We start from the raw sequence: 230,686 nt of genomic DNA, 5'->3' as shown, positions 1-230,686 counted from the left end.
CAGAAACCATTTCGTTACTATTTTGGGGACAATTCAAGGAGATGAACCAGGATTCATCAACAAAGTCCCGTACAACTTTGTTAAAGTTGATTTACAGGGCATTCAGGTTTGGCATTTAACGGAGTCAGTCAACACCACCTATAATATGTGGGATTACGGCTATGGCGCGTTCTGGCCTGAACCCATGTGGGGAGCCCCCTACTACGCTAATACAGTAACTCAGGTAACTCCGGAGCTAGTGAAATAATCTCTGTAGTAAGATGGCGCGAATATATACCGGAGTCGGGTACTGACAAACGCCCAGCACATCACCCCGCGTTGACCTTATTGCGCCATCCTGCTTTATGAGATCCTTCACTTAGCACGCACTCTTCCTGTTACATATAATTTTACCCGCTAACACTTGAGCGAAAAAATGGGCTTTAGCCATCTCATGCCTGAGCATCTTTTGTTATTTACCGATAACTCTTCCACCCTGCCTGTAATAAAAGAACATTGGTGTTTACGATTTATTCAGGGATTACTATGAACAGAAAATGCTTACTGTTGATACCATTATTTTTTAGTAGCGTCATCATCACCGCCTGCGATAATAAACCTGCAGTAAAAACCACCGCGATGGAGCCCGAGGTCGGCGTTGTTACCTTAGCGCCCTCTTCAGTGAATATTAAAAGTGAACTTCCAGGTCGCGCGGTTTCATTCGAGATCGCCGAAATCCGCCCTCAGGTTGGTGGGATCATCATAAAACGCAACTTTATTGAAGGTGATAAAGTCAGCAAAGGAGAGTCACTGTATCAAATAGATCCTGCCCCGCTGCAGGCACGACTGGATTCAGCCAAAGGCGCGCTGGCAAAGGCACTGGCGACGGCCAATAATGTGCGTCTGACATTAAATCGGCAGTCAGCGTTAATAAAATCCAATTACGTCAGCCGCCAGGACTACGACACGACACGCTCACAGCTTAATGAAGCAGAAGCCAATGTCGCCGTCGCCAAAGCGGATCTTGAGCAGGCCACCATCAACCTTCGTTACGCTAATGTCACCTCACCGATTGATGGCATCAGCGGTAAATCCTCCGTAACCGTGGGTGCCCTGGTCACCGCAAATCAGGAAAACGCGCTGGTCACCGTTCAGCGGCTGGATCCGATTTATGTTGATTTAACACAGTCAGTACAAGATTTCTTACGCCTGAAAGAAGAGAAAGCCAACGGCAAAATTGCCCAGCAACAAGGCAAAATTCCTGTTGAGCTGATGCTGGAAAACGGCAAACCCTATCGCCATACCGGTACGCTTGAGTTTTCCGATCCCGCCGTCGATGAGACCACCGGATCGGTGACTTTGCGCGCCGTGTTCCCCAATCCTGAAGGTGAAATTTTACCCGGCATGTATGTCACGGCGTTGCTGGACGAAGGCAGCCAGCAGAACGTTTTGATGGTCCCCCAACAAGGGATTACGCATAACGAACAAGGAAAAGCCACCGCGCTGATCCTTGACCAGCAAAACGTGGTGCAACTGCGCGAAATAAACGCCGTGAAGGCCGTTGGCAATCAATGGCTGGTGACCGCAGGATTACGCCCCGGCGATCGGGTCATTGTGTCCGGATTACAAAGAATTCGTCCGGGAATCAAAGCCCGGGTCCTCCCTTCAAAACTGACCACTCCTGACGCGGGAACTGAACAGTAATATTTCAGGTATTAAGGACACTTTCTTCATGGCCAACTTTTTTATTGAGCGCCCGGTTTTCGCCTGGGTGCTCGCCATTATCATGATGTTTACGGGCGGTATCGCGATAATGAACCTGCCGATCGCCCAATATCCACAAATCGCTCCCCCAACTATTACCATCAGCGCTGCCTACCCAGGGGCAGACGCAAAGACCGTTGAAGACTCCGTAACTCAGGTGATTGAACAGAACATGAATGGTCTTGATGGCCTGATGTATATGTCATCCACCAGCGATGCGGCAGGTAATGCGTCGATTATCCTGACTTTCAAAACGGGCACGTCACCCGATATTGCGCAGGTTCAGGTACAGAATAAACTGCAGCTGGCGATGCCCTCTTTACCGCAGGAAGTACAGCAGCAAGGGATCAGTGTTGATAAATCCAGCAGCAATATTTTGATGGTCGCCGGCTTTATCTCTGATAATAACAGCCTGAGCCAATATGATATTGCCGACTATGTGGCCTCGAACATCAAAGACCCAATAAGCCGCACTGCCGGGGTGGGGAGCGTACAGTTATTCGGTTCGCAATACGCCATGCGTATCTGGCTGGATCCGCAAAAGCTCGACAAGTATAACCTCACACCTCAGGACGTCATTACCCAGCTCAAAGTTCAGAACAACCAGATATCGGGCGGGCAGTTGGGAGGCATGCCTCAGTCAGCCGATCAGCAGCTAAATGCGTCGATAATCGTCCAGACGCGCCTGCAAACTACCGATGAATTTGGCAAGATCTTCCTTAAAGTTCAGCAAGATGGTTCCCAGGTTCTGCTGCGCGATGTCGCGCGAATTGAGCTGGGTGCGGAAAATTATGCAACGGTTGCACGCTACAACGGAAAACCCGCCGCCGGGATTGCAATTAAACTTGCCGCTGGCGCGAATGCCCTGGAAACATCCCAGGCAGTCAAACAGGAGCTGAACAGATTATCGGCCTGGCTTCCGGCCAGCATGAAAACCGTTTATCCCTATGACACCACTCCGTTTATCGAAATTTCGATTCAGGGGGTTTTTCATACTTTGATCGAGGCAATCATTCTGGTATTCCTCGTCATGTATCTGTTTTTGCAAAGTTTCCGCGCAACGCTTATTCCCACAATCGCCGTTCCGGTAGTGATCCTTGGCACCTTTGCGATACTCGACGTCGCGGGTTTTTCGATTAATACGCTCACGATGTTTGGCATGGTGCTGGCGATAGGGTTGCTAGTCGATGATGCCATTGTGGTGGTTGAGAACGTAGAACGCATTATTGCCGAAGAACACTTGTCACCAAAAGCGGCGACCCACAAAGCGATGGGCCAGTTGCAGAGAGCGCTGGTCGGTATTGCCGTTGTGTTATCCGCCGTATTTATGCCGATGGCATTTATGAGCGGAGCAACCGGTGAAATTTTCCGCCAGTTTTCTATCACTTTAATCTCCTCCATGCTGCTGTCGGTGTTTGTGGCGATGAGCCTGACGCCAGCACTCTGCGCCATGCTGTTGAAATCCCACGAGGGAGAAAAAGCAAACACACATTTTCTGTTTACCCGTTTCAATCACTTCATGGAGAAATGTACTCAGCACTACACGGACAGCACCCGTAAACTGCTACGTTGCACAGGCCGTTATATGGTCGTGTACTTAGTGATTGGCGCAGGCATGATTGTGCTGTTTCTACGTACCCCGACCTCCTTTTTGCCTGAAGAAGACCAGGGGGTATTCATGACCACCGCGCAATTGCCTTCGGGCTCAACGATGGTGAACACCAGCAAAGTGCTCGGGGAAATAACGGATTACTACCTGACGAAAGAACAGAAAAATGTCGCTTCGGTTTTCACCGTCGGCGGATTTGGTTTCAGCGGCCAGGGGCAAAACAACGGTCTGGCGTTTATCAGCCTGAAACCGTGGTCAGAACGCGTTGGTGAAGAAAACTCAGTTACCGCCATTATTCGACGGGCGATGATGGCCTTAAGCACCATCAATAATGCCGTCGTTTATCCGTTTAATTTACCCGCTGTTGCAGAACTGGGAACGGCTTCAGGGTTTGACATGGAGCTGCTGGATAACGGTAACCTTGGGCATGAAAAAATGATGCAGGCCCGAAACGAGCTTCTGGCGCTGGCCAACCAGTCGTCCGGAGAGGTCGACGGGGTGCGCCCGAATGGTCTGGAAGATACACCGATGTTCCGCATTCATGTCAACGCCACGAAGGCAGAAGCCATGGGCGTTGCATTATCGGATATCAATCAGACCATCTCCACGGCGTTCGGTAGTCGCTATGTCAATGATTTCCTGAATCAGGGACGCGTTAAAAAAGTGTATGTTCAGGCCGATACGCCGTTCCGTATGTTGCCGGATAATATTAATCACTGGTACGTACGTAATGCCTCCGGCGCTATGACGCCGCTTTCGGCCTACTCATCCACCGAATGGACCTACGGTTCTCCCCGCCTTGAACGCTACAACGGTCAGCCTGCAATGGAAATTCTGGGCCAGCCGGTCGAAGGGAAAAGCAGCGGCGATGCGATGAAATTTATGGCATCGCTGATAAATAAGCTGCCCGCAGGCGTCGGCTATGCCTGGACCGGTCTGTCTTATCAGGAGGCGCTGTCCACAAACCAGGCACCAATGCTGTACGGCATTTCGCTGATCGTCGTGTTTCTGGCACTGGCGGCACTGTATGAAAGCTGGTCGATACCGTTCTCGGTAATGCTGGTTGTGCCAATCGGGGTGGTCGGCGCTTTGCTGGCGACCGACTTGCGCGGCCTGAGCAATGATGTTTACTTCCAGGTAGGCCTGCTCACCACCATGGGGCTCTCGGCTAAAAACGCCATTCTGATCGTCGAGTTCGCCGTCGAGATCATGCAAAAGGAAGGAAAAACGCCGCTTGAAGCCGCAGTAGAGGCCGCGCAAATGCGCTTACGCCCTATTTTGATGACGTCACTGGCCTTTATCTTAGGGGTTATCCCTCTGGCAATAAGCAACGGCGCGGGCTCTGGTGCGCAAAATGCCGTCGGTACGGGTGTTATTGGTGGGATGCTGGCCGCAACAGTGCTGGCGATCTACTTTGTTCCGCTGTTCTTTGTTCTCGTAGAAAACATGCTGGCGCGATTCAAAACACGGCGCTGATTCCCTGCCCTCGTACGTGATTATCCCTGGGATAAGTTTATTAAATCCCAGGGATTCTCAATGCTCTCTCAGAGAAAGGGTTCCGTTCACCTTTAGTTCTTCATTTCATTACAGCGACGATACTGTGACTACGTTAAGAGTGGCATTCTCCACCACACTTGAGTCCCTCTGCTCTGCGGGTAATCAATGCCCTGTGGCGCTTCGCTTATCAGGTCTACGGTTGTTAGCGGGCCCTGTTATCCAGCGAATTTCTCGTGGATAGCAGGGTAAACATTACGGGGATTTTTTCTTGTAGGGTAACAACTAAGGTAGGTACAGAGGTTGTCAATTCTGACTCATGCCAGGCTATCAAAACGGGTAATCAATAGTGCAGACCGGAACCCTTCAGATTTACGGCCAGCTCGCCCAATTTAGTATCAGGGTGTCGATGACACATTTTAATCATCTTCGGTACAGCGACAGTTTCCACCTCATGCAGGGGAACATAATCATCGCCTTTAAAGTCCGAATTTTTATTAACAATCACAAAGGCAATTGCTGTCATGTATTGCCGACTCATATCAACGAATTCTTTACAGGTCATATCTTGTGGCGCCGCTTCCGTTGCCTGTGTAGCAAAAGCACGGCTCATCGGCGCCATAACAGAGGCCATAAGAATAGCTGTAGAGACAATCAATTTAATATTCACAATGCGCTCCAGAAGTAGCATTAATTTTTATCGGCGAGTTTTTCAGTTTGTACCAACGACGCATTTCTGCGCAGACTGATAAAAGCCAAAGAACTAAAGATCATCTCAACGCCTATAAAGATAGAGGTAAACACATAAGAGCGGTCGGGATCCATATTCAGCCACACGGCTGCAATAAGCAGGTCAAAAATACCGATAAAAACATTCCATCCATAGCCCGGACTGCGGAACATTTTGACGCCGGAAGCAACACGAAAAATCCCGCCAAGAATAAACAGGCAGCAAAAAACCATTGCCAATGAATTCATACCTATCACAGGATTTTCGAGGAAACAGTATCCCAGCAGCAACCATGCGATAGCAAAAAAGGCATAGGTAAATTTGGCTTTCAACTGCTTTTTACCCGAGGAAAACAGGCTGTAAATAGAATAGAAGCCACACACCAGGAACATAAAACCTGTTGCATAGCTTAAGTAAACACCTGCAGCGATTGGATAGATTAAGCAGCAAATGCCGCAAACCAACAACAGCACGGCCATGATTGTGGCGTGTCTTTTATAATGAAATAGTGTTTTTTCATTAAATGCTTTCAGGCTACGCTGATTAAAAACAAACATACATCCTCCGTTACATAGAAACGCAATGTAACCTACTAATAAAAGAGTAATATTCACTTAATACATATCACTTACAATGGGATGATAAGACTTTCACTCCGAATTCGTATATAAGAATAAAGGAATGTCATTATCCGTATAATCCTACACGTGTCAGACGTCTGACACCTGTAAGATTAAACGCTCATTATTCTATCCTGGCTCTGATTCCACTCTTCGAAGTTATTTAATATGCTTATTTCGTTTGGTGAGATATACCAAATTTATTCAGGAGAAAGTAATGAAAAAGATTATTCTTGCAGGTCTGCTTGCAACCATGATGGGCTCAGCCCCGGTACTGGCAGCTACCACTACCACGCCGGCACAAACTGCTACCGCCAATGTACAAAAAGAAGCTGCCGATATTATGCAGGTCGCAGTACAAGGTGCAAACGCGATGCGTGATATTCAGCTTGCCCGTCTGGCCCTGTTTCATGGACAGCCTGACAGTGCTAAAAAATTAACCGATGACGCCGCTTCCCTGCTTGCAGGTGACAGCCACGACTGGGCGAAATTTGTAAAAGCTGCGCCTAAAGCCAAGATGATTGACGATCAGTACGTGATTATTAACGCTACGATTGCGCTGTCAGAAGACTATATTGCCACCCCAGCTAAAGAATCCGCTATCAATACAGCGAATGGCAAAATGGCTAAAGGCGACTGGAAAGGTGCTGTGGATACCTTGCAACTGGCGGGTATCAGCGTGCTTCAGACCCAATACCTGATGCCCCTGAATCAGACGCGTAAAGCCGTTGCCAGCGCTCAAAAACTGCTGTCTTCAGGTAAATACTATGAAGCAAACCTTGTGTTAAAAGGTGCTGAAGAAGGCATTGTGATCGATAGCGAGATGCTGGGCGCAGGCCAGTAATACTCAGCACTACGGAGTGTTGAACCAGGACTTTCTCTCCTGATCGGGTTGCTACGGCAACCCGATCAGGGGGGTTAATGGCTAATCAGACTGTTAATCTCAATCTCAATTTCCCGCATGACGGCAACAATCTTCTGTAATGCTTCCTGGCGTACTGCCAGAGGAAGATCGTCATGTCGCATCGATTCAAAAGGTTCGCATAGCGTCTGAAGAGCAGTAATGCCCAGAATTTGCGCCGAACCATGCAACCGGTGAAGGGCTCGCAAAAACAGCTGGCGTTCGTCTTGCTCAACGGCTTTCTCGGCCGCCTGTAAATCGCTAAACGTTGCCTCGCGGAATGTTTCGAGTATCTCGTTCATTAATGCGCGATCGCCGCCAGTATTTTCCGTCAAGACATTGAATTTCAGATGCCGGATTGCACAAGGAGACGAATAACCGGTTTCGATTTTACTTAATTCATGCGTCAGTGTCTGAATCGACACGGGCTTAAACAGACACAAATTCATGCCGTTTTGCAGACACCTGTCACGTGACTGTGGGAGCGCGCTGGCCGTCAGTCCCCATATTTGTAAATGAGGCTGCTGACGACGTAACGAAGCCGCAAGATCAAACCCGTCCTTCTTCGGCATATTCACATCGGTTATCAACAGGTCGTATGATTTTTTAGCCAGTTTGGCTTCGGCTTCCTCACCATCACACGCTTCATCCACGCTGTAACCAATGGCGTTCAACTGTCGCTTAAGCAGCAGGCGATTGGTCGGGTTGTCATCTGCTATCAAAATAGACAGACACGGCAGCGGCAACAGCGCCCCCGGCGTGTTGCTATCCGGTACAACTGACTGGCGGGCAGTCTCAACCGGCAGCGTTATGGTAAACGTGGTTCCTTGCGCCGGGACGCTCATCAACTCCAGCGTACCGCCCATCAGCGTCACCAGCTCTTTGCAGATAAATAATCCCAGACCAGACCCCGTTTGTTGACGCCCACAGCGCCCCTGAGCGTAGCGACGAAACAGCCCGGTCTGCTCCTCTTCGCTAATCCCGCAACCGGTATCGCTAATGGCGATGGTCAGGGTACCGTGATTCTCCCCGTCTGGTGTTAAACGGGCCGTCACATGAATGCTACCCTGCTCGGTAAACTTGAGCGCATTGCCCACCAGGTTGGTGAGAATTTGCCGCAAAGCTTGTTGATCGACAAACACCCGCTCGTTTGCCGGCAACTGGCTTACGCAAGCAAGCGTAACGCCTTTCTGTCTGGCTAAGGCATCAAAAGAGTGACACTGCAATTCAATGAGCTGCGAGAGATCCGTCCATTGAGGAACAACCTGATATTTACCAGACTCAATCTTATCAACGTCCAGAATCTTACCGATCAGCCCAAGCAGTGACTGGGCTGTCGCTGCGGTAAGAGCAATCGCCTCTTTTCGTTGTGCCGGGCTGAGTTCTGAGCTCGACAGTAATTCCAGAAAGCCCACAATCGAGCTGACAGGGGTACGTAATTCATGGCTCATGCTCGCAAGAAAGCGACTTTTGGCCTTGGTTGCTTCAATCGCTTTATTTTTTTCGGTTTCCAGTTCTTGAGATAATGCCTCTTTGAGATGAAGCTGCTCTTCCAGCTGCCGCTGCGATTGTTTTCTTTTATTGACCTCACGGGAGAGTGAGATCCCCCAGATCAGGCTAATTGCTATCAGCAACAGCGCAAACACCACCAGTTGATAGAACTGTTTGCTATACCGACTCCAGAGATCGACCTGCGTATTAGAAATTTTCGACCACTTCTCCGTCATCTGCAAAATCTCACGCGGCGGTATCGCCTGCAGCGCTTTATCCATGACGGACTTCAACATGGGCTCGTGGGGAGAAACCGCAAAGCTCACCGACGCGCCAGGCATATCTGGTAGCCTAAAAAAGTGCATGTTTTTCTGGTAGTCATGATCGACCATGAACCTTGCCGACAATTCGGTAGCAATTGCCGCGTCAACCTTGCCATCCCTGAGCATAGTCATCGCGACGCTGCCAGTATCAGCATCCACCCAGGTGGCCTGCGGGTAGCGTTGTTTCAAGTCACTTTCCAAAACATGCCCGGCGGGCAACGCAATACGGATCGGTGTATTCAGTAACGAGTCGGCCGTTTCATCGCGGGAAGTGATAATCACAAACGCCACATTCATCAGCGGATCGCTAAAGGTCGAATTGTGCTGATTTTGATTTGTCAGGGTGATAGTGGGATACATATCCCATCGTTCGCCGCTTATTTGTTTTGTCTGTTCACTTTTGGTGTTGGCCAAAACCGGCTCAAAATCAATCCCCGTTTGCAGATGAATAATATTCAGCAAATCGCCAAGAATTCCACGTAACTCACCGCTGCGATCGACAAGCGTGTAAGGCGGATAATCTGGATTGATAAGAATGCGAATAGTATGTTTCTTCTTCAGCCACGCTTTTTCCTGATCGGTAAAAGGAATAGGCGCATTCAGAAAAGCAAGGTTACCGCGGTTCAGCCAGTTCTGCATGACCTGCATATGAATTTCATTACTGATTGACGTAATGAAACCATCAAGAATATTTCTTAATACTGGCTGGTCGTCCTTCACCACAAAATAATTATATTGCTCTTGTTTATCAAAGTAGTGCGTAATAACCAGTGATTGCGAAAAATATCGGGAGACACAATGACTGCTGGTGATATTGTTCCCAATATAATATTGGTTATCACCGTTCACTACTGATGCCATGGCCTGATACTCGTCGTCGAAAAATGAGACTTTAGCTTCAGGAAAAGCATCCTGGATAACATCAAGAAAAGGACAATCTCGCACACACGCGACGCTAACCGGATGCTCCGAGGTCAGCGGCAGCATAGTGTTTTTTAGCGAGGTCACAAGCGTCGGCCACGTCGTCAGCAATGCCGAAGTGCGCAATAAATGGCCGCCAACATCTTGTCGCCGGGACAGCTGAGTTATCAATGTATCTACATCGTTACTGGCAAGTGCGGTCAGCGCTTCTTGCTCATTATCATACTGCTTTATAACAATTTTTATATTGAGATTCTTTTGCATTAGCGCAAGATAATCCGCGTTGACGCCCCGATAATATTCACCGCTATTTTGATAAACAATGGGGGAGACTTCCGGTAACCAGGTGCCAACAACCAAGGTTTTTTTATGCGCTAACCAGTTTGTTTCTTCACTGTTCAGGCCGATATGTTGTACTGAGGTATTATAGTTACTTTTTAGCTCAACTTGCCGGGCTGAGCTTACACCCGTAGAAAACCCGATGGTAAATATGACCATCAAAAAAATAAACAAGCGTTCCAGCATTACTCTATCCTATTTTATTTCTTTGCGCATAATCATAAATTTCCATTAATGACGAGCAATCTAATTTCTCCATCAAACGGCTTTTATAGGTGCTTACCGTTTTATTACTGATGTTCATTTTGCTGGCAATAGTGCTGTAATCCATACCGTTAAGAATATAACGCAACACTCTCATTTCCTGGGTCGACAACGTATCAAGCTTATCCTGTTCGCTGACAGATGAGCCAGTAAAATGCTCAAGGGAAAAGGGAAAATAGCTATACCCATTTTTTGCAGCTTCGATTGCGGCAAGAATATTATTCATACCCTCTTTTTTACTCACAAATCCGTTGGCACCGTATTCGGCGCTACGTTTGCCGTAAAAAAATTCATTTTTGGCTGAAATGATAATGATTACACCAGCATAGTGCCGCTTTCGCAGTTGCTCCAGCACTTCGATGCCGCTGATGCCCGGAATATCCACATCAATAATCAGTAACTCCGGCTTAGTTTTCTCAACGGTTTGGACCACATGCTCTCCGCTGTCGAGCTCGGTGGTTACGGTAATACCATTAGTATCGAGTAAGTTGCGGATGGCTATGCGAGCTAATGGGTGATCATCAACGATTATCGCGTTCATTGCGTATAAGAATCCCGATAAATAAAGAGAGGCGATGGCTATCGAGCAGGTGAGCCTTAAGCATTATAATTTATAAAAATAAGGCGTTATCAGGTAAATCCTAACACATTCACACGTATATTTATTAGTTTTTTATAAAAACGAAGAATAAGGTATAAATGCAACACTGCATTTTACAAATTTTAAACCTTGAGCCTATCTAAATATCAAACCATTAACACAACCAAAAGGAATATTCCTACATGTGTAGGATTAATCCCTCATCTATTATGATTCATTCTTAATGGCCGGGGTCATATAACCAGGGGGGGTCATCACAACGGCAAAGGTGTATATGCAGAATAGCTATCTAAGAATCATTTTTATACCAGGTCAAATCTGGAGAAAAAGATAATAAACCTGCTGATTTGATAGTAAAACGCCCTGTGGCTCAGGAATCAGCAGAGCCACAGGAGTCAGTCATGAATCAGGCTTTACTGGGCAACGCCCCAATAGCATGGGAGCTTTTCACGGTCAGCGTAACGACGGCAGAACACAACAGCGCGGCAATCATAAAGATAAAGGCGCTGTTATAACTTCCACCACTGCTTTGAATCAGCCAGCCGATGATAGGTGCAGAAACGACTCCCGCCATCTGACCGCCAAAGTTAACGATCCCGGATGCCCGCCCCATGATGTTGCTGGGAATGGTGTCCATCAGAATGCCCCAAAATGTCGCCATGGCGAAGAACATGAACAGGGCTGAAATACACTGATAAACCACCGCCATATCTGCACTGCTCACGCTGAAGGTCAGGTACAGGAAACCCGCGGCAATAACGGAGGTCACGACATACAACGTTTTACGCTGGGGTTTAAATTTATCTGAGCAATAGCCGCCTAACAACGTTCCGCCTGCGCCAAACAGGAAGGGAATGGCCGCCATGACGCCGGTTTTTGCCAGAGAAAACTCACGAACGGTGATCAGGTAGCTTGGCAGCCAGGTTGAAAAGCCCCAGAAGGTGATATCAAACAAAAACCAGATACTTGCCATTTGCCAGAGCACCGGCATTTTGAGGACGTCTTTAAACGCGATGCCGCTGGTGTTTTGCAGGCTTCCCTGCTCGTCAGCAGCCAGTTCCGCCAGATCCTGCTGCGTAATTGCGGGGTGATCTTTCGGATTGTCACGGGTAAAAAAGTAGATCCCCGCCGCGATAAACAGACCCGGAATACCTAGCACGATAAAGACCATGTGCCAGCCAAAGGCCCCGATTATGCTTGCGGCTACCACTACCGCCAGCGCCGGGCCTAAGGTGTTTACCGTTGACTGAATCGCCGTGGCGCGGCCACGTTCTTTCGACGGGAAATAGGTTGATATCATCTTCCAGGAAGCCGACGGGAAACAACCTTCACCAACACCAAAGAAGAAGCGAACGGCCAGCATTAGCGGCAGCGTCAACACGGCACCGGTTAAGCTGGTGAAAACAGACCACCAGGCAATACCGATGGCCATGATTTTGCGCGAACCAAACTTATCCGCCAGTAAACCGCCGGGAATTTGAAACGCGGCATAACCAATAAAAAAAGCGCTAATAATTAACCCTTGTTGGGTCGTATCCAGATTTAAATCTTTGCCGATATAAGGGAGCGAAACGCTCATCACCATTCTGTCGAGAAAAGAGAGCAGCCACGCCAGCCAGATCAATGTCAGGACGGTATACCTTGCTTTCCAGGTCTTTGGTTTACCTGAAGGTAAAGACGTTTGTAGGTTCATTGTGATGTCCTTAGGGTGTAGTGATCTACCGCGGCCATAAATGGTCGCGATAAATCAATGCGTGTTTAGCGTTATTTATTAATATTGTTTTCTAATAACCGTACCGCTACAGGCATAACTTTCAGTGCCATTGATTAAGGCAATGCGCCCATTAACCATGACAATTTCAATCCCTTCCGGATATTGATTGGGTTCAACAAAAGTGCCCTTATCGGCAATGGTGTTCGGATCGAACATCACAATATCCGCCGCATAACCCACTTTCAGCAGCCCACGATCCTGCAGGCCTAATACCTCAGCGGGTTTGCCAGTCATCTTACGGATTGCCGCTTCCCAGCTCAGACATCCCTCTTCACGCACATATTTACCGAGCACACGAGGGAATGCGCCAAACACGCGCGGATGCGGTTTGCCAGCCCCCATTAAACCGTCGGTACAGACATTTTGCTCAGGACGGCAAAGGAACTTAATCACATGCTCTTCAGTACCGTAAAAGTCGACCATCCCTACGGCGTTTTCTTCTTCAAACAGCAGATCGAAGGTGGCGTTGTACGGATCTTTTCCGCGTAGCTCGCCCAACTGAACGAGGTTCAGACCGACGGCATCCTGGTTTTTTGTCGTTTTCACGCTGGTGACAAAAATCTGGTCCAGCCCGGCAAAATCGATAAAGTTATCCCAGCCAGGAATGCCCTGCTGAATATCGTCGATCATTTTGGCGCGCAGTTCAGGCGAGGCCAGCCGCTCAAGTAATTTGTCAGTGCCACCGGAGTGGACCCACGGCGGCAGGATCACGCCGAGCATCGTGCTGCCCGCCACATACGGATACTGGTCGAAAGAGATACGAATCCCCTCTTCCTGCGCCTGTTCCAACATGCCCAGCATCTGGTCAATCAGCCCCCAGTTTTTCTTACCGCAAACCTTCATATGTGAAATATGCAGCCAGACACCGGTGGCGGTGGCGATATCAATCAGTTCCTGCGTTGAGTTGATAATATCGTCCGCTTCACTGCGCTGATGCACCACAAAGATCCCGTCATATTTCGCCGTCACTTTGCACAGTTCAATCATTTCGGCGGTATCGCCAAAGGCGCAAGGCATGTAGATGAGCCCAGTGGAAAGACCAAACGCCCCCGCTTGTAACTCCCGCTCAAGGATTTCGCACATCTTCGCCACATCCTCACGAGTAGAGGGGCGCCCATCCAGGCCCATGGCTTCCATGCGTACGTTGCCATGCGGAACTAAATACGCGAGGTTTGTCGCCGGATGACGCGATGCCAGCAGATTGAGGTAGCCGTCTGTGTTTTTATATTTCCAGTCTATTTTGTCGGTATCGCCATCCAGTCCGGCGATATTTTTACGCCAGGCCGGAATATATTCTTCAGGTAACGGCGCCAGGGCGACACCATCCTGCCCTAACAGCTCGGTGGTAATACCCTGACGAATTTTTGCCGACAGCGCGGGGTTAATAATGGCCGACAGGTCAGAGTGCGTATGGGTATCAATAAAACCAGGACAAATAATTTTTCCCGTTGCGTCAATAACCTGCTCATTAACGCCAACGTCAATTTGTCCGATTGCGACAATGCGTCCTTCGTCAACCATCACATCGGCAATTCTGCCTTCACTGCCCGTCCCATCGATTACATTTCCGTTTTTGAAAATGGTTTTCATCGTTATTCTCCATAGCGGTGTCGCTTCACGACACCACTTGTAAGGTAAGAGGTTGTTATCTTTCTTTTTATTGGCGATAGAGTGTCTGAATGATGCTGTAATAGCCGCTGGCCGAGCCGGTTAACTGATCAATCTCGATATATTCATCGATGGTGTGGGCCAGGTTTTCACGTGAAGGTCCGAAGCCGATAGTTTTAATTCCCGCTTCGCCCGCATAGTGGCTGCCGTTGGTGCAAAATGAGTACTGTGTGATGGTTGGATTAAACCCGGCCTCGCGAACGCCAGCCAGAGCGGCCTGCACGAATTCGTCAGACTCGTCATACACCCAGCCCGGGAAGAAGCGCTCGCCCTCAATCGTGGCACCGGTATAGCAAGACTCCTGATCTACCGCGTAGGAGACACGGGCCTTAAACTGCGGATCCTGTGCGGTAAGTTCCGCAAGCGCATTTTCCAGTGGGGCAATAACACTTTCTTTGGTTTCACCCACCAGCAAACGACGATCGTAGGTTGCGCGACAATAATCCGGCACTACCGAAGCTCCCGGGTATGGCGAAGATTTAATGTCGGTAAGCTCCAGAATGCCAGGCCCCAGTACCGGGTGCGTGGGCGGAGTGATTGTGCGAATTTTGTCGATCAATTGCGCCATTTTGTACACCGCGTTAATGCCTGCCTGCGGGTTGGCGGAGTGCGCGGGTTTACCAAACGTTTCGACCACAATTTCAGCGCGGCCACGCTGACCAATTTTCAGGTTTAACTCGGAAGCTTCACCGATGATCACGTAGTCCGGCTTATAGCGCTCGCTGACCAGCCGGGCAGCAATACCTTCAAAGCACTCCTCATGCACGATGCAGGCAACGTAGATTTTGCCGGCAAAATTACGCTGATTGTCCTGGCCGAAAAAACCCACGGCGGAAATCATCGCCGCCACGGCACCTTTCATATCGGTTGTACCGCGACCATAAATTTTGCCATCGTCGATATCGCCGCCGTACGGGTTGCGGCTCCACTTCTCTTCGTTGACCGGCACGGTATCGATATGTCCATCGAGAACCAGCGTTTTCCCCGGCTGATTGCCGACAATGCCGCCCACAATGTTGCCGTACTTATCAACGTGGATGTCATCGAACTGGTAATGCTGCATCATTTTTTTTATGGCATTAACCACTTCCCCTTCCTGACCGGAATAACTTTTTTGTTGGATCAGCGCCTGACAGTTTTTAATGACTTCATCAATACGTTTTGCAGATAACATGGGTTTCTCCGTTATTTCTCTCAATCAGGAAATGTGTTATTTGATGCCCGGGTACTGACCGCCCCAGACAATATCCAGATATTGTTGCGGGTCGGTGTCGCCTTCGGTACTGACCAACAGCACGCGGGAATGCGCATCCAGCCCCAGTTGTTCACGCGTTTGCGCCAGTTCAGGTGAGGTCATCAGCAGCGCCAGCAGACCGGAAGTGACCGCGCCGGACTCACCAGATACGATCTGCGGATCGCCCGCCAACGGATTACCCAGCATGCGCATGCCCAGCGCTGCAACTTCATCAGGGCAGGAGGCAAATGCGTTGGCATAATCACGTAGCAGTTTCCAGCCGATGCTGTTCGCCTCACCGCAGGCGAGACCAGCCATCACGGTTTGCAAATCGCCGCCCACCGCAATTGCATCCCCCTCTTTAGAGCGGGCAGAGCGGTAAAGGCAATCGGCAATTAACGCTTCAGCGACGATCACTTTCGGGCGGTGTTCACCCCAGGCTGCCGTCACCATTCCCTGCACCATTCCGGCAAACGAGCCAACGCCTGCCTGAACAAAAATATGCGTCGGCGCAACCTGATGCAGCTGGTCTATCGCCTCCAGCATCAGCGTGCCGTAGCCCTGCATAATCCACTGCGGGATTTTTTCATACCCTTCCCAGGCGGTATCCTGCACCACAATCCAGCCATGCTTTTGTGCCTGTTCCGCGGTCATGCGAACCGCATCGTCATAGTTCATGTCGACGATTTCAGCGGTAGCGCCTTCATTACGGATGGAGGTCAAACGCTGCTGCGAAGAGCCCTTCGGCATATAAACCACGGCGTTTTGCTTCAGTTGGCGCGCCATCCACGCCACACCGCGACCGTGGTTGCCATCGGTGGTGGTGGCAAACGTGACGGTTTGGAGATCGCGGCGTACCTCTTCGCTGGTCATCACGTCAAACGGCAGTTCACTGATATCCTTGCCGATTAATTCCGCGATATGGCACGCCATCGCATAGGAGCCGCCCAACGCTTTGAAGGCTTTCAGGCCAAAACGCTGAGACTCATCCTTGAGATAGATATTTTTAACACCCAGCTTTTGTGCAAGAGCCGGCAGCGTATATAACGGCGTCGGCGCATAACCCGGAATAGACCGATGAAAATTCAACGCTTTTACCAGTTCCTGGCGACTAAACGGTGCCAGCGGCGCGTTTGGATGTTCGGTAAACGGTGTCTGGTTGATAAAAAATGATAAGTTTTCCTGCATCATAAAACCTCATTGTTCTGGTATTTCACTCCCTGTAATAGACGTATACAGAGATATTTACGCTATCGGTATTGCCAATAGAGCAAAATGCTTACCAGTTTTTTATTAATCGAGTAAAACTTTATAAATATTTTAATAAAGGCTTTATTTTCAACCAATTAAAAAGAGATCAAGATGGGTACTGAAAAATACCACAGCGTTAGTTTATCGCCTCGTTTGATAAATTCTCACAATTGATAAATAGTGTGATCGCGGAAGATAAAATAAAAAAAACATCCAAAAACAGAGTGGTAGATTGATTTTTCGCAAATCATTTTTGCATTGCTTCGCATATTTATCATCTCCCTTGAGAAACGCCACTCGCTGCCGGAGAAGTACCATGATTTCAGTACTCAGCAATATTCAGGATGATATCTGCAATTATGCCGACGCTATTTCTGGCATAACCGGAACGGATGTTGAAATCATCGATGAATCCTTAATGCGCATCGCTGGCACCGGTAAATACCGACATATGCTCAATGAAAACGTGGCAAAAAATGGCTACATCTACCACCACGTTTTGCAGGTCCGAGAAACGGTTCTTATCAAAAACCCCGGCGAACATCCGCTGTGTCAGTTATGTGAAAAACACCACTACTGTTCTGAAATGCTGGATTTGAACGCACCAATTTTTCTCAACAATCGTGTGATTGGCGTGATCGGAATTATTTGCTCAACCCAGGCGCAGCGTGACGCGTTATTGAGCCAGATTGATAAATTTGTCACTTTTATTGAGCAAATCGCGGTGATGATCTCCAGTAAGGTCTTTGAATGTCTGGAGCGTTTACGCGCGCAGGAAACCCTCGGCGCATTTCGGCGTCTGATCGATGCCATGGACCGCGGCGTTGTAGCAATTGATGGCAATGGTCTTATCTGGCATGCCAATCATTCAGCCGATCGCATTCTCAACCGCGAAGTTCAGGGATTACCGCTGACCATTGAAACAACCGGGGACAGTTTGTATGGCGATGAAGAAGCATGGCTGACGCTTGAAGGCCAGAAACACCATGTACTGTGCAAACAAATTTCGCTCTCCTCGCTGGATAACGATCGCTTAACGATGGTCATCTTTCGTGATGCGCACGACTACCTGAGTAACCTTACTCCATCCCCTTATGAGTCTGACACGCAGGTGCGGCTGATTGGCCACTCTTCCTCAATGGAGCAGCTCAGAAGCACCATTAGCAAAATTGCCAACAGCTACGCCAGCGTGCTCATCACCGGGGAAAGCGGCTCGGGTAAAGAGGTCGTGGCATTTGCCATTCACCAAAACAGCCCCCGTAAAGCCGCCCCTTTCGTGACAATCAACTGCGCGGCAATCCCTGAGCAACTACTGGAAAGCGAACTGTTTGGCTATGTACGCGGTGCATTTAGCGGTGCAGATCCCAAAGGACGAATGGGGAAATTTGAACTGGCCAACGGCGGCAGCCTGTTTCTGGATGAGATCGGTGATATGCCGCTGCACCTGCAGGCCAAGCTGCTCAGGGTGTTGCAGGAAAAAGCGATCACCCGCGTGGGTTCTAATAACATCATTAATATTGATGTGCGCATTATTGCCGCGACCAACAAAAATATTAGCGCGATGGTCGAGAATAATCAGTTTCGCGAAGACCTTTTCTATCGCCTGAATGTCGTCCCTCTGGTGCTTCCTTCCCTGCGTGAACGCAGGGCTGATATCGCCGTCCTTGCACAATACTTTGCCGATGAGTTTTCGGTCAGTTACCAGCGTGCACCGCAAAAACTGCCCGATGACGTTATTAATCGCCTTTATGCCTGGCACTGGCCGGGGAACATTCGCGAATTACGCAACGTCATCGAATACATTTTTGTGATGCGCGGAGAAGCCGCTGGGATCAACGCCAGCCATCTGCCCCCTTATTTACTCTCCCCGGCTGACAGCAGGAAAACCACGATGACCGCACAACCCCGACAGCTGGCGATCCAAGGAAAACGAGCGGAAAGGGACGCCATCGAAAATGCCATCCAGCGATTTGGTTCAAGCGTGGAGGGCAAAAAACAGGCTGCATCAGAACTGGGAGTCAGTATTGCCACGCTCTATCGAAAAATAAAACTGTATGGTTTGTGAGCCCCACTTTTTTAACAATTAAGCCCGCGTAGCGCGGGCTTGTGGTGGGTATAACAGAGCAAATTAAGTACAGGGATACTTAATCAAACACACCATTGATAACCGCGGTGACAATTGCCGTGCTCAGTGCAATCAACACCAGATTGTCGCCAACAACCTGCCATTCATAACCCGGGTAATACGGCAGTTGATTCAGCATCGAGGATGGGACACTTTTCTTAGCGATCCCCGGAGGAAGTGGTTTTCCTCGCGCCAGATTTTTGGCGATGCCCGGAGGCAGTGACTTATATCCCGTCAAACCATATCTGACGGCGTACTGCCTGGCCACGTTATAGCTAATATCACTATCAACATGGTCCGGCTTGCCATAATTTTTACGCTGTTCCGATTGCGAGTTGTTTTTTGGGCCTGGGTTTCCTTTCTGGCTATGACTGCTATTACCCTTATTCCCACTATTACCATGGTTGCCGCTATTACCATTTCCGTTGCCATTACCGGGGTTAGCCGAAACGGGGATAGCGCACATCGACATCGCGGCAACGGCAACTAAAGCCGTTGCTAAAGTACGGAGCCTGGACATGATGATTCCTTAAGATATGGATACATACAAAATGTATGGTATTGCGTGAATATTGGCTATCGCTATGAATCCGATTTATTGGCAGAAAAACGCTGTCGCTTTGCAAAGTGAGCAGCTTTGATTGACCGTTTTTAAAATTAAAACCCGCCATTCCCGTTAACTCAGATCGGCAAGCGACAGGCACAGGATCTGAGTTTTTGGGAATAACTTCGCGAAAATGGAGAGAAAACGGCGTTTTTTTTCGGTTAAGCTATGTTCATGCTTTGGCGCTACCCATGGTCAGATTCACTATTCAGGAACCCACCCATAATGGCAAAAAGTACCCCGCAGCTGCCGCTCGACCCACATATGTGTCGCAGCTATGAAAAAAAGTCGCGAAGTCCGCTGGCGCTCTACTCAGAGTATCAGCGTATGGACGTCGAGCTGCGGGCTCCGCTGGCCATGACCTACAGCCACTGGCACGGTCAGGTTGAAGTGAATGTGCCGTTTGATGGCGATGTGGAGTACCTTTTCAACGACGAAGTGGTGAAAAGCAAACAGGGCTTTATCACGCTGTTCTGGGCCTGCACACCCCATCAGCTGACGGATGCCGGGCACTGTAAACAGATGGCCATCTTCAACTTACCGATGCATCTGTTTTTGTCCTGGCCGCTGGACAGGGAACTAATCAACCACGTGACGCATGGGATGGTGATTACGTCGCTTGCCTCGCAGCAGTTGAGCGCTTTTGAAGTGCAGCGTTGGCAGAGTGAACTCAACAGCGACAATGAGCAAATTCATCAATTAGCCATTGATGAGATTGCCCTGATGCTCAAGCGATTTAGCCTCGCTGGCTGGCGGCCAGTGCTGGGTAACAAAACATCGCGCACCCAGAAAAACAGTATTTCACGGCATTCACAGTTTTACGTCAGCCAGATGCTGGAGTTTATTGCCGCAAACTGCGACAAACAGCTTACGGTCGATGCTATTGCCGAACACGTTAAGCTCAACCCAAATTATGCGATGGGCATTTTTCATCGCGTGATGCAACTAACCATGAAACAGTATATTACCGCAATGCGCATCAACCATGTGCGGGCTTTGCTCAGCGATACGGATAAAACAATTCTGGATATCGCTACAATTGCAGGTTTCCGATCCAGCAGCCGTTTTTATAGCTCATTTCATAAATACGTCGGCATGCCGCCGCAGCAATATCGCAAACTGAGCCAACAGCGCCGAAATCATTCACCTTATGCCGAGGGGTAATTTATTCGTCAAACTCACTCTTACCTTACTACCAAAATATAAGCGTCAGAATAGCAGGTCAAAATAGATAATCTGCAGCAGTTAATAAAATAGGGTTCAGCCATGAACTCTGGCAACTATGTTACCCATTTATGGGTGACCTGTAGCAGGTATTTATTTGACGTGTTCAACCATTATCGATTGGGATGGAATTATGGAATTAAATAGCTGCACCGCCAACAACAGAAAGCCATTGTCTTTCTTTTGGTCAGTTTTACCCATGATAGTCATGCTGGGTGGCATTAGCATCGGATATTTTATCTTCAATATTCGAGCTGAACCCATGATCCTCATGGGAACCGCAACCGCCTCGTTTATCGCCATCGCTCACGGCTACACGTGGGATGACATTCTACAATCTATTTGCAATAAAATATCTGAAGCGCTTCCTGTCATATTAATCGTCGCCAGTATCGGTTTCTTAATTGGCGCATGGATGGTGTCAGGCACTATTCCAATGATGATTTATTATGGTCTGAAGTGGATTAACCCGCAGTATTTCTATATTTCAGCATTTATGCTGGGAGCGCTGATCTCAGTCTGTACCGGCACCTCCTGGGGATCTATCGGAACCGTCGGGATCGCCATGATTGGCGTAGCGATTGGTCTGAATGTTTCGCTGCCCATTGCTGCTGGCGCTATTGTCTCCGGCTGCTGGTTTGGTGATAAGCTTTCTCCGGTTTCTGACTCAACCAACATGGCGGCGCTGGCTGCCGGTGTAAACCTGTACTCGCATATCGGCCATCTGCTGTGGACCACCGGCCCGGGATTTATTATTTGCTGCGTCGTATACAGCTATATGGGCATGGGCATTGATGCCTCATCCAGCGCGCCAGCCAATATCACCAACTTGATGAACGCTATCGGCCAGATTTATCACTTTAACATTCTGCTACTGTTGCCACCGATCATCGTTTTGTATGGCTCACTGTCAAAAAGACCGCCAATCCCGATGCTCTTTTTATCCACAATAGTCTCGATGATTCTGGCATTAGCCTTTCAGCAATTTACCGCATCATCGGTTGGCGAATCCGTGGTTAGCGGTTTTAAGCTCGCGATGCTCACCGGAGATAACCTGCCAACACTGTCATCAGATGTTTCGCGCTTACTGGAACGAGGCGGCGCCATTTCAATGTTTAGCAGCTTCGTCACCGTCTTCAGCGCCTTCAGCTTTGCCGGCGCAATGAGTGCGACAGGCTCTTTGCACACCGTGATAAACGCGCTCACGAAAGGCGTTAAATCCACATTCCGCCTGGTGGCCACCACGATTGTGACGACGTTCACCATCTGTGCCTGTACGGCAAATGGAACCTTGCCACTGCTGCTGTGCGGCGATGCCTTTAAAGAAGAATATAAAAAACGAGGGCTTGCGACAAAGAACCTCTCGCGTACTACCGAAGATGCCGGAACCGTTGTCGAACCGATTATCCCCTGGTCTGCCTCGGGCGTTTATTGCGCCACGATGCTGGGCGTGGCGACGCTTGATTATTTGCCATGGGCAATCCTCTGCTACAGCGGCATCATCTTTGCCCTGCTGTGGGCTGCCACCGGTATTGGCATTGCTAAATATGAACCAAATGAAGCTACAGAGCATATGGTTGAGCAAAAATCATAGGCTAATAAATAGCTAAATATTGGCTACCACCAGGGTAAATTTAATATATCAATTAGATATACAGAAATATTCTTCACTGTTGCGTTGCTTAAACTATTTTTCAGAGACTGTCCAGGAGTCAGCAATGTCTTTGTTTGATGATATTGTCATAAGGGATGTTAATTGCCGTAAATACGGTCAATTACAACAGATGTACGGCACCACCGATGTATTACCGCTGTGGATTGCAGATATGGATTTTGTGACGCCAGAGCCAATCATGAGCACACTGCGTTCAGTGGTATCGCAGCCAGTACAAGGCTACAACCTGGATTATCCGCAATGGAAAGAGTCCGTTATTCATTGGTATGCGCAACAGTATGATGTCGACATAAAGCCACACTGGTTGCATTTTATTCCCGGCGTCATAAAAACTATCGTGCTCTCTCTGATGGTGTTTACCCGACCAGGTGATAATGTTTTAACCTGTACGCCAATATATGACCCCTACCCTAATCTGGTAAACACCAGCGGCAGGAATTTGATTCAAACGCGCCTCATTGAGAAAGATGGTCATTACGAATTTGACTGGCATGATTTCAGCGAAAAACTCAAGCAGTGCAAAATGTTTCTTTTCCCTTCGCCGCATAATCCGGGCGGTATGGTGTGGTCGCGGGAAACGCTGGAAAAAGTAAGTCACTATTGTCAGCAAGCTGGCGTCATTATTCTCTCAGATGAAGTGCATAGTGATTTAACCCTGCCAGGCAAGCGCCATCTGCCGTTTTTTACTTTAGACGAAGCGACAGGGAGTCAGTCAATCGTGCTGACCTCAATCAGTAAAACCTTCAACACGGCGGCGATCCAGGGCGGAATTGCCATTATTAAAAATGATGAATTACGCCATCAGTTCTATGGTTTCCTGGATAACTGCTACCTTGCCGAGACACATTCATTACAGCAGGCGGCCATTTACAGCGCCTTTACCCATTGTGGCGACTGGCACCAAAAATTATTAGCCTACCTGGCCGACAATGTGGCGTTTGTTAAAAGTGAAATTGAAAAGCACTGTCCCTTAATCTCCATTGTGTATGGCGGCGCATCGTATCTTCTGTTTCTGAACGCGGAAAAAATGAATCTTAGCGATGAACAGCTAAGCGCATTTTTTGTGCAGGAAGCAAAACTGGGTCTGTCACCAGGCGCACAATATGGCCCCGGCGGAGAGGGTCACATGAGACTCAACGTTGGGTGCCCGCGCTCGGTACTGGTAGAAGCGATGAACCGACTGAAAGCGGCGTACCAAAAACGACAGAACGCGTAGCGCGCATCACACTATTTGCCCCGCCACGGTGGGGCAAAACTATACAAAGATGTTGCAGAACTGCTATAAAGTTTTTCCGTTCTGTCGGCTGGTGTTAAACTGGAAAGTGTGATCTTCATCATAACCTGCTTAAACAGAGAAAAGAGACACTGCTATGCAACATATCATTGAGGGCTTCCTCAACTTCCAAAAAGAGATTTTCCCTCAACGTAAGGAACTCTTTCGCAGCCTGGCATCCAGCCAGAATCCCAAAGCGCTTTTCATCTCCTGTTCCGATAGCCGCCTGGTGCCAGAACTCGTTACTCAGCAAGAGCCCGGACAGCTTTTCGTTATCCGCAACGCCGGTAATATCGTTCCGTCTTTTGGACCGGAACCCGGTGGCGTATCTGCTACGATTGAATACGCGGTTGTCGCACTTGGCGTGACGGATATCGTCATCTGCGGACACTCCAACTGCGGCGCGATGAAAGCCATTGCCGATAGCCAGCCTCTGGATCCGATGCCCGCTGTGGCTCACTGGTTGCACTATGCCGATGCCGCGAAAGCCGTGGTTGAGAAGAAAACCTGGAATAACCCAATCGATAAAGTTAACGCCATGGTGGAAGAAAACGTTATCGCACAGCTCAATAATATTAAAACGCATCCTTGCGTCGCGGTTGGGCTGCGAAATAATGCGCTTCGTCTGCACGGCTGGGTATATGACATCGAAAGCGGTGAAATCCGTACCCTTGATAAAAACAGCAAAACCTACGTTTCCCTTGCAGATAACCCGCAGGTGCATTTCGAGTAAATTTTCCCCTGGAGCAAGGATGCTCTGGAGAGCTTTTACCTACTTTTGTGCTATAGACAAAAAACATGCTTGCGGCTAGTTTTAAAATAGCCACTGGTGTTCTCACATCAGTTTTCGCACATTTATACAACGTTGCGACAGGTCTCATGAACTGAGCCGCAAATAGCTGTTCATACATGATGCAGGCGATAAAAAGGAGCGGGTACGAATGCAAGCAAAAATAAAAAGAATAATAAATATGTTATTCTATCATGAGTCGTGGGATATCATGATTATTAAGGATCATGGTACACACTTATTCCCAAATAATACACTGGATATATTAAGTAAATCTGCTGCACAGCAGTTAAAAAAGAAATATACATTTCAGGCCGATCCTTTTCTTATTGAAAAAGATGATAAACTGTTTGTCTTTTATGAAGCTTTTAGCTTTCGCAACTCGAAAGGCACGCTCCGATGCCGTATTCTTGATCGTGAACTGGTTGAAATTGATGACGTGAAACTTGAAGGTTTTGACGACCTGATGTGTCATTTATCATTTCCTTTCCTGATTAATATTAACGATCAGCTCTTCATGATTCCTGAATCATCAGAAAGAAAAGAAGTGATACTGTTTCAGTCAGTAGAGTTTCCTACGCGCTGGAAGAAAATTAAAGTTCTAATCTCTGACACCGAAGTGACAGATAACATTTTTCTTTCAATGAACGAGACCTGCTATCTTATGTCGACCACCATGGATAATAAAATAATTATTCATTCGGCCGAGCATCTCTACGGACAGTGGCAGAGAATTACTCCTGCATTGAAGGTGAGCAATCATCATCATCGGGGAGCGGGTGCGCCTTATCTTGTCGATAACAAAATGTATTTCTTAACCCAGGAATGCACACCTGAAACATATGGAAAATCTATCTACATCAAAGAATTAGTCACACTGAATGACGCTACTTTTGATGAGAATCTGATAGAACAAATCAATTCGTCGATCAACCACAGTGACGGCGTTCACACGCTAAATTTCTCAAGTAACTATATTGCCTATGATACAAAAATAAATAAGTTCAGTCTGTTGGCAATCTTTAAAAAAATATCCTATAAGTGTATGATAAAATATAGAAACGTATATCTTTCCCGGCAAAATAACTGATCCACTGGATCCTTGGGTGGTATTGGTGGAAAATCGCTCGGGTTTTTAGCATTTTTCTGGAGTCTGTATGGCTATTCTTGTCACTGGTGGTGCAGGTTATATTGGTTCACATACTGTTTTAACGCTACTGGAAAGAGGCGATGATGTCGTTGTCATCGATAATCTGGCAAACGCCAGCCGAATCTCGCTGGACAGGGTCGCGGAACTCACAGGAAGGGAACCCGTTGTCTATATCGCTGATGTTCTCGACAGGCAGGCATTAAAAAACATTTTCGCCAACCATAACATCACTGATGTCATTCATTTTGCGGGCCTCAAATCGGTTTCCGAGTCGATAAAAGAACCCCTTGCTTACTACGAAAACAACGTCACTGGAACGCTGGTTTTACTGGATGAGATGCTGGCCGCAGGCGTTAATCGATTCATTTTTAGCTCATCAGCTACGGTATACGGTAATCCGGAAAGCGTGCCGCTGAGCGAGCAATCGCGTACGGGGGGTACCACCAATCCGTACGGTACCTCTAAATTAATGGTCGAACAGATTCTGGCCGATTTCTCCCGTGCGCAGCCCGATTTCCGCATTACCTGCCTGCGCTATTTCAACCCGGTAGGCGCCCATCCATCGGGTCGAATTGGTGAGGATCCCAACGGTATCCCCAATAACCTGGTGCCGTACATCTCCCAGGTTGCGATTGGTAAGCTGAAAACCGTGTCGGTGTACGGTAATGACTATCCAACCCCCGACGGCACCGGCGTTCGTGATTATATCCACGTCATGGATTTGGCGACCGGCCATTTAGCCGCGCTGGATAGCCAGAACAAAGGCGCTGCCTACAAGGTGATTAATCTCGGTACCGGGGTCGGTTATTCTGTGATTAATCTGATTGAGGCGTTTGAAAAAGCGGCGCAGAAAAAAATAAGCTATCAGTTTGTCGACAGAAGGCCCGGCGACATTGCCGAATGTTGGTCTGACCCGTCACTGGCATACAAAGAGTTGGGCTGGAAGGCCATCTACAACCTTGATGAAATGATGCGTGACACCTGGAACTGGCAAAAAAACAACCCGAATGGTTATAACATCTGATGTACCCGGCAACGAGCCTGAGCCTCAGGCTCGTTGCCGTGACGGGCTAGTGTGCCGTTATCGTTGATACGCGATACCAGCCGCTGCTCTGCTTTCCTTCGTTGGCAAAGTTAATTCTTGCCACCCCGGATTTATCCAGCATCGAAACCTCAATGGCGTATTGCCCTTTCGCCAGTCGGCCCGGCATGGGCAATGCGTAGCTAACCTGATAAACGCCCGGGAGCCAACGTCGTATATCATCCGCCGTATTCCCCTGCGCCACCACCTTATTGGCGCTATCCACCACACGAAATGCCAGCGTGTAGGGCAGATAAATCGGTGCGATACCTTCGTTATACCAGGTACTGTTCAACCTTAGCGTTTGACCGCCGTCCCACACGGACTCATGGCTCAGAGACGCTAAGCGAAACCGATAGCCCAGTTTGGTCAGCGCATCATCAACAATCGGTCGATAATCGCTGGGTATCGCTCTCGATTTCAGGTTGATCGTGCTGGCGTGCTGCTTGACCGCCCAGTCAAAAATGCCCTGCACTTCGGCACGCGTATAGTGGAAGGTGTTCTTCCAGTCCTGCATATATGAACAGATTTCCAGACTGACCGGCGCACGTTTCCAGGCATCGTTAAACCCCGAATAGCTCTGCTGTGCTGCCAGTAATCGCTGCGGGTAATCATCGGCCATATGGCTCCAGGAGTCCGAAAATACGCGCAGGTCACCCCAGCAATCCGCCCGCCATCCAGCCCCTCGAGCCACCGCATTCGCCAGGCTTTGCCCACCGCTCATCAACATTATTTTCGGCGTCGAAGGGAAGGCAGAAAAGTGCATTGCGACGTAGCGGTCTAACTGCGCGGTGGTGTACTGCTCCAACAGTGGTTTCAGATCAGGGAAATTGCTGTTATGCCATTCACCCCAGGCCCCCACCATGCCGATATCCACAAAAGCGAGATTCGCATTACCGTCGTAGCGTTTTCCGAATGCGTTCAGCAGACGCTGGCTGTACTCAATAAACAGCGGGTCGCTTAAATCCGGAATAAATGTTTTATTATCGGGCGTCCAGCTGCCTTTCACGCCTTTTTTAATCAGCCAATCGGGAATTTTGGTGCCATCCCCCGGATCGGCAAGCACCATAAAGCGCAGCCCGACATTCGTCGCGGGACGATGCGCTGCCGCGTATTTGAAGGCATCATCCACCAGCGCAAAATTATACTGACCTTCAACAGGCTCCAGCTCTCGCCAGTAAAATCGCTCGTATTCAAATCCGGTATTGGGATAATCCGCCAGACCCAGCGTTTCACCGTACCCCTGATGGAAACTTGCCACGCCAATCCCCGGATTGGTTAGCGGGCCCGTTAATGCTTTGGGGGTTACGGTCGTTAATGCGGACATAACCGCCAACGGAAAGGACATCAACAACAGCGCAGAAACCCATTTACACTTCATCGCAGTGACGCCCTCCACAGGTTTGTTTACGCTAGCGGTTTTTCAGACTTAACCACCAGTCCCATATACCCACATGAAAATTTTGGAACACATCAATACCTAATGCTGATTTGATCATATACAGCGTCAGCAATACGCAGCAGGTAACGAACAACACGGCAATCAGCAGCAAGAAAGTGAGCAATATTCTCGACAGGGTCGATTCCTGACGATGCTGCCGACGCAAATCTCTGCCAAACAAAAAAACCAGATAATAGCGTTTACTGAAAAAGGGAAAGCTTCGGCGAATATCGATCTGATGCCGCGAAGTCAGAGTCGAGGCCAGGATCGCTTTTTCCACCCCTTCTTTTTGTTCAGGAGTCAACCCTTGCGCAATCGGCTCGTCAAGGTGAGCATAAAATCGTTCGATGACGGGAGGACGATTTTGAGGACTGGTCAAAATTAACCTATATCTTTATCAATTGAGTGATAGACGTTAATCGTCTTTTTGGCGATTTCATGCCAGTTATAGTTTTGCAAATATACACGATAGTCCACGCTATTGGTTGCCGCCCACTCGGTTAGTTTTTCGGCCAGGCTGGTCACATCCCCCACCTTAAAATAGGCCTCGGACGGCAGTTGAACTTCGAGGTTAGCCGGAATATCACTGACGACGGCAGGAAGAGAAAATGACATTGCTTCCAGCAGCGCAATGGGCAATCCTTCATGGTATGAAGGCATCACAAACAGCTGGGCCTGGGAAAACACCGCCTGAAGCTCATCACCACGCAAGAACCCCGTCATCACAACGCCAGGGGTGTCCGCGGCAAGCTTTTTGAGGCGAATGCTGTATTCGGTCGGATGATCCGCATCGCCAATTAACACTAACGGCATAGTTAAACCGCTGCGCTGATAGGCGGCGATGGCATCATGCATCCCTTTTTCTTCCACAAATCGCCCAACCACCACGAGGTAGTTTTTCGGCTGCAGCCCAAAGCGGGAGAGCGTATTGTCGATGGTCAGCGCAGATAACGACCGCGGCTCGTTGACGCCATTGTGAATTAAATGCGCATCATAGCGAGCGTGTTTTTTCTGGATCAGTTGATTAATAACCTCAGAAATCACAATCACTTCGTTGGCATATCTCACAGCCCAACGCTCACCCAGCAGCAATATTTTTTTAGCAACGAATCCCCATTTTTGACGATCGTAATCAGGTCCATGGTGGGTGAACACCACCTTTTTCCCTAACATACGTAATAATGGGATCACAAGCCCAGGCCCGATAGCATGGACATGCACAATATCTGAATGGTCGATACTTGTCCTAAATGCCGCTAAAACGGAATGGACAATCGCTTCCAGCGAGCGCTTTTTGGGTGCCCACAGCGCGTAGGTTTCAACTTTCTTATATAACGATCGTTTGTAATTTACATACGGCGAGCGTGCAATCACGCAAATATCAACGTCCAACTGCTGCTTAATGGCAGGATATAGATTCTGACAGTGTGTCTCCACCCCGCCCAATACATCAGGAATACCACGCGTACCAAAAACCGTTATTTTTTTACTCATACTATGGCCTGCTCAGCAGTTCTTTATAGAGCGCCAGTAGAGTATCCATATGTTTACTCAGCGCATATTTTTCACTCAATCGCGCACGACCCTGTAAGCCCATGACCCGCGCCTTCTCTGGCGAGTCGGCCAGTGCATCCAGCGCATTTGCTAACTCCTGCGCATTGCCAGGTTCGAATAAAATCCCTTCGATTCCGTCACGAATTTGTTCCGGGATGCCACCGATGCGCGACCCGATCACCGGCTTGCCTAAGGACATCGCCTCTAATATCGCCATAGAACAGTTTTCATAGCATTCTGAAGGAAGGATCACTGCCCGCGCATGCTTAATAAGGTTATCGAGAGCTTCCCCTTGTTGCACATAACCTAAAAACTCAACGTCCGGGTATTGGGCGACTAATTCGTCGTGCAGGGGACCATGACCCACAATTTTCAGCGGCGCTTTGTTCTGCATTTTCTCATGCGCCGCCAATAACGTTGCCACGCCCTTTTCACGGCTCAGGCGACCGAAGTACAGCATATAGCCCGCATCGCTTACCTCACCCAGAGGACGGCTGTCATCAACGCCATTGACGATGACATCAATGCGCGAATTCGGCAGCTTACGCAACAATACGCCGCGTAAAAAGACGCTCGGCGAAACGATCACATCCAGCGCCTGGTAATTTTGCGCAATATACTGCCAGGTCGCCTCTAAAGAGAGCAGGAGGCTTTTTGAAGCAGAGCCTTCCTGGCATCGATACCTGAAAGCATTGAAAACCGTCCCGGTAATACAGGAATCACACACTTTACCGTCGCGCAGCATGGAATAGGCAGGACAGACGATCTTATAGTCATGCGCGGTCAGCACCGTTTTGCAGCCAAAATTGCGGGCCACTTTAATCAACGCCGGCGTTAACTGATGGTAAATGTTATGGAAGTGGACGATATCCGGACGCTCTTTTTGTAGTAGCGCCAGCATCTTTTTGCAGGCCTGCGAATTATGAATAAAGTTAACCGCCGTTTTGAGCCCGCCCAGCAGATTGCTCTCCTGGTGGTAGTCCACATTGCTGACGAAATAATCCGCATAGTCCGAAGGGAAATTGTTCTCATGCTGCATCGAGAAATCAATAACCTGCACTCCGGCCTGTTTCAGCATCTCGCGCTCTTGAAAATAAACGGTTTCCGCGCCGCCTTTAATGAAAAAAAACTTATTCACTAATAAAACTTTCATTGCGCCAGCCTTAGTTATTCATGAATGATTTTACTGTCAGGCGGAGTCAACGGATCGCGTACTGGTTTAGTCAACCCTTTAACAAGTCCCGCAGAAAGCACGGCCAGGTTCATTACGCTCTGCAATCCGTTCAATAACGATCGATTCTGCACGGTTTTCAAGATAATAAAGGCAAGCAAGGGTAGAAATGCAATATCGAAAAGTTCGAGATTGAAGGTCACCGCCGCAATAAACAAGGCAATCAGATACACAGAAAAAATCGCCTCGTTCTTAACCATTTTTAACGCTTTGCCGAAATAAGGTTTTCCCCACGCACAACGTAAAAGCTCGCCCGGTGCCTGATAGTATCCACTTTTCCAGCGGTGCTTCAGCATCTGAAAGGTCGGCATGGTATGCGAAGTATGGATAAAATACGGAATATTCAGACGGCGTAGTTTATAACCCGCATCGAGCAAACGCAGGCCAAGTTCAGCTTCTTCATAAGCGTGCAAATTACGGTTGGTGAGATAACCAATTTTCTCAATCGCAGAGCGGCGATATAACCCACCACCGCCTAAATGGTCGCTATCTCCAAGCGGATAGATTTTACTAATACGCTGCTTACGCGATTTAAATTCATAGTTAACGGCATCGTCCATTTCAACGGTTCCCGCGACACCTGCATATTCTGGCTCAGCCTGCAAAAAAGCGACAGCCTGATCCACAAAGCCCGCTTCCAGCTCCATGTCGCCGTCCATCAGCAACAGATATTCCCCTTCACTATACAGATAACCTAACTGATGCCCGACGCCGCAGCAACGATCGCCAGGGTCAGTTAAAGAGACCACGGTCACCCCTTTATCGATCGCAAGCTGTTGGGTGTTATCCGTTGACAGGCTATCTGCCACTATAATTTTATGTGGATAATCAACAAGCTGCCTGCGGATACTGTCTATCGTTTTCTCAATACATTCAGATTCATTGAGTGTTTTAATACTCACTGAAATAAACGGTTTTTGGTCCATACAATTACCCTACACAGCGAAGGACGGTTCGACGAATCACTAAACTTGATCCTAGTGATAAATAGAACAGGAATTGTAACATCGGTGTAATCATCAGTATCTGGCTGTAAGGTAAGCTAATTAAGCAACTGATAGCAAAAGCGTTAAACGCCGGTGCAAAGCTCAGCAACTGAAGATCCTGCTGGTCCAGTTGTTCAAGCGTCAGTAATGGCTTTGGCTGACAAACTTTCAGGATATAAATGAATAAGCTAATAAAAAGTAACGTGCCGATCACCCCGACTTCCCACAGCAGCATACTCAGGGAAGTCGAGTCGAGAATTAAGTTATAAATGATATTCAAAAAGCCCGGCGACACCGTACTCCCGCTGTTTGTGGCGTTGAGCCCGTAACCAAATAACGTTCCTGAAAGCCCCCACAGATCGTTATTTTTCAACCAGAACAGGAACGTCGTAAAGCGCCCTAACTCCCCGGTAGACATGATGTAGTTCGGGTCAAAGATATAGCTTAAGGAGTCGATGAAAATGCTTAACGAGCTTTTCGACGGATCGCCGCCAAACGCGGAAGAATAATAGTACGCGAGGATCACTATCGACAGGCTAATAAGCAGCAGCATGCCCGCCACAATAACCAACAGCGTTTTCAGATTAACCTTACTGACGTCTTTGACGTAGCTCGGTGAGATCCACACCCACGCGAGGAACAGAGGTGACAGCAGAATAACGAACTTCACTTCACCAATAATACATAGCCCGATCCCAAGAACAATGTGCAACGCCATGGACTTGAACGTGGTCAACCCGTGCTTATACTCAGAGACTTTTAACAACATAATCAACAGGCAAAACAGGCCAATCGCAGCAGTGTTACCGCCCCCCATGGGGTCACCGCCAAACGTGCCAACCACAGAGTCCCATTTCTCATCTTCGCCACGCACCGCAACGCGTTGGGGAACGACCAGTAAAACCTGATAAATCATTACCGGGATTTGCGCGTAAAACACCCAGTACAGATAGCGCGTTGCACGGTAAATCTGCGACTCCCGGCAAAATCCCAGCAGCAAACAGATCATCACCAGTGACAATGCGATTTCATTTTTAAATGCCACAATCGCGACGGTGATCCCGCCCTGAATCAGCGTCGATGTTCCGGCCAGTATCAGGAACGAAAAATACAACGACAGGACAATCGTCTCCTGCGCATCCAGCTGCAGCGAGCCATCACGCGTCTGCATCACCAATAATCCCACCATCAACAGGGTCAGGAAAAAGGGGATCCACAGCACCGACTGCATGCCGGTAAAGTATTGCACCAGGCCACACAGGATCAGCGTGACAAAGCTAAAAACCTGTAAATAGTATCCGGTATTCAGCGTCATAGTATCACCGGCTTGTCTTTCAGAAGATTGGCTCGCTTATTCATTTTCAGATAAATGAAGGCGTAGCGAATAAATGTCAGTGAAGAAAACAGGATAACCGACGTAGCATAATCTTTATGAAAATAGGGAATGACGACAAATGCGAATAACACAATCGCCAGCTGTTCCAGTTGGATACGCAGAAAATAGCGGTGGGAACCAAAAATAAGCTCAATCACCGTCAGAGGGCTTATCGCCAGCGCCGGGAATAAATAGGGCAACATGTAGCGCGACGTCTCAATGGAGTTAATCCAGTCTTCGCTAAAGCCCAGACGCATCACTATTGGATAGAAAATAAACACCCCGAGAGTACAGATAACCCCCAGAACCAACAGTAGCATCCGTACCCTGGTATATTCATGAAAATTAAAGGTATTATTTCTGAAGTCGATAGACCACTTGGAAAAAATAGTATTGCGCACTGCGTTGCCGATGATCACCACCGGCGCCAGGCAAAAGCGGCTAACCACGGAAAAATAACCTGCCGTCAGCGCCGAGAACCAAAAGTTAATCAACATAATCGGCAAATTGCTGCTGGCCATCGCCAGCACTTCCGCACTACCGACTTTGGTAATGTGATGGATATTTTGTTTGAAAAAATGCCAGTTACTGGCAGGTCGCAAATGTCTGGCCGCCACGGAACGAATATCAAACGAATGCAAAATACAGCTTATGGTCAGCACCATCGTCGCGCAGGCCCATGACCAATAAAACAGTTGCACCTGATGCGTAACCAGAACCGAAAGTAATACCACCACAGAGACAGAGATGCGCTGGAAAATCAGAAAACGAAAATTGGCCGTGCGCAGCGACAGGTTTTCCGAGATTAAAACCCACGCCGTCGCCAGCGTCAGCAAATAGAGGAACAGGATGTTCTGGTGAAACAGCCACGCTGTCAGTACGGCGTACGGTAAGGCAATGATCGTGCTTTGGATCAGGCAAAATACGACGTTCTGTACCAGTTCGTCGTCGTGCTGTTTTGGAATTAAAAGCTGCGATGCAAAGGTACACACCTGCGCGCCCACCACGGCGATGCTGTAATTGAGCGCGTAAAGCCCCACCTCAGCCATATCGTACTTGTGTGAAATCAACCAGATAGACAGCGCACCAATCAACTGCGAGATGACTGATGAACCGGCTATCGTGGAAGCGCTCTTCAGTAGACTCATACCCGGCCTGGCGTCGTCATCAGTTGATCGGTACTGAAGTTAAGTGAACGCAGACCCTCCTGGGTTTCAAGATCTTTTTCTTCAACCGCATTGAGCACCGCGCCAATCACCACGCCGTTATTTTCCTCAATCTTATCCAGCGCGCTGGCGATGTGTCCCGCCGACTCCACCCCGGCTTTCACTATGAAAACAACCCCATCGACGGCACGTTTGATCAGTTGAACATCCTGGCTCTGATTCACAGCAGCCACATCAATAATGATGCGCTGATAATGCGATTTCAGTTCGCGCATTAAGGGTTCAACGTGCTCCGACGACAACATCAGTAAAGAAGAGATGGTGCTCTTGCCGTGCGGAATAAAGTCGAGATTATCACTGAGCGTGATCCGCGCATGTTCCAGCTGAGTCTCTCCGCGCAGCAGCTCAGCCAGGCCTGCGGATGTGGCTGATGCCAGTTCAGAAGAAAGCCCGCCCGTATTAAAGAAATCTGCATCAATAAGCAGCGTTTTCTGGTCAAAACTAAAGGAGTTCGCTAACAGATTCGCCAACAAAGAACGCCCATCACCGTGTTCCGTCGATGCCACGGCGAGCGTCTGTAATGGACGATTATCCAGCATAATCCGGGTACGGATACCGTGCACAATATCGGCATTCAGCGGGTTCTTCAGGATCATGTCCCGCACTTGCGCACGCCCTGAGGTTCCACTAAAACGACGGATTTCGCCCAACGGGGTAACGTTGAGGCGCTTTTTCATGCGACTCAGGCTGGCGATTGAGTTATCCATCGCCGCTTTGACAATGAAATACATGATGCTGAACACGACCACCAGCATGACCACCATCACCAACAGCAGTGATTTATTCGGCTTCGCCGGTTTTAGTGCGGGAACAGCGGGATCGTATAACACCGCATCGGCATTCACGCCGGACAGCGACAGCTCCTGAGTACGCTGATAGAGCGATTTATACAGGTCTTCCATTTTATCTAACGACAGTTTTTGGCCGTTCCAGGCATCCCGTTTTGACGCCATTTTCTGGAAGATCTCTTTCTGCTGTTCCACCTGTTGCTGATAGTTCTTTTCATCCGCCAGCGCCGCCAGATATTGCTGACGTAAGCCGACTTTCAGCTCACCCAACACCCGTCCGGTTTGGCTTTGGATCGACTGAACATCGGCCTCTGCTTTTAAAATGGCGGGGTTTTTTGGCCCATAAACTTTGCGCAGTTCAGACAACGTACGCTGCGCCTGAATCAGCGCAATGCGCAGATCCTGAATCTGAGCGTGGTTAGAGACCGAAGGCAGCGAGATAACGCTTTCGGCGGACTTCCCTGCGCCATTCACTTCGTTATAAACGGATTCAGCGGCAACACGACGTTGGGTCGCATCGGCCAGACGATTGGTCACGATACTTAACTGCTCGGTTTCAAAACCATCGATACCGCGAAAGGTCAACAGCCCGGCATTTTTCAGATAGCTTTCCATCTCTTCTTTTTGCTTCGCTATCGACTTCTGAATCTCTTCCATTTTTTCATAATTCAGTTCGCGGGCTTTCTCTACTTTCTGACGCTTTTGCTCCAGCGTATAGTTGATGAAAGCCTGCGCGACGCCGTTGGCGATATCAGCCGCAACCTGGGGCGAAGTCGATTCATAGGTAATAGAGGCGAGGTTCGTTGTCCGAATACCGATGACATTCAGGTTTTTCGACAACGTTTTCAGCGCCAGCTCCATTCTCAGTTGCCGACTTTCATTGCTATCAGCGCCCTGAGCATCGGCTTTTTCCCCGGTAAATGCCGGGTTTTCATCCAGCTTCATATCGCGAACGGCTTGCTCGAGCACAATTCGTGAATGCATCAACGCATATTGCGTTTCGTAGTAACCACTGCGCGTTGAATCGAAACCATCAACCTGTGGGAACGGAGAAACGTTATCGGCCTGCGCCTTAATCAGCACCGTCGCCGTTGATACATACTTTGAGGACATCATGCTGATTAACGGATAAGCCACGACCCCGGCAACGATACCGGCCAGCGCGATTTTCCAGGCGTTCTTTTTCAGCGCTTTGGCAAAGCGGGAGAATTCAACAGTGCTTTCTCGTTTTTTGCCGTTTTCCACTATTGATAGTTTCATCGTCAGAAGAACCCCATGCCAATAATCACGACATCCCCAGGATGAACAGAGTGCGTTAAATCAACATTCTCAAGCAGCTGATTGCTACCTGACAGGCGAATGTTGATATCTTGACGGTCAGCACGATCTGTAAATCCCCCCGCCTGCGCAATAGATTTCTCGACGGTAAGCCCTGGCTCATAAGCGAATCCATTCGGACTTTTCACCTCGCCAGAAACATAGTATTTACGGAACTCGGCAATACTCACCGTCACCATCGGAGTAGTAAAATAATCTCCAGTCAGGCGTTGAGTTAATTCGTTAGTCACTTGCTCAACAGTTTTATCTTTTAATATAAGAGCACCAACAAACGGGAAATTAATCTCCCCACTCTTATCCAAAATAAACCGCATCGTCATATCGGGTTGACCATGAACAGCGATATTGACAGTATCCCCTGCCCCAAGTCGGTAATCCTGCTGAACAGTAGCAGGATCGTCCATTAACCTCGGGCTGGACGTTGTGCATCCGACCATCAGGATACTGAATAGCAAAACCGCGCACAGTTCTATTATTTTCATTTTAGATCTGAACCTTAGCTTTAAGCATAATCATAGAATTATCATAACCCAACGTTCTGATGACTTCCTGATTGTCGTTGGGACCGATATAAAACGAATCAGTATCCTTATTCGAATTCAACGTATCTATTTGATATTTAATCTCAAAATTGACCGACGGTGTGTAGTCATAGCTCATGGTTACGCTAAATACCCCATCTTTATCATGCCGATCTTTATTCTGTTTTTTATAGTCTTCTGAAGTGTATGAGTAATCCAGCAAGGTAGAGAAACGGTTGCCTAACCAGAAGTGCTGGTAAGAAAGACCATACTGGGTGACTAAAATATATCCCCCAACTTCCGATGGGTCTTTAATGCTTTGCGCTGAATGCACCGTGAAAACAGACTGTTGTAACGGCTTCCACTCCCCTTTTATATCCCAGTTTAGACCATTAAAATCATGCGAGTTTGCGTTGTTTTCAAATGTCTTGTACAACCATGAAATATTCATGTCGACATTGGTTTTTCCCGTCAACTGCGACTTCAGGCCATACAGTAAATAATACTCATTAGTGTCTTTTTCTGAGTTGTTATCATAGTGACGCTGGTTAGTAATAAAGCTATAGCGAAAACGCGTTCTGGATGTGTATTGGTCAAAAATTTCTGCCACCAGGCTATTTTCGTGCCATTCCTGTTCCTGAATGTAATTGTAGAAATCTTCACTACTCTCCTGGGCGTCAGACGTATTGCCGAACGTCAGTTTTTTGTATAACAACGCCAGTTCCGCTTTCCCGCGCCCATCCGGCGCGCCATAGCTATAGCGCAATTCACTGTTAATAAAATTCGTCGTCAGCGGAGATTTAATCCCATACTGCTCGAATTGACCCGGTAGAAACCCCTCAGTGATCCCTCGACCGCGGGATTCGTGCCCAAGCGTATCCTCCAGATTGAGTGTTAAGCCGTGCTTGAGCCCATAGCGCCAGGCACCGTTAAAACGGAAAAAATGATCGTTATAGTTATCAGCGGAATCGCTTGAGTAGTTACGATAATCACCGGAGTACATCAGTAAATACTTATCCTGACCGCGCTCTCCGATCATACTCAAAACGGGCGCTGCGCTCTGAAACGAGGAACCGATAGCATCTCTGCTATGTGGCTGATAAGACACGTTATCATTATAACCATAGTCCACAGCGACCTTGCCCTGGAAGTCGATCCCCGCAAAGCCAATGTGTGATTTCGGTGTTAAATCAGCCCATACGGGCTGCGATATCACGATTCCGGTAATCACGAGTAATTTAGTATGCATTCTTACCGATAAATCCTTTAAAAATAGTTTTAATAATAATTTTTATATCCAACCATAAAGACCAGTTTTGAATGTACTCAATATCGTACTGAACCCTTTTTTCCATCTTATAAAGCGCATCGATTTCCCCGCGGAAACCGTTGATCTGCGCAAGCCCGGTGATCCCAGGCTTAACTTTATGGCGGATCATGTAATTTTCGACCTGTTTACGGTACTGCTCATTATGCGTAACCGCATGAGGTCTGGGACCGACAATCGACATACTTCCCTGCAATACATTGATAAATTGCGGTAGTTCATCCAGTGAGGTGCGGCGTAAGAAACTACCGAATTTGGTTACCCGCGGATCGTTTTTAGTGGCCTGAATAACCGTATCGGCGTTCTCCATAACGCGCATCGAGCGAAACTTCCAGACCTTAATTTTTTGCCCGCTAAGACCATACCGGTCTTGTTTGAAAAAGACTGGCCCGCGGGAAGTGAGTTTGATTCCAATGGCAATGGCCAACATCAGCGAAGAAATCATCACCATAATGATGCTGCCAAGCACCAAATCTTCCGCCCGCTTGATAAACGAACCCGCCCCTTCAAACGGCGAACTAAAAATGCCAATAGTTTGCAGGTTGTGAATGGAGCGCAGCTTGGACATGTTGTTACTGTAGGTGTGGAAGTCAGGAACAATATACGTATCTACGGTGGTGTCTGACATCATCGCCAAAAAATGACGAATGCGTTGTAAAGCTACCATCGGTAAAGCGATGTAGATTTCGTCTATATTTCCTTGCCGGGCTTCCTCAACCAGATTGATCACCGGCCCACGAAAGGGGCTTTTAACCTTATCGACGATATCGCCACAGCGGGATAAGGCGCGCTCATCATAAAAAGCCAGATCTAATGTGATATTAGCGTATTCATCCATTAACGCGTTTTCTGCCGCCAGGCCATTGTCGGTCAGACCAATAATCGCCACGCGCATACTCTTTTTCGTTGAATATTTAAAAATGAAATAGCGAATGTAATAAAGAAAAGGTAATGGGATGAAGTACCAGTAAATAATCGCTGAATAAAAGGGGGAAGGCAGTTTGTCTAAGTAGCCGAGAGACTCGGGTTCAGCCACCGTCATGCTGACCAGTTCGTTCAGAAAAATCGCCAGTAGCGTACAAAAAACCAACCGTTTTTGATTACGTAAACCGATCGTCTTAATCTTTTGTTGATACATTTTAATGTATTCAGCAAACAGTAAGAAAAAGACTGAGAAGAGAATACTCAGAATGGCAATGGTGTTAAATGGCGCCAGACCTAACAGATGGGCGCTAAAAATTAACGTCGCATTGATTACAATGAAATCGACCAGCTTTAAAAAGACTGGATATCCCTGGCTGCTAATCTTTAGCGATTTTTTAAGCATATCTCAGCCCATTATTTATTGATCTTTAATTGTTTTTTTCTCATTTATGTTGCTAATTATATCACAAGTCTTAAAAACGCAATGGCACACTGTCAGTAAATGTAAAAAACAATGTAATACAATGTGATGGGTTTCGCACCATACAAATGCAACCCAATGATTTAGATGATTATTTATTGGTAATATTTTTTAATTTCATCCTTAAAAAACATGATTAATTGCAACATAAACGTCATTGACAGATCACAATTCATAAGCTACCAGCGGGTAGAATCACATGATGAGCGCCTGACAACGGGTTAACCTTACAAAAAGCAATACTTTGCCCAAACCTCGTTGCGCTACGGTCAGTGATGAGAGTCCTGGAGAGCGACAAGAAGAAATCAATAAGTCTATTTATAATACCCACCATAAAAATAACTTAGTAACACATTTACAAAGCAATGATTAGCAACCTTATTATAAATAAGGTACTTTACGAGGAGTATGCGATTGCTTTCATTTTCACGCTCAAAATTCAAAAAAAAACGAATAGTAAAAAAAATTTAGTTTAAATAATTGTAGCAACTCCGATGAGTAGAAGTGGCAAGCATGGCTTAAATTAAAACTATAGCCAATCATTGAGAAAATGCGTGTTACATATTACTAATGTCAACATTCTGCATGAACACACCTTTAACATCAGAATTTTCAGCGCTTACCAATACATCGATTTAAAATAAAGAGAAGAGAATAAATGACAGCATTAAAATTTTGTTAAAAGCAGCGTAAATCGCCCCAACGAATTATTGATAACAATGTATACACTTTTGTTAAGATATATATAAAAACACCTTCCAAAGCCATTCAATCATGCCAAAAAATTTTGTTTACTTATTTTTCGCAAATAAATAATATCCGCGCCGGATTACTTGTTGAGCAATTTACGCACGTTAATCATTTCTTTCAAATGAAGTCCTACATCATTTTTTGACGTTGATGAACTCCAGCTGAATCTGTGCCTCTGACAAGTACTTTTCTGGGTAAATAATAAATTTAACGGAGTTATGATGATGAAAACTGCACTTACCAGCAGTGTACTGGTCGCTTTGTTTGCCGCTAATGCTGGCGCAGCAGCGAATTACGTTACCACTGCCGCAACAGGTTCTAAAGCCACCGCGACGGTCCATTTCACCGGTGAAATTGTTGCCAGTACCTGCGTGGTGAGCACAGCAAACCAGCCAGGTAAAACAGTGGCATTGCCACAAGTTACCAACCAGCTATTTAGCGGCGCGGGCTCTAGCACCGGTGATACTCCGTTTACGTTGCAATTTAGCGGCTGTAGTGGGTCAACTGGAGGAAGCGGCTATGTGGTGGTCTTTACTGGTAAAACCCCTGGCAGTAACACAGCACTTCTGGAAGCGAAACGTGGCTCGGCTTCTGCCACCGATGTTGGCATCGAAGTGGATCAAGCGGGTCATGCCCTCGATTTCGCTTCCGGTAGTAATGAGGTGAGCTTAAAAGCAGATCAAAATGGCGATGCACAAATCGATCTGGTCGCCAAATATCAGCAAATTGGCGCAACGCTGCCTGCGGCTGGCACGATCACTGCGGATATGAATTACACCGTCATTTATAAATAACGGACGTTGATTGCTATGGATGGCACTCTTCCCTGAACCTGGAAAGTGCACCTGATGAATAAAATATTCTTTTACCTGTTGCTGTGTGTGGTTAGCACCGCTCACAGCGCAATTAATTTGGGTCAAACACGCGTTATTTATAATGAGAACGATAAAGCGGCGATGTTTGACGTCAATAATAATACAGACAAGCCATATATGGTACAGACGTGGCTGGATAATGGTAATCCGGATGAGACGCCAGCCAATCTGCCAATGTTAATTACGCCTCCGATCCTGAAACTTGACGGCCATAAATCAGCCGTGTTGCGAGCTATTTATCAGGGCAACGGCTTTCCTGAGGATGTTGAATCTGTAGTGTGGATTAATGTGCAGGAAATCCCCACCATCGAGAATGAAGAAAATACCTTACAGCTGGCGCAGCGTATTCGCATCAAACTATTTTATCGCCCTGTTGGGCTGAATATGACGCTACCTGAAGCCGTTGAGAAATTACAGTGGCAGTGCCACGGTCATACTCTGCGGGCAGTCAATGCGACGCCATTACATATCTCCCTGACGCAATTACATATTAACGGCCAAAACATCGATGCCGACATGGTTAATCCGCATGGCGAACGCACGTTTGCGTTGTCACAGCAAAAAGTCAGCCATATCGGTTTTAGCTGGGTAGATGATTACGGCGGCACTAACGCGGTTAATAACGTCCCGGTATCTTGCAATTAAGTTGGGGTTGCACATGATGAAAAAAAATAAGCACCCGCAACGGTACACCCTCTTTACGCTGTCAACGCTGGCCGTGTGCATACCTGCATACGCCAGCAGCACGCCGCAGTTTAATACCCGTTTTGTACATGGTACGCAAAATATTACCTCCGTAGTGCAAATAGCCCGTAATGACGGACTTAGCGAAGGCACGTTTGAATACGATATATATCTTGACCATAGCTTCGTCGAAACGCGCAATGTTGACTTTAAAAGACGTAAACCACAAGGCAAGCCGCAACCTTGCCTGAGCGCGGACGATCTGCGCAAATACGGGATTAAAATCCCCGAAGGTAACGCCGATACCTGCGTGGAGCTCACGGCGCTGATCGCAAACAGTCGCCTGACGGCAGATGCAAACTACCAGCGCATTGATATTTCAGTACCAGAAGCTTTTCTGCTTTCGACTGCGCATGACGCCGTGCCTGAATCGGCCTATGACGATGGGATTAATGCCGCTTTTGTCGGCTACAACGCCAATACGACGCACCTGATTGAACAGGGCCAGGATCATGACTCTGTTTTTGCCAGTTTTGCCAACGGTATAAACCTGGCGGGATGGCATTTTCGTAACCAGTCTACTTTCAGCTATGCCAGCGGTTCAGGCCGTCAATGGCAGGCGGTTTCCACGTGGGTGGAACGTAATATTATTGCGCTGCGTAGCCGCTTGCGCTTCGGGCAAACCTATACGGACGACGATGTATTTGACAGCATCCAGTTTACCGGGGCACAGCTCACCAGCGATGAAAACATGTTGCCTGATAGCCAACGCGATTTTGCGCCAGTCGTTCGCGGCGTCGCCAATAGCAATGCCACAATCGAAATCCGTCAAAATGGCTATCTGATTTACAGTAAAAACGTCGCGCCAGGCGCGTTTGACATTGACGATATCAACCCCAGCAACCAAAGCGGCGACCTGAACGTCAGCGTTATTGAAGCCGATGGCAGTCGGCGTAATTTCACTGTGCCTTATTCAGCGGTCCCGAACATGCTGCGTGCAGGTAACAACCGCTTTCAGTTTACGGCAGGGGAATACCGCGACGGTTACAGCGGCGGCTGGCGGCCCCGCTTTGTTCAAGGCACATTGAGTTATGGTCTCAGCTTTGGCTCCACGTTGTACGGTGGTTTCCTGACCGCAGAAAGCTATAATGCGATTGCCACCGGGATCGCTCAGGATCTGCACCAGTTCGGCGCGATCTCTTTCGATATCACTACCGCCAGAGCGCAGCTCGCCAGTGGAGATGCGTCCACAGGACAAAGTTATCGTTTCTTATACTCCAAATCGCTGAACCAGTACGGTACGGATTTCCGTCTGGTAGGCTACCGCTACAATACCTCCGGTTATTACAGCTTTAGCGACACCATTAACGAGCATAACAGTTGGTCCTCGGGCTATTACGACATCGCCTATGACGACCCGAATCAACAGCTGCGTTTTCCTGGCGAAGAGCACAACAAAAAGCATTACTACACCACTAACTACAATAATCGCCGCCAACGTTTTGAGGTCTCTGTTAACCAGCGTTTGTGGGATAACGCCTCTCTTTACGTCAGCGCCAGCCAGCAAAACTACTGGCACAACGGGAGTCACGACCGCACGATACAGCTGGGTTACAACGATACACTGGGGAAAATCAACTGGAGCGTTTATGTACAGGATACCCGTAACCAGTACGACTACCAGGACCGCAGTATCAACCTGACGCTTTCCATTCCATTCGATTTCATGGATAGCCGCGGCTTTGTCTCCACCAACATCATGCATAGCCAGCAGAATGGCGACAGCTACTCCACCAGCTACAGCAATACAGCATTTGACGATCGTCTGAGCTGGGGCGTTCAGGGCAGTACCACCGATCGACAGGATTCCTCTGCCGGGGTTAACGCCGCCTGGCAAGGTGACAAGATGAATGTTCAGGGGGGCTACAGCGCAGGACGCAACTACCAGAATATGAATATGGGCATCAGCGGCGGGGCAATGCTGCACGCAGGCGGCGTGACGCTCATGCACTCTCCTGGCGATACCATGGTGTTGGTCGAAGCCAAAAATGCCGACGGTGTCCATATCCAGCAACAAAATGGCGTGGCAATTGACGGTAACGGCTATGCGGTCCTTACCGCCGCAGACGCATGGCATTACAACGTGGTGAGTCTGAATACCGCTGATATTGGTGCCGGGCTGGATATTCCGCAGACACAGAAAAAAATTGTTCCAACAGAGAAAGCCATCGGCAAAGTGGTGTTTGAAACCTTCAGCGGCCGCAACTATCTGGTCAATGCCGTCATGCCCGGCAATATTGCCCCCCCGGTCGGCGCGAACGTACGAGATACCAAAGGTCGTAGCCACGGTCTGGTCGGTATGCATGGCGCACTGTATGCCAGCGGCGTGGAGGACAATTCTCGCCTGGAAGTGCGCTGGGGCTCCCACGCAAATGAACACTGCTTTATTCAAATGCCGGATAACCATAACCAGCCGGTGAAGAAAATCGGATATACACAAATTACCGCCCAGTGCGTCGGCTCGTAAGGTGCAATCAATGAATCCGTTAAAAATAGTTAAACTCGTGGTGCTGCTTTGTTTGCCGATATTCAGTAGTGCAAGCTATGCGGTTACCTGTACAGCAAACAGCGTCTCCGTACACGTTGATCCCATTAAAATCAGCCACAGTACCACCGCTGGGGACACCGTTTGGGTGTCCAATCCACAAACCGTTAGCGTCACTTGCCGCGACACAGACTATATGCCCCACGGCGAAGCCGCCAGAATCTACATCGACCCTGATCATGAGTTTGCGCATTTTCTGCAGGGAACCAATATGAAACTGGTGGTGAGCATTGATGGTCGCCCCTACGATCAAAGCGCCCAGGCCGTCACCACCCAATATCAGGCAACGTTGCCCCGAGCAGGTTCAGACAACTACTGCAGGAGTAATAACCACAGCCATACCAGTGACTGCCAGGCGCGCCCACAAACATTTTCTTTCACCTTTAACCTCAGTCTGGTCGCTACCGGAAAACTCCCGGATCCTTTGCCTGCGCTGGCCGGTCGCACCATCAACAAAGTTTTTGTCGTCGACGGTATTGGCAGCATTAACGCCTGCGGTTCGCATTGCTCCACCAGCAATCCGGCAAAAAACTTTGGCCCCGCGCTTAATGGCCTGAATAACATCAGTTATATCAACTGCGAACCGATCGTCTCTATCAGCTCTGACAAAGGAACGGATACCATCGAGTTTGGCAGGATCAGCATTACCGAAGCAAAAGTGGGAAAAGATAACAGCCACAGTAAACAGTTTGCCGTTATTGCCGCAGAAGCCGCCGGGAAGCATGAATGTCGCGGCATCAACTACGCGGTAACCTTTACCGGCACCACAAGCAACAGCGGCGCAGTTTTTACCGGTCAGGGGACGCCAGATATCGGCGTTACGCTCCAGGATGCTGCACACCCCGGCTCCGGGGACATTATCAGCGGCAACCGTATCGATTTTGCCAGCAGCGCGTTTACCAACCAGAGCGACAGCCGACGCAAAGAGTTCATGGCAACCCTGTTCTGGCTGAAGAATCCTCCCCAACCCGGCACATTTAGTATCCCTGTCAATGCAACGGTGACCTTTAAATAACAGGCGCAGGACGATGCTGATCGTCCTGCGCGTCTCGCACCAGGCATAAAAACCGCAGTCGTACGCTTAACCCGCCTAATGTTTCACTCCGTGATAGCTGAGGGTGCGTGCGGTGCAGACGAGCAATGTCGTTGACCAGCGCCAGGCCTATCCCGGCGCCAGGGACATTACCGACGTTATCAAGGCGATGAAACGGTAGCAGCGCCTGGTGCACCATCTGCTCATCGATACCCGGCCCGCTATCTTCAACCACCAGCACCACCGCCTCTCCTTTTCGCAGCAGACGGGCGGTTACCACACCATGCGGCGGCGTGTATTTTAGTGCGTTATCCAGCAGATTCCCGCACAGTTCGCCAAGCAGGACTTCATCGCCCTCAATCCACACCGCATCCTGTTCCCCTTCATAGCCCAGATCGATCCCTTTACTGCGCGCCTGCGCCAGTCGCGTGAAACAACTGCTTTGCACCACCTCATACAAATTAACCGGCGAGAAGTGCCTTTCTCCTTGCTCTTTGCGCTTCACAGCCGACAGCTGTAACAGCCTTTCCGTCAGTTGAATGGTGTTGTCCAGCGTGGAGCTCATGGCTTGCAGACTCTCATACCATTGCTGCGGCTGCTGGCTGGCGAGGGCCACCGCCGCCTGAGTTTTTAGCACCGCCAGCGGCGTTTTAAGCTGATGAGAAGCATCCGCGCTGAAGCGCTCCTGGCGAGAGATCAGGCCGCGAAGTCGGTCCAGATAACGGTTGAATGCCACAATCAACAGACGGGTTTCCGACCACGGCAGCAGCTCTGGCAGCGGCGTCAGCAGCCCAGGCTCGCGACGCACCATCAGCGATGACAGCTGGCGCATCGGGCGTAACACCCGACGCAGCAGCCAGCCGACCAGCACCAGCGTGAGCAGCACCAGCAGCCCTTGCGAAACCCACGAGGAAAACAGCAGCTGTCGCGCCAGGTAACGTCGCGATTGCAGCGTTTCGGCGACATAAATCTCGGCCATGCCGATAATACCGCCCTCGTTGACGGGCTGCAGCAGACGCGCCACGCGAATTGCCTCCCCGCGATATTCAGTGTGATAAAACCACGCCAGCGCCGGATAAAGCCGCGTACGCGATGTCGCAGGCGGCATCGCAGGTAAATCGTCATAACCTGAGATAACCTTCCCCGCCGGATCGACCACCTTGTAATACAACCTGTCGTTCATATTCAGCTCAAAGCTGTCCAGCACCACCCACGGCACATTCACTTCCAGCTGTTTGTTGTGCACCACCAGTCGCTCGGAGACGGTTCTGGCAGACGAGAGCAGCGTCCGGTCATACGCCTGCGTCGCCGCCTGTAGCGCGCTGACATAGCTGTTAAATGCCGACAGCCCCCACAACAACATGAGCGGCAAACCCAGAAACATCAGCAGTTGCAGGTACAACGATTGGGGTTTAACCCACTTCATCGCTACGCTCCAGCACATAGCCCAGCCCGCGTAGCGTGGCGATGCGCACATCGCTTCCCTGTAGCTTTTTACGCAGACGATGGATGTACAATTCAATGCTTTCGGGGCTGACCTCATCGTTTAGACTGAAGACCTGTTCAAACAACTGCTGACGCGAAACCGGTCGCAATCGACGGTACATCAGCACCGTCAGCAATGCCTGTTCGCGCGGCGTGAGCGCCAGCGGCTGCCCCTGCAACAGAAAATAGCCCTCATCGTGAAACGCCAGTTCCCCCAGTTGCTGTATGCCCTGCACCTGCCCCGCGCTGCGGCGTAGCAAAGCCCTCAGCCGCGCATCCAGCTCCTCGATTTCAAACGGTTTTGCCAGATAATCATCGGCCCCGACGTTCAATCCTTTCACCCGATCGGCCACCGCGCTGCGCGCCGTCAGCAGCAGAACAGGAAGCGTCTGCCCGCGTTTGCGCAGGCGCTGAACGACGTCAAGACCATCCAGTCCCGGCATATTGATATCCAGCACCGCCAGCGCGTACGTTTCGCTATGTAAAAGATGGTCGGCCGCCAGGCCATCAAAAACGCAGTCGACGGCAAAACCGTTTTGCACCAGCGCTTTCTCCAGCCAGTGAGCTAACTCACGGTTATCTTCCGCTAATAAGAGACGCATATCACATCCTGTAAAGTTTCTGCCGCATTGAAAGGGAATTGAAAGGTTAATGTTTTAACAATCATGCAACCGAACTGCTACACATCGGCTCACATAATCACAAAAATCTTCTTCCGTACCCGAAAATCCGGTTTTCCGGCGTGAGGATAAACAATGAAAAAACAGTTACTTCGTACCCTTACTGCAAGCATTTTACTGATGAGTACCTCTGTTCTGGCGGAACAAGCGCCATCGCGCACAGAATGTATCGCCCCTGCTAAACCTGGCGGTGGTTTCGATCTCACCTGTAAGTTGATTCAAGTGAGCATGATGGAAACCGGCGCTATCGAAAAACCGATGCGCGTAACCTACATGCCCGGCGGCGTTGGCGCCGTGGCCTATAACGCGATCGTCGCGCAACGTCCGGCTGAAGCGGGTACCGTAGTGGCATTCTCCGGCGGCTCGCTGCTGAACCTGTCACAAGGGAAGTTTGGTCGCTACGGCGTTGATGATGTCCGCTGGCTGGCAAGTGTGGGCACTGACTACGGCATGATTGCCGTACGCCAGGACTCACCATGGAAAACGCTGAAAGATCTGCTGACGGCTATGGAGAAAGATCCTAACAGCGTGGTCATTGGCGCAGGCGCCTCTATCGGTAGTCAGGACTGGATGAAGTCGGCGCTGCTGGCGCAAAAAGCCAACGTCGATCCACACAAGATGCGCTATGTGGCCTTTGAGGGCGGCGGCGAACCGGTCACCGCGCTGATGGGGAATCACGTCCAGGTGGTTTCCGGCGATCTCAGCGAGATGGTGCCTTATCTTAGCGGCGACAAAATCCGCGTGCTCGCCGTGTTCTCTGATCAACGTCTGCCAGGCCAGTTAGCTAACGTGCCAACCGCCAAAGAGCAGGGTTATGACCTCGTGTGGCCCATCATTCGTGGTTTCTACGTTGGACCAAAAGTCAGCGACGCCGAGTATCAGTGGTGGGTTGATGCCTTTAACAAACTCCAGCAGACCGATGAGTTTAAAAAGCAGCGCGATCTGCGCGGCCTGTTTGAATTCAACATGAGCGGTAAGCAGCTCGACGAATACGTGAAAAAGCAGGTCACGGATTACCGTGAGCAGGCGAAAGCCTTCGGTCTGGCGAAATAAGCGCAGAGGCAAAGATGATGAGCGATCGTATTTTTGCAGGTATCTGGCTGTTGCTCTGCATAGCCGGGCTGTTCGTGGCCTGGCAAATCACCAGCGAATACAGCTATGAGCCGGTTGGGCCGCGTCCCTTTCCGCTTGGCATTATCAGCCTGATGCTGGTATGCGCCGTGGCGCTGCTGTTGCGCCATCCCGACACCATCAGTTGGCCCCGCCGTCACGTGCTGCAAAAGCTGCTGACGATGGTGATTGTTCTGTTGATGTACGCCTGGGGTTTCGAATGGCTCGGTTTTCCCATCTCCACCGCCATTCTCACCGTGGTGATTGGCATGCTGTTCGGCGCAACGATTCCGGCTGCGGGTATTTCCGGCGCGGTACTCGGCATTCTGCTGTGGTATGCCTTTGACCGACTGCTTGACGTCACCTTACCACTCGGCGCCTGGCTGGGTTAACGGAGAAACGATGGATACCTGGATTTATCTTTCTCAGGGTTTCGCGGTGGCCATGACGCCGGAAAACCTGGTCATCGCCCTGATTGGCTGTTTTGTCGGTACCATTGTCGGGCTGTTGCCTGGTCTTGGACCCATTAACGGCGTGGCGATCCTGCTGCCTCTGGCTTTCGCTTTGCATCTGCCAGCAGAATCTGCGCTGATCCTGCTGGCTACGGTCTACATAGGTTGTGAATACGGCGGACGTATCTCCTCCATCCTGCTGAATGTTCCCGGCGATGCGGCGGCGATTATGACCGCGCTGGATGGCTACCCGATGGCGCAGCAAGGCCGCGGCGGCGTTGCGCTCTCTATCTCGGCGGTCAGCTCTTTCATGGGTTCGCTTATCGCTATCGGCGGCATCATTCTGTTTGCCCCGGCGTTAGCCCAATGGTCGCTGGCCTTCGGTCCGGCGGAATACTTTGCCTTAATGGTTTTCGCCATTGCCTGCCTCGGCAGCATGATGGCACAAAACCCACTGAAATCATTTCTGGCAGCGCTTATCGGTCTCGGCCTTGCGACCGTCGGCGTAGACGCCAATACCGGGGTTTATCGCTTTACCTTTGACAGCGTTCATCTCTCCGACGGTGTGCAGTTTATCGTGGTAGTGATTGGGCTGTTCTCAGTCTCTGAAATACTGTTAATGCTGGAACATACCAGCAGTGGCCAGACGCTGGTGCGTAAAACGGGCCGCATGTTATTTAACGCCAAAGAAGGTGCGCAGTGCGTTGGCGCAACCCTGCGTTCATCGGTGATTGGCTTTTTCGTCGGCGTCCTGCCTGGCGCGGGCGCAACCATTGCCAGCGCTATCACCTATATGACCGAGAAAAAGCTCAGCGGCAATAGCGACAGCTTCGGCAAAGGGGATATACGCGGCGTGGCGGCCCCCGAAGCCGCCAACAACGCCTCGGCCTGTGGCTCCTTTATCCCGATGCTGACGCTCGGCGTACCGGGTTCCGGCACCACGGCGGTGATGATGGGCGCGCTGACGCTGTACAATATCACACCGGGTCCGGCCATGTTCACCGAACAGCCGGACATCGTCTGGGGGCTGATTGCGGCGCTGCTGATTGCTAACGTGATGCTGCTGGTGATGAACATCCCGTTGATCGGCCTGTTTACCCGTATGCTGACCATCCCCTTGTGGTTTTTGGTACCGGCTATCGCGGCAGTCTCCGCGGTGGGCGTGTATGCCGTCCACAGCACCACTTTCGATCTGGTGCTGATGGTTGCCCTCGGCGTGCTGGGCTACATATTGCGCAAAATGCACTTCCCGATGTCGCCGTTGATTTTAGGCTTCGTTCTCGGGGAAATGCTGGAGCAGAACCTGCGTCGGGCGCTGTCTATCAGTAACGGTAATATGGATATTCTGTGGGCCAGCGGCGTGGCGAAAGTGCTGCTGGTGATGGCGGTACTGGTTATCGTCGTCCCGCCGGTGCTACGCCTGATTCGTAAACGTAATAGCAAACCGCAGGTGGATATCAGCTAATAATACGCCGGATAGCGGCGCTGACGCGCCTTATCCGGCATTTTCATCTTAATTCCTGAACGGCACTGAGTACGTGCTCAACAAACCGCGTCAGCTTGGGCAGCGGACGCAAATCTTGTCGCCACAGTAGATGAATCGGCCGCGGCTGCGGCGTAAACTTTTCCAGTATCCGAATCAGTTTCCCGGTAGCCAGCTCTTGCGCCAGCAGCACCTCCGGTTGCAATAACAGTCCGGCCCCCGCTACCGCCGCCATACGCAGGCCATGACCATCGTTACAGCGCAGGATCGCATCACGCTTCCATCTGACTTCGCCCGTCACGCCAGGCAGTATCCATTCGTTGCGAGCCGTCCACACGGTATGGGACAGGCACAGATGATCCACCAGATCCGCTGGCGTAAGGGGCGTGCCATGACGGGCAAGATAATCCTTTGATGCACAGATCGCCATACGGTAAGGGCACAGGTATTTCGCCACCACATCAGTCTGATGGATATCGCCAATACGGATCGCCAGGTCGACGCCTTCATTCACCAGATCAACCATCCGGTTGGTCAGATCCAGCTCAATGCGCACCTCTGGCCAGGCCTGTAAAAACGCAGCGGCCAGCGGCGAGATAACGCAAGCGCCAAAAGAAGTAGGCGCGCTAATGCGCAGCGTCCCCGCAGGGGCCAGCCGCAGACGCTCTACCGAACGCTCGGCTATCGACACCTGCTCCAGCACGCGGCGGGCTTCTTCAAAATAGACACGCCCGGCATCGGTCAGGCTCTGGCGGCGAGTATTGCGCTCCAGCAGACGCGTGCCGAGCTGTGCTTCCAGTTGGGTGATATATTTTCCCACCATCACCGCAGACATCTCGAGTCTTGTTGCCGCGGAGGTAAAGCTTCCGCTCTCCACCACGGCGATAAACGTTTCCATGCCGCGCAGCTTATCCATATTACAAACTCCTGGTTAGTAATCATCTAACTTATAGCCAGTTTATCCGATTTCATTTTCATTAAAGAATAGTGGCTCACACTATTCTGGAGGTGGTTATGAAAATCGTCATTATTGGTGCCAGCGGTACAGTGGGGCGCGCAGTCACAGAAACGTTAAGCCGTAAACATGAGGTGATCCGCGTAGGTCGCACGCGGGGAGATTACCAGGTCGATATCACCTCGCAGGAGAGTGTCGGGGCATTGTTTGAAAAAGTCGGTCGGGTAGATGCGATCGTTTCCGCCACCGGCAACCTGTTCTTTGGCCCGCTGTCGACAATGACCGACGAGGACTTTAATCAGGGATTACAGGATAAGCTGTTAGGCCAGATACGTCTGGCATTAACCGGGCAACATTTCCTCAATGATGGCGGCTCGATTACGCTGATTAGCGGCATTATCGCCCATGAACCCATCGCACAAGGGGCGAATGCGGCAACGATCAATGCCGGGCTGGAAGGATTTGTGCGCGCTGCTGCCTGTGAGCTAGGTCGTGGCCAGCGCATTAACCTGATAAGCCCAACCGTACTCAGTGAATCCGCCGAAGCATACGATGGTTTCTTCCCAGGCTTTGAAAGCGTCCCCGCCGCTACCGTTGCCAATGCCTATCGCCGCAGCGTGGAAGGCATCCAAACCGGGCGCATTTATAAAGTCGGTTACTGATCAAAGCATTACCTCGCCTCTTACGTCATCAGTAAGAGGCGCTGCCTATTTTCAGGCACCCGTTTCGTTTCTTATTCGCGCATTGATATATTCCACGGCCTGGATGACATCCATAATGCCGTTAATCGCATTCGTCACACCTTGCCCGATAATAATCTCTGCCTGGCGCAGGTTGAAAGGTTCACCTTTACTTCCCTCAGACTCCCTTATTCCCGTCATACCTTTTTCATTCAATAAATTAAACCACGGGTAGAGATTGAGAACGTTTTGGTCGTGACATATTCCAGACCAGGCGCTATTCCCTCCCAGCAGAACCAGATGCCGGGCAATTTCATCGGAATAGAGCCAATGAAAGAACTGCTCAACCTGTTTTTTCTTTTTACTGTAGCGGGACATTCCGATGGAGCCGCCACCCAATTGTGGAAGTTGCCCCGGAACGGGCGCATAGCCAATTGTGGGAGCTATGGCGGTGTGCGCCACATCGTTAAACAAATTGAGATACATGATCAGCATGGCAAGATTTCCACGCTCAAACTGTTTTACCGCGTCACTCCACCACTCTCCGGGCAGGTTCACGGCGATAGAAAGTTGTTGTAGATATTGTTCGAGTGCAGCAGTGGCAAGTGAAGGCTCGAGTTGTACCGGCTCGCCTTCACGCACCAAACGCCCACCGAGCGCGTAGTAGCGCAGCAGATACTCAGTAGCGATAAGCCCTGAGCTTCCTAGCGTCACCGCCGTTCCCATCGGGCGCTGTTTATTTTCTGGCTGATGTAATTGACTAAAGAAAGCCGCTATCTCATCAAATTGCGCAAAGCTCTCTGGAAGCGTTAACTCTTTTCCCGTTGCTTCATAAAACATCCGTTTAATCGTCGCATCTTCAAACAGATCTCGTCGATAAAACAGAAGCTGCATACTGGCATCAAAAGGTATTGCCCATGCCGTCCCATTTACTATGCTGAAGTGCTGTTGAATTTGCTCAGAGAAGTGTTCCAGCAGTAACGGAAGCTCAGAAGAGACGGACTCCAGCGGTAATAGTGCTTTCTCTGCAAACCAGGGAAAACACGCCATATCGATTCGCAGTAAATCGTAATAAGGATGTAGATGAAGATGGGAGAGAATTTCAAAAACTTCATCATAGGGATAAACCGCAAGATTTACCTTAATACCGGTCTGGCGATAAAAGTGGGGTAATAGTTTCTTCAACGCATCAGTCGAAGGACTCGGTAAAATTAACATATTCAGCGTCGCCTCTTTCTCAGGCGGCGGCACGTACTGACCATTCCAGGAAAAACCGCAATTCGTCAGAATACGATGCTTTTCTTTACTTTTGGGCTGGCGAATACTGGAGGCAATAGTTGTCCCCAAACGACCATAATCCATCTGGTAGCTTGTGATCCCGTCGAAAGATGCAGGAAGATTATCACTCAGTTGCAATATCGGCGGGCAGGACTGGGAGCTACCAAACCAGGCTGCTTGCGTTAGTGCTCGCGTTCTCTCAGAGTCCTGGACAATAAACAGATCGGGAATTGCCCCACGAAAAAAGTCAAAAGCGACGGTGTTAGCTTCACTGGCATGTGCAGGTAAAATCGTCAGCTTTGTAAGCGGACTTAATTCTCGGCAGGTTTCCTGTATCGCTTGAGTGAAGCGCGCGCTGTGGGAAAATTCCAGACGTTCACAGAAAACGCCAATATGGCCCGGCTGCTGTGCCAGCGCCCTTCTCGCTATTTCTTCGCCTGCAGTCACATAATCAAGGCTAAAATAACAAACTGCGCCGACAGGCTGGCGATAGGCAAACAGAACATTCTCCGGAGAGAGTCTGAGCAAGTCGTAATAGGGCTGACTGTCATTCAGGCAACTGACTGAGACAATGGCCTGGTAAGACTTTGCCGCCAGCGTTTGCAGGATCTCCAGCTCAAGATTGGGCAGATCATTGGTCAGGTAAAGGTCAATCGGTTCGCTTAATGAAGGCTGCCAGACCTGATGCAATCCCCGATAGAGTTGAAAATACTGCTCGGCATTGATGTCGGGCAGAATCAATGCCACTCCCTGACTTTTGCTGGCTCTCAACGATTGCGCCTGCGCATTCAACTGATAGCCAACTTCTCGGGCTGCACGTTGAACCGCTTCAATTTTCTCGACGCTTACATTCCCTCTGCCATTGAGCACATTCGAAACAGTCCCATGCGACACACCGGCAATTCTTGCTATGTCTTTGATAGTTGGCATTTTTACATCCTTCCCCTGATGCTTTGATGCTAGCACGGCACTCATCAGGAAACTATCTTCAGCACAATAATTTGAACGTTACAAAACAAAAATGTGCATTTTATAAGCATATCAAAATAAAAGCCTGACGCTATCCATAGACAAAACTCATGACCTTAAATTCTTAACACAATGAAATACATATATAAATTTTATAATATTTGAAGAGGATCACTTCTAAAGCAAAAGATCATTGTTCATATAAAACGCTGGAATCATAATTGACACGTTCCAATTACGTTTCATTACATTAACGCTTAAAAAAACAACAATCACATTTGTCATTAAGAGGGAAACATGAAGATTCATTTTCTGGGAACCGCTGCATCTGAAGGGATCCCCAATCCTTTTTGCCGTTGTGAGCACTGCCAGCAAGCCCGCATTCGTAAAGGCAAAGACTTACGCACACACTCTTCAGCGATTATCGACGATGAACTGCTCATTGATGTCGCGCCTGAATTCAGCCAGCAACTGCTGCGAGATGGCCTGGACGCAACAGAGATCAGATCGCTATTGTTCACACATACTCACCCCGATCATTTCAACGTCGGCGATCTTTTTAGCCGGATGGAAGGGTACGGATTTGAGATTACTCATCCGTTGCACATTTTTGGTAATGACCGTGCAATTAACGGTGCCGCCCAAGTGTTACCGGGCTACAGCGCTGAAAGATTTGCTTTTCATTGTCTGGTTCCCTTCGTGACCGTTGAAACTCGCGGATACCGCATCACTCCGCTACTGGCTAACCATGCCAAGTGGGAGCTTTGTTATACCTGGTTTATCGAAAAGGAAGGTCAGTCCATTTTCTACGGACATGATTCAGGCTGGTTTCCTGAGCTCACATGGCAGTGGTTGAAAGGGAAAAAAATCGATCTGGCTGTCCTGGAATGCACCTACGGTTTTAATGGTGATAATCGTACTAATAACCACATGAGTCTGGAAACAGTCTTCGCCGCCAGAGACAGGCTTGCGGAACTGGGTTGCCTTGAGAAAAATAGCCAACTTATCGTCTCGCATATTTCACACAGCGGAGGTCTGCTGCACGACGATCTCATTGCGGCATGCGACAAAGAAAATATTCTTGTCGCCTGGGACGGGCTTAACCTGAGCATCAATCAATAAGGATATGCAATATGGACCTTAATAAAACACCACGCCTGTTGATTATGATGTTCATACAATATTTCATGCAGGGTGCCTGGAATATGACCATGGGGCTGGTATTGAGCACCTATGGTATGGCGACAATTATTGGCTCATCCTATGCCTTGCTTGGCTTGGCGACTATTCTTTCCCCGCTATTTATTGGCATGGTCGCCGACCGCTTCTTTTCGTCACAAAAAGTCATGGCGATCCTGCATTTAATTAATGCTGGTGTACTGTTGTTTGTTCCACAATTTATTGAGGCACACAACACAGGTATGACGTTGACCATGATTTTCCTGGTTGGTCTGCTGTTTTATCCTACAACTGCGCTGGCTAACAGTATCAGTTTCAGCCACATTAACGGGGTAAAATACTTCCCATTTATTCGTGTATTCGGCACATTTGGCTTTATGGTCATCGGCTTTATCATTGGTGAAATGGGTTATTCTGGAAATACCATCACCTGGTATATTGCGTCGGCCTCAGGTGTCGTTCTCGGCCTGTACTGTTTTACGTTGCCAAATACCCCACCGAAAGCAAAAGGAAGCGTGTTTACGCTTCGCGATCTGTTATGTCTGGACGCTCTGGCGCTCTTCAAAGACCGTAGTTTCTCAGTTTTGATGCTCAGTATTTTTGTCCTGATGATCCCCAAAACGGCTTATTCCGCCTATATCCCGGTCTTTTTAAAAGCGCTTGGATTCGATAACGCCGCTTCAATGATGCAGGTTGGCATCGCCTGTGAAGTCATTTTCATGTTCCTGCTGTCATTCTTCTTACTGAAAGCTGGCTTCAAAATAACTCTAATGTTAGGCGCCGTTTGCTGGATTATCCGCACACTATTATTTGCTAATGCTTCGCTGGATGCCAACATGATGTTTGTGCTGATCGGCCTGATGTTACAAGGATTCTGCTGGGACTTTTTCTTTACCGTGGGCGACATTTATGTTGACCGTAAAGCCGCGCCAGAGATCAAAGCACAAGCCCAAAGCTTACGATTTATCGTCTCCAACGGCGTTGGTCTGCTATTTGCTTCTACCGTATGCGGGCAAATCTTTAATAACACCGTGACGGAACAAGGTCCAGAGTCGTTACCACAATGGGAAACATTCTGGCTAGTTTCAGCAGGCGTTGCCGCAGTGGTCAGCGTATTCTTCCTGATTTTCTTCCGGGACGATATTTCCAAACGCAAAACGGACCTCACATTGAAAAAAGCAAACTCCTGATCGTTAAAGACTCTCTCATTAAGGTAATTGCATGAATAATCTGGCTGCCATCATCAATGAGCAAGGATTGTTGCCTTTAACTACGATCATCAAAATCAGCATTGCATTTATTCTGGGTGGCATTATTGGCCTGGAAAGGGAATCGAAAGGGAAACCGGTCGGCTTCAAAACCTGCGTTATTTTATCCGTAGCCAGCTGCGTGTTAACTGTCGTATCAATACAATCTGCTGAATACTATGCTGAAATTTCGATGAATATCCGTAGCGATCCTATGCGCCTGGCGGCCCAGATTATCAGCGGCGTTGGTTTTCTCGGTGCGGGAGTCATTCTGCACCGACATGACGATGCTATCTCTGGTCTTACTACTGCAGCAATTGTCTGGGCATCTGCAGGGGTGGGAATCACCTGTGGAGCCGGTTTTTATTTTCATGCTTTTTTTGCCACGGCTTTATTTTTACTCGCCATCAAACTAAGCCCATTCATTATTTTCTTACAGACCAGAAACCAGTTTCCCGGAAAAGTAAAAGTGCGGGTTATTCTTGATCAACGCGACGCTCTCGAAAATCTGATAACCCGCATTCATCAACAGAAAAACATTATTGAAAACATCACGATCAGGGATATCAAGAAGGGCAAAATTGAGGTTAATCTCAAAATCGTAATACGTAAAAAGATGACCTTGCCCGACTTATACCACGATCTGACTCATGTTGAACACGTCTGCGCCATCGCACTTGAACATTAATACACCTTATATTCTTCTTTAAAATCAGGGGGGTTCGCCCCTGAAATAGCCACTCAGTATCCATCCAGCCTCTAAATACTTACTTTTTATAATGTTAAATAATTGTTGTTTTTGATCACAAATAATAAACAAACAAGCCAATTCTGTGCGCGTTTTTCAAAAATGTAGATATTTTTAATTTATGGCTACGAAACGAGCTGCGCCATATCTCCCTGACAATCTACTGAGAGGAACGATTTGATGAACGCACTGACTGCCGTAAAACCGAACGCTGATGATCCAGCCCAGCACTACAGCGGTTTCACGTTGAAACCATCAGCCCAGTCCCCACGCCTGCTGGAGCTGACTTTTTCCGCTGAAACCACTGAGCAATTTCTGAAAGCCGTAGCGCAGTGGCCGGTGCAGGCACTGGAATACAAATCCTTCCTGCGCTTCAAAGTGGGCAAGATCCTCGACGACCTGTGCGGCAATCAGTTGCAGCCTTTGCTGCTGAAAACGTTGCTCGATCGTGCCGAAGGCGCACTGCTGATCAACGCTGTTGGCGTAGATGATGTGGCACAGGCTGAAGAGATGGTCAAGCTGGCGACGGCGGTAGCGCATCTTATCGGGCGCTCCAATTTTGATGCGATGAGCGGTCAATACTATGCCCGTTTTGTGGTGAAAAACGTTGATAACTCAGACAGCTATCTGCGCCAGCCGCACCGTGTAATGGAGCTGCATAACGACGGAACCTACCTCGAAGAAATCACCGACTATGTGCTGATGATGAAGATTGACGAGCAGAACATGACCGGCGGTAACTCGCTGCTGCTGCACCTCGACGACTGGGAACATCTGGATCAGTACTTTACCCACCCGCTGGCGCGTCGCGCCATGCGCTTTGCCGCACCGCCAAGCAAAAACGTCAGCCAGGAAGTGTTCCATCCGGTGTTTGACGTTGACCAGCAGGGCCGCCCGGTGATGCGCTACATCGACCAGTTCGTCCAGCCTAAAGATTATGAAGAAGGCGTCTGGCTGAGCGATTTGTCCGATGCGTTGGAAACCAGCAAGGCCATTATTTCCGTTCCGGTTTCAGTCGGTAAATTCCTGCTAATCAACAACCTGTTCTGGTTGCACGGTCGCGATCGCTTCACCTCGCATCCTGACCTGCGCCGCGAACTGATGCGCCAGCGTGGTTATTTCGCTTACGCGACAAACCACTACCAGACCCATCAGTAAGCGCGAAGGAATAAAGCGGATGTATGATTTTGTGATTATTGGCGGCGGCATTATCGGCATGTCGACCGCCATGCAGCTGATTGATGTCTATCCGGACGCCAGAATCGCGCTGCTGGAAAAAGAGTCCGGCCCGGCCTGTCATCAGACGGGCCACAACAGCGGCGTAATTCATGCCGGGGTCTATTACACCCCCGGCAGCCTGAAGGCGCAGTTTTGCCTGGCCGGAAATCGCGCCACAAAAGCCTTTTGCGACCAAAACGGCATCCGCTACGACGTCTGCGGAAAAATGCTGGTTGCCACCTCCGAACTGGAAATGGAGCGCATGCGCGCGCTGTGGGATCGCACCGCCGCTAACGGCCTTGAGCGCGAATGGCTGAATGCGCAGGAGCTTCGCGAGCGTGAACCCAACATCACCGGGCTGGGCGGTATTTTTGTTCCGTCGAGCGGGATCGTCAGCTACCGCGAAGTTACCGCCGCGATGGCGAAGATATTTCAGGCCAAAGGCGGTGAGATTATCTACAACGCTGAGGTCAGCGCGCTAAAAGAGCACGCTGCGGGCGTTGTCGTACATACCCGTCAGGGTCAGGAATTTGAGGGAGCGACGCTGATTAGCTGCTCTGGCCTGATGGCGGACCGACTAGTGAAAATGCTCGGCGTTGAACCCGGCTTTATCATCTGTCCGTTCCGTGGCGAATATTTCCGTCTGGCGTCAGAACATAACCAGATAGTCAACCATCTGATCTACCCCATCCCCGACCCGGCGATGCCGTTTCTCGGCGTTCATCTGACCCGGATGATTGACGGCAGCGTCACCGTGGGCCCCAACGCGGTACTGGCATTTAAACGTGAAGGCTACCGTAAACGCGACTTCTCGCTCAGCGATACGCTGGAGATCCTCAGCTCTTCCGGCATTCGTCGCGTGCTGCAAAATAACCTGCGCTCAGGACTTGGCGAAATGAAAAATTCGCTGTGCAAAAGCGGTTATCTGCGGCTGGTACAAAAGTACTGCCCGAGTCTGACGCTCAAGGATCTGCAGCCCTGGCCTGCAGGCGTGCGGGCACAGGCTGTGTCGCCGGACGGCAAGCTAATCGACGATTTCCTGTTTGTCACCACGCCACGCTCAATTCACACCTGTAACGCACCTTCTCCGGCAGCAACGTCGGCGATCCCTATCGGCGCGCATATTGTCAGCAAAGTTCATGCGCTGCTGGAGAACCAGAGTAATCCCGGACGCACGCTGCGTGCGGCACGTAGCGTGGAAACATTACACGCCGCATTCACCCGTTAAAACGATTTAGACAGGACGCAATTATGCAACTTAACGATCCAACCTTATTTCGCCAGCAGGCACTGATCGACGGCAACTGGCGTGACGCCAACAGCGGCGAGACCATCGCGGTGACCAACCCCGCCAACGGTCAGCAATTAGGTAGCGTACCGAAAATGGGGGCAGATGAAACCCGCGAAGCGATTAACGCCGCTAACCGCGCTCTGCCCGCCTGGCGTGCGCTGACCGCCAAAGAGCGGGCCAACATCCTGCGCCGCTGGTTCAACCTGATGATTGAGCATCAGGACGATCTCGCCCGTCTGATGACCCTGGAACAGGGTAAACCGCTGGCAGAAGCCAAAGGTGAAATCACCTATGCTGCTTCCTTTATTGAGTGGTTTGCCGAAGAGGGCAAACGTATCTATGGCGATACGATCCCCGGCCACCAGGCCGACAAACGCCTAATCGTCATCAAACAGCCGATCGGCGTTACCGCCGCGATTACGCCGTGGAACTTCCCCGCGGCGATGATTACCCGCAAAGCCGGTCCGGCGCTGGCGGCTGGTTGCACAATGGTGCTTAAACCGGCCAGCCAGACCCCCTACTCCGCACTGGCGCTGGCAGAGCTTGCCAATCGCGCCGGGATCCCGGCAGGCGTTTTCAGTGTGGTGACCGGTTCAGCGAGCGCGGTCGGCAACGAGCTGACTGGCAACCCGCTGGTACGCAAGCTGTCATTTACCGGCTCAACCGAAATTGGCCGTCAGTTAATGCAGCAGTGCGCCAAAGACATCAAAAAAGTGTCGCTGGAGCTGGGCGGCAATGCGCCGTTTATCGTCTTTGACGATGCCGATCTTGATAAAGCCGTGGAAGGCGCACTGGCATCAAAGTTCCGTAACGCTGGCCAAACCTGTGTCTGCGCCAACCGCCTGTACGTGCAGGACGGCGTGTATGAGCGTTTTGCCGAAAAACTCCAGCAGGCAGTGAGCAAACTGCACCTCGGTGATGGTCTGCAGCCTGACGTCACCACCGGGCCGCTGATCGACGAGAAAGCGGTAGCCAAAGTGCAGGAACACATCGCCGATGCTCTGGATAAAGGCGCGCGCATTATCGCGGGTGGCAAACCTCACGCACTCGGCGGCAACTTCTTCCAGCCCACCATTTTGGTGGATGTGCCTGACAACGCGAAGGTCGCCAAAGAAGAGACGTTCGGCCCGCTGGCTCCGCTGTTCCGGTTTAAGGACGAGGCTGACGTCATCGCTCAGGCTAATGACACTGAGTTTGGTCTGGCCGCCTATTTCTACGCCCGTGATTTGAGCCGCGTCTTTCGCGTTGGCGAAGCGCTGGAATACGGCATTGTCGGGATTAACACCGGCATTATCTCCAACGAAGTCGCCCCGTTTGGGGGAATCAAAGCCTCCGGTCTTGGCCGTGAAGGATCGAAATACGGCATCGAAGACTACTTAGAAATCAAATATATGTGCATCGGCCTTTAATAAAATAAATACTGGAGAACACCTGATGAGCACCAACAAAGAACTTATGCAACGTCGCAGCAACGCCGTTCCCCGTGGCGTAGGACAAATCCACCCTATTTTTGCCGAGCGTGCAGAAAACTGTCGAGTCTGGGACGTTGAAGGCCGTGAATTCCTCGATTTTGCTGGCGGTATTGCGGTGCTGAACACCGGCCACCTGCACCCGCAGATCGTCTCTGCGGTAGAAGCACAGTTGAAAAAGCTGTCCCATACCTGTTTCCAGGTGCTGGCCTATGAGCCGTACCTGGAGCTGTGCGAAATCATGAATAAGAAAGTGCCGGGCGATTTCGCCAAAAAAACCCTGCTGGTGACAACCGGCTCGGAAGCGGTGGAAAACGCGGTGAAAATCGCCCGCGCCGCCACCAAACGAACCGGCACTATCGCCTTCAGCGGCGCTTACCACGGTCGTACCCACTACACCCTGTCGCTGACCGGGAAAGTAAACCCGTACTCTGCAGGAATGGGGTTGATGCCGGGCCACGTGTACCGTGCGCTTTATCCTTGCCCGCTGCACGGCATCAGTGAAGACGATGCTATCGCCAGCATTCACCGTATCTTCAAAAATGATGCCGCTCCGGAAGACGTTGCCGCCATCGTGATTGAGCCCGTCCAGGGCGAAGGTGGTTTTTACGCCGCCTCTCCTGCTTTTATGCAACGTCTGCGCGCCATTTGTGACGAGCACGGCATCATGCTGATTGCCGATGAAGTACAGAGCGGCGCGGGCCGTACCGGTACGCTGTTCGCTATGGAGCAGATGGGCGTTGCGCCCGATCTCACCACCTTCGCCAAATCTATCGCCGGTGGCTTCCCGCTGGCGGGAGTGACCGGGCGCGCCGAAGTCATGGACGCAATCCCACCGGGCGGTCTGGGCGGTACCTATGCCGGTAACCCGATTGCCTGTGCCGCCGCACTGGCGGTACTGAATATTTTCGAACAGGAAAATCTGCTGCAAAAAGCCAACGACCTGGGGCAAACCCTGTGCGAAGGCCTGCTGGCTATCGCGGAAACCCACCGCGAGATTGGCGATGTACGCGGGCTGGGAGCGATGATCGCAATCGAACTGTTTGAAGACGGCGATCACACGAAACCAGACGCCAAACTGACCGCGGAAATCGTCGCGCGTGCGCGCGATAAAGGGCTGATCCTGCTCTCCTGCGGACCTTACTACAACGTACTGCGCATTCTTGTCCCACTGACCATTGAAGATGCCCAAATCCGCCAGGGGCTGGACATTATCGCTCAGTGTTTTGCCGAAGCGAAGCAGGGTTAACACCGCATTCGACCAATAAAAAACGCAATCCTCAGGCCGGATAAGGCGGAGCCGCCATCCGGCAGACAGGGTCAATAACAATAAATACGCGTGCCCCGGCGCGGGAATGCCGGGGTGCTCTCCCAAGTGAAATACTTTCGAGAGGTTTAAAAGATGGGGCAAGTGTCACAATCACATGATTTAGGGGGCGGGCTGAAATCACGCCACGTCACCATGCTGTCTATTGCCGGGGTTATCGGCGCAAGTTTGTTTGTGGGTTCAAGCGTGGCGATTGCAGAAGCCGGTCCCGCAGTATTACTGGCCTATCTGTTCGCCGGATTGCTGGTGGTGATGATTATGCGCATGCTGGCCGAAATGGCCGTTGCCACCCCGGATACCGGTTCCTTTTCCACCTACGCCGATAAGGCCATCGGGCCGTGGGCGGGTTATACCATCGGCTGGCTGTACTGGTGGTTCTGGGTGTTGGTTATCCCACTGGAAGCGAATATCGCCGCCATCATTCTGCACTCCTGGGTTCCAGGCATTCCTATCTGGCTGTTTTCTCTGGTTATCACGTTGGCATTAACCGGCAGTAATTTGCTGAGCGTCAAAAATTACGGTGAGTTCGAGTTCTGGCTGGCGCTGTGCAAAGTGATTGCCATTCTGGCGTTTATCACTCTCGGTGCGGTGGCGATTAGCGGTTTCTACCCCTATGCCGAGGTCAGCGGAGTTTCGCGCCTGTGGGATCAGGGCGGCTTCATGCCCAACGGCTTTGGCGCGGTGATCAGCGCGATGCTAATCACCATGTTCTCCTTTATGGGTGCAGAGATTGTTACCATCGCCGCCGCCGAGTCCGATACCCCGGATAAGCACATCGTCCGCGCCACCAACTCGGTTATCTGGCGTATCTCCATCTTCTATCTGTGCTCTATTTTCGTGGTCGTCGCGCTGATTCCGTGGAACATGCCGGGACTGAAAGAGGTGGGCTCTTATCGCTCGGTGCTGGAGTTACTGCATATCCCACACGCGAAGCTGATCATGGACTGTGTCATATTGCTGTCGGTAACCAGTTGTCTGAACTCCGCGCTGTATACGTCCTCGCGTATGCTTTACTCCCTGAGCCGTCGTGGCGATGCTCCCGCCTTTATGGGTAAAACGAACCGGAGTAAAACGCCTTATGTGGCGGTGTTGCTGTCTACGGGTGCCGCGTTCCTCACCGTGGTGGTCAACTATTACGCCCCGGCCAAGGTGTTCAAATTCCTGATCGACAGCTCCGGCGCCATCGCCCTGCTGGTTTATCTGGTGATTGCAATTTCCCAACTGCGGATGCGCAAAATCCTGCTGGCGCGAGGCGGTGAAATTAAACTGAAAATGTGGCTCTATCCGTGACTTACCTGGCTGGTAATCGCCTTTATTATCTTTGTGCTGGTGGTGATGCTCTTTCGCCCAGCTCAACAACTGGAAGTTATCTCTACCGGGTTGTTAGCCATAGGAATTATTTGCACCGTGCCTATTATGTCACGCTGGAAAAAACTGCTATCGTGGCAAAAAGCACCGTTGCAAAATACGCATTAAACCTTTTCCCGGCGCAGGCCGGGAAAACCGTTCAGGAGTAAGACCATGACCGCCATTCCCCAACCGACGGCCATTGATGGATACCGCTGGCTGAAAAACGACATCATCCGCGGTGTGTATCAGCCTGATGAAAAACTGCGTATGAGCCTGCTGACCTCACGCTATGAGCTTGGCGTGGGACCGTTACGCGAAGCGCTTTCGCAGTTGGTTGCCGAGCGGCTGGTCACGGTGGTCAATCAGAAAGGGTATCGTGTCGCCCCAATGTCCGAACAGGAGTTGCTCGATATTTTCGATGCCCGCGCAAATATGGAAGCCATGCTGGTCGCGCTGGCCATTGAACGCGGCGGCGACGCCTGGGAAGCTGAAATCCTGGCGCGGGCGCATATGCTCGGCAAGCTTGAAGCCGTTGACGCCAGTGAACAGATGCTCGACGAGTGGGATCAGCGCCATCAGGCTTTTCACTCGGCAATTGTCGCTGGCTGCGGTTCACAGTATCTGCTGCAAATGCGCGAACGGCTATTCGATTTGGCGGCGCGCTACCGGTTTATCTGGCTGCGAAAGACGGTGCTGTCGGTGGAGATGTTGGAAGATAAACACGATCAGCACCAAACGCTGACCGAAGCAATTCTGGCACGCGATGCTGCACGTGCCAGCGAATTAATGCGCCAGCACCTGCTGACGCCCATTCCGATTATTCAACAAGCGATGTCCGGCAAATTGCTGGCGCAATAAGCCTGAACTTTCTTATTGTTCTGGAATACGCAAAACCTGCCCTGGATAAATTTTATCCGGGCTTTTCAGCATCGGTTTATTCGCTTCAAATATCTGGTTATACAGGTTGGCGTTACCGTATACCTGTTTGGCAATAGCGCTCAGGGTATCTCCTGATTTTACGGTATAAAACTGGCTTTCACTCGCCGGCGCAGAAGTTTTTACCTGATCGTCGACGCTGGCAATACCAGAGATATTACCAATCGCAATCAAGATTTTTTCTTTCGCTTCCTGACTTAATCCATCGCCAGAAACGGTGGCTTTACCTTCGTTAATTTGGACGTTCACTTTATCCGCATCCGGGATGCCCGTTTTGTTCAGGTGTTCCTGTACCTTTTTTGCCAGATCGGCAGTGTCATGGTTGCCAGTAACCGCATCCCACAGTTTTTCACCCGCATCTTTTACAAAATTAAAGAGTCCCATATCCACCTCGGTAGTTAACAATCAACACCAGGAAGTGTAGCAGAGGAGAAAGGAGCGCAAAGAAAACGGCGCCAGAGCGCCGTAGTAGAAAAGTAATTAGTTACGCGTTTGTATCCAGAAGGCGTGGATCAGACCCGGGATGTAGCCCAGCAGCGTCAGAACAATATTGAGGATAAATGCCCAGCCGAACCCCTTCCCCAGCAGCACGCCAAGCGGGGGCAGAATAATAGTAAAAACGATTCTCCAGAAACCCATACATACTCCATACAAGCAAAAAGTTACTCATTGTTTAAAAAGAGATTTTATCTCTAAGCATAGTCAGTGTACCTAACTCTGCCAGCCTTCCCCTGCTGTTTTACCCTCCTTTACGCTCTTTACGCTGGCGTACGTTGACCGTTTATTTTAGAATAAGCTTAATTTAGAATATACTTAAATACATATGACTGAACTTGAACAACTCCAGGCCAGCGCTGAGCAGGCTGCCGCCCTGCTAAAAGCGATGAGTAACCCGAAAAGGTTGCTGATTTTGTGCATGCTCTGCGGCTCACCCGGTACCAGCGCGGGCGAATTAGCCCGTGTTACCGGCCTGAGTCCTTCCGCCACTTCGCAGCATCTGGCGCGTATGCGTGAAGAGGGCCTGATAGACAGCCAACGCGATGCCCAGCGCATCCTGTACTCCATCAAAAATGCGGCCGTGAATTCACTGATCGCCACATTAAAAACACTGTATTGCCCATAAGGAGCCATCATGACCATTGGGACGATTTCCCCGCGCGAGGCGCAGACGCTGGTCGCACAAGGCGCAAAACTGATTGATATCCGCGATGCTGACGAGTATCTGTACGAGCATATTCCGGAGGCGCATCTGGTACCATTATCTACGCTAGAGCAGGGATCGCTGCCTGCGAATTTACGCGCCGGGCAGGTGATTTTTCACTGCCAGTCAGGCAAACGTACACAAAACGCGGCGACAAAACTGAACGCTATTGCCGCGCCTGCGCAGGTCTGGTTGTTGGAAGGTGGCATTGACGGCTGGAAAGCCGCAGGTTTTCCGGTGGCAAAAGATCGTTCACAACCGTTACCACTGATGCGCCAGGTGCAGATAGCCGCCGGCAGCCTTGCCTTACTCGGCGTCATTCTGGGCTACACCGTTAGCAGCGCCTTCTTCCTGCTGAGCGGTTTTGTGGGCGCCGGGCTAATACTCGCTGGCGTGACCGGCTTTTGCGGCATGGCGCGATTGCTGGATATCATGCCCTGGAACCGACGTACTCATTAAGCGGTAATCATTGAAACTGCACTGTACCCGCTGATTGACGTGATCTATGGTGAGTTCTGCGATAAATAAAGGAGAGCAATATGTTTAAACCTGGCGATCTGGTTCAACCACGCATGGGTGGACCTAAACTGAAAGTTGTCGAAGTCAATGGCGATCACATTGTGGCGGTACACGCCAGTAATGAAAGCGGCGAAAAATTCACGCTGAAAGCAGCTGACGTGACGCGATATACCGAAGAGGGTGATTTTGGCGTTTGCTGAAAATAAGCGGTGAGGTCGCCCTCACCGCATTAATAATCAGATCAAAAAGTCATCAAGAGATTTACCGGCAGCCAGTGCCTGGGCAATTGGCTTCGGTGTGCGACCTTGTCCGGTCCATGTTTTTGTTTCACCATTGAGATCGGTAAAACGATATTTCGCCGGGCGCGGCTGACGTTTTTTAACTGAACCTGCCGTCGCAGGCGTCATGCTCAGTAGCTCTTCCGGATTGATCCCGTCTGCCTGCATCAGCGCCAGCAAAGTATTAATTTTTTCCTGCTGTTCTGCACGTTGGCGCTGTAGTTGTTCTTCTTCATCGCGGCGTTCTTTGGTCACTACCCTGAATTTTTCAAGCATATCTTCCAGCACATCAACGGAAAATTCACGAGCCATTGCACGCAGCGAGCGGATATTATTTAAGTTTTTTAACATTGAACTCATATTAACAAAACCTCTTTAACGTAAAACATAAAAACGGTATTACCCTAAATATTGTATGCAACTGCTTATTATATTTCCAGTCTAATTTATTCGCATATTACTAATCAAAAAAGCTAATTCGTGTATTTATTGCATCCATTTTGATATCGCCTATGCGATATATTCTATTCCTCTGCTAGTCGCTATAAATATACCTGCAAGGAGTCTCAGGGTATCAGTCGAGAAACAGGCCACAACATCGCGCGGAGCCGGTGCGTATACATATTGCACATTAGTCAACATTGAGAAAAGGAGCGCAAAAAATTCAGAAAAACAAGTTTCCATAACCCATTGATCTAAAATGCCTTTAATTAAATCAGCAACGAAAATACCAAAACGAACAAAAAACAAACCATTGCAGAGCATTTTATCGACAAAAAGGTAATAAATAAAAACTTTAAGCTAGTTGCTAGTTATTATCCAGGCAGATATCCTATTCAAACGCGAAAGCAGCAAGACAAATCACTAGCAAGAAGGTATTCAAAACCTTTTTTTCCCTTTTTACAAGGAGCATTAACATGTTCTCTCCGCAGTCACGCTTGCGTCATGCAGTAGCAGACACGTTCGCGATGGTTGTTTATTGTTCTGTCGTGAACATGTTGATCGAAATATTCCTTTCAGGAATGAGCTTCGAACAGTCTCTGTACTCCAGACTGGTGGCTATCCCCGTCAACATCCTGATCGCGTGGCCATACGGCATGTATCGCGATTTGTTTATGCGCGCGGCGCGTAAAGCCACGCAGGCAGGATGGGGGAAAAATCTGGCGGACGTGCTGGCTTATGTCACCTTCCAGTCACCAGTGTATATGATTATTCTTTTGACGGTTGGCGCCGACTGGCACCAGATTACGGCTGCAGTAAGTTCGAACATCGTGGTATCAATGCTGATGGGCGCGGTCTATGGCTACTTTCTTGATTATTGCCGCCGCCTGTTTAAGGTCAGCAGCTATCACCAGGCTAAAGCCTGACAGATCTCTTCGCGACTGGCCCTGCCAGTCGCATTATTAGTTTGAACTAACGTCGCCAAACAACCCACTCAGATAACGCTCAAGCGCAATTCGCGAACTGAAGCCGTGCGGAATACCATAATGTTCGTGAGTCTCTCCGGCTAAATATAGCGGGAATTGCTGGTAGTGATCGCAGGTTTTAATATCCGTCGCAGGTTCCGCCAGCGAAGAGCTGCGCTCTTTTAGCGTGGGATGGATAACTAATGCGGTACGTCCCATACGTGCTTCACGGTTAACGTACACATAATTTTCGCCACGACGATAGCCGTACGTTTTTTGCGTCACTACATCGACGGTAAAGCCCACTTTTTCAAGTACGCGCGCCACCTCATCAGGTCGTAAATACATATATTTTCCTCGTTATCTTTTTTACTGCGGGCTTACCTTACCTGATTCAGCATTAGCAACGCTTTCAGAAAAGTCCATAAACGAGTGGCGATGGTGGGACGAATATCTTAAGAACCGCGCAGATTTATGTCAGCGCCATCCGCAATTGATACGCCGCCTGCTGCGCCATTTCCACCGAGCTGATGTTGGTAAACGACAGCAATATTCCTCCCTTTCCTGCTGAAGTTATTCGCCAGCGGCTTAACGCCTGAACCGCCAGCCCGGCCTGATTCGCTTTGCGCACTAGCGCAACATCATCTCCGTCGACAGTTATCACCAACTGAATCCCTCCTTCCTGAGGAATGACGTTAAATCCTTGTTCGCTCAGCGCGTTTTCCATCCATTGACGTCGCAGGGCATAATTCTGGCGCATACGTTTTAAGTGCCGCCAGAAGTGGCCATCTTGCATAAAATCCGCCAGCGTTTGCTGCCATAAAACCGGAACGCTACAGGCCGTTAGCGCCGCCTGCTGACGAAAATGTTCGACCTGAGTCAGGGGTACCGCCAGCCATGCCGTGCGCAAAGCCGGAAACATCGATTTGCTGAACGTTCCGGCATAAATCACCCGCTGGGGCGCATCCAGACTTTTTAGCGGCGGCAACGGTTTACCGTGGTAGCGAAATTCACTGTCGTAATCATCTTCAATGATCCACGCCTGCGCCCGAGTCGCCCATTCAAGCAGTTGGTGGCGACGGTCTAATGACAGGGCGACGCCCAGCGGACTTTGGTGTGCGGGTGTGAGCAGCACAAAACGCGCCTGCGGGTAGTCACGGATCCCAGCACAGACATCCAGACCATCGGCATCAACCGACACCGGCATCAGCTCAATGCGCTCCTGAGCCACCACGGGGTGAATCAACGGAAAGCCAGGATCTTCGACCCACATCCCCTCACCGGGTTGAGACAGAGCGCGCAGGATTAACGTCATTGATGCCGCGTAACCTGAAGTAATAAAAATCTGCTCCGGCTGGCACTCAATACTGCGTGAGACGCGCAGGTAATCGACAATCGCCTGACGTAAAACCCGTTCGCCGCAAACATCGCCCACGGCCAGGTCAAAACGCGTTTGGGTGCGTAAACGCCGCCCCATCACCCGCGCCCAGACGTCCCGCGGGAAGAGATCGAGTGCGGGTAATCCCATCTGAAAAGGCTGCGGCCTGGGGTTTTCTCCGGCGAAGATGGCGGGAGACACAGGTGCGTTTTCCGGTCGCAGTTGCTCACTGACAAATGTTCCTGCCTGCCCGCGTCGCGCGAGCCAGCCCTGCGCCACCAGATCTGCAAAGGCATTTTCCACCGTCGAACGTGATACCCCCAGCTCCTGGGCCCAGGTCCGACTGGAGGGCAATCTTGTGCCTGGCTTTAGTTCACCTTTCTCAATGGCGTTTTTTAACTGACGGGCAATTTGCTGATAGCGTGGCATTTATGGTCTGCTTTTTTGGCAACAATATGGCTCTCTGTAGCAGTCCATTATAGTGCTACATTGCGGGTCATCCAAACGAGGAGAAATACCATGACAATGTTACGCCAGCCCTATTATGAACTCAGTCCTGAAATCTATAACGCTTTGGTTCAGGCCAGCAAAGCGCTGGAAAACTGCGCGCTGGAACCTACGCTGACGGAACTGATTTACCTGCGAGTCTCGCAAATCAACAGCTGCGCCTTTTGCCTAGAAATGCACAGTAAGGCGCTGCGCAAATCCGGTGTTGCGCAGGCCAAACTGGACGCGCTGGCAGGCTGGCGGGTGAGTCATCACTTCAGCGAGCAGGAGCGTGCGGCGCTGGCGTGGGCCGAATCCGTCACCCATATAGCCAGCACCCATGCCGAAGATGACGTTTATCTGCCGCTGCTCGACCATTTTAGCGCGAAAGAGATTAGCGATTTGACGTTTGCTATTAGCCTGATGAACTGCTTTAACCGTCTGGCGGTAGGGATGCGCATGTGATTCTGCGCTGCCGGATGGCGACATAAACGCCATCCGGCAACCTGCCATAGTTTCTATCACCTCCTCCGTCACGCTCATCACCCATGCCCTCATCAATCTAAAATTACCATATCTTGTATGGTTGAATCTTTTTAAAACTACATCTAGTATCTCCTCTATCAAGACACACACAACCTGACGCCCTCTATCGCGTCATTCTTTTACTTTTAGATGGAAATACGAATAATGCGCATTGTTATTTACACTCGTAACAACTGTGTTCAGTGCCACGCCACTAAGCGGGCGATGGAAAGCCGCGGGTTTGACTTTGAGATGGTAAACGTCGATTTACACCCCGATATGGCTGATCGCCTGCGCGATCAAGGCTTTCGTCAGTTACCGGTCGTGGTCGCAGGGGAAACCAGTTGGTCAGGATTTCGCCCGGACATGATCAACCGTCTGCGCCCGGCTCCTCAAGTGGCCAGCGCATGAGTCAGCTCGTCTACTTTTCCAGCAGCTCCGAAAATACGCACCGCTTCATGCAGCGTCTGGGGCTGCCTGCCATCCGCATTCCGCTTAACGAACGCGAGCGGATCCGGGTAGACGAACCTTACATTTTAATCGTGCCCTCCTACGGTGGCGGCGGTACAGCTGGCGCGGTCCCGAGACAGGTGATCCGCTTTTTAAACGATACGCACAACCGGGCGTTAATCCGTGGAGTGATCGCCTCCGGCAATCGCAATTTCGGGGACGCCTACGGTCGCGCGGGTGATGTCATCTCACAAAAATGCGGCGTGCCGTGGCTCTATCGCTTTGAGCTGATGGGCACCCAAAGCGATATCGACAACGTGCAAAAAGGAGTGAGCGAATTTTGGCAACGACAACCACAGAACGTGTAGAACAGCAGACGCTGGATTATCACGCCCTGAACGCCATGCTGAATCTGTACGATAAGGCCGGGCGCATTCAGTTCGCCAAAGACCATCAGGCGGTGGAGGCATTCTTTACCGCCCACGTCCGCCCCAACTCGGTGGCGTTTGCCAGCCAGCAGGCGCGTCTGGACACGTTGGTGGATGAAGGCTATTACGATGCCAGCGTGTTAGCCCGCTACGATCGCGCGTTTGTGCTGAAGCTATTCGCCCACGCCCACGCCAGCGGATTCCGTTTCCAGACGTTCCTCGGCGCATGGAAGTTCTACACCAGCTATACGCTGAAAACGTTCGACGGGAAGCGCTATCTCGAAGACTTTGAGGATCGCGTAACGATGGTGGCGCTCACGCTGGCGCAGGGCGATGAAGCGCTCGCTCTGCAACTGACCGATGAAATGCTCTCCGGGCGTTTTCAACCCGCCACGCCAACCTTTTTAAACTGCGGTAAACAGCAACGCGGCGAGCTGGTTTCCTGCTTCCTGTTACGCATTGAAGACAACATGGAGTCAATTGGACGGGCGGTCAACTCGGCGCTGCAACTCTCCAAACGCGGCGGCGGCGTGGCATTTTTGCTCTCTAACCTGCGTGAGGCAGGTGCCCCCATTAAGCGCATTGAGAACCAGTCCTCTGGGGTGATCCCGGTAATGAAAATGCTGGAGGATGCGTTTTCTTATGCGAATCAATTAGGGGCGCGTCAGGGTGCAGGCGCGGTGTATCTGCACGCGCATCATCCGGATATTTTGCGTTTTCTCGATACCAAACGTGAAAACGCCGACGAGAAAATCCGTATCAAAACGCTCTCGCTTGGTGTGGTGATCCCGGATGTCACCTTCCAGTTAGCCAAAGAAAATGCCCAAATGGCGCTGTTTTCACCGTATGACGTGGAACGCATTTACGGCAAACCATTCGGTGATATCGCCGTAACTGAACGGTATGACGAACTGGTTGCCGACAAACGAGTGCGCAAAAAATACATTAACGCCCGCGATTTCTTCCAGCGGCTGGCCGAGATCCAGTTCGAGTCCGGCTACCCTTACATCATGTTTGAAGACACGGTGAATCGCGCCAATCCGATTGCCGGTCGAATCAATATGAGCAACCTGTGCTCGGAGATTTTGCAGGTTAATAGCGCTTCCACCTACGATGAAAACCTCAATTACGCACAAACAGGGCACGATATCTCCTGCAACCTCGGCTCGTTGAATATTGCTCATACCATGGATTCGCCAGACTTTGGGCGCACCGTGGAAACGGCGGTTCGCGGTTTAACGGCCGTTTCGGACATGAGCCATATCCGCAGCGTACCCTCAATTGAGGCCGGGAACAGCGCATCGCACGCCATCGGTCTTGGGCAGATGAACCTGCACGGGTATCTGGCACGGGAAGGTATCGCCTACGGTTCACCTGAAGGGCTGGATTTCACCAATCTCTATTTCTACACCATCACCTGGCATGCGCTGAATACGTCGATGAAGCTCGCCCGCGAGCGCGGCAAAACCTTTGCCGGATTCAGACAGTCCCGCTACGCCAGCGGTGAGTATTTTAACCAGTATCTGCAGGGCGACTGGCAGCCAAAAACCGCCAAGGTTCGCACACTGTTTGCCACCAGCGGCATTATGCTGCCAACGCGCGAAATGTGGTCGCAGCTGCGTGAAGATGTCATGCGCTACGGCATTTATAACCAGAATTTACAAGCGGTTCCGCCAACGGGTTCTATCTCCTACATCAACCATGCGACATCAAGCATTCACCCGATCGTGTCAAAAGTGGAGATTCGCAAAGAGGGCAAAACCGGGCGCGTTTACTACCCTGCCCCGTTTATGACCAATGAGAATCTGGCCTTGTATCAGGACGCCTACGAGATTGGTCCACAAAAAATCATTGATACCTACGCTGAAGCAACGCGGCATGTCGATCAGGGGCTTTCACTGACGCTCTTTTTCCCCGATACCGCCACCACTCGCGATATCAACAAAGCGCAGATTTACGCCTGGCGTAAGGGCATCAAATCGCTGTATTACATCCGACTACGCCAGTTGGCGCTGGAAGGAACCGAAATCGAAGGTTGCGTGTCATGCGCGCTGTAAGGAGGACAACATGACATTATCCCGCGTGAGTGCCATCAACTGGAACAAGATTGAGGATGATAAAGATCTCGAGGTTTGGAATCGCCTGACCAGTAACTTCTGGCTACCGGAAAAGGTCCCGCTCTCCAACGATATCCCGGCCTGGCAAACGTTGAACGCCGCCGAACAGCAGCTGACTATCCGCGTTTTTACCGGGCTGACGCTGCTCGACACTATTCAGAACATAGCCGGTGCACCTGCATTGATGGCCGATTCGTTAACGCCGCATGAAGAGGCGGTGCTATCGAATATCAGCTTTATGGAAGCGGTGCACGCCCGTTCGTACAGCTCAATTTTCTCCACTCTTTGCCAGACCAAAGACGTGGATGCGGCTTACGCGTGGAGTGAAGAAAATACCCCACTCCAGCGCAAGGCGCAGATCATTTTGACACATTACGCCAGCGACGAACCGTTGAAGAAAAAAATTGCCAGCGTGTTTCTGGAATCCTTCCTGTTCTATTCCGGCTTCTGGTTGCCAATGTATTTCTCCAGCCGCGGAAAACTGACCAATACCGCCGATCTCATTCGTCTGATCATTCGTGATGAAGCCGTTCACGGGTATTACATTGGTTATAAATATCAAAAAGGTCTGGAGCACATTTCTGAATCCGCACGCGAGGAGTTAAAGAATTTTGCCCTCGATCTGCTGATGGAATTGTATGATAACGAAGCGCGTTATACGGAAGAATTGTATGCAGAAACCGGCTGGGTGGATGACGTCAAAGCCTTCCTTTGCTACAACGCCAATAAGGCATTAATGAATTTGGGGTATGAGGCATTATTCCCGCCAGAAATGGCGGAGGTTAACCCGGCAATCCTTGCTGCGCTGTCGCCCAACGCTGACGAAAACCACGATTTCTTCTCAGGTTCCGGCTCATCATACGTGATGGGAAAAGCTGTCGAAACCGAAGACGACGACTGGAATTTCTAGCACTCATTTCCGCGGGAAATACCGTACATTTTTCGCGGAAATATTTTAACAGGATCACACTTTTGTCGTGCAAATATAATTGTGTGATCTACACTCAATATCAGCCGCATTATTCGCCTGCATTTCAGCAATTCAGGCGACTTTTCATTGCCATTTACAAAAAATATTACCCCATTCACATTCGCGCTCAGCCCTTATATCACGGGAAGTCCCGCCACATGGCCTTCAGCAATATTCGTGCCACAAACAAATTCAGGGTTGTCTCAGATTCTCAGTATGTTAGGGTAGAAAAAGGTCACTATTTCCATCAGGTAATATATCGATATAAACAAATAACAGGAATCATTCTATTGCATGGCAATTAAATTAGAAGTTAAAAATCTCTATAAGATATTTGGAGAGCATCCGCAGAGAGCCTTCAAATATATTGAAAAAGGACTTTCAAAAGAGCAGATTCTGGATAAAACAGGGCTATCGCTTGGCGTTAAGAACGCCAGTCTGGCCATTGAAGAAGGCGAGATATTTGTCATCATGGGATTATCCGGTTCGGGTAAATCCACAATGGTACGCCTTCTCAATCGCCTGATTGAACCCACCCGCGGGCAAGTATTGATTGACGGCGTAGACATCGCCCGGATATCCGATGCAGAGCTTCGCGAGGTGCGCAGAAAAAAGATTGCGATGGTTTTCCAGTCCTTTGCCCTGATGCCGCACATGACGGTCCTGGACAATACGGCATTCGGCATGGAATTAGCCGGTGTTGGCGCGGATGAACGTCGTGAAAAAGCGTTAGATGCGCTGCGTCAGGTTGGTCTGGAGAATTATGCTCACGGATACCCGGATGAACTTTCCGGAGGGATGCGCCAGCGTGTGGGCCTCGCCCGTGCATTAGCCATTAACCCTGACATCTTATTAATGGATGAGGCCTTTTCTGCCCTCGATCCGTTAATTCGTACCGAGATGCAGGATGAACTGGTAAAACTACAGGCGAAACATCAACGTACCGTGGTCTTTATTTCCCACGATCTCGACGAAGCTATGCGTATTGGCGACAGAATTGCCATTATGCAAAACGGTGAAGTGGTCCAGGTCGGCACGCCAGATGAAATCCTGAATAATCCGGCCAATGATTATGTACGCACCTTCTTCCGCGGCGTTGATATTAGCCAGGTCTTTAGTGCCAAGGATATTTCACGTCGTAGCCCTGAAGGTTTAATTCGTAAAACGCCCGGGGTCGGTCCACGTTCAGCGCTGCAATTATTGCAGGACAAAGATCGAGAATATGGTTACGTGATCGAGCGCGGCAATAAATTCGTCGGCGTTGTCTCTATCGACTCTTTAAAAACAGCATTAAGTCAGGCGCAAGGTATTGAAGCGGCATTGATCGATGAGCCGTTAGCCGTGGATGCGCAAACTCCTCTCAGCGAGTTGCTTTCTCATGTCGGCCAGGCCCCGTGCGCGGTGCCGGTTGTTGATGAGGAACAACAGTATGTGGGCATCATTTCAAAACGCATGCTGTTACAGGCTTTAGATCGTGAGGGGGCAAACAATGGCTGATCAAACCAATCCGTGGGATACCACACCAGCGGCCGACAGTGCCGCACAAACCGCCGATGCCTGGAGTACGCCATCAGGCGCGCCAGCTGACGGCGGTGGCGCAGACTGGCTGACCAGCGCACCCGCGCCGGCGCCAGAGCATTTCAATATTATGGATCCGTTCCATAAAACGCTGATCCCGCTGGATAGCTGGGTCACAGAAGGGATCGACTGGGTCGTTACCCATTTCCGTCCGGTCTTCCAGGGCATTCGAGTCCCGGTGGATTATATTCTCAACGGCTTCCAGCAGCTTCTGTTGGGTATGCCTGCCCCGGTGGCGATTATCCTGTTCGCTCTGATTGCCTGGCAGATTTCCGGCGTTGGAATGGGCGTTGCTACGCTGATTTCATTGATTGCAATCGGGGCCATCGGCGCGTGGTCGCAGGCCATGATCACCCTGGCGCTGGTACTAACCGCGCTGCTGTTCTGCGTGGTGATCGGTCTACCCATGGGGATCTGGTTGGCGCGCAGTCCACGGGCGGCAAAAATTGTTCGTCCGCTGCTGGACGCCATGCAAACCACACCGGCGTTCGTCTATCTGGTGCCGATCGTCATGCTGTTTGGTATTGGTAACGTCCCGGGCGTGGTGGTGACGATTATCTTCGCCCTGCCGCCAATCGTGCGTCTGACCATTCTGGGGATTAACCAGGTGCCAGCCGACTTGATTGAAGCCTCGCGCTCATTTGGCGCCAGCCCGCGTCAGATGCTGTTTAAAGTGCAGCTCCCGCTGGCGATGCCTACCATTATGGCCGGGGTCAACCAGACGCTGATGCTGGCGCTCTCAATGGTCGTCATCGCGTCGATGATCGCCGTCGGCGGACTGGGTCAGATGGTTCTGCGCGGAATCGGTCGTCTGGATATGGGGCTTGCCACCGTCGGCGGGGTTGGGATCGTGATCCTCGCCATCATTCTCGACCGCCTGACGCAGGCTGTCGGTCGCGACGCCCGTAGCCGTGGCAACCGTCGCTGGTACACCACCGGTCCCGTAGGGCTTATCACTCGCCCATTCACGAAGTAATTCACCCGTTGCCCGGTGGCGCATTGCTTACCGGGCCTATACGTCCCTCCAATAATTAAGGAACAACGATGCGACAGAACGTCATTATTGCCACAGCGTTTGCCACCCTTGTCTCCACCAGCACTTTCGCTGCCGATCTGCCAGGCAAAGGCATCACTGTACAGCCAATCCAGAGCACTATCTCTGAAGAATCCTTCCAGACGCAACTGGTCGCCCGTGCGCTGGAGAAACTGGGTTATACCGTTAACAAAACAAGCGAAGTTGACTACAACGTCGGCTATACCTCCATTGCCTCTGGCGATGCAACTTTTACCGCTGTGAACTGGCAGCCGCTGCATGATGATATGTATGCCGCAGCGGGCGGAGACAAAAAGTTCTATCGCGAGGGGGTATTCGTTACGGGTGCCGCGCAAGGTTATCTGATCGATAAAAAAACCGCTGAGCAGTATAAAATCACCAACATTGCCCAGTTAAAAGATCCGAAGATCGCCAAAATCTTTGACACCAACGGCGACGGAAAAGCAGACATGATGGGCTGCTCGCCGGGCTGGGGCTGCGAAGCGGTGATCAACCACCAGAACAAAGCCTTCGATCTGGAAAAAACCGTCGAGGTCAGCCACGGTAACTATGCGGCGATGATGGCTGACACCATTACCCGCTTTAAAGAAGGCAAACCCATTCTTTACTACACCTGGACACCGTACTGGGTGAGCGACGTTATGAAACCGGGTAAAGATGTGGTCTGGCTGCAGGTGCCGTTCTCTTCCCTGCCAGGCGAGCAGAAAGACATTGATACCAAGCTGCCTAACGGCGCCAACTACGGCTTCCCGGTGAACACTATGCATATCGTCGCCAACAAAGCCTGGGCGGAGAAAAACCCGGCTGCGGCGAAACTGTTTGCCGTCATGAAGCTGCCGCTGGCGGATATCAACGCGCAGAACGCGATGATGCACGACGGGAAAGCATCTGAAGCCGACGTACAGGGTCACGTTGACGGCTGGATCAAAGCCCACCAGCAACAGTTTGATGGCTGGGTGAAAGAAGCGCTGGCTGCGCAGAAATAACCCCCTCGTAGGTCTGATAAGCCTAGCGCCATCACACCAATGCCGGATGGTGGCGCGATGCGCCTTATCCGGCCTACACGCCCTCCTCCCAACCGCACAATCCATCACCCAACAAATCAGCAACATTTAATCACTTACGTTATGATTGTTTTCTGCAACCCATTTTTCAGTTGAAAACCATGACGAAAACCACTCAGGGACTTAGCCCTTCGCTGATCCTGTTAATGTCTATCGCCACCGGCCTCGCCGTCGCCAGTAACTATTACGCGCAGCCGCTGCTCGACACCATCGCACGTAACTTTTCGCTATCGGCCAGTACCGCTGGCTTTATCGTCACCGCGGCCCAACTCGGCTATGCCGCCGGCCTGCTGTTTTTAGTACCGCTTGGCGATATGTTTGAACGCCGGATGCTGATCGTCTCCATGACGCTGTTAGCAGCAGGCGGCATGCTTATTACCGCCAGCAGCCAGTCGCTGGGCATGCTGATCCTCGGCACCGCCCTGACCGGGTTGTTCTCGGTAGTGGCACAGATTCTGGTTCCACTGGCGGCGACGCTTGCCACGCCGGATAAGCGCGGTAAAGTTGTCGGCACCATTATGAGCGGCCTGCTGCTGGGTATCCTGCTGGCGCGCACCGTGGCGGGATTACTGGCCAATCTTGGCGGCTGGCGCACCGTATTTTGGGTCGCATCGATATTAATGGCGCTGATGGCGATTGCGCTGTGGCGCGGTCTGCCGAAGATGAAATCAGATACTCATCTCAACTATCCGCAACTGTTAGGCTCCGTATTCAGCCTGTTTATCCATGATAAATTGCTGCGTACCCGCGCGATGCTGGGCTGCCTGACCTTTGCCAATTTCAGTATTCTCTGGACCTCTATGGCGTTTTTGCTCGCCGCGCCGCCGTTTAACTACTCCGAAGGAACGATCGGGCTGTTTGGCCTGGCAGGGGCCGCAGGGGCGTTAGGCGCGCGTCCGGCAGGTGGTTTTGCCGATAAGGGAAAATCACATCTCACCACGACCACAGGTCTGTTATTACTGCTGCTCTCCTGGTGGGCTATCTGGTTAGGGCATAGTTCCGTACCAATGCTGATTATCGGTATCCTGGTCCTGGACCTCACCGTTCAGGGCGTGCATATCACCAACCAGACGGTTATCTATCGCATTCATCCGAACGCGCGTAATCGCCTGACCGCCGGATACATGACCAGCTATTTTATTGGCGGGGCGGCAGGTTCGCTGATTTCGGCCTCCGCCTGGCAGCATGCCGGTTGGGCTGGCGTTTGTCTGGCCGGTACGACCGTTGCCCTACTCAACCTGTTGGTCTGGTGGCGAGGATATCACCGTCAGGAAGCCGTAAATTAAGCATATAGCGTATGTTTACCGCTGATTGGGCTCCGCAGGGTGTTAAGGAGCCCATCAGTCTGCTAAGGTTATAACTCATTGAACCAAGTTATATTAATTTCGGTAATGAAACCTATAACCCTATGGAAAGCCCGATATCCCAGTCTGAACCCAGTTCTGCGACGCTAACTGAAGGATTCAAAGACAGCCTGCCAATAGTCATCAGCTATATTCCGGTCGCTTTTGCATTTGGTCTCAATGCCACTCGCCTTGGCTTTACTCCGGTTGAAAGCGTGTTTTTCTCCTGCATTATCTATGCGGGAGCCAGCCAGTTTGTCATCACCACAATGCTCGCCGCAGGCAGTTCTTTGTGGGTCACCGCACTGACCGTCATGGCCATGGATGTACGCCATGTTTTGTACGGACCTTCCCTGCGTAGCCGAATCGCCCAGCGACTGAGCAAACCCAAAAGCGCGCTGTGGGCCTTTGGCCTCACCGATGAAGTCTTTGCCGCCGCCACGGCGAAGCTGGTACGGGATAACCGGCGCTGGAGTGAAAACTGGATGATCGGCATTGCGCTATGCTCCTGGGCCTCCTGGGTGTTTGGCACGGTGATCGGCGCGTTTTCCGGTAGTGGTTTACTCAAGGATTACCCGGCAGTTGAAGCCGCGTTGGGCTTCATGCTCCCGGCGCTGTTCATGAGCTTCCTGCTCGCCTCTTTCCAGCGTCAACAAGCACTCTGCGTGACTGCAGCACTGGCCGGCGCGCTGGCTGGCGTCATGCTGTTTTCCATTCCTGCCGCCATCCTTGCAGGCATTGTCTGCGGATGTCTGACGGCTCTTATCCAGTCATTTTGGCAGGGAGGTCCCGATGAGCTATGAGGTCCTGCTGCTTGGCCTGTTGGTCGGCTGCGTTAACTACTGTTTTCGTTATTTGCCGCTCCGTCTTGGAGTGGGGAATGTTCGCCCGACGAAGCGCGGCGCGACGGGCATATTACTCGACACCATTGGCATTGCATCAATTTGCGCCCTGTTGGTGGTGTCTACCGCGCCAGAAGTGATGCACGATTCTCGTCGGTTCGTGCCTACGCTGGTGGGGTTTGTCATACTGGGCGCAAGCTTCTATAAGACCCGCAGCATCATCATTCCAACCTTACTGAGTGCTCTGGGCTATGGATTAGCCTGGAAAATGCTGATTGTCTTATAGATAAAAACAATCATTTTAAATAAATAATACATTTACTTTATTTGTCACTGTCGTTACTATATCGGCTGAAATTAATGAGGTTATACCCAAATGGATAGTTCGTTTACGCCCATTGAACAAATGCTAAAATTTCGCGCCAGCCGCTACGAAGAGTTCCCTTATCAGGAAGTGCTTCTGACTCGTCTATGCATGCACATGCAGGGCAAGCTGCTGGAAAACCGCAATAAGATGCTGAAAGCTCAAGGGATTAACGAGACATTGTTTATGGCGTTGATTACGCTGGAGTCTCAGGAAAACCACAGTATTCAGCCTTCTGAACTGAGTTGCGCGCTTGGCTCGTCACGCACTAACGCAACCCGCATTGCGGATGAGTTAGAAAAACGTGGCTGGATCGAACGTCGCGAAAGCGATAACGATCGCCGCTGTCTGCATCTGCAATTGACCGAGAAAGGCCACGCATTTTTGCAAGAGGTGTTACCGCCTCAGCATAACTGCCTGCATCAGCTTTGGTCATCTCTCAGCACCACCGAAAAAGATCAGCTTGAGCAAATTACCCGTAAACTTCTGACCCGTCTTGACCAGATGGAACAGGATGGCGCGGTATTAGAAGCGTTGCGCTAACGCGCCGACTCGCTCAGAAATCCAGATTTATAAATGAAAAAACCGACAGGCCAGCACGCATACTGCTGGCCTGTCTGATAAACAGGTCGGCTCAGCCGATGTGAAAAAAAGAAGATCGTGGAGAACAACATGAGCGTAAATGCGGAGACTCAAACCCCGCAGCAACCGGTCAAGAAGAATGGCAAACGTAAAAGTATGCTGCTCCTTCTGACCTTGCTCTTTATTATTATTGCCGTGGCATATGGGATTTATTGGTTTTTAGTACTGCGTCATGTCGAAGAGACAGACGATGCGTACGTGGCAGGGAACCAAGTTCAAATCATGGCGCAGGTATCAGGCAGCGTGACGAAAGTCTGGGCTGATAATACTGACTTTGTAAAACAAGGCGATGTGCTGGTCACCCTCGACCAGACAGACGCAAAGCAGGCATTTGAAAAAGCCAAAACTGCGCTGGCTTCCAGCGTGCGTCAGACGCACCAGTTGATGATCAATAGCAAGCAGTTACAGGCAAGCATTGAAGTGCAGAGAACCGCGCTGGCGCAGGCACAAAGCGACTTTAATCGCCGTGTCCCGCTGGGCAACGCCAACCTGATTGGCCGCGAAGAGCTGCAACATGCGCGTGATGCCGTCGCCAGCGCTCAGGCTCAGCTTGATGTGGCTATCCAACAATATAATGCCAACCAGGCGATGATTCTCGGCAGTAAGCTGGAAGACCAGCCCGCCGTGCAACAGGCTGCCACTGAAGTGCGCAATGCCTGGCTGGCGCTGGAACGAACCAGAATCGTCAGCCCAATGACTGGCTATGTTTCCCGTCGTTCCGTGCAGCCGGGAGCGCAAATTAGCCCGACCACGCCGCTGATGGCGGTCGTTCCAGCCACTAACCTGTGGGTGGATGCCAACTTCAAAGAAACACAGCTCGCGCACATGCGTATCGGTCAACCTGCGACCGTTATCAGCGATATTTACGGCGATGACGTGAAATATACCGGTAAGGTTGTCGGGCTGGATATGGGTACGGGCAGCGCCTTTTCCCTGCTGCCAGCACAAAACGCAACGGGTAACTGGATCAAAGTCGTCCAGCGTCTGCCGGTGCGTATTGAACTAGATGCACAGCAGCTGGCGCAGCATCCGCTGCGTATCGGTTTATCTACGCTGGTTACGGTAGATACCTCAAATCGTGACGGACAAATTCTGGCAAGCCAGGTTCGCACCACGCCGGTATCAGAAAGTAATGCACGGGAAATCAACCTTGCTCCGGTCAATAAGATGATCGAAGAGATCGTGCAGGCCAACGCGGGCTAATTCAAAGGTGCGTGTGATGCAACAGCAAAAACCGCTGGAAGGCGCGCAGCTCGTCATTATGACGATCGCGCTGTCCCTGGCGACATTCATGCAGGTGCTGGACTCCACCATTGCTAACGTGGCGATCCCCACTATCGCCGGGAACCTCGGCTCTTCACTGAGCCAGGGTACCTGGGTGATCACCTCATTCGGGGTGGCGAACGCTATCTCGATTCCGATCACCGGCTGGCTGGCAAAGCGCTTTGGCGAAGTAAGGCTATTCATGTGGTCAACTATCGCCTTCGTCATTGCGTCATGGGCATGCGGGATGTCCACCAGCCTGAACATGCTGATTTTCTTCCGCGTAATCCAGGGGATTGTCGCCGGTCCATTAATTCCGCTGTCACAAAGCTTGTTGCTGAATAACTATCCTCCCGCCAAACGTTCTATCGCTCTGGCGCTATGGTCGATGACGGTGATTGTTGCCCCGATATGCGGCCCTATTCTTGGGGGCTATATCAGCGACAACTATCACTGGGGCTGGATATTTTTCATCAACGTGCCAATCGGTGCTGCGGTGGTATTGATGACCCTGCAAACCCTGCGCGGTCGGGAAACCAAAACCGAGCAGCGGCGCATCGATGCCATTGGTCTGGCCCTGCTGGTCATTGGTATCGGCAGCTTGCAGATCATGCTCGACCGCGGCAAAGAGCTGGACTGGTTCGCCTCTCAGGAGATTATCATCCTGACGGTGGTCGCCGTTGTCGCCATCAGCTTCCTGATCGTCTGGGAGCTTACCGACGAGCACCCCATTGTCGACCTCTCGCTGTTTAAGTCGCGCAACTTTACCATCGGCTGTCTGTGTATCAGTCTGGCCTATATGCTCTACTTCGGCGCAATCGTCCTGCTGCCGCAGCTGTTGCAGGAGGTATACGGCTATACAGCAACCTGGGCCGGTCTGGCGTCAGCGCCGGTTGGGGTGATTCCGGTGATCTTATCGCCGATTATCGGCCGCTTCGCGCACAAGCTTGATATGCGTCGGTTAGTTACGTTCAGTTTTATTATGTACGCCGTCTGTTTCTACTGGCGTGCGTGGACGTTCGAACCGGGTATGGACTTTGGCGCATCGGCCTGGCCACAGTTTATTCAGGGTTTCGCGGTAGCCTGCTTCTTTATGCCGCTGACGACTATCACGCTGTCCGGCTTACCGCCTGAGCGTCTGGCCGCGGCATCAAGTTTGTCGAACTTTACGCGAACGTTGGCCGGCTCTATTGGCACATCAATTACGACGACGATGTGGACTAACCGCGAGTCACTTCACCATGCGCAGTTAACGGAATCCGTTAATCCCTACAATCCAAACGCGCAGGCAATGTACGATAAGCTGCAGGATTTAGGGATGACGCACCAGCAGGCGTCAGGCTGGATAGCCCAGCAGATCACCAATCAGGGACTGATTATTTCCGCCAACGAAATCTTCTGGATGTCGGCGGGGATCTTCCTGGTCTTGCTTGGCCTGGTGTGGTTTGCCAAACCGCCCTTCGGTGCGGGCGGCGGCGGCGGTGGCGCGCACTAAATAGCTGATAAAAGGGATCTGCGGATCCCTTTTTATTGTCCCCGTAAACCACCTCCCAGGGATATGGTTGAGGGGAGGCAATAAAAAACCCCGGTTATAAGCCGAGGTTAATTTAAATACTGGAACAACTAATCAGTATGACTAAATATGCAGTTCCTGCAGTTTCTCTTTCGGCAGCGCCAGCTCTTCATTGCTGTTAACGCGTACATCATGCTCCAGAATATGACGTGCGATATCCTGTGCTTCGCTAAGAGAGTGCATCTGATACGTGCCACACTGGTAAACGTTCAGCTCCGGGATCTGGTTTTGATCCTGCACTTTCAGCACGTCCGCCATCGCCGCTTTCCACGCGTCGGCAACACGCTGCTCGTCTGGCGTACCAATCAGGCTCATGTAAAAGCCAGTGCGGCATCCCATCGGAGAGATATCGATAATCTCCACGCCGTTGCCGTTGAGATGGTTACGCATAAAACCTGCAAACAGATGTTCCAGCGTGTGGATACCTTTCTCAGGCATCACTTCTTTGTTCGGAATGCAGAAACGCAGATCAAACACGGTGATTGCGTCGCCATGCGGGGTGTTCATCGTTTTTGCAACCCGGACCGCGGGAGCTTCCATCCGGGTGTGATCGACAGTAAAACTATCTAACAACGGCATTTAGCCACCTCCGATAAATTTTTTGAAAATAATCTGAACTCTTTGTTCCGGGGCGAGTCTGAGTATATGAAAGACGCGCATTTGTTATCATCATCCCTGTTTTCAGAGATGAAATTTTGGCCACTCCCGAGTGGCCTTTTTCTTTTGTATCAAGCGTGCTTTTCCAGCCACACGCTAAACGGCTCAGTATCAGCCGCTTCGATCTCCTGCTGACGACGCTTTGAAGCCTCGGTTTCAGCAATAAATTCCGCTTCCTGCAATATTTCTAACGGCTCTTCACGCAGCAGATTTCGGTAAGCCTCACCCAGCGCTTTACCCGTGCCGCCAATGCCTTCATCAATCATAGACCGTAGGATGCGGGCAGAGAAAGTCAGTTCTGGGTTGTCAAAACAGGCAACCAGTTCATCACAGACCTTTTGATACTCCTCTCCCCCATCGATGCTGTCCAGCGTTTGTGCCACGCGTTTCAGATCACGGAACAGATCTTTCCCTACCTTAGGCAGCGGGAACTGGGCTGTTTCACAGCCAATACCTAACGTCAGCCCAGGCTTACGACCTTCAAGAATCACCCGATTCCAGTTTTTACGCGTACACAGCAATTCATCGCTGCTCATTTCCGGGGCATCGGCCAGAGCACACCAGACCATAAACAGATCGAGGAAACGCACCTGCTGCTCGTCCACGCCGATCGGTGAGAACGGGTTGATATCCAGTGAACGAACTTCGATGTACTCAATACCGCCACGCAGAAGCGCGTCAGAAGGCGTTTCGCCACGACGAGTGACGCGTTTCGGGCGAATAGGCGCATACAGCTCATTTTCAATCTGCAGAACGTTGCTGTTGATTTGCAGACGCTTACCGTCCTTCTCCAGACCGATCGCCGCGTACTCCTCGGAAGGGGTTTTAATCGCGCGCTTTAATCCTGCCACATACTCATGCAAATCGTTAAACGTAATTCCGAGATTGCTTTGCGACTTATTGGTATAGCCCAAATCACTCAGACGCAGCGACGTCGCATACGGCAGGTAATACATCCCACAGTCGGTTTTTTCAAACGGCAGGGTTGTCGGTTTTCCTTGCAGGAAAGAGGAACAAATGGCCGGAGAGGCGCCAAACAGATACGGGATCACCCAACCAAAACGGTAGTAGTTGCGGATCAGACGGAAGTAACCCGCGGAGATCTTCTCTTTAGCATCTTCGCCGTCCGTTACGCCACATTTCGCCTGCCAGAAAGCCATCGGCAATGAGAAATTGTAGTGTACGCCGGAGATAGTCTGCATCAACGCGCCGTAACGGTTTTTGAGGCCTTCACGGTACAGCGTTTTCAGACGACCGGTATTCGACGTACCGTACTGCGCCAGTTCGATATCCTGGCCTTCGGCAATATAGCAAGGCATGCTCAACGGCCACATACGCTCGTCGCCCAGATTCCTGGCGGTATACCGATGCAGGTCGCGCATGAACGTGAGCATTTTCTCAATGTCGTCGCCTGGAGGCGTAATAAACTCCAGCAGCGCTTCGGCAAAGTCAGTGGTTATCCATTTATGCGTTAGCGCTGAGCCTAACACCTCAGGATGGCCTGTCGTTGCTAATGACCCATCTGCATTAACGCGCAGCGTTTCGCGCTCCAGCCCACGTTGAATCCCCTTTAACGCCTGAGGATGGTTTTCCAGCCAGGCCAGCGCCTGTGATACGTCCGGGATCAAATTGACCTCCCGCCTGTCAAAATCGTTTTAATTAGCATAATGGTATTGGTTACCCTGAAGGCTATCTCACAACACAATTAGTGCCACCACATAATGCCTTGCGTCGTAACCGCTGCGACAACTACATAGCGCAGCGCCTTGCCAAGGCATAAGAAAAAAAGTACTGGACCCCACGAGATGCGCATCCATCCAGCTAACAGGCACAGTAAATCACCCACAACCGGCATCCAGCTTAATAATAGTGTGACAGCGCCATAGCGCCGCAGCCAGCCAGTGGCTTTTTCTTGCCAGCGCGATGTTTTACGCAATGGAAAGAAACGCCCAAGGATAACGTTAGTTAACCCTCCAAGGCTATTACCCATTGTTGCTGTTAAGACTAAGACCCAGGGATGACTTACCCCAGAGACCAGCAAAGCAACTAAAACAACTTCAGAATTGCCGGGTAATAGCGTAGCGCTGAGAAAACTGCTGGCAAACAGTGACAGGAGCGATAGTCCATCACTCACAATAACCGGACATCCACCGCATCCATTCCTGCGGCATGCGCCGCCTGCAGTCCAAAATCGGCATCTTCAAATACGACACAGCGCGCCGGAGCAACACCCATACGTTCGGCACAGAGCAAAAACGTATCAGGAGCAGGTTTATGGTGTTGTACGTGATCGGCTGCGACTACAGCATCAAAATAGCGACGCAGCCCAAGGTGTGCGAGCAGAGCTTCCGCAATCGCGCTTTCACTCCCCGTACCTACCGACATAGGACGACGACCATGCCAGGCTTTCACGACGTCAACCAATGGCAAAGGCTGGACGCTATCCAGCAGCATGCTTCTCACCTTGTCGGTTTTTTCACGCGCCAATGCATGAGGGTCAAGATCGGCATGATTCAATTCAATTACCGACTGGGCAATACGCCACGTTGGGGAGCCATTGAGAGCGACCATGGCTTGTTCATCAAAACGTAATCCATAATGCCCCAATACCTCATGCCACGCCTTACGGTGCGTTGGCTCGGTATCCAGGATGGTGCCATCCATATCAAAAATCAAACCCGCATAACGTTCGTACATCGTCTTCTCACAAGCCGAATGACCAGACGTTATTTTATCGTAATTGATTGATTTTGTCACTGACAGCGAATTAAGGGGTGTTCCGGGAGTATGTGGAAATGATTCAAAGGAGAGAAGATGGTGCATCCGGGAGGATTACTCGGCTGCGCCTCGCCCTGGGGCCGTTGCTGAAGCAACGTTATCATCCCTGGTGCTCACGATTATCTCGCAGACCATGAAACAACAGTGTTGCTGTTATCTCGGAGAAGATGGTGCATCCGGGAGGATTCGAACCTCCGACCGCTCGGTTCGTAGCCGAGTACTCTATCCAGCTGAGCTACGGATGCATCAGGGAAACTTGCTTTACTGCAGACTTGATATCGCTGCTAAAGCGCTATCAAGTAAGATGGTGCATCCGGGAGGATTACTCGGCTGCGCCTCGCCCTGCGGGCCGTTGCTGAAGCAACGTTATCCTCCCTGGTGCTTGCGATTATCTCGCAGACCATGAAACAACAGTGTTGCTGTTATCTCGGAGAAGATGGTGCATCCGGGAGGATTCGAACCTCCGACCGCTCGGTTCGTAGCCGAGTACTCTATCCAGCTGAGCTACGGATGCATCGGGAAACTTGCTTTACTGCCGATATTGATATCGTAATGAGCGATATCAAGTAAGAGATGGTGCATCCGGGAGGATTACTCGGCTGCGCCTCGCCCTGTGGGCCGTTGCTGAAGCAACGTTATCCTCCCTGGTGCTCACGATTATCTCGCAGACCATGAAACAACAGTGTTGCTGTTATCTCGGAGAAGATGGTGCATCCGGGAGGATTCGAACCTCCGACCGCTCGGTTCGTAGCCGAGTACTCTATCCAGCTGAGCTACGGATGCATCAGGGAAACTTACTTACTGCAGATTTGATATCGCTGCTAAAGTGATATCGATTTTCTGTAACAACGCTAATGCGCTATTGCAGAGAAGATGGTGCATCCGGGAGGATTCGAACCTCCGACCGCTCGGTTCGTAGCCGAGTACTCTATCCAGCTGAGCTACGGATGCAAATGGCGGTGAGGCGGGGATTCGAACCCCGGATGCAGCTTTTGACCGCATACTCCCTTAGCAGGGGAGCGCCTTCAGCCTCTCGGCCACCTCACCAACACGCCTCTTGCGAGTGCTTCGAAGAACTTGTTTCTGCTCATCGTCGCTGCGTGGCGCACATATTACTTTCTGGGACTTATAAGTCAAACAATTTTTCCAGCGCTTTTATCGTTTGCACATTTCACGCGCAATTAGTCTGCAAAAACGGCAAAAAGAGTGTTTTATCAACAGATAAATTGGCAATTTCCTGAGGCAATGAACAAACGGAAAAATCGCAGGGAAGGCAATACGCGGATGGGAATCGAAAAAATGAGGAAGAGGAAGACGAAGAAGAAAAGAGAAGAAAAGAAAAGGGATAATTCAATCAGGTTGCGCCTCACCAGAAAGGTGAGACGCGAAAACCTTAGTAACTGGACTGCTGGGATTTTTCAGCCTGGATACGCTGGTAGATCTCTTCACGATGGACAGAAACTTCTTTCGGGGCGTTTACGCCAATGCGCACCTGGTTGCCCTTCACCCCTAAAACTGTCACGGTGACCTCATCGCCTATCATGAGGGTCTCACCAACTCGACGAGTCAGAATCAGCATTCTTTGCTCCTTGAAAGATTAAAAGAGTCGGGTCTCTCTGTATCCCGGCATTATCCATCATATAACGCCAAAAAGTAAGCGATGACAAACACCTAAGTGTAAGCAGTCACGGCATCACATTCTGTTAAACCTAAGTTTAGCCGATATACACAACTTCAACCTGACTTTATCGTTGTCGATAGCGTTGATACAAACGCTGCGGATTGAAGTCCGCAGCGTCGACTTACGCTTATAATTATTACAGTTTTGCGCTGACCCAGCCTTTCACACTGGCTAACGCTGCTGGCAGAGCCGCAGCATCCGTACCACCGGCTTGCGCCATGTCCGGACGACCACCACCCTTACCGCCTACCTGCTGAGCGACCATTCCAACCAGTTCCCCTGCTTTCACGCGATCTGTCACGTCCTTAGACACACCCGCAATCAGAGAAACCTTACCTTCCACTACCGTTGCCAGAACGATAACGGTAGACCCCAGTTGATTTTTCAGATCATCAACCATGGTACGCAACATTTTCGGCTCAACGTCCGCGAGTTCGCTGACCAGCAGCTTCACGCCATTGATATCAACCGCTTTGCTGGAGAGATTTGCACTCTCCTGCGCCGCAGCCTGTTCCTTCAATTGCTGCAATTCTTTTTCGAGTTGACGCGTACGCTCCAGCACGGAACGAACTTTGTCACCAATATTCTGGCTATCGCCTTTCAGCAGCTGCGCAATATCGCTTAAGCGATCGCTCTCAGCATGCACGGTTTGGATAGCGCCTTCACCGGTCACAGCTTCGATACGACGAACGCCCGCCGCAGTGCCTGACTCAGACACAATACGGAACAGACCGATATCACCCGTACGGCTGGCATGAGTACCACCACACAGTTCGGTAGAGAAATCACCCATGCTCAGAACACGCACGTGGTCGTCATATTTCTCGCCAAACAGCGCCATTGCGCCTTTGGCTTTCGCCGCTTCGAGATCCATGATGTTCGTTTCAATCGGCAGATTGCGACGAATTTGCGCATTCACCAGATCTTCAACGGCACGGATTTCAGCAGGCTTCATAGCTTCAGTATGAGAGAAGTCGAAGCGCAGCACTTTATCGTTAACCAACGAGCCTTTCTGTGCCACATGCGTGCCCAGTACCTGGCGCAGCGCCGCGTGCATCAGGTGCGTTGCGGAGTGGTTCAAGCGAATGCGCGCACGACGAGCTTCATCAACATCAGCCTGTACTGCATCGCCAATTTTCAGAGAACCCGCAGACAGCTTACCGATGTGACCAATGGCCTGGCCATATTTCTGCGTGTCGCTCACGGCAAACGCGAAGCCTGCGCCTTTCAGTTCACCCTTGTCGCCAACCTGACCACCAGATTCCGCATAGAACGGAGTCTGATCCAGTACGACAACTGCGTCCTGACCTGCGTTAATTGCGTCTACCGCTTTACCATCAACAAACAGCGCGGTCACTTTGCCGTTCAGTTCCAGATGTTCGTAGCCTTTAAATTCAGAGGCGCCATCAACACGAATCATCGCATTGTAGTCTGCGCCAAAGCCGCTGGCTTCACGCGCGCGACGGCGCTGTTCTTCCATTGCGGCTTCAAAGCCCGCTTCGTCAACCTTAATGTTGCGCTCGCGGCAAACGTCCGCCGTCAGGTCAACCGGGAAACCGTAGGTGTCATACAGACGGAATGCGGTTTCGCCATCCAGTGTATCACCGGACAGTTTTGCCAGTTCTTCATCCAGCAGCGCCAGACCACGCTCCAGTGTACGCGCAAACTGCTCTTCTTCGGTTTTCAGAACCTGCTCAACCATAGCCTGCTGACGCTTCAGTTCTTCACCTGCGGAGCCCATGACGTCCACCAGCGGACCAACCAGCTTGTAGAAGAAGGTATCCTTCGCGCCCAGCATGTTGCCATGACGTACCGCGCGACGAATGATACGACGCAGCACATAACCACGGTTTTCATTCGACGGGACAACGCCATCGGCAATCAGGAATGCACAGGAGCGGATATGGTCAGCGATAACGCGCAGCGACTTGTTGCTCAGATCGGTCGCGCCGGTGACTTTCGCCACGGACTCAATCAGTGAACGGAACAGGTCGATTTCATAGTTGGAGTTAACGTGTTGCAGCACGGCCGCAATACGCTCAAGGCCCATACCAGTATCCACGGACGGCTTCGGCAGCGGTTCCATGGTGCCGTCAGCCTGACGGTTGAACTGCATGAAGACGATGTTCCAGATCTCAATGTAGCGATCGCCATCTTCTTCTGCGCTTCCCGGAGGGCCACCCCAAATGTGGTCGCCATGGTCGTAGAAAATTTCGGTGCACGGACCGCAAGGGCCGGTATCACCCATCTGCCAGAAGTTATCGGAAGCATAAGCCGCGCCTTTGTTATCACCGATACGGATGATACGTTCGCGCGGAATGCCGACTTCTTTTTCCCAGATTTCATAGGCTTCATCGTCAGTTTCATAGACGGTGACCCACAGACGCTCTTTTGGCAGGGCAAACCAGTTTTCACCGGTCAGCAGTTCCCATGCGTATTGAATAGCATCATGTTTGAAATAATCGCCGAAGCTGAAGTTGCCCAGCATTTCGAAGAAAGTATGGTGACGTGCAGTGTAACCGACGTTTTCCAGGTCGTTGTGCTTACCGCCCGCACGCACGCAACGCTGCGAGGTGGTTGCGCGGGAATAATTACGCTTGTCGAGGCCAAGGAACACATCCTTGAACTGGTTCATCCCGGCGTTGGTAAACAACAAAGTAGGGTCATTGTTCGGTACCAGGGAGCTGCTGGCAACTACCTGATGTCCTTTACTATGGAAAAAATCGAGAAACGCCTGACGGATCTCAGCGGTGCTCTTGCTCATAATTATCCTGAAGAAATCAAGCTAACGAAATGTCATTACCAGCATCGGCACGTAAACTGCGCCTCTGGCAATCGAAAAGTGGGAATAAGATAAGTTTTCTTTACTGGGAAGTAAAATCCCGTATGCGCTCAATCGTCAAAATTTCGCCATATTGCCTGAATATCTTCCATCAGATAGCCACGGTAGAGCAAAAAGCGCTGGACCTTTACCTTATCTGAAAAATCTACAGGTAAAGGTTCTCCGTATTTACGAATGGCCTGCGCGCGCGCAAGCCCTGCCCAGTCAATTTCGCACTCGCGCATGGCCCGTTCAACGGCTTCACGCGAAATCCCTTTTTGGTTTAATTCCTGACGCACGCGCGCGGGTCCATAACCTTTACGGCTACGGCTGGAGATAAACTGCTGAACGAAGCGGTCATCATCCAGATAACGACTTTCAATACACCAGGCGATAACCTTGTCGTAATCCTCCGGCGTTGCATCAATGTCTTCCGGTCCATTTTTTCCCATCACCGGAGCGGCCAGCTTACGCCGCAGTTCCTGCTCGCTGTGATCGCGCATCGCCAGTATACGTACAGCGCGGTCAAGAAGTCGGGAATAAGCGGAGCGGCGGGAAGTTGCTTCTGTCATAGTGAGCCTTCAGAAATGGAAAAGGGCTGCATCGTATGCAGCCCTTCTATGTGCGATAACGTCAGATTATCAGAAATCTTCGTTCGTTTCTTTTACATCTTCACCGCTGTCATCAACAGAGAAGTCTGGTTTTGAATCCGGGTTATTGAGCAGTAACTCGCGTACTTTCTTCTCAATTTCCTTCGCCGTTGCCGGGTTTTCCTTCAGCCAGTTAGTGGCATTCGCTTTACCCTGACCAATTTTCTCACCGTTGTAGCTGTACCATGCACCGGCTTTTTCAATCAGCTTCTCTTTCACGCCCAAATCGACCAGTTCGCCGTAGAAGTTGATACCTTCACCGTAAAGAATCTGGAATTCAGCCTGTTTGAACGGCGCTGCAATTTTGTTTTTCACGACCTTAACACGGGTTTCGCTACCAACCACGTTGTCGCCTTCTTTCACCGCGCCAATACGACGGATATCCAGGCGAACAGAAGCATAGAATTTCAGGGCGTTACCACCGGTGGTGGTTTCCGGGTTACCGAACATAACGCCAATCTTCATACGGATCTGGTTGATGAAAATCAGTAGCGTGTTGGACTGCTTCAGGTTACCGGCCAGCTTACGCATGGCCTGGCTCATCATACGTGCCGCAAGGCCCATGTGAGAGTCACCAATCTCGCCTTCGATTTCTGCCTTCGGCGTCAATGCGGCAACGGAGTCGACAACGATAACGTCAACCGCACCGGAGCGCGCCAGCGCATCACAGATTTCCAGCGCTTGTTCACCGGTATCCGGCTGAGAGCACAGCAGGTTGTCGATATCAACGCCAAGCTTGCGCGCATAGACGGGATCCAGTGCGTGTTCCGCATCGATGAACGCACAGGTTTTACCTTCGCGCTGTGCGGCAGCAATAACCTGCAGGGTCAGCGTCGTTTTACCGGAAGATTCAGGCCCGTAGATTTCAACGATACGGCCCATTGGCAAACCGCCCGCGCCCAATGCGATATCCAGAGAAAGCGAACCGGTGGAGATGGTTTCCACATCCATGGAACGGTCTTCACCCAGGCGCATGATGGAGCCTTTACCGAATTGCTTTTCGATCTGACCCAGCGCTGCCGCCAACGCTTTCTGTTTGTTTTCGTCGATAGCCATTAATTACTCCTGTCATGCCGCTTTCGGGTTAAACCGCGAAACGTGATAGATAATGTTCTGTTGGGGCAATTATACTGTATGCTCATACAGTATCAAGTATTTTGTAGAAATTGTTGCCACAGGGTTTGTAACGCGTAGGCGGTCGCCTGTCGACGTACCGCATCGCGATCGCCGCTGAAGCATTCCCGGCGAGTAATCCCCTCGCCGCTCGCGCTGGCAAAAGCGAACCATACCGTCCCCACGGGCTTTTCTTCACTGCCGCCATCTGGCCCCGCAATACCGCTAATCGAAACAGCGAAATGCGCGCGGGCCGCTTTTAGCGCGCCAATCGCCATCTCCACCACCACAGGTTCGCTCACCGCCCCATGCTGGACCAGCGTCTCTTCGCGCACGCCAATCATCTGCGCTTTGGCTTCATTGCTGTAGGTCACAAACCCGCGCTCAAACCAGGCAGAGCTGCCGGCAATATCCGTAATTGCTTTGGCTACCCAGCCGCCGGTGCAGGATTCCGCCGTCGTCACGGTTGCCCCGCGCGCTTTCAACGCCAGGCCAACCTGCTCGCTTAACTGCATCAGTTCACTGTCGGTCATTTCAGCCTCTGTCAGTTAAAAAAATATGCCGGACAAGATAGCACTTTCATAACCAAGATGGGGATGAGGAGACAATTTTACGAGGGGCATTCAGAAAATAGATAAACCGCATTCAAAAGAGTACCGGATAACGCACCAGGATAGCCTATTCGGTCTACAAGGAATTGCCCCTGTAGACCGATAACAAATGATTACTGCACGCGCGCCAGCGCGACCGCCTGACCCAATTGCCACACGGCCATGGCATAGTGGGTACTGTGGTTATAGCGGGTGATGGTGTAGAAGTTCGGCAGTCCATACCAATACTGATAACCGGTACCGATATCCAGTCGCAGCAGGCTGGCCTGCTGATGATTACCCAGAGACTGCTGCGGCGTCAGGCCTGCGGCGGCAAGCTGAGAAATGCTGTACTGGGTTTTAAAGCCGTTCGCCAGCCCTGGCGCCTGGCCATTCGCCGGAACCGCGACCGTATCGCCTTTCACCCAACCGTGGCCTTTGAAATAGTTCGCCACGCTACCGATAGCATCAACCGGATCCCACAGGTTAATGTGCCCATCGCCATTGAAATCAACGGCATATTGCTTATAGGAAGATGGCATAAATTGGCCGTAGCCCATCGCCCCTGCGAAAGAACCTTTCAAATCGAGCGGATCGTCGCTTTCATCTCGCGCCATCAGCAGGAAGGTTTCCAGTTCACCAGAGAAATATTCCGCACGACGAGGATAGTTAAACGACAATGTCGCCAGCGCATCCAGAATCCGCGTTTTACCCATCACGCGGCCCCAGCGAGTCTCTACGCCAATAATGCCAACGATAATTTCCGGCGGTACGCCGTAGACCTGCCATGCACGGTTCAGCGCATCTTCATATTGGTTCCAGAAGGCCACACCGTTTTGTACGTTATCCGGGGTGATGAACTGTTTACGATACCGCAGCCATGCACCGTTAGGTCCGGCTGGCGGTTGAGTCGTCGGCGCCTGGCGGTCCATCAAACGCAATACCGAGTCCAGACGCTTGGCCTGCGACAGGATCTCCTGCAGCTGCTGGCGGTCAAAGCCGTGCTTGTTCACCATTTTCTCGATGAACTGCTGCGCGTTTGGATTATTGGCAAAATCGCCGCCCGTTTGCATGACATTGTGCTGTGGCTCAAACAGGAAGCCGCCGGATGGCGTACCCGTAGTCGTTTGAGTCTCTGAAGGTTTAGGTTTGCTGCTACAAGCAGCAAGCAATACGAAAAGGGGAAGTAACGCTACATAACGACGCTTGAACATGAGACATCCATTAAACAAATTCAGCCTGGGAGAAGTATGGTAAAGCATCCTCCGCCACACAAGGAAGCAGTAGTCGCTCTCCTTCACAGAATTTCCCCCCTCTTGCACTCCTGACCGGCACATTGGCGCGTCCTTACGCACAATCTTTCAAATTAAAATATTTATCTTTCATTTTGCGATCAAAATAACACTTTTAAATCTTTCGATCTGATTAAAATTAGTTACCGTTTGGCAAGATAACTAAAACCCCTACAGGAGAGAATAATGATCGACACCATCACACTCGGTGCTGAGTGGTTTATCGGATTGTTCCAGAAAGGCGGAGAGGTGTTTACCGGCATGGTGACCGGTATTCTGCCTCTGCTGATCAGTCTGCTGGTCATCATGAATGCGCTGATTAACTTTATCGGTCAGCAACGTATTGAACGTTTTGCCCAGCGCTGCGCCGGAAACCCGCTGTCCCGCTATCTACTGCTGCCGTGCATCGGCACATTTGTGTTTTGTAATCCTATGACGCTGAGCCTGGGCCGCTTTATGCCGGAAAAGTTCAAGCCCAGCTACTACGCAGCCGCCTCTTACAGCTGCCATTCAATGAACGGCTTATTTCCCCACATCAACCCCGGTGAGCTGTTCGTCTATCTGGGGATCGCCAGCGGACTGACCACGCTGGGTCTTCCGCTCGGCCCGCTGGCAGTGAGCTATTTGCTGGTCGGCCTGGTGACCAACTTCTTCCGCGGCTGGGTGACCGATTTCACCACCACCATCTTTGAGAAAAAAATGGGCATTCAACTTGAGCAGAAAGTACATCTGGCGGGAGCAGCATCATGACGCGTATTCGTATTGAAAAAGGCACCGGCGGCTGGGGCGGCCCGCTTGAACTGGATGCCGTGCCAGGCAAGAAAATTGTCTATATCACCGCCGGGACTCGCCCCGCAATAGTCGACAGGATAGCCAGCCTGACAGGTTGGCAGGCCGTTGATGGCTTCAAAGAAGGCGAGCCGCCAGAGAACGAAATTGGCGTGGCGATCATCGACTGCGGCGGCACGCTGCGCTGCGGGATCTATCCAAAACGCCGTATACCAACAGTGAATATTCACGCGACGGGTAAATCCGGTCCGCTGGCCCAATATATTATCGAAGATATCTATGTCTCTGGCGTGAAAGAAGAAAACATTACCGTCGTCGGTGAAGCATCCGCTGCGCCAACGCCAGCAAACAGCACGATGGGTCGCGAGTACGACACCAGCAAGAAAATTACCGAACAAAGCGACGGTCTGCTGGCAAAAGTCGGCATGGGAATGGGTTCAGCCGTTGCGGTTCTGTTTCAGGCTGGGCGAGACACTATCGATACCGTCCTGAAAACCATTCTGCCGTTTATGGCGTTCGTCTCGGCGCTGATCGGCATCATTATGGCGTCTGGCCTGGGGGACTGGATTGCCCATGGACTCGCACCGCTGGCCAGCCATCCGCTGGGGCTGGTAACCCTGGCGCTGATCTGCTCTTTCCCGCTGCTGTCCCCTTTCCTCGGCCCTGGTGCGGTCATCGCCCAGGTTATCGGCGTCCTGATCGGCGTACAGATTGGTTTGGGGAACATTCCTCCGCATCTGGCGCTACCTGCCCTGTTCGCCATTAACGCCCAAGCGGCATGCGACTTTATTCCAGTCGGATTGTCGCTAGCCGAAGCGCGCCAGGACACGGTCCGCGTCGGTGTGCCATCCGTACTGGTGAGTCGTTTTCTGACCGGCGCACCGACCGTTCTCATCGCCTGGTTTGTTTCCGGCTTTATTTACCAATAAGAGGCTCTCAAAAATGACCGTGATTTATGAAACCACCATCACCCGCATCGGCCAGAGCGCCCCGGATGCACTCTGCGACCAGATGCTAATTACCTTTCGTGAAGGCGCGCCTGCGGATATCGAAGAATTTTGCTTCATCCATTGCCATGGGGAGCTGAACGGCTCTTTGCAGGCTGGGATCCAATTTGAGCTAGGCCAGCATCACTACCCGGTCACAGCCGTTGGCAGCGTGGCGGAACAAAACTTACGTGAACTGGGGCATATCACTCTGCGTTTTGACGGACTGAGTGAAGCGGAATTTCCCGGCACCGTACACGTTGCGGGCCCCGTACCGGACGGTATCGCACCGGGCTGTATTTTGAAGTTTATTGCTTAAGATTGAAGGAGATAAAGATGAATCAGGTTGCCGTTGTCATTGGTGGAGGCCAGACCCTGGGGGCATTCCTTTGCCGTGGGCTTGCGACAGAAGGGTACCGCGTCGCGGTGGTGGATATCCAAAGCGATAAAGCCGCCAACGTCGCGCAGGAAATAAACGCCGAGTTTGGCGAAGGCACCGCCTACGGTTTTGGCGCTGATGCCACCAGCGAACAGAGTGTGCTGGCGCTGTCGCGCGGAGTGGATGAAATATTTGGCCGCGTCGATCTGCTGGTTTACAGCGCGGGTATCGCAAAAGCCGCGTTTATCAGCGACTTTCAGCTTGGGGATTTCGATCGCTCGTTGCAGGTGAATCTGGTCGGCTACTTTCTCTGCGCACGGGAATTTTCACGCCTGATGATCCGCGATGGCGTCCAGGGACGCATTATCCAGATCAACTCCAAATCAGGGAAAGTGGGCAGTAAACACAACTCAGGCTATAGCGCGGCAAAATTTGGCGGTGTAGGTTTAACCCAGTCGCTGGCGCTGGATCTGGCAGAGTACGGGATCACCGTGCATTCACTGATGCTCGGCAATCTGCTGAAATCACCGATGTTCCAGTCATTATTACCGCAATATGCGACCAAGCTTGGCCTTAAGCCAGACGAAGTCGAGCAGTACTACATTGATAAGGTTCCGCTTAAGCGCGGCTGCGATTATCAGGACGTGCTGAACATGCTGCTGTTTTACGCCAGCCCGAAAGCCTCTTACTGCACCGGTCAGTCCATTAACGTGACCGGTGGTCAGGTGATGTTCTAAGAAACATGATTGCCCGGTGGCGCTGCGCTTACCGGGCCTACACACACCTGGTCGGATAAGGCACAGCCGCCATCCGGCAAAATCAAAGGAGCACATTATGGTTTCCGCACTGATTACCGTCGCCGCTATCGCCTGGTGCCTGCAACTGGCGCTCGGTGGCTGGCAAATATCCCGCTTTAACCGGGCGTTTGATCAACTCTGCCAGCGGGGTCGGGTTGGCGTAGGTCGTTCCGGTGGACGGTTTAAACCCCGCGTGGTGGTCGCCATCGCGCTGGATGAGCAGCAGCGGGTTACCGATTCGTTATTTATGAAAGGTCTTACTGTATTTGCCAGGCCCGGTAAAATTGCCACGATAATGGGCAAACATCTTGATGATTTACAGCCTGATGTGATCTTTCCCCATGATCCGTTAGCGCAGAATGCACTATCATTGGCGCTTAAACTGAAACATGGGTAATTTCGTTGTGAATGCTAATAGCTTGCGAAATTATCATTTTGCAACCTAATAAGTCAGGGTAATCACGCCTATGAAACCTCGTCAGCGACAGGCAGCCATATTGGAGCATCTGCAAAAGCAGGGAAAATGCTCGGTTGAAGAACTGGCCCACTACTTTGACACAACCGGCACGACCATTCGCAAAGACCTGGTCATTCTGGAGAATGCCGGAACCGTCATTCGTACCTATGGCGGCGTGGTATTAAATAAAGACGAATCCGACCCGCCAATCGATCACAAAACGCTAATCAATACGCATAAAAAAGAGCAGATTGCCGAAGCCGCCGTCCGTTTTATTCACGATGGCGACTCGATTATTCTGGATGCGGGCAGCACCGTATTGCAGATGGTGCCGATGCTCACCCGCTTTAGCAACATCACCGTCATGACCAACAGTCTGCACATTGTTAACGCCCTTTCAGAGCTGGACAACGAGCAAACTATCCTGATGCCCGGCGGGACCTTTCGCAAAAAATCTGCGTCATTTCACGGTCAGCTGGCAGAAAACGCCTTTGAGCAGTTCAGCTTTGATAAACTCTTCATGGGCACCGACGGCATTGACCTCAATGCCGGCGTGACCACCTTTAATGAGGTGTTTAGCGTCAGTAAAGCGATGTGCAATGCCGCTCGCGAAGTGATTCTGATGGCTGACTCGTCAAAATTTGGGCGCAAAAGCCCCAATGTTGTGTGCAGTCTGGAAAGCGTCGACAAGCTGATTACCGATGCGGGTATCGACCCAGCGTTTCGTCAGGCGCTGGAAGCAAAAGGGATTGAAGTGATCATAACCGGAGAAACCAATGAGTGATGCACTACTGAACGCGGGCCGTCAGACGTTAATGCTGGAGCTACAGGAAGCCAGCCGACTGCCTGAACGACTGGGCGATGATTTTGTCCGCGCCGCCAATACTATCATCCACTGCGAAGGCAAAGTGATTGTCTCCGGGATTGGCAAATCAGGCCATATTGGCAAAAAAATAGCCGCGACCCTCGCCAGTACCGGCACGCCCGCCTTTTTTGTGCATCCGGCTGAAGCGCTGCACGGCGACTTAGGGATGATTGAAAGCCGTGATGTCATGCTGTTTATTTCCTACTCCGGCGGCGCAAAAGAACTGGATCTCATCATTCCGCGCCTGGAAGACAAGTCCGTCGCTCTGCTGGCAATGACCGGAAAACCGACCTCACCGCTGGGTCTGGCAGCCAAAGCCGTGCTGGATATTTCCGTTGAGCGCGAAGCCTGTCCGATGCGCCTGGCACCGACTTCCAGTACCGTGAACACTCTGATGATGGGCGACGCGTTGGCAATCGCCGTGATGCAGGCGCGCGGCTTTAACGAAGAAGATTTTGCCCGCTCGCATCCGGCGGGTGCGCTGGGCGCTCGTCTGTTAAATAAAGTGCATCATCTGATGCGCCGTGACGATGCCATTCCGCAGGTGACGCTCACCACCAGCGTCATGGACGCGATGCTGGAACTAAGCCGTACGGGTCTTGGCCTGGTGGCAGTCTGCGACGACGAGTCGCTGGTGAAAGGCGTCTTTACCGACGGTGACCTGCGCCGCTGGCTGGTTGGCGGCGGAGCGCTCACCACTCAGGTTAGCGAAGCAATGACCCATAATGGCATTACGCTGCAGGCGCAGAGCCGCGCCATTGACGCCAAAGAGATCCTGATGAAGCGCAAAATCACTGCCGCACCGGTGGTTGATGAAAACGGTAAACTCACCGGTGCTATCAACCTGCAGGATTTCTATCAGGCAGGTATTATCTAATCCTTCAGCCCCAGACGTTTCGCCAGCCGGTGCAGGTTGGCGACGTCTGTTTCCAGCGCCCGCGCACTTGCCGCCCAACTGTGATTATTTTGCGCCAACGCCCGGCGGATCATCTCCCGCTGGAATGACTCCGTTGCCTCACGCAGGTTGCGATGCTGCGGGATCTCCGCAACAACCTCCGCCTGGGGAGCCGGGTTTTCATCCTGCAGGGCAAAATGCTGCGCCTCAAGCACCACTTCATCCCCTGCCCTGGTGGCCCTTGCCAGAACAACCGCCCGGTGAATAGCATGTTCCAGCTCGCGCACGTTCCCGGGCCAGCCATAATTCAACAGATGGCTACGTGCGCCGGGACTTAACACCACGCGGGAAAGTCCCAGCCGCAGCCGACATTGTTCGCAAAAATAACCGGCCAGCAGCACCACATCTTCGCCGCGTTCACGAAGGGGCGGTACGGAAAGGGGAAAGACGCTCAGACGGTGGAACAAATCCGCACGGAAATTCCCGGCCAGCACCTCTTCCCGTAAATCACGGTTCGTTGCCGCCAGCACCCGAACATCCACGCGCAGGCTGCGATCGTCACCCACACGCTGAATATCGCCGTACTGCAACACACGTAGCAACTTAGCCTGTAACGCCAGCGAGAGTTCGCCAATCTCATCGAGAAACAGCGTCCCATTGTCAGCCATTTCAAACTTACCGCTACGATTGCTGATAGCCCCGGTAAAGGCGCCTTTTACGTGACCAAACAGCTCACTTTCCGCTACGGTTTCCGGCAACGCCGCGCAGTTCAGATACACCAGCGGATTCACCGCGCGCGGCGAACCTTCATGGATAGCCTTAGCTACCAGCTCCTTCCCGGTCCCCGTTTCGCCGCTAATCAGTACGTTGAGATCGGATCCCGCCACAATCTCAATCTCTTTTTTCAACTGCAGCATATTGGGCGACAGGCCAATCATTTGGGTTTCAGTCACCTGCTCGAAGGCCGTCGACGGGCCCGGCAACATATTCTGGCTTTCCAGTTGTTCAATCAGCAGCGCATTGCTCAGCGCGCCCGCCGCCAGCGCGGCAATCAGCCTAAGTTCTTCATCGCTGAAAACATCGAATTGATCGGGCTCCATGCAATCCAGCGTTAACGCGCCAATCAGATTTTGACCGGCGAACAGCGGTAAGCCAATGCAGGCGTGTACCTTCAGGCTCTCCTGGCCCGGAATCAGCCCATCGTAAGGGTCTGGCAAATCGCTGTCGGCAGGGAAACGAACCACGTCCCCGGCGCGGGCAATCGCCTCCAGACGAGGATGCCCTTCCAGGGTAAAGCGCCTGCCGAGAACGTCCTGCGCCAGCCCATCGATCGCCAGCGGAATAAACTGTCGCGACTCATAGCGCAGCAATGCCGACGCGTCGCACTCCAGCACCTGACGCAAGGTGGTTATCAGGCGTTGAAAACGGTCCTGATGTCCAATACCGCTTTGTAATTCAATGGCGATACCCGCCAGCACTTCTACGGAAAAACTCATGACGACCTCATTGTCATTTTGACAATTCATATTGTCATATTGACAATAAAATGAATAGTCATTTTGACTACCACCTTATAGGCATTAAAAAACAAACCCTTTAAAATCAATAAATAAAAAGTTGGCACGCAACCTGCAATAAGCAAAACATCTTTTTTAGAAAAACGCTGAATTAATTACTGAGGTTGCTATGTCTATTCTGGTTAAAAATAACATTCATTGGGTTGGCCAACGTGACTGGGAAGTTCGTGATTTCCACGGGACTGAATATAAAACGCTGCGCGGTAGCAGCTACAACAGCTATCTCATCCGTGAAGAAAAAAATGTCCTGATCGATACAGTAGACCACAAGTTTAGCCGTGAATTCGTGCAGAACCTGCGCAGTGAAATTGACCTGGCAGATATCGACTACATCATCATTAACCACGCGGAAGAGGACCATGCCGGTGCGCTGACTGAGCTGATGTCCTGCATCCCTGACACGCCAATTTACTGCACAGCCAACGCTATTGACTCTATCAACGGGCACCACCACCACCCGGAGTGGAACTTCAACGTGGTGAAAACCGGCGACTCGCTGGACATTGGCAACGGTAAGCAGCTAATCTTCGTTGAAACACCGATGCTGCACTGGCCTGACAGCATGATGACCTACATGACCGGCGATGCGGTGCTGTTCAGTAACGACGCCTTCGGCCAGCACTACTGTGATGAACGTCTGTTTAACGACGAAGTTGACCAGACCGAACTGTTCGAACAGTGCCAGCGTTACTACGCCAACATCCTGACGCCGTTCAGCCGTCTGGTTACACCGAAAATCACTGAGATTCTCGGCTTCAACCTGCCGGTGGATATGATTGCCACTTCCCACGGCGTGGTATGGCGCGACAACCCGACACAAATCGTTGAAATGTATCTGAAATGGGCGGCTGACTATCAGGAAGACCGTATCACCATTTTCTACGACACCATGTCCAACAACACCCGCATGATGGCGGACGCCATTGCCCAGGGCATCAACGAAGTTGACCCGAACGTGGCGGTGAAAATCTTTAACGTCGCCCGTAGCGACAAAAACGAAGTCCTGACTAACGTCTTCCGCTCTAAAGGCGTGCTGGTTGGTACTTCAACGATGAACAACGTAATGATGCCAAAAATCGCCGGTCTGGTAGAAGAGATGACCGGCCTGCGTTTTCGTAACAAACGCGCCAGCGCCTTTGGTTCACACGGCTGGAGCGGCGGTGCGGTAGACCGTTTGTCCACACGCTTGCAGGATGCCGGTTTCGAGATGTCGCTGAGTCTGAAAGCGAAATGGCGTCCGGATCTGGACGCGCTGGAACTGTGTCGTCAGCATGGCCGTGAAATCGCACGTCAGTGGGCGCTTGCTCCGCTGCCGGAAACAATCGTCAAAACGGCAACCAAAGAGGAAGAGTGCGCCTGTGCCGCTGCGGCTGCGGCTGCCGCTGATCTTGGTCCAAGCATGCAGTGCAGCGTATGCCAGTGGATTTACGACCCGGCAAAAGGTGAACCGCTGCAGGATGTCGCGCCGGGAACACCGTGGAGCGACGTTCCGGATAACTTCCTGTGCCCGGAATGTTCATTAGGTAAAGACGTCTTTGACGTACTGGCAACGGAGGCAAAATGAGCCGCGGAATTGTCATTATTGGTTCGGGCTTCGCCGCCCGCCAGTTAGTCAAAAATATCCGTAAGCAGGATGCAAATGTCCCGCTAACCCTGATTGCTGCGGACAGTATGGATGAGTACAACAAGCCCGATCTCAGCCATGTTATCAGTCAGTCGCAACGTGCAGACGACCTCACCCGCCAGTCGGCGGGGGAGTTTGCCGAACAGTTTAATTTGCGCCTCTTTCCGCACACCTGGGTAACCGACATCGATGCCGATGCTCACGTAGTGAAAAGCCAGGAGCAACAGTGGCCATACGACAAACTGGTGCTGGCTACGGGAGCGTCGGCGTTCGTACCGCCGATTACCGGACGTGAGTTAATGCTCACATTGAACAGCCAACAAGAGTATCGCGCCTGTGAAACACAACTGCGTGACGCCCAACGGGTGCTGATTGTCGGCGGCGGCTTGATTGGCAGCGAACTGGCGATGGATTTTTGTCGTGCAGGTAAAGCGGTGACGCTTATCGACAACGCCGCCAGCATTCTGGCTTCGCTGATGCCACCAGAAGTAAGCAGTCGCTTACAGCATCGTCTGACCGATATGGGCGTACACCTGCTGCTGAAATCGCAGCTTCAGGGGCTGGAGAAAACGGAGTCGGGGATTCGCGCCACGCTCGATCGTAGCCGCAGCGTAGAAGTCGATGCGGTGATCGCCGCTACGGGTCTGCGCCCTGAAACCGCGCTGGCGCGTCGCGCCGGATTGAACATCAATCGTGGCGTCTGCGTCGACAGCTACCTGCAAACCAGCCACCCGGACATTTATGCCCTCGGCGACTGTGCAGAAATTAACGGTCAGGTACTCCCATTCCTGCAACCGATTCAGCTGAGCGCCATGTATCTGGCGAAAAACCTGCTCGGCGGCAATGCACCATTGAAGTTGCCTGCCATGCTGGTAAAAGTCAAAACGCCGGAATTACCCTTGCATCTGGCTGGGGAAACCCAGCGCCGCGATCTGAACTGGCATATTGCCGCCGAAGCGCAAGGGATGGTGGCCAGAGGGATGAACGACGCAGGCCAGCTATGTGCCTTTGTCGTCAGCGAAGACCGCATGAAAGAGGCTTTTGCGCTGCTAAAAACGCTGCCCGTGTAAGTACAGGATACCGTTGCTTGATTTATTAACCTCACGCACATGGATGTGCGTTGCCACTTGTCGGTATGCCCCGACCTGTAGTTCTTGCCCCGCCAGTCCCGGGGCTTTTTTTATTTTTGCGCCAACGCCCGCGCCGCGGCAATCACGCCCTGCCCCAACGACAATCCGCCGTCGCCCGCCGGTAAACGCTGCGGGAACAGTAAGGTAAAATCATGCAGATAAAACGCCAGCCGGGCTGACAATAAGCGGTTATGCATCACACCTCCGCTGAATACCAGCGTCTTAATCCCCCGCTCTTCGGCCTGCAAACGCATCAGGGTGGCAAACCCACGTGCCAGCGCGTCGTGAAACGCCCACGCTCTTTCGGCAGGTTTGGCCTGCCAGGTCAGCCATTGCTGCCAAAAAACCGCTAAGTTCAGCTGATTGCCATCAAGCGGCACCGTGACAGGGTGCTCAACGCCAGCACATTGCGATGCCATCGCCTCCAGCGCGCAGGCCGCCTCACCTTCATAACTCAGCGATTCCGGCGCACATTGAAGCGCGGCGGCAACGGCATCAAACAGCCGTCCGCACGATGACGCCAGCGGTGCGTTAATCCCCCGCTCAATGGCGCGCGCCAGCACGTTCCAGTTTTGATGTTGCAGCACCGATGTTTCCGGGTAGCGCTGCCAGTCAGGAACAAAACGCAGGCACTGCGCGAGCAAATTGCGCCACGGCTGTTTTGCCGCCAGATCGCCCCCCGCCAGCGCTACCGCCGGTAAGCCGCCAAGGTGTTCGCATTCACGATAGTTGACCCGCAAACACTCTCCCCCCCACAGCGCGCCGTTTTCCCCCATGCCGATACCGTCTAACGTCAGAGCAATCACGTCGCCACCATCGAGCGACCAGCCGTGCTCGGCCAGGCACGCAGCGGCATGCGCATGGTGATGCAGCACCGTTTCGGTTGGCAGATTCATTTCGCTGGCCCACTGGCTGGAAACATAACCAGGGTGTGCATCATGCACGATACGCTGCGGCGTAAAGTCATAAATGTTCTGGATAAGGCGCAGCGCATCACGCCACTGCTGCTGAATGCCGTCATCGCTGAGATCGCCCAAATGCTGGCTGATAACCGCCTGTTCACCACGCACCAGGCAGAAGGTATTTTTCAGATCTGCGCCCAGGCAAAGCATCGGTGGCACGTCGTGAAATCCTGGCGGCAGCGCCACCGCATCCGGCACGTAACCCCGTGAACGACGCAGCATCTCCCCACTGTCGCGCACCACAGAGTCATCCATTCGCTGCACAATTTCGCGGTTATGCAGCAGGAAACCATCGGCAATTTCGTGTAAATCTTCCAGCGCCTGCTCGTTGGTAATAGCGGGCGGTCTGCCGCTGAGATTGCCGGAGGTCATTACCAACGGACAATTCATCTCTTGTAAGAGCAGATGCTGCAACGGATTCGCTGGCAGCATGACGCCCACTTCCGTTAACCCTGGCGCAATGCCCTCGCTCAATGCTGCGACATAGCGTTTCTGCACCAACACGATCGGCGCGGCTGGGGTTGTCAGCAAACGACGAGCGGGTTCAGGCAGTCCGTCATCACCGGGCAGCATCACTGCCAGAGGTTTTGCCGGACGGTGTTTGCGCAGCCTGAGCAGCGCTACGGCGTCATCATTTCGTGCATCGCACACCAGATGAAACCCACCAATCCCTTTAACGGCCACAATACCGCCTGCTTTCAGGCGCGATACTGCCGCCTGCAACGCCTCTTCTTTCTCCGCCCGCTCACCCGCGCTAAACCATTCGAGGTGGGGACCGCATGCCGGACAAGCAACGGGCTGGGCATGGAAGCGACGGTCGTATGGATCACGATACTCTTTATCGCATTGCGCACAGAGTGGGAATGACGCCATCACGGTAAACGGGCGATCGTAGGGCATGGCGCGGATGATCGTAAAGCGCGGGCCACAGTGGGTACAGTTGATAAAGGGATAACGATAGCGGCGTTCGCCGGGGGTGCTCATTTCAACCAGACATTCTGGACAGGTCGCGGCATCCGGAACGATTTGCGTATTCATCGTGCCGCCAGCACTTTGCCGAATCGAGAAATCGGCAGGCGGCTGCGTCCAGGCGAACGGTTCGCTCTCAACGCTGTCAATGCGCGCCAGCGGCGGGCAGTGTTGATGCAACTGCGCAATAAACTCTGCCGGATCTTCCTGTATACGCACAACCACACCGTCACCGTCGTTACACACATCGCCATGTAGCTGTAACCGCTGCGCCAGTTGCCAGACGTAGGGGCGAAATCCGACGCCCTGTACCTTACCGCGAATACGCAGCTGTACGCCGGAGTGGTTGTTTATTGTCATGATGAATTCCCGCGGTATTGTATCCCTGAAATGTCCGTTTGCCGGATGGCGGCTTCGCCTTATCCGGCACGTATTTTACGCGGATTTTCAGATATCAGAACAGCAAAGATGCCGTGGAATCCAGCGCCGCGCGACGGCGTTTTTCAGCGCTCAGTTGCTCAAGCTTATTGCGATCCACATAAATCAGCGCGTGAGTCGGGCAGACTTCCATACAGGCAGGGCCGGCCTCACGATGGTGGCACAGGTCGCACTTATTGGCTTCGGCTTTTTCTGCCCGGACGTTCAGACCTGCCCCGCTGTTACGAACAACCGGACGCACGACCACTTCCATTGCGCCATAAGGGCAAGCCACAACGCAGGTTTTACACCCAATACAGCGCTCCTGCATCACGTGAACAAAGCCTTTATCACGGCTGATTGCACCGTTCGGACAGACGTTAGCGCACGGCGCGTCTTCACACTGGCGACACAGCGTCGCCGTGGAGACATTAACGCCTTTGATGACGTGAATGCGGGGTAAAAAGGTTTCAGGGGTCAGCGATGCGCAGTCCTGGTTATCCTGATGGGATACCACGCAGGCCACTTCACAGGTACGGCAACCAATGCATTTATTGGCGTCTGCAATGATGAAACGGTTCATCAATTTCTCCAGCAATGACAGATTATCTGCCGAAGCATTCATAAATCGTGCCAGAATTTAATTGACTGTTATTAAAGGTTTTTTATTTTGATGAATGCAGAGAAGCCGTGTCATCGTCACTAGTGACGATGACAAATGACAGCCGTCAGCGCAAAACGAGCGGCGCAACAGAGTCGCGTTGAATGAGTTCACCGGTGAAGGTTTTTGGCGGCGTAAACGCCCCGTCATCCAGCATAAAGATCAGGCGGCCTATCGTTTCCTGGATCATTTCCGTTACCGGGATTTTGACGCTGGAAAGCGCCGGAATAGTGTATGGCGCGATGGCGATATCGTCGAAGCCAATCACCGACACCTGAGCAGGGACGCGCACGCCATGCGCGTGCAACTGCTTTATCGCACCGATCGCCATATCATCATTGCTGGCCACCAGCGCGGTAAAATTGACCTTATGCGAAAGCAAAGTATCGACTCCCGCCGCGCCGCAGGCTGGCGTCCATTTCCCTTTAACAATCAAATCATTATTAAGCGGAATGCCATGATGTGCCAGCGCGTCTTTATAGCCTGAAAGTCGCTCCACGCCGGTAGGCGAATCCATCGAGCCAGTAATAAAACCAATCTCTTTGTGCCCGGCGGCAATGAGCTGAGTAACGGCGTTAAAGCTGGTTTGCTTTTGATCGCACCACACGCAGTGGCTGGTATTTTTCCGCAGCCGCCGATTAAGCACCATAATCGGCTGGGCGTGGGCGTCGATGATATCGTCTATCTCATCCACGCTAAGAAAACGCGGATAGATCATAATCGCGTCACAGCGCAGGTCGAGCAGATACTGGATCGCCTGACGCTCTTCCTCTGCGCTGTGCTTACCGTCAGCCAGCAACAACTGGCGTCCCTTATCTTCCGCCATCCGCGCGGTATGAAACAGCAGTTCGCTGAAATAGACGCCGTGATAAAGGGTATTAGTTACCACCAGACCCAGCGTCTGCGTGGTTTTCGCTGCCAGACTGCGTGCCAGCAAGTTAGGGCGGTAACCACTCTCTTCAATGGCCTGAAACACGCGGTCTTTGGTTTCCTGGCTGACATAACCATTCCCGGAAAGCACCCGGGAAACCGTCGCTTTTGACACCCCGGCACGCTTCGCCACCTCCAGCATCGTGGTCATATTACTCATCCCTTTTCTCTCAATGTGACGCAGTGTACTGCACCGTTTCGCCGCTGTCCTTGCTGCTAAATTGCAAACGCTGACATCTGGTGATCGGAGTCACAATTATAAAAAATGATCAAAATTAAAACTTGCCCATTGCGTGTAATTTAAACATGATTTTGTGGAACCGGTTTCCTATCTGCGTTTCATCAACCCAGAAAAGCGACCAACGTGAACGGATAAAACATAACGTACTCTACTGATAAAACAGGATTAAATCCGATGTCCAAAAATTATGCAGCGCTGGCGCGCTCGGTTGTGACGGCTCTGGGAGGCGTGGACAACATCACAGCAGTGACCCACTGTATGACCCGTTTGCGTTTCGTTATCAAAGATGACTCGCAGGTCGACAGCACGACGCTGAAGACGCTCCCTGGCGTGCTCGGCGTGGTGCGCAGCGATAACCAGTGCCAGGTGATCATCGGCAACACCGTTTCGCAGGCGTATCGCGAGGTAGTCAGCCTGTTACCTGCCAATATGCAACCTGCAGAGCCGCAAACCAAACCTCGGCTGACGCTGAAGCGGATTGGCGCGGGGATCCTCGACGCGCTGATCGGCACAATGTCCCCGTTGATCCCGGCTATTATCGGCGGATCAATGCTCAAGCTGCTGGCAATGATCCTCGAAATGACCGGCGTGCTGGTGAAAGGATCGTCCACGCTCACTATTCTGACCGTAATCGGCGACGGCGCTTTCTTCTTCCTGCCATTGATGGTCGCCGCCTCAGCAGCCATAAAATTCAAAACCAACATGTCGCTGGCAATCGCCATCGCAGGCGTACTGGTACATCCCAGCTTCATCGAACTGATGGCGAAGGCCGCGCAGGGTGAGCACGTTGAGTTTGCCCTGATCCCGGTGACAGCGGTGAAATACACCTACACGGTGATCCCGGCGCTGGTCATGACCTGGTGTCTGTCCTACATCGAACGCTGGGTCGATCGCATCACTCCGGCGGTAACCAAAAACTTCCTTAAACCGATGCTAATCGTGCTGATCGCCGCCCCACTCGCCATCGTCATCATTGGCCCGATCGGTATCTGGATCGGTAGTGCAATTTCAGCGCTGGTTTATACCATTCACGGCTATCTCGGCTGGCTGTCGGTGGCCATTATGGGCGCATTGTGGCCGCTGCTGGTGATGACCGGTATGCACCGCGTCTTCACGCCAACCATTATTCAGACCATTGCCGAAACCGGAAAAGAAGGCATGGTGATGCCGTCGGAAATCGGTGCCAATTTGTCGCTGGGCGGTTCATCGCTGGCAGTGGCATGGAAAACCAAAAACCCGGAACTGCGTCAGACGGCGTTAGCGGCAGCCGCCTCGGCCATCATGGCAGGCATTTCCGAACCCGCGCTGTATGGCGTGGCGATCCGCCTGAAACGCCCACTGATTGCGAGTCTTATCAGCGGCTTTATCTGCGGTGCCGTTGCCGGAATGGCCGGACTGGCGAGCCACTCCATGGCGGCTCCAGGCTTGTTCACCAGCGTACAGTTTTTCGATCCAGCCAATCCGATGACCATCGTTTGGGTGTTTGGCGTGATGGCACTGGCGGTCGTGCTTTCCTTTGTATTAACACTGCTCCTCGGCTTTGAAGATATTCCTGTCGAAGATGCAGCCGCGCAGGCCAGAAAAAACCAGGCCGCGCAACCAGGCAATATCAATAGAGCCAGCATTTGACTGGTATGAACTGAGGTTAACTATGTCTGTTTTTCCGCAAGGATTTTTATGGGGCGGCGCACTGGCCGCCAACCAGTCAGAAGGGGCATACCAGGAAGGCGGCAAAGGGCTGACCACCGTCGATATGATCCCCCACGGCACAAACCGCATGGCCGTCAAACTGGGTCAGGAAAAACGCTTTACGCTGCGGGATGACGAATTTTATCCCAGCCATCAGGCAATCGACTTTTATCATCGCTATAAAGAAGATATCGCGCTGATGGCGGAAATGGGGTTTACGGTTTTTCGTACTTCCATTGCCTGGAGCCGTCTCTACCCTAACGGTGACGAGCTAACGCCAAATGAAGAGGGTATCGCGTTTTACCGGGCCGTGTTTGCCGAGTGTAAAAAATACGGTATTGAGCCGTTAGTTACGCTGTGTCACTTCGATGTGCCGATGCATCTGGTCAGCGAGTATGGCTCCTGGCGTAACCGCAAAATGGTGGAGTTCTTTACCCGCTACGCCCGTACCTGCTTCGAGGCCTTTGACGGTCTGGTGAAGTACTGGCTAACGTTCAACGAAATCAACATTATGCTGCACAGCCCTTTTTCTGGCGCCGGACTGGTGTTTGAAGAAGATGAAAATCAGGATCAGGTAAAATATCAGTCCGCCCACCACGAACTGATTGCCAGCGCCCTGGCAACTAAAATTGCCCATGAAATTAATCCGCAAAACCAGGTCGGCTGTATGCTGGCGGGCGGTAATTTTTATCCTTATTCCTGTAAACCGGAAGATGTGTGGACCGCGCTGGAAAAAGACCGCGAAAACCTGTTCTTTATTGATGTGCAGGCGCGCGGGGCTTACCCCGCTTACTCTGCCCGTGTGTTTCGCGAAAAAGGCGTGGTGATAGAAAAAGCGGCGGGAGATGACGATATCCTGAAAAACACCGTCGATTTCGTCTCGTTTAGCTATTACGCATCGCGCTGCGCCTCCGCTGAAATGAATACTGGCAATACCAGCGCCGCTAACGTGGTGAAGTCGCTGCGTAATCCGTACATTGCCGCCAGCGAATGGGGCTGGGGCATCGACCCGCTCGGCCTGCGCATCACCATGAATATGATGTATGACCGCTACCAGAAGCCGTTGTTTCTGGTGGAAAACGGGCTGGGGGCGAAAGATGAGATCGATGCTAACGGCGAAATCAATGACGACTATCGCATTAGCTATTTACGCGAGCACATTCGCGCCATGGCAGATGCTATTGAGGATGGCGTGCCGCTGCTGGGCTACACCACCTGGGGCTGTATCGATCTGGTTTCAGCCTCAACCGGTGAGATGAGCAAACGCTACGGTTTTGTGTATGTGGACCGCGATGACGCGGGCAACGGCACGTTAGCGCGTAAACGCAAAAAATCGTTCTGGTGGTATAAGAAAGTGATTGCGAGCAACGGGACCGATCTGGAATAACAATGTTGCCGGATGACGGATGACGCCGCCATCCGGCAACACGTATTATTCAGAATATATATACCCGCTGTCTGTTATCATTTTTATTGCACAACTTTAGGATTTTGCAGCAGCGGCAAAGGCGCTTCGCCCAACGCGTGGACCTGACCAATAATTGTCGCGCTCCGGCCAATCTGTAATGACTCAACATTCGTACTATTATGGGAGCCAAACTGGAACTGAATCACGTTGTTCGTTTTATTATTTTCGTCTTTCAGGCTGACAAGATAAGAATAAGCATTGGAAATACCATTAACCTTACGAATATCAATGACCACGCCCCGCAGCTTCACCCATTCACCAAGATAGTCCTTATTGGCTTTAACAGGATTTAAGGTATAGGGCGCGACAAAATCAGCGACGGACAAGGTTGGCATTGACGCAGCTGATGACTCCCCCGGTTGAAATAATCGGTCTCCCGCAGAGAAGAACGCGTCAGCCGCCGTCTCGCACCCGCTAAGAAGAGAGGAAATAATAATTAAATTTACCAAACGAATACCTGAACGCATAAATAACTCCTGTATATTAACTTCCCATATATTCAAATTCTAAATAATTCGAGTATATAACCTCCCTGAACAACGCCGAAATATAATATAACTCCCGTATTAGTAAAAGAAGAGAATATTCCCCCCATCTATTATCAACTTCTCATCCTTTCATTATTTGCATTCTATTTTCTGGATCTGCCTTCCAGTTTCGGGTTTGCCCTCCCGCCTTTTTACTGGCATTTTATTCAGTAGTTTTCCATCGTTTTATTCGTAACAAGGGAGTGTTTATGTCTGGTAAAAATGGTAATGCCGAAGCGGTTATCGGTAATGACTCCAACTTATTGATAGTGTTTTATGTTCAGATAATGCCCGATGACTTTGTCATGCAGCTCCACCGATTTTGAGAACGACAGCGACTTCCGTCCCAGCCTTGCCAGGTGCTGCCTCAGATTCAGGTTATGCCGCTCAATGCGCTGAGTGTAACGCTTGCTGATAACGTGCAGCTTTCCCTTCAGGCGGGATTCATACAGCGGCCAGCCATCCGTCATCCATACCACGACCTCAAAGGCCGACAGCAGGCTCAGAAGACGCTCCAGTGTGGCCAGAGTGCGTTCACCGAATACGTGCGCCACAACCGTCTTCCGGAGCCTGTCATACGCGTAAAACAGCCAGCGCTGGCGCGATTTAGCCCCGACGTATCCCCACTGTTCGTCCATTTCCGCGCAGACGATGACGTCACTGCCCGGCTGTATGCGCGAGGTTACCGACTGCGGCCTGAGTTTTTTAAATGGCGGAAAATCGTGTTGAGGCCAACGCCCATAATGCGGGCGGTTGCCCGGCATCCAACGCCATTCATGGCCATATCAATGATTTTCTGGTGCGTACCGGGTTGAGAAGCGGTGTAAGTGAACTGCAGTTGCCATGTTTTACGGCAGTGAGAGCAGAGATAGCGCTGATGTCCGGCGGTGCTTTTGCCGTTACGCACCACCCCGTCAGTAGCTGAACAGGAGGGACAGCTGATAGAAACAGAAGCCACTGGAGCACCTCAAAAACACCATCATACACTAAATCAGTAAGTTGGCAGCATCACCGCGGTTATCAACAAGCCATTACGTCATTTTAAAGTCAGCTATGTCAGAGTACGGCATGAAGATCGCAAAACCGGTTTTACGCGACGTATAAGCCGCCATGCTTCACTCACGATGAACGGAGACTGGCTGGAACAGGCGGGGTTCCCAACGGGCACGTCGGTAAAGGTATCGGTTACGCAGGGGAAATTAATTATTGAACAAGCAGGTGAATAGTCTGTTTCGAGGGTGTCGACGTTATCCGGATGGTGGTAATGCGACACACCATCCGGTATTCAGTGCCCTCAGGCTCAGGCTTCCGGTGCCTCTAATTCAGCGAACCCACCGTGTCCTTCCCACCCGGCTAATCGCTGATAGACGGTATCTACCGCATCTTTGATCGGCTGTGTCATCGGGTAGTAAAAACCGACAATATCCGGCTGGATACCAAGGAAAATCACCTCGCCAACGTCGTCTTTCAGCTGATCGACCAGGTAGTTCAGCGGCATGTTATGGGTGGTCATCATAAACATCTCGGCAATATCATCAGGATCGATAATGCGGATTTCACCAGGATTTAGCCCCATGTCGGTGGCATCCACAATCAACAGACGCTGCGGGCGCAACTCACGGATGGCGACGATGTCGTTTTCCGGCGCGCTACCGCCGTCGATGGCAACCCATTGACCTTGAGGATTTGCAGCACACATTTCGGCCAACAGCGGCCCCGCGCCGTCATCGCCCATCATGCTGTTACCCACACATAATAAAACGTCAGTCACGATGTCTCCTCACCATCAGATAGATGGCGCTTTCCTGGTGGATATCGTGAAGCATGCTAAGCATCAGCTTGCTCCACTCCTGCTGCTGCGGGGTCTGCACGGCACGCGCATCATCGAACGCGCGCGCCAGCATCTGCACATGGTTGAAATCAATGACGATCTCGCCGTACTTCGGCACGCCTTCCATTTTCCGGCGGGCTTCACTGCCTTCGGCAAGCGTGGCAATCCACGCCAGATATTCATCCCACGGACAGGTTAACGCCGCTTCCAGGCAATCGATGATCCCAAGGTGGTGACCAATCGCCAGGCTGTAATAGACAACCTGCTGCGCCTCAGCGGGCGTTGCATCGTTCTCATCAATAAACTTACGGCTCAGTTGACTGAACACCACCGTTTCACTCATCGGATACGCGCCTCTTCGACAACATGATTAAGATGCGTGACGATCTCGGTCAGACGCGGATCGTTTTCCGCTTCCAGCCAGCGCGCCACCTGATGCTCGCCCTGCCCTAACTGTGTCATATAGTCATCAGCAATCTGGCGACCGTAGCGGTAGCCCGCCAGACGGCGTGCTTCACGATCCACCTTCACGCGCAGCGGCTGAACCATGTCCGGATGCAGAATTTCAGCCGGTTGTTCGTCCAGTTCACCTGGCGCACGCGCGTGAATTTTTTGTTCCAGCAGACCCAGCGCCATTGCAAAACCGTACAGCGTAGCCGCAGGCGTTGGCGGACAGCCAGGAATATACACATCCACCGGTACGATTTTATCCGTGCCGCCCCATACGCAGTATAAGTCGTGGAAGATACCGCCGCTGTTACCGCAGGCACCGTAAGAGATACAAATTTTCGGATCTGGCGCAGACTGCCAGGCGCGCAGCGCCGGAGAGCGCATGGCACGCGTTACCGCGCCGGTAAACAGCAGGATATCCGCATGGCGCGGTGATGGTACAACTTTGATACCAAAACGTTCGGCATCAAACAGCGGAGAAAGCGTAGCGAAGATTTCGATTTCACAGCCGTTGCAGCCGCCGCAGTCCACACGGTAAACGTACGCTGAACGCTTGATGCTTTTAAGCAGCGACGCTTTCATGCTGGCAATGGATTCATCCACCGTCATCGGTACCGGAATACCGTTGGCGTCACGTGGGCCTAATAAATTGCTCATCAGCTGGCCTCTTTCATATGGCGAGTCAGTTCAATACGGTCAGACGGCACCAGGCATTTCTGGCGCTTACAATCCGGGCAGGTCTCAAAGCTTTCACGGTGGTTTTCCGCACGGCTGTCGCCGTTGTGCTTAAGCAGCGCAATGGCGTAATCGATCTCTTTTTGTACCGCAAACGGGCGGTTACATACGCGGCAATTACACAGCGCAAAGCGGGACTGCTGCAGGAAATCCTCTTTCTTCCACACCGCCAGTTCATACTCCTGCGACAGCTTGATTGCCGCCGTCGGGCAGACTTCTTCGCAGCGGGCGCAGAAGATGCAACGGCCGAGGTTGAATTGCCACGCCAGCTCATGGGTGACCAGATCAGTTTCTACCGTCAGCGCGTTCGACGGGCACGCATTCACACAGGCCGCACAGCCAATGCACTGCTGCGGATTGTGTTCCGGTTTGCCACGGAAGTTTTTATCGACCGCAATCGGCTCCAGCGGATACGACGACGTCGGCGCCCCGGTTTTGATGACTTTTTTGATAAAGGTAAACATGGCGATTCCTTATTTCAGCGGCGAGTTTTTACGCTCGATGCTGTAGCGCTCAAGTTCTTTGTACGGCACGACTTTGCTCTTCTTCTTACGCACATCGACCACGGTCATACGGTCGGTACAGGAGTAGCAAGGATCGAGGCTACCGATAATCAGCGGGGCATCGGAAACGGTGTTGCCACGCAGCATGTAGCGCAGCGTCGGCCAGTTGGCGTAAGTCGCCGCGCGACAGCGCCAGCGATACAGTTTCTGGTTGTCGCCAGTCATACTCCAGTGAATGTCATCCCCGCGCGGCGCTTCAGCAAAGCCCAGCGCAAAGCGGTGTGGAATGTAGGTGAAACCTTCCACAGCCAGCGGGCCGCCTGGCAGGTTGTCCAGACCAAAGTCGATCATATTCAGTGCGGTGTAGACTTCATTGATACGGACTTTCAGACGAGAAATAACGTCGCAACCCTGCTCACTGTGAACTTCCATCGGCAGCAGACCATAGCCCACAAACGGGTGATCGGCGCGGGTGTCACGCGCATGGCCGCTGGCGCGTACCATCGGGCCGACGTTACTGAAGTCACGGGCAATTTCCGGATCCAGACGACCAATACCTACGGTACGCTGTTCCATGTTCGGCGTGCTGAGCAGCATATCGACCAGTTCCTGCACGTCACGACGCATCTGCTGCGCCAGTTGACGGGTCTGGATCATATCCTCTTTCAGCAGATCACGACGAATACCGCCGATCAGGTTCAGACCGTAAGTTTTACGTGCCCCGGTGAGGATCTCCGCCATCTTCATGGAGGTTTCACGCACGCGGAAGAACTGCATAAAGCCGGAGTCAAAACCGGTAAAGTGACAGGCCAGGCCGAGGTTCAGCAGGTGCGAGTGCAGGCGTTCAACTTCCAGCAGAATGGCGCGGATCATCTGCGCACGTTCCGGCACGACGATGCCCATCGCGTTCTCGACGGAGGTGGTATAGGCGGTGCTGTGCGCAAAGCCGCAAATGCCGCACACGCGGTCGGACAAGAAGGTCACTTCGTTGTAACCCATGCGGGTTTCCGCCAGCTTCTCCATGCCGCGGTGGACATAGAACAGACGGTAGTCGGCGTCGATGATGTTCTCGCCGTCAACAAACAGACGGAAGTGACCGGGTTCATCAGAGGTGACGTGCAATGGGCCAATCGGCACCACGTTGTTTTTCTTGTCGCCCAGTTCGTTGATGAACTCGTAGGTTTCAGCATCGGTAGTCGGCGCGGGGCGCTGGCGATAATCCATGCTGTCTTTACGCAGCGGGTAGAGTTCGTCCGGCCAGTCATCCGGCAGTACCAGACGACGCTCATCGGGCAAACCAACCGGGATCAAACCGTACATATCGCGCACTTCGCGCTCGCCCCAGACCGCAGCAGGCACGCGCGGCGTGACGGACGGGAACTCCAGCTTATTGGCATCGACTTCAACGCGCACGGTAATCCAGCACTTGGTACCCTGCTCCATCGACAGCACGTAGTACACGGCATAATGACCGCACAGCTGACGTTCGTCGTTACCAAACAGCACGGACAACCAGCCACCCTGTTTGTAGTACAGGAACTCCACCACTTCCGGCAGGTAGTTCACCTTGACGGTGATCGTCAGCTGATCTTTGGTCTGCCAGGCTTCATCCAGCACGACGCCCGGGAAGGCCTGGTGCAGCGCCGCGAGATATTGTTGACCTAATTTTTCTTCAGACATGCTCAAACTCTCTTAAATCACGCCACCAGCAAGGAGACGAACGCTAAAAACGCAAACCCAAAACCGGCCCAGGTCACGCGTGAAGTGGCGCAAAAACGCAGACGCGCCATGCTGTTTTCGAACAGGGCGATGACCAGCACGCCGAGAACCAGTTTGACGACGGCAATCACCAGCGCCAGCAGCAGCCCACCCAAGGTGAAGGTTTCCATCTGTCCCCACGGCAGGAACACGCCAACGAACATTTGCAGAACGACCAGTTGCTTAAGGCTAATGCCCCATTTCAGCACCGCAAAACCGCTGCCGCTGTATTCGGTCAATGGACCTTCCTGCAGCTCCTGCTCTGCCTCTGCCAGATCGAACGGCAGTTTGCCCATTTCGATAAAGGTGGCGAAAGCACAGGCGCACAGCGCCAGAATCAACGGAATGCTGCGTGCAGCAGGCCAGTGATAAATGGTATCGGCGATATTGCTGATATGCGTTGAGCCAGCAACCTGCGCCGCTACCCACAGACCCAGCAGCAGGATAGGTTCAACCAGCACGCCGAGCATCGCTTCGCGGCTGGCGCCAATAGCGGTAAACGGGCTACCGGTATCCAGGCCCGCGATAGAGAAGAAGAATCGGGCGATGGCGAACAGGTAAATTAAGGTGATCAGATCGCCCAGTTGCGGCAGCGGTGAGCCAACGGTCACTACCGGCAACGCGGTGGCGATAGTCAGCATCACCCCCACCATCACAAACGGCGTCAGGCGGAAAACCCAACTGGAGTCCGCAGGCGCAATGCTCTGACGGCCCAGCAGTTTGATAATGTCGCGGTATTCCTGCAAAACGCCCGGACCGCGGCGATTGTGCAAACGCGCACGTGCCACGCGGGTAATACCGGACAGCAGCGGCGCAACGGCAAACAGCACCAGCGCCTGAATTAACGGATATAAAACACTCATTCTCAGGCTCCTCGTGAAACCACAATCACCACCAGTACCGCCAGCTCAATCAGCGCCAGGCGACGGAACAGCACCGGTGCAGCCGCATTCTGCCAGCCCGGAACCAGTGATACCGGATTCAGCCATTTGCGCAGTTTGAGTACCGGCGCAAAGGCTTCTTTCACCGGCATGGCAAAACCGTGTGCGGTAATGACCATTGACTGCTCGTGATCGTAACCACACACCCATGCCGCACCGCGTGAACGCGATGGCAGACGGTTGCCTTTGAAAATCGCCATGATGATGAACGGCAGCAGCGGACATGCGATCAGCAGCAGCGTGATCATTGGCTGAGAAACGGTGGTTTTCGCGGTTTCCAGCGGCAGCGGAACGGCAGCGGAGATCATCGGCAGCAGCCACGGCGCAGCAACGCCCCCAATCACGCAGCAGATAGCCAACGCGACTACGCTAACACCCATCAGAATTGGCGCGCAGCAGGCATTTTCAGCTTCCTTCGTGCGCGGTGCGCCAAGGAACGTAACCCCATAGACTTTCGCCATACACATCACCGCCAGCGCGCCGGTAATCGCCAGTCCTACCGCCAGCAACGGTCCTAACAGACGACCGACAAAAGCACCACTGTTGCCAAGCTTAAAGAAGGACTGGTAGATAACCCACTCACCGGCAAAACCGTTCAGCGGCGGCAGTGCGGCCATCGCCATCAGGCCAACCAGCATCGCCAGAGAGATAACCGGCATACGTTTACCGATACCGCCCAGTTTTTCGATATCACGATGACCGGTACGGAACCAGATGCTGCCTGCGCCCAGGAACAGAACGCTTTTGAACAGGCTGTGGTTTACCAGGTGGTACAGACCGCCGGTCAAACCCAGCGCAATCAGCGCAGGTTGATTCAGGGAAATTCCGGTTACGCCTGCGCCCAGACCCAGCAGAATAATGCCGATGTTTTCCAGCGTGTGGTATGCCAGCAGACGCTGAATGTTATGCTCCATCAGCGCATACAGACCGCCGACAAACGCGGTGATCATTCCCAGCACCAGCAGCGTAATGCCCCACCACAGCGGTGCATTACCGCCCAGCAGCGACAGGGAGAGAATACCCAGCAGCCCCACTTTCATGACGACGGTAGAGAACAGCGCCGCAGCCGGTGCGCTGGCGTTGGCGTGTGCCTGTGGCACCCATCCGTGCAGCGGAATAATCCCGGCCAGCAGGCCAAAACCCGCCACGCCCAGCAGCCAGATATCAGACCCGAGCGGCAGCTCCTGTGCGCGCAGGTCAAGCAGGCGCAGCTCCAGGGTGCCGTAGCGTTGCCACACCAGGTAGCAGGCAATAGCCAGCAGTAGCGTGCCGACACGGCCCAGCGCAAACCACAGTTTGCCCTCTTTGCTGCAGCCGGTGAGGAACACGGCACACAGCGCCATGATTTCCGCCATCACCACCAGCGTTCCGAGATTGCTGGCAACCACCGCACATACCGCCGCGGCCATCAGCAGATTCACCAGCAGCCCGTTGGCTTTTACCTGCGGATGACGATGCCAGTCAATGTTGTACAGGCTGACAAACAGGCCGCACAGGCCCAGCGTAATCAGCCAGATAGCGTTCAACGGGGTAATTTGCACACTGTGACCAATAAACGGCATCACGCCGCTTAAAGCCAGGGCATTAGTCAGTACGGTGAAACCCGCAGCCGCTGTACACAGGCTGCCAACCGCACCGCCAACCCCGGCAATCCAGCCGCTCAGCGGTTTGTGAAATGAAAACAGAAATGCCAGAACCGCAGCCGCCGTAAACCAGGCTACGCCGCTGTTAATCAGTGAAATTGCGCTCATTTTGCATCCCCACTCTGAGCCTGCTGAAACAAGGTGAGATCGCCGAAGTCGGTATTAAAAGTCAGCTCACGCTTACGTTTGCTGGCGCGGGCAATATCCACGTTACTCACCAGGTGCAGGGCTTTGGTCGGGCACATGCGTACGCAGGCCGGACCAAGCTCGTCAAAACTGCACAGATCGCATTTCACCGCGATGGCACGAATACCCGGAACCCAGTCCAGCAACGTGCTCACGCGGGCAGGCGCTGGCGGAGCCGGAGGCGCTTTTGGCGTATTGGCGTTTGCCGGGATATGCAGCGGACGGCTACCGGAAAACTCAATCGCGCCAAACGGACAGGCGATCCCGCACAGTTTGCAGCTTACACACAGGCTTTCATTCAGCTGCACGGCACCATCAACGCGATTAATCGCATTAACCGGACAAACGGTGGCGCAAGGCGCATCTTCGCAATGGTGGCAAAGCTGCGGGGCGGATTCTTTTTCATTTAACATCACTTTCAGGCGCGGCATTGACTGCAGGCCATGCTGGCGATGTGTCTCTGAGCAGGCGGCTTCACAGGTGTGGCAGCCGATGCAAAGAGTGGAGTCAGCAATTACAAAACGATTCACCAGGCATTCCTCAGGTGATAGTCATTTTTGACGAAAACATGTCTGGAAAATGTCATTTCGACATTTTTCGACATGCCCATTCCCTAAACGTCGTGACGCAGTATGAAAGTGCATCATGACAAAAGTGGGCACACCCAAGGCTTAAGCCGGGCTATGTCCCTCAATCAGCTGGCTTAAATTCACCGGCATATTGTTCTCAACCGCGGTATAGAGGCTGTCGTAGACGGTGGCGATTTTTTCGAGATAGTGTTCCAGCACCTGCTCGCGATCGCGGTTGCTGATACGCTCATCAACCTTACCGTCGATGGTCAACTCAGCCTGTGCAATCAGTTGCTTATCATCACCGTCTTTCGTTTCAACGTAGTACTCGATGGTGTGGCTGTTAAAGCCGTCCGCCAGCGTGACGTAGATAGTGAAGTGTTCAAAAAGGACGAAGCAGAGATCCTTGTCCGGAGCGCAGCTCATTGCATGATGCAAACGCGCTTTTGACAGGGTGATCCCCTGAACCAGCGAGTTGCAGTAAATACGCCACTGGTCCTGTAGGCGACGATGCCGTTCAGCGATGTAATCGGCTTTTTCGCTTATTTCCCAAATAGTCATGTCAGGTTACCCGTTTAGCAGAGATGAACAGCTTTAAGCACATTTCATGCCAAAATTAAAAACATTAATTTTCATATAGATAAAAAATCAAAGAGCGGTGACGACATGTCATTTCGTCATCGTCGTCATTGTCACGATAGAAAAAATTCAAGCTGGCATGTTTATTGCTTTTAATACGGCAACTTCATAGGAGGCGGTATGCACGAAATAACCCTCTGCCAACGGGCACTGGAATTGATTGAACAACAGGCCACGCAATACGGTGCTCAACGAGTAACTGGGGTCTGGCTCAAAATTGGCGCATTTTCTTGCGTAGAAACCAGCGCTCTCGCCTTTTGTTTTGATCTGGTATGCCGCGGGACCCTTGCAGAAGGTTGTAAACTCCACCTCGAAGAACAAGAAGCCGAATGTTGGTGCGAATCTTGTCAGCAATACGTCACCTTACTGACGCAACGCGTGCGCAGATGTCCGCAATGCAACAGCGATATGCTGAGAATTGTGGCCGATGACGGCTTACAGATTCGACGTATTGAAATAGATGAAACTCCAGCGCCGGATGCCGACGCCTAAGCGTCATCATCCGGCAACTGAAGTATCGCAAGTAATAAATCAGGAGTGAGCGATGTGTACGACATGTGGTTGCGCTGAAGGCAACCTTTATATAGAGGGTGATGAGCATAATCCCCACTCGGTGTTTCGCAGCGCGCCATTTGCCCCAGCGGCTCGTCCGGCGCTGAATATTACCGGGGTGAAGACCTCCAGTTTCACACCGAGCCAGACTGAAGAAGGCGATTTGCATTACGGTCACGGTGAAGCAGGCACCCACGCACCAGGCATGAGTCAGCGCCGGATGCTGGAAGTGGAAATTGACGTGCTGGATAAAAACAACCGTCTGGCCGAGCGCAACCGCGCCCGCTTTGCTGCCCGTCAACATCTGGTATTAAACCTTGTCTCAAGCCCAGGCTCCGGTAAAACCACGCTGCTGACCGAAACGCTGATGAAGCTCAAAGACAGCGTGCCTTGCGCCGTCATTGAAGGCGACCAGCAGACGGTTAACGATGCCGCCCGTATTCGCGCCACAGGTACGCCCGCCATCCAGGTCAACACCGGTAAAGGTTGCCATCTTGACGCACAAATGATTGCTGACGCCGCGCCACGTTTGCCGCTTGAAGACAACGGCATCCTGTTCATTGAAAACGTCGGGAACCTGGTTTGCCCGGCCAGCTTCGACCTCGGCGAACGCCATAAAGTGGCGGTGCTTTCCGTCACCGAAGGCGAAGACAAGCCGCTGAAATACCCGCATATGTTTGCCGCCGCGTCGCTGATGCTGCTCAACAAAGTAGACCTACTGCCGTACCTCAATTTTGACGTAGAAAAGTGCATCGCCAGCGCCCGGGAAGTGAACCCGGAAATTGAGATTATCCTGATTTCCGCCACCAGTGGCGAAGGCATGGACCAATGGCTCTCCTGGCTGGAGACGCAGCGATGTGCATAGGTGTTCCGGGTCAAATCCGCACCATTGATGGCAACCAGGCCAAAGTCGACGTTTGCGGTATTCAGCGCGACGTCGACCTGACGCTGGTCGGAAGCTGCGATGAACACGGTCAACCCCGTCTGGGCCAGTGGGTACTGGTCCACGTCGGCTTTGCCATGAGCATCATTAATGAAGCTGAAGCGCGCGACACGCTCGACGCGCTGCAAAACATGTTTGACGTTGAGCCGGATGTCGGCGCGTTGTTGTATGGCGAGGAAAAATAATGCGTTTTGTTGACGAATACCGCGCACCAGAACAGGTGATGCAGTTGATAGAGCACCTGTGTGAACGTGCCGCACACCTCCCCTACACTGCTGAACGCCCGCTGCGCATCATGGAAGTGTGTGGTGGTCATACCCACGCTATCTTCAAGTTCGGTCTCGACCAATTGTTGCCCGACAACGTCGAGTTTATTCATGGCCCGGGCTGCCCGGTATGCGTTCTGCCGATGGGCAGAATCGACAGCTGTGTGGAAATCGCCAGCCATCCGGAAGTGATTTTTTGCACCTTTGGCGATGCGATGCGCGTTCCGGGTAAACAAGGTTCTTTGCTACAAGCCAAAGCGCGCGGCGCGGATATCCGCATCGTCTATTCACCGATGGATGCGCTGAAGCTGGCGCAGGAAAACCCAACGCGTAAGGTTGTGTTCTTTGGCCTGGGTTTTGAAACCACAATGCCAACCACCGCCATCACCCTTCAGCAGGCAAAACAGCGTGACGTGCAGAACTTTTACTTTTTCTGCCAGCACATCACGCTTATCCCTACGCTGCGCAGCCTGCTGGAACAGCCGGACAACGGCATCGACGCCTTCTTAGCGCCGGGCCATGTCAGCATGGTGATTGGCACCGATGCCTATAATTTCATTGCTTCAGATTTCCATCGTCCGTTGGTGGTCGCCGGTTTCGAACCGCTCGATCTGCTGCAGGGCGTGGTGATGTTGATTGAACAGAAGATTGCCGCGCATAGCCAGGTTGAAAACCAGTATCGCCGCGTGGTGCCGGACGCCGGTAACCTGCTAGCGCAACAGGCCATCGCCGAAGTGTTCTGCGTCAATGGCGATAGCGAATGGCGAGGTCTGGGCGTCATTGAATCCTCTGGCGTTCACCTGACGCCAGACTATCAGCGCTTTGATGCCGAAGCGCATTTCCAGCCAGCGCCGCAGCAGGTGTATGACGATCCGCGCGCGCGTTGCGGCGAGGTATTGACCGGCAGATGCAAACCGCATCAGTGCCCGCTAATTGGCAAAACCTGTAACCCGGAGACCGCGTTTGGCGCCCTGATGGTCTCCTCAGAAGGCGCATGTGCCGCCTGGTATCAGTATCGTCAGCAGGAGTGTGAAGCATGAACAGCGTACAACTCGCCCACGGTAGCGGCGGTCAGGCTATGCAGCAGTTGATCAACAGTCTGTTTATGGAGGCTTTTGCTAATCCGTGGCTGGCGGAACAAGAAGATCAGGCCCGTCTGGACCTGGCACAACTGGTTGCAGAAGGCGATCGTCTGGCGTTTTCAACCGACAGCTATGTTATCGATCCGTTGTTCTTCCCGGGTGGCAATATCGGCAAGCTGGCCATCTGCGGTACGGCTAACGACGTGGCGGTCAGCGGCGCGATCCCTCGCTACCTCTCCTGCGGTTTTATCCTCGAAGAGGGTTTGCCGATGGAGACGTTGAAAACCGTCGTCAACAGTATGGCGGCGACCGCGCGTGAAGCAGGCATCGCCATCGTGACCGGCGATACCAAAGTCGTGCAGCGCGGCGCTGCAGACAAGCTGTTCATCAACACGGCCGGAATGGGGGCGATCCCCGCCAACATTCACTGGGGCGCACAGACCCTCGGCCCAGGCGATGTGCTGCTGGTCAGCGGTACGCTTGGCGATCACGGCGCAACTATCCTTAACCTGCGCGAACAGCTGGGTCTTGATGGCGAACTGGTCAGCGACTGCGCGGTATTGACACCGCTTATCCAGACGCTGCGTGATATTCCTGGCGTGAAGGCGCTGCGTGACGCGACCCGTGGCGGCGTAAATGCGGTAACGCATGAATTTGCCGCCTCATGCGGGTTTGGTATTGAGCTGTCTGAAGCGGCCCTGCCCGTGAAGCCCGCGGTGCGTGGCGTTTGCGAACTGCTGGGTCTGGATGCGCTTAACTTTGCTAACGAAGGCAAGCTGGTGATTGCCGTTGAGCGTCAGGCTGCTGAAACGGTGCTTGCCGCGCTGCGCGCACATCCGTTAGGACGCGATGCCGCAATGATTGGTGAAGTGGTAGAACGCAAAGGTGTGCGTCTTGCCGGACTCTACGGCGTGAAACGCACTCTCGATTTACCACACGCCGAACCATTACCTCGTATATGCTAACAGCCGGTTGGCAGCAAGCTGTAGGCCGGGTAAGACGCATTTGCGTCGACATCCGGCCTTAACGCTGCAATATCACCTGATGGCGTTTTGCCGATCGGGTCTACGGTTCGTGTAGCTGGACCAGTCCGGCAATAATTTACGACTTATACCTATAATTCATTTACCGTTTTCGCACCGTTCTGCGGTGCTTTTCCTGGAAAAGCAATATGTCGTATACACCGATGAGTGACCTCGGACAGCAAGGCCTGTTCGATATTACTCGTACATTATTACAGCAGCCCGACCTGCCGTCTCTCAGCGAGGCGCTTTCGCAACTGGTCAAGCGTTCAGCGCTGGCCGACTGCGCGGCTATTGTCTTATGGCAGGCACAAACGCAGCGTGCGCGTTATTTTGCGACGCGTGAAAATGGTAACCCCATCGATTATGAAGACGAAACGGTGCTGGCGCATGGCCCGGTACGCCGTATTTTGTCTCGCCCCGATGCGCTGCACTGCAACTATCACGAGTTTAACGAAACCTGGCCACAGCTGGCCTCTGGCGGACTGTATTCTAAATTTGGTCACTATTGCCTGCTACCGCTGGCAGCAGATGGGCGAATCTTTGGCGGTTGCGAATTTATCCGTAACGAAGACCAACCGTGGAGTGAAAAAGAGTACAACCGGCTGCAGACCTTCACCCAAATAGTCGGCGTCGTTGCTGAACAAATTCAAAGCCGGGTCAGCAACAATGTCGATTACGATCTCCTGTGCCGTGAGCGTGATAACTTTCGCATCCTGGTCGCCATCACCAATGCTGTGCTCTCCCGCCTGGATATTGATGAGCTGGTCAGCGAAGTTGCCAAAGAGATCCATCACTACTTCGACATTGATGCCATCAGCATCGTGTTACGCAGCGATCGCAAAAACAAGCTCAGCATTTATTCCACTCACTATCTGGATGAACATCATCCGGCACACGAACAAAGTGAAGTGGACGAAGCCGGCACGCTCTCTGAACGGGTCTTCAAAAGTAAAGAGATGCTGCTGATTAACCTGAGCGAACGCGATACCCTGGCCCCTTACGAAAGAATGTTGTTCGAAACCTGGGGCAACCAGCTACAGACTCGTGCCTGCTGCCGCTGATGTCCGGCAATAATATGCTCGGCGTACTTAAGCTGGCGCAATGTGAAGAGAAAGTATTCACCACCGCCAATCTCAAACTGCTGCGCCAAATCGCAGAACGTGTGGCGATCGCCGTGGATAACGCTCTCGCCTACCAGGAAATCCACCGCCTGAAGGAGCGGCTGGTCGATGAAAACCTGGCGCTGACTGAACAACTCAACAACGTAGAAAGTGAGTTCGGAGAAATCATTGGCCGCAGCGAAGCGATGTACAGCGTACTCAAACAGGTCGAAATGGTGGCGCAAAGCGACAGCACTGTCCTGATTCTTGGTGAAACCGGGACGGGTAAGGAGCTGATTGCACGAGCAATTCACAACCTGAGCGGACGTAACGCCCGTCGGATGGTGAAAATGAACTGCGCGGCAATGCCTGCCGGATTGCTGGAAAGCGATCTGTTTGGCCATGAGCGTGGCGCATTTACCGGGGCCAGCACGCAGCGGATTGGACGCTTTGAACTGGCGGACAAAAGTTCGTTATTTCTCGATGAAGTTGGCGACATGCCGCTGGAGCTTCAGCCCAAGCTGCTGCGCGTTCTGCAGGAGCAGGAGTTTGAACGTCTGGGCAGCAATAAGCTGATCCAGACCGACGTTCGCTTGATCGCTGCCACTAACCGCGATCTGAAAAAGATGGTCGCCGATCGCGAGTTTCGTAACGATCTCTACTATCGACTGAACGTCTTCCCGATCCATCTGCCGCCGCTGCGCGAGCGCCCGGAAGATATTCCGCTGCTGGTGAAAGCCTTCACCTTCAAAATTGCCCGCCGGATGGGGCGCAATATCGACAGCATTCCCGCCGAAGCCCTGCGTACGCTGAGCAACATGGAATGGCCGGGTAACGTGCGCGAGCTGGAAAACGTCGTAGAACGCGCGGTTCTGCTCACCCGGGGCAACGTGCTGCAACTGTCCTTGCCGGATGTAATCGCTATGGCGCCGTCTACGCCGCCGGTGGCGACCGAAGTCGCGCAGGATGGCGAAGATGAATACCAGCTGATAATGCGCGTTCTGAAAGAAACCAATGGCGTTGTCGCCGGTCCTAAAGGCGCGGCACAAAGACTGGGGTTGAAACGCACAACGTTACTCTCGCGCATGAAGCGCCTGGGCATTGATAAGGACGCACTGGTTTAACGGATTATTGCCCGATAGCGCTACGCTTATCGGGCCTACGCCACTGGTGCGTTTGTCTTTGTCGGCCGGATAAGGCGCAGCCGCCATCCGGCATAGAATTGCTAAATCACTTCTTCCGCTGGTATTTCTCGGGTAACTCCGGCACCGGACGTTTGTCATCAATCAGATGACGCACGGTCAGGATCGGATGACGCCAGAGCATTCTGGGTCCAGCCCAACGCATAATTTGCTTCATCTCTTCGCGTTTAGCGGGCTGGTAACAGTGCACCGGACACTGTTTGCAGGCCGGTTTTTCCTCACCAAATACGCATTTATCCAGGCGCTTTTGCGCATAGGCAAACAACGCATCGTAATGCCCCGGTTCATCTGAAGCCTGCGGACACTGGCTCTCATACAGCGAGATCATTCTCTGGATCGTCATTTTCTCACGTGCAATACGTTTGCCGGACATGATGCCTCCATAATTAAGTTGCATAAATAATACACCTTAACTAAGCGCAGGACTATTACCTGGCGGTGATACATTCCTTAGTACCCTACGCAAATAAGAATTATTTTCATTTGTTTATGCCATGTGCTATATAACATAGCAAAGGCTATATTCGATGATAAATTAACCACTTTGTTGTGAGGGATACTATGCCGCATCTGCCCCATCTGAAGTCATTTCTCCTTGCCTGCGTGTTCACGGCGCTTACGCTGTCACCTGCCTGGGCGAAAGAAAAGTTCAAAGTGATAACCACCTTTACGGTGATTGCCGATATGGCAAGCAACGTGGCAGGTGACGCGGCGGACGTCAGTTCCATCACCAAACCCGGGGCAGAAATTCACGAATATCAACCCACACCGGGGGATATTAAACGGGCGCAAGGCGCACAGCTTATTCTCTCCAACGGCCTTAACCTCGAACTATGGTTTGCCCGCTTCTACCAAAATTTGTCCGGCGTACCGGAGGTCATGGTCTCAAATGGCGTGCAGCCAATGGGTATCAGCGAAGGGCCATACAACGGCAAACCGAATCCGCATGCCTGGATGTCAGCGGAGAACGCGCTTATCTACGTGGATAACATTCGCGATGCGCTGATGAAATACGATCCCGACCATGCCGCAACCTACCAGAAAAATGCGGAGAATTATAAAGCGAAAATCCAGCAGACTCTGGCGCCACTGCATGCAGAACTGGCGAAGCTCCCTGCTGATAAACGCTGGCTGGTCACCAGCGAAGGCGCATTCTCTTACCTCGCGCGTGATAACGGCCTGAAAGAGCTGTATCTATGGCCGATCAATGCCGATCAGCAAGGCACGCCCAAGCAGGTACGCAAAGTGATCGATGCGATCAGAAAACATCAAATCCCTACCGTATTTAGCGAAAGCACCGTGTCCGACAAACCTGCGCGTCAGGTCGCCCGCGAGTCTGGCGCGTATTACGGCGGCGTGCTGTATGTCGATTCGCTCAGCGCTGCCGATGGTCCGGTACCGACCTATCTGGATTTACTGCGCGTGACGACAGAAACCATCGTCAGCGGCATCAACGACGGGTTAAGGAGCCAAAAATGAGTCAATCTGCGATTACCGTGAATCAGGTTACGGTGACGTATCGCAACGGCCACACCGCGCTGCGGGATGCCACTTTTCAGGTTCCGGGCGGCTCAATTGCCGCTCTGGTCGGCGTAAACGGTTCGGGAAAATCAACGCTTTTTAAAGCGCTGATGGGTTTTGTCCGGTTGGCGAAAGGGGAAATATCTATTCTGCAACAACCGGTTAATAAGGCGCTCAAACAGAATCTTATCGCCTATGTCCCCCAGTCAGAAGAGGTGGACTGGTCGTTTCCGGTACTGGTGGAAGATGTAGTGATGATGGGCCGCTTTGGCCATATGGGGTGGCTGCGTCGACCAAAACAAATCGATCACGACTGCGTGGATGCGGCGCTGGCGCGGGTAGATATGCTGGACTATCGCCATCGCCAGATAGGTGAACTGTCCGGCGGGCAGAAAAAACGCGTTTTTCTGGCAAGAGCCATCGCACAGGACGGGCAGGTTATTTTACTGGATGAACCCTTCACCGGCGTGGATGTGAAAACCGAGGCCCGGATCATCGATCTGCTGCGTGAACTGCGTGATGAAGGCCGGACTATGCTGGTCTCTACCCATAATCTGGGATCCGTCACCGAATTTTGCGATTACACGGTGATGATTAAGGGCACGGTGCTGGCAAGTGGGCCAACCGAAACCACCTTTACCCACGAGAATCTCGAGCTGGCATTCAGCGGCGTTCTGCGTCACGTCGCGCTGAGCGGCGGTGAACAACACGTGATTACCGATGATGAACGTCCGTTTATTTCGCGACGCGCGGCAAGCGAGGGGGAGCAATCATGAACTGGCTGACGGAGCCGTTTGGCTACCAGTACATGCTCAACGCCATGTGGGTTTCGGCGATGGTCGGCGGCCTGTGCGCATTTCTCTCCTGCTATCTGATGCTCAAAGGCTGGTCGCTGATTGGCGATGCGCTGTCACACTCGATCGTTCCAGGCGTAGCCGGAGCCTATATGTTAGGGCTTCCCTTCGCGCTGGGCGCATTTCTTTCCGGTGGACTGGCGGCGGGCAGCATGCTGTTTCTCAATCAGCGTTCACGCCTGAAGGAAGATGCCATTATCGGGCTGATTTTTTCGTCCTTTTTCGGTATCGGGCTGTTTATGGTGTCGCTTAATCCGATGTCGGTGAACATCCAGACCATTATTCTGGGTAACATCCTGGCGATTGCGCCGGAAGATATCCTGCAACTGGCGATCATCGGCGTGATTTCGCTGACCATTCTGTTTTTGAAGTGGAAAGATCTGATGGTGGTCTTTTTTGATGAAAACCACGCGCGGTCTATCGGTCTGAATCCGGGTCGGCTGAAACTGTTGTTTTTTACGTTGCTCTCCGTTTCCACGATCGCCGCACTGCAAACCGTCGGCGCCTTTCTGGTGATTTGCCTAGTGGTTACGCCCGGTGCGACGGCCTGGCTGCTGACCGATCGTTTTCCTCGCCTGCTCACCATCGCCGTGGCGCTCGGCAGCCTGACCAGCTTTTTCGGCGCCTGGCTAAGCTACTGGCTGGACGGGGCAACCGGCGGAATTATCGTCGTTCTGCAAACGCTGCTGTTCCTGCTGGCATTTGTCTTCGCACCAAAACACGGTCTGCTGGCAAATCGCCGCCGCGCCCGTCTGGTGAACAAGGAGCAAGTATGATCTTAACAACGCTGCTGGAACCTTTTCAGTTTAGCTTTATGGTTAATGCGCTGGTCATCTCTACCATCGTCGCAGTGCCTTGCGCGCTGCTGTCGGTATTTTTAGTACTCAAAGGCTGGGCGTTGATGGGCGATGCCATGAGTCATGCGGTTTTCCCAGGGATTGTCCTGGCGTGGATTGCGGGCATCCCGCTGGCAATTGGCGCGTTTATCGCCGGTCTGTTCTGCGCGGTGGCGACCGGATACCTCGACGATAACAGCCGCATCAAACGCGACACCATCATGGGTATTATTTTCTCCGGGATGTTTGGTGCGGGTCTGGTGCTGTACGTCTCTATCCAGTCAGAAGTCCATCTCGATCATATTCTGTTCGGCGACATGCTGGGCGTATCGTTAAGCGATATCATGCAAACCGCGGTTATTACTCTGGGGATCGCGCTTATCATCGGACTTAAATGGAAAGATTTGCTGCTGCATGCGTTCGACCCACATCAGGCAAAGGCCAGTGGGCTTAACACCGCACTGCTGCATTACGGCCTATTGTGCATGATCGCCCTGACGATTGTCGCCACGCTAAAATCGGTAGGGATTATTTTGTCAATTTCATTACTGATTGCACCTGGCGCCATCGCGATTTTAATGACGCGGAAATTTTCCCACGCCTTATGGCTTGCGGTGGCGATGTCGGTCATTACCTCATTTATGGGCGTGTACCTGTCATTTTTCATCGACAGCGCGCCGGCTCCCACCATCGTCGTACTATTTTCCCTGCTGTTTGTGATTACCTTTATTTATGCAACCCTGCGAGATCGGCGTTTAGAGAATCAGCTTCAGCTGCAGGATCCGTAAATTATTGGTCAGCTAATGTTCTTGATATTAATATAGCCTCCGCCAGGAGGTTATATTATCGGCAGATTACAGCATCGTGATAATACGTTTAAATAAACGGATTATAGATTACTCTAACGTGAACAACGGTTTTGGCTTGCCAATGTGGTATCCCTGTAACCACCCGACATTCATGTGTTCCAGGTGCATCTGGATTTCGGCACTTTCAACAAACTCGGCGACAACCTGCATACCTTTCATTGCCGCAACCCGGCAGAAAGATTCGATGATATAGCGACTAACCTCACATTTTATAATCCCACGAACGAAAGACCCATCAATCTTCAAAATATCTGCTTCAATGTTCATCAGGCGTTCATAGCTTGCAAACCCGGCACCGAAGTCATCAATCGCGATCCGACATCCCAATTGACGTAGTAAGCGTAGTGTATCCGCCGTGTGTTCTTTATCTGACAGGGTATCAGCCTCGGTTATCTCAAAAATAATCCGTTGCGGAATCACCACATATTCCTGCAACAACGCAGTTATCTTTGCAACGATACCTGAACGACATAGCGTCACTGGCGCCAGGTTAATGGAAAAACAACTCAGCGGATGGTAGCGCATGTACTTCAGGGTGTTCTCAATAACCCAAAGATCGATATCGGGTGCTAACCCTGTGTCGCGTGCAACCGACAGAAAATGGTCAGGGGAAAGAAATTCCCCGTGCTCATTGAGCATGCGGATCAATATCTCATGATAGGATTCATCACCACGAGTACTGACGATAGGCTGGGCCAGCAGGACAAAGGTATTGTGATCCAACGCGTTTTGCAGTGCAGCGCGAACATCCGTTGTATCGGTAGTAGGGTTGCCAAACAGTCGGCTATGCTGTGCCTCAAGGTTTTCCGGCCTGCCGTTGGTCATTGGCGATATGACTTTTGTTATTATTGGAGGGAACATCATATTCATATCAAATTAATAAATAAATACTAATTTATAGATAAAAATGGACATTCCGCGTAGCTGGCATCAGCGGTGAAGAAAAAGACAAAAACCAACATACTGATAATCAACAAAAATCACAAACCCAGTTTTTTCATTATCATTCCAGCTGAGTGCAAAAAAACACGTCAGATGCTTTTAATGTTAACTTTAACATACAAAAAAAGAGAGTTTCCCTCGCTTCATAATTATTTTTCCGTCACTCACTAACTCCTGCAATACTTTGTGGATAGCACTGCGTGAGATATGATTTCGAGCGAGAATGAATGTATACACAGATGTGTTTTCACGCATCTCAGGCTCCATCGACCAAATATATTTCAGGTGTTCAATAATCAATTCACGGATAGTACGATGCGATTGCAATTTTTCTCGTTGAAAATAGCGTTGCAGATGTAGCGTTAAAATATCAAATGCATGTTTCCAAAGATTCTTTGCAGTGAACAAAAGTTCGGCATTGGGTGCACTCATTGCCCACATTTCACAATCGGTATCACAACGTAAATAGTGTCCGGCAACTTCCGTACGCATTTGTGGCAAGCCGAGGATGGCCGGTGCAGATATACTTACCATCACTAAATCATTTTCCACACGATGAACAGAGACGGCCCCTTTCTCCAGAAACAAGATATTTCCATCACTCTTCAGATCAATACGCTGGCGTTTTTTGCGTAAGGACAGCCAGGCATTATCTGACTTTTTCATTTCATCACCAACAAGCACTACAGCATTTTCAATATCTTTCTGGAACATGGGACTCTCTACCGCAAATTATGGCTTTGTCAAAACGAGGGTGGAATTTTACTCAACACGAAAAATAAATGTCAGCTCACCAACAAGCTGACATTTATTCCCATCTACATCTACCACCGGCATTCCCTGGTGCCGTTGACGCGTTCAGACTCATGCTGTTTTCGCGTGGTGGCGCCAGGCAGTATATGACGCTGTCCATAAAGAATTAATGGCAATCATCTTTGTCGTTGTTATTTCATCTTTCTGTTCTTTTCAATGTAGCCAAAAAGATACAATACATTGATTTATATATAGTTTATTTTCATTAAAAAGTTATCATTGTTGTTATATTATGATACGAAATTGAAACACTTCGCGGTTCTCGCTGCAGGGTCGGGTCCATACTGGTGGTCTTTATGGACTAAGTGGTATCATGACTCGCCAACCGCCTGGCGCACCAGCAAGAGTAGAAACATCATGTCTGAGACTGGCAATGTCAGTTATCTGATTGAAAAAATAATAATATTTACGCCAGCTACACAATCTCTGGCGCGGATAGATCAACCCAATCAGCGGATAAAACTCAAACACTCGGCGTCATTATGTCTTTTATTACTTATTCAACATCGCGGGCAAGTGGTTTCCCAAAACGAACTACTGGAATTCGGCTGGGGTAAAAATCACCGCCAGGTGAGCTTCAACGCCTTTTATCAAAGCATTCTCTCTTTGCGCAAAAGTTTGCTGCAGCTGGAACTGGAGCAACCGCTTATCACCACGATCCCCCGCAAAGGGCTGATCATCCAGGAAGAGTTCAATATTCAGGTGATTGAAACTCCGGAGGAGAGCGTATCTTTTACAGCAGAACCTTTAGTGCCGGATGTCGCCATAGAAGAACTGTCAGATGACACAGCGCGCCAACCTTTGATAACCACTGCTGAAATGGTCATACTTGCCATTACCCTGATAATTTGTGTGCTTATAATGTATCCGTGGCAAACCAGTGATAACTATTTCTCCGGCTATATCACCGCAGACAACGCCCCCACTGACTGTCAGTATTATTTTAATAATGATGCCAGTAATTTCTCCCGACATACGGCATTTATCAACAAAAATCCTGGGCTGTGTCAGAGCCATAAATTTATCTATATCACCACCTACCCTGAATCCAAAAAATTATCTGTGCTTGTATGTCGCTCACCGATGAAAAACAGGCAGGAAAACACCTGTCAGTCGGTTTATTACCCACGGTATGATAGCTAATGAATTTTTATTCCCGAACGCCCCGCATCCAGACAGGTATTATCCTGCTGCTTTGTTTTGCTGCGCTAATTGTTACCGCTGTCTACCGGTACAGTAAAAACAATGGTCAGTTACATAATCTGACCTGTCGGTCTGCCATCGAGATTGTACGCAATACAAGCTCATTCCGAGGGATCATTGATATCAAAACCGGCGGCAGCAAAGGTATTGTGAATATTGATGGCATTATCAAAGATGCCGAAAATAATGAGCAGACCGTGCAACGCATGGTACTTTTTACACAATCCAGCTACGGCTCAAGCCCGGTTTGGATTTCGCAGAAAATCCAAATCTCCAATCGCGAAACAGCACCCGCCAGTCTCATTCAGGAACTCCTCCCCGACTTCTTCCTGACCAACACCAGCGTATCCAACGTCGATTTTTTTGCGCTGAATAGAGAGACGTATTTGATTACCAAAGAGGGGATCCCCTATCTGTACTGCCAGAATTATGCGTTGCCGGAAAATGAATAATCAATAAGCGTTCTGGCGGTAAAACCTACGGATGAATCTCAGTCGTTGTCGGTGATAAGATAGGCCATTCTGACCGAGCCAAAGCTCGTCGTTACTGCCCTTCAGACGGCTTTCGAATGACAAATTTGTGGGTTTATGTGAGTTTCCAGGGGCTCGCATGAGACGACCCAGGTACCCAAAAGATTAAAAAGAGCAAAAACGATATGAAAGAGTCACTTGATACGGACTTCACGAACCACACGCCGATGATGCAGCAGTATCTCAAGCTGAAGGCTCAGCACCCGGAAATACTGCTGTTTTACCGCATGGGCGACTTTTACGAACTGTTTTATGACGATGCGAAACGCGCGTCTCAGTTGCTTGATATCTCCCTGACCAAACGCGGCGCATCTGCGGGCGAGCCAATCCCGATGGCAGGCATTCCTCATCATGCGGTAGAAAACTACCTCGCCAAGCTGGTCAATCAGGGTGAGTCCGTTGCTATTTGTGAACAGATTGGCGATCCGGCGACCAGCAAAGGCCCGGTTGAGCGCAAAGTGGTACGTATTGTCACACCAGGCACCATCAGTGATGAAGCGTTGTTGCAGGAACGCCAGGACAACCTGCTGGCCGCCATCTGGCAAGACAGTAAAGGGTACGGCTACGCTACGCTGGATATCAGCTCCGGGCGTTTTCGTGTCAGTGAACCCGCTGATCGCGAAACCATGGCCGCGGAATTGCAGCGCACCAACCCCGCTGAATTGCTGTATGCCGAGGATTTTGCCGAAACCTCGCTGATAGAGGGACGTCGCGGCCTGCGTCGTCGTCCGCTGTGGGAATTTGAAATTGATACCGCCCGTCAGCAGTTAAATCTGCAGTTCGGCACGCGGGATCTGATTGGCTTTGGCGTGGAAAACGCCCCACGCGGATTATGCGCTGCCGGCTGTCTGCTGCAATACGTAAAAGATACCCAACGCACCTCGCTGCCGCATATTCGTTCCATCACCATGGAGCGTCAGCAGGACAGCATCATCATGGACGCCGCCACACGCCGCAATCTGGAAATCACCCAGAACCTGGCGGGCGGGGTGGAAAACACGCTGGCTTCAGTACTCGACTGCACCGTGACACCGATGGGTAGCCGTATGCTCAAGCGCTGGCTGCATATGCCGGTCCGCGACACCAAAATCCTCATCGAGCGCCAACAGACCATCGGCGCGCTGCAGGATACCACCAGCGAATTACAACCCGTGCTGCGTCAGGTAGGCGATCTGGAACGTATTCTGGCGCGTCTGGCCCTGCGTACTGCGCGCCCGCGCGATCTGGCCCGTATGCGTCATGCCTTCCAGCAATTACCCGAACTGCGCGCACAGCTGGAAAACGTAGACAGTGCCCCCGTGCAGATGCTGCGCGAGAAAATGGGTGAGTTTACTGAGCTGCGTGAACTGTTGGAACGTGCCGTCGTGGAAGCTCCGCCGGTGCTCGTACGTGACGGCGGCGTCATTGCCCCAGGCTACAATGAAGAGCTTGATGAGTGGCGAGCGCTGGCTGATGGCGCCACGGACTACCTCGACAGACTGGAAATCCGCGAACGCGAACGCACCGGTCTGGACACGCTGAAAGTAGGATTTAACGCCGTGCACGGCTACTACATTCAGATCAGCCGTGGGCAAAGTCATCTGGCGCCAATTAACTACGTACGCCGCCAGACATTGAAAAACGCCGAACGCTACATTATTCCGGAACTGAAAGAGTACGAAGACAAAGTTCTGACCTCAAAAGGCAAAGCGCTGGCGCTGGAAAAACAGCTGTATGACGAACTGTTCGACATGCTGCTGCCACACCTGGCTGATTTGCAACAGAGCGCCAGCGCGCTGGCGGAGTTGGACGTGCTGGTCAACCTCGCGGAGCGTGCTTATACCCTGAATTACACCTGTCCGATCTTCACCGATAAACCCGGCATTCGTATTACCGAGGGACGCCATCCGGTGGTTGAACAGGTGCTGACCGAGCCGTTTATCGCCAACCCGCTTAACCTCTCGCCTCAGCGACGAATGCTGATCATCACCGGCCCAAACATGGGGGGTAAAAGTACCTATATGCGCCAGACGGCGTTGATTGCGCTACTGGCCTATATCGGCAGCTACGTTCCGGCACAGAAAGTCGAGATCGGGCCTATCGATCGTATCTTTACCCGCGTGGGCGCGGCGGATGATCTGGCATCAGGTCGTTCCACCTTCATGGTAGAAATGACCGAAACCGCCAACATTCTGCATAACGCCACCGAGAACAGTCTGGTGCTGATGGATGAGATTGGACGCGGTACCTCCACCTACGACGGCCTGTCGCTGGCATGGGCATGCGCAGAAAATCTGGCGAATAAAATCAAAGCATTAACTTTATTTGCGACCCACTACTTCGAACTGACGCAGTTACCGGAGAAGATGGAGGGCGTCGCTAATGTGCATCTGGATGCGTTAGAGCACGGTGATACCATCGCCTTCATGCACAGCGTGCAGGATGGCGCGGCGAGCAAGAGCTATGGTCTGGCAGTCGCTGCCCTGGCTGGCGTACCGAAAGAGGTGATCAAGCGTGCGCGGCAAAAACTGCGCGAACTGGAAAGCATCGCGCCAAATGTTGCCGCAACCCAGGTCGACGGCACGCAGATGTCGCTGCTGTCAGTACCGGAAGAAACGTCACCCGCCGTTGATGCGCTGGAAAATCTCGACCCGGATTCACTAACGCCTCGCCAGGCGCTGGAGTGGATCTACCGGTTGAAAAGTCTGGTGTAGCAAAAAGAGCCCGATAGCAGTAGCCCTAAAGAAAAAGGCCAGTCCCAATGAGACTGGCCTTTCTTGATAGAACTTGTGCTTACTCGCGGAAAAGCGCTTCGATATTCAGTCCCTGAGTCTGCAGAATTTCACGCAGACGACGCAGACCTTCAACTTGAATCTGGCGAACACGTTCACGAGTGAGACCAATTTCACGGCCCACATCTTCCAGTGTCGCAGCTTCGTACCCCAGCAGACCAAAACGACGTGCCAGCACTTCACGCTGTTTGGCGTTCAGTTCGAACAGCCATTTGACGATGCTCTGTTTCATATCATCGTCTTGCGTGGTGTCTTCCGGACCGTTTTCCTTTTCATCGGCCAGAATATCCAGCAACGCTTTTTCGGAATCGCCACCCAGCGGGGTGTCTACCGAGGTAATGCGCTCGTTGAGTCGGAGCATACGGCTGACGTCATCAACCGGTTTATCCAGTTGTTCAGCAATCTCTTCTGCACTCGGTTCGTGGTCCAGTTTATGCGACAACTCACGCGCGGTACGCAGATAGACGTTCAGCTCTTTTACAATGTGAATCGGCAGTCGGATCGTACGGGTTTGGTTCATAATCGCCCGTTCGATCGTCTGGCGGATCCACCAGGTTGCGTATGTTGAGAAGCGGAACCCACGTTCCGGGTCAAACTTCTCGACGGCACGGATAAGCCCTAAATTGCCCTCTTCAATCAGGTCCAGCAAAGCCAGACCACGATTGCCATAACGACGAGCAATTTTCACCACCAGACGCAGGTTACTTTCAATCATGCGACGGCGAGATGCGACATCTCCACGCAGTGCGCGACGCGCAAAATAAACTTCTTCTTCGGCTGTTAACAGTGGTGAATAACCAATCTCACCAAGGTAAAGCTGAGTCGCGTCCAACACACGCTGTGTGGCCCCCTGCGATAACAGCTCTTCTTCAGCCAGGTCGTTATCACTGGGTTCCTCTTCACTCAAGGCTTTTTCATCAAAAGCCTCTACTCCGTTCTCATCAAATTCCGCATCTTCATTTAAATCATGAACTTTCAGCGTATTCTGACTCATAAAGGTGGCTCCTACCCGTGATCCCTAACGGAACTAGCACGTGAAAGCCTGGTTCCGCCTAATTATCGCTGCGGTAAATAGCGCAGCGGGTTTACGGATTTCCCCTTGTAACGAATTTCAAAATGCAAGCGTGTTGAACTGGTTCCGGTGCTACCCATGGTAGCTATTTTCTGCCCCGCCTTGATTTCTTGTTGTTCCCGGACCAGCATTGTATCGTTATGGGCGTAGGCGCTCAGGTAATCATCGTTATGTTTGATGATAATAAGATTACCGTAACCACGCAGCGCATTACCGGCATAGACGACGCGTCCATCTGCGGTCGCGACAATAGCCTGTCCTTTGCTGCCTGCAATGTCGATCCCTTTATTGCCACCTTCGGTAGCCGCAAAGTTTTCGATCACTTTGCCGTCAGTCGGCCAGCGCCAGGTAGAGATTGGCGAGCTAGTCGACGTTGAGCTTGCAGTTGATTCGGTTGTGCTAACTGCTGGAGCCGTTACAGGCGCTGTGACCACAGTCCCAGCAGGCTTGTTGTTCGGCAACATTTTGTTAGCACTTTGTTCACCTGAATCCTCAGAATACGTAATTGTTGGTTTCGAAGCAACAGCAACGGTGGAATTTTGTGCAGGGTTGGTCACAACTCCTTGCTGTGCTGCATCCGCCTGGGTGATGGCATTGCCACCGGTAATCGGTGCGCCAGACGCGTTGCCCACTTGCAGAGTTTGACCGACATTCAGGCCATACGGGGCCGGAACGTTATTGCGTTGTGCGAGGTCACGGAAATCGTTCCCGGTGATCCAGGCAATATAGAAAAGGGTATCGCCTTTCTTAACAGTATAGGTACTGCCGCCCGTGTAGCTACCTTTCGGAATATTCCTATACTTACGATTGTATACAATACGACCGTTTTCCATCTGCACAGGCTGTTGAGCAACAGGCTGGATTTGCGTTGGCTGGGTGATTGGTTGCTGCACCGATTGGATCTGTGGCGTCTGCTGTACCGTCGACGTCGAGCCCATTTTGGGTGGAGGCGTAATCAGCATGCCAGAACTGGTGTTCGTTGATGCACTACCGTTAACCGAGTTGACCGGCGCTGGTGGATTCGAGGTGTTTGAACAACCTGCCAGCCATAGTGAAACCAGTGACAATGCCGCAATGCGGCGAACGGTAAATTTGTGGCTTCCCGCGCTCATTTATCCCCCAGGAAAATTGGTTAAAACCCGTGACGTAATCACCGTGCAAGGCCCCGTCACAATACGCTTACTCTTTCGAGAATAACCAGGAAAACTCCAGGTATTCAGCAGCGCTATCTACGCAAGCTCCCCTTTCACTAAGGGAACGAAACGTACGGCCTCCACGGTATCGATAATAAATTCGCCTCCCCGACGACGCACCCGCTTCAGAAACTGGTGCTCATCGCCCACGGGTAAGACGAGAATGCCGCCCTCATCCAGTTGCATCATCAATGCAGTCGGGATCTCGGGCGGCGCTGCCGTTACAATGATAGCGTCAAACGGGGCTCGCGCTTGCCAGCCTTGCCATCCATCACCATGACGGGTCGAAACATTATGTAAATCAAGCTGCTTCAGGCGGCGACGCGCCTGCCATTGCAAACCTTTAATGCGCTCAACGGAGCACACATGATGCACCAGGTGCGCCAGAATCGCCGTCTGGTAGCCAGAGCCAGTACCAATTTCCAGCACCCGAGACTGCGGCGTTAGCTCAAGCAGTTCGGTCATTCGCGCAACCATATAAGGCTGCGAAATCGTCTGCCCCTGACCAATCGGCAGGGCAATATTGTCCCAGGCCTTATGTTCAAACGCCTCATCAATGAATTTTTCACGCGGCACGGCGGCGAGCGCATCGAGGACAAGCTCATCTCTGATGCCCTGCGCACGTAATTGTTCAAGAAGAGTGTGTACGCGTCTGCTTACCATTGCGTGTCGACTCCCACGCTGTCTAACCAGTCAGAAACCACTTCATGCGCGCCGTATGCGGTTAAATCGACATGCAGCGGCGTGATGGAAACATAGCCTTCATCGACGGCGGCAAAATCCGTATCCGGCCCGGCGTCGCACTTTTCGCCCGGTGGCCCGATCCAGTACAGCGTATTACCGCGTGGGTCCTGCTGTGGAATAACCTGATCCGCCGGATGGCGACTGCCGCAGCGCGTGACGCGAATACCTTTAATCTGATCCAGCGGTAAATCCGGCACGTTGATATTCAAAATGCGACCGGTGCGCAGCGGTTCACGACTCAGCGCCCGTAAGATACGACAGGTTACTGCGGCAGCAGTCTCGTAGTGTTTATGGCCATCGAGTGAAACAGCCAGCGCCGGGAACCCCAGATGACGACCTTCCATTGCCGCCGCAACGGTACCGGAATAGATAACATCATCACCCAGATTAGGACCCGCATTAATACCAGAAACGACAATGTCCGGACGCGGACGCATTAATGCGTTCACGCCCAGATAGACGCAGTCGGTGGGCGTACCCATTTGTACGGCGATATCGCCGTTATCATAGGTAAAGGTGCGAAGTGAGGATTCCAGCGTCAGCGAGTTAGACGCGCCACTGCGGTTACGATCCGGGGCAACCACCTGTACGTCAGCAAACTCACGCAGCGCTTTCGCCAGCGTTTGTATACCGGGTGCGTGGACCCCATCATCGTTACTCAGCAATATACGCATAATCACCCATTGTGTTAATAAGTTCCCTTACAACACTGGTGGCGAAGCTACCTGCCGGTAGCCAGAAGCGTAACTCGACGGTTACGTCATCCCACCAGTTCCAGCTTAATTGTTGTGGATACAGCAACATAGCGCGACGCGACGCGTCGACTTTCTCGCGCAATAACAGAGACTGCAGCGCGGTTTCATCAGCAACAGCGGCTTTTTCAAACGCCAGTGCGTCGCGCTGAGTTCCCCACTCACCGCTGCCCGGTAATGCCGCTGTGATCATCAATTCTTTCTCATCGACGCGACGCTGTAATTCAGTGTGTTCTTCCTGTGTGGCGACAAACCAGCTTCCGCGTCCGGATAATTGTAGCGCATCGCCGTCAACAACTTGATTAAAGTCTGTTTTTTTCAAGCGTTCACTGACTATCTGATTAAACAACGCGCTACGGGCCGCCGACAACCAAAAACTGCGTTTATTGCGATCGCGCACCGGCGCATCGCTTTGTGCCCAGCGCAGCGCCCCTTGCAGGTTGCTGCCGCCGATACCAAAACGCTGAGCGCCAAAATAGTTAGGTACGCCGCGTTCGCTAATCGCCTGCAAACGCGCTTCAACGTCATTTCGCTCGCTCACTTCACGCAACACCAGCGTAAATTCGTTGCCTTTCAGCGCTCCTAAACGCAGCTTACGCTTGTGGCGCGCGTACTCCAGAACTTTACAGCCTTCGAGCTCAAATTTGCTTAGATCAGGCATTGCATTGCCCGGTACACGCGCGCACAGCCACTGTTCCGTGACCGCATGCTTATCTTTCTGCCCGGCAAAGCTCACTTCACGGGCGTGAATTTTCAGGAATTTCGCCAGCGCGTCAGCCACAAAACGGGTGTTACAACCGTTTTTCAGGATGCGCACCAAAACATGCTCGCCTTCGCCATCCGGTTCGAAGCCTAAATCTTCGACGACAACAAAGTCTTCCGGATTCGCTTTCAGGACGCCATGGCCCAGTGGTTTGCCATGGAGATACGTCAGATCGTCAAACACAGTCATTTCGGTGCCTTAATGAGTAACGCCACCGCTTCACAGGCAATCCCTTCCCCACGCCCGGTAAAACCGAGTTTTTCCGTGGTGGTCGCTTTCACGTTAACATCATCCATATGGCAGCCGAGATCTTCGGCAATAAACACGCGCATTTGCGGAATGTGCGGCAGCATCTTCGGCGCCTGAGCAATAATCGTCACATCCACATTACCAAGCGTATAGCCTTTGGCCTGAATACGCCGCCAGGCTTCTCGCAATAATTCACGACTATCGGCACCTTTAAAGGTCGGGTCGGTGTCAGGGAAGAGTTTACCGATATCCCCCAGCGCAGCCGCGCCCAGCAGAGCATCGGTTAGCGCGTGTAACGCCACATCGCCATCAGAATGCGCCAGCAATCCTTTTTCATACGGGATGCGCACACCACCAATGATAATTGGGCCTTCTCCGCCAAAAGCGTGTACGTCGAAACCGTGTCCAATTCGCATTATGTCTTCTCCTGGTGGGTAGTCCGGGTCAGATAAAATTCGGCCAACGCCAAATCCTCTGGACGCGTTACTTTAATATTATCAGCCCGTCCTTCAACGAGCTGAGGATGTAAGCCGCAATATTCCAGCGCCGAGGCCTCATCCGTAATGGTTGCGCCTTCGTGGAGCGCACGGGTCAGGCAGTCGTGCAACAGCTCGCGAGGGAAAAACTGCGGCGTCAACGCGTGCCATAAATCGGTGCGATCGACCGTATGGGCAATGTCTGTTCGGCCCGGCTCCGCGCGCTTCATCGTGTCGCGTACTGGTGCCGCCAGGATCCCGCCGGTGCGGCTGGTCTCACTGATTGCCAGCAAACGGGCTAAATCATCCTGGTGCAGACACGGACGCGCGGCGTCATGCACCAGTACCCAACTTGCCTCACCTGCGGCTTGCAAACCGGCAAGGACAGAATCGGCACGCTCGTTGCCGCCATCCACTACGGTAATTTGCGGATGCGCGGCGAGTGGAAGTTGGGCAAAGCGGCTGTCGCCTGGGCTGATAGCGATAACGACTCGCGTCACCCGGGGATGAGCCAGCAGCGCATCAACCGAGTGTTCAAGAATGGTTTTATTGCCAATAGAGAGGTACTGCTTAGGACACTCTGTTTGCATTCGGCGGCCAAACCCGGCAGCCGGCACCACGGCGCAAACGTCCAATAAAGTGGCTGCCATGTTAAATCCCTGGACGGTTTATCGATTATTTTGCCCTGCAGTCTGAGCGCGTTTAGACGCGTCAGGCACCAGACGATAAAAGGTTTCGCCCGGCTTAGTCATGCTGAGTTCGTTGCGCGCGCGCTCCTCAATAGCCTCTTGTCCGCCATTGAGATCGTCAATTTCGGCAAAGAGCTGATCGTTACGTGCTTTTAGTTTCGCGTTCGTAGCTTGCTGCGCAGCAACATCATCGTTGACGCGACTATAGTCATGTATGCCGTTCTTACCGAACCACAGCGAATACTGCAGCCAGACCAATAAAGCCAGCAACAGCAGCGTTAGTTTACCCATCCTGCCCCCTGAAAAACGGCATTAACATCCCATAACTTCCGCAGACAACTTTACATCAACGGTCGGGAATGCCGCGACAACGCGGGCAAATGTACCACATTTGCCCGTTGTTACGTATACCCCGTGTAAGGAGAACATAATCTCATTGTTGGTTACGGTTTGAATTATGACCAGAGAGTGAACAACATCAGCGATTGTTAAAAAAAGGCGTTTGCCTAACCCAACAACCACAGAAATAGCGCGCCAAACATCGCCCCAACCACCAGTAGGGTGCAGGTAATGCTCAGCAGCAACAGCCCCTTCAATAGGGAGTGCAGCGCAATACCCGCGACAATCGCCACGGGCAGCAATGCGAGGAAAAAGGGCCAGGTATAAATGAAGAAAAAGAGTGTGTTAGGGCCATAAATCAGAAACGGAATCCCCAGCGCCAACAGCCACGCGATAAAACCGACCACGGCACCCGGTAGTGACCAGGTGGTTTCATCGTCGGCGGCGAAGGTATCTGACTCTGTAATAGTAATGTTATGGCTGTTACGCATATCTAATCCTGTGACCGTGACTGACCGGGCATACAAGCTCGGGTGTCTCAGGATCTGATAATATCTTCCTGCCTCAGCAGGTCTAATAATTGGGGTACCAAATTTGTTACCAATTGTTCACCATCAAGGTGAATCTCTGGCGATTCAGGCGCTTCGTATACCGAATCAATTCCGGTGAAATTGCGCAACTCACCCGCCCGCGCTTTTATATACAGCCCTTTTGGATCGCGTAATTCGCACGTTGCCAGCGGCGTGTCGACAAAAACCTCAATAAAACGCCCTTCACCAACGCGTTCACGGACCATTTTGCGTTCGGCGCGATGTGGAGAGATAAAGGCGGTCAACACCACAAGACCCGCATCCACCATCAGGTTAGCCACCTCGCCAACCCGACGAATATTCTCCTTACGATCGGCATCGCTAAACCCAAGATCGCTGCACAGGCCGTGGCGCACGTTATCGCCATCCAACAAATAGGTACTCACTCCCAGCTTGTGCAACGCCTCTTCCAGCGCCCCTGCTACCGTAGATTTACCGGAACCAGACAGCCCGGTAAACCACAGCACAACACCACGATGACCGTGGCGTTGTTCCCGCTGTTGCGGTGTAACAGGATGGGCATGCCAGACGACGTTTTCGTCATGCAGCGCCATTATTTTCCTCCCAGCAGATCGCGCGCGCCCCAGTGCGGGAAATGGCGACGCACCAACGCATTAAGCTCCAGCTCAAACGCGCTGAACTGAGAAGCCGCGGTGTGCTCCTGGACGATTGGCTCACGTACCAGCCCCGCGCCGACGGTAACGTTGGTCAGGCGGTCAATGATAATCAGCCCGCCCGTAACCGGGTTCTGCTGATAGGTATCCAGCACCAGCGGCTCATCAAAGGTCAGATTAACCAGACCAATGCCGTTTAGCGGCAACGCTTCAACATCACGTTGGGTCAGGTTATTAATATCAATCTGGTACTGCACGTTATCAACGCGTGCGCGGGTCTTCTTACCGGCGACTTTGATGTCGTAGCTCTGTCCAGGCGACAACGGTTGTTCCGCCATCCACACCACATCAACGGCAGCGCTTTGTACCGCAGGTAACGCTTCACCGGCATCAAGCAGCAGGTCACCCCGGCTGATATCGATCTCATCTTTCAATACCAGGGTGATCGCTTCACCCGCATGCGCTTCCTGTAAATCGCCATCAAAGGTTACGATTCGCGCCACGCTCGACTCAACGCCGGATGGCAGCACTTTGACGCGTTGCCCTACCTTCACACTACCGGAGGCCAGCGTCCCGGCATAACCACGAAAATCCAGATTCGGTCGGTTCACATACTGCACCGGGAAGCGCATCGGCTGAGTATCAACTATGCGTTGGATCTCAACGGTTTCCAGTACTTCCAGTAGCGTCGGACCGCTGTACCACGACATGCTGGCGCTTTGTGAAGCCACGTTGTCGCCTTCCAGCGCAGAGAGCGGCACAAACCGGATATCCAGGTTGCCCGGCAACTGTTCAGCAAAAGTAAGATAGTCTTCGCGAATGCGGTTAAATGTCTCTTCGCTAAAGTTCACCAGATCCATTTTGTTGATCGCCACCACCAGGTGTTTGATCCCAAGTAGCGTGGAGATAAAGCTGTGACGACGGGTCTGATCCAGCACGCCTTTACGCGCATCGATCAGCAGGATCGCCAGGTCGCAGGTCGACGCACCGGTCGCCATGTTGCGAGTGTACTGCTCATGGCCGGGAGTATCCGCAATAATAAATTTACGCTTCTCGGTAGAGAAATAACGGTAAGCCACGTCGATGGTGATGCCCTGCTCGCGCTCGGCTTGCAAGCCGTCAACCAATAACGCCAAATCGAGCTTTTCGCCCTGAGTACCGTGACGTTTACTGTCGTTGTGCAGCGATGAAAGCTGGTCTTCATAAATCTGACGCGTGTCGTGCAGCAGGCGACCAATCAGGGTGCTTTTCCCGTCATCCACGCTACCGCAGGTTAAAAAACGCAGCAGGCTTTTGTGTTGCTGGGCGACCATCCAGGCTTCAACGCCGCCTTCATTAGCAATTTGTTGTGCAAGTGTCGTGTTCATGGCGGCTCCTTAGAAATACCCCTGACGTTTCTTCAGCTCCATGGAGCCCGCCTGGTCGCGGTCAATCACGCGGCCCTGACGTTCACTGGTGGTTGAGACCAGCATCTCTTCGATGATTTCCGGCAGCGTCTGCGCATTCGACTCCACCGCGCCTGTTAACGGCCAGCAGCCGAGCGTACGGAAACGCACCATGCGTTTTTTAATCACTTCACCCGGTTGCAGATCGATTCTGTCGTCATCAATCATCATCAGCATGCCGTCGCGTTCCAGCACCGGACGCTCCGCCGCCAGGTACAGCGGCACGATGTCGATATTTTCCAGCCAGATGTACTGCCAGATATCCTGTTCAGTCCAGTTGGAGAGCGGGAATACGCGAATGCTTTCGCCTTTGTTAATCTGTCCGTTGTAGTTATGCCACAGTTCCGGACGCTGATTTTTAGGGTCCCAGCGATGAAAACGATCGCGGAAAGAATAAATGCGCTCCTTGGCACGCGATTTCTCTTCGTCACGACGAGCGCCACCAAACGCGGCGTCGAAACCGTATTTGTTCAACGCCTGCTTCAACCCTTCGGTTTTCATAATATCGGTATGCTTGGCGCTACCGTGAACAAACGGGTTGATGCCCATCGCCACCCCTTCCGGGTTTTTATGCACCAGCAGTTCACAACCGTAGGCTTTCGCCGTGCGGTCACGAAACTCGTACATCTCGCTGAATTTCCAGCCAGTATCAACGTGCAGCAGAGGGAACGGCAACGTGCCAGGATAAAATGCTTTACGCGCCAGATGCAGCATTACGCTGGAATCTTTGCCGATGGAATACATCATCACCGGATTCGAAAACTCGGCGGCCACCTCACGAATAATATGGATGCTTTCCGCTTCCAGTTGCCGCAGGTGGGTAAGTCGTTTTTGATCCATAACCGTTCCTATGTAATGCCGTTATTTTGCTAACGATGCTCAGATAACCTGACTATAGGGAGGGCAAGAGGGCGAATGAAATTACGAATTGGAATGAGTAGTTCCTCAAAGGAATAACGATCCGGAAAAGCAAATATCAAAAAGTGCTTAAGCTACCGAATTTAGGGCATTTAGGAGCAAATGAAATTGTTTTACCTCGATCACGGTTTCATACTAGCGGCTAAAAATTTCTGCTTGGTATTTAAGGACTCATTATGTTTTCCGCAACGCGCCCCCTTCTTGCAATCCTGGCGCTCGGCGCGTGCTTTATCCTTCCCGCACAGGCAACATCTTCCAAACCTGGAGATATCGCAAATACCCAGGCTCGATATATCGCAACGTTTTTCCCAGGCCGCGTAACGGGCTCTCCGGCAGAAATGTTGTCTGCTGATTATATTCGTCAGCAATTTCAGCAGATGGGCTACAGCAGTGATATTCGAACATTTAATAGCCGTTATGTTTATACCGCCAAAAATAACCGTAAAAACTGGCATAACGTCACGGGAAGTACCGTTATTGCCGCACATGAGGGTAAAGCGCCACAGCAGATTATTATCATGGCGCACCTCGACACCTACGCCGCGCAGAGCGACGCCGATTCCGATGCCAATCTGGGTGGATTGACCCTGCAAGGTATTGATGACAACGCCGCAGGACTTGGCGTGATGCTGGAACTGGCGGAAAAACTCAAAGACGTGCCGACGCAGTACGGCATTCGATTTATCGCCACCAGCGGCGAGGAAGAAGGCAAACTGGGCGCGGAGAACATCCTGAAGCGAATGAGCGCCGCCGAGAAGAAAAATACGCTGCTGGTTATCAACCTCGATAACCTGATCGTCGGCGATAAGCTCTATTTCAATAGCGGTAAGAAAACCCCGGAAGCGGTGCGAAAATTGACGCGCGACCGGGCACTGGCCATCGCGCACAGCCGCGGTATCGTAGCCAGCACCAATCCGGGACTGAACAAAAACTATCCGAAAGGTACTGGATGTTGTAACGACGCAGAGGTCTTCGACAACGCAGGCATTGCCGTGCTCTCCGTTGAAGCAACCAACTGGAGTCTGGGCAAGAAAGATGGCTATCAACAGCGCGCCAAAAGCGCCTCGTTCCCGGCAGGCAACAGCTGGCACGATGTGCGACTGGATAACCAGCAGCATATCGATAAAGCCTTACCGGGCAGGATAGAGCACCGTAGCCGCGACGTGGTACGCATTATGCTCCCGTTGGTAAAAGAACTGGCAAAGGCGGGAAAATCCTGAAGAAGAAGTCCGGTAATATGTAAACATTACCGGGCTTTTATCTTTTACCCTTCGTGCAATCCGCACTCGCGCTTCAATCCGAAGAACCGCGTCTCTTCTTCCGCCATACCCGGCTCCCATTTGCGGGTGGTATGGGTATCACCCACTGACAGATAGCCCTGATCCCACAGTGGATGGTATTTCAGGCCGTGCTTTTGCAGATACTGGTAAACGGTACGGTTGTCCCAGTCGATGATCGGCAGCACTTTAAACACGCCGCGCTGGATAGCCAGCACCGGCAAATGCGCCCGGCTGCCCGACTGCTCGCGGCGCAGACCGGCAAACCAAGTTTGTGCGTTCAGTTCTTTGAGCGCGCGGTTCATCGGCTCGACTTTGTTGATCTCATTGTATTTCTCAATGCCTTCAACGCCCTGCTCCCACAGTTTGCCGTAGCGCGCTTCCTGCCAGGCCGCGCTCTCCTTCGCCCGGTAGACTTGCAGATTAAGCTTGAGCTTGTCCGTTAACTCATCAATAAACTGGTAGGTTTCCGGGAACAAATAGCCGGTATCGGTGAGGATCACCGGGATATCCGGGTGAACCTGATTCACCAGGTGCAGGCTTACTGCCGCCTGGATACCAAAGCTTGATGACAGTACATATTCACCAGGCAGGTTTTCCAGCGCCCATGCCACGCGCCCTTCGGCGTCCAGCTTTTCGAGCTGTGCGTTGGTTTCCGCCAGCGCCAGAATGCGGTCGACTTTTGGCAGGTCATTAAGGGCGTTTAGATCGAGTACGGACATAATTACCTCTCGTGGTTACTCCCAGAAATCCCGGGCGGGATCGAGCACCGGGCGAATGATGCCCGCACGCACCGTAAAATCACCGAAGCCTTCACCCGCTTCGCGCTCTTTCGCCCAGCGCCCAACCAGTTCGTCAACGGAGTCGAGAATTTCCGATTCCGTAATATTTTCGCGATACATACGCGGAATGCGCGTGCCCATGCGGTTACCACCAAGGTGTACGTTGTAGCGCCCCGGCGCTTTACCCACCAGGCCCAATTCCGCCAGCATCGCGCGGCCGCAGCCGTTCGGGCAACCTGTAACGCGCATCACGATATGCTCGTCAGGAATACCGTGTTTTTCGAGAATAGCTTCCACTTTATCAGTGAACGATGGCAGGAAACGTTCGGCCTCCGCCATCGCCAGCGGACAGGTCGGGAACGACACGCAGGCCATCGAGTTTTCACGCTGCGGCTTCACCGCATTCATCAATCCGTGATCGCGCGCCAGCTTCTCGATCTTCGCTTTTTGGCTTTCCGGCACACCAGCAATGATCAGGTTCTGGTTGGCGGTGATGCGGAAATCCCCTTTGTGGATCTTCGCGATCTCCAGCAGGCCGGTTTTCAGCGGACGGCCCGGATAATCCAGGATACGGCCGTTTTCAATAAACAGCGTCAGGTGCCAGTTATTGTCGATCCCTTTTACCCATCCAATACGATCGCCGCGACCGGTGAACTCGTACGGGCGGATCGGCTCAAATTTGATGCCCGCGCGACGCTCCACTTCTTCTTTGAACGTGTCGATACCAACGCGTTCAAGCGTGTATTTAGTTTTGGCGTTTTTACGATCGGTACGGTTACCCCAGTCGCGCTGCGTTGTCACCACAGCTTCTGCTACCGCCAGGGTGTGCTCCAGCGGCAGATAGCCGAACTCGCTCGCGGTGCGGGCGTAGGTTTTCTTATTGCCGTGCTCAATCGACAAACCACCGCCGACCAGCAGGTTAAAGCCCACCAGCTTGCCGTTTTCGGCAATCGCCACGAAGTTCATATCGTTGGCGTGCAGATCGATGTCGTTCTGCGGCGGGATTACGACCGTGGTTTTAAACTTACGCGGCAGATAGGTTTGACCGAGGATCGGCTCTTCGTCGGTGGTCGCTACCTTCTCCTGATCCAGCCAAATTTCTGCATAGGCGCGAGTACGCGGCAGCAGATGTTCGGAGATCTTCTTCGCCCATTCATAGGCTTGGGCGTGCAGCTCGGACTCGTACGGGTTAGAGGTACACAGAACGTTACGGTTCATGTCGTTGGCGGTCGCCAGCGCGTCCAGCCCGACCGAATGCAGCATCTGGTGTACCGGCTTAACGTTCTTCTTCAGAATGCCGTGAAACTGGAAGGTCTGACGGTTGGTCAGACGAATGCTGCCATAAATCGTGTTGTCATGGGCGAACGTGTCGATCGCCTGCCACTGTTTGGTGGTGATCACCCCACCCGGCAGACGGCAGCGCAGCAGCATCGCGTGACGCGGCTCCAGCTTTTGCTCGGCTCGTTCGGCGCGGATATCGCGGTCATCCTGCTGGTACATACCGTGAAAACGGATCAGCAGGAAGTTATCGCCTTTGAAGCCGCCGGTCAGGCCGTCGTTTAAATCTTCGGCAATCGTACCGCGCAGATAGTTGCTTTCCAGCTTCATACGCTCAGCGTCGGACAGCTTGCCTTCGACCACCAATGGTCCTGGGTATTTTTCGCTCATTAGTAGACATCTCGCTGATAACGGCGCTCAATGCGCAGCTCACTTAAAAATTCATCCGCCGCTTCGATATCCATAGCACCGAATTCGGCAATCACTTCCAACAAAGCCTGCTCAACGTCTTTCGCCATGCGATTAGCGTCGCCGCAGACATAAATGTGGGCACCGTCGTTTATCCAGCGCCACAGTTCCGCACCTTGTTGGCGCAGTTTATCTTGTACGTAGACTTTTTCTTTTTGATCGCGCGACCAGGCGAGATCGATGCGGCTCAGTACGCCCTCTTTGACGTAACGCTGCCATTCCACCTGGTACAGGAAATCTTCGGTAAAGTGTGGGTTGCCAAAAAACAGCCAGTTTTTGCCTTCGGCTCCGTCAGCCGCACGCTGCTGCATGAATGCACGGAACGGCGCAATCCCCGTGCCTGGTCCAATCATAATCACCGGTGTCTGCGGGTTAGCCGGCAGGCGGAAGTTATCGTTGTGTTCGATGAACACGCGCACTTCGCCCTCTTCTTCCACGCGATCGGCGAGGAAACTGGACGCACCGCCAGCACGGGCACGACCTTCAATGTCATAACGCACCACACCCACGGTGACGTGCACTTCACTTTCCACTTCCGCCTGGGAAGAGGCAATAGAATACAAACGCGGCGTCAGCGGGCGCAGAAGATCAACCAACGTTTGGGCGTCCAGTTGCGCCGGGGAGAAGCGCACCATATCGACGATTGGCGTGGTTGCGGCGTAATGCTGCAATTGCGCTTTGTCGCCCACCAGCGGCAGCAGAGAGTCGCTACGGGTTAAAGTGGCATAGTTCTCGACGATATTGCCGGTGTTAACCGTCAGCTCGAAATGCCACTGCAGCGCTTCGGTGAGCGACAGGGTTTTGCCGTCAACCGTGACCGGCTCATCTCCTTTCAGCCACAGCAATTCAACCAGCTCTTTGACCAGCTCAGGATCGTTCTGATACCAGACTCCTAAGGCATCGCCCGGCTGGTAGCGCAGGCCGGAATCGCCGAGATCGATTTCAATATGGCGTACATCTTTTTCCGAGTCGCGACCGGTGATTTTCTGATTCACCGCAAGCGACGCCGTCAGCGGCGCTTCTTTGGTGTACGGGCTGGTGTGTACTTCGTTTACCGCACCGCTCGCAGCAACTTGCACAGACGATGCCGCAGGGGCACGCGCTTTCAGGACATCAACCAGACGGGCACGCCATTCGGCTGCCGCGCCCTGGTATTCGACGTCGGCATCCACGCGGTCAAGCAAGCGTTCACCGCCCAGCTCAGCCAGTTTTGCATCGAAGTCTTTTCCTGACTGACAGAAAAACTCGTAAGAAGTGTCACCAAGACCAAACACGGCAAAAGCGGTGTTATCAAGCTTCGGCGCTTTTTTCGAGAACAGGAATTTATGCAACGCTACGGCTTCTTCCGCCGGTTCACCTTCCCCTTGCGTCGACGCCACTACGATCAGCAATTTCTCATTGGCGATTTGTTTGAATTTATAGTCGCCAGCATTGGTGAGAGTGACGTTGAGCTTTGCAGCGATCAGATCATCGCGCAGGGCTTCCGCCACACGACGCGCATTACCGGTTTGCGAGGCGGAGATAAGCGTAATGCCAGGCATTTCAGCAGCAGGCGCAGGAGTCGCCGCATTGCTGCCTGGCTGCTGATTCAGCACGCCCCAAAAATAGCCAGAAACCCACGCAAGCTGTGCGGGAGTGAAATCGGTCGTGGCCGCCTGAAGGCGTGCCAGTTGCTCCGGGTTTAGCGGTAGCAGAGCGGAAGGTGGGGCCTGTGTCGTCATGCGTTGTCATGTTCCAGTAAGCAAAGCGGATTTCAGCAATAAAACCCAAACTGAAGATAAGGTTAACGGCGGGGATAGTAACAATTAAAGAAGGGATAGAAATAACAAATAACCAAATGAACTAACCTGTTTTAGTTATAGTTATTAACAGCAAAACAGATTGGATAACCATATGATATATCAATAATTATTAAATATTACCATCATGAATAGGTCGTTCTGATACTCAGCGCCCTTTTAACTAATGATAAAATTCGCTCTTTACGGTACCCTACGGCGGTTTTTCGCATTCTTGAGAGTAAAAAATGTCCACCACCTTGTTTAAAGATTTCACCTTCGAAGCCGCTCACCGCCTGCCGCATGTACCGGAAGGGCATAAGTGTGGCCGCCTGCATGGTCACTCATTTATGGTGCGTCTTGAAATTACCGGTGAAGTCGATCCGCATACCGGTTGGATCATGGATTTTTCTGAGTTAAAAGCCGCGTTTAAGCCAACTTACAACAGACTCGATCACTACTATCTGAACGATATTCCTGGCTTAGAAAACCCAACCAGTGAAGTACTGGCCAAATGGATTTGGGATCAGGTTAAACCGGTTGTCCCTCTGCTGAGTGCCGTAATGGTGAAAGAGACCTGCACAGCAGGCTGCGTGTATCGCGGGGAATGATTGTATCGTCTGTGGCAACGGTCAATTTTACTTAACTAACACTCTGTTAGGGTTATGTGCTCTGGATATCTGGAGCACAACATGTCTGACGATTTCGATATTATTATTATCGGTGCAGGGATAGCGGGCACCGCTTGTGCTTTACGCTGCGTGCGAGCAGGACTGTCAGTTTTGCTTATTGAACGCGGCGAGCTTCCCGGCAGTAAAAACCTTTCAGGCGGGCGTCTGTATACTCACGCGCTCGGTGAACTTCTTCCCCACTTCCAACATTCAGCCCCACTTGAACGCCGAATTACCCAGGAAAATCTCTCGCTGTTGACTCGCGATGGCGCAACGACGTACTCCAGCCTGCAACCGGAGGGAGACTCATGGAGCCTGCTGCGCGCCCGCTTCGACCCGTGGTTTGTCGCCCAGGCCGAGGCCGAAGGCGTACAGTTTATCAGCGGTGTGACAGTTGAGGCGCTCCATATCGAAGAGGGCAGAGCCTGCGGCGTCATTGCCGATAACGAGACGCTGCGCGCCCGTTATGTGGTACTGGCGGAAGGGGCAAACAGCGTGCTGGCCGAGCGCTACGGATTCCTGCCGCGTCCCTCGACAACCGCAATGGCATTAGGCATTAAAGAGACTTTGGCGCTGGATAAATCGTTACTTGAGGAACGTTTCCGCTTATCCAATGACGAAGGCGCGGCAATGCTGTTTAGTGGCAATATTTGTGGCGAGCTTCCCGGCGGCGCGTTTCTCTATACCAATCAAGATACGCTCTCTCTGGGCGTGGTTTGTCCGCTCTCCTCTTTGGCACAGAGCGATGTCCCGGCGGCTGAACTGCTGGAGCGGCTCAAGACGCATCCGGCGTTACATCCGCTGCTCAGAGGCAGCGAAACGCTGGAATATGGCGCACATCTGGTACCAGAAGGCGGCCTGCACAGCCTGCCCGTACAGTACGCCGGAGACGGCTGGCTGCTGGTGGGTGATGCGCTGCGCAGTTGTGTGAATACTGGTTTCTCCGTTCGCGGCATGGATATGGCGCTCATTGGTGCTCAGGCTGCGGCGCAAACATTGATTAACGCCTGCCGGAAACGCGAGCCGCAAAATCTGTTTCCGGCTTATCACCACGACATCCAGCACAGCCTGCTGTGGGACGTTCTGCAACGTTACCGGGATGTTCCGGCGTTGCTCCAGCGCCCCGGATGGTATCGCCAATGGCCCATGTTGATGGAGGCTATTTCCCGTGAAATCTGGCATCAGGGCGACCGCCCGGTAGCCCCGCTGCGCCAGATTGTCTGGCGTCAGTTTCGTCGTCACGGCCTGCGTCATCTGGCAGGCGATATCATCAGGAGCTTACGATGTCTGTAGCCCGTAACGTCTGGCGTCCCGCCGACATTTCACATATCGTTCCTGCGACCGTTGTTGACAGCGAAACGGCACAACGGCTGATCGCATCCTGCCCCGCCGGACTGTTTTCTCTTACGGCGGAAGGTGAGCTACGGGTCAACTTTCGCGGCTGCCTGGAGTGTGGTACCTGTCGACTGCTGTGTGATGAAAAAACGCTGCAACAATGGCGCTACCCCGCGTCCGGCTTTGGCATCACTTACCGATTTGGATAATTTAATAGGATAATTTATGCCTCTGTTACACCTGCTTCGCCAGAATCCGGTTATTGCCGCGGTGAAAGACAACGCCAGTCTGCAATTAGCCATTGATTCCGAGTGCCAGTTCATTTCTGTGCTATACGGTAATATCTGCACCATCAGCCATATCGTAAAGAAAATTAAAAATGCCGGTAAGTACGCATTTATCCACGTTGATCTGCTGGAGGGCGCGTCCAATAAAGAGGTGGTGATCCAGTTTCTGAAGCTGGTCACTGAGGCCGACGGCATCATCAGTACCAAAGCGTCGATGCTGAAAGCCGCGCGGGCGGAGGGCTTTTTCTGTATTCATCGCCTGTTTATCGTCGACTCTATCTCTTTTCACAACATTGATAAGCAGGTCGCACAGTCGAACCCGGACTGTATTGAGATACTACCGGGCTGTATGCCGAAAGTGCTGGGGTGGGTGACGGAAAAAATACGCCAGCCGTTGATTGCCGGTGGTCTGGTTTGCGATGAAGAGGACGCCCGCAATGCGATGAAAGCCGGTGTGGCGGCGCTTTCAACTACCAACACCGACGTCTGGACGTTAGCGAAAAAGCTGCATTAACCCGAGCCGCCGGATAGCGGTGTAAACACCTGACCCGGCATCCCCCTGAATTAATTTTCTGCGATGGCTGCCAACGCCTCCAGCACCGGCAGCCAGTCATCCACAATCCCGACATCCGCCTGTGAAAAGACCGGCGCTCTGGCGTCACTGTTTATCGCCACCACAAACCGGCTCTGACGAACCCCGGCCATTAGCGCCGCCGCGCCGGATGCCCCCGCGACAATGCAGACATCCGGCGCAAGCAGATGCCCCGATATCCCAATCACGCGCTCAGCGTCAAAACCACCGTTCATCACCCGTGCACGGCTGTATCCCACTTCGGCACCAAACTCCTTACCAAGAGCGGTAATTTTTTCGGCATCGGCGTCACTTCTTCCCTGCCCTACCACCAGCACACGCCCGGCCTGCAACAAAGGATGAGCTGTAACACGGTCGATGCTTTCTACGCTATCCAGCCAGCCCGGAGGTGTGGTGGAGGCAATCCGGCGCTCCACCATCGCTGGCAGCGCGTTGCCCGACGCGCTCGTTTCCGGTTGTCGCGCCAGTGAAAGGCACAAGGGACGCGCGGTGATTTGTAGCCGGGCCGTCAGCGCATTCCCCCAGTGGGATTTCGTCACCAGCCCCTGTTGCGCATCCAGCGTCTGCACCTGGCAAACGCTGCCGCCGTGCAGACGCCAGGCCAGCCGCGTCGCAAGCTCATCCCCCAGCGCACCCGCCGGAAAAATCAGGATGTCGGCTGGCGTCAGCAACCACTGCGTCGCCAGCGCGTCCAGCACCTGCTCCGCCACGTCCGGCATCGGGTCTAGAGTCCAGCGTTCCAGTTCTGCTGCATTAAGCGCGTTTTCTGCAATCCAGCCTGCCAGTGCAGCGCATTCACCCGATTCCGTAATCACAACGATCTTCATGGCTGCATCCTCTGGCGCAAATAATCATTCCACAATATCCGCGCTTTTTCCTGCGCCGTCGCGCCGTCGATAAGCGTGGCGCTGCGCCGCTGCGCCGGTCGCGCCAGCTTCTGACATTGCACGTTCGGAGTTTCATCACTGGACGCTGGCTGACGTAAAATTGCCGCTTTTGCCGCCGCCAGACGCTGACGCATTCCGGGGACGGGAAGCGCAACTTCACCACATTGCCTGACGGCAATCACTGCCGGAAGCCGCACCCGGCAGCGGCGTAACCCGGTTGTCGTTCGCTGTTCGACAACAACAAAAGGCGGCGTCAGCGTAAAACGCTCCACCTGGGTAAAGCAGGGCCAGGCCAACATTTCAGCCATCAAAAATGGCGTTTGCCCGTTCTGCCCTTCGCTACTCTGACAGCCAGTGATAATCAAATCCGCGCCGTGATGACGCTGCCAGTCAGTTATTTGCCGGGCAATGAATTCCGGCGCAAAGCGCAGATCCGCCGTCGTTTCCAGCAACACCGGCTTATCAAAACCCAGCGCGGCAAAATAGCGCAACCAATGAATAGCACGCTCATCGCTAATGCTTAGCGCGGTTAACGTCATATCACAACCTTCACGACGTTGCGCCAGCAGTAATGCCGCAGCCGCCTGCTCATCGGCACCAGGAGAACAGCGCAGCAGCGCGGTGTCCGGGCCACGGGTATCTTCCGTCGCCGCCAGCCAGTCTTTTTCCGCCAACATGCCGGAGTCTGGTTCGGCCTTAAACGCGAACAGAATGTTCATTTGCTCCTCCCTGTCTTTTCTCCACGCTTCCGGCCGCCACCAACGGCAATGCCTTCGTTTCCGGTGCCCATAGCCAGGTCACCACAAATCCAATGAGGAGCACGCCAGCCAGCAGCAGCAACGTGACCTGCATCCCCCATTGCGCCAGCGTCCAGGGCAGCAGGCCGGTGCTGATTGCCGCGCCAAGTCTGCTCATCGACGTCGCAAAACCCACGCCCAGCGAGCGGATATCCGTCGGGAAGCTTTCAGCAGGCAGGATCCCTACCAGATTACTGACCGCAGAAATTGTGGTGCTGAACAGGACAAAAAGCAGCAAAGTTAACGAGCTACCGGACGGCAGAAAAGCCATCACCACCAGCGTGGCAGCCAACAGAAAAAAACTCCCAAGCAGAAACCGGCGGTGCGCCAGCAGATGTGTTAATACCAGCCCCAGCAGTGCGCCAACGATTAACAACGCATTCAGCAGCAGGCTGGCGGTGAGCGCATCCTCCAGGCCGAGGGTCCCGGCAATGGTAGGCAGCCAGGTGTAGATAACAAACCACGGGATCACCAGACAAACAAAAAACACGCTGTTAAACGCGGTTCGCCGCCAGTAGAGGGGGGAAAAGAGCGTTTTGATATGTTTCCCGGACGCCGCAGAAACCTCGTCGCCGAGCAATACGTGCGCCCCAAAATATCGGTGAACAATAGCGTGGGCTTCCGCGAAACGCCCCTGGCGCAGCAGCCAGCGAGGCGATTCCGGCGTCCCCCAGCGAAGCAGGGTAATCAATAGTGCGGGAAGCGCCGCCGACGCCAGCAGCCAGCGCCAGGCATCCGGGCTTTCGGTAATAAAATAGTGCCCCGCCAGGCTTGCCAGCACATAGCCGATGGTCCATACCACGCTAAAAGCCCCCAGCAACACTCCCCGGTGTCGTCGTGGAGAAAATTCGGCCAACAGAGTGTGCCCTACGGAATAATCGCCTCCCAGCCCAATCCCAATCAGAATACGTAACACAATGAGCTGCTCTGGCGAAGTGGCGAAAAGCTGTAAAAAAGAGGCGATGGTGATCAGCACAAAGCTGAAAGTGAAGATCTTCTGTCGACCAATGTGGTCTGAAATCCAGCCCAACACCAGACTACCGAGAAACAACCCGAGCAGCGCCGAGCCGCCAATCATCCCGGTCATAAACGGCGTGAGCTGCATGGCAGGTGTTAACTGAATAATGGCATAGCCGACAACACCAAGAACATAGCCGTCGGTAAGGTGAGCACCAAAGGTCAAGGCGGCAATACGACAGTGAAAACCGTTAAGCGGTAAATCGTCCATTCGCACCGGTGAAGTGTTCATTTCTACCCCTGTCCGGTAAAATTGTGGCTTCCCGATCAGGAAGCCAGCTGATGTTTATTTCTCAATCGGGTAGATCGTTCCCGTGTTCATAATGCCGTTTGGATCAAACTGACGTTTCAGACCTTCCAGCAGCGGCCACGCGCTGCCATGTTCCAGCTTGCTCCAGTGAACGCGGTGCTTACCAATGCCGTGGTGATGTACCATTGAGCCGCCAAGACGGATCGTCTCTTCGCAAATAATCTTGTTAAGCGGGTTGTGGTACTTATCAATCTCCTCTTCCGGCTTGCAGTCCACCACGTTGTAGTCATACACAAAGTACATGTTGGTACCGTTGATATAACTATGGGAAGAGTGACCGCCCAGCATGGTGATGTCATCCGCGTGTGGGAATTCAGTACGAATACGATGGATCACGTTTTCGTAAATTTGATGGATGCAGCTCCAGCTGCCGGAAACTTCCGTCGTAAAGCCCATATTGCCGGTTTTCAGGATCTGTACGCGTTCAGCAGCCACTTTTTCCGGGCCCCAGTTCAGATGGTTAAACCAGTTCTCAATCAGCTTGCTGTCCACACGCTTACACTGTGGATAACGCGCGACGATCTCCGCAATGCCCTCGCCAGTGGCTTGCGCCATTCGCGGATTGCCCTCAGCCATGAAGATCAACACGCATTTCCCGTCAGCAAAATGAGTAAAGTGCTGGGTGCCATCCTCGGCGTCATACAGGCGTGCAATCGAAGGACGGTAGCCTTCCACCATCACTTCACGCAGGATATCGAAACCGATTTTCATATCGTCCAGAATGTAGCCGTAAAAAAGGTTATTTTCCGGCGTGAACTTGAAGATTTTCACCGTCACTTCAGTGATATAGCACAGCGCGCCTTCGTTCCCAATGATGATGTGGCGAATGTCCGGCCCGGCAGCCCGGCGTGGCACGTTCTTGATGCGGGTTACCGTGCCGTCCGGCAGCACCGCCTCCAGCCCCACGACCATATCTTCAATGGCACCGTAAAGAGTGGAGAATTGCCCGATGCTGCGGGTTGCAACCAGGCCGCCCATCTGCGCCAGCGGCTTAGACTGCGGCGAGTGCCCGGTGGTATATCCTTTTTCGCGCAATGCATTTTCCAGAATCTCAAGCGGCACGCCGCATTGAGCGGTCGCCTGCATGTTTTCAATATCAATGCTCAGGATCTGGTTCATCCCTGCCCCGTCCAGCACCACGGAGTCTTTAACCACCGTTTCCAGCCCCCCTTCCGTCGCGGATGCGCCGGTACGCGGAACTCCATTGATTTTATGCTGATTCATAAACGCCAGAACGCGGGAAACCTGCTCTGTCGAACCGAGTTTTACCACTGCCGCCGGAATGGGTAGTGTATAAATACCGTGAATGTCGGCATATTTACGAAAGCGGTCAATACTGTTTTTCTTTAATACCGTTTCATCGGTAATTACGCGTTCGGACCCAACAATTTCTTTTAACTGGTCAACAATCGCTTCGCGAGATAAAGGCATAGCTATTCCTTCCTGATAATTAGCAGAACAATTAATAATACAGAAACTATAGGTAGATATTAGCGAACTAAATAACCGCCATCGACGACCAGTAAATGACCGTTAACATAATTAGAAGCCTGACTGGCAAGGAATATCGCAGCCCCCATTAAATCCTGGGTATCGCCCCAACGATTAGCTGGGATATGATCCAATACGCGCTGATTCGTTTCCGGATTGCTGCGCGTAGCCAGCGTAATATCCGTTGCATAATATCCCGGTGCGATACCGTTAACCTGAATATTATATTGCCCCAATTCATCGCAATACGCCTTGGTAAAACCGGCAAGCGCATGTTTTGTCGCTGAATAAGCCGGAGACCACTGTCCGCCAAGATAAGAGAACAAAGAACAGATATTTATAATTTTACCGCTGTTTTGCGGAATCATAATTTTTGCCGCTTCGTAGCTCAGTTCAAACGCCGCCGTCAGGTTGACGTCAATCATCGGATCCCAGTCCGCACGACCAAAGTCCAGTACCTTATTCAGCTTACAAATTCCGGCGTTGTTCACCAGAATATCAACGGTGCCAAAACGCTCGCAGCAGGCGGCGATAATCTTCTGCGGTGCCCCTTTTTCGGTGATATCCACCTGTATAAACTCGACTTCAACACCCTGTTTTTCAATAATTTCCTTCGTTTCGCCGTTATCTTTTACAAAACTTGGGATAAACAGATTCGCCCCGGCTTTCGCCAGCGCCATCGCAAAAGCCTGACCCAGACCGCTGTTGCCGCCCGTTACGATCGCCGTTTTCCCTTTCAGGGAGAAAAAATTCATTGAGAATGCATTGAGAGATTCGATTGACATAGCTGGCTCCAAATTCCTTTAGGCAAAAAAAAAGAAAGGCAACTTCCCCCGCTAGAGGGAAGTCACCTTTCTCATTATCTCTGGTAACTGGAATGAATTTTTAGCATAACGAGAAAATATCTAACGTGATCAAAATCACAGATGCTTTGTTCATTCTGTATTGATGACTAAAAACAAGAAGCGTGATTATTCTCACACTATAACCCACACTTCCATGTTATTTCTAAGCGCAATTACTAGAGACCTGAGAAAAGTAATCCACCTGAAAGGGCGGTTTACTTTTCTCTTTTTTTTGTCTGCATAAAATGAGAGCCCGATATGCAACAATCCTCATATCGCCGTTGGATAACACTCGCCATTATTAGTTTCAGTGGTGGCGTTAGTTTTGATTTAGCCTATTTACGTTATATCTATCAAATTCCCATGGCAAAATTCATGGGATTTAGCAATACCGAAATTGGATTAATAATGAGTACCTTTGGCGTTGCCGCTATTATTCTGTATGCACCCAGCGGGGTTATTGCCGATAAATTCTCCCATCGAAAAATGATTACCTCAGCCATGATAATTACCGGCTTGCTCGGTCTGCTGATGATGACCTATCCACCGTTGTGGGTCATGCTCTGTATTCAGGTCGCCTTTGCCATCACGACAATCCTGATGCTGTGGTCGGTATCAATTAAAGCCGCCTCGCTGCTGGGGGATCACAGTGAACAAGGGAAAATCATGGGCTGGATGGAAGGCCTGCGCGGCGTCGGCGTCATGTCGTTGGCGGTATTTACCATGTGGGTCTTTTCTCGCTTCGCACCGGATGACAGCAACAGCCTGAAGGCCGTGATCCTGATTTATAGCGTGGTTTACATCCTGTTGGGAATTTTGTGCTGGTTCTTCGTGAACGATGGCAACAGCCGCAGCCACGGTGCGAAAGAGGATAAGCAGCCGTTTCAGCTCAAAGATATCATCGCCGTGCTGCGTATCAGCACCACCTGGTATTGCAGCATGGTTATTTTTGGCGTCTTTACGATCTACGCCATTCTCAGCTACTCCACCAACTATCTGACTGAAATGTACGGCATGTCGCTGGTCGCGGCGAGCTACATGGGGATCGTCATCAACAAGATCTTCCGGGCTATCTGTGGGCCGCTGGGCGGCATCATCACCACCTACAGCAAAATTAAGTCGCCAACGCGCGTGGTGCAACTGCTTTCAATTGTCGGCGCCGCTGCGCTGATTGCCCTGCTGGTGACGAACTCAAATCCGCAGTCCGTGGTTATGGGGATCGGCCTGATTCTGCTGCTGGGCTTCACCTGCTACGCCTCGCGCGGGCTTTACTGGGCCTGTCCCGGCGAGGCCAGAACCCCTTCTTACATCATGGGAACCACCGTAGGGATCTGCTCGGTGATCGGTTTTCTGCCCGACGTGTTCGTCTATCCGATTGTCGGCCACTGGCAGGATACGCTCCCGGCGGCACAAGCCTATCGCAATATGTGGCTGATGGGACTGGCGGCGCTGTGCATGGTCATCCTCTTCACGTTCTTATTGTTTCGCAAAATTCGCACCAACAACGCCGAACCGGAAAAGATAACCTCACTGGCCGCAGAAACCTCCGGCGAGTGAAGATGGAAAATTAAAGGAGAATGACAATGTCAAAGAAATACATCATTGGAATTGATGGCGGAAGTCAGAGTACCAAGGTTGTGATGTACGATCTGGAAGGTAACGTGGTGTGTGAAGGAAAAGGTCTCCTGCAACCGATGTTTACTCCCGATGCCGATACGGCAGAGCATCCGGACGACGATTTATGGGCTTCATTGTGTTTTGCTGGCAAAGACTTAATGAGCCAGTTCGCGGGAGATCCAAAAGACATTGTCGGGATTGGTCTGGGCTCCATTCGCTGCTGTCGCGCATTGCTCAAAGCAGACGGCACGCCCGCTGCGCCATTGATCAGCTGGCAGGACGCGCGCGTCACCCGCCCCTATGAGCACGCCAATCCTGATGTGGCTTACGTCACCTCATTTTCAGGTTATTTGTCACATCGCTTAACCGGTGAATTTAAAGACAATATCGCCAACTACTTTGGTCAGTGGCCGGTGGATTACAAAACCTGGACATGGAGCGACGACCCGGAGGTGGTGAAGAAATTCAATATCCCGCGCAGGATGCTGTTCGAGGTGCAGATGCCGGGAACCGTGATCGGGCACTTGACCGACGCTGCCGCGAAGGCGACCAGCTTCCCTGCCGGATTACCGGTGGTTTGCACCACCAGCGACAAACCGGTAGAGGCCCTGGGCGCAGGATTGCTGGACGACGAAACCGCGGTTATCTCATTAGGCACCTATATCGCCCTGATGATGAACGGCAAAGCCCTGCCCAAAGATCCCGTCGCTTATTGGCCAATTATGTCTTCGATTCCGCAAACGTTGCTATACGAAGGCTATGGCATTCGCAAAGGGATGTGGACGGTCAGTTGGCTGCGGGACATGTTGGGGGAATCACTAATCCAGGATGCGAAAGCGCAGGATCTGTCGCCGGAAGATTTGCTGAATAAGAAAGCGGCCAGCGTACCACCCGGTTGTAATGGCCTGATGACCGTCCTGGACTGGCTGACCAACCCGTGGGAACCGTTCAAACGTGGGATCATGATTGGCTTTGACTCCAGCATGGACTACGCCTGGATTTACCGCTCTATTCTGGAGAGCGTTGCGCTGACGCTGAAAAACAATTACGACAATATGTGTAACGAAATGAACCACTTCGCTAAACAAGTGATCATTACGGGCGGCGGTTCAAACAGCGATCTATTCATGCAAATTTTTGCCGACGTGTTCAATCTTCCAGCAAGACGGAATGCCATTAACGGTTGCGCCAGCCTGGGCGCGGCCATTAACACGGCGGTAGGGCTTGGTCTCTATCCGAACTATGAGACCGCGATAGAAAAAATGGTGCGGGTGAAAGATGTATTCACACCAATAGAAAGCAACGCCAGAGGCTATGACGCGCTGAACAAAGGGATTTTCCGCGATTTAACCCAGCACACCGATGTGATCCTGAAAAAGTCGTATGAAGTGTTGCATGGCGGCCTGGATAACGTTAATTCGATTCAGAGCTGGTCTAACGCATAAGGTTGTCCGGCCTGCATGTAGCACTCAATGCAGGCCGATAAACCCATTATCATCAGGCAATATTCAGATATTTATGGGTCTGCATCGACAGACGCCAGTTACGCGCGATACAGGTATCAATACACAAACGCGTGGCATCGTCTTTCTGGCTGATTGGCTGTAAGGCTATGATACGCGGTTTGTCGTCGCTCAACGTAGCCAGCAGTTCATCCAGCGCTTCAATATCGCGAACGCGACCAACCGGATGTTTGATTTCATTCGCACGCTCCAGCGCCTGCGACAGCACATCATAACCGCCGCGCATATTCACCTTCGGCGATACGGTCACCCAGGTATTCGGCGTACAGCGCACTTCGTGGGTACCGCTGGTTTCAATCTGGCAGCTAAAGCCGTTCTTTTCCAGCAGGTCTGTCAGCGGCATCAGGTCATGAATGCAGGGCTCGCCACCGGTTATCACCACGTGACGGGCGGTATAGCCCTGACGCACAATGACCGCCAGCAGATCCTCGCTGCTCGCCGCGCCCCATTTATCGCTCTCTTTGGTCTTAGCCAGGATGCTGTACAGGGAAACTTCCCGATCCTCAAGCTTATCCCAGGTGTGTTTGGTATCGCACCAGGCACAGCCAACCGGGCATCCCTGTAAACGAATAAAAATGGCGGGGACGCCGGTAAAGTAACCCTCACCTTGCAGGGTCTGGAACATCTCGTTAATCGGGTACTGCATAGCGCTCTCAATATGGGGATAAACGATAATTATCGCAGATCCCCGCCAAAGTATCATGCCCCATCGATGCTTTACGCGGCGATCGCCGCGGCAAAGCGTGCCGTAATCTGCTGCGGACGCGTGATAGCCCCTCCAACCACCACGGTATGGGCACCTAATGCCAGGCAACGTGCAGCACGTTCCGGGGTATCGACGTTTCCTTCCGCCACGACCGGTATGCTGACCGCAGCCAACACCTCACGTAAAAAACTGCAGTCGTTTTCCGCCAGCACATGCCCGACAGTGTCAGCGGTATAGCCGTAGAGCGTAGTGCCCACGCAGTCAAACCCCAGACGCTCGGCGGTCACCGCCTCGTCTACAGTGGCGATATCCGCCATCAGCAGTACGGACGGGTAGCGAGCGCGGACCTGTGCGACCAGTTCTTCCAGCGTTTGCCCACCAGGGCGCGGGCGCGCTGTCGCGTCCAGAGCAATAATTTCCGGCTCAACGGTCATCAACTCATCCACTTCCTGCAGGGTGGCCGTGATAAACACATCACTACCCGGATAATCGCGCTTGATAATCCCAATCACCGGCAGTGAGACGATCTCTTTGATAGCGCGAATATCCACCACGCTGTTCGCACGGATACCTACCGCACCGCCCTGTGCTGCCGCCAACGCCATACGCGACATAATAAATGGACTGTGCAGAGGCTCATTTTCCAGCGCCTGACAGGAGACGATTAATTTACCTTTCAGGCAATCCAGTACAGTTTTCATTACGATAAGATCTCTTCGACTTCGTTTTTAATGATGGTGACATGCGGGCCATAAATCACCTGAACACCTTTACCGCGAATAATAACGCCACGTGCTCCGGTCGCTTTCAGCGCCGCTTCATCTACCTTGCTGCTCTCTTTCACCGTCACGCGTAAGCGTGTGGCGCAACAGTCCACCTCTTCCAGATTCTCTTTGCCTCCCAGCCCAGAGATGACTGCCGCTGCGCGTTCACTTTGAGGCAGACCGGATTCAATTGGGGTTACGTTTTCACGCCCAGGTGTCAGCCAGCCAAAGCGGTTAATCAAATAGCGGAAGGTAAAGTAGTAAAGGAAGAACCACGGTATCCCCACCATGGGAACGTACATCCAGTTGGTTTTAGCTTCCCCTTGTAAGACGCCGAAGAGGAGGAAATCGATAAGCCCACCCGAAAAAGTTTGCCCAATAGTGATATGTAAAATATGAGCCATCATAAACGCCAGGCCATCGAAGAAGGCGTGAATGACATATAACACGGGAGCCACAAAGAGGAAGGAGAACTCGATAGGCTCAGTGATCCCCGTCAGGAAAGAGGTCAGGGCTGCCGACAACAGCAGGCCGGCGACAAGCTTTCTGTTCTCCGGCTTGGCAGTGTGGTACATCGCCAGGCATGCGCCAAGCAGGCCAAACATCATGGTAATGAATCGCCCGGACATAAAGCGCGAGGTGCCCGCATAGAACTGCTGCGTATTCGGATCGGCAAGTTGGGCAAAGAAAATCCGCTGCGTACCTTCAACCAACTGGCCGTTGACGATTTCGCTACCGCCAAGCGCCGTCGTCCAGAACGGCAAATAAAAGATATGGTGTAAACCCAGTGGGCCAAGCATACGCAGGATGAAGCCGTACAACAGTGTCCCCAGATAACCCGTCGCATCCACCAGACCACCCAGCCCAAAAATGAGTTTCTGGAAATGCGGCCAAACCACTGTCATGACAGCCCCCACAACAATCGCGGCAAGGGAGCTAATAATCGGTACAAAGCGCGAACCGCTGAAGAAACCAAGGAACTGAGGTAGTGAGACTTTATTGAAACGGCTATGCAGCGCGCAGGTGACAAGACCAATAACCACCCCACCAAACACGCCCGTTTCCAGCGTCTGAATACCCAGCGTCATCCCCTGGCCAACGGCACCCGGGTTCTCGTGCGCCAGTGTCCCGTTGAGGGTCAATAAGGCATTGATAGTGGCATTCATCACCAAAAATGCCAGCAATGCCGCCAGCCCGGCGGTACCTTTATCCGTTTTCGCCAGTCCTACAGCGACACCCACTGCAAACAGCACCGAAAGATTGGCAAACACAATAGAACCGGCGCTGGTCATGATTGTGAAGATTGCCTGCAACCAGTCGACATCCAAAAACGGATAAGCCGTCAATGTGTTTGGATTCGACAGTGCGCCGCCAATCCCTAACAACAGTCCCGCGGCGGGCAATACCGCAATCGGCAGCATGAAGGATTTGCCGAAGCGCTGCGCTTTTTCAAACCATGCACCCGATGAGGCGCCGCTAAACATTTGCATCATTTTTTCATCTCCCCGACTAGTGATGAAAATTTTTACCATGATTATTTTTATAAATGAAAATTATCATCAAAAACCAGGAAGCCGATCATACTTTTTTAAAATGACTGGCATCTCTCCCCTGCTTTCCGCCACACTATCAGCAGAGAAACGCATTAAGGATTTTGCATGTCAGAAAATGAAAACCTGCTGCTGAGATTGCGCCAGAGCGTTGACGGATATAGCCGAACACAACAGAAGCTGGGAGAGTTTGTGCTTAGCGATCCGGCAAAAGTTGTCTACCTGACGATTACCGAACTGGCGCGTGAAAGCGACACCAGCGAAGCTAGCGTCACACGGCTGTGCCGTACGCTGGGGTGTAAGGGCTATAACGAGTTCAAAATGGCGCTGGCACTCGATCTCCAGCAAGAACAGCCGGTAGAGCACAGCGGGGATGAAATTGACAATGTGGTCAATGAATCCGTGCAAGCACTGCAGGACACAGCAAAATTACTCGACAGAGCATTACTTGAAGCAGCCGCTCTTGCGCTGCATCAGGCGCAGTCGGTACAGATTTATGGCGTAGCGGCCAGCGCCATTCTGGGGGAGTATTTACATTACAAACTCCTGCGCTTGGGCAAACCCGCACAAATGTTCAGCGATATGCATCGCGCAGCCATGAACGCCACAACGCTAAGCAAAGACACGCTCGTGGTGGCGATTTCCAGCTCAGGCTCCACGCGCGATCTGCTGCATGTCGTTAAACTGGCGCGTAAGCAAGGCGCGCGCGTACTGGCGTTAAGTAATACGCCGCGCAGTCCGTTGGCTTCGCTGAGTGATATTCAACTGGTCGCAGCCAAACCAGAAGGTCCGTTGAGTGCTGGTGCGCTAAACGCCAAGGTGGGAGTGATGCTGTTGGTAGAACTGCTCATCACGTCACTGATTGCGCTGGATGAAAAGTACAGTGATGTGAGCCAGAAAACCGCCAGTGCGACCTTACCGCTACTGCTTTAGAGGCATAAAAAAACCCGCCGCAGCGGGTTTTTACGTTAAGAGTTAAAGAACAGGATTACGCCTGACCTTTGATCTCTTTACGACCGTTGTACGGCGCTTGTTCACCCAGAGCTTCTTCGATACGAATCAGCTGGTTGTACTTAGCAACGCGGTCAGAACGGCTCATAGAACCGGTTTTGATCTGGCCTGCAGCGGTACCAACAGCCAGGTCAGCGATGGTAGCGTCTTCAGTTTCGCCAGAACGGTGAGAGATGACAGCGGTGTAGCCAGCGTCTTTCGCCATTTTGATCGCAGCCAGAGTTTCGGTCAGAGAACCGATCTGGTTGAATTTGATCAGGATGGAGTTAACGATGCCTTTTTCGATGCCTTCTTTCAGGATCTTGGTGTTGGTTACGAACAGATCGTCACCAACCAGCTGGATTTTGTCGCCCAGAACTTTAGTCTGGTATGCGAAACCGTCCCAGTCAGACTCGTCCAGACCATCTTCGATGGACACGATCGGGTACTGTTTGGTCAGTTCTTCCAGGAAATGAGTGAATTCTTCGGAGGTGAATGCTTTGTTGCCTTCGCCAGCCAGAACGTATTTACCGTCTTTGTAGAATTCAGAAGCTGCACAGTCCATCGCCAGGGTGATGTCTTTGCCCAGCTCGTAGCCAGCTGCTTTAACCGCTTCAGCGATTACAGCCAGAGCTTCAGCGTTGGAACCCAGGTTCGGCGCGTAGCCGCCTTCGTCACCCACTGCAGTGTTCATACCTTTAGCTTTCAGAACTTTAGCCAGGTTGTGGAACACTTCAGAACCCATACGTACGGCTTCTTTCAGGGTTTTAGCGCCAACCGGCTGAATCATGAACTCCTGGATGTCAACGTTGTTGTCAGCGTGCTCACCACCGTTGATGATGTTCATCATCGGAACCGGCATGGAGTATTTGCCCGGAGTACCGTTCAGTTCAGCGATGTGTGCATACAGCGGCAGGCCTTTAGCAGCAGCTGCTGCTTTGGCGTTCGCCAGGGACACAGCCAGGATGGCGTTTGCACCGAAGTTGGATTTGTTTTCAGTACCGTCCAGATCGATCATGATCTTGTCGATGCCAGCCTGATCTTTAGCATCTTTACCCAGCAGAGCCTGAGCAATTGGGCCGTTAACAGCTGCAACAGCTTTCAGTACGCCTTTACCCATGAAACGGGATTTGTCGCCGTCGCGCAGTTCCAGTGCTTCGCGGGAACCAGTAGAAGCACCTGACGGAGCTGCTGCCATACCAACGAAACCACCTTCCAGGTGTACTTCGGCTTCAACAGTCGGGTTACCACGGGAGTCGATGATTTCACGACCGATGATTTTAACGATTTTGGACATTAGATTTTCCTCAGTACAAGTTAAACTAAAACTCCAGACAAACAATGCACCCGGATGGGTGCATTGCCGTTCTAACTTTTTTACTTCTTACTTCGCCTGACGCTTCTGATGTTCACTGGCGGCTTTCACAAAGCCGGCAAACAGCGGGTGCCCATCACGTGGCGTGGAAGTAAATTCCGGGTGGAACTGACAGGCCACGAACCACGGATGATTCGGTACCTCAATGATCTCGACCAACTGATCATCACCGGAACGGCCTGCAATACGCAGACCCGCAGCTTCAATCTGTTTCAACAGCATATTGTTGACTTCGTAACGGTGGCGATGGCGTTCAACAATTGTCGGCGCACCGTACAGCTGACGAACCAGGCTATCGTCGCTCAACTGACACTGCTGGGCGCCAAGGCGCATTGTGCCGCCCAGATCGCTCTTCTCGGTACGGACTTCAACGTTGCCGTCTTCATCGCGCCATTCGGTAATCAGGGCCACCACCGGGTACTTACAGTCTGGCACAAATTCCGTGGAGTTGGCGTTATCCATACCCACTACGTTACGTGCAAACTCAATCAACGCAACCTGCATACCCAGGCAAATACCCAGATAAGGAACATTGTTTTCACGCGCAAAGCGCGCTGTCGCGATCTTACCTTCAACACCACGGTAGCCGAAGCCGCCAGGGATCAGGATTGCATCAAGACCTTTCAGGATCTCAACGCCGCGCGTTTCGACATCTTGCGAATCGATCAGCTTAATGTTGACGGTGACACGATTCTTCAGACCACCGTGCTTCAATGCTTCGATAACTGACTTATAGGCATCCGGCAGTTCAATATACTTGCCAACCATACCGATAGTCACTTCGCCTGCCGGATTCGCTTCTTCGTAGATAACCTGTTCCCATTCTGACAGATTAGCTTCCGGACAGTTCAAGCTGAATCGTTTACAAATATAATCGTCAAGGCCCTGGGATTTCAACAGGCCTGGAATTTTATAGATGGAATCGACATCTTTCATTGAAATAACGGCTTTTTCTGGCACGTTACAGAACAATGCAATTTTTGCACGTTCGTTGGCCGGAACCGCGCGATCGGAACGACAGATCAGAATGTCAGGCTGGATACCGATAGACAGCAACTCTTTTACCGAGTGCTGAGTCGGTTTAGTTTTGACTTCACCGGCAGCGGCCAGGTAAGGAACCAGAGTCAGGTGCATGAACAGCGCGTGTTCACGACCGATATCTACCGCTAATTGGCGAATCGCTTCCAGGAATGGCAGGGATTCGATATCACCGACCGTACCGCCGATTTCAACCAGAACGACGTCATGACCTTCGCCACCGGCAAGGACACGCTCTTTAATCGCGTTGGTGATGTGCGGGATAACCTGTACGGTTGCACCCAGATAGTCGCCACGGCGCTCTTTGCGCAGGACATCGGAGTAAATTCGACCGGTAGTGAAGTTATTGCGGCGAGTCATTTTGGTACGAATGAAACGCTCATAGTGACCCAGGTCCAGGTCGGTTTCAGCGCCGTCTTCAGTAACGAACACTTCCCCGTGTTGGATTGGACTCATAGTACCTGGATCGACGTTGATATACGGATCCAGTTTCATCATGGTCACGTTGAGGCCACGAGCCTCAAGAATGGCTGCCAGGGAGGCTGCGGCAATGCCTTTACCCAGAGAGGATACGACCCCGCCGGTCACAAAAATATAGTTCGTTGTCATGCTGGACCTGAGAAGTTAGGGTGAAACGATGGAATTACCAAGACGGGAAAGTAGTATACCCGAACATGACGAGCGCCACAAACTTTCATTATTCCTCCTCTTCACCAGGCTCACATAAACATCGGGAGTGAGAAAATAGCCCCTTTGGGGTAAATGTTTTTGACGTAAATCAAGCGCTTGTTATTTAAAAAATCACACAAATCGCCCTTGACCGACGAAATCCCTTAGAGATCAATTTCCTGCCGTTTTACCTGTTGCCAGACTTCTTCCATAGTTTCCAGATCAACACCAGTCATTTCCAGACCCCGAGCCGCTACAATTCGCTCAACCTCACGAAAACGGCGCTCAAATTTCTCGTTCGCTTTTTGCAATGCGGTCTCTGCTTTAGTGCCCAAATGCCGAGCCATATTGACCGTCGCAAACAGCAGGTCGCCCATTTCCTCCTCCAGTTTAGCCTGGTCGACAACAGCCTGCTTCGCCTCAAACATGACTTCATCGATCTCTTCGTAAACCTTGTCGACAACCGGTCCTAATGTTTTCCAGTCGAAGCCAACATTAGAGCAGCGTTTCTGGATTTTTTGGGCGCGCATTAACGCCGGTAAACTACGGGGAATATCGTCGAGTGCGGAATGCTGCGCCTTCTGGGCGCGTTCTTCGCTTTTGATTTGCTCCCAGCGGGTCAACACCTCAGTGCTGTTACTGGCAGAAACATCAGCAAAAACATGTGGGTGGCGACGCTCAAGCTTATCGCTGATGGCGGCGCAAATATCATTGAAATCGAAACGTCCTTCTTCCTGCGCCATCTGGGCGTAAAACACCACCTGGAACAGCAAGTCACCCAGCTCTCCACGCAGGTCGTCGAAGTCTTCCCGCGCAATTGCGTCCAGCACTTCATAGGTTTCTTCGAGGGTGTAAGGGGCAATAGTGGCGAATGTCTGCTCTTTATCCCAGGGACAACCGTTTTCCGGGTCGCGCAGGCGCTGCATAATACCGAGCAGTCGGTCGATTTGATTCATTGGAATATCCTGAAATTTCAATACGCGAGGCCAGATAAGACGACAGCCGATATCCGGCAACATGGCAATGCCTGATGGCAACGCTAACGCGCCTCACCAGGCATGCAAACTTATCTGGCCTATAAAATAATTAATTACCGTGCAGACGACGTGCGTCGATCACATCCGGCACCTGGTTCAGCTTGCCAAGCACGCGCCCGAGCACCTGCAGGTTATAGATTTCGATGGTCATATCGATGGTAGCCAGTTGCTGTTTGGTATCACTCCGGCTGGCAACCCCCAGCACGTTCACCTTCTCGTTGGCAAGAATCGTGGTGATATCACGTAATAAGCCGCTGCGATCGTTAGCCTGGACGCGAACCACCAGCGAATATCCTGCCGAGTAGCTTTCGCCCCAAACCGCATCAACAATTCGTTCCGGCGCATGGGAGCGCAGCTCGGTCAGCTGTTCGCAATCCGCCCGGTGCACGGAAATACCGCGGCCCTGAGTGATAAACCCGACAATTTCATCGCCTGGAATCGGCTGGCAGCAGCGCGCGATGTGGTGCATCAGGTTACCCACCCCTTCCACCACCACGCGACCGTCGTCTTTACGGCGACTCTGCGGCGCCTGCGTTTTCTGCTGAAGCTGTTTCAGCGCGGCGGCATCCTGTTCGGCTGCGCTTGGCTTATTAAACTGCGCCTGCAGGAAGTTCACCATCTGGTTGAGGCGAATATCCCCCCCACCAATCGCCGCCAGCAGCTCATCCAGCTCATTGAAGCTGTAGCGCGGCAGCAGGTGCTTTTCCGCTTCTTTCAGGCTAATGCCTAAATGCGCCAGCTCATCGTCGAGGATCTGGCGGCCAGCAAGGATGTTTTTGTCGCGGTCCTGTTTACGGAACCAGGCGTGGATCTTCGAACGCCCCCGACTGGTGGTGACATAGCCGAGGTTAGGGTTCAACCAGTCGCGGCTTGGGTTGGGCTGTTTCTGGGTGATAATTTCAATTTGATCGCCCATCTGCAGCTGGTAGGTAAACGGTACGATGCGCCCGCCAATTTTCGCGCCAATGCAACGATGCCCCACATCACTGTGAATATGATAAGCAAAATCGAGCGGTGTGGAGCCTGCAGGTAAGTCCACAACGTCGCCTTTTGGCGTAAAGACGTACACTCGGTCATCAAAGACCTGGCTACGGACTTCATCCAGCATTTCGCCAGAGTCCGCCATCTCTTCCTGCCAGGCGATCAGCTTACGCAGCCATGCAATACGATCTTCATGACCAGAACGCGCTACGCCTGAAGCGGTGCCCTCTTTGTACTTCCAGTGTGCCGCAACGCCCAGTTCGGCATCTTCGTGCATCTGTTTCGTACGGATCTGAATTTCAATGGTTTTGCCGCCCGGTCCCAGCACAACCGTATGAATTGACTGATAGCCGTTGGGTTTCGGGTTAGCGACATAGTCATCGAACTCATCCGGCAGATGGCGATAGTGAGTATGCACTATCCCGAGCGCGGCATAGCAGTCCTGTAAACGCTCCGCCACGATACGCACTGCGCGCACGTCGAAAAGTTCATCGAAGGCCAGCTGCTTTTTCTGCATTTTGCGCCAGATGCTGTAGATGTGTTTCGGACGTCCATACACTTCGGCTTTGACGCCTTCCGTTTTCATCTCTGAGCGCAAATGACCGACGAACTCATCAATGTAATGCTCGCGATCGATGCGACGTTCGTGCAGCAGCTTGGCAATACGTTTGTATTCAGCCGGGTGCAGGTAACGGAAGCAGTAATCTTCCAGTTCCCATTTTAATTGCCCGATACCCAAACGGTTGGCCAGCGGCGCATAGATATTGGTGCACTCTTTTGCCGCCAGAACGCGTTCATCTTCCGGAGCGTCCTTCACTTCACGCAGATGTGCAATCCGCTCCGCCAGCTTGATGACCACACAGCGGAAATCATCCACCATAGCCAGCAGCATGCGGCGAACGTTATCGACCTGTTCGGATGAGACTGAATCGGTATGAGTGGCCTTAAGCTGGCGTATTGCCGCCATATCCCGCACGCCGTGGATAAGATGAACAATGGATTTGCCCACGCTCTCGCGCAGGATGTCTTCACTGACCACGTTGGCATCTGCCAGAGGGAACAGCATTGCTGCGCGCAGCGTGTCGATATCCATGCTCAACATGGAGAGTATTTCTACCATCTCCACGCCACGCCACAGCAGCAGATCCGCATCCGGATGCCCCTGTGTCTGCTGCTGGCAGTACGCCCAGGTTTCGGCTAAGCGTTCACACGACTGCTGGCTGGAGATCCCCAGACTCGCGATCCATTTCTTTGGATCAAACTCACCAGCTTTATTTATATGTGCACTTCTTACCGCAACCATTGTCCTCTCCTTAAGGGGCCTGGCCTGTCGAAGTCGACAAGCCATACCCATTGTCTTTCACGCTGCATTACCACCCGAAATCCAATGGGTACAAAATTTATTACATACGCTCAAACAGGACCATTGATTCCAAGTGTCCAGTGTGCGGGAACATATCAAGCATCGCCAGTCGCCGTATGGCATATCCCGCGTTGAGCAAAGCGTCGCTGTCACGAGCCAGCGTTGCCGGGTTACAGGATACATAAACAACGCGTATAGGTTCTAATTTTATAATATGTTGCATCACACCTGCAGCCCCCGCACGCGCAGGATCAAGCAATACTTTGTCGAATCCGTTTTTCGCCCACGGCTGCCGGGTAACATCTTCCTCAAGGTTTTCATGAAAGAATGTCACATTGTGTAATCCGTTATTCAACGCGTTTTCCCGGCCTTTTTCCACCAGCGCCGGTACCCCTTCCACCCCCACCACGTTTGCAGCCCGGGTTGCCAACGGCAGGGTAAAATTACCCATTCCACAGAACAGATCGAGTACGCGATCTTCAGGTTGCACATCAAGCCATTCGAGCGCACGGGCCACCATTTGTTGGTTTACCCCTTCATTGACCTGAATAAAATCACGCGGACTGAAGGTTAACCGTAGTCCATTTGAGTCATACCAGGGCGACTCTTCTGATATTGATTCCAGTATCTCGCTTTGCGGGGCCAGAAACAAAGACAGCCCCTGAGAATGCGAAAAGCATTCCAGTTTTTCTTTATCCTGAACACTTAATGGCGCCGTGTGGCGCAAAATCATCAGGGTTCCGCTCCCCGCCTGCACCAGCTCGACATGACCAAGATGGCGTAACCCTTGCAGACTTTCCAGACACGCCCGGATGTGGGGCAAGAGCGCTTCAAGCTGGGGCACCAAAATAGGGCATTGTTTAACATCGATAATGTCGCTGGATGCGGATTTGCGAAACCCCATCTGCAATTTTTGTTCTTTTGGCCGATAATTCAGGCTCAACCTGGCGCGACGACGATAGCCCCACGGGGTATCAGCTATAACATCCGACACTTCACATTTCATTAAACGCGACAACGCCGCGCTTTTGCTACGCTGCTGCAACGAGATGCTGGCATGCTGCTGCTGGCAGCCGCCGCACACGCCAAAATGCGGGCAACGTGGCACTTCACGCTGCGGACTGTCGTTTAAACGTCGTTTTACTTGCGCGCGGGCGAACTGTTTTTTATCTTCGGTAATCACCACCTCGGCGCTTTCCTGAGGTAGCAATTCCGGTATAAACAACGCCTTTCCGTTATGGCGAGCAACGCCCTGGCCGAAAGGATCAAGGTCATTGACGGTAACGGTTATGATCTGACGCGTCGTCACGCGTCGTTTTGCAGAGTAGAATTGCGCCATCGACGAGATATTTCTCTATTTAACAGTGTGACCCTAATTGTCCCATAACGGAACTCCATGACCAACTACAGCCTGCGCGCACGCATGATGATTCTGATCCTGGCCCCGACCGTCCTGATTGGTTTGCTGCTCAGTATCTTTTTTGTTGTGCATCGCTATAACGACTTGCAGCGTCAACTGGAAGATGCTGGCGCCAGCATCATTGAGCCACTCGCGGTCTCCAGCGAATATGGCATGAATCTGCAAAACAGAGAATCCATCGGCCAACTTATCAGCGTGCTGCATCGTCGCCATTCCGATATCGTGCGGGCAATTTCTGTCTATGACGAGAATAACCGGCTGTTTGTCACATCCAATTTTCATCTCGATCCGTCTGAAATGCAGCTGGCAACCGGTTCACCATTTCCCCGAAAGCTGAGCGTCACCCGGCTCGGGGATATCATGATCCTGCGAACGCCAATTATATCGGAAAGCTATTCGCCGGATGAATCTGCCGTCAGCGACGCCAAAAATACGGAAAATATGCTGGGGTATGTGGCGCTTGAGCTGGACCTCAAGTCAGTAAGATTGCAGCAGTATAAAGAGATCTTTATCTCCAGCGTAATGATGCTGTTTTGTATCGGTATTGCGTTAATTTTTGGCTGGCGTCTGATGCGCGACGTGACTGGCCCGATTCGCAATATGGTAAATACCGTTGACCGAATACGTAGAGGACAGCTCGACAGCCGCGTCGAAGGTTTCATGTTGGGCGAGCTGGATATGCTCAAAAATGGCATCAACTCGATGGCGATGTCACTTGCGGCCTACCATGAAGAGATGCAGCACAACATCGACCAGGCCACCTCTGACCTGCGCGAAACGTTGGAGCAGATGGAAATCCAGAACGTCGAACTGGATCTGGCGAAGAAACGCGCCCAGGAAGCGGCGCGTATTAAGTCTGAGTTTCTGGCTAACATGTCGCATGAGCTGCGTACGCCGCTGAATGGCGTGATTGGCTTCACCCGCCTGACGCTTAAAACCGAGCTCAACACGACGCAGCGCGATCACCTGAATACGATTGAACGCTCGGCCAACAATCTGTTGGCCATCATCAATGATGTGCTCGACTTCTCCAAACTTGAGGCGGGCAAACTGATTCTGGAAAGCATCCCATTCCCGCTACGTAGCACGCTGGATGACGTCGTCACGCTGTTAGCGCACTCATCCCATGATAAAGGGCTTGAGCTGACGCTAAATATTAAGAATGACGTGCCGGACAACGTCATCGGGGACCCGCTGCGCTTACAGCAGGTAATCACTAATCTGGTTGGCAATGCCATCAAATTTACCGAAGGCGGCAATATCGACATTCTGGTCGAGAAACGCGCCCTCAGTAACACGAAAGTGCAAATTGAAGTGCAAATCCGCGATACCGGAATTGGCATCCCTGAGCGCGATCAGTCACGCCTGTTCCAGGCCTTCCGCCAGGCCGATGCCAGTATTTCCCGCCGCCACGGCGGGACCGGACTGGGTCTGGTCATTACGCAAAAGCTGGTCAATGAAATGGGCGGGGATATCTCCTTCCACAGCCAGCCGAACCGGGGCTCCACGTTCTGGTTCCATATCAGCCTCGATCTCAACCCTAACGTTCTCGTGGATCGCTCAACCACGCACTGTCTGGCCGGAAAGCGGCTGGCCTACGTTGAACCTAACGCCACAGCCGCGCAATGCACGTTAGATATCTTGAGTGAAACGCCGCTGGAGGTGATTTACAGCCCTTCATTTTCCGGGCTGCCGAAGGATCACTACGATATTCTGCTGCTTGGCATACCGGTCACTTTACGCGAACCGCTCACCATGCAGCATGAGCGGCTGGCAAGCGCAGCGGCGATGACCGACTTTTTGTTACTGGCTCTGCCTTGCCATGCGCAGATTAACGCCGAGAAATTAAAGCAGGGCGGCGCGGCGGCGTGCCTGTTGAAACCTCTAACCTCAACCCGCTTACTGCCAGCGTTGACAGAGTATTGTCAACTGAACCACAGCGCGGCTCCGCTACTGTTAGACGAGAGCAAAATTGCGATGACCGTCATGGCGGTGGACGACAACCCGGCGAACCTCAAGCTGATTGGCGCACTGCTGGAAGATAAAGTGCAGCACGTCGTGCTCTGCGACAGCGGACATCAGGCAGTGGATCGCGCCAAACAGATGCAGTTTGATCTCATCCTGATGGATATTCAGATGCCAGACATGGACGGTATTCGCGCCTGCGAACTGATCCACCAGCTTCCTCATCAACAACAGACGCCGGTCATTGCGGTCACCGCGCATGCCATGGCCGGGCAAAAAGAGAAGCTGCTCAGCGCCGGTATGAACGATTACCTGGCGAAGCCTATCGAAGAAGATAAGCTGCATAATCTGCTGTTACGCTACAAACCCGGCGCGAGCACATCGCTGAGGGCGCTCGCTGTTGAACCGGTCGTCAATCCGAATACCACACTCGACTGGCAACTGGCGTTAAGGCAAGCCGCCGGTAAAAACGATCTGGCGCGGGATATGCTGCAAATGCTGCTCGATTTTCTGCCCGAAGTGCGTAACAAAATTGAAGAACAGCTGGTAGGTGAAAACCCTGAAGGACTGGTGGATATGATCCATAAACTGCATGGCAGTTGCGGTTATAGCGGCGTTCCCCGCATGAAAAACCTGTGTCAGCTGATTGAGCAGCAATTACGTAGCGGGAGCAAAGAAGAAGAGCTGGAGCCTGAGTTTTTAGAGCTTCTGGATGAAATGGATAACGTTGCGCGCGAAGCGAAGAAGTTGTTAGGGTAAAGATCTGATTGCCGGATGACGACGCTCACGCGTCTTATCCGGCAATCATGCCACATCATTCAACGTAATTGCTGACCCGCTTTCAGGGTCGCGGCCACGTTTCGCGCCGTCATTCGCACGTTCTCACTCGCGTTCTTCAGCGCCTCATCCAGTGTGCAAACGGTATAGATAACGCTAAAAACCGCATCCAGCCCATGCTCATGTACAACACCGACATCAGCCGTCAGGCTGCCGGCAATGCCGATAACCGGTTTGTTGTAACGCTTTGCCACCTTCGCCACGCCAACCGGAACCTTACCGTGAATGGTCTGGCTGTCGATACGTCCTTCACCCGTGACCACTAAATCCGCATTCGCAACGCAGTCGTCGAGGTGTAACGCATCCGTCACGACCTCAATACCGCAGCGTAACTGCGCACCGCAAAACGCATACAGTGCCGCCCCCATACCACCAGCCGCGCCACCACCCGCCAGTTCCAGCACGTTGACGTCCAGATCGCGGGCAATGAGTTGCGCATAATGCGTGAGCGCCCGATCAAGACGAAGAATCATCTCCGGCGTCGCCCCCTTTTGCGGACCGAAGACCGCAGAGGCCCCCTCTTCACCGGTCAACGGATTAGTCACATCGCAGGCCACTTCAATACGGCACGCGGCAAGACGCGGGTCTAGCTGAGAAATATCAATCCGGGCGAGTGATTCAAGGCCAGTCCCGCCATGAGCAATATCGTTATTTTGCGCATCCAGTAATTTTGCTCCCAGCGCTTGCACCATCCCGGCACCGCCATCATTGGTGGCGCTGCCGCCAATGCCGATAATGATATGTTCAACGCCCGCGTCCAGCGCATGACGGATTAGCTCCCCGGTTCCCCAGGAGGTCGTTTTCAGCGGATCGCGTAAACCTGCGGGAACCTGCTCCAGTCCGCTGGCGGCCGCCATTTCGATAAACGCCGAACGCTCATCCCCGGATAAACCATAAAATGCCTGAATCGTTTTACCCAGAGGGCCGGTAACATCAACATGCACAAGGTGGCCTTGCGTTGCGGCAACCATCGCTTCGACCGTTCCCTCACCGCCATCCGCGACCGGGATCTTCACGTAATTCGCCTCAGGCCAGATCTCACGAAATCCCAGCTCAATAGCCGTTGCCACTTCAAGCGCACTCAAACTTTCCTTATAGGAATCCGGTGCGATTACTATTTTCATAAAGCATCCTTACGCATGTTGACTGTGTTAAGCATACACCAGGAGAAAAACCGCCCCTTTTGTGGGAGCGGTCCCAGTTCGCTTAGCGTACCATGCACGGACGCTTATTATCAAACGTCCAGTTCGGGATCAGATACTGCATTCCCATGGCATCATCGCGCGCTCCCAGTCCATGTTGCTGATACAGCTCATGAGCTTTCATAACCTGATCCATATCCAGCTCCACGCCCAGACCCGGCTTCGCCGGTACCTGCACCATGCCGCCTTTGATTTCAAACGGCTCTTTGGTCAGGCGTTGATTGCCTTCCTGCCAGATCCAGTGGGTATCGATAGCGGTAATTTTGCCCGGCGCCGCCGCCGCAACATGAGTAAACATCGCCAGCGAAATATCAAAGTGGTTGTTAGAGTGCGAGCCCCAGGTCAGCCCAAACTCATGACACATCTGCGCAACGCGGACAGAACCCTGCATAGTCCAGAAGTGCGGATCCGCCAGCGGGATATCCACGGACTGCAACGACAGCGTATGTCCCATCTGACGCCAGTCGGTGGCGATCATGTTGGTGGCGGTCGGCAGACCGGTAGCACGACGGAATTCCGCCATGACTTCACGGCCTGAGAACCCCTGCTCGGCGCCGCACGGATCTTCCGCATAAGCCAGCGATCCTTTCAGGTACTTACCAATTTTAATCGCTTCATTCAGCGACCACGCACCATTGGGATCGAGCGTGACGCGTGCCTGTGGAAAGCGTTTCGCCAGCGCCACAATAGATTCCGCTTCTTCTTCCCCGGCCAACACCCCGCCTTTCAGTTTGAAATCGTTGAAGCCATATTTCTCATATGCGGCTTCCGCCAGGCGCACCACCGCATCCGGGGTCATCGCCTCTTCATGACGCAGGCGATACCAGTCGCATTTCTCATCCGGCTGGCTCTGATACGGCAGGGGCGTCGCGTTACGGTTACCGACGAAGAACAGGTAACCCAGCATTTCAACTTCGCTACGCTGCTGACCGTCGCCCAGCAGAGATGCGACGTTAACGCCCAGATGCTGACCCAGCAGATCCAACATGGCCGCTTCGATCCCGGTAACCACATGAATAGTGGTACGTAAATCGAAGGTCTGCAAACCACGGCCACCGGCATCACGATCGGCAAAGGTATTGCGGACCGCATTCAGTACGTTTTTGTATTCACCTAACGTTTTGCCCACCACCAGCGGAATGGCATCTTCCAGGGTCTGACGAATTTTTTTGCCGCCGGGAATCTCACCCACGCCGGTATGACCGGAGTTATCTTTGATAATCACAATATTACGCGTGAAGAACGGGGCATGTGCGCCGCTCAGATTCATCAGCATGCTGTCATGGCCCGCAACCGGGATCACCTGCATCGCGGTTACGACTGGGGTAGTAAATTGTGCGCTCATAATTAAGTCCTTATTCAAAATTAGTGGCGGCCGAAAACGGGACGTTTACGGTCAAAAGTCCATCCAGGGATCAGATACTGCATCGGGCCTGCGTCATTACGCGCGCCGCCGGGCAGCGCCTTATAGGCTTCATGCGCTTTCTGTACCTGATCCCAGTCCAGTTCCACGCCCAGGCCGGGCGCGTCGGGTACCGCAATTTTTCCGTGTTTAATCTCCAGCGGATTTTTGGTCAGGCGGCAATCGCCCTCCTGCCAGATCCAGTGGGTGTCGATCGCCGTTGGGTTGCCCGGCGCAGCGGCACCGACGTGGGTGAACATCGCCAGGGAAATATCAAAATGATTGTTAGAGTGGCAGCCCCAGGTCAGTCCCCAGTCATCGCATAGCTGTGCCACGCGTACCGCGCCGGAAAGGGTCCAGAAATGCGGATCGGCCAGTGGAATATCTACCGAGTTGAGCATCACCGCATGGCCCATCTCACGCCAGTTGGTGGCTATCATATTCGTTGCTACCGGCAGACCGGTTGCACGGCGGAACTCGGCCATCACTTCGCGGCCAGAAAAACCCTGTTCTGCGCCGCACGGATCTTCGGCGTAAGTCAGAACATCGTTCAGCCCTTTACACAAGGAGATAGCTTCATCCAGCAGCCAGGCACCGTTAGGGTCGACCGTAATACGCGCATCCGGGAAGCATTGTTTCAACGCGCGAACGGTGTCGATTTCCTGCTCGCCAGGCAGCACACCGCCTTTGAGTTTGAAATCTTTAAAGCCGTAGCGATCCTGCGAAGCCTGAGCCAGACGCACCACCGCCTCACTGTTCATCGCCTGCTGGTGACGCAGGTGATACCACTCATGGTTACCCGGCGTGCTGTCCAGATACGGCAGATCGGTTTTGCTGCGATCTCCCACGTAGAACAGATAGCCGAGCACGGTGACCGCATCGCGCTGCTTGCCTGGCCCTAACAGTTCGCAGACCGGCACGTTCAGCGCCTTGCCCAGCAGGTCGAGCAGTGCGGCTTCCAGCGCGGCCACCGCATTAACCCGCAGTTCAAAGGTCCAGGCACCTTTGCCAAAGGTGTCAAAATCAGCGGCCTGGTTGCCTTTATGCACCTGCTGAACCACTTTATTCAGGCGCGCGACTTCCTGGCCCAACACTTGTGGAATCGCGTCCACCAGCGTCTGATAAATCACTTCACCGCCCGGCGCCTCACCGACGCCGGTATTTCCGGCGTTATCGGTGAGCACGACGATATTGCGGGTAAAGTATGCGTTATGCGCCCCGCCAATATTGAGCAGCATGCTGTCATGACCGGCCACCGGGATGACCTTCATATCGGTAATAATGGGACTCGATTGTGTTGTCATCATCATTGCCCTGCGACAGGTTTCAGTTCGATACGTTTAATATCACCCACCAGCACCAGATAGCTCACTACAGCAATCAGCGCATGCACCCCGACGTAAATCAACGCACCGTTAAACGAGCCAGTGGTACCTACGATGTAGCCGATAGCAATTGGCGTGACGATACCGGAGATGTTGCCAAACATATTGAACAGACCGCCGCTCAAACCGCTGATCTCTTTTGGCGCAGTATCGGCCATCACCGCCCATCCCAACGCACCGATACCTTTGCCGAAGAAGGCCAGCGCCATAAAGCCGATGATCATCCACTCCATGTTGACGTAGTTACAGAACACCATCACCATCGACAACAGCATACCCAGTACGATTGGCGTTTTACGGGCGATATTCAGCGAACCGGTACGGCGCATCAACCAGTCGGAAATAATGCCGCCGAGTACGCCGCCTGCGAATCCGCAAATGGCCGGAACCGAGGCAACAAAACCGGCTTTCAAAATCGACATACCGCGTGCCTGTACCAGATAAACCGGGAACCAGGTGATAAAGAAGTAGGTCAGCGCGTTTATGCAGTATTGGCCGATATAAATACCGATCATCATTCGTGAGCCCAGCAGTTGCTTGATCTGCCCCCACTTCACGCTGAACGGCACTTTGGCTTTGGCTGCCGCCTGATCCATATTGATCAGCGCTCCGCCTTCGGCAATGTAGTCCAGCTCTTTTTGGTTTACGCCCGGATGCTGGTTCGGTTCATGAATCACCTTCAGCCAGATAAAACTGATAACAATCCCGAGACCGCCCATAAAGAAGAACACATGCGACCAGCCCACTTCGTGGGTCAACCAGCCCATGATTGGCGCGAAGATCACGGTGGCAAAGTACTGCGCCGAGTTAAAAATAGCGACCGCCGTGCCCCTTTCCTGCGCCGGGAACCACGCCGCCACAATACGACTGTTGCCTGGGAAGGATGGCGCTTCGGCTAACCCCACGAGGAAGCGCAGGGTAAACAGCGCAACGATAATACCGAAGCCGCTGAAGATATCGACGAAGCCCTGCAACAGGGTAAACATGGACCAGATAAAAATGGACCAGAAGTAAACACGTTTTGAACCGAAGCGGTCGAGCAGCCAGCCGCCGGGGATCTGACCGATAACATAGGCCCATGAAAAAGCGGAGAATACATACCCCATCCCTACCGCATCCAGACCAATATCTTTGGCCATCTCCGAGCCGGCGATGGATAAGGTGGCGCGATCGCCGTAGTTGAAGGATGTGACGATAAACAGCATCACCACTATCCAGTAGCGAGCGTTAGTGCGTTTTTCCGCGCTGCTCGCCGCCTGACTTAATGAACTCATTGTTGCACTCCTGAATCTTGGCTTTCGCCAGTTCATTCTGTACAGCACCTGTAGGGTGATCAGAATGAGAGGTTAGTGTGTGGCAGTTTTGGTACAGCTCAGGGCCGTTTTATTCTGACTCGCTGCCTTTTCGGAACTGACGGGAAAAGTATATGAAGGAGTGCCTCTTACCCTCACCGTGCAAAAACACAACATTGCGGGAGGTGAATGAGGTTGTTTATGGCATAAGCCTAAGGGAATGGAAGATGCTTCACGAAATTGGCGTTTGGTGGGCGTTTTGTTGCCGGGTAGCAACGCCTTACCCGGCCGACGATCCAAAAGAGAGTAACAGGCCCGTGCAAACAAAGCGCTGCCGGGCGCAAGGTTATTTAAGCAAGGTTCCCCAGTTTTCGACCCAGGGATTGGATTCGTTTTCTGGTTCAGGATGCTCGCTGGCGTCAATCAGCAGCATTTCCCCTACACGTTGGGCGCTTTGTTCCTGCAACAGTGCATCGAACTGCTTGCCGCCATTGCAGAAATTAACATAGCTACTGTCACCCAGCGCAATTACTCCGTAATGCAGATTTGGCTGGAAACCGAGATTATCTTTGATCCCCTGAAACAGCGGCACGATGCTATCCGGCAGATCGCCCTGCCCGGTCGTTGAGGTCACCACCAGCACATATTTTTCCTGATATGCCTGCCAGTCGCAGAGCTCGGGATCTTCGAACACCGTGGCTTTATGACCCTGCGCCGTCAAAATAGCTTCGGCCTCTTCGGCAACCAGCAACGCGTTTCCGTACATCGTGCCGACAAAAATTCCAATTTCCGCCATAACCGTAATCTCCTGGGACTTAAGAATCTATCTGCTCATCCTGACCTGACAGCCCGCTGAACTCAACCCTTTCATTGTCAGGGAGAAGTCCACGCCAGCCAAACTGTGATAGCGCCTGCATCCAGACATCATCCAGCCCGGCGCGAATAACCAGCGGTTCGCCGGTGAAAGGATGAGTCAGCGCAAGCTGGCTTGCATGAAGCATCAAACGCTGACAGCCAAAGTGCTCAGCGGCGCTGCGGTTTTGCCGCAAATCACCGTGCTTACTGTCGCCGATAATCGGATGGCGTAAGTGCGCCAGATGGCGTCTGAGCTGGTGTTTTCGACCGGTTTTAGGATCCAGTTCCACCAATCCGTAACGGGTCGTCGGATAACGTCCGGTCGCTACCGGCATCTCAACCGTCGCCAAACCGCGATAATGGGTGACAGCAGGCTGCGGGCCTTTATCATCACGGGCAAATTTATCGGCGATCTTATCCAGTTCTTCGACCAGCGGGTAATCCAACACGGCATCATCCATCAGCCAGCCACGCACAATCGCATGATAGCGTTTCTGAATTTGATGATGTTCAAATTGCTGGGACAGCAGCCGCCCGGCTTCGCTGGACAGCCCCATCAGCAGTACCCCGGAAGTCGGTCTGTCGAGTCGGTGGGCGGTAAAAACGTGCTGACCAATCTGGTCGCGTACCGTTTGCATCACCACCACTTTCTCATCCCGGTCGAGCCAACTGCGGTGAACCAACCAGCCCGAAGGTTTGTTAACTGCGACCAGCCATTCGTCCTGATACAGAATCTCCAGCATCAGGCGTTATCACTTGTAAACAGAGCATCCAATTCCTGCAATGCCGTCAGGAGAATTTCGCGTTGCGGGTGATCGGCTGCCAACGCCATTTCGTAATACGGTGCGACGGCAAAAGCCTGCGGAAGCGGCTGAGCGTTATCAATCAGCGTATGCATGCGGGGAATCAATACCCATTGCAGCCACTCAACCGGCTCCATGGTATCCATACAAAAAGGCTGCGTGCTGGTAAACAGATGCTCTGCAGGCTCATCCAACCGCCAGTGATTATGTTCACGCAGTAGCGCTTCAAGCGCGTGTAACTGCTGGCGCACACGGTCATGAGTCGTCATGAAATTAACCTCAATGATGAAAAATCTGGCGCGAAGAATAGCACTAGTGAAGGGAAATAAAAAAAGGGAGCACTGTAAAAACAGTGCTCCCGGTTCGTTTCGCAGCGTTCCAGCTACTTTTAGTGCTCCCTGCTCATCCGTGACAACTTTTCCTGTGGTCTTGCGACCTTGTTCATCCTGAACTTGTGCATCCTGCTCACATCACCCCGATGTGAAAACTTCATCCTGAAGTGTCCTGGCCATCCTGACCCGCCGAACATCCTGACCGGCTCTCATTCTCCATCCTGGAGGTGTCCCTTAACGCATCCAGCGCTTTCCGCTTCGCTTCATCCTGAAGCCTGTCCTTGTAACACCGTCCTGGTGTGTCCTGCCGAAGAGCCATCATCCTGATGTTCTCTTCGTTGTGCGACTCCTTGTCGACAGATATAGAATCGCCTGTTTCGCCTTGTCTTACAAGATGCTTACAGACACTCCCTTAAGATTATTTTCGTATGAAAGTTGACAATAAAACATTAACTTTATGAATAATAAGGAATAATTATTTTATCCGTTCATTAAGTCTTTACTTATCACCTGGCAATGTCCTACAGGGTTTGTAAGAGATCTCTCACAAGGTTCAGGGCAATCTGGATTACAGAACTGGCTTAAGCTGAGTGAGAAATTCCGCAAGTGAGTCCGCCAGCACCGTTCGTTTACGGGTTCCCAGCGTTTCCTTGCACACTTCACCGGAGAGATTGCACACCGAAATGACGTCAAGCTCATTGTCCTGGGTGGCAATAAAAAGCGTAGGCGACAGCTTGAGGCGCTTTTGCGTAACCAGGTGACCAATCAGGTTTTCCTGAACGCGCCTAAAGTCGTCTTCGCTCCAGGTTTGCAGCAGCGTTAGCTTTTCATCCGCAAACTGCGCGTGCATGTCCCCGGCAAACTGGGTGGTGTAAAAAGCGTGAACGGCTGGTTGTATCACGATATCAAAGGCGCGTTCAACCGCATTGAGGTTTTTTTCGCCGACAAAAGGCTGAGGTTGCCAGAATACCGCATCGTCTGTGGAAGAAATGATGCACGGAGAAGGTACGCCATACAGCTCTTCGCTGAGGGGCCAGCTGTTGTTTTTTTCGTACCATGCGTCGCAATAACGTGTCGTAAAGGCTGTCAACGCCTGCGCTGTCAATTCGTCCACTGATTTCTCTCTTCACAAAAGCCAGGATACACTTGTCGCATAGTGTATCTGGTTTATGACGGTGAAACATGTCCTCTTATGAAAATCATCAGGCGCTTGACGGCCTGACTCTTGGTAAATCAACAGATTACCGTGACAATTACGATGCCAGCCTGCTGCAGGGCGTTCCACGCAGCCTGAACCGCGACCCGCTGGATTTACAGGCCGATAATCTGCCTTTTCACGGTGCCGATATCTGGACGCTATATGAACTGTCTTGGCTGAATGCCAACGGTTTACCGCAGGTAGCGGTCGGTCATGTAGAACTGGATTACACCAGCGTAAATCTGATTGAATCGAAAAGCTTTAAGCTTTACCTGAACAGTTTTAACCAGACGCGTTTTGATTCCTGGGATGCGGTACGCCAGACGCTGGAAAACGATCTGCGCGCTTGTGCTCAGGGTGATGTCAGCGTAGCGCTGTACCGTCTTGACGAACTGGAAGGACAACCGATAGCCCACTTTAACGGCACCTGTATCGACAATCAGGATATCGTCATCGATAACTACCAGTTCAGCACAGAGTATCTGGAAAATGCCGTTGGCGGTGAAAAAGCGGTGGAAGAGACGCTGGTCAGCCATCTGCTGAAGTCTAACTGCTTGATCACCCACCAGCCGGACTGGGGCTCCATACAGATTCAGTATCGCGGACGAAAAATCGATCGCGAGAAGCTGCTGCGTTACCTGGTCTCCTTCCGTCACCATAATGAGTTTCACGAGCAGTGCGTGGAACGCATTTTCAATGACATTCTGCGCTTCTGCCAGCCGGAGAAACTGAGCGTTTACGCACGCTACACGCGACGTGGCGGCCTGGACATTAACCCATGGCGCACCAACACCGATTTCACTCCGGCAACGGGGCGTCTGGTACGTCAGTAATCTTTTTTCTCAATTTTGCGTGCCGGATTCCGCGCGCAAGGTTGTGAAAGGTCATAAGCCAGGGCTATTGTAATCAACAGGGAATGACGTGTTGCGTCCCATAAGGAGTTTACTTGATTACACATATTAGCCCGCTTGGCTCAATGGACATGTTGTCGCAGCTGGAAGTCGATATGCTTAAACGCACGGCCAGCAGCGACCTGTATCAACTGTTTCGTAACTGTTCGCTTGCCGTTCTGAACTCCGGCAGTTTGACCGACAACAGCAAAGAGCTGCTGTCACGCTTTGAAAGTTTCGACATTAACGTGCTGCGCCGCGAACGGGGCGTAAAGCTGGAACTGATCAACCCGCCTGAAGATGCGTTTGTTGATGGACGCATTATTCGCGCACTGCAGGCCAACCTGTTTGCTGTGCTGCGCGACATTCTGTTCGTCAATGGCCAGATCCATAACGCCGGTCGCTTTCAGCATCTGGATCTTGAAAGCTCGGTGCATATTACCAACCTGGTATTCTCGATCCTGCGCAATGCCCGGGCGCTACACGTGGGTGAAGCGCCGAACATGGTCGTCTGCTGGGGGGGTCACTCAATCAACGAAAATGAGTACCTGTACGCCCGTCGCGTTGGTACCCAGTTGGGCCTGCGCGAACTGAACATCTGTACCGGCTGTGGTCCGGGGGCGATGGAAGCGCCAATGAAAGGCGCTGCGGTCGGCCACGCCCAGCAACGATACAAAGACAGCCGCTTTATCGGTATGACCGAACCGTCAATCATTGCCGCTGAGCCGCCTAACCCGCTGGTTAACGAACTGATCATCATGCCGGACATTGAAAAACGTCTGGAAGCGTTCGTGCGTATCGCCCACGGTATAATCATCTTCCCTGGCGGCGTAGGGACAGCAGAAGAGCTGCTGTATCTGCTGGGGATCCTGATGAACCCGGCCAACAAAGATCAGGTTTTACCGCTGATCCTGACTGGACCAAAAGAGAGCGCCGATTACTTCCGCGTGCTGGACGAATTTATCGTGCACACGCTGGGGGAAGATGCGCGTCGCCACTATCGCATTATCATAGACGATGCAGCAGAAGTGGCTCGTCTGATGAAAAAAGCGATGCCGCTGGTGAAAGAGAACCGCCGTGACACCGGTGATGCCTACAGCTTTAACTGGTCGATTCGTATCGCGCCTGATTTGCAGATGCCGTTCGAGCCGTCCCATGAAAACATGGCTAACCTGAAGCTGTACCCGGATCAACCCGTGGAAGTACTGGCGGCAGACCTGCGCCGTGCGTTCTCAGGGATTGTAGCCGGTAACGTGAAGGAAGTCGGGATCCGCGCCATTGAAGAGTTTGGCCCGTACAAAATCCACGGTGACCGCGAAATGATGCGCCGTATGGACGATCTCCTGCAGGGCTTTGTTGCACAGCATCGTATGAAGTTACCAGGCTCCGCGTATATCCCTTGCTACGAGATTTGCGCCTAACCTCCAACAGCCGCCAGCAGACGCTATCGCGGTGACAGTTTTGTCCATATCAAAGCCGGGTTTGGCGCATCAGCCTCCCGGCTTTTTTTAGTGATACCAGTCACATAGCTCAGACGATTATATAAATACCGATGATGTTTCATTAAAAATAGCGCGCTACGCAAACGATTACCTTTAAAACCCAACCGTGATTTATCTTAGGAAATTATTATTAGTCGCCAAAATCCTCTAAAAACAACAGTTTTTACAGCGTAACGCTCGTATCTTCGCGCCTTCGCTTTCATGATATATGTCGTTAATGTTAGCCTTCGCGCCCGTAAATTCGCTTTGACTATTTTTTAACAGATTAATGGTCCAAATTTATCCACATAAAAGGTGGATTATTGCATTTGGGATCGCGATCACTGATACATTCATTACTAAAATGTATCTTTCCGCCCGCAAATTATTACGGCGAAAAATTATATAAAAAATCGCTCAACGAATTTCGATTTACAGTCGGGTATTTTCTCATTGGATTGACCCCAAACCCGACTTTTTAAGCTTCCTCCAGGAGAAATAGATGGAAAACACTCAAACCAGCACTATCGTTACGGGCCAGACCCGCAGCGCATGGCGCAAGACAGACACCATGTGGATGCTGGGCCTTTACGGCACGGCGATTGGCGCGGGTGTATTGTTCCTGCCGATTAACGCAGGCGTAGGCGGTATGATTCCGCTGATCATCATGGCGATCCTCGCTTTCCCAATGACCTTCTTTGCACACCGCGGCCTGACTCGCTTCGTGCTGTCCGGTAAAAATCCGGGTGAAGACATTACTGAAGTTGTAGAAGAACACTTTGGTGTAGGCGCAGGTAAACTGATTACCCTGCTCTACTTCTTCGCTATCTACCCAATTCTGTTGGTCTACAGCGTAGCAATCACCAACACCGTCGAAAGCTTCCTGACCCACCAGCTGGCAATTACGCCGCCGCCGCGCGCAATCCTGTCTCTGATCCTGATTGTCGGCATGATGACCATCGTGCGTTTCGGTGAGCAGATGATCGTGAAGGCGATGAGCATCCTGGTATTCCCGTTTGTTGCCGCCCTGATGCTGCTGGCGCTGTACCTGATCCCTCAGTGGAGCGGTGCCGTTCTGGAAACCCTGTCCTTTGACTCTGCAGCAACCACCGGCAACGGACTGCTGTTGACCCTGTGGCTGGCAATTCCGGTAATGGTGTTCTCCTTCAACCACTCACCAATCATCTCCTCCTTCGCCGTGGCGAAGCGTGAAGAATACGGTGATGAAGCTGAGAAGAAATGCTCTAAGATTCTGGCATTCGCTCACATCATGATGGTGCTGACCGTTATGTTCTTCGTCTTCAGCTGCGTATTTAGCCTGACCCCAGCGGATCTGGCTGCAGCGAAAGAGCAGAACATCTCTATCCTGTCTTACCTGGCAAACCACTTTAACGCGCCGATCATTGCCTGGATGGCACCGATCATCGCGATTATCGCTATCACCAAATCCTTCCTCGGCCACTACCTGGGCGCACGTGAAGGTTTCAACGGCATGGTGATTAAGTCTCTGCGCGGCAAAGGCAAAACCATCGAAATCAACAAACTGAACAAAATCACTGCGCTGTTCATGCTGGTAACCACCTGGATTGTGGCGACGCTGAACCCAAGTATCCTCGGTATGATTGAAACCCTGGGTGGCCCAATCATCGCGATGATTCTGTTCCTGATGCCGATGTATGCAATTCAGAAAGTACCGGCAATGCGTAAATACAGCGGCCATATCAGCAACGTCTTCGTTGTGATTATGGGCCTGATCGCTATCTCCGCTATTTTCTACTCTCTGTTCAGTTAATTCCCCTGCGCCGCTCCTCGGGGCGGCGCACCTCGATACACAATGGACGCCTCATGATTAGCGTATTCGATATTTTCAAAATCGGCATTGGCCCTTCCAGCTCCCACACTGTTGGCCCGATGAAAGCAGGCAAACAATTCACGGATGACCTGATTGCACGCGGAATTCTCACTGACGTAACCCGCGTAGTGGTTGATGTCTATGGCTCCTTGTCTCTGACGGGGAAAGGTCACCATACCGACATCGCGATTATTATGGGCCTGGCGGGTAATCTGCCGGATACCGTAGACATTGATGCCATCCCGGCCTTTATCCAGGATGTGAATACTCATGGACGTTTGCTGCTGGCGGACGGTCAACATGAGGTCGAGTTCCCGGTCGACAAGTGCATGAATTTCCATGCGGACAATCTGTCCCTGCACGAAAACGGGATGCGTATTACCGCACTGGCGGGCGAAAAAGCCATTTACAGCCAGACTTACTATTCCATTGGCGGTGGGTTCATCGTTGATGAAGAACATTTTGGTTTACCGAACAACTCTCCGGTAAACGTGCCGTATCCGTATAAATCTGCGGCTGATTTGCAACGTCACTGCCAGGAAACCGGCCTGTCACTTTCCGGTCTGATGATGCAAAACGAACTGGCGCTGCACAGCAAAGAAGAGCTGGAACAACACTTCGCCAACGTCTGGGACGTCATGCGCAGCGGGATTGAGCGCGGCATCACCACCGAAGGTGTATTGCCGGGCAAACTGCGCGTTCCGCGTCGCGCGGCGGCGCTGCGTCGTATGCTGGTCAGCAGCGACAAAACCACTACTGATCCGATGGCGGTTGTTGACTGGATCAACATGTTCGCGCTGGCCGTGAACGAAGAAAACGCTGCCGGTGGACGCGTGGTTACGGCGCCAACTAATGGCGCATGCGGGATTGTTCCTGCCGTGCTGGCGTACTACGACAAGTTTATCCGCGAAGTGAATGCTAACTCGCTGGCACGCTACATGCTGGTCGCGAGCGCCATTGGTTCACTGTACAAGATGAACGCCTCTATCTCTGGCGCCGAAGTAGGCTGTCAGGGTGAAGTCGGCGTTGCCTGCTCCATGGCTGCGGCCGGTCTGGCTGAACTGCTGGGCGGTAGCCCAATGCAGGTGTGCATCGCGGCGGAAATCGGTATGGAACATAACCTGGGTCTGACCTGCGATCCGGTTGCCGGCCAGGTGCAGGTACCGTGCATTGAGCGTAACGCCATTGCTTCGGTTAAAGCAGTGAACGCCGCACGTATGGCGCTGCGCCGTACCAGCGAACCGCGCGTGTGCCTTGATAAAGTCATCGAGACCATGTACGAAACCGGTAAAGACATGAACGCCAAATACCGTGAAACATCTCGCGGCGGTCTGGCGATGAAGATTGTCACCTGCGATTAAGTCCCACCACGTTTCAGGATCTGTAGGCCGGATGAGGCGCTCGCCGCCATCCGGTCTACGGATAACGCTATTTCGCAACACTCGCCTCCCCTCGCCGTGAATGTTACCCTACAAACTTATTTGTTAGGGAGAACACCGTGGCCGTCCACCTGCTCATTGTCGATGCACTGAATCTTATCCGCCGCATTCACGCCGTACAGGGCTCACCCTGCGTAGAGACGTGCCAGCACGCGCTCGATCAGTTGATTGTGCACAGTCAGCCTACGCACGCCGTGGCGGTATTCGATGATGAAGCGCGCAACAGCGGCTGGCGTCACCAACGGTTGCCTGACTACAAAGCAGGTCGCCCCCCGATGCCTGATGAATTGCACCAGGAAATGCCCGCCTTACGCGCCGCTTTTGAACAGCGCGGCGTCTGCTGTTGGGTCTCCAGCGGGAATGAAGCCGATGATTTAGCCGCAACCCTGGCGGTTAAAGTGAGCCAGGCGGGACATCAGGCTACCATCGTCTCAACCGATAAAGGCTATTGTCAGTTGCTCTCCCCGACGCTGCGTATTCGTGACTACTTCCAAAAACGCTGGCTGGATGCACCGTTTATTGAGAAAGAGTTTGGCGTGCTGCCGCAGCAGTTGCCTGATTACTGGGGACTGGCCGGGATCAGCAGTTCGAAAGTACCGGGGGTTGCAGGTATTGGTCCCAAAAGCGCCACGCAGCTGCTCGTACAGTTTCAACATCTGGAAGGCATTTACGCGCATCTTGATGAAGTACCGGACAAGTGGCGCAAGAAACTAGAGATGCACCAGGAGATGGCGTTTCTGTGTCGCGATATCGCACGGCTGCAAACGGACTTACATATCGATGGAAACCTGCAGCAATTACGGTTGGTGCGATAGGTCTGTTGCCGAATGGCGCTGTGCTTATCTGGCCTACACGTCGAACACACCGGTAGGCCGGATAAGGCTTTCACGCCGTCACGCTGAAAAATTACCAGGCGGTGTGGTACAGCTCAACGATATCCCCAAGATTCGCTTCACGGGGATTTCCCCCGGTACAAACATCGTCCAATGCCGCCTGCGCCAGCGCAGGAATATCCTCTTTACGTACGCCAACATCGCGTAAATGCAGTGGGATCCCTACATCGCGGTTAAGGGCGAAGACGGCATCTACTGCCGCTTTACGTGCCTCTGCCAGCGTCAGTTCTTCAACCTTAACTCCCATCACCCGGGCGATATCGCGGAATTTTTCCCCGGTGAATTCGGCGTTATAGCGCATCACGTGCGGCAGCAAAATGGCATTTGCTACGCCGTGCGGCGTGTTATAAAACGCGCCTAACGGGTGTGCCATTCCATGCACTAATCCCAGACCAACGTTGGAAAAGCCCATCCCTGCCACGTACTGGCCCAGCGCCATCGCTTCCCCGGCCTGGGTATCGCCCGCAACGGAACCACGTAATGCCCCGGCTATCATTTCAATGGCTTTAATGTGCAGCGCATCGGTAAGCGCCCATGCAGCCCGCGTAATGTACCCCTCAATAGCATGGGTCAGGGCATCCACTCCGGTGGCAGCTTTTAGCGCCGCTGGCATGCCGTCCATCATGTCTGCATCGATGAACGCTACCTGTGGGATGTCATGGGGGTCGACACAAACAAACTTACGCCGATTTTCTTCGTCAGTGATCACGTAGTTAATGGTCACTTCCGCTGCCGTTCCCGCGGTGGTGGGGATAGCCATAACCGGCACGCTCGGGTTGCGCGTTGGCGATAACCCTTCAAGGCTGCGTACATCCGCAAACTCAGGGTTATTATTGATAATGCCAATCGCTTTACAGGTATCCTGAGGGGAGCCTCCGCCGATGGCGATCAGATAGTCTGCGCCGCTTTGCTGAAAGACACCCAACCCTTCCTGCACCACCGCAATGGTTGGGTTAGGAATAACGCCTGAATAGATTTCCCATGCCAGACCAGCAGCATCCATTCGGGAAGTCACCTTATCGACAACGCCGCACTGCACCAGATTTTTATCAGTCACAATCAACGCTTTGCGATAACCACGACGGATGACTTCATCGGTTAATGCACCAACAGCTCCCCGGCCAAACCATGCCGTTTCGTTCAGAATCATTCTGTTCGCCATCGTATTTCTCCTTTTCGCTATGCGAAATTACTCTTCAATGCGTAATCCGTAAGATTTGAATTTCTCCAGCACAATGGCGATCTCCTCGTCATCCAGCACCGGCACCGGGTCAACAATCGCCAGCGTGCTCAGATAAAGGCGGGCCAGAACTTCCACTTCATGCGCCAACCACAGTGCTTTTTCCAAATTCGCTTCACAAGCAATCAACCCATGGTGCTGTAAAAGCGTTGCCTTACGGTTTTTCAGGGCGACGCTCACATGCTCTGACAGCTCTCGTGTACCAAACGTCGCATAAGGCGCACACGGAATAGAGTTCCCCCCAGCCGCCGCAATCATGTAGTGAATTGCCGGGATAGGGCGATTAAGAATAGAAACGGCCGTGCAATGTACGGCATGGTTATGGACAACCGCATTGGCATCGGGACGCGTCTGGTATGCCGCCAGGTGAAAACGCCATTCACTGGAGGGTAATTGTCCTTTATCATATTTCCCGTCGTTATCTACATACACGATCATATTTTCAGTAAGTCTTTCGTAAGGAATACCGCTGGGCGTGATCAGCATCCCATTTTCATAACGCGCACTCACATTTCCCGCCGTCCCCTGATTCAATCCAAGGCTGGTCATTTCAAGGCAGGTTTCAATGATTTCTCGCGACAAACGCATTCTTTCCATAATGATTCTCCGGGTACAGTTTCCCCTCGTCTTTATTGCGAAAAATGCAGCCGCAGAGTAAGACGGGTCAGGTTTCAGATACAGGCAGCCACTGAACGTATATATTCAGGTTCAGTAGGCCGATTTATTTATAGCGGCGTATTAAGGTTGTCTTACGCGCTTAATAAGTTTCATCTCAACTTTTACAGTTTCTTTAATTGGCTGGTCATCAATAGCACTCATCATCATATCGAACGCTTTTTCCGCCCAAACATTTTCATCCTGCTGCATTGACCAGACATTATTGGCGAGGAATCCCAGCATTGGGTGTTCATCGAATGTCCCAATATTAATTTCAGGTGGAATTGTGCCAAAACGATTACGAATAGCGTTAATGGCCCCCTCCAGTACGGGTAATGATGAGGCGATAAATGCCTGTGGGCAGCCCTGTTCGCCGATCAACTCATCCATCAGTCGATAACCCCCCTCGGGCGTGTTGTCCGGCCCTTCGCGCACCCAATCGCTATGCAAAATACCATTATTGTTCAATGCATTAAGATAACCTTGCAAACGGTCGCCGATGCTGGGTAATCCGGTATCTCCCACCAAAAACCAGATCGGCGACTTTCCAGCGTCAAACAAACTTTGCGTCAATTTTTCGCCGCCCAAAATGTTATGGCTTTCTACCAGAGCGTTATCGGTATACTTAAAATCACGGTCAAGTAACACCATCGGTTTTCTGACCTGACGTAAATGGTGCTGCTGATTCTCTAATGTTGAGGGAACAATAAAAAGGCCATCGACATTGCGAGCTATTAACGCTTTGGTCAGTTTATTTTCGTAATCAACATCGTCATAGGTACAGCTAATCGTTAGCTGATAACCGGAACGACGACAGCGTTGCTCAAGTTTTTCTGCGAGTGTGGCAAAAAACACGTTGGAAATATTGGGCACAATCAATCCCAACGTATCCGTTTTATTCAATTTCAGGCTGCGTGCTGAATGGTTAATGACGTAACCATAGCGCTCGACATATTCATTAATACGCGTTTGGGTTTTGACACTGATTCGATATTGCTCTGCTTTCCCGTTCAGCACCAGTCGTACGGTCGTAACCGATAAATTCAGATCGCTGGCTATCTGTTCTACTGTTTTAGCCATTTATATGCCCCAGTTCACATCCAAAAACGTCAATCTACAATCATAAAAGTATTTTAAACTTTTGTCTTACTGCATAAGTTGGTTAATCGCCTGCTGCTGATCCCACATCATCAGATAAGCCTGATATTTGCGGTCATAGAAGTTGCGCCGTGCCGGGTTAGCCTTAATCACCTCGCCTGATCGAACCATCGCCTGGCATGCAGATGGAATATTTTCCCACGCGCCGCAGGCAACCGCGCCAGTGATGGCCGCCCCTAACGTCACCGCATCCTCTTCCTGCATCAGATGAATATCGCATCCGGTGGCATCGGCATATTCTCGCAACCACAGTGGGTTATGCGTTGCGCCGCCGCACAGCGTCAGTCGGGAAATGGTGTGACCGTTTTCGCGCATCACTTCCATAATATGTCGCGTACCGCAGGCGATCGCCTGTAATGTCGCCAGGTACAGACGAGCAACCTGCATCTCGCCTCGCTCAAGAGTCAAACCGCAAACACTCCCCCGGGCATCGGGTCGCGCGCGCGGTGAACGATTACCGTGATGATCGGCCAACACATGCAAATAACGACCTGGCTCTGACTCCTGCGCCTCAAGTGCGGCAACCCATTCATTAACTAAAACGATGGGATGGCAACCCCGCGCCTCAGCCTTGTGAAATAGCGCCGCGCTGGCTCCTGACTCCTGAAGCGTCCAGTCGACTAACGCCCCAGCAGCACTTTGCCCCCCTTCTGTCAGCCAGTAGCCTGGCAGCATGGCTGACCAGTACGGCCCCCATACACCTGGTGTATGAATTTCCTGCTCGCTGCACAGCATATGGCAATTTGACGTTCCGCTGATCAACGCCAACGTCCCCTCAGGCTCAACACCGGCAAGCGCTACTCCGCCCGCATGGGCATCAATCATTCCGCTGGCGACGACCACTGCAGTCGTCAGCCCCAGCGCCTGGGCCGCATCGGTGCTAAGCGTTCCAACGGCAGCGCCTGGCGGCAGGATCCGCGACGGGATTTTTCCCAACAAATCCGTTAGCTCAACAGCGTCAAGCAGGGAGTGGCTAAAGCGTTGTTCATGTGCCAGATAGTTCCATTTACACGTCAGCGTGCACAGACCAGCAACATCACAGGCGGTAGCTTTAGAGACCAGAAAGTCCGCCAGATCGTAGAAGCGATACGCACTCTGCCAGGTGGCTGGAAAATGGTTTTTCAGCCACAGTACTTTAGGAAGCTCCATTTCGACGCTGACTTCACCGCCAACGTAGCGCAGAGCCGGATCCTGCGTGGCGTTTATACGTTGCGTCTCCTGCGCCGCACGATGATCCATCCACATGATGATGTTATGGTCTGATGGCTCGCCTGGCGAAACTGCCAGACCCCGCCCCTGTTCATCCAGTGCCACCAATGAACAGGTGGCATCAAATCCCAATGCGCGGATCTCCTCAATGCGAACCCCGGATGACGACACCGCCTCCTTCACTGCATGGCAAACCTGCTGCCAGATTTCTGCAGATGACTGCTCAACCCGCTCAGGACCGGGTCGAAACTGCGAGATGGCGTGTGTCGCAAAAGCCAGCCGTTTGCCACTGGCATCAAAGACACCAGCCCTGACGCTGGCGGAACCGACATCCACACCGAGGAAATATCCACTGCCCATAGTAACTCCCTGACGCTGGCGAATGATGGGGCGAGCACTTCGCCCCAACGGTGTTATTTTTTACCGAATGGGTGTAACAGCTTGTCAATTTCCGGGGTGTCAATGTTCTTCGCATTAACGAATTTAACCGGAATATCAATTTCTTTCGGTACAGACTGACCCGATACCGCTGCATTTAGTGTCTTGATACCCTGGTAGCCAATCTGATAAGCGTCCTGCACGACAAAGCCCTGAATGACCCCAGACTTCAGGAAAGCAATGATTGCCTCGGTGCTATCAAAACCAATCACTTTCACTTTGCCTTTCAGGTTTTGACTATCAATGGCGTTTGCTACGCCCAGCGTTGAGCCTTCATTGGTGCCATAAATCCCTGCAATATCAGGGTTGGCCTGGATCATATCGATGGTTTTATCCATCGCTTTTTGCGGATCGCCATCGCTGTACTGGACCGGGAGCACCTGGATTTCCGGGTATTTCTCCTTCATGCGGGCAATAAACCCTTCCGAACGCTCAATCGCTGAGGAGGTCCCCGCTACGTGCGCAATAATGCCCACTTTACCTTTGCTGCCCACTTCCGCTGCCAGTGCATCCGCCGCTTCAGCACCGGCTTTACGGTTATTCGTGGCGACAAAGCTCACTGGGATATCGGAATTCACGCCGGAGTCAAACGTCACAACTTTAATGCCGCGTGAATTTGCAGTCTCAACTAATGGCGCCAGCGCATTGGCATCTAACGCTGCCAGCAATAGTCCATTGGGTTTTTGCGCCATCGCGTTTTCAACTAGCTGAATCTGCTCGGCAATCTGAGTTTCATCCGCCGGGCCAACATAGCTGGTTTTATCACCCGACTCTTTTGCTGCCGCTTCCGTCCCCATTTTTACGGTTTGCCAGAATTCATGCTGGAAACCTTTACTGACCACCGGAAGGTTCATATCTTTAGCCAATACGCTGGATGTCATACAGGCCAGCAGGGATAACGCATAGACAAAATTCCTGGTTCTCATTGTTTTACTCCGTTCTGAGTGAGTCACCCTAAACGTCAGGGTTATGATGCCCCGTGACTTCCGGGAGCGTAAATCAACGAATTTTTTTGCGTAATGTATCGAGATAAACCGCAGCAATGACCACCACGCCCATGGCCACCATTTGCCAGAACTGGGAAACCCCCATCAGGTTCAGACCATTTTTCAACACGCTCATAATGAATGCGCCGATGATAGTCCCGCCGATGGTGCCAATTCCTCCCATCAGGCTCGTACCGCCAATAACAACCGCCGCGATGGCTTCCAGTTCATAACCCACGCCAACCGTTGGCTGACCAGAGTTCAGACGTGAGGCCAGAATAACCCCGGCGATCCCGGTCAGCAGACCGCAAAAGGCGTAGACGAAAATTTTGACGCGTTGAACTTTAATTCCGGAAAGGTGTGCGGCCACCTCATTGCTACCCACAGCGTAAACATAGCGACCAATCACCGTTTTCTTCAGGATGTAGGCGGCGATTAGCGCCACCACCACCAGGTAAAAAACGGGATAAGGCAACACATCGAACAAACGTCCCTGGGCCAGCATTTTGAAGGTGGGGTAATCAGCGAAATAAATCGCACGACCATCTGTCATCACCATATTGATGCCTCTGACGGACATCATCAGGCCCAGCGTGGCGATAAAAGGCGGGATAGTCATTTTGGTGACCAGCAGACCATTGATATAGCCGCATAATCCACCGGCCAGCACCCCGGCCAGAATACATACGGGCAGAGGCAATCCCAGCGTGGCGCTGATGCCCACCGCAACACCCGAAAAGGCCACCACCGAGCCAAGAGAAAGGTCGATTCCTGACGTGATAATGACGAAGGTAACGCCAATCGCCATAATGCCAATCACTGAAGTTTGCAGAGCGATTGTCATGATGTTTTCAGTGTTAAAGAAAAATGGCGAACCAAAGCTAAAAAATATTACTAAAATAATCAGACTCAAAAGCGGCGCAAGGCGCATTAAAAGTTCTTTGTTAATTTTTATTTTCTTATTATTGCTGTCTGAAGAGGTTACAGAGATAGTCATAAATTAGTCCTCTAACGTCGCATATTGCATGATTTTTTCTTGTGTGGCGTCATCAGAAGCTAACTCCCCGGTAATACGTCCATTACGCATCACTAAAATGCGATCGCACATACCCAGCACTTCCGGTAATTCAGAGGAGATCATGATAATTGACTTCCCTTTTGCCACCAGTCGATTCATTAATTCATAAATCTCAAGTTTGGCACCCACATCAATACCGCGAGTGGGTTCATCAAAGATGAGAATATCGGTGTCTTTACACACCCATCTGGCAATAATAATTTTCTGCTGATTACCACCACTTAAATTCAGAGCAGCCTGTTCTAAATGTGGTGTTTTAATGCGTAGGGCTTTCACCTGTTCTTCGCTGGTTTTCTGACAACGTTTGCTGTCCACGTTGCCATAACGATCGGAATACTCAGGATAATTGCCCAACATAATATTGCGCTCAACGGACAGTCCTAATGCCAGCCCCTCTTTTTTCCTGTCCTCGGTTAAATAGCTGATACCCTGTTTGATAGCATCAGGAATATCTTTAATTACCGTCACGCTACCGTTCAGCTTGAGGGTTCCGCCATCAATGGGATCCGCACCAAAAATTGCCCGCGCCAGCTCAGTACGTCCTGCCCCCATCAGACCGGCGAAGCCCAAAATTTCGCCCTGATACAGAGTGAAATCAATATTGTTCAATACGCCATTGCGTGTCAGACCGCTTACTTCCAACACCGGTTTGCGTTGAGCCAAAGGTTCGCGGCGAGGATAGATATTGCCAAGATCGCGCCCAACCATCATGGCAATCAGATCGCTAATTTTAACCGCATCATAATCCACAGTGGCAATAAACTGACCATCCCGCATCACCGTCGCGCGATCGGCGATCAGCGCCAGTTCCTCTAACCTGTGCGAGATATAAACAATGCCCGTTCCCTGTTCTTTCAGCAAACGAGTTACCTGAAATAAGCTGTCAATTTCCGTTTCGGTCAGTGCTGCCGTCGGTTCATCCATAATAAGAATCTTGGCATTCACCGATATCGCTTTAGCAATCTCAACCATTTGTTGTTGCGCGACGGTCAGATCGGCCACCAGCGTTTCTGGAGAGATATTCAGGTTTAATTTTTGCAAAATATCGATAGCTGCCTGTCGCTGTTGTTTTTCATCCAGACGCCAGCGATTATTTTTGCAAAACTCCCTGCCAATAAATATATTATCTTCCACCGTGAGTTCAGGGAAAAGGTTAAACTCCTGGTGAATGATGGTGATACCTGCGCTTTGTGCACTCAACGGGTTCGCAAAAGTAACAGGTTGTCCCTCAAAAATAATATCCCCTTCATCAGGCTGATAAACACCGGATAAAATCTTCATCAACGTAGACTTTCCTGCGCCATTCTCACCCAGCAGCGCATGAACCTCTCCTTTGCGTAAAGCAAAATCCACATTACTCAACGCTAATACGCCGGGAAAACGTTTCGTAATATGACTCATCTGTAAAAATGTTTCAGACATTGCTGCTTTCCTCAATATACAGAAACTGCAATCAGTGAATCAGGCGCAAAACGTTGCCAGGAAGCCATCGTCACCGTTAATGCGAATACTACCTATAAGTTCATATGCGTTTTATCAATTATGCTAACTCGAGTTAGCGAAGTGCCTTTTAAAGCTATTTTAGCTACTCAAAATAGCCAAATCATTTGGTTTAAAACTGTGACGCTGAACAGACAATTTATTACAACCAATTAATTTAAAAAGGATTTATTGAAAATACCCGTCCTGGTTTATTTGACGCAGATCGAATTTTAACCACTTCTCGTGAAGCCTCTCACAGTTCCACAACAAAAAAGTTGTGCAAAAAACTCTCTAATACCTAAGCTAACTCGAGTTAGCAAAAATGGGTTATTCAGCCAACTGCGACGGTGGTGTTCAACATCCGCTTTTGCAGCACGGCATAAAGTGAGATGAGGAACCTCGAATGAACAAAAATAGCTTACCGAAAATTGGAATTCGTCCGGTGATTGATGGGCGCCGTATGGGTGTTCGTGAATCGCTCGAAGAGCAAACCATGAATATGGCAAAAGCCACTGCTGCGCTGATCACAGAGAAACTTCGTCACGCCTGTGGTGCACAAATTGAATGTGTGATTGCCGACACTTGCATTGCCGGGATGGCTGAATCTGCCGCCTGTGAAGAAAAATTCAGCAGCCTGAACGTAGGCGTGACGATTACTGTTACCCCATGCTGGTGCTACGGTAGCGAAACCATCGACATGGATCCGATGCGCCCGAAAGCTATCTGGGGCTTTAACGGAACAGAACGTCCCGGCGCAGTTTATCTGGCCGCAGCATTGGCTGCGCATAATCAAAAAGGACTTCCCGCCTTCTCTATTTACGGCCATGACGTACAGGATGCCGGCGATACCACGATCCCTGCCGATGTTGAAGAAAAATTGCTGCGCTTTGCCCGTGCGGGCCTGGCGGTTGCCAGTATGAAAGGCAAAAGCTACCTGTCCGTAGGCGGCGTTTCAATGGGCATTGCTGGCTCGATTGTCGATCATAACTTCTTTGAGTCCTGGCTGGGAATGAAGGTTCAACCCGTTGATATGACCGAACTGCGTCGTCGCATCGACCAAAAAATCTATGACGAAGCTGAGCTGGAAATGGCGCTGGCATGGGCGGATAAAAACTTCCGCTACGGTGAAGATCAGAACGCACAGCAATATAAACGTAACGCAGAGCAGAGCCGTGTGGTGCTGAAAGAGAGCCTGTTGATGGCCATGTGCATTCGCGACATGATGCAGGGTAACCAGAAACTGGCAGACAAAGGTCGGGTTGAAGAGTCGCTGGGGTACAACGCGATTGCCGCAGGCTTCCAGGGCCAGCGTCACTGGACCGATCAATACTCGAATGGCGATACCGCCGAAGCACTGCTCAACAGCTCCTTTGACTGGAACGGCATTCGCGAACCGTTCGTTGTCGCCACCGAAAACGACAGCCTGAACGGCGTGGCGATGCTGTTTGGTCATCAACTCACCGGCACAGCGCAGGTCTTTGCCGATGTGCGCACCTACTGGTCGCCAGAGGCGGTTGAACGCGTCACGGGTAAACCGCTGACCGGCCTTGCTGAGCACGGTATTATTCACCTGATTAACTCCGGCTCGGCAGCGCTGGATGGCTCCTGCAAACAGCGCGACGGCGAAGGGAAACCGACCATGAAGCCGCACTGGGAGATCTCACAGAAAGAGGCGGATGATTGCCTTGCGGCTACCGAATGGTGTCCGGCTATTCACGAATACTTCCGCGGCGGCGGCTATTCTTCTCGCTTCCTGACTGAGGGCGGCGTGCCGTTCACCATGACCCGCATCAACATCATCAAAGGCTTGGGCCCGGTGCTGCAAATCGCGGAAGGCTGGAGCGTGGAATTGCCGAAAGAGATGCACGCCCAGCTTGATGCGCGCACCAACTCCACCTGGCCAACCACCTGGTTCGCCCCGCGCTTAACCGGTAAAGGCCCGTTCAGCGATGTCTATTCCGTCATGGCTAACTGGGGCGCAAACCACGGCGTACTGACGATTGGTCACGTGGGCGCGGACTTTATTACGCTCGCCGCCATGCTGCGTATCCCGGTTTGTATGCACAACGTGGAAGACGAAAAAATTTACCGCCCTTCAGCCTGGGCAGCCCATGGTATGGATATGGAAGGCCAGGATTATCGCGCCTGCCAGAACTACGGCCCGCTGTATAAGCGTTAATGTGACTCCGGCCCGGTGGCGCAAGATTACCGGGCCTGCGCGGTGAATTTTGTAGGCCGGGTAAGCGCTGCGCCATCCGGCTACGTTTGGGGAGCTATTATGAAACAAGACGTTATCCTGGTTCTCGACTGTGGCGCGACCAACGTGCGGGCTATCGCCGTTGACCGACAGGGAAAGATTGTCGCCCGCGCAGCAACCCCGAACGCCAGTGACATCGCAACAGAAAACAGTACCTGGCATCAATGGTCGCTGGAGGCCATTCTGCAACGCTTCGCCGATTGCTGTCAGCGCCTCTGCACGCAACTGGCCGCCTGCCATGTCCGCGGGATCGCCGTCACCACTTTTGGCGTAGACGGCGCGCTGGTTGATAAGAACGGCAAGCAGCTGTATCCGGTGATTAGCTGGAAATGCCCACGCACCGCAGCGGTGATGGAGAATATTCACCGCTACATATCACCGCAGCAATTGCAGGAAATTTCCGGCGTCGGCGCATTTAGCTTCAACACGCTGTATAAACTGGTGTGGCTGAAAGAAAACCATCCGCAATTTCTGGAGCAGGCGCACGCCTGGTTGTTTATCTCGTCGCTTATCAACCACCGTTTAACCGGCGAGTTCACTACAGATATCACCATGGCGGGCACCAGCCAGCTGCTGGACATCCGGCAGCGCAATTTTAGTCATGACATTTTGCAAGCTACGGGCATACCGCGCCGTCTGTTCCCGCGCCTGGTTGAAGCAGGCGAACAGATTGGGGCTTTGCAACCAGAGGCTGCCAGCCTGCTCGGGCTTACGGCGGGAATTCCGGTCATCTCTGCCGGACACGACACGCAGTTTGCGCTATTTGGCGCTGGAGCCCAGCCAGATGAACCGGTGCTCTCTTCCGGCACATGGGAAATTCTGATGGTGCGCAGTGCCCAAGTGGATACCTCCCAGCTCAGCCAATATGCGGGTTCCACTTGTGAGCTGGATAGCCAGGCTGGACTGAATAACCCCGGCATGCAGTGGCTGGCTTCCGGTGTACTCGAGTGGGTGCGTAAGCTGCTGTGGACTGCCGACACCCCCTGGCAGATGCTGATTGACGAAGCCAGGGCCATCCCGGCAGGCGCCGAAGGTGTGAAGATGCACTGCGACCTGCTGGCCTGTCAGAATGCGGGCTGGCAAGGGGTTACGCTCAATACCACCCGTGGGCACTTTTATCGCGCCGCGCTGGAAGGACTGACAGAACAGCTGCAGCGAAACCTCCATACGCTGGAAAAAATCGGTCATTTCCAGGCCACAGAACTGCTATTGGTTGGTGGGGGAAGCCGCAACGCGTTGTGGAATCAGATCAAAGCGAATGTTCTCGGGATACCTGTCAAAGTGCTGGATGACGCCGAAACCACCGTGGCAGGTGCCGCAATGTTTGCGTGGTCAGGCATTGGGGAATTTGCCTCACCGGAACAGGCACGCGGGCAGGTACGCTACCAGTACCGTTACTTCTATCCGCAAACCGAATCCGAACTAACAGGAGTCGAGTAACATGCTCAAAACAATATCTCCCTTAATTTCGCCCGACCTGCTGAAGGTACTGGCTGAAATGGGCCACGGCGATGAGATTATATTTTCCGATGCCCACTTCCCGGCCCACAGCATGGGACCGCAGGTTATCCGCGCCGACGGTCTATTGGTCAGCGACCTGCTACAGGCGATTATTCCGCTCTTTGAACTGGACAGCTATGCCCCACCGCTGGTGATGATGGCGGCTGTTGAAGGCGATGCCCTCGATCCTGACGTCGAGGCCCGCTATCGTCAGGCGCTTTCACTGCAACCCCCCTGCCCGGACATCACACGTATTGACCGCTATGCCTTCTATGAACGCGCGCAACAGGCGTTTGCGATCGTTATCACAGGAGAGCGGGCAAAGTACGGGAATATTCTATTAAAAAAAGGAGTAACCCCGTAATCTCTGGTCTGAATGCCCGTCAGCTACGGGCATTCATCATAAGATGAGGATCAGAACATGAAAGCGGCGCGCCAGCAGGCGATCGTAGATCTGCTTACCAACCACAAAAATCTGACAACCGAAACCCTTGCTTTGCAACTTAAGGTCAGCAAAGAGACCATCCGCCGCGATCTCAGCGAGCTACAAGCCCAGGGAAAAGTGCTGCGCAATCACGGGCGGGCCAAAGTGATTCATCGGCAAAATCAGGACAGCGGCGACCCGTTTCATATGCGACTCAAAAGCCACTATGCCCACAAAGCGAATATTGCCCGCGAAGCGCTGGCATGGATCGAAGAAGGTATGGTGATAGCCCTGGACGCCAGCTCAACGTGCTGGTACCTGGCGCGACAGTTACCGGACATCAACATTCACGTCTTTACCAACAGCCAGCCCATTTGCCAGGAATTGGCTAAACGCGAACACCTTCAGCTCATCAGCTCCGGCGGTCGCCTTGAGCGTAAATACGGTTGCTATGTTAACCCCTCGCTCATCTCGCAGCTCAAACCACTCGAGATCGATCTGTTTATTTTTTCCTGCGTAGGGATCGACAGCGACGGCGCACTCTGGGACTCTAACGCGACCAATGCCGACTTCAAGTCCATTCTGCTTAAGCGCGCAGCGCAGTCATTATTGCTGATCGATAAAAGTAAATTTAATCGTTCGGGAGAGGCCCGGATTGGGCATCTGGATGATGTGACGCATATTATTTCAGATACGCCGCTGATTGAAACAATGCAGGCCGGATAAGGCATTTACGCCTTCATCCGGCCTGCAATTTTACCTTATCGCTCGTCGCGACGACCACCAATAGCAGCCCACAGGCGACGGACGTGCACGGTGACTTCTTCACGGTCATGATACAGCTGACGCGCCTGAATCTGGGCATTTACACCATGCTCGTCAAGCTGTGCCTGAATATAAGCCAGGTTTTGCGACACCTCTTCGTAGCGTTTTTTCATCGGCAGCTTGAGGTTGAAGATAGTCTCACGACACCAGCCGTTGACCAGCCATTGCGCCATCAGGGCGGCAACCTTCGCGGGCTTTTCCACCATGTCGCAAACCATCCACGAAATGTTATTGCGATTTGGCCGGTACTTAAATCCGTCTTCGCGCAGCCAGGTAACTTGTCCGGTATCCATCAGACTTTGCGCCATCGGACCATTATCCACGGAGTAAACCCACATGTTGCGTTTAACCAGTTGATAGGTCCAACCGCCCGGGCATGCCCCTAAATCCACCGCATACATTCCGTTAGCCAGACGTTCATCCCACTCATCGGCAGGAATAAACACGTGCAGCGCTTCTTCCAGCTTCAGTGTTGAACGGCTCGGCGCATCGGCCGGGAACTTCAGACGCGGAATGCCCATGTAGAACGGGGAGTTATTGTCAGGCCAGGAATAGCCGGTATAGCAACAGCCTGGTGCGATAAAGAACACATGAACCACCGGACGTTTTGGCGTTTCATACTTTGCCAGCACACCCGCTTCCCGCAGCGCCGCGCGCAGCGGTACGGTAAACTTACGGCAAAATTTAACCAACTCTTTGCTTTCATTGGTATCAGCAACTTCAACGCGCAGATCGCCGCCTTTCTCCACCACGCCCTGCAACATGCCGACAATCGGCGTAATGCGGTCTTCCGGCGGTAAATATTGCAGCAGTTCGCCCACCACAAACATTTGACGGGCAAAAATCAGCGAGCTAAACGGCAACTCTTTCACTAACTTTTCGGCATCGTCCTGCTGATAGCATTCGAAGATGACGTAACCCGCATTGTCTTTCACGCGGGCAAAACCGAAGATTTCCCGGCGTCCTGCTTTATCCGTAATTTCTGCGGCGCACTCTTTTTCAAAACCTGGGCGACACAACAATACAACCTTATTCATGGCTAACGCCCTTACGTTTCAATCGAATAGCGCCCACTAACATCAGCGCCCAGCCCACAAGGAAGCTGAAACCGCCGACGGGGGTAACAAACGCCCACAGGCGTAAATGCGAGAGCGCGAGGCAATACAGGCTGCCGCTAAACAGCACCGTTCCTAATGCCAAAAACACGCTACTCCAGTAAAACCAAATGCTAATGCGCCGCTGCATGGCGACGGCCAGGCCAAATATAGCCAGCGTATGGAACGCCTGATACTCGAGGCCAGTCTGGATCCACCCCATCTCAACGACACCGAGGGTTTTACTCAGAACATGTGCCCCAAAGGCGCCCAACGCCACAAAGATAAAGCCACTTACGGCGGCAAAAATCAGCATAAAACGGCTGGTCATGTGAATACCCTACGTAAATTATTGTTCATAACGAAAGCGGAATTTTTCTTGTTCCGTGGCCGCTTTCGCCAGAATCCACTGACGGAAGGCGGCTATTTTACCCAGTTCTGCCTGACTGTCATGACAAACCAGATAAAATGCGTTTTTGCTGACCAGAACATCATTAAACGGACAGACCAGACGTCCGGCTTCTATTTCGGATTGCGCCATGACGTTATTAGCCAACGCAATTCCCTGTCCATGGATAGCAGCCTGGAGCACCATGGCGCTATGGCTGAAGATGGGTCCCTGCTGTACGTTGATATGATTCAGGCCAAGCTGGCGCGTATAGGCTTGCCAGTCACGGCGCGACGCATCGTGCAATAATGTGTGTTTCGCCAGATCTTCGGGCGTCTTTAGCGGTTTATCACCGGTGAGTAATAGCGGCGAGCAGACCGGCAATAAATATTCTGCGTACAATTTTTCAACGCGCAGACCCGGCCAGTTGCCGCGTCCATAGAAAATCGCCACATCAACATCGTCAGCCAGTTTGTCTTCCTGACGGTCCACCGCCTGGATCCTGACATCGATTCCCGGATAAGCTGAGTTAAAGCTAGAGAGTCTGGGAACCATCCATTGGATTGCAAAACTGGGCAATAAACTCACGGTGAGCGCACCTTTTGCACTGCGTGCCTGAAGTTTACGCGTCGCGTCGGTTAATTGCGAAAAAATCTCTTTGATGTCGAGAAAGTAGCTTTGGCCTTCTTCCGTTAACAGCAAAGATCGATTGCGTCGACGAAACAGCTTCAGCCCCAGGAAATCCTCAAGTGACTTGATTTGATGACTTACTGCGGCCTGCGTCACAAAAAGCTCTTCTGCTGCGCGAGTAAAGCTCAAATGACGCGCTGCAGCATCAAAAACACGCAACGCATTTAGGGGTGGTAATCGTTTTGACATGACTTTTAGGCTTTGATGTTAAATGAATTTAACAATTAACCAACAGGTTGTAACCTATTAGTTTTTTTTATCTGAGCCATTATAAATTGTCCGTTGAGGTTCTACCAGCAAATACCTATAGTGGCGGCACTTCCTGAAGCCGGAACGAAAAGTTTTATCGGAATGCGTGTTCTGGTGGGCTTTTGGCTTACGGTTGTGATGTTGTGTTGTTGTGTTTGCAATTGGTCTGCGATTCAGACCATGGTAGCAAAGCTACCCTTTTTCACTTCCTGTACATTTACCCTGTCTGTCCATAGTGATTAATGTAGCACCGCCAAATTGCGGTGCTTTTTTTTGTCCGACTCTTTGTCGATGGACGACCGGTTAGTTATCCAGTTCTACCATCTCTTTCACATCGGTACGGTTAATCTGCTGTTTGTTGCCGTTAGCGTCTTTATACGAAATCATCCCCGTTTCATTGTCGGTCTGTGGCTTACCATCAGATACGATTGATCGACCATCATTGGTGTGCATCACGTAATTCGAACCAGAACAGGCGCTCAGGGCAAAAGTCAGCATACAAGCAGAGATAATTGCGGCAGTCTTTTTCATCTTTTTCTCCTTAAAGCGATTTATGCTATTAAAAACACACTCCGTAACAGGCTAAATTGCTCGCCTAACGGTATATAGCATAAGACACTGCGTGGACTTTGCCAGGATATCCAGAGTATTCCGATGGTTAGCACACCCCTTGTATCAGCGCCCTTTTTGCGCCACGATCGGTTTACTGAACTGAGGAATACCATGAACGCTTTTAACCCCGCGCAGTTTCGCGCGCAATTTCCCGCACTCAACGATGCTGGCGTCTATCTCGACAGCGCTGCTACCGCACTGAAGCCGCAGGCAGTGATTGAGGCCACCCATCAGTTTTATAGCCTGAGCGCCGGTAACGTCCATCGCAGCCAGTTTGCCGAAGCACAGCGCCTGACCGCACGCTATGAAGCCGCGCGGGAAAAAGTCGCAAGCCTGATTAATGCGCCGGATGATAAAACAATTGTCTGGACCCGCGGTACGACGGAAGCGATCAACATGGTTGCCCAAAGCTATGCGCGACCGCGCTTACAACCGGGTGATGAGATTATCGTTAGCGCAGCAGAACATCATGCCAACCTCGTGCCCTGGCTGATGGTGGCGGAGCAAACGGGGGCGAAGGTCGTCAGGCTGCCGCTTAACGCCCATTTATTGCCAGACGTTGAAAGCCTCGCGCAACTCATCACTCCACGCAGCCGCATTCTGGCGCTTGGGCAGATGTCGAACGTTACCGGCGGTTGCCCGGATCTGGCCCGCGCCATTACCCTCGCCCATGCGGCTGGTATGGTGGTGATGGTGGATGGCGCCCAGGGGATTGTCCATTTCCCCGCCGACGTACAGCAATTAGACATTGATTTCTATGCGTTCTCGGGCCACAAGCTGTATGGCCCCACCGGCATTGGCGTGCTGTACGGTAAACCGGAACTGCTGGATGCCATGTCTCCCTGGCTCGGTGGCGGTAAAATGATTAGCGAAGTCAGTTTTGACGGTTTCACCACCCAGGCTGCTCCATGGAAGCTGGAGGCCGGTACGCCTAACGTTGCTGGCGTTATCGGGCTAAGCGCGGCGCTCGAATGGCTGGCGGACGTTGACGTGGTGCAGGCCGAAAACTGGAGCCGGGGTCTGGCGACGTTGGCAGAAGATGCGCTGGCGAAACGCCCCGGCTTTCGCTCCTTCCGCTGCCAGGACTCCAGTCTGTTAGCATTTGATTTCGCAGGCGTTCATCACAGCGACATGGTGACGCTGCTGGCCGAATATGGCATTGCACTGCGTGCAGGACAACACTGTGCGCAACCGCTGCTGGCAGAACTGGGCGTATCCGGGACGCTACGCGCCTCATTTGCACCTTATAATACGCAAAGTGATGTAGATGCGTTGGTCGCAGCCGTTGACCGCGCGCTGGAAATATTGGTGGATTAATGACAAGCCCTCTGTTCGCCGGACACCCGTTTGGCACAACCGTAACGGAAGAGACGTTACGCAATACCTTTACCCCGCTCACCCAGTGGGAAGATAAATATCGCCAGCTGATTCTGCTGGGTAAGCAGTTGCCAGCGCTTCCGGATTCGCTAAAGGCACAGGCCAAAGAGATTGCGGGCTGCGAAAACCGCGTTTGGCTGGGGCATACCCTTCATGAGAATGGTACTCTGCATTTCTTCGGCGACAGCGAAGGTCGCATTGTTCGCGGGCTGCTGGCGGTATTACTCACGGCGGTCGAAGGTAAAACTGCAGCCGAGTTACTGGCGCATTCGCCAATGGCATTATTTGACGAGCTAGGTTTACGCGCGCAGCTCAGCGCCTCGCGTACCCAGGGGCTGCATGCTCTGAACGAGGCGATTCTTGAGGCTGCCCGACAGGTTTGATGGTTGCCGGATGGCGACGCGAACGCGTCTTATCCGGCACAACACACTCAACTCTGGCGCGCCGCTTTCGCCATCATCTTCTTCAGCGCGTGTGAGGCGGCAACAAAGCCAAAGGTGGCGGTCACCATAGTGGCCGCGCCAAAACCGGATGCGCAATCCATGCGCTTCGGCCCTTCCGCCGTCGCCTTCATCGCACATACCGAGCCATCTGCCTGCGGGTAAACCAGCGCTTCGGTCGAGAACACACAGTCCACGCCCAGCTTGCCTTTGCTGTTTTTCACCACGCCAAAATCGCTTTTCAGTCGCTCGCGTAGCTTGGCTGCCAGCGGATCCTGGATAGTTTTTGCCAAATCAACGACCTGTATCTGCGTCGGGTCGATCTGCCCTCCCGCACCACCGGTGGTCACCAGCGGAATTTTGTTACGCCGACACCAGGCGATCAGTGCCGCTTTTGGGCGCACGCTATCAATCGCATCAATGACATACGAATAACCCGCACTCATATACTCAGCAACATTATCCGGCGTGACAAAATCATCGACTACGTTCACCCGGCACTCCGGGTTAATCTGGCGGATACGTTCAGCCATCACTTCAGCTTTTGCCAGGCCGACGTTATCGCGCAGAGCATGGATCTGGCGGTTAGTATTGGTGACGCACACATCATCCATATCGATGAGCGTGATGGCGCCAATACCGGTACGCGCCAGCGCTTCCGCCGCCCACGACCCTACCCCGCCAATCCCGACCACGCAAACGTGCGATTGGGCAAACAACTGCAGCGCATTTTCGCCATACAGACGCGCCGTACCGCCAAAACGCTGGCGCCAGGCATCACTGATAACCACAGACATAACACCTCAAATTCATTAATATCGAGCGCCATCCGGCTATTAACCGCTGAACACGTTACCCGTACCCGGCGCTGTTTTCAGTACCCACACGCGACCGTAGTGATTATACCACCCCGCACGGTGTCCGGCGTCAGCACCAATGCCCTGATAGATATCGAAGTGTTGCCCTTTAATAGCGCCACCCACATCTAACGCCACCATCAGGCGCAGTTCGTACTGACCGGTAAACTTGCCGTTATTGTCCAGTAACGGGACTTCCGCCAGCAATGTTGTGCCCGCCGGAATGATACTGCGGTCAGAAGCCACAGATGCGCGGCCAATCAACGGTACCGCGCTGGCCCCTTTGACCGGTGCAAAAGATTGCGGTTTAAAGAAGACAAACGATGGGTTCTGCTCCAACAGCTCACGCACTTCGGCTTCGCTGTGCGTTTCACCCCAATGGCGAATAGCCTGCATCGACATATCTTCTTTTTTCACTTCGCCACGGTCAATAAGCACTTTACCGATGCTGCGATAGGCGTGGCCGTTTTTCCCGGAATAGCTAAAGAAGTTAAGCGGGCTGCCATCGCCAAAATCGATGTAACCACTGCCCTGCACATCCATAATGAAGTTATCCATTAGGGAGTTGCTGTACGCCAGAATGTAGTTGTCGCTCAGCGCGCCCGCGTAAATCTCGGCACGGCTTGGTAAGCGCCCACGTTTTGGCGGCATGCGATAGATAGGATACTGAAACTCGCCCTGGCGCGTATGGCGCGCCTGAATAACCGGCGTGTAGTAACCGGTAAACTGGACGTTACCGTAGTTGTCCGCCCCTTCCATTTGCCAGGCATCAATACCAAACTGGCGCATACTGCGCGTATCACCGCCCGCACGTAACCACTGCTGGATAGCGTTGTAAACGTTGCTCTGGTTGCCGTACAAACGTGGCGAAGCGCTGCGAATTTGATTAACCTGCTCGGCGAAATCACCGGCATTGATTGGTGCGCCAACCGCATCAGGCTGGTTCACCAGTGAGAAAGGCTGGGTAAATTTCCCGTCTTTATACTGCTGCCCACGATCGGTGGGTTTTGAGGAACACGCGGCGAGCATCGCGACGACTGCTCCCACAAGAAGATATTTTGCCCAACGTCCTTTCATTGTTCTCGTCTTATGTTGCCTGAATGCGAGACGAAGATAACAAACCCCCGAACCTAATGAAATGCGTATACATACCCGAACGCAAATTTTGAGCAAAAAACAATCCAGAATGCGTTGTTTTTGTTCATTTTCACCTTAAAAACGTGATCAAGGTGAAAAAAGGGTTGCATGAAAATGCGAGCAGAGTATAGTGCGCATCCACGGACGCGGGGTGGAGCAGCTTGGTAGCTCGTCGGGCTCATAACCCGAAGGTCGTCAGTTCAAATCTGGCCCCCGCAACCAATTAAAATTTGATGAAATAAAAGCAGTACGGTGACGCGGGGTGGAGCAGCCTGGTAGCTCGTCGGGCTCATAACCCGAAGGTCGTCGGTTCAAATCCGGCCCCCGCAACCAATCAAATTTGATAAAATATAAAGCAGTACGGTGACGCGGGGTGGAGCAGCCTGGTAGCTCGTCGGGCTCATAACCCGAAGGTCGTCGGTTCAAATCCGGCCCCCGCAACCAACATTATAAACACCCTAAAGGGTGTTTTTTTGTATCTGCGGTCCATAAAAAAAGCGCTTTTCAGCGCTTTTTTGTTATCCCCTTCTCGCCAGCGTCGCGCCATCGGCAAAGTAGGCTTTGATCCCCGCCAGAATCGACTCTGCAACTTCCTGCTGGAAGGTCGCAGTTTTGAGCTTGCGCTCTTCCTCAACGTTACTGATAAATGCGGTTTCCACCAGAATAGACGGAATATCCGGCGCTTTTAGTACCGCAAACCCGGCTTGTTCAACCTGGTTCTTATGCAGATTGTTAACTTTACCGAGCTTATTCAATACCGCTTTACCAAACTTCAGGCTGTCGGCGATGGTCAGCGATTGCACCATGTCGAACATGGTATGGTCGACGTAGCGATCGCCGCTCTTGCTGACGCCGCCAATCAAATCCGAGGCGTTCTGAGTTTGCGCCAGATATTTCGCGGCGGTGCTGGTCGCCCCTTTGGTGGAGAGCGCAAATACCGACGAACCTCTGGGCTGTCGACTGGTAAATGCATCGGCGTGAATAGAGACAAACAGGTCTGCACGCTGCTTCTGCGCTTTCGCCACGCGGACTTTAAGCGGAATGAAGATATCTTCATTTCGCGTCATAAAGACCTTCATGTTGCCCTCTTTCTCTATGAGGGCTCGCAGGCGTCGGGCAATCTGCAGCACCACATCTTTTTCACGCGTCTTGTATTTCCCCACCGCACCGGAGTCCTCTCCGCCATGCCCTGGGTCGAGCATAATGACAATGGGGCGATCGCGCCCCGCTTTACCCGGCTGTGGGCCACTTTGCGCAGGCGGCACCTGTTTGTCCAGATCGCCCTTGTTGTATTCTTCCAGCAACGCCAGCAGCGGATCCTGAACATCCTGGGCATTCGCGGGATAGAGATCCATCACCAGACGTTCTTTAAAGCCGGCCACCGGAGCCAGCGCAAAAAGTTGCGGCTTCACATTCTGTTTCAGCTCGAACACCATCCGCACGGTCTGTGGGTCAAACTGCCCGACGCGCGCCGATTTAATATACGGATCGTCAGGACGGATCTGCGCACCCATGCCCTTGAGCACCGAGTTCAAATTAACGCCTTCAATATCCACAACCACACGCTCAGGATTACTCAGGGCAAACTGTTTGTATTTCAGCAGACGGTTAGATTCTACCGTGACGCGGGTGTAGCTGGACGCTGGCCAGACACGTACGGCAACGACCTGACTCATGGCAGCCAGACCAACCTGGCTGACGCTCAAAAGCCACATAGCACCCGCACCTTTCAGTAAACGGCGGCGACTGATTGCTGAATTGGATCCCGACATGCTTCTCCCGAGCAAAAAGAAATCTTTATTGAGGTAATACGTAAAACGTCTGAATTGACCGGAAACTTTAGCGAATGACGCATAATCTGTCATCTATAAAAGGGTAAACATTCTTTTTATATTCACGGCATTACTGAGAAAAATCTTCGGCATGGGTAAAAATTACGCTTGCGCACAGCGCCAAAACAGAATAAAAATACACAAATTACGAATAATCATGCAATGAGGGTGTGCCGTGGTGAAGGAGCGTAGAACCGAACTGGTACAGGGATTCCGCCATTCTGTTCCCTATATCAATACCCATCGGGGAAAGACGTTTGTCATTATGCTGGGCGGCGAAGCCATCGAGCATGAAAACTTTTCCAGTATCGTCAATGACATTGGCCTTCTTCATAGTCTCGGCATCCGCCTTGTCGTGGTCTATGGCGCACGACCGCAGATTGATGCCAATCTTGCGGCGCATCATCATGAACCGGTGTACCACAAGAATACGCGCGTTACCGACGCTAAAACCCTGGAGCTGGTCAAACAGGCGGCAGGGTTACTTCAGCTTGATATTACCGCCCGCCTGTCAATGAGCCTGAATAATACGCCATTGCAGGGGGCGCACATCAATGTGGTCAGCGGTAATTTTATTATCTCCCAGCCGCTGGGCGTTGATGACGGCGTGGATTACTGCCATAGCGGACGTATTCGTCGTATTGATGAAGATGCCATTCACCGGCAGTTAGACAGTGGCGCGATTGTGCTGATGGGCCCGGTCGCCGTTTCCGTCACCGGAGAGAGCTTTAACCTGACTTCAGAAGAGGTCGCCACGCAGTTGGCTATCAAACTGAAGGCAGAGAAAATGATCGGCTTTTGCTCCTCTCAGGGCGTCACCAACGATGATGGCGATATTATTTCCGAGCTGTTTCCTAACGAAGCCCAGGCGCGCGTTGAGTTGCAGGAAGAGAAAGGCGATTACAGCTCCGGCACAGTGCGCTTCCTGCGTGGGGCAGTGAAAGCCTGTCGCAGTGGGGTACGGCGCTGCCATCTGATCAGCTATCAGGAAGATGGCGCATTGCTGCAGGAACTGTTCTCCCGTGACGGGATCGGTACGCAGATCGTAATGGAAAGCGCCGAGCAGATCCGCCGCGCTACCATTAACGATATCGGCGGGATTCTGGAGCTGATCCGCCCGCTGGAGCAACAAGGCATTCTGGTACGTCGCTCCCGCGAACAACTGGAAATGGAGATCGACAAATTCACGATTATTCAGCGCGATAACCTGACCATCGCCTGCGCCGCTCTGTACCCTTTCCCGGAGGAGAGAATTGGCGAAATGGCGTGCGTGGCGGTGCATCCGGACTACCGTAGCTCATCGCGCGGGGAAGTATTGCTGGAGCGGATCGCCGCGCAGGCCCGGCAAATGGGACTGAGCAAACTGTTCGTGCTGACCACGCGCAGCATTCACTGGTTCCAGGAACGTGGTTTCACGCCGGTGGATATCGACCTGCTGCCGGAAAGCAAGAAAGAGATGTACAACTATCAGCGGCGGTCAAAGGTGCTGATGGCGGATTTGGGGTAGTGGTCGTTGCCGGATGCGGTATAAATGCCTTATCCGGCAACGAATTTTATTGATTAAACAACGCCGACAATCCGCTGCGACGTTCGGTGCGGGTGGCAATGGCGTTACTTAATATCCGCTCATCGGCATACAGTGACAGACGCCGGCGCGCGCGGGTGACGGCGGTATAGACCAGCTCGCGGGTAACCACGGGTGAATGCTGGCTGGGTAAAATCAACGCCGCATGGTCAAACTCAGATCCCTGCGATTTGTGCACGGTCATCGCCCAGGTGGTTTCATGTTCAGGTAAGCGACTGGGCTGGACTGATTTGATAGAACCGTCCGGCAGCGCAAACCACACCCTCAGGCCCTGTCCACGATCGAGGGCAATGCCGATATCACCGTTAAATAATCCCAGCGAACTGTCATTGCGCGCGATCATCACCGGCCTTCCCTCATACCAGCGGCTATGCGTTGAACGATGAATTTTACGTTTTTGCGCCATCACCTGCTCAAGGCGTTCATTCAAACCACCCACGCCAAACGGACCTTCACGCAGGGCACACAACAGCTGATACTCATTGAAGGCCTGAATGACGGCATCCGGCTCAGCGCCCTCTCGCAGTAAATCCAGATAGTGCCCATAACCCGCCAGCGCCTCATCCAACATCGCGGCGTAATCTTCGCTGCTATGTAGCGTGCGTTTTTCGATGTCGCTAAACCCCTGCTGGAAGACCGTTTTGAGCGCGGCTTTGTCACCACGATTAATCGCAGCAGCCAACTGACCGATTCCGGAATCGCTACCGAAACGGTAACTCTTTTGCAGCAGACACAAACTGTCGCGCAAAGCGGCGGCCTGAGTTCCCGGACCTGCCGGAATAGCGCTTCCGGTCAGACGACTGAGCTGGCGGGCGCGTTCCGGGGTAAACCCGTCACCGACGAAAGCACAGATATCCCCCAGCACCGCCCCCGCTTCGACAGAAGCGAGCTGGTCACGATCGCCAAGAAAAATCACCCGCCCGTGCGGCGGCAGCGCATCGATAAGGCGCGACATCATCGGCAAATCAATCATCGAGGCTTCATCCACCACCAGCACATCCAGATGCAGCGGGTTTCCCGCATGATGGCGCAGGCGCTGACTGCCTGGCTGAGCGCCTAATAATCGATGCAACGTACTGGCGTCATCGGGAATGCGTTTCTTTTGCTCTTCGGTTAACGGCAGTTCTCGTAGCGCTGCGCCCAGCGAGGCAGTCAGGCGCGCTGCCGCCTTTCCAGTAGGAGCCGCCAGGCGAATACGGCAGCGTTCCCCCTCCGCCATCTGAATCAACGCCGCCAAAAGCCTCGCTACTGTTGTCGTTTTTCCGGTCCCCGGCCCGCCGGAGATCACCGATATACGACGGGTCAACGCCACCGCAGCGGCCACTTTTTGCCAGTTAACACCTTCCGCTGGTGGAAACAACGCCGCAAGCGTGTGGGTAAGCCGTTGTTCATCCACCTCAATGGCGTGGTTAACTTCACTGAAAAAGCGAGCCACCGCCCGTTCGTTATGCCACATCCGGTTCAGATACAAGCGATCGCCGTGCAGCACCAGCGGCGTGGGTTGCTCACCACGGCTTACCGCCCCGGAGGCCAGCAGACATTCCGTCCAGTCTTCTGGCTCCCCCACTTCAGCGAGCCAGGCGCTTAAAAGGGGATGGGCATCCTCGCTCAGGGATAACCGCGAAAGTGGTAAGCAGACGTGCCCTTCTCCTGCTTCACGACTGAGCAACGCCGCCGCCAGCGCAACGGCAGGGTTGTCATTTCCGGCAACCGCCAGCGCAAACTGGGCATCCAGAGGCCGGAGCTGTTTTTGCTCCACAGCTTCCTGTAATCGTTTCTGGATTGTCATGACATCTCCTCCAGTGGCGCACCGACAAACATCTCGTCCATCAAGGCGATTAACTCCCCGTCAGGTCGGGTCGCGTAAATTCCCTGTTGCGGATTTTCACTGTCAATGCCACGCAAGAAGAGATAGATAACGCCGCCAAAATGGCATTCATAATCGTAATCAGCAATGCGATGGCGCAAGTAGCGATGCAGCGCCAGGGTATAAAGTTGATACTGCAGGTCGTAGCGATGCGCCTGCATGGCAGAGGCCATCGCCTGCTGCGTATACGCTGAGCTGTCTTCCCCAAGCCAGTTCGATTTGTAATCGAGAAGGTAATAACGCCCCTGGTGGCGGAAAACCAGGTCAATAAATCCTTTCAGCATGCCGCGTACCTGCATAAATTCCAACGCAGGGCACCCCGCGGAGAGCGGATCGTATTGGCGAATTAACGCATCAAGTTGGCTGGCCATCAGCGGCTGCGAAATCGGCAGGTAAAACTCCATCTCCACCTGTTTTTCACCCGCGGAAAGATGGCTCAAACTCACGCCCGTCTCGTTGAGAGGCGCCTGCAAAATGGCATCCAGCCATTCGGTCAAAACCGGCGTCCAGTGCGCGTCATAACCTCCCAACGCCAGTTTTTCCTCGACCCAACGCGGATCTACCGGTTGAGTAAAGTCGAGATCTTCAAACAGGCTATGCAAGAATGTACCTGGCGAAGCGCCGCGCGGGAACTGATGCGGTGTAAGCCCTGACTCTTCAATAACCTCACCAACGCCTGCGGCATCAATATCCAGTCGCGGGATCAGATCCTGCGCGATTCCATGCCCACGCTGCTGCAGACCGGAATAACTGGTCACGCGCCAGCTATCGCCGGGCGTACGCTGCAGTATTTTCGCACTCAGTTCGCAGCTAACAGCCTGCGCAACTTGCCAGCGTTCACCGTCAGGCTGCGCAGGCGTCTGGCAGGCAATATCGTCGCTGCACAGCGCTTCAATCGCACTACGCAGACCCGCGGCATCCATCGGCTCACCTTTTTGCAACAGGCGACCAAGGGCGCTGTGATGCACATCGGTATCCCCTTTTTTATCGCCCCGACGTCGCACCAACGGCGCAACGCCAAGGCTGCAGTGCCATACCGAACGGGTTAGCGCGACATAGAGCAAACGCAGGTCTTCCGCCAGACGCTCCGCTTCAGCCAGCTCAACGCTCTCCTCGGCATCGCTGAGATCCAGCACGGCTTCAAAAGAGCTGCGATCGTGGTAGAAAGCCTGATCCTGGACGCGGAAATTCGTGATAAACGGCAGCCAGACCAGCGGATACTCCAGCCCTTTAGATTTATGGATAGTGACGATTTTGACCAGATGCTTGTCGCTTTCCAGCCTGAGCTGCTGGCTGGACGCGTTGCTGTCGGGTTCAAGAATATGCTGGGACAGCCAGCGCACCAGCGCATGCTCGCTTTCCAGCTGCGAGCCTGCTTCCTGCAACAGTTCGCTGATATGTAAAATATCGGTCAGGCGGCGTTCGCCCCCCGCCGTCGCCAGCAGGTTTTCCGCAATCTGGCGGGTTGTCATCAGCGCGCGCAGCATCGGCATCACGCCGCGTTTATGCCAGATCTGACGATAGCCATCAAACTCTTCGACCACCGCATCCCAGGCATTTTCGTCGTTATTTAAGGCTTCAAGATCCTGCGCATTCAGCCCCATCATTGAGGTCGCCAGCGCGCTACGCAGCGTGTTCTCAGGCTCCGGCGTCATCACCGCCTGCAGCACCCACAGCAACTCCCGCGCTTCCAGCGTTTCAAATACGCTGTCACGGTTGGAAAGGTAGACGGAGGGAATTGCCAGCTGCGTCAGCGCATCACGGACCAGTGCCGCCTCCTGGCGGCTACGAACCAGTACGCTGATGTCCGACGCGCGTACCGGACTGGATGTTTTACCACTGACCAGTTGCGCAGCGCCAGACTGCCCGGCCTTAAGCCAGTCGCGAATTTGCGTGGCGCACACCTGGGCCATGTAGTTCTGATAATCGCCTACGCCGCAGCTTTCCCCTTCCATCAGCCACATGCTCATGGCTGGCTGTGTCTCACCGTGTAAAACAAACCGAAACGACTGGTTTTTTTCTGCAAATTTTACCGGGCTAAAGGGGATTTCGCGGAACATAAAGGCGTCATCCATCTGGCTGAAAAGCGTATTTACGCTATTGACCATGCCGGGGGCCGAACGCCAGTTGGTATCAAGCGTATAGTGTGCGCTGACCTCGCTGCGCGCCTTCATATAGGTGAAGATATCCGCGCCGCGGAACGCGTAAATCGCCTGTTTTGGGTCGCCAATCAGCAGCAGTGCGGTATCCGGCTGATGCTGCCAGATCCGGCGAAAAATACGGTACTGCTGCGGATCGGTATCCTGAAATTCATCGATCATCGCGACCGGAAAACGGGTACGGATAGCCGTCGCCAGCGCATCGCCGCTTTCACTGCGCAACGCCGCATCCAGGCGGCTGAGCATATCGTCAAAGCCTAGCTCACCGCGGCGTCGTTTCTCCTCGGCAACCGCTGAACGGATCTCCGCCAGCGCCCGGGTAATCACCAGATCGCGGAGAGTTAACGGTTCGCTAAGCAGTTCATCAATAGCGACAAACAGCGGGTGCTGAGGGGTTATTCCGCCCGCTTTAGTGCGCTCTTCCAGAAAACGCTGTGAGAATTTCTCCAGCGCGTCAGGAAGCTGATAACTTTGGGTTTGTTCTTGCGCCCATGCGCTGATCTTTTCGATCCACTTGCCCTGGTTACCACGATTAAATTTACGCCGGTCAATCCCGGAGGCTTCCAGCAGGCCATCCAGCTCATCAACGGATTCACGCCATTGCTGCTTGATCTGGTAAATGCGCGTGAGAATTTGTTCGTGCCGGGAAGCCAGCGTTTCGTCATCAGACGGCGGAGCCTTGATGACCGGCGCTTCCCCCTGCAGATAGCGATCGATGTCTCTCAGCAGAGCCTGCGGTCCTTTCCACGTTTCAAAAATCACCTGCGCAATGTCGCGGGGTAGCGGATAGCAGTGCCGACGCCAGAAGTCCGCACAGGCCTGATAGCGCAGCAGCGATTCATCTTCTATCAGTTGCTGTTCGAACAGCATGCCTGATTCAAAGGCGTTGAGACTGAGCATACGCTGACAAAAGCCGTGGATGGTAAACACCGCCGCTTCATCCATCTGTCTTTCAGCCAATAGCAGCCACTGAGCGGCCTGTTTTTTATCGGCGATTTCATCTAACATACGGGCATATAGCGGGTTGTCGGTCTTTTCACGCAGGCAGGCAATTCGCAGTTCATGAATGTTGCTACGAATTCGACCGCGCAACTCTTCGGTGGCCGCCTCGGTGAAGGTGACCACGAGCAGTTCTTCAACGGTCAGAGGACGAGGAAAGGCGGCAGAGCCGCCCAGTCCAAGCAATAAACGTAAATACAGGGCGGCGATGGTAAAGGTTTTACCGGTGCCCGCAGAGGCTTCAATCAGGCGCTCGCCCGTCAGGGGCAAGCGCAGTGGATCAAGGGACTCAGCGGCATCATTCATTCTTATCACTCATCAGGGGTAAGGTTTGCTGCAACGCGCTGACGGTCTGCCACACTTTCCAGCCTTCCGGGTGCACATATTCTGCTTTCCCGTTCTGACTGCCGGAAACCTGTGACAGTATCGCCATGCCTTGCGGCTCAACCACCGCCTGATGGAAGAAGTCGGCAAGTTTTTGCGGCGTCAGCAGTTTAATCTGAGCCACTATTTTATCACGTGAATCGAAGCGCATATTGCCGCGATCAAAATCTTTGCTTAACTGTGAGGCTTCTTCCCCCAGCGTTTGCGGCGCCTGCAACATTTGCGCAATAATCGCCTGCTGAATTTGCGCAAACTCTTCAGGTTTCATCGCCCGCAGCTTCGCTTCCGCCGTCGGGAAGAACGCTTTATAACGCTCCCAAAGATAAGACGGCTGCTTATCATTGCTTTGCAGCAGGAACCCCATTCCCCACTGACGGCCGATACTCATCGGGAAAGCAAATACAGCGTAGCCTAACTGCTCTTCAGTACGCAGTTGATTGTAGAACCACGGCTGAACAATCTGCCCTAACATGGCGCTGTAGGCTGAACTGGCGTATTCATCGTATCCGGTTGGCACAAATACCGCCGCCAGCGCGGAGTCCGTGCTACTGCCTGCTTTTTCAAAGATGACGGACTGCTTCTTGTCCACAACCACATCTTTATTGCGACACCACTGTGACCCGTTAGCGCCAAGCTGTTGTTGGATATCCCGCGCCATGGTCGTCGCCTGAGCGGCGCTCATATTACCAATTACCAGGAATTCAGGCCGCGCACCGGTTTTTAAGGCGTCGCGGTACGCCATCACCTCTTTCAGGGTGATGGAAGGCAGTAGCTTACGGCGCTCATCGCGTGAGAAGTACGGCACCTGAGAAAGCATTTGTACTGGCATAATTGCCTGATCGTAGGCTTTACCCTTCTCTGCAGAATCCATCATCTGGGCATACCAGGATTTCGCCTGTTCCAGCTGTTCATCCGTTGAGGTGTAGCTGAAATAGCCGCTCAGCAGAGCCTGAAAAAGCTGCGGCAGACGTTGGGTATAGCCGTTGGCGTTAAGCATCAACCCATTGTTAGCGTTGGTAGAGAAACCAATTCCACCTACCGACGCCTGATTGCTTAACTGATCGAGCGCAATCCCCGCCAGGTAATCGTTAAGTGCGAATAATACCTGGTTGCGGGCGCTGTCCATGGCCTTCGGGTTACGCAGGATCACGCTGACGTCAGCCTTCGGCTCACTGGCAAAATACTGGCTCGGCGCATACACCACGCGTAGATCCGGCTCATCAACGATCAGTTCCGGGTGAGCGTATTTTTTATCCGTTTTAATCAGCGTGAAATCATCCGGAATGTAGGGGTTCAACTCCGGTAACGACAGCGCAATGCCCTGCGCTTTTTGCTGCCAGTCGGCAAAGGTTTTGTCGCTGATTTTATCCACCTGGTAAGGCGCATCGACAAAATAAGCGGTTTTATTATGCGGTTCTTTCGCACTGATATACCAGATACGCGCATTCTGTGGCGTCATCATTGCCAGGCGTTGCTCAACGGCTTTCACATCGTACTGGTCGGCAATATTCACCGCATCCAGCGTATGTTCGACAGGAACGCGGATCATGGTATCAGCCAGCCATTCCACGTAGTCCATATCACGGGTGATGGAGGGATAACGGAAATCGAGATCCAGTACGTGCGCCAGTTCGTCAAAATAGCGTTTATCGACGCCTTTATCGCGTAACAGATTGAGATAACTGAAAATTGCCGCAACAACTTCATCGCGGTTCGCCAGCCCTTTGTCGGTTAACGTCGCGGAAATGGCTAACACGCCGCTGTTCCCATTGACCACCGGATCGGAATCCGCACGAATACCTTCAACCAGTCCCTGCTTTTGCAGCCAGTCAGACAACGTGCCAGGGCTACGATTACCAATCAGATAGGTCACCAGCTCATCGGTTTTACTGCGGAACTGCGCGCTGTTGTTATCGATACGAAACTCGACGCGCAGTACTTTACGCGGCATTGCCGGAACATAGTGGATGATGACGCCCTTTTGCGCGTCGGTGACTACCGGTACGGTAATTTCAGGCTTTGCGATATTTCTGTTCGGTACGCGTCCAAAGGTGTCAGCAGCTATCCGCGCCAGCTCTGGCAGCGGTTTATTGCTATAAATCACCGCCTTCATCAGGTTCGCGGAGTAGTACTTTTCATGAAATTTTTGTAATGCCTGCACCACCGGGTTTCCCGGTTTATCGCTTAATGTCTCGAGATTTCCGCCGGAGAAACGCGAGCCAGGGTGCGCCGGGTTGATGGTCTCAGCACTCACCTGCGCCATACGCATCCCGTCTCGGGTACGCGCCAGCGTCAGCTCGGAGTTAACCGCGTTACGCTCACGATCGGCATATTTTTTATCCAGCAACGGATCGGCAATAGCGTCCGCCAGGCGATCCACCGCCCCCACCAACGCGTCGTTTTCGACTTCAAGATAGAAGGCCGTACGGTAAGGCGCGGTGCTGGCATTGTGGCTGCCGCCGTGCATTTTCAGGAATTCAGCCAGACTGTCCGGCTGTGGGTATTTTTTCGAGCCCATCAGACACATGTGTTCGAGATAATGTGCCAGCCCCTGATGCTCGTCCGGATCCTCCAGCGAGCCCACGGGAACCACCAGTGCAGAAAGGGATTTCACGGCCTGAGGATCGGATACCAGCAACACGACCATGCCGTTATCAAGGCGCACGGCCTGATACTGGCGGGTGTCTTTATCGCTTTTACGGATGGTTTCAGCTAAAGGCTGCCAACCGGTATCTGCCTGACTTACGGGAACCCAAAGGGCGACGAACAACAGTAATGCGCTGAACCAGGTGCTGCGGGGCATTCACAAACCTCATCATTAACGTATTCACCTGTTCACAGCAAAGCACGCATAAATACGTGGTCTGAACAGGGCAAGACTATGTGCTGAACGAGCCAGCATCCTCTCTTTGTAAGAATCAGTCCGTGACAGAATGCGCATCATAGTGGAAGCCATCGAACCGCGCAATTTTTATACAATCATCATGACTGATTAAAGCGAAAAATTGGTAACAGGTAGCGCTGAGACTGTAAAACAATGGTCTCCAGCGTAGCCGCATCCAGCTGACGCCAAAGACGCTGATACCAGATATCATCACCTTCACCCCGTACCATCATGTTGCCTTCATAGGCCTGCAGAAACTTACTGCGCGCTTTTTGCAACGTTGCATCGTCATCTAACATGGCATCATTTACGGCGTCATAACAGGTTTTTATCCAGGCGCCGCCGCTTTCGGGCAATACCAGCAATGGTGACGACATGCCTTCCCGATACCCGTCAATGAGCTGCGACAGGTACAGCAGTGCCTGCTCTGCATCCAGTGGCGGAAAACGCCATTCCCCGTCTTTACGCAGGAACAACCGGCTCTCTCCCGTACCGCCACTGGCACAATAGACAAGATGTTCCAGCCAAAGTTGCACACCCTGCGCAATGCTTATCAAAGATGGGCGCCAGCGCAACAAACCGTCCTCTTGCACCTGTGGTAGCCAACCGGTGATTTGCACGCCGTTACAGTTAAGATCGATTTCCATACTCTGGCAGGGCTGACGACAGGCGATAATGCGTTCAGCCAGCGACTGCATCTCCTGACGCTGCGTATCCCACAGAATTTCGCCAAATGGCCCATAGGGAAGCGTGCCCGCCGCACGAAAACGGCGAAACAGTTGTTCAGCATCCTTCTCTTCAACCAGCGTGTTAAGCAATTGCTGATTAAGCTGATAGCGGGTTAATCCTTCAAGAGTGAACGGTTCCGTTTCCGGGATCTCACTTTCTTCAGAGCGGAAGTTGACCCTCAGACGCATCTGGAAAAAAGCCCTTACCGGATGAGCCCAAAATCGCTGCAGCGTTTCCAGCGTCAGCGTTTCAGGCATCTCAAAAGGAAGCGTCTGGACAAAATTCGTGTGCGCTTTTCCTGACAGGCTCGCCGCAGGCAGCCATTCCCGGGCATAGCTTTGCTGTTCGCCCGGCAGATAGTTTTGTGCATCAAAGGGCATACGGGTATGCAAACGGGTAATGTGTGCTTTTACCCGGGCCTCGCTTTGATCGCAGGTCAACGATTCATCGCCCGGCAGGTAGTGGCTTTGCCCGATGTAGTCCATCAGTTCCTGCACCAGTACCGACGGGAAGCGCTCGCTGTTGTCCTGAATGGAGCGGCCAATGTAGCTGATGTAGAGCGTTTGCTGTGCTGAAATCAATGCTTCAAGAAACAGGTAGCGGTCATCATCGCGACGGCTGCGATCGCCCCTCATCGGTTTTTGACTCATCAAATCAAAGCCCAACGGTGCAAGCTGACGCGGATAAACGCCATCGTTCATACCCAGCAGGCACACCACCTTGAAAGGAATAGAGCGCATCGGCATCAGCGTACAAATGTTAACTGGCCCCGCCAGGAAGCGCTGGCTAATGCGCTCCTGGTCAAGACGCTGGGCCAGCTCATCACGCAATAGAGAGAGCGGTATGGCATCACCATACTCAGCCCCCAGACCTTCAGTGATAATGGCCTGCCACTGCTGTTCAATCAGCGTCATCGCCGCTTCGGTATCTGCATCCGGCAGGAAGAAATCATTAAGCATGTCCCGACAAACGGGCAGCCACTCTTCCAGCGGGCGCTCCTGCGCTAACCCTCTACGCCAGAGATTGAGCTGCATCAGCAACGAGGCCAGATGCCCTACCAACTCGGCAATCAAACCGTTGGACTCATCGTATGGCAATACCGATTGCCACTCGCCCTGCGCGCTTTCCATCGCGTAGCCGAGCAGCATGCGCGTTAAACCAAATTGCCAGGTATGCTGACCTGTAGGCGGAAGTTCCAGTTCACGCACGTTATCGTCGTCAATTCCCCAGCGAATCCCAGATTCATTGACCCATAACCGAAGATAGCGCAGCCCTTCTTCATCGATATTGAAACGCGCCGCCAGCACGGGCACATCCAGTAATGCCAGCACATCTTCTGAGACAAAACGGCTATCCGGCAGCGACAGCAGGCTAATAAAGGCCTGTAAGACAGGATGAGACTGGCGCGCCCGACGGTCGGAAATCGCATAAGGTAAGTAACGCTCAGCTGGCGCACTGCCAAAGACCGACTGAATAAATGGGCTGTAGCTGTCGATATCCGCCACCATCACAATAATATCGCGCGGCGTCAGCGTGGGATCCGCTTCCAGCATTGCCAGC

The 230,686-nt window shown here is 52.2% G+C and carries 202 protein-coding genes, 8 tRNA genes and 3 pseudogenes (2 of these 213 cut by a window edge); 96 read left to right on the top strand and 117 right to left on the bottom strand.

Features of this window, described 5'->3' with window-relative positions; genetic code table 11:
* The 3 genes from O6D90_RS05560 to O6D90_RS05550 form a co-directional block, all read left to right on the top strand.
* A protein-coding gene (locus O6D90_RS05560) for a Slp family lipoprotein (RefSeq protein WP_016157250.1) crosses the window boundary here: on the top strand, positions 1-247 show its end. Its footprint begins 320 nt before the window's first position; 247 of the gene's 567 nt are visible here — the last part of the coding sequence; the start codon falls outside the window, past its left edge; the stop codon is at positions 245-247.
* Between the two features lie 278 nt (positions 248-525).
* Positions 526-1,683, top strand: coding sequence for an efflux RND transporter periplasmic adaptor subunit (locus tag O6D90_RS05555; RefSeq protein WP_016157251.1), 1,158 nt, complete (start codon positions 526-528; stop codon positions 1,681-1,683).
* Positions 1,684-1,711: 28 nt separating this feature from the next.
* Positions 1,712-4,828: an efflux RND transporter permease subunit gene (locus O6D90_RS05550; RefSeq protein WP_016157252.1), complete on the top strand. Its 3,117-nt coding sequence runs from the start codon at positions 1,712-1,714 to the stop codon at positions 4,826-4,828.
* 361 nt (positions 4,829-5,189) lie between these two features.
* Here O6D90_RS05550 and O6D90_RS05545 read toward each other — a convergent pair whose 3' ends face one another.
* Both O6D90_RS05545 and O6D90_RS05540 read right to left on the bottom strand, forming a co-directional pair.
* Complete coding sequence (locus tag O6D90_RS05545) at positions 5,190-5,537, bottom strand: HdeA/HdeB family chaperone (protein ID WP_016157253.1); 348 nt, start codon at positions 5,535-5,537, stop codon at positions 5,190-5,192.
* Positions 5,537-6,133 (bottom strand): DUF308 domain-containing protein, encoded by a 597-nt coding sequence (locus tag O6D90_RS05540; protein ID WP_016157254.1) that lies wholly within the window; start codon positions 6,131-6,133, stop codon positions 5,537-5,539. Before O6D90_RS05540 ends, O6D90_RS05545 begins: the two co-directional genes overlap by 1 nt.
* Positions 6,134-6,413: 280 nt before the next feature.
* Here O6D90_RS05540 and O6D90_RS05535 point away from each other — a divergent pair, with 280 nt between their 5' ends.
* The gene (locus O6D90_RS05535; RefSeq protein WP_016154099.1) at positions 6,414-7,040 is read left to right on the top strand and encodes a YfdX family protein; all 627 of its coding nucleotides are present in this window, start codon (positions 6,414-6,416) and stop codon (positions 7,038-7,040) included.
* Between the two features lie 74 nt (positions 7,041-7,114).
* Here O6D90_RS05535 and O6D90_RS05530 read toward each other — a convergent pair whose 3' ends face one another.
* From O6D90_RS05530 to dpaL, 6 genes are all read right to left on the bottom strand, one after another.
* Positions 7,115-10,357 (bottom strand): ATP-binding protein, encoded by a 3,243-nt coding sequence (locus O6D90_RS05530; protein ID WP_016157255.1) that lies wholly within the window; start codon positions 10,355-10,357, stop codon positions 7,115-7,117.
* A gap of 4 nt (positions 10,358-10,361) precedes the next feature.
* Entirely contained in the window at positions 10,362-10,976 is a 615-nt protein-coding gene (gene evgA / locus O6D90_RS05525) for an acid-sensing system DNA-binding response regulator EvgA (protein ID WP_016157256.1), read from the bottom strand.
* 466 nt (positions 10,977-11,442) lie between these two features.
* On the bottom strand, positions 11,443-12,729 hold the full coding sequence (locus tag O6D90_RS05520) for an MFS transporter (protein WP_016157257.1): 1,287 nt from the start codon (positions 12,727-12,729) through the stop codon (positions 11,443-11,445).
* A 78-nt stretch (positions 12,730-12,807) separates the two neighbouring features.
* Entirely contained in the window at positions 12,808-14,400 is a 1,593-nt protein-coding gene (locus O6D90_RS05515; RefSeq protein WP_016157258.1) for an N-acyl-D-amino-acid deacylase family protein, read from the bottom strand.
* A 67-nt stretch (positions 14,401-14,467) separates the two neighbouring features.
* Positions 14,468-15,652, bottom strand: a complete 1,185-nt coding sequence (locus O6D90_RS05510) for a YgeY family selenium metabolism-linked hydrolase (protein ID WP_016157259.1) — start codon at positions 15,650-15,652, stop codon at positions 14,468-14,470.
* Between the two features lie 36 nt (positions 15,653-15,688).
* The gene (gene dpaL / locus O6D90_RS05505; RefSeq protein ID WP_425476443.1) at positions 15,689-16,903 is read right to left on the bottom strand and encodes a diaminopropionate ammonia-lyase; all 1,215 of its coding nucleotides are present in this window, start codon (positions 16,901-16,903) and stop codon (positions 15,689-15,691) included.
* 376 nt (positions 16,904-17,279) lie between these two features.
* Between dpaL and O6D90_RS05500 the strand changes: the two genes are divergently transcribed.
* Complete coding sequence (locus O6D90_RS05500) at positions 17,280-19,028, top strand: sigma-54 interaction domain-containing protein (RefSeq protein WP_016157261.1); 1,749 nt, start codon at positions 17,280-17,282, stop codon at positions 19,026-19,028.
* Between the two features lie 79 nt (positions 19,029-19,107).
* On the opposite strand, the gene O6D90_RS05495 is transcribed toward O6D90_RS05500, so the two are convergent.
* Entirely contained in the window at positions 19,108-19,608 is a 501-nt protein-coding gene (locus O6D90_RS05495) for an anti-virulence regulator CigR family protein (RefSeq protein ID WP_016154103.1), read from the bottom strand.
* 309 nt (positions 19,609-19,917) lie between these two features.
* Here O6D90_RS05495 and melR point away from each other — a divergent pair, with 309 nt between their 5' ends.
* The 6 genes from melR to galE all read left to right on the top strand — a co-directional run bounded on the left by melR (position 19,918) and on the right by galE (position 26,828).
* Positions 19,918-20,856 (top strand): transcriptional regulator MelR, encoded by a 939-nt coding sequence (melR, locus tag O6D90_RS05490; RefSeq protein WP_016157262.1) that lies wholly within the window; start codon positions 19,918-19,920, stop codon positions 20,854-20,856.
* Between the two features lie 193 nt (positions 20,857-21,049).
* Positions 21,050-22,510, top strand: coding sequence for a Na+/H+ antiporter NhaC (gene nhaC, locus O6D90_RS05485; RefSeq protein ID WP_016154105.1), 1,461 nt, complete (start codon positions 21,050-21,052; stop codon positions 22,508-22,510).
* Positions 22,511-22,634: 124 nt separating this feature from the next.
* Positions 22,635-23,807: a MalY/PatB family protein gene (locus O6D90_RS05480; protein WP_016157263.1), complete on the top strand. Its 1,173-nt coding sequence runs from the start codon at positions 22,635-22,637 to the stop codon at positions 23,805-23,807.
* A 154-nt stretch (positions 23,808-23,961) separates the two neighbouring features.
* Positions 23,962-24,597, top strand: coding sequence for a carbonic anhydrase (locus O6D90_RS05475; protein ID WP_016157264.1), 636 nt, complete (start codon positions 23,962-23,964; stop codon positions 24,595-24,597).
* Between the two features lie 208 nt (positions 24,598-24,805).
* Positions 24,806-25,744 carry a glucosamine inositolphosphorylceramide transferase family protein gene (locus O6D90_RS05470; RefSeq protein WP_016157265.1) on the top strand — a complete coding sequence of 313 codons (939 nt, stop codon included), beginning with the start codon at positions 24,806-24,808 and terminating at the stop codon, positions 25,742-25,744.
* 67 nt (positions 25,745-25,811) lie between these two features.
* The gene (gene galE, locus O6D90_RS05465; protein WP_016157266.1) at positions 25,812-26,828 is read left to right on the top strand and encodes a UDP-glucose 4-epimerase GalE; all 1,017 of its coding nucleotides are present in this window, start codon (positions 25,812-25,814) and stop codon (positions 26,826-26,828) included.
* Positions 26,829-26,874: 46 nt separating this feature from the next.
* On the opposite strand, the gene O6D90_RS05460 is transcribed toward galE, so the two are convergent.
* From O6D90_RS05460 to O6D90_RS05410, 11 genes are read right to left on the bottom strand one after another with little or no spacing between them, the layout of a single operon-like run.
* On the bottom strand, positions 26,875-28,266 hold the full coding sequence (locus O6D90_RS05460; protein WP_016157267.1) for a DUF4832 domain-containing protein: 1,392 nt from the start codon (positions 28,264-28,266) through the stop codon (positions 26,875-26,877).
* Between the two features lie 31 nt (positions 28,267-28,297).
* Positions 28,298-28,705 carry a hypothetical protein gene (locus O6D90_RS05455; protein WP_016154111.1) on the bottom strand — a complete coding sequence of 136 codons (408 nt, stop codon included), beginning with the start codon at positions 28,703-28,705 and terminating at the stop codon, positions 28,298-28,300.
* Between the two features lie 2 nt (positions 28,706-28,707).
* Positions 28,708-29,820, bottom strand: a complete 1,113-nt coding sequence (locus tag O6D90_RS05450) for a glycosyltransferase family 4 protein (protein WP_016157268.1) — start codon at positions 29,818-29,820, stop codon at positions 28,708-28,710.
* A gap of 1 nt (position 29,821) precedes the next feature.
* Positions 29,822-31,033, bottom strand: coding sequence for a glycosyltransferase family 4 protein (locus O6D90_RS05445; protein WP_016154113.1), 1,212 nt, complete (start codon positions 31,031-31,033; stop codon positions 29,822-29,824).
* A gap of 14 nt (positions 31,034-31,047) precedes the next feature.
* A complete protein-coding gene (locus O6D90_RS05440) occupies positions 31,048-32,037 on the bottom strand; it encodes a glycosyltransferase (RefSeq protein WP_016157269.1) in 990 nt (329 codons plus the stop codon).
* Positions 32,038-32,041: 4 nt separating this feature from the next.
* Positions 32,042-33,412: a capsular biosynthesis protein gene (locus O6D90_RS05435; RefSeq protein WP_271143258.1), complete on the bottom strand. Its 1,371-nt coding sequence runs from the start codon at positions 33,410-33,412 to the stop codon at positions 32,042-32,044.
* Positions 33,409-34,620, bottom strand: a complete 1,212-nt coding sequence (locus tag O6D90_RS05430) for a lipopolysaccharide biosynthesis protein (RefSeq protein WP_016157271.1) — start codon at positions 34,618-34,620, stop codon at positions 33,409-33,411. The genes O6D90_RS05435 and O6D90_RS05430 overlap by 4 nt, the downstream gene beginning before the upstream one ends.
* Entirely contained in the window at positions 34,617-36,746 is a 2,130-nt protein-coding gene (locus O6D90_RS05425) for a GumC family protein (protein WP_016157272.1), read from the bottom strand. Before O6D90_RS05425 ends, O6D90_RS05430 begins: the two co-directional genes overlap by 4 nt.
* Positions 36,747-36,748: 2 nt before the next feature.
* The gene (locus tag O6D90_RS05420) at positions 36,749-37,306 is read right to left on the bottom strand and encodes a polysaccharide biosynthesis/export family protein (RefSeq protein WP_016154118.1); all 558 of its coding nucleotides are present in this window, start codon (positions 37,304-37,306) and stop codon (positions 36,749-36,751) included.
* A gap of 1 nt (position 37,307) precedes the next feature.
* Positions 37,308-38,594 carry an outer membrane beta-barrel protein gene (locus O6D90_RS05415; protein ID WP_046274862.1) on the bottom strand — a complete coding sequence of 429 codons (1,287 nt, stop codon included), beginning with the start codon at positions 38,592-38,594 and terminating at the stop codon, positions 37,308-37,310.
* Positions 38,584-39,999, bottom strand: coding sequence for an undecaprenyl-phosphate glucose phosphotransferase (locus O6D90_RS05410; protein WP_016157275.1), 1,416 nt, complete (start codon positions 39,997-39,999; stop codon positions 38,584-38,586). The genes O6D90_RS05415 and O6D90_RS05410 overlap by 11 nt, the downstream gene beginning before the upstream one ends.
* A gap of 1,049 nt (positions 40,000-41,048) precedes the next feature.
* On the opposite strand from O6D90_RS05410, the gene O6D90_RS05405 reads away from it, so the two are divergent.
* The 4 genes from O6D90_RS05405 to O6D90_RS05390 are packed head-to-tail and all read left to right on the top strand — an operon-like array spanning position 41,049 to position 46,006.
* Positions 41,049-41,621, top strand: a complete 573-nt coding sequence (locus O6D90_RS05405; protein WP_016157276.1) for a fimbrial protein — start codon at positions 41,049-41,051, stop codon at positions 41,619-41,621.
* 54 nt (positions 41,622-41,675) lie between these two features.
* Entirely contained in the window at positions 41,676-42,347 is a 672-nt protein-coding gene (locus O6D90_RS05400) for a fimbrial biogenesis chaperone (protein WP_016157277.1), read from the top strand.
* 13 nt (positions 42,348-42,360) lie between these two features.
* Positions 42,361-44,913, top strand: a complete 2,553-nt coding sequence (locus tag O6D90_RS05395; RefSeq protein WP_016157278.1) for a fimbria/pilus outer membrane usher protein — start codon at positions 42,361-42,363, stop codon at positions 44,911-44,913.
* A 10-nt stretch (positions 44,914-44,923) separates the two neighbouring features.
* Entirely contained in the window at positions 44,924-46,006 is a 1,083-nt protein-coding gene (locus tag O6D90_RS05390) for a fimbrial protein (protein WP_016157279.1), read from the top strand.
* On the opposite strand, the gene O6D90_RS05385 is transcribed toward O6D90_RS05390, so the two are convergent.
* Both O6D90_RS05385 and tctD read right to left on the bottom strand, forming a co-directional pair.
* A complete protein-coding gene (locus O6D90_RS05385) occupies positions 45,999-47,450 on the bottom strand; it encodes a HAMP domain-containing histidine kinase (RefSeq protein ID WP_016157280.1) in 1,452 nt (483 codons plus the stop codon). The two genes, O6D90_RS05390 and O6D90_RS05385, sit on opposite strands and share 8 nt — an antisense overlap.
* Positions 47,437-48,111 carry a transcriptional regulator TctD gene (gene tctD / locus O6D90_RS05380; RefSeq protein WP_016157281.1) on the bottom strand — a complete coding sequence of 225 codons (675 nt, stop codon included), beginning with the start codon at positions 48,109-48,111 and terminating at the stop codon, positions 47,437-47,439. Before tctD ends, O6D90_RS05385 begins: the two co-directional genes overlap by 14 nt.
* A gap of 153 nt (positions 48,112-48,264) precedes the next feature.
* Here tctD and O6D90_RS05375 point away from each other — a divergent pair, with 153 nt between their 5' ends.
* Genes O6D90_RS05375 through O6D90_RS05365 form a run of 3 tightly spaced genes read left to right on the top strand, consistent with a single transcriptional unit; the run spans position 48,265 to position 51,216 of the window.
* Positions 48,265-49,242 (top strand): Bug family tripartite tricarboxylate transporter substrate binding protein, encoded by a 978-nt coding sequence (locus O6D90_RS05375; protein WP_016154127.1) that lies wholly within the window; start codon positions 48,265-48,267, stop codon positions 49,240-49,242.
* Between the two features lie 14 nt (positions 49,243-49,256).
* On the top strand, positions 49,257-49,691 hold the full coding sequence (locus O6D90_RS05370; protein ID WP_016154128.1) for a tripartite tricarboxylate transporter TctB family protein: 435 nt from the start codon (positions 49,257-49,259) through the stop codon (positions 49,689-49,691).
* A 10-nt stretch (positions 49,692-49,701) separates the two neighbouring features.
* Positions 49,702-51,216 (top strand): tripartite tricarboxylate transporter permease, encoded by a 1,515-nt coding sequence (locus tag O6D90_RS05365; protein ID WP_016157282.1) that lies wholly within the window; start codon positions 49,702-49,704, stop codon positions 51,214-51,216.
* Positions 51,217-51,259: 43 nt separating this feature from the next.
* Here O6D90_RS05365 and O6D90_RS05360 read toward each other — a convergent pair whose 3' ends face one another.
* Positions 51,260-52,150, bottom strand: coding sequence for a LysR family transcriptional regulator (locus tag O6D90_RS05360; RefSeq protein WP_016157283.1), 891 nt, complete (start codon positions 52,148-52,150; stop codon positions 51,260-51,262).
* A 98-nt stretch (positions 52,151-52,248) separates the two neighbouring features.
* Between O6D90_RS05360 and O6D90_RS05355 the strand changes: the two genes are divergently transcribed.
* The gene (locus O6D90_RS05355) at positions 52,249-52,851 is read left to right on the top strand and encodes a short chain dehydrogenase (protein WP_016157284.1); all 603 of its coding nucleotides are present in this window, start codon (positions 52,249-52,251) and stop codon (positions 52,849-52,851) included.
* A 51-nt stretch (positions 52,852-52,902) separates the two neighbouring features.
* Here O6D90_RS05355 and O6D90_RS05350 read toward each other — a convergent pair whose 3' ends face one another.
* The gene (locus O6D90_RS05350) at positions 52,903-55,077 is read right to left on the bottom strand and encodes an extracellular solute-binding protein (RefSeq protein ID WP_016157285.1); all 2,175 of its coding nucleotides are present in this window, start codon (positions 55,075-55,077) and stop codon (positions 52,903-52,905) included.
* Between the two features lie 336 nt (positions 55,078-55,413).
* On the opposite strand from O6D90_RS05350, the gene O6D90_RS05345 reads away from it, so the two are divergent.
* From O6D90_RS05345 to csiR, 9 genes and pseudogenes are all read left to right on the top strand, one after another.
* Positions 55,414-56,238, top strand: a complete 825-nt coding sequence (locus O6D90_RS05345) for an MBL fold metallo-hydrolase (RefSeq protein WP_016157286.1) — start codon at positions 55,414-55,416, stop codon at positions 56,236-56,238.
* A gap of 11 nt (positions 56,239-56,249) precedes the next feature.
* Positions 56,250-57,485 carry an MFS transporter gene (locus tag O6D90_RS05340; protein WP_016157287.1) on the top strand — a complete coding sequence of 412 codons (1,236 nt, stop codon included), beginning with the start codon at positions 56,250-56,252 and terminating at the stop codon, positions 57,483-57,485.
* A gap of 31 nt (positions 57,486-57,516) precedes the next feature.
* Positions 57,517-58,230, top strand: a complete 714-nt coding sequence (locus O6D90_RS05335; RefSeq protein ID WP_016157288.1) for an MgtC/SapB family protein — start codon at positions 57,517-57,519, stop codon at positions 58,228-58,230.
* 240 nt (positions 58,231-58,470) lie between these two features.
* Positions 58,471-59,448, top strand: coding sequence for a glutarate dioxygenase GlaH (gene glaH / locus O6D90_RS05330; protein ID WP_016154132.1), 978 nt, complete (start codon positions 58,471-58,473; stop codon positions 59,446-59,448).
* Between the two features lie 19 nt (positions 59,449-59,467).
* Positions 59,468-60,736, top strand: a complete 1,269-nt coding sequence (gene lhgO / locus O6D90_RS05325; RefSeq protein ID WP_016157289.1) for an L-2-hydroxyglutarate oxidase — start codon at positions 59,468-59,470, stop codon at positions 60,734-60,736.
* A gap of 23 nt (positions 60,737-60,759) precedes the next feature.
* Positions 60,760-62,208 carry an NADP-dependent succinate-semialdehyde dehydrogenase gene (gene gabD / locus O6D90_RS05320; RefSeq protein ID WP_016157290.1) on the top strand — a complete coding sequence of 483 codons (1,449 nt, stop codon included), beginning with the start codon at positions 60,760-60,762 and terminating at the stop codon, positions 62,206-62,208.
* A 25-nt stretch (positions 62,209-62,233) separates the two neighbouring features.
* Complete coding sequence (gene gabT, locus O6D90_RS05315) at positions 62,234-63,517, top strand: 4-aminobutyrate--2-oxoglutarate transaminase (protein ID WP_016157291.1); 1,284 nt, start codon at positions 62,234-62,236, stop codon at positions 63,515-63,517.
* Positions 63,518-63,670: 153 nt separating this feature from the next.
* Positions 63,671-65,071: pseudogene (gabP, locus tag O6D90_RS05310) on the top strand (GABA permease).
* Positions 65,072-65,116: 45 nt separating this feature from the next.
* Positions 65,117-65,803 (top strand): DNA-binding transcriptional regulator CsiR, encoded by a 687-nt coding sequence (gene csiR / locus O6D90_RS05305; RefSeq protein ID WP_016157292.1) that lies wholly within the window; start codon positions 65,117-65,119, stop codon positions 65,801-65,803.
* A gap of 12 nt (positions 65,804-65,815) precedes the next feature.
* Here csiR and lysM read toward each other — a convergent pair whose 3' ends face one another.
* Both lysM and O6D90_RS05295 read right to left on the bottom strand, forming a co-directional pair.
* Positions 65,816-66,265, bottom strand: a complete 450-nt coding sequence (gene lysM, locus O6D90_RS05300; protein WP_016154138.1) for a peptidoglycan-binding protein LysM — start codon at positions 66,263-66,265, stop codon at positions 65,816-65,818.
* A gap of 96 nt (positions 66,266-66,361) precedes the next feature.
* On the bottom strand, positions 66,362-66,520 hold the full coding sequence (locus O6D90_RS05295; protein WP_003037242.1) for a YqaE/Pmp3 family membrane protein: 159 nt from the start codon (positions 66,518-66,520) through the stop codon (positions 66,362-66,364).
* 184 nt (positions 66,521-66,704) lie between these two features.
* Between O6D90_RS05295 and O6D90_RS05290 the strand changes: the two genes are divergently transcribed.
* From O6D90_RS05290 to O6D90_RS05280, 3 genes are all read left to right on the top strand, one after another.
* Positions 66,705-67,004 (top strand): ArsR/SmtB family transcription factor, encoded by a 300-nt coding sequence (locus O6D90_RS05290; RefSeq protein ID WP_016154139.1) that lies wholly within the window; start codon positions 66,705-66,707, stop codon positions 67,002-67,004.
* A 9-nt stretch (positions 67,005-67,013) separates the two neighbouring features.
* Entirely contained in the window at positions 67,014-67,541 is a 528-nt protein-coding gene (locus O6D90_RS05285; RefSeq protein WP_016157293.1) for a rhodanese family protein, read from the top strand.
* Positions 67,542-67,621: 80 nt separating this feature from the next.
* Positions 67,622-67,801: a hypothetical protein gene (locus O6D90_RS05280; RefSeq protein ID WP_016154141.1), complete on the top strand. Its 180-nt coding sequence runs from the start codon at positions 67,622-67,624 to the stop codon at positions 67,799-67,801.
* Between the two features lie 36 nt (positions 67,802-67,837).
* On the opposite strand, the gene stpA is transcribed toward O6D90_RS05280, so the two are convergent.
* Entirely contained in the window at positions 67,838-68,239 is a 402-nt protein-coding gene (stpA, locus tag O6D90_RS05275; protein WP_016154142.1) for a DNA-binding protein StpA, read from the bottom strand.
* Between the two features lie 557 nt (positions 68,240-68,796).
* Here stpA and alaE point away from each other — a divergent pair.
* The gene (alaE, locus tag O6D90_RS05270) at positions 68,797-69,246 is read left to right on the top strand and encodes an L-alanine exporter AlaE (RefSeq protein ID WP_016157294.1); all 450 of its coding nucleotides are present in this window, start codon (positions 68,797-68,799) and stop codon (positions 69,244-69,246) included.
* 36 nt (positions 69,247-69,282) lie between these two features.
* On the opposite strand, the gene O6D90_RS05265 is transcribed toward alaE, so the two are convergent.
* Positions 69,283-69,633: a DUF2002 family protein gene (locus O6D90_RS05265; protein WP_016154145.1), complete on the bottom strand. Its 351-nt coding sequence runs from the start codon at positions 69,631-69,633 to the stop codon at positions 69,283-69,285.
* A gap of 124 nt (positions 69,634-69,757) precedes the next feature.
* Positions 69,758-71,092, bottom strand: a complete 1,335-nt coding sequence (locus O6D90_RS05260) for a PLP-dependent aminotransferase family protein (protein ID WP_271143257.1) — start codon at positions 71,090-71,092, stop codon at positions 69,758-69,760.
* 90 nt (positions 71,093-71,182) lie between these two features.
* On the opposite strand from O6D90_RS05260, the gene O6D90_RS05255 reads away from it, so the two are divergent.
* The 14 genes from O6D90_RS05255 to emrB all read left to right on the top strand — a co-directional run bounded on the left by O6D90_RS05255 (position 71,183) and on the right by emrB (position 85,284).
* A complete protein-coding gene (locus O6D90_RS05255; RefSeq protein WP_016157296.1) occupies positions 71,183-71,614 on the top strand; it encodes a carboxymuconolactone decarboxylase family protein in 432 nt (143 codons plus the stop codon).
* 225 nt (positions 71,615-71,839) lie between these two features.
* Positions 71,840-72,085 (top strand): glutaredoxin-like protein NrdH, encoded by a 246-nt coding sequence (nrdH, locus tag O6D90_RS05250; RefSeq protein WP_016157297.1) that lies wholly within the window; start codon positions 71,840-71,842, stop codon positions 72,083-72,085.
* Positions 72,082-72,492, top strand: a complete 411-nt coding sequence (gene nrdI / locus O6D90_RS05245) for a class Ib ribonucleoside-diphosphate reductase assembly flavoprotein NrdI (protein WP_016157298.1) — start codon at positions 72,082-72,084, stop codon at positions 72,490-72,492. Before nrdH ends, nrdI begins: the two co-directional genes overlap by 4 nt.
* Positions 72,465-74,609 carry a class 1b ribonucleoside-diphosphate reductase subunit alpha gene (gene nrdE, locus O6D90_RS05240; RefSeq protein ID WP_016157299.1) on the top strand — a complete coding sequence of 715 codons (2,145 nt, stop codon included), beginning with the start codon at positions 72,465-72,467 and terminating at the stop codon, positions 74,607-74,609. The genes nrdI and nrdE overlap by 28 nt, the downstream gene beginning before the upstream one ends.
* 10 nt (positions 74,610-74,619) lie before the next feature.
* Complete coding sequence (nrdF, locus tag O6D90_RS05235; protein ID WP_016157300.1) at positions 74,620-75,579, top strand: class 1b ribonucleoside-diphosphate reductase subunit beta; 960 nt, start codon at positions 74,620-74,622, stop codon at positions 75,577-75,579.
* 354 nt (positions 75,580-75,933) lie between these two features.
* Positions 75,934-77,136, top strand: a complete 1,203-nt coding sequence (gene proV / locus O6D90_RS05230) for a glycine betaine/L-proline ABC transporter ATP-binding protein ProV (protein ID WP_016157301.1) — start codon at positions 75,934-75,936, stop codon at positions 77,134-77,136.
* Positions 77,129-78,193: a glycine betaine/L-proline ABC transporter permease ProW gene (gene proW, locus O6D90_RS05225; protein WP_016157302.1), complete on the top strand. Its 1,065-nt coding sequence runs from the start codon at positions 77,129-77,131 to the stop codon at positions 78,191-78,193. The genes proV and proW overlap by 8 nt, the downstream gene beginning before the upstream one ends.
* 68 nt (positions 78,194-78,261) lie before the next feature.
* Complete coding sequence (gene proX, locus O6D90_RS05220) at positions 78,262-79,257, top strand: glycine betaine/L-proline ABC transporter substrate-binding protein ProX (RefSeq protein WP_016154154.1); 996 nt, start codon at positions 78,262-78,264, stop codon at positions 79,255-79,257.
* Between the two features lie 179 nt (positions 79,258-79,436).
* Entirely contained in the window at positions 79,437-80,621 is a 1,185-nt protein-coding gene (locus O6D90_RS05215; protein WP_016157303.1) for an MFS transporter, read from the top strand.
* Positions 80,622-80,743: 122 nt separating this feature from the next.
* On the top strand, positions 80,744-81,481 hold the full coding sequence (locus O6D90_RS05210) for an AzlC family ABC transporter permease (protein WP_016157304.1): 738 nt from the start codon (positions 80,744-80,746) through the stop codon (positions 81,479-81,481).
* Entirely contained in the window at positions 81,471-81,806 is a 336-nt protein-coding gene (gene ygaH / locus O6D90_RS05205; protein WP_016154157.1) for an L-valine transporter subunit YgaH, read from the top strand. The genes O6D90_RS05210 and ygaH overlap by 11 nt, the downstream gene beginning before the upstream one ends.
* A 90-nt stretch (positions 81,807-81,896) precedes the next feature.
* On the top strand, positions 81,897-82,427 hold the full coding sequence (gene emrR / locus O6D90_RS05200) for a multidrug efflux transporter EmrAB transcriptional repressor EmrR (protein WP_003037300.1): 531 nt from the start codon (positions 81,897-81,899) through the stop codon (positions 82,425-82,427).
* 129 nt (positions 82,428-82,556) lie between these two features.
* Entirely contained in the window at positions 82,557-83,729 is a 1,173-nt protein-coding gene (gene emrA / locus O6D90_RS05195; RefSeq protein ID WP_016154158.1) for a multidrug efflux MFS transporter periplasmic adaptor subunit EmrA, read from the top strand.
* A gap of 16 nt (positions 83,730-83,745) precedes the next feature.
* Positions 83,746-85,284, top strand: a complete 1,539-nt coding sequence (gene emrB / locus O6D90_RS05190) for a multidrug efflux MFS transporter permease subunit EmrB (protein WP_016154159.1) — start codon at positions 83,746-83,748, stop codon at positions 85,282-85,284.
* Positions 85,285-85,425: 141 nt separating this feature from the next.
* Here emrB and luxS read toward each other — a convergent pair whose 3' ends face one another.
* The 15 genes from luxS to mltB form a co-directional block, all read right to left on the bottom strand.
* Entirely contained in the window at positions 85,426-85,941 is a 516-nt protein-coding gene (luxS, locus tag O6D90_RS05185) for an S-ribosylhomocysteine lyase (protein ID WP_016154160.1), read from the bottom strand.
* 149 nt (positions 85,942-86,090) lie between these two features.
* Entirely contained in the window at positions 86,091-87,647 is a 1,557-nt protein-coding gene (gene gshA / locus O6D90_RS05180) for a glutamate--cysteine ligase (RefSeq protein ID WP_016154161.1), read from the bottom strand.
* A gap of 77 nt (positions 87,648-87,724) precedes the next feature.
* Positions 87,725-88,153: a YqaA family protein gene (locus O6D90_RS05175; protein ID WP_003825961.1), complete on the bottom strand. Its 429-nt coding sequence runs from the start codon at positions 88,151-88,153 to the stop codon at positions 87,725-87,727.
* Positions 88,150-88,716, bottom strand: coding sequence for a fructose-1-phosphate/6-phosphogluconate phosphatase (yqaB, locus tag O6D90_RS05170; protein WP_016157305.1), 567 nt, complete (start codon positions 88,714-88,716; stop codon positions 88,150-88,152). Before yqaB ends, O6D90_RS05175 begins: the two co-directional genes overlap by 4 nt.
* Before the next feature lie 249 nt (positions 88,717-88,965).
* Positions 88,966-89,042, bottom strand: a tRNA-Arg gene (locus tag O6D90_RS05165).
* 192 nt (positions 89,043-89,234) lie between these two features.
* Positions 89,235-89,311 (bottom strand) — tRNA-Arg (locus O6D90_RS05160).
* A gap of 192 nt (positions 89,312-89,503) precedes the next feature.
* Positions 89,504-89,580, bottom strand: a tRNA-Arg gene (locus O6D90_RS05155).
* Positions 89,581-89,671: 91 nt separating this feature from the next.
* Positions 89,672-89,748, bottom strand: a tRNA-Arg gene (locus tag O6D90_RS05150).
* A gap of 3 nt (positions 89,749-89,751) precedes the next feature.
* Positions 89,752-89,844: transfer RNA gene (locus O6D90_RS05145), tRNA-Ser, on the bottom strand.
* A gap of 346 nt (positions 89,845-90,190) precedes the next feature.
* A complete protein-coding gene (csrA, locus tag O6D90_RS05140) occupies positions 90,191-90,376 on the bottom strand; it encodes a carbon storage regulator CsrA (RefSeq protein ID WP_000906486.1) in 186 nt (61 codons plus the stop codon).
* Positions 90,377-90,614: 238 nt separating this feature from the next.
* On the bottom strand, positions 90,615-93,242 hold the full coding sequence (gene alaS / locus O6D90_RS05135; protein WP_016157306.1) for an alanine--tRNA ligase: 2,628 nt from the start codon (positions 93,240-93,242) through the stop codon (positions 90,615-90,617).
* 128 nt (positions 93,243-93,370) lie between these two features.
* A complete protein-coding gene (gene recX / locus O6D90_RS05130; protein WP_016157307.1) occupies positions 93,371-93,871 on the bottom strand; it encodes a recombination regulator RecX in 501 nt (166 codons plus the stop codon).
* Positions 93,872-93,940: 69 nt separating this feature from the next.
* Positions 93,941-95,005, bottom strand: coding sequence for a recombinase RecA (gene recA / locus O6D90_RS05125; protein WP_016154166.1), 1,065 nt, complete (start codon positions 95,003-95,005; stop codon positions 93,941-93,943).
* A gap of 92 nt (positions 95,006-95,097) precedes the next feature.
* Complete coding sequence (gene pncC / locus O6D90_RS05120) at positions 95,098-95,595, bottom strand: nicotinamide-nucleotide amidase (protein WP_016154167.1); 498 nt, start codon at positions 95,593-95,595, stop codon at positions 95,098-95,100.
* A 191-nt stretch (positions 95,596-95,786) separates the two neighbouring features.
* Positions 95,787-96,866, bottom strand: a complete 1,080-nt coding sequence (mltB, locus tag O6D90_RS05115; RefSeq protein WP_032931776.1) for a lytic murein transglycosylase B — start codon at positions 96,864-96,866, stop codon at positions 95,787-95,789.
* Between the two features lie 264 nt (positions 96,867-97,130).
* Here mltB and srlA point away from each other — a divergent pair, with 264 nt between their 5' ends.
* The 7 genes from srlA (at position 97,131) to gutQ (ending at position 102,094) form a co-directional block, all read left to right on the top strand.
* On the top strand, positions 97,131-97,694 hold the full coding sequence (gene srlA, locus O6D90_RS05110) for a PTS glucitol/sorbitol transporter subunit IIC (RefSeq protein WP_016154169.1): 564 nt from the start codon (positions 97,131-97,133) through the stop codon (positions 97,692-97,694).
* A complete protein-coding gene (gene srlE, locus O6D90_RS05105; protein ID WP_016157309.1) occupies positions 97,691-98,662 on the top strand; it encodes a PTS glucitol/sorbitol transporter subunit IIB in 972 nt (323 codons plus the stop codon). The genes srlA and srlE overlap by 4 nt, the downstream gene beginning before the upstream one ends.
* Positions 98,663-98,675: 13 nt before the next feature.
* Entirely contained in the window at positions 98,676-99,038 is a 363-nt protein-coding gene (gene srlB, locus O6D90_RS05100) for a PTS glucitol/sorbitol transporter subunit IIA (protein ID WP_016157310.1), read from the top strand.
* Between the two features lie 17 nt (positions 99,039-99,055).
* Complete coding sequence (srlD, locus tag O6D90_RS05095) at positions 99,056-99,835, top strand: sorbitol-6-phosphate dehydrogenase (RefSeq protein ID WP_003037345.1); 780 nt, start codon at positions 99,056-99,058, stop codon at positions 99,833-99,835.
* Between the two features lie 97 nt (positions 99,836-99,932).
* Entirely contained in the window at positions 99,933-100,292 is a 360-nt protein-coding gene (gutM, locus tag O6D90_RS05090; RefSeq protein WP_016154172.1) for a transcriptional regulator GutM, read from the top strand.
* 70 nt (positions 100,293-100,362) lie between these two features.
* Complete coding sequence (srlR, locus tag O6D90_RS05085; protein ID WP_003037350.1) at positions 100,363-101,136, top strand: glucitol operon DNA-binding transcriptional repressor SrlR; 774 nt, start codon at positions 100,363-100,365, stop codon at positions 101,134-101,136.
* Positions 101,129-102,094 (top strand): arabinose-5-phosphate isomerase GutQ, encoded by a 966-nt coding sequence (gene gutQ / locus O6D90_RS05080; RefSeq protein WP_016157311.1) that lies wholly within the window; start codon positions 101,129-101,131, stop codon positions 102,092-102,094. Before srlR ends, gutQ begins: the two co-directional genes overlap by 8 nt.
* On the opposite strand, the gene norR is transcribed toward gutQ, so the two are convergent.
* Positions 102,091-103,608, bottom strand: coding sequence for a nitric oxide reductase transcriptional regulator NorR (gene norR, locus O6D90_RS05075; RefSeq protein ID WP_088583057.1), 1,518 nt, complete (start codon positions 103,606-103,608; stop codon positions 102,091-102,093). The genes gutQ and norR overlap by 4 nt on opposite strands.
* A 190-nt stretch (positions 103,609-103,798) precedes the next feature.
* Between norR and norV the strand changes: the two genes are divergently transcribed.
* The gene (gene norV, locus O6D90_RS05070; protein ID WP_016157313.1) at positions 103,799-105,253 is read left to right on the top strand and encodes an anaerobic nitric oxide reductase flavorubredoxin; all 1,455 of its coding nucleotides are present in this window, start codon (positions 103,799-103,801) and stop codon (positions 105,251-105,253) included.
* Positions 105,250-106,383 carry an NADH:flavorubredoxin reductase NorW gene (norW, locus tag O6D90_RS05065; protein WP_016157314.1) on the top strand — a complete coding sequence of 378 codons (1,134 nt, stop codon included), beginning with the start codon at positions 105,250-105,252 and terminating at the stop codon, positions 106,381-106,383. The genes norV and norW overlap by 4 nt, the downstream gene beginning before the upstream one ends.
* Positions 106,384-106,493: 110 nt before the next feature.
* Here the strand turns inward: norW and hypF are convergent, their stop codons facing one another.
* The 3 genes from hypF to O6D90_RS05050 all read right to left on the bottom strand — a co-directional run bounded on the left by hypF (position 106,494) and on the right by O6D90_RS05050 (position 110,533).
* Positions 106,494-108,734 carry a carbamoyltransferase HypF gene (gene hypF, locus O6D90_RS05060; protein ID WP_016157315.1) on the bottom strand — a complete coding sequence of 747 codons (2,241 nt, stop codon included), beginning with the start codon at positions 108,732-108,734 and terminating at the stop codon, positions 106,494-106,496.
* Between the two features lie 94 nt (positions 108,735-108,828).
* Positions 108,829-109,374, bottom strand: coding sequence for an electron transport protein HydN (gene hydN, locus O6D90_RS05055; RefSeq protein ID WP_003037366.1), 546 nt, complete (start codon positions 109,372-109,374; stop codon positions 108,829-108,831).
* A 145-nt stretch (positions 109,375-109,519) separates the two neighbouring features.
* Positions 109,520-110,533, bottom strand: a complete 1,014-nt coding sequence (locus O6D90_RS05050; protein WP_016157316.1) for a LacI family DNA-binding transcriptional regulator — start codon at positions 110,531-110,533, stop codon at positions 109,520-109,522.
* 264 nt (positions 110,534-110,797) lie between these two features.
* On the opposite strand from O6D90_RS05050, the gene ascF reads away from it, so the two are divergent.
* Entirely contained in the window at positions 110,798-112,252 is a 1,455-nt protein-coding gene (ascF, locus tag O6D90_RS05045; RefSeq protein WP_046274835.1) for a PTS cellobiose/arbutin/salicin transporter subunit IIBC, read from the top strand.
* A 22-nt stretch (positions 112,253-112,274) separates the two neighbouring features.
* Positions 112,275-113,699: a 6-phospho-beta-glucosidase gene (locus O6D90_RS05040; RefSeq protein WP_016157318.1), complete on the top strand. Its 1,425-nt coding sequence runs from the start codon at positions 112,275-112,277 to the stop codon at positions 113,697-113,699.
* A gap of 83 nt (positions 113,700-113,782) precedes the next feature.
* On the opposite strand, the gene O6D90_RS05035 is transcribed toward O6D90_RS05040, so the two are convergent.
* Together O6D90_RS05035 and O6D90_RS05030 are read right to left on the bottom strand one after the other, a co-directional pair.
* Entirely contained in the window at positions 113,783-114,247 is a 465-nt protein-coding gene (locus O6D90_RS05035; RefSeq protein WP_016157319.1) for an OB-fold putative lipoprotein, read from the bottom strand.
* Positions 114,248-114,567: 320 nt separating this feature from the next.
* A protein-coding gene (locus O6D90_RS05030) for an IS1 family transposase (RefSeq protein WP_151884388.1) occupies positions 114,568-115,265 on the bottom strand; the annotation gives its coding sequence in 2 pieces (ribosomal slippage) (positions 114,568-115,016 and positions 115,016-115,265; 699 coding nt in all).
* Between the two features lie 49 nt (positions 115,266-115,314).
* On the opposite strand from O6D90_RS05030, the gene O6D90_RS05025 reads away from it, so the two are divergent.
* A complete protein-coding gene (locus tag O6D90_RS05025; RefSeq protein ID WP_271143313.1) occupies positions 115,315-115,533 on the top strand; it encodes a SymE family type I addiction module toxin in 219 nt (72 codons plus the stop codon).
* A gap of 74 nt (positions 115,534-115,607) precedes the next feature.
* On the opposite strand, the gene hycI is transcribed toward O6D90_RS05025, so the two are convergent.
* The 9 genes from hycI to hycA form a co-directional block, all read right to left on the bottom strand.
* Positions 115,608-116,078, bottom strand: a complete 471-nt coding sequence (gene hycI, locus O6D90_RS05020; protein WP_088583058.1) for a hydrogenase maturation peptidase HycI — start codon at positions 116,076-116,078, stop codon at positions 115,608-115,610.
* The gene (locus tag O6D90_RS05015) at positions 116,071-116,481 is read right to left on the bottom strand and encodes a formate hydrogenlyase maturation HycH family protein (protein WP_003037385.1); all 411 of its coding nucleotides are present in this window, start codon (positions 116,479-116,481) and stop codon (positions 116,071-116,073) included. The genes hycI and O6D90_RS05015 overlap by 8 nt, the downstream gene beginning before the upstream one ends.
* Positions 116,478-117,245, bottom strand: coding sequence for a formate hydrogenlyase subunit HycG (hycG, locus tag O6D90_RS05010; protein ID WP_003037388.1), 768 nt, complete (start codon positions 117,243-117,245; stop codon positions 116,478-116,480). The genes O6D90_RS05015 and hycG overlap by 4 nt, the downstream gene beginning before the upstream one ends.
* The gene (gene hycF, locus O6D90_RS05005; protein ID WP_016154185.1) at positions 117,245-117,787 is read right to left on the bottom strand and encodes a formate hydrogenlyase subunit HycF; all 543 of its coding nucleotides are present in this window, start codon (positions 117,785-117,787) and stop codon (positions 117,245-117,247) included. The genes hycG and hycF overlap by 1 nt, the downstream gene beginning before the upstream one ends.
* 9 nt (positions 117,788-117,796) lie before the next feature.
* On the bottom strand, positions 117,797-119,506 hold the full coding sequence (hycE, locus tag O6D90_RS05000) for a formate hydrogenlyase subunit HycE (protein WP_016154186.1): 1,710 nt from the start codon (positions 119,504-119,506) through the stop codon (positions 117,797-117,799).
* Positions 119,507-119,523: 17 nt separating this feature from the next.
* Entirely contained in the window at positions 119,524-120,447 is a 924-nt protein-coding gene (locus tag O6D90_RS04995; protein WP_016157320.1) for a respiratory chain complex I subunit 1 family protein, read from the bottom strand.
* A 2-nt stretch (positions 120,448-120,449) separates the two neighbouring features.
* Entirely contained in the window at positions 120,450-122,276 is a 1,827-nt protein-coding gene (gene hycC, locus O6D90_RS04990) for a formate hydrogenlyase subunit 3 (protein ID WP_016157321.1), read from the bottom strand.
* Complete coding sequence (gene hycB / locus O6D90_RS04985) at positions 122,273-122,884, bottom strand: formate hydrogenlyase subunit HycB (RefSeq protein ID WP_016154189.1); 612 nt, start codon at positions 122,882-122,884, stop codon at positions 122,273-122,275. The genes hycC and hycB overlap by 4 nt, the downstream gene beginning before the upstream one ends.
* Positions 122,885-123,025: 141 nt before the next feature.
* Positions 123,026-123,484, bottom strand: a complete 459-nt coding sequence (gene hycA / locus O6D90_RS04980) for a formate hydrogenlyase regulator HycA (protein WP_016154190.1) — start codon at positions 123,482-123,484, stop codon at positions 123,026-123,028.
* 198 nt (positions 123,485-123,682) lie between these two features.
* Here hycA and hypA point away from each other — a divergent pair, with 198 nt between their 5' ends.
* The 6 genes and pseudogenes from hypA (at position 123,683) to flhA (ending at position 129,654) form a co-directional block, all read left to right on the top strand.
* Complete coding sequence (gene hypA, locus O6D90_RS04975) at positions 123,683-124,054, top strand: hydrogenase maturation nickel metallochaperone HypA (protein ID WP_016154191.1); 372 nt, start codon at positions 123,683-123,685, stop codon at positions 124,052-124,054.
* 52 nt (positions 124,055-124,106) lie between these two features.
* Entirely contained in the window at positions 124,107-124,979 is an 873-nt protein-coding gene (gene hypB / locus O6D90_RS04970) for a hydrogenase nickel incorporation protein HypB (protein ID WP_016157322.1), read from the top strand.
* Positions 124,970-125,242 carry a hydrogenase 3 maturation protein HypC gene (hypC, locus tag O6D90_RS04965; protein WP_003037411.1) on the top strand — a complete coding sequence of 91 codons (273 nt, stop codon included), beginning with the start codon at positions 124,970-124,972 and terminating at the stop codon, positions 125,240-125,242. The genes hypB and hypC overlap by 10 nt, the downstream gene beginning before the upstream one ends.
* Entirely contained in the window at positions 125,242-126,363 is a 1,122-nt protein-coding gene (hypD, locus tag O6D90_RS04960) for a hydrogenase formation protein HypD (RefSeq protein ID WP_016157323.1), read from the top strand. The genes hypC and hypD overlap by 1 nt, the downstream gene beginning before the upstream one ends.
* Positions 126,360-127,370 carry a hydrogenase maturation carbamoyl dehydratase HypE gene (gene hypE, locus O6D90_RS04955; protein ID WP_016157324.1) on the top strand — a complete coding sequence of 337 codons (1,011 nt, stop codon included), beginning with the start codon at positions 126,360-126,362 and terminating at the stop codon, positions 127,368-127,370. Before hypD ends, hypE begins: the two co-directional genes overlap by 4 nt.
* Positions 127,371-127,576: 206 nt before the next feature.
* Positions 127,577-129,654, top strand: a pseudogene (flhA, locus tag O6D90_RS04950) (formate hydrogenlyase transcriptional activator FlhA).
* A 106-nt stretch (positions 129,655-129,760) separates the two neighbouring features.
* On the opposite strand, the gene O6D90_RS04945 reads toward flhA, so the two are convergent.
* Positions 129,761-130,105, bottom strand: a complete 345-nt coding sequence (locus O6D90_RS04945; protein WP_003825888.1) for a nitrous oxide-stimulated promoter family protein — start codon at positions 130,103-130,105, stop codon at positions 129,761-129,763.
* Between the two features lie 188 nt (positions 130,106-130,293).
* On the opposite strand from O6D90_RS04945, the gene O6D90_RS04940 reads away from it, so the two are divergent.
* The 4 genes from O6D90_RS04940 to sitD are packed head-to-tail and all read left to right on the top strand — an operon-like array spanning position 130,294 to position 133,731.
* Complete coding sequence (locus O6D90_RS04940) at positions 130,294-131,211, top strand: metal ABC transporter substrate-binding protein (protein ID WP_016157326.1); 918 nt, start codon at positions 130,294-130,296, stop codon at positions 131,209-131,211.
* On the top strand, positions 131,208-132,029 hold the full coding sequence (gene sitB, locus O6D90_RS04935; protein ID WP_016154198.1) for an iron/manganese ABC transporter ATP-binding protein SitB: 822 nt from the start codon (positions 131,208-131,210) through the stop codon (positions 132,027-132,029). Before O6D90_RS04940 ends, sitB begins: the two co-directional genes overlap by 4 nt.
* Positions 132,026-132,883 (top strand): iron/manganese ABC transporter permease subunit SitC, encoded by an 858-nt coding sequence (gene sitC, locus O6D90_RS04930; protein ID WP_016157327.1) that lies wholly within the window; start codon positions 132,026-132,028, stop codon positions 132,881-132,883. Before sitB ends, sitC begins: the two co-directional genes overlap by 4 nt.
* Positions 132,880-133,731, top strand: coding sequence for an iron/manganese ABC transporter permease subunit SitD (gene sitD / locus O6D90_RS04925; protein ID WP_016157328.1), 852 nt, complete (start codon positions 132,880-132,882; stop codon positions 133,729-133,731). The genes sitC and sitD overlap by 4 nt, the downstream gene beginning before the upstream one ends.
* Before the next feature lie 108 nt (positions 133,732-133,839).
* Here sitD and O6D90_RS04920 read toward each other — a convergent pair whose 3' ends face one another.
* Entirely contained in the window at positions 133,840-134,637 is a 798-nt protein-coding gene (locus O6D90_RS04920) for an EAL domain-containing protein (RefSeq protein ID WP_016157329.1), read from the bottom strand.
* A gap of 228 nt (positions 134,638-134,865) precedes the next feature.
* A complete protein-coding gene (locus tag O6D90_RS04915; RefSeq protein ID WP_016154202.1) occupies positions 134,866-135,468 on the bottom strand; it encodes a helix-turn-helix domain-containing protein in 603 nt (200 codons plus the stop codon).
* A gap of 456 nt (positions 135,469-135,924) precedes the next feature.
* Here O6D90_RS04915 and O6D90_RS04910 point away from each other — a divergent pair, with 456 nt between their 5' ends.
* Positions 135,925-136,710, top strand: coding sequence for a winged helix-turn-helix domain-containing protein (locus O6D90_RS04910; RefSeq protein WP_016157330.1), 786 nt, complete (start codon positions 135,925-135,927; stop codon positions 136,708-136,710).
* Positions 136,710-137,222, top strand: coding sequence for a hypothetical protein (locus tag O6D90_RS04905; protein WP_016154204.1), 513 nt, complete (start codon positions 136,710-136,712; stop codon positions 137,220-137,222). Before O6D90_RS04910 ends, O6D90_RS04905 begins: the two co-directional genes overlap by 1 nt.
* Positions 137,223-137,355: 133 nt before the next feature.
* Here O6D90_RS04905 and O6D90_RS26300 read toward each other — a convergent pair whose 3' ends face one another.
* Positions 137,356-137,454, bottom strand: coding sequence for a YqaE/Pmp3 family membrane protein (locus O6D90_RS26300; protein WP_157132060.1), 99 nt, complete (start codon positions 137,452-137,454; stop codon positions 137,356-137,358).
* Here O6D90_RS26300 and mutS point away from each other — a divergent pair.
* A complete protein-coding gene (gene mutS / locus O6D90_RS04900) occupies positions 137,426-139,993 on the top strand; it encodes a DNA mismatch repair protein MutS (protein ID WP_016154205.1) in 2,568 nt (855 codons plus the stop codon). The genes O6D90_RS26300 and mutS overlap by 29 nt on opposite strands.
* A gap of 79 nt (positions 139,994-140,072) precedes the next feature.
* Here the strand turns inward: mutS and rpoS are convergent, their stop codons facing one another.
* Entirely contained in the window at positions 140,073-141,065 is a 993-nt protein-coding gene (gene rpoS / locus O6D90_RS04895; RefSeq protein WP_000081498.1) for an RNA polymerase sigma factor RpoS, read from the bottom strand.
* A 62-nt stretch (positions 141,066-141,127) separates the two neighbouring features.
* Positions 141,128-142,210 (bottom strand): murein hydrolase activator NlpD, encoded by a 1,083-nt coding sequence (nlpD, locus tag O6D90_RS04890; RefSeq protein WP_425476442.1) that lies wholly within the window; start codon positions 142,208-142,210, stop codon positions 141,128-141,130.
* Between nlpD and O6D90_RS26295 the strand changes: the two genes are divergently transcribed.
* Complete coding sequence (locus O6D90_RS26295; RefSeq protein ID WP_369707204.1) at positions 142,113-142,340, top strand: hypothetical protein; 228 nt, start codon at positions 142,113-142,115, stop codon at positions 142,338-142,340. The two genes, nlpD and O6D90_RS26295, sit on opposite strands and share 98 nt — an antisense overlap.
* A gap of 32 nt (positions 142,341-142,372) precedes the next feature.
* Here the strand turns inward: O6D90_RS26295 and O6D90_RS04885 are convergent, their stop codons facing one another.
* The 10 genes from O6D90_RS04885 to cysD all read right to left on the bottom strand — a co-directional run bounded on the left by O6D90_RS04885 (position 142,373) and on the right by cysD (position 149,837).
* Positions 142,373-142,999 (bottom strand): protein-L-isoaspartate(D-aspartate) O-methyltransferase, encoded by a 627-nt coding sequence (locus O6D90_RS04885; RefSeq protein WP_003034172.1) that lies wholly within the window; start codon positions 142,997-142,999, stop codon positions 142,373-142,375.
* Positions 142,993-143,754, bottom strand: a complete 762-nt coding sequence (gene surE / locus O6D90_RS04880) for a 5'/3'-nucleotidase SurE (protein ID WP_016157332.1) — start codon at positions 143,752-143,754, stop codon at positions 142,993-142,995. The genes O6D90_RS04885 and surE overlap by 7 nt, the downstream gene beginning before the upstream one ends.
* Complete coding sequence (gene truD / locus O6D90_RS04875) at positions 143,735-144,784, bottom strand: tRNA pseudouridine(13) synthase TruD (RefSeq protein ID WP_016154208.1); 1,050 nt, start codon at positions 144,782-144,784, stop codon at positions 143,735-143,737. Before truD ends, surE begins: the two co-directional genes overlap by 20 nt.
* On the bottom strand, positions 144,781-145,260 hold the full coding sequence (gene ispF, locus O6D90_RS04870) for a 2-C-methyl-D-erythritol 2,4-cyclodiphosphate synthase (protein ID WP_016154209.1): 480 nt from the start codon (positions 145,258-145,260) through the stop codon (positions 144,781-144,783). Before ispF ends, truD begins: the two co-directional genes overlap by 4 nt.
* Positions 145,260-145,970, bottom strand: a complete 711-nt coding sequence (gene ispD, locus O6D90_RS04865; protein WP_016154210.1) for a 2-C-methyl-D-erythritol 4-phosphate cytidylyltransferase — start codon at positions 145,968-145,970, stop codon at positions 145,260-145,262. Before ispD ends, ispF begins: the two co-directional genes overlap by 1 nt.
* 18 nt (positions 145,971-145,988) lie before the next feature.
* Positions 145,989-146,300 (bottom strand): cell division protein FtsB, encoded by a 312-nt coding sequence (gene ftsB / locus O6D90_RS04860; protein ID WP_003034163.1) that lies wholly within the window; start codon positions 146,298-146,300, stop codon positions 145,989-145,991.
* 215 nt (positions 146,301-146,515) lie between these two features.
* Complete coding sequence (locus tag O6D90_RS04855; RefSeq protein WP_016154211.1) at positions 146,516-146,839, bottom strand: DUF3561 family protein; 324 nt, start codon at positions 146,837-146,839, stop codon at positions 146,516-146,518.
* A gap of 47 nt (positions 146,840-146,886) precedes the next feature.
* Positions 146,887-147,492, bottom strand: a complete 606-nt coding sequence (gene cysC, locus O6D90_RS04850; protein WP_016157333.1) for an adenylyl-sulfate kinase — start codon at positions 147,490-147,492, stop codon at positions 146,887-146,889.
* Positions 147,492-148,919, bottom strand: coding sequence for a sulfate adenylyltransferase subunit CysN (gene cysN, locus O6D90_RS04845; RefSeq protein ID WP_016154213.1), 1,428 nt, complete (start codon positions 148,917-148,919; stop codon positions 147,492-147,494). Before cysN ends, cysC begins: the two co-directional genes overlap by 1 nt.
* Positions 148,920-148,928: 9 nt before the next feature.
* A complete protein-coding gene (gene cysD, locus O6D90_RS04840) occupies positions 148,929-149,837 on the bottom strand; it encodes a sulfate adenylyltransferase subunit CysD (RefSeq protein WP_003034152.1) in 909 nt (302 codons plus the stop codon).
* Positions 149,838-150,091: 254 nt separating this feature from the next.
* Here cysD and O6D90_RS04835 point away from each other — a divergent pair, with 254 nt between their 5' ends.
* Positions 150,092-151,135, top strand: coding sequence for an aminopeptidase (locus O6D90_RS04835; protein ID WP_016157334.1), 1,044 nt, complete (start codon positions 150,092-150,094; stop codon positions 151,133-151,135).
* A 44-nt stretch (positions 151,136-151,179) separates the two neighbouring features.
* Here the strand turns inward: O6D90_RS04835 and cysH are convergent, their stop codons facing one another.
* The 3 genes from cysH to cysJ are packed head-to-tail and all read right to left on the bottom strand — an operon-like array spanning position 151,180 to position 155,441.
* Complete coding sequence (cysH, locus tag O6D90_RS04830) at positions 151,180-151,914, bottom strand: phosphoadenosine phosphosulfate reductase (RefSeq protein ID WP_016157335.1); 735 nt, start codon at positions 151,912-151,914, stop codon at positions 151,180-151,182.
* Between the two features lie 15 nt (positions 151,915-151,929).
* The gene (gene cysI / locus O6D90_RS04825; protein ID WP_016154216.1) at positions 151,930-153,642 is read right to left on the bottom strand and encodes an assimilatory sulfite reductase (NADPH) hemoprotein subunit; all 1,713 of its coding nucleotides are present in this window, start codon (positions 153,640-153,642) and stop codon (positions 151,930-151,932) included.
* Positions 153,642-155,441, bottom strand: coding sequence for an NADPH-dependent assimilatory sulfite reductase flavoprotein subunit (cysJ, locus tag O6D90_RS04820; protein WP_016157336.1), 1,800 nt, complete (start codon positions 155,439-155,441; stop codon positions 153,642-153,644). Before cysJ ends, cysI begins: the two co-directional genes overlap by 1 nt.
* A 305-nt stretch (positions 155,442-155,746) precedes the next feature.
* Here cysJ and queD point away from each other — a divergent pair, with 305 nt between their 5' ends.
* From queD to O6D90_RS04800, 4 genes are all read left to right on the top strand, one after another.
* Positions 155,747-156,109, top strand: a complete 363-nt coding sequence (queD, locus tag O6D90_RS04815; protein ID WP_016154218.1) for a 6-carboxytetrahydropterin synthase QueD — start codon at positions 155,747-155,749, stop codon at positions 156,107-156,109.
* An 81-nt stretch (positions 156,110-156,190) separates the two neighbouring features.
* The gene (locus tag O6D90_RS04810) at positions 156,191-157,462 is read left to right on the top strand and encodes an FAD-dependent oxidoreductase (protein WP_016157337.1); all 1,272 of its coding nucleotides are present in this window, start codon (positions 156,191-156,193) and stop codon (positions 157,460-157,462) included.
* Positions 157,453-157,713: a ferredoxin family protein gene (locus tag O6D90_RS04805; RefSeq protein WP_016154220.1), complete on the top strand. Its 261-nt coding sequence runs from the start codon at positions 157,453-157,455 to the stop codon at positions 157,711-157,713. The genes O6D90_RS04810 and O6D90_RS04805 overlap by 10 nt, the downstream gene beginning before the upstream one ends.
* Positions 157,714-157,729: 16 nt before the next feature.
* Entirely contained in the window at positions 157,730-158,305 is a 576-nt protein-coding gene (locus O6D90_RS04800) for a glycerol-3-phosphate responsive antiterminator (protein WP_016157338.1), read from the top strand.
* Between the two features lie 50 nt (positions 158,306-158,355).
* Here O6D90_RS04800 and O6D90_RS04795 read toward each other — a convergent pair whose 3' ends face one another.
* The 5 genes and pseudogenes from O6D90_RS04795 to O6D90_RS04775 form a co-directional block, all read right to left on the bottom strand.
* Positions 158,356-159,210, bottom strand: a complete 855-nt coding sequence (locus tag O6D90_RS04795; RefSeq protein ID WP_016157339.1) for an electron transfer flavoprotein subunit alpha/FixB family protein — start codon at positions 159,208-159,210, stop codon at positions 158,356-158,358.
* Positions 159,207-159,989 carry an electron transfer flavoprotein subunit beta/FixA family protein gene (locus O6D90_RS04790; protein WP_016157340.1) on the bottom strand — a complete coding sequence of 261 codons (783 nt, stop codon included), beginning with the start codon at positions 159,987-159,989 and terminating at the stop codon, positions 159,207-159,209. The genes O6D90_RS04795 and O6D90_RS04790 overlap by 4 nt, the downstream gene beginning before the upstream one ends.
* Positions 159,967-161,325 (bottom strand): annotated as a pseudogene (locus O6D90_RS04785) (MFS transporter); the annotation flags it as partial. The gene O6D90_RS04790 and the pseudogene O6D90_RS04785, both read right to left, overlap by 23 nt.
* 45 nt (positions 161,326-161,370) lie before the next feature.
* Positions 161,371-162,825, bottom strand: coding sequence for an FAD-binding oxidoreductase (locus O6D90_RS04780; RefSeq protein ID WP_016157342.1), 1,455 nt, complete (start codon positions 162,823-162,825; stop codon positions 161,371-161,373).
* 59 nt (positions 162,826-162,884) lie between these two features.
* Entirely contained in the window at positions 162,885-163,670 is a 786-nt protein-coding gene (locus O6D90_RS04775; RefSeq protein ID WP_016157343.1) for an SDR family oxidoreductase, read from the bottom strand.
* A gap of 318 nt (positions 163,671-163,988) precedes the next feature.
* On the opposite strand from O6D90_RS04775, the gene O6D90_RS04770 reads away from it, so the two are divergent.
* Both O6D90_RS04770 and O6D90_RS04765 read left to right on the top strand, forming a co-directional pair.
* On the top strand, positions 163,989-165,287 hold the full coding sequence (locus O6D90_RS04770; protein WP_016157344.1) for an MFS transporter: 1,299 nt from the start codon (positions 163,989-163,991) through the stop codon (positions 165,285-165,287).
* A 26-nt stretch (positions 165,288-165,313) separates the two neighbouring features.
* On the top strand, positions 165,314-166,792 hold the full coding sequence (locus O6D90_RS04765; RefSeq protein ID WP_016157345.1) for an FGGY-family carbohydrate kinase: 1,479 nt from the start codon (positions 165,314-165,316) through the stop codon (positions 166,790-166,792).
* A 52-nt stretch (positions 166,793-166,844) separates the two neighbouring features.
* Here O6D90_RS04765 and queE read toward each other — a convergent pair whose 3' ends face one another.
* From queE to O6D90_RS04750, 3 genes are all read right to left on the bottom strand, one after another.
* Positions 166,845-167,516 (bottom strand): 7-carboxy-7-deazaguanine synthase QueE, encoded by a 672-nt coding sequence (gene queE / locus O6D90_RS04760; RefSeq protein WP_016157346.1) that lies wholly within the window; start codon positions 167,514-167,516, stop codon positions 166,845-166,847.
* A gap of 71 nt (positions 167,517-167,587) precedes the next feature.
* Positions 167,588-168,277, bottom strand: a complete 690-nt coding sequence (locus O6D90_RS04755; protein WP_016157347.1) for an N-acetylmannosamine-6-phosphate 2-epimerase — start codon at positions 168,275-168,277, stop codon at positions 167,588-167,590.
* Positions 168,277-169,833 carry a maltose/glucose-specific PTS transporter subunit IIC gene (locus tag O6D90_RS04750; RefSeq protein WP_016157348.1) on the bottom strand — a complete coding sequence of 519 codons (1,557 nt, stop codon included), beginning with the start codon at positions 169,831-169,833 and terminating at the stop codon, positions 168,277-168,279. The genes O6D90_RS04755 and O6D90_RS04750 overlap by 1 nt, the downstream gene beginning before the upstream one ends.
* A gap of 165 nt (positions 169,834-169,998) precedes the next feature.
* On the opposite strand from O6D90_RS04750, the gene O6D90_RS04745 reads away from it, so the two are divergent.
* A complete protein-coding gene (locus O6D90_RS04745) occupies positions 169,999-170,823 on the top strand; it encodes a MurR/RpiR family transcriptional regulator (RefSeq protein ID WP_016157349.1) in 825 nt (274 codons plus the stop codon).
* Positions 170,824-170,878: 55 nt separating this feature from the next.
* Here O6D90_RS04745 and eno read toward each other — a convergent pair whose 3' ends face one another.
* The 5 genes from eno to rlmD form a co-directional block, all read right to left on the bottom strand.
* Positions 170,879-172,177, bottom strand: coding sequence for a phosphopyruvate hydratase (gene eno, locus O6D90_RS04740; protein WP_003034129.1), 1,299 nt, complete (start codon positions 172,175-172,177; stop codon positions 170,879-170,881).
* Positions 172,178-172,264: 87 nt separating this feature from the next.
* The gene (pyrG, locus tag O6D90_RS04735; protein WP_016154233.1) at positions 172,265-173,902 is read right to left on the bottom strand and encodes a glutamine hydrolyzing CTP synthase; all 1,638 of its coding nucleotides are present in this window, start codon (positions 173,900-173,902) and stop codon (positions 172,265-172,267) included.
* Between the two features lie 224 nt (positions 173,903-174,126).
* Positions 174,127-174,918 carry a nucleoside triphosphate pyrophosphohydrolase gene (gene mazG / locus O6D90_RS04730; protein ID WP_016154234.1) on the bottom strand — a complete coding sequence of 264 codons (792 nt, stop codon included), beginning with the start codon at positions 174,916-174,918 and terminating at the stop codon, positions 174,127-174,129.
* A gap of 130 nt (positions 174,919-175,048) precedes the next feature.
* Entirely contained in the window at positions 175,049-177,283 is a 2,235-nt protein-coding gene (gene relA / locus O6D90_RS04725; protein ID WP_016154235.1) for a GTP diphosphokinase, read from the bottom strand.
* Positions 177,284-177,383: 100 nt separating this feature from the next.
* Positions 177,384-178,682 carry a 23S rRNA (uracil(1939)-C(5))-methyltransferase RlmD gene (gene rlmD, locus O6D90_RS04720; RefSeq protein WP_016157350.1) on the bottom strand — a complete coding sequence of 433 codons (1,299 nt, stop codon included), beginning with the start codon at positions 178,680-178,682 and terminating at the stop codon, positions 177,384-177,386.
* Positions 178,683-178,739: 57 nt separating this feature from the next.
* On the opposite strand from rlmD, the gene barA reads away from it, so the two are divergent.
* Positions 178,740-181,487, top strand: a complete 2,748-nt coding sequence (gene barA / locus O6D90_RS04715; RefSeq protein WP_016154237.1) for a two-component sensor histidine kinase BarA — start codon at positions 178,740-178,742, stop codon at positions 181,485-181,487.
* 59 nt (positions 181,488-181,546) lie between these two features.
* On the opposite strand, the gene O6D90_RS04710 is transcribed toward barA, so the two are convergent.
* The 8 genes from O6D90_RS04710 to syd all read right to left on the bottom strand — a co-directional run bounded on the left by O6D90_RS04710 (position 181,547) and on the right by syd (position 189,950).
* Positions 181,547-182,689, bottom strand: coding sequence for a glycerate kinase (locus tag O6D90_RS04710; RefSeq protein ID WP_016157351.1), 1,143 nt, complete (start codon positions 182,687-182,689; stop codon positions 181,547-181,549).
* An 82-nt stretch (positions 182,690-182,771) separates the two neighbouring features.
* Positions 182,772-184,112, bottom strand: coding sequence for a glucarate dehydratase (gudD, locus tag O6D90_RS04705; protein ID WP_016157352.1), 1,341 nt, complete (start codon positions 184,110-184,112; stop codon positions 182,772-182,774).
* Between the two features lie 20 nt (positions 184,113-184,132).
* Positions 184,133-185,473 (bottom strand): enolase C-terminal domain-like protein, encoded by a 1,341-nt coding sequence (locus O6D90_RS04700; protein ID WP_032931789.1) that lies wholly within the window; start codon positions 185,471-185,473, stop codon positions 184,133-184,135.
* A 2-nt stretch (positions 185,474-185,475) separates the two neighbouring features.
* Positions 185,476-186,828 (bottom strand): galactarate/glucarate/glycerate transporter GudP, encoded by a 1,353-nt coding sequence (gene gudP / locus O6D90_RS04695; protein ID WP_016157354.1) that lies wholly within the window; start codon positions 186,826-186,828, stop codon positions 185,476-185,478.
* Between the two features lie 364 nt (positions 186,829-187,192).
* Entirely contained in the window at positions 187,193-187,642 is a 450-nt protein-coding gene (locus O6D90_RS04690; RefSeq protein WP_016157355.1) for a flavodoxin, read from the bottom strand.
* 19 nt (positions 187,643-187,661) lie between these two features.
* Positions 187,662-188,444 (bottom strand): tRNA pseudouridine(65) synthase TruC, encoded by a 783-nt coding sequence (gene truC, locus O6D90_RS04685; RefSeq protein ID WP_016157356.1) that lies wholly within the window; start codon positions 188,442-188,444, stop codon positions 187,662-187,664.
* On the bottom strand, positions 188,444-188,773 hold the full coding sequence (locus tag O6D90_RS04680) for a YqcC family protein (RefSeq protein ID WP_016154244.1): 330 nt from the start codon (positions 188,771-188,773) through the stop codon (positions 188,444-188,446). Before O6D90_RS04680 ends, truC begins: the two co-directional genes overlap by 1 nt.
* Before the next feature lie 631 nt (positions 188,774-189,404).
* Entirely contained in the window at positions 189,405-189,950 is a 546-nt protein-coding gene (gene syd, locus O6D90_RS04675; protein WP_016157357.1) for a SecY-interacting protein, read from the bottom strand.
* A gap of 68 nt (positions 189,951-190,018) precedes the next feature.
* On the opposite strand from syd, the gene queF reads away from it, so the two are divergent.
* From queF to xni, 5 genes are all read left to right on the top strand, one after another.
* Positions 190,019-190,867: an NADPH-dependent 7-cyano-7-deazaguanine reductase QueF gene (gene queF / locus O6D90_RS04670; protein ID WP_016154246.1), complete on the top strand. Its 849-nt coding sequence runs from the start codon at positions 190,019-190,021 to the stop codon at positions 190,865-190,867.
* A gap of 113 nt (positions 190,868-190,980) precedes the next feature.
* Positions 190,981-192,345: a nucleotide 5'-monophosphate nucleosidase PpnN gene (gene ppnN, locus O6D90_RS04665; RefSeq protein WP_003840366.1), complete on the top strand. Its 1,365-nt coding sequence runs from the start codon at positions 190,981-190,983 to the stop codon at positions 192,343-192,345.
* Positions 192,346-192,907: 562 nt separating this feature from the next.
* Positions 192,908-194,197 carry an HAAAP family serine/threonine permease gene (locus O6D90_RS04660; protein WP_016154247.1) on the top strand — a complete coding sequence of 430 codons (1,290 nt, stop codon included), beginning with the start codon at positions 192,908-192,910 and terminating at the stop codon, positions 194,195-194,197.
* Between the two features lie 53 nt (positions 194,198-194,250).
* Complete coding sequence (locus O6D90_RS04655) at positions 194,251-195,618, top strand: L-serine ammonia-lyase (RefSeq protein WP_016154248.1); 1,368 nt, start codon at positions 194,251-194,253, stop codon at positions 195,616-195,618.
* A 137-nt stretch (positions 195,619-195,755) separates the two neighbouring features.
* Positions 195,756-196,511 (top strand): flap endonuclease Xni, encoded by a 756-nt coding sequence (gene xni / locus O6D90_RS04650; protein ID WP_016154249.1) that lies wholly within the window; start codon positions 195,756-195,758, stop codon positions 196,509-196,511.
* A gap of 91 nt (positions 196,512-196,602) precedes the next feature.
* Here xni and fucO read toward each other — a convergent pair whose 3' ends face one another.
* The 7 genes from fucO to O6D90_RS04615 form a co-directional block, all read right to left on the bottom strand.
* Positions 196,603-197,751, bottom strand: a complete 1,149-nt coding sequence (gene fucO, locus O6D90_RS04645; protein WP_016157358.1) for a lactaldehyde reductase — start codon at positions 197,749-197,751, stop codon at positions 196,603-196,605.
* 27 nt (positions 197,752-197,778) lie between these two features.
* Positions 197,779-198,426: an L-fuculose-phosphate aldolase gene (gene fucA / locus O6D90_RS04640; protein WP_003034062.1), complete on the bottom strand. Its 648-nt coding sequence runs from the start codon at positions 198,424-198,426 to the stop codon at positions 197,779-197,781.
* Positions 198,427-198,567: 141 nt separating this feature from the next.
* Positions 198,568-199,566, bottom strand: a complete 999-nt coding sequence (locus tag O6D90_RS04635; protein WP_016154251.1) for a LacI family DNA-binding transcriptional regulator — start codon at positions 199,564-199,566, stop codon at positions 198,568-198,570.
* Positions 199,567-199,632: 66 nt separating this feature from the next.
* On the bottom strand, positions 199,633-201,213 hold the full coding sequence (locus O6D90_RS04630; protein ID WP_016157360.1) for an FGGY-family carbohydrate kinase: 1,581 nt from the start codon (positions 201,211-201,213) through the stop codon (positions 199,633-199,635).
* 53 nt (positions 201,214-201,266) lie between these two features.
* Positions 201,267-202,217 (bottom strand): ABC transporter substrate-binding protein, encoded by a 951-nt coding sequence (locus tag O6D90_RS04625; protein ID WP_016157361.1) that lies wholly within the window; start codon positions 202,215-202,217, stop codon positions 201,267-201,269.
* Positions 202,218-202,290: 73 nt separating this feature from the next.
* Complete coding sequence (locus tag O6D90_RS04620; RefSeq protein WP_003034055.1) at positions 202,291-203,274, bottom strand: ABC transporter permease; 984 nt, start codon at positions 203,272-203,274, stop codon at positions 202,291-202,293.
* Between the two features lie 3 nt (positions 203,275-203,277).
* A complete protein-coding gene (locus O6D90_RS04615; RefSeq protein ID WP_016157362.1) occupies positions 203,278-204,777 on the bottom strand; it encodes a sugar ABC transporter ATP-binding protein in 1,500 nt (499 codons plus the stop codon).
* 463 nt (positions 204,778-205,240) lie between these two features.
* Here O6D90_RS04615 and fucI point away from each other — a divergent pair, with 463 nt between their 5' ends.
* The 4 genes from fucI to fucR all read left to right on the top strand — a co-directional run bounded on the left by fucI (position 205,241) and on the right by fucR (position 209,744).
* Positions 205,241-207,016 (top strand): L-fucose isomerase, encoded by a 1,776-nt coding sequence (gene fucI, locus O6D90_RS04610; RefSeq protein ID WP_016157363.1) that lies wholly within the window; start codon positions 205,241-205,243, stop codon positions 207,014-207,016.
* 99 nt (positions 207,017-207,115) lie between these two features.
* Positions 207,116-208,534, top strand: a complete 1,419-nt coding sequence (fucK, locus tag O6D90_RS04605; protein WP_016157364.1) for an L-fuculokinase — start codon at positions 207,116-207,118, stop codon at positions 208,532-208,534.
* A gap of 1 nt (position 208,535) precedes the next feature.
* Positions 208,536-208,958: an L-fucose mutarotase gene (fucU, locus tag O6D90_RS04600; protein WP_016157365.1), complete on the top strand. Its 423-nt coding sequence runs from the start codon at positions 208,536-208,538 to the stop codon at positions 208,956-208,958.
* Positions 208,959-209,015: 57 nt separating this feature from the next.
* Positions 209,016-209,744, top strand: a complete 729-nt coding sequence (gene fucR / locus O6D90_RS04595) for an L-fucose operon activator (protein WP_016157366.1) — start codon at positions 209,016-209,018, stop codon at positions 209,742-209,744.
* Positions 209,745-209,779: 35 nt separating this feature from the next.
* On the opposite strand, the gene rlmM is transcribed toward fucR, so the two are convergent.
* The 4 genes from rlmM to O6D90_RS04575 form a co-directional block, all read right to left on the bottom strand.
* Positions 209,780-210,880: a 23S rRNA (cytidine(2498)-2'-O)-methyltransferase RlmM gene (gene rlmM / locus O6D90_RS04590; RefSeq protein ID WP_016157367.1), complete on the bottom strand. Its 1,101-nt coding sequence runs from the start codon at positions 210,878-210,880 to the stop codon at positions 209,780-209,782.
* Positions 210,873-211,268 carry a DUF423 domain-containing protein gene (locus O6D90_RS04585; protein WP_003034037.1) on the bottom strand — a complete coding sequence of 132 codons (396 nt, stop codon included), beginning with the start codon at positions 211,266-211,268 and terminating at the stop codon, positions 210,873-210,875. The genes rlmM and O6D90_RS04585 overlap by 8 nt, the downstream gene beginning before the upstream one ends.
* An 18-nt stretch (positions 211,269-211,286) precedes the next feature.
* Positions 211,287-212,204 carry a glycine cleavage system transcriptional regulator GcvA gene (gcvA, locus tag O6D90_RS04580; protein ID WP_016154260.1) on the bottom strand — a complete coding sequence of 306 codons (918 nt, stop codon included), beginning with the start codon at positions 212,202-212,204 and terminating at the stop codon, positions 211,287-211,289.
* Positions 212,205-212,567: 363 nt separating this feature from the next.
* Positions 212,568-212,795 (bottom strand): YgdI/YgdR family lipoprotein, encoded by a 228-nt coding sequence (locus O6D90_RS04575; protein ID WP_016154261.1) that lies wholly within the window; start codon positions 212,793-212,795, stop codon positions 212,568-212,570.
* A 192-nt stretch (positions 212,796-212,987) separates the two neighbouring features.
* Between O6D90_RS04575 and csdA the strand changes: the two genes are divergently transcribed.
* Both csdA and csdE read left to right on the top strand, forming a co-directional pair.
* Positions 212,988-214,193 carry a cysteine desulfurase CsdA gene (gene csdA / locus O6D90_RS04570; RefSeq protein WP_016157368.1) on the top strand — a complete coding sequence of 402 codons (1,206 nt, stop codon included), beginning with the start codon at positions 212,988-212,990 and terminating at the stop codon, positions 214,191-214,193.
* Positions 214,193-214,636: a cysteine desulfurase sulfur acceptor subunit CsdE gene (gene csdE / locus O6D90_RS04565; RefSeq protein ID WP_016154263.1), complete on the top strand. Its 444-nt coding sequence runs from the start codon at positions 214,193-214,195 to the stop codon at positions 214,634-214,636. The genes csdA and csdE overlap by 1 nt, the downstream gene beginning before the upstream one ends.
* Before the next feature lie 47 nt (positions 214,637-214,683).
* Here the strand turns inward: csdE and tcdA are convergent, their stop codons facing one another.
* Together tcdA and mltA are read right to left on the bottom strand one after the other, a co-directional pair.
* Positions 214,684-215,490, bottom strand: a complete 807-nt coding sequence (tcdA, locus tag O6D90_RS04560; RefSeq protein WP_016157369.1) for a tRNA cyclic N6-threonylcarbamoyladenosine(37) synthase TcdA — start codon at positions 215,488-215,490, stop codon at positions 214,684-214,686.
* 39 nt (positions 215,491-215,529) lie between these two features.
* Entirely contained in the window at positions 215,530-216,627 is a 1,098-nt protein-coding gene (gene mltA / locus O6D90_RS04555) for a murein transglycosylase A (RefSeq protein WP_032931794.1), read from the bottom strand.
* Positions 216,628-216,832: 205 nt separating this feature from the next.
* On the opposite strand from mltA, the gene O6D90_RS04550 reads away from it, so the two are divergent.
* From O6D90_RS04550 to O6D90_RS04540, 3 genes are all read left to right on the top strand, one after another.
* Positions 216,833-216,909 (top strand) — tRNA-Met (locus O6D90_RS04550).
* 34 nt (positions 216,910-216,943) lie between these two features.
* Positions 216,944-217,020: transfer RNA gene (locus O6D90_RS04545), tRNA-Met, on the top strand.
* Positions 217,021-217,054: 34 nt separating this feature from the next.
* Positions 217,055-217,131, top strand: a tRNA-Met gene (locus O6D90_RS04540).
* A 74-nt stretch (positions 217,132-217,205) separates the two neighbouring features.
* Here the strand turns inward: O6D90_RS04540 and amiC are convergent.
* The gene (amiC, locus tag O6D90_RS04535) at positions 217,206-218,459 is read right to left on the bottom strand and encodes an N-acetylmuramoyl-L-alanine amidase AmiC (RefSeq protein WP_016154266.1); all 1,254 of its coding nucleotides are present in this window, start codon (positions 218,457-218,459) and stop codon (positions 217,206-217,208) included.
* 235 nt (positions 218,460-218,694) lie between these two features.
* Here amiC and argA point away from each other — a divergent pair, with 235 nt between their 5' ends.
* Positions 218,695-220,026 carry an amino-acid N-acetyltransferase gene (argA, locus tag O6D90_RS04530; protein ID WP_008785703.1) on the top strand — a complete coding sequence of 444 codons (1,332 nt, stop codon included), beginning with the start codon at positions 218,695-218,697 and terminating at the stop codon, positions 220,024-220,026.
* Positions 220,027-220,072: 46 nt separating this feature from the next.
* Here the strand turns inward: argA and recD are convergent, their stop codons facing one another.
* The 4 genes from recD to recC form a co-directional block, all read right to left on the bottom strand.
* Entirely contained in the window at positions 220,073-221,893 is a 1,821-nt protein-coding gene (gene recD, locus O6D90_RS04525) for an exodeoxyribonuclease V subunit alpha (RefSeq protein WP_016157370.1), read from the bottom strand.
* Entirely contained in the window at positions 221,890-225,435 is a 3,546-nt protein-coding gene (gene recB, locus O6D90_RS04520; protein WP_271143255.1) for an exodeoxyribonuclease V subunit beta, read from the bottom strand. Before recB ends, recD begins: the two co-directional genes overlap by 4 nt.
* Positions 225,428-228,316 carry a pitrilysin gene (gene ptrA, locus O6D90_RS04515; protein WP_016157372.1) on the bottom strand — a complete coding sequence of 963 codons (2,889 nt, stop codon included), beginning with the start codon at positions 228,314-228,316 and terminating at the stop codon, positions 225,428-225,430. Before ptrA ends, recB begins: the two co-directional genes overlap by 8 nt.
* 179 nt (positions 228,317-228,495) lie before the next feature.
* Positions 228,496-230,686 carry the 3' portion of an exodeoxyribonuclease V subunit gamma gene (gene recC / locus O6D90_RS04510; protein WP_016157373.1) on the bottom strand. Its footprint extends 1,178 nt past the window's final position, so only the last 2,191 of its 3,369 coding nucleotides appear in the window; the start codon falls outside the window, past its right edge — the gene reads right to left on this strand; it ends in the stop codon at positions 228,496-228,498.

Source organism: Citrobacter sp. 21OH12SH02A-Citro (assembly GCF_027919895.1).
GTDB lineage: Bacteria > Pseudomonadota > Gammaproteobacteria > Enterobacterales > Enterobacteriaceae > Citrobacter > Citrobacter braakii.
The sequence above is the reverse complement of the archived record's forward strand: the minus strand, read 5'-3'. Positions and strand labels throughout refer to the sequence as shown.

What these genes read in the sequence shown, in the direction of transcription:
- hypC (WP_003037411.1), top strand. Translation starts at nt 124,970, where the DNA reads ATGTGCATAGGTGTTCCGGGTCAAATCCGCACCATTGATGGCAACCAG.
- O6D90_RS05015 (WP_003037385.1), bottom strand. Translation starts at nt 116,481, where the DNA reads ATGAGTGAAACGGTGGTGTTCAGTCAACTGAGCCGTAAGTTTATTGAT.
- nhaC (WP_016154105.1), top strand. Translation starts at nt 21,050, where the DNA reads ATGGAATTAAATAGCTGCACCGCCAACAACAGAAAGCCATTGTCTTTC.
- O6D90_RS05210 (WP_016157304.1), top strand. Translation starts at nt 80,744, where the DNA reads ATGGAAAGCCCGATATCCCAGTCTGAACCCAGTTCTGCGACGCTAACT.
- sitC (WP_016157327.1), top strand. Translation starts at nt 132,026, where the DNA reads ATGAACTGGCTGACGGAGCCGTTTGGCTACCAGTACATGCTCAACGCC.
- fucO (WP_016157358.1), bottom strand. Translation starts at nt 197,751, where the DNA reads ATGGCGAACAGAATGATTCTGAACGAAACGGCATGGTTTGGCCGGGGA.
- srlR (WP_003037350.1), top strand. Translation starts at nt 100,363, where the DNA reads ATGAAACCTCGTCAGCGACAGGCAGCCATATTGGAGCATCTGCAAAAG.
- O6D90_RS05400 (WP_016157277.1), top strand. Translation starts at nt 41,676, where the DNA reads ATGAATAAAATATTCTTTTACCTGTTGCTGTGTGTGGTTAGCACCGCT.
- emrR (WP_003037300.1), top strand. Translation starts at nt 81,897, where the DNA reads ATGGATAGTTCGTTTACGCCCATTGAACAAATGCTAAAATTTCGCGCC.
- csiR (WP_016157292.1), top strand. Translation starts at nt 65,117, where the DNA reads ATGACCGCCATTCCCCAACCGACGGCCATTGATGGATACCGCTGGCTG.
- pyrG (WP_016154233.1), bottom strand. Translation starts at nt 173,902, where the DNA reads ATGACAACGAACTATATTTTTGTGACCGGCGGGGTCGTATCCTCTCTG.
- O6D90_RS05050 (WP_016157316.1), bottom strand. Translation starts at nt 110,533, where the DNA reads ATGACCACGATGCTGGAGGTGGCGAAGCGTGCCGGGGTGTCAAAAGCG.
- O6D90_RS05530 (WP_016157255.1), bottom strand. Translation starts at nt 10,357, where the DNA reads ATGCTGGAACGCTTGTTTATTTTTTTGATGGTCATATTTACCATCGGG.
- hypB (WP_016157322.1), top strand. Translation starts at nt 124,107, where the DNA reads ATGTGTACGACATGTGGTTGCGCTGAAGGCAACCTTTATATAGAGGGT.
- srlD (WP_003037345.1), top strand. Translation starts at nt 99,056, where the DNA reads ATGAATCAGGTTGCCGTTGTCATTGGTGGAGGCCAGACCCTGGGGGCA.
- melR (WP_016157262.1), top strand. Translation starts at nt 19,918, where the DNA reads ATGGCAAAAAGTACCCCGCAGCTGCCGCTCGACCCACATATGTGTCGC.
- O6D90_RS04770 (WP_016157344.1), top strand. Translation starts at nt 163,989, where the DNA reads ATGCAACAATCCTCATATCGCCGTTGGATAACACTCGCCATTATTAGT.
- O6D90_RS05420 (WP_016154118.1), bottom strand. Translation starts at nt 37,306, where the DNA reads ATGAAAATAATAGAACTGTGCGCGGTTTTGCTATTCAGTATCCTGATG.
- galE (WP_016157266.1), top strand. Translation starts at nt 25,812, where the DNA reads ATGGCTATTCTTGTCACTGGTGGTGCAGGTTATATTGGTTCACATACT.
- O6D90_RS05495 (WP_016154103.1), bottom strand. Translation starts at nt 19,608, where the DNA reads ATGTCCAGGCTCCGTACTTTAGCAACGGCTTTAGTTGCCGTTGCCGCG.
- proX (WP_016154154.1), top strand. Translation starts at nt 78,262, where the DNA reads ATGCGACAGAACGTCATTATTGCCACAGCGTTTGCCACCCTTGTCTCC.
- ygaH (WP_016154157.1), top strand. Translation starts at nt 81,471, where the DNA reads ATGAGCTATGAGGTCCTGCTGCTTGGCCTGTTGGTCGGCTGCGTTAAC.
- O6D90_RS05290 (WP_016154139.1), top strand. Translation starts at nt 66,705, where the DNA reads ATGACTGAACTTGAACAACTCCAGGCCAGCGCTGAGCAGGCTGCCGCC.
- ptrA (WP_016157372.1), bottom strand. Translation starts at nt 228,316, where the DNA reads ATGCCCCGCAGCACCTGGTTCAGCGCATTACTGTTGTTCGTCGCCCTT.
- O6D90_RS05370 (WP_016154128.1), top strand. Translation starts at nt 49,257, where the DNA reads ATGATGAGCGATCGTATTTTTGCAGGTATCTGGCTGTTGCTCTGCATA.
- hycA (WP_016154190.1), bottom strand. Translation starts at nt 123,484, where the DNA reads ATGACTATTTGGGAAATAAGCGAAAAAGCCGATTACATCGCTGAACGG.
- O6D90_RS04745 (WP_016157349.1), top strand. Translation starts at nt 169,999, where the DNA reads ATGTCAGAAAATGAAAACCTGCTGCTGAGATTGCGCCAGAGCGTTGAC.
- yqaB (WP_016157305.1), bottom strand. Translation starts at nt 88,716, where the DNA reads ATGTACGAACGTTATGCGGGTTTGATTTTTGATATGGATGGCACCATC.
- O6D90_RS05395 (WP_016157278.1), top strand. Translation starts at nt 42,361, where the DNA reads ATGATGAAAAAAAATAAGCACCCGCAACGGTACACCCTCTTTACGCTG.
- O6D90_RS04835 (WP_016157334.1), top strand. Translation starts at nt 150,092, where the DNA reads ATGTTTTCCGCAACGCGCCCCCTTCTTGCAATCCTGGCGCTCGGCGCG.
- O6D90_RS05435 (WP_271143258.1), bottom strand. Translation starts at nt 33,412, where the DNA reads ATGACGCTGAATACCGGATACTATTTACAGGTTTTTAGCTTTGTCACG.
- dpaL (WP_425476443.1), bottom strand. Translation starts at nt 16,903, where the DNA reads ATGATGCAGGAAAACTTATCATTTTTTATCAACCAGACACCGTTTACC.
- csdA (WP_016157368.1), top strand. Translation starts at nt 212,988, where the DNA reads ATGAACGCTTTTAACCCCGCGCAGTTTCGCGCGCAATTTCCCGCACTC.
- O6D90_RS05430 (WP_016157271.1), bottom strand. Translation starts at nt 34,620, where the DNA reads ATGAGTCTACTGAAGAGCGCTTCCACGATAGCCGGTTCATCAGTCATC.
- O6D90_RS05545 (WP_016157253.1), bottom strand. Translation starts at nt 5,537, where the DNA reads ATGCTACTTCTGGAGCGCATTGTGAATATTAAATTGATTGTCTCTACA.
- tctD (WP_016157281.1), bottom strand. Translation starts at nt 48,111, where the DNA reads ATGCGTCTCTTATTAGCGGAAGATAACCGTGAGTTAGCTCACTGGCTG.
- gcvA (WP_016154260.1), bottom strand. Translation starts at nt 212,204, where the DNA reads ATGTCAAAACGATTACCACCCCTAAATGCGTTGCGTGTTTTTGATGCT.
- O6D90_RS05480 (WP_016157263.1), top strand. Translation starts at nt 22,635, where the DNA reads ATGTCTTTGTTTGATGATATTGTCATAAGGGATGTTAATTGCCGTAAA.
- O6D90_RS05265 (WP_016154145.1), bottom strand. Translation starts at nt 69,633, where the DNA reads ATGTATTTACGACCTGATGAGGTGGCGCGCGTACTTGAAAAAGTGGGC.
- O6D90_RS05515 (WP_016157258.1), bottom strand. Translation starts at nt 14,400, where the DNA reads ATGAAAACCATTTTCAAAAACGGAAATGTAATCGATGGGACGGGCAGT.
- O6D90_RS04995 (WP_016157320.1), bottom strand. Translation starts at nt 120,447, where the DNA reads ATGAGTGTTTTATATCCGTTAATTCAGGCGCTGGTGCTGTTTGCCGTT.
- O6D90_RS04755 (WP_016157347.1), bottom strand. Translation starts at nt 168,277, where the DNA reads ATGAAAACTGTACTGGATTGCCTGAAAGGTAAATTAATCGTCTCCTGT.
- O6D90_RS05540 (WP_016157254.1), bottom strand. Translation starts at nt 6,133, where the DNA reads ATGTTTGTTTTTAATCAGCGTAGCCTGAAAGCATTTAATGAAAAAACA.
- O6D90_RS05440 (WP_016157269.1), bottom strand. Translation starts at nt 32,037, where the DNA reads ATGGACCAAAAACCGTTTATTTCAGTGAGTATTAAAACACTCAATGAA.
- alaE (WP_016157294.1), top strand. Translation starts at nt 68,797, where the DNA reads ATGTTCTCTCCGCAGTCACGCTTGCGTCATGCAGTAGCAGACACGTTC.
- O6D90_RS04775 (WP_016157343.1), bottom strand. Translation starts at nt 163,670, where the DNA reads ATGTCAATCGAATCTCTCAATGCATTCTCAATGAATTTTTTCTCCCTG.
- hycE (WP_016154186.1), bottom strand. Translation starts at nt 119,506, where the DNA reads ATGTCTGAAGAAAAATTAGGTCAACAATATCTCGCGGCGCTGCACCAG.
- recD (WP_016157370.1), bottom strand. Translation starts at nt 221,893, where the DNA reads ATGACAATCCAGAAACGATTACAGGAAGCTGTGGAGCAAAAACAGCTC.
- hydN (WP_003037366.1), bottom strand. Translation starts at nt 109,374, where the DNA reads ATGAACCGTTTCATCATTGCAGACGCCAATAAATGCATTGGTTGCCGT.
- O6D90_RS04585 (WP_003034037.1), bottom strand. Translation starts at nt 211,268, where the DNA reads ATGACCAGCCGTTTTATGCTGATTTTTGCCGCCGTAAGTGGCTTTATC.
- mazG (WP_016154234.1), bottom strand. Translation starts at nt 174,918, where the DNA reads ATGAATCAAATCGACCGACTGCTCGGTATTATGCAGCGCCTGCGCGAC.
- norV (WP_016157313.1), top strand. Translation starts at nt 103,799, where the DNA reads ATGTCTATTCTGGTTAAAAATAACATTCATTGGGTTGGCCAACGTGAC.
- nrdF (WP_016157300.1), top strand. Translation starts at nt 74,620, where the DNA reads ATGACATTATCCCGCGTGAGTGCCATCAACTGGAACAAGATTGAGGAT.
- gutM (WP_016154172.1), top strand. Translation starts at nt 99,933, where the DNA reads ATGGTTTCCGCACTGATTACCGTCGCCGCTATCGCCTGGTGCCTGCAA.
- O6D90_RS04625 (WP_016157361.1), bottom strand. Translation starts at nt 202,217, where the DNA reads ATGAGAACCAGGAATTTTGTCTATGCGTTATCCCTGCTGGCCTGTATG.
- O6D90_RS05520 (WP_016157257.1), bottom strand. Translation starts at nt 12,729, where the DNA reads ATGAACCTACAAACGTCTTTACCTTCAGGTAAACCAAAGACCTGGAAA.
- O6D90_RS04710 (WP_016157351.1), bottom strand. Translation starts at nt 182,689, where the DNA reads ATGAAAATAGTAATCGCACCGGATTCCTATAAGGAAAGTTTGAGTGCG.
- luxS (WP_016154160.1), bottom strand. Translation starts at nt 85,941, where the DNA reads ATGCCGTTGTTAGATAGTTTTACTGTCGATCACACCCGGATGGAAGCT.
- gabD (WP_016157290.1), top strand. Translation starts at nt 60,760, where the DNA reads ATGCAACTTAACGATCCAACCTTATTTCGCCAGCAGGCACTGATCGAC.
- norR (WP_088583057.1), bottom strand. Translation starts at nt 103,608, where the DNA reads ATGAGTTTTTCCGTAGAAGTGCTGGCGGGTATCGCCATTGAATTACAA.
- evgA (WP_016157256.1), bottom strand. Translation starts at nt 10,976, where the DNA reads ATGAACGCGATAATCGTTGATGATCACCCATTAGCTCGCATAGCCATC.
- O6D90_RS04700 (WP_032931789.1), bottom strand. Translation starts at nt 185,473, where the DNA reads ATGACAACACAATCGAGTCCCATTATTACCGATATGAAGGTCATCCCG.
- O6D90_RS05375 (WP_016154127.1), top strand. Translation starts at nt 48,265, where the DNA reads ATGAAAAAACAGTTACTTCGTACCCTTACTGCAAGCATTTTACTGATG.
- hycG (WP_003037388.1), bottom strand. Translation starts at nt 117,245, where the DNA reads ATGAGCAATTTATTAGGCCCACGTGACGCCAACGGTATTCCGGTACCG.
- O6D90_RS05040 (WP_016157318.1), top strand. Translation starts at nt 112,275, where the DNA reads ATGTCTGTTTTTCCGCAAGGATTTTTATGGGGCGGCGCACTGGCCGCC.
- O6D90_RS05295 (WP_003037242.1), bottom strand. Translation starts at nt 66,520, where the DNA reads ATGGGTTTCTGGAGAATCGTTTTTACTATTATTCTGCCCCCGCTTGGC.
- O6D90_RS05255 (WP_016157296.1), top strand. Translation starts at nt 71,183, where the DNA reads ATGACAATGTTACGCCAGCCCTATTATGAACTCAGTCCTGAAATCTAT.
- recB (WP_271143255.1), bottom strand. Translation starts at nt 225,435, where the DNA reads ATGAATGATGCCGCTGAGTCCCTTGATCCACTGCGCTTGCCCCTGACG.
- ispF (WP_016154209.1), bottom strand. Translation starts at nt 145,260, where the DNA reads ATGCGAATTGGACACGGTTTCGACGTACACGCTTTTGGCGGAGAAGGC.
- proV (WP_016157301.1), top strand. Translation starts at nt 75,934, where the DNA reads ATGGCAATTAAATTAGAAGTTAAAAATCTCTATAAGATATTTGGAGAG.
- ftsB (WP_003034163.1), bottom strand. Translation starts at nt 146,300, where the DNA reads ATGGGTAAACTAACGCTGCTGTTGCTGGCTTTATTGGTCTGGCTGCAG.
- mltA (WP_032931794.1), bottom strand. Translation starts at nt 216,627, where the DNA reads ATGAAAGGACGTTGGGCAAAATATCTTCTTGTGGGAGCAGTCGTCGCG.
- gudD (WP_016157352.1), bottom strand. Translation starts at nt 184,112, where the DNA reads ATGAGCGCACAATTTACTACCCCAGTCGTAACCGCGATGCAGGTGATC.
- emrA (WP_016154158.1), top strand. Translation starts at nt 82,557, where the DNA reads ATGAGCGTAAATGCGGAGACTCAAACCCCGCAGCAACCGGTCAAGAAG.
- O6D90_RS04780 (WP_016157342.1), bottom strand. Translation starts at nt 162,825, where the DNA reads ATGCCTTTATCTCGCGAAGCGATTGTTGACCAGTTAAAAGAAATTGTT.
- srlA (WP_016154169.1), top strand. Translation starts at nt 97,131, where the DNA reads ATGATCGACACCATCACACTCGGTGCTGAGTGGTTTATCGGATTGTTC.
- O6D90_RS04800 (WP_016157338.1), top strand. Translation starts at nt 157,730, where the DNA reads ATGCCTCTGTTACACCTGCTTCGCCAGAATCCGGTTATTGCCGCGGTG.
- O6D90_RS05365 (WP_016157282.1), top strand. Translation starts at nt 49,702, where the DNA reads ATGGATACCTGGATTTATCTTTCTCAGGGTTTCGCGGTGGCCATGACG.
- O6D90_RS05280 (WP_016154141.1), top strand. Translation starts at nt 67,622, where the DNA reads ATGTTTAAACCTGGCGATCTGGTTCAACCACGCATGGGTGGACCTAAA.
- O6D90_RS05445 (WP_016154113.1), bottom strand. Translation starts at nt 31,033, where the DNA reads ATGAAAGTTTTATTAGTGAATAAGTTTTTTTTCATTAAAGGCGGCGCG.
- srlE (WP_016157309.1), top strand. Translation starts at nt 97,691, where the DNA reads ATGACGCGTATTCGTATTGAAAAAGGCACCGGCGGCTGGGGCGGCCCG.
- queE (WP_016157346.1), bottom strand. Translation starts at nt 167,516, where the DNA reads ATGCAGTACCCGATTAACGAGATGTTCCAGACCCTGCAAGGTGAGGGT.
- hypA (WP_016154191.1), top strand. Translation starts at nt 123,683, where the DNA reads ATGCACGAAATAACCCTCTGCCAACGGGCACTGGAATTGATTGAACAA.
- O6D90_RS05510 (WP_016157259.1), bottom strand. Translation starts at nt 15,652, where the DNA reads ATGTTATCTGCAAAACGTATTGATGAAGTCATTAAAAACTGTCAGGCG.
- csdE (WP_016154263.1), top strand. Translation starts at nt 214,193, where the DNA reads ATGACAAGCCCTCTGTTCGCCGGACACCCGTTTGGCACAACCGTAACG.
- O6D90_RS05535 (WP_016154099.1), top strand. Translation starts at nt 6,414, where the DNA reads ATGAAAAAGATTATTCTTGCAGGTCTGCTTGCAACCATGATGGGCTCA.
- O6D90_RS05035 (WP_016157319.1), bottom strand. Translation starts at nt 114,247, where the DNA reads ATGCGTTCAGGTATTCGTTTGGTAAATTTAATTATTATTTCCTCTCTT.
- O6D90_RS04920 (WP_016157329.1), bottom strand. Translation starts at nt 134,637, where the DNA reads ATGACCAACGGCAGGCCGGAAAACCTTGAGGCACAGCATAGCCGACTG.
- gudP (WP_016157354.1), bottom strand. Translation starts at nt 186,828, where the DNA reads ATGAGTTCATTAAGTCAGGCGGCGAGCAGCGCGGAAAAACGCACTAAC.
- fucU (WP_016157365.1), top strand. Translation starts at nt 208,536, where the DNA reads ATGCTCAAAACAATATCTCCCTTAATTTCGCCCGACCTGCTGAAGGTA.
- O6D90_RS04810 (WP_016157337.1), top strand. Translation starts at nt 156,191, where the DNA reads ATGTCTGACGATTTCGATATTATTATTATCGGTGCAGGGATAGCGGGC.
- cysD (WP_003034152.1), bottom strand. Translation starts at nt 149,837, where the DNA reads ATGGATCAAAAACGACTTACCCACCTGCGGCAACTGGAAGCGGAAAGC.
- O6D90_RS05405 (WP_016157276.1), top strand. Translation starts at nt 41,049, where the DNA reads ATGATGAAAACTGCACTTACCAGCAGTGTACTGGTCGCTTTGTTTGCC.
- O6D90_RS05555 (WP_016157251.1), top strand. Translation starts at nt 526, where the DNA reads ATGAACAGAAAATGCTTACTGTTGATACCATTATTTTTTAGTAGCGTC.
- nrdH (WP_016157297.1), top strand. Translation starts at nt 71,840, where the DNA reads ATGCGCATTGTTATTTACACTCGTAACAACTGTGTTCAGTGCCACGCC.
- O6D90_RS05355 (WP_016157284.1), top strand. Translation starts at nt 52,249, where the DNA reads ATGAAAATCGTCATTATTGGTGCCAGCGGTACAGTGGGGCGCGCAGTC.
- O6D90_RS04795 (WP_016157339.1), bottom strand. Translation starts at nt 159,210, where the DNA reads ATGAAGATCGTTGTGATTACGGAATCGGGTGAATGCGCTGCACTGGCA.
- cysN (WP_016154213.1), bottom strand. Translation starts at nt 148,919, where the DNA reads ATGAACACGACACTTGCACAACAAATTGCTAATGAAGGCGGCGTTGAA.
- cysC (WP_016157333.1), bottom strand. Translation starts at nt 147,492, where the DNA reads ATGGCGCTGCATGACGAAAACGTCGTCTGGCATGCCCATCCTGTTACA.
- recA (WP_016154166.1), bottom strand. Translation starts at nt 95,005, where the DNA reads ATGGCTATCGACGAAAACAAACAGAAAGCGTTGGCGGCAGCGCTGGGT.
- hypE (WP_016157324.1), top strand. Translation starts at nt 126,360, where the DNA reads ATGAACAGCGTACAACTCGCCCACGGTAGCGGCGGTCAGGCTATGCAG.
- hypD (WP_016157323.1), top strand. Translation starts at nt 125,242, where the DNA reads ATGCGTTTTGTTGACGAATACCGCGCACCAGAACAGGTGATGCAGTTG.
- O6D90_RS04655 (WP_016154248.1), top strand. Translation starts at nt 194,251, where the DNA reads ATGATTAGCGTATTCGATATTTTCAAAATCGGCATTGGCCCTTCCAGC.
- O6D90_RS05360 (WP_016157283.1), bottom strand. Translation starts at nt 52,150, where the DNA reads ATGGATAAGCTGCGCGGCATGGAAACGTTTATCGCCGTGGTGGAGAGC.
- O6D90_RS05450 (WP_016157268.1), bottom strand. Translation starts at nt 29,820, where the DNA reads ATGAGTAAAAAAATAACGGTTTTTGGTACGCGTGGTATTCCTGATGTA.
- pncC (WP_016154167.1), bottom strand. Translation starts at nt 95,595, where the DNA reads ATGACCGACAGTGAACTGATGCAGTTAAGCGAGCAGGTTGGCCTGGCG.
- barA (WP_016154237.1), top strand. Translation starts at nt 178,740, where the DNA reads ATGACCAACTACAGCCTGCGCGCACGCATGATGATTCTGATCCTGGCC.
- truD (WP_016154208.1), bottom strand. Translation starts at nt 144,784, where the DNA reads ATGACTGTGTTTGACGATCTGACGTATCTCCATGGCAAACCACTGGGC.
- O6D90_RS05335 (WP_016157288.1), top strand. Translation starts at nt 57,517, where the DNA reads ATGAATAATCTGGCTGCCATCATCAATGAGCAAGGATTGTTGCCTTTA.
- O6D90_RS04620 (WP_003034055.1), bottom strand. Translation starts at nt 203,274, where the DNA reads ATGACTATCTCTGTAACCTCTTCAGACAGCAATAATAAGAAAATAAAA.
- O6D90_RS04750 (WP_016157348.1), bottom strand. Translation starts at nt 169,833, where the DNA reads ATGATGCAAATGTTTAGCGGCGCCTCATCGGGTGCATGGTTTGAAAAA.
- truC (WP_016157356.1), bottom strand. Translation starts at nt 188,444, where the DNA reads ATGCTGGAGATTCTGTATCAGGACGAATGGCTGGTCGCAGTTAACAAA.
- rpoS (WP_000081498.1), bottom strand. Translation starts at nt 141,065, where the DNA reads ATGAGTCAGAATACGCTGAAAGTTCATGATTTAAATGAAGATGCGGAA.
- hypF (WP_016157315.1), bottom strand. Translation starts at nt 108,734, where the DNA reads ATGACAATAAACAACCACTCCGGCGTACAGCTGCGTATTCGCGGTAAG.
- O6D90_RS05285 (WP_016157293.1), top strand. Translation starts at nt 67,014, where the DNA reads ATGACCATTGGGACGATTTCCCCGCGCGAGGCGCAGACGCTGGTCGCA.
- lhgO (WP_016157289.1), top strand. Translation starts at nt 59,468, where the DNA reads ATGTATGATTTTGTGATTATTGGCGGCGGCATTATCGGCATGTCGACC.
- O6D90_RS04635 (WP_016154251.1), bottom strand. Translation starts at nt 199,566, where the DNA reads ATGGCTAAAACAGTAGAACAGATAGCCAGCGATCTGAATTTATCGGTT.
- O6D90_RS04855 (WP_016154211.1), bottom strand. Translation starts at nt 146,839, where the DNA reads ATGCGTAACAGCCATAACATTACTATTACAGAGTCAGATACCTTCGCC.
- O6D90_RS05350 (WP_016157285.1), bottom strand. Translation starts at nt 55,077, where the DNA reads ATGCCAACTATCAAAGACATAGCAAGAATTGCCGGTGTGTCGCATGGG.
- O6D90_RS04885 (WP_003034172.1), bottom strand. Translation starts at nt 142,999, where the DNA reads ATGGTAAGCAGACGCGTACACACTCTTCTTGAACAATTACGTGCGCAG.
- cysH (WP_016157335.1), bottom strand. Translation starts at nt 151,914, where the DNA reads ATGTCCGTACTCGATCTAAACGCCCTTAATGACCTGCCAAAAGTCGAC.
- O6D90_RS05340 (WP_016157287.1), top strand. Translation starts at nt 56,250, where the DNA reads ATGGACCTTAATAAAACACCACGCCTGTTGATTATGATGTTCATACAA.
- O6D90_RS04910 (WP_016157330.1), top strand. Translation starts at nt 135,925, where the DNA reads ATGTCTGAGACTGGCAATGTCAGTTATCTGATTGAAAAAATAATAATA.
- sitB (WP_016154198.1), top strand. Translation starts at nt 131,208, where the DNA reads ATGAGTCAATCTGCGATTACCGTGAATCAGGTTACGGTGACGTATCGC.
- O6D90_RS04765 (WP_016157345.1), top strand. Translation starts at nt 165,314, where the DNA reads ATGTCAAAGAAATACATCATTGGAATTGATGGCGGAAGTCAGAGTACC.
- cysI (WP_016154216.1), bottom strand. Translation starts at nt 153,642, where the DNA reads ATGAGCGAAAAATACCCAGGACCATTGGTGGTCGAAGGCAAGCTGTCC.
- glaH (WP_016154132.1), top strand. Translation starts at nt 58,471, where the DNA reads ATGAACGCACTGACTGCCGTAAAACCGAACGCTGATGATCCAGCCCAG.
- lysM (WP_016154138.1), bottom strand. Translation starts at nt 66,265, where the DNA reads ATGGGACTCTTTAATTTTGTAAAAGATGCGGGTGAAAAACTGTGGGAT.
- O6D90_RS04945 (WP_003825888.1), bottom strand. Translation starts at nt 130,105, where the DNA reads ATGTCCGGCAAACGTATTGCACGTGAGAAAATGACGATCCAGAGAATG.
- amiC (WP_016154266.1), bottom strand. Translation starts at nt 218,459, where the DNA reads ATGTCGGGATCCAATTCAGCAATCAGTCGCCGCCGTTTACTGAAAGGT.
- relA (WP_016154235.1), bottom strand. Translation starts at nt 177,283, where the DNA reads ATGGTTGCGGTAAGAAGTGCACATATAAATAAAGCTGGTGAGTTTGAT.
- queD (WP_016154218.1), top strand. Translation starts at nt 155,747, where the DNA reads ATGTCCACCACCTTGTTTAAAGATTTCACCTTCGAAGCCGCTCACCGC.
- rlmD (WP_016157350.1), bottom strand. Translation starts at nt 178,682, where the DNA reads ATGGCGCAATTCTACTCTGCAAAACGACGCGTGACGACGCGTCAGATC.
- surE (WP_016157332.1), bottom strand. Translation starts at nt 143,754, where the DNA reads ATGCGTATATTGCTGAGTAACGATGATGGGGTCCACGCACCCGGTATA.
- gutQ (WP_016157311.1), top strand. Translation starts at nt 101,129, where the DNA reads ATGAGTGATGCACTACTGAACGCGGGCCGTCAGACGTTAATGCTGGAG.
- fucI (WP_016157363.1), top strand. Translation starts at nt 205,241, where the DNA reads ATGAACAAAAATAGCTTACCGAAAATTGGAATTCGTCCGGTGATTGAT.
- O6D90_RS04575 (WP_016154261.1), bottom strand. Translation starts at nt 212,795, where the DNA reads ATGAAAAAGACTGCCGCAATTATCTCTGCTTGTATGCTGACTTTTGCC.
- sitD (WP_016157328.1), top strand. Translation starts at nt 132,880, where the DNA reads ATGATCTTAACAACGCTGCTGGAACCTTTTCAGTTTAGCTTTATGGTT.
- O6D90_RS04615 (WP_016157362.1), bottom strand. Translation starts at nt 204,777, where the DNA reads ATGTCTGAAACATTTTTACAGATGAGTCATATTACGAAACGTTTTCCC.
- tcdA (WP_016157369.1), bottom strand. Translation starts at nt 215,490, where the DNA reads ATGTCTGTGGTTATCAGTGATGCCTGGCGCCAGCGTTTTGGCGGTACG.
- alaS (WP_016157306.1), bottom strand. Translation starts at nt 93,242, where the DNA reads ATGAGCAAGAGCACCGCTGAGATCCGTCAGGCGTTTCTCGATTTTTTC.
- nrdI (WP_016157298.1), top strand. Translation starts at nt 72,082, where the DNA reads ATGAGTCAGCTCGTCTACTTTTCCAGCAGCTCCGAAAATACGCACCGC.
- O6D90_RS04905 (WP_016154204.1), top strand. Translation starts at nt 136,710, where the DNA reads ATGAATTTTTATTCCCGAACGCCCCGCATCCAGACAGGTATTATCCTG.
- O6D90_RS05500 (WP_016157261.1), top strand. Translation starts at nt 17,280, where the DNA reads ATGATTTCAGTACTCAGCAATATTCAGGATGATATCTGCAATTATGCC.
- emrB (WP_016154159.1), top strand. Translation starts at nt 83,746, where the DNA reads ATGCAACAGCAAAAACCGCTGGAAGGCGCGCAGCTCGTCATTATGACG.
- norW (WP_016157314.1), top strand. Translation starts at nt 105,250, where the DNA reads ATGAGCCGCGGAATTGTCATTATTGGTTCGGGCTTCGCCGCCCGCCAG.
- O6D90_RS05415 (WP_046274862.1), bottom strand. Translation starts at nt 38,594, where the DNA reads ATGCATACTAAATTACTCGTGATTACCGGAATCGTGATATCGCAGCCC.
- O6D90_RS05385 (WP_016157280.1), bottom strand. Translation starts at nt 47,450, where the DNA reads ATGAAGTGGGTTAAACCCCAATCGTTGTACCTGCAACTGCTGATGTTT.
- mutS (WP_016154205.1), top strand. Translation starts at nt 137,426, where the DNA reads ATGAAAGAGTCACTTGATACGGACTTCACGAACCACACGCCGATGATG.
- eno (WP_003034129.1), bottom strand. Translation starts at nt 172,177, where the DNA reads ATGTCCAAAATCGTTAAAATCATCGGTCGTGAAATCATCGACTCCCGT.
- fucK (WP_016157364.1), top strand. Translation starts at nt 207,116, where the DNA reads ATGAAACAAGACGTTATCCTGGTTCTCGACTGTGGCGCGACCAACGTG.
- stpA (WP_016154142.1), bottom strand. Translation starts at nt 68,239, where the DNA reads ATGAGTTCAATGTTAAAAAACTTAAATAATATCCGCTCGCTGCGTGCA.
- O6D90_RS04680 (WP_016154244.1), bottom strand. Translation starts at nt 188,773, where the DNA reads ATGACGACTCATGACCGTGTGCGCCAGCAGTTACACGCGCTTGAAGCG.
- O6D90_RS04690 (WP_016157355.1), bottom strand. Translation starts at nt 187,642, where the DNA reads ATGGCGGAAATTGGAATTTTTGTCGGCACGATGTACGGAAACGCGTTG.
- ispD (WP_016154210.1), bottom strand. Translation starts at nt 145,970, where the DNA reads ATGGCAGCCACTTTATTGGACGTTTGCGCCGTGGTGCCGGCTGCCGGG.
- hycC (WP_016157321.1), bottom strand. Translation starts at nt 122,276, where the DNA reads ATGAGCGCAATTTCACTGATTAACAGCGGCGTAGCCTGGTTTACGGCG.
- ascF (WP_046274835.1), top strand. Translation starts at nt 110,798, where the DNA reads ATGTCCAAAAATTATGCAGCGCTGGCGCGCTCGGTTGTGACGGCTCTG.
- csrA (WP_000906486.1), bottom strand. Translation starts at nt 90,376, where the DNA reads ATGCTGATTCTGACTCGTCGAGTTGGTGAGACCCTCATGATAGGCGAT.
- O6D90_RS05215 (WP_016157303.1), top strand. Translation starts at nt 79,437, where the DNA reads ATGACGAAAACCACTCAGGGACTTAGCCCTTCGCTGATCCTGTTAATG.
- hycF (WP_016154185.1), bottom strand. Translation starts at nt 117,787, where the DNA reads ATGTTTACCTTTATCAAAAAAGTCATCAAAACCGGGGCGCCGACGTCG.
- O6D90_RS05550 (WP_016157252.1), top strand. Translation starts at nt 1,712, where the DNA reads ATGGCCAACTTTTTTATTGAGCGCCCGGTTTTCGCCTGGGTGCTCGCC.
- O6D90_RS04915 (WP_016154202.1), bottom strand. Translation starts at nt 135,468, where the DNA reads ATGTTCCAGAAAGATATTGAAAATGCTGTAGTGCTTGTTGGTGATGAA.
- gabT (WP_016157291.1), top strand. Translation starts at nt 62,234, where the DNA reads ATGAGCACCAACAAAGAACTTATGCAACGTCGCAGCAACGCCGTTCCC.
- O6D90_RS05460 (WP_016157267.1), bottom strand. Translation starts at nt 28,266, where the DNA reads ATGAAGTGTAAATGGGTTTCTGCGCTGTTGTTGATGTCCTTTCCGTTG.
- O6D90_RS04660 (WP_016154247.1), top strand. Translation starts at nt 192,908, where the DNA reads ATGGAAAACACTCAAACCAGCACTATCGTTACGGGCCAGACCCGCAGC.
- O6D90_RS05390 (WP_016157279.1), top strand. Translation starts at nt 44,924, where the DNA reads ATGAATCCGTTAAAAATAGTTAAACTCGTGGTGCTGCTTTGTTTGCCG.
- O6D90_RS05345 (WP_016157286.1), top strand. Translation starts at nt 55,414, where the DNA reads ATGAAGATTCATTTTCTGGGAACCGCTGCATCTGAAGGGATCCCCAAT.
- O6D90_RS04940 (WP_016157326.1), top strand. Translation starts at nt 130,294, where the DNA reads ATGCCGCATCTGCCCCATCTGAAGTCATTTCTCCTTGCCTGCGTGTTC.
- O6D90_RS04630 (WP_016157360.1), bottom strand. Translation starts at nt 201,213, where the DNA reads ATGGGCAGTGGATATTTCCTCGGTGTGGATGTCGGTTCCGCCAGCGTC.
- fucR (WP_016157366.1), top strand. Translation starts at nt 209,016, where the DNA reads ATGAAAGCGGCGCGCCAGCAGGCGATCGTAGATCTGCTTACCAACCAC.
- fucA (WP_003034062.1), bottom strand. Translation starts at nt 198,426, where the DNA reads ATGGAAAGAATGCGTTTGTCGCGAGAAATCATTGAAACCTGCCTTGAA.
- O6D90_RS05470 (WP_016157265.1), top strand. Translation starts at nt 24,806, where the DNA reads ATGCAAGCAAAAATAAAAAGAATAATAAATATGTTATTCTATCATGAG.
- mltB (WP_032931776.1), bottom strand. Translation starts at nt 96,866, where the DNA reads ATGTTCAAGCGTCGTTATGTAGCGTTACTTCCCCTTTTCGTATTGCTT.
- cysJ (WP_016157336.1), bottom strand. Translation starts at nt 155,441, where the DNA reads ATGACGACACAGGCCCCACCTTCCGCTCTGCTACCGCTAAACCCGGAG.
- proW (WP_016157302.1), top strand. Translation starts at nt 77,129, where the DNA reads ATGGCTGATCAAACCAATCCGTGGGATACCACACCAGCGGCCGACAGT.
- recX (WP_016157307.1), bottom strand. Translation starts at nt 93,871, where the DNA reads ATGACAGAAGCAACTTCCCGCCGCTCCGCTTATTCCCGACTTCTTGAC.
- O6D90_RS04790 (WP_016157340.1), bottom strand. Translation starts at nt 159,989, where the DNA reads ATGAACATTCTGTTCGCGTTTAAGGCCGAACCAGACTCCGGCATGTTG.
- O6D90_RS05410 (WP_016157275.1), bottom strand. Translation starts at nt 39,999, where the DNA reads ATGCTTAAAAAATCGCTAAAGATTAGCAGCCAGGGATATCCAGTCTTT.
- O6D90_RS05425 (WP_016157272.1), bottom strand. Translation starts at nt 36,746, where the DNA reads ATGAAACTATCAATAGTGGAAAACGGCAAAAAACGAGAAAGCACTGTT.
- O6D90_RS04805 (WP_016154220.1), top strand. Translation starts at nt 157,453, where the DNA reads ATGTCTGTAGCCCGTAACGTCTGGCGTCCCGCCGACATTTCACATATC.
- queF (WP_016154246.1), top strand. Translation starts at nt 190,019, where the DNA reads ATGTCCTCTTATGAAAATCATCAGGCGCTTGACGGCCTGACTCTTGGT.
- O6D90_RS05260 (WP_271143257.1), bottom strand. Translation starts at nt 71,092, where the DNA reads ATGCCACGCTATCAGCAAATTGCCCGTCAGTTAAAAAACGCCATTGAG.
- O6D90_RS05475 (WP_016157264.1), top strand. Translation starts at nt 23,962, where the DNA reads ATGCAACATATCATTGAGGGCTTCCTCAACTTCCAAAAAGAGATTTTC.
- srlB (WP_016157310.1), top strand. Translation starts at nt 98,676, where the DNA reads ATGACCGTGATTTATGAAACCACCATCACCCGCATCGGCCAGAGCGCC.
- rlmM (WP_016157367.1), bottom strand. Translation starts at nt 210,880, where the DNA reads ATGAATAAGGTTGTATTGTTGTGTCGCCCAGGTTTTGAAAAAGAGTGC.